Origin of the sequence: Pseudomonas sp. MWU13-2862 (assembly GCF_023242495.1) — a bacterium.
GTDB classification, from domain to species: domain Bacteria; phylum Pseudomonadota; class Gammaproteobacteria; order Pseudomonadales; family Pseudomonadaceae; genus Aquipseudomonas; species Aquipseudomonas gingeri_D.
The window spans coordinates 1-230,686 of sequence record NZ_JALMEZ010000011.1; the positions used below are offsets into that span (position 1 = coordinate 1).

The window sequence follows — 230,686 nt, forward strand, 5'->3', positions numbered from 1 at the left end:
TGCAATCTGGCAGTCGACATCTGTATCGCCTGTTAAACCGCTATTGCCAGCAAGCCGGCGCCTACAAGGGGGTGTATCAGGAAGGGCGGTTTTCTCCCAGCGCGAGGTTCACCGCCAGCCAGCCCTCCACCGCGGCCTCACCAGCCTGGGCAAAAGCCTTCTGCAACAACTTGACCTGCTCACGGCGCAACGACTCTTCCAGGCTCGCCCCGTCCGCCGTCAGGCGCAGCAGGCGCTTGCGCTTGTCGGCCTCGGACGCAACGCTGCGCACCAGGCCCATCTCGGTCAACTGGCGCAACGGCATGTTCAGCGCCTGCTTGCTGACGCCGAGCAAGGTCAGCAACTCCTTGACGCTGACGTCCGGATAACGGGCGATAAAAAACACAATGCGCTGGTGCACCCGGCTCAAGCCACGACGCTCGAGCATTTCGTCGGCCTTGGCGGTGAACGCCTGGTAGCCGAAAAAGAAGGCCTGCATGGCGTCTTGCTGCGCGTTTGAATTTTTAAGGTCAAGCATATTGACGTATCGGCTCGCGGCGGCGTAATTTCGGTCAAGCAGTTTGACGTACTTTTCGCTTACTTAGCTACCGGTGACCTGCCATGGCCTTCTCCGAACGCGTGACCCGTCTGAAAAGCTCTCTGATTCGCGAAATCCTCGCCGCCGCTCAACGCCCGGAAGTGATGTCCTTTGCCGGCGGACTGCCATCCGAAGCCATGTTGCCGACGCTGGACTGGGAGGGCCTGCCGGTCGCCTTCGGCCAATACGGCATGAGTGAGGGCGAACCGGCGCTGCGCGAGGTGCTGGCCGCCGAGGCGCGGGCGCTGGGGATCGACTGCCAGGCCAGCCAGGTGCTGGTGGTCAGCGGTTCCCAGCAGACCCTGGACCTGGTGGCCAAGCTGCATATCGACAAGGGCACCGAGATCCTCCTCGAGGGGCCGACCTACCTCGCCGCCTTGCAGATCTTCCAGCTGTTCGGCGCCGATTGCCTGACGATCCCCCAGGAACAGGACGGCCCCGACCTGCTCCAACTGCGTGCGCGCCTGGAAAACCACCAGCCGGCCTTCGTCTATCTGATTCCGACGTTCCAGAACCCGTCCGCCGTGCGCTACAGCGAAGCCAAGCGCGAGGCCGTCGCCGCCTTGCTCGACGAATTCGGCGTAACCCTGATCGAAGACGAACCCTATCGCGAGCTGACCTATGACGGCGGCAGCGCCCGGCCGATTGTCAGCCGTTTGAAGCGCAGCAGCTGGATCTATACCGGCACGGTGTCCAAGACCCTGGCCCCCGGGTTGCGGGTCGGTTACCTGATCGCCAGCCCGGATCTGTTCCCCCATCTGCTCAAGCTCAAGCAGTCGGCGGACCTGCACACCAACCGCGTCGGCCAGTGGCAGGCGTTGCAGTGGATCGGTACGGAAAAATATCGCCAGCACCTGGTGCAACTCCGGGACTTTTACCGGGTCCGACGGGATGCCTTTCAACAGGCATTGGAGCGCCACTTCGCTGACCTGGCCGATTGGCAGGTGCCGCAGGGCGGTTTGTTCTTCTGGCTGACCCTCAAACAGCCGCTGGATACCCGCACCTTGCTCGCCGACGCGTTGAGTCGGGATGTCGCATTCATGCCCGGCGAACCTTTTTTTGCCGAACCGGAGCGTAATCCGGGTAATCTTCGTCTCAATTTCAGTCACATCGCACCGGAGCGTCTGGACGAAGGTCTCAAGCGCCTGGCTGCTGTCATCCGTCACGCACAGGCTGCACAAGCGGCTTAAGGGGAGGGCCATGTACAAGGTTTATGGCGATTACCAGTCGGGCAATTGCTACAAGATCAAGCTGATGCTGCACCTGCTGGGGCAGGAATATCGCTGGCACCCGGTGGACATCCTCAAGGGTGACACCGAGACCCCGGAATTCCTGGCGAAGAACCCCAACGGCAAGGTGCCGGTGCTGGAGCTGGAAGACGGCACCTGCCTGTGGGAGTCCAATGCGATTCTCAACTTCCTGGCCGATGGCAGCGAATTCCTGCCCACCGAGCCGCGTCTGCGTACCCAGGTGCTGCAATGGCAGTTCTTCGAGCAGTACAGCCACGAACCCTATATCGCGGTAGCGCGGTTTATCGAGTTCTACCTGGGCTTGCCGGAAGAGCGTCGCGAGGAATACCTCAAGCTGCAGAAACGCGGGCACAAGGCGTTGAAAGTGATGGAAAAGCAGCTTCAGCAAACCCCGTACCTGGTGGGCGAGCACTATTCGATTGCTGATATCGCGCTGTATGCCTATACCCATGTGGCCCATCAGGGCGGCTTCGACCTGAGCGAATACCCGGGTATCCAGGCCTGGTTGCTGCGGGTGGCCAGCCATCCGAAGCATGTCGGCATGCTGGATTGATCGGCAAATCCGGAAACACTTAAACCGGCCCCAGGGCCGGTTTATTTTTGCCCGCGCAAGCACTTTTGTCGCCGGCGAGGTCCTATCGAGAACTGTGTTTATTACCTACTGAACGGGGTGCCGCCCATGAAATATCCACGCGTAGCGTTTTTGACTGCCAGCCTGCTGGGCCTGGCCATGGGTGCACAGGCAGCCGACAACTGCGATGCCAACCAGGCGTCGATGAATGAATGTGCGGGCAAGGCGTTCAAGCAGGCCGACAATGACCTGAACACCTACTACAAGACCCAGATGGATTACCTGAAGAACCCGGCCAACAAGGCCGCGCTCCAGGATGCCCAGCGCAAGTGGCTGGCTTTCCGCGACGCCGATTGCCTGTATCAGAATGGCAAACCGGCGGACGGTGGTTCGATCTGGCCGCTGCTGGATCTGCAGTGCAAGACCGAGTTGACCAGGCAGCGGGCGGCGCAGTTGAAGGCTTATACCGAGTGTCGTGAGGAAACCAACGGCTGCCGCAACTGACGGCGACTGAACTCAGGCCGCGGCAAAACGCTTGTCCAGGTAATCGATGATCACCTTGGACTCGTACATCCAGGTGGTCTGGCCGTTTTCTTCGATACGCAGGCACGGCACCTTGATCTTGCCGCCTTGCTCGAGCAGGGTCTGGCGATCCTGTTCGTTATTCTTCGCATCACGCAGCGCCACCGGCACGTTGAGGCGGCGCAGGGTACGACGGGTCTTCACGCAGAACGGGCAGGCGTGGAACTGATACAGGGTCAGGTCCCTGGCCGCGGCATCGACCTTGGCCTGGTCTGGCGCGGAGCGCTTTTGCTTGCTGGGGCGGGTGAGGAAATCGATGAAGATGATGAGTTGGCCCAGGCCGACTCGAAGTGCTTTGACGAACACGGGATAGCCTCGCGGGCGGTGGAGAAGGGGCGCAGCTTACCTGATTTTCTTCAGGCGAAAAAAAACCGGCGATGAGTGCCGGTTTTTTCATGTCGCCCGATCTTACTTGATCAGCGCCAGGAACTCGCTGCGGGTCGCGGCGTTTTCGCGGAACTCGCCGAGCATCACCGAGGTGATCATCGACGAATTCTGTTTTTCCACACCGCGCATCATCATGCACATGTGCTTGGCTTCGATCACCACCGCGACACCCAGGGCCCCGGTCACCTGCTGGACCGCATCGGCGATCTGGCGGCTGAGGTTTTCCTGGATCTGCAGGCGCCGGGCGTACATGTCGACGATACGCGCGACCTTGGACAGGCCCAGCACCTTGCCGCTCGGGATGTAGGCCACGTGGGCCTTGCCGATAAAGGGCAGCAGGTGGTGTTCGCACAACGAGTAGAGCTCGATGTCCTTGACCAGCACCATTTCGCTGTTGTCGGAGCTGAACAAGGCACCGTTGGTGACTTCTTCCAGGGTCTGTTCGTAACCGCGGCAAAGGTACTGCATGGCTTTGGCGGCGCGCTTGGGCGTGTCGAGCAGACCTTCGCGGGAGACGTCCTCGCCGAGTTGGCCGAGGATCGCGGTGTAATTCTGTTCCAGGGACATGAAGCTACCTGTGGGAGTTTACGCAAAGAGCAAGGATACGGCGGCTGGCAGCCGCCTGCAAATTCGATGACGGTTCGGTTACTCGTCGCGACCTTCCATCATGGTTCGTTTCAGCATCACATACACCGCGCCCGCGCCGCCATGCTTGGGCTGGCAGGAGGTGAACCCCAGGACCTGGGCGTGCTGACGGAGCCAGGTGTTGACGTGGCTCTTGATCATCGGGCGCTTGCCGTCCAGGCGTACGGCCTTGCCGTGGGTGACGCGCACGCAGCGGATTTCGAATTTGGTCGCCTCGGCAAGAAACGCCCAGAGGGTTTCCCGGGCTTTTTCCACACTCATGCCGTGCAGGTCGAGACTGCCTTCGAAGGGGATCTGGCCGATCTTGAGCTTGCGCATCTGGCTTTCCTGGACCCCGTCACGGGCCCAGTGCAGGTCGTCTTCGGGACCGACGTCGATGACGAACTGGTCGGACAGCCCGTCCACCGCGGTGTCCTGCACCCGCACCGTGGCCGCCTGGCGCAGCTTGGCCAGTTGCGCACGGTCGGACTTGGGCTTGCCGGTGTCGGCACGGTCATGCTTGATCGGCTTGACGCCACGGATCTCGCTTTTGAACAGGGAAAAGTCGTCGTCTTGCATGTCAGCCTCCGCAGGGCCTGGCAGTTTACCCAAGTCCCCCGGGTGTCGTCACAGTCGATTGCGCGCAGGTGCTTGATCAGTCGTGCTTTTTCATCAGGTGGGGGGCGATGTTCAGTCCATGGCGGCTGCGCATCCGACGACGGCTGCGGCGCCACAGCCAGACCCCGAACCAGAGCGTCAGCACGCCCACGCCCAAGGCCACCGCCGAACCGGTCGGCGTGGCATTCAAATCCCCGAGTGCCGGCGCATGGCCGAGCAGGCTGGCCGCCCCGGCCATCACCAGCAACACCCCGAAGGTGGCCAACAGCGCCGCAATGGCAGCGCTCAAGCGCGAGCCCCAGGTGCTCTGGCCCCGGGGACGCAGGCGGCGAGCGTCAAAACCATCGGATATCTTCATTCCGATTTCCTCTATGAGTATCGGCCCTTCGACCGGGAGATGGTCGGCTTGTTCCTGATGTGTCCGGGAAATCGGAAAATGAGACGCAATTGACAGGACTAATGGATGGGCGGTCGCCAGGACAACCCATCGCCGCCGCTAGCCGATCAGGTCTTTGGTCTGCGCCAGGGTGGCGAAATTGTCCGCCATGATCGCCATCTCGGTGCGCTGGACCTGGGCGGCGCTGATGATTTCATCCTTGTAGGGCAGGTCGCGGGTCGCGCAGGCATCTTCCACCAGGGTGCAGCGGAAGCCCAGGTTCTTGGCCGCGCGCACCGTGGTGCTGACGCTGGAGTGGCTCATGAAGCCGCAGACGATCAGGTCCAGGGAGCCGAGTTCCTGCAGGTGCTTCTCCAGGCCCGTGCCGTGAAAGGCGCTGGGCAGCAGCTTGCCGATCAGGGTTTCGTCGCCCTGGGGTTCCAGCCCCGGAATGAACTCACCGCGCTCGCCCTGGGGATCGAACAGACCGCCCACGGTGCCCAGGTGACGGATATGCACGATAGGCCGTCCGGCCTGGCGGGCGGCGGCAACCAGTTGCTTGATATTGTCGACGGCAGCGTCCATGCCGGACAAGGCCAGCGGGCCACTGAGATATTCTTTCTGGGCGTCGATGATCAACAGGCTGGCATGGCTCAGATTGGCGGCTGCATAACCACGACCGCTGAGTTGAAACATCGTCTTTGGAACGGACATTCGGGGCTCCTTTGAGTGGGGCTTTTACCGCATTGTCCTCCGGCTGAGCGCGTATGTGAATCGCAACCCGTGCAGGCGGCGTGGTTATTGGGCTGTAGCCGTGTCAAGGGTTGTTTGCCGGCGTGCGAAACCGCGCTCGATGATGTCTTTTTGCCTTATTTTCACCCGGTGCTGGTTTGACTGTTAGAATCCCCCGTCGTTTTTTTCAGGAGCCTCCCCGTGATCAATTCCCGCCTGCGCACGCTGCGCGACCATATTCGTTGGGCTGTCAGCCGCTTTCATGGCGCGGATCTGTTTTTCGGCCATGGCACCGACAATGCCTGGGACGAGGCGCGTCAATTGGTGCTGGGGGCCTTGCACCTGCCTTGGGAAATTGCCGACAGCTATCTCGACTGCCGCCTGGAAGACGACGAACTGAGCCGTTTGCAGCACTTGCTCAAGCGCCGCATCGAAGACCGTGTGCCCACTGCTTACCTGTTGGGTGAGGCGTGGTTCTGCGGCATGTCGTTTATCGTCGATGAGCGGGTGCTGATTCCGCGTTCGCCGATCGGCGAGTTGATCGAAGGCCACTTCGCTCCCTGGCTGGCGAATGAGCCGGCGCGGATTCTCGACCTGTGCACCGGCTCCGGCTGCATCGGCATCGCCTGTGCCTATGAGTTCCAGCAGGCGGAAGTGGTGTTGGCCGACCTGTCTTTCGAAGCGCTGGAAGTGGCCAACCAGAATATCGAGCGCCATGGTGTCGATGAGCGGGTGTTCACGGTCCAGGGCGATGGCTTCGATGGTCTGCCCGGTCAGCGTTTCGACCTGATCGTCTCCAATCCTCCTTATGTGGATGCCGAGGACTTTGCCGACATGCCGGAGGAATACCAGCACGAGCCCGAGCTGGGCCTGGCCTGCGGCGAAGACGGCCTGAACCTGGTGCGACGGATGCTGGCCGAGGCGGCGGATCATCTGACCGAGAAGGGCCTGCTGATTGTCGAGGTCGGCAACAGCCAGGTGCATGTCGAGGCGTTGTACCCCGAGGTGGATTTTGCCTGGCTGGACTTCGAGCGGGGCGGGCATGGCGTGTTCATGCTGACCGCCGAGCAGTGTCGTGCGCATCAGGCGCTGTTTGCCGCGAAAATCTGAAGAACGACACCGACCTGTAGGAGCCGGGCTTGCCCGCGAAGCTTTTGGCGCCCTCAAGGACGCCTTCGCGGGCAAGCCCGGCTCCTACAGGTTTTGCAGTGTTCTGGAGATCGCCGAACGCTTGAGCAATCCTGGCGGACATATTCCCGACGAGTGAACCGTTTAAGTCGCCAGGCCCGCCCGGCAAGGTGAGCCAGAGGCAAACCTTCCCTCGATTATCCGCAAAGCCCGCCATAGAGAGGCGTACAGCGATATTTCGAGATAAATAAATCTCCCTTTTTTCGCCAATTCCGGTATAGTGCGCGCCGGCCTTTAACCGGGCCGCGTTTAGGTAATGCAATTCCCCGAAGTCAGCTTCGGCTGCTGTCCGCCATGCGGACTATCCTTGACGATTCTTTCATTCAATCGTTTTCGCAAATCCCCGCCGACAAAGCTGCCAGGGTGACTCTCAGAGTCTTACAAGGCATGCGCAGCTTTGGAGCATGGGTCTTTGCGGATGCACTTAGAGGCAGACCCATGACCCAGGAAATCGGCGGCTTCGCCGCTTTTAATCTTAATCCGAATATTCTTGCAGCCGTCACCGCGACTGGCTACGAAGAGCCTTCGGCTATCCAGCAGCAATCGATCCCGATCATCATGGCCGGCCACGACATGATTGGCCAGGCGCAAACCGGTACGGGTAAAACCGCTGCGTTCGCCCTGCCGATCCTGCATCGCATCGATCCTGCTAAGCGCGAACCGCAAGCCCTGATCCTGGCGCCAACCCGTGAGTTGGCGTTGCAAGTAGCAACCGCTTTCGAAACCTACGCCAAGCAAATGCCGGGCGTTACCGTTGTGGCCGTTTACGGCGGCGCGCCCATGGGCCCACAACTGAAAGCAATCCGTAATGGCGCACAGATTGTTGTCGCCACTCCGGGCCGTCTGTGCGACCACCTGCGTCGTGACGAAAAAGTCCTGGCCACCGTGAACCACCTGGTTCTCGATGAAGCGGACGAAATGCTCAAGCTCGGCTTCATGGACGACCTGGAAGTCATCTTCAAGGCCTTGCCGGCAACCCGCCAGACCGTTTTGTTCTCGGCGACCCTGCCGCAGTCGATCCGCGCCATTGCCGAACGCCACCTGCGCGATCCGCAACACGTCAAGATCCAGACCAAGACCCAGACCGTGACCGCGATCGAACAGGCTCACCTGTTGGTTCACGCCGACCAGAAGACCTCGGCTGTGCTGAGCCTGCTGGAAGTCGAGGATTTCGACGCCCTGATCATGTTCGTGCGCACCAAGCAAGCGACCCTGGACCTGGCCAGTGCCCTGGAAGCCAAAGGCTACAAAGCCGCTGCGCTGAACGGTGACATCGCCCAGAACCAGCGTGAGCGCGTGATCGACTCCCTCAAGGATGGCCGTCTGGACATCGTTGTGGCGACCGACGTTGCTGCTCGTGGCCTGGACGTTCCGCGCATCACTCACGTATTCAACGTCGACATGCCGTACGATCCTGAGTCCTACGTTCACCGTATCGGCCGTACCGGCCGTGCCGGTCGCGAAGGTCGTGCGCTGTTGCTGGTGACTCCACGTGAGCGCCGCATGCTGCAAGTGATCGAGCGTGTAACCGGTCAGAAAGTTGCCGAAGTCCGCCTGCCGGATGCCCAGGCCGTTCTCGATGCGCGCATCAAGAAACTGACCAACAGCCTGTCGCCACTGGTAGCCGATGCTGAATCGACCCACGGCGAACTGCTGGATCGCCTGACCGCCGATATCGGTTGCAGCCCGCGTGCCCTGGCCGCGGCCCTGCTGCGCAAGGCCACCAATGGCCAGGCGCTGACCCTGGCGGCGATCGAGAAAGAGCGTCCGCTGGTGCCGAACAACGCGCCACGTGGCGATCGTCCGGAGCGTTCCGGTGACCGTCCCGAGCGTAGCGATCGTGAGCGTCGTGCCCCGGTGCCATTGGCCGAAGGCCGTGCCCGCTGCCGTACCGCGCTGGGTGCGCGTGACGGTATCGCCGCCAAGAACCTGCTGGGCGCCATCCTCAACGAAGGTGGCCTGGCCCGTGAAGCGATCGGTCGCATCCAGGTGCGTGACAGCTTCAGCCTGGTGGAACTGCCGGAAGATGGTCTGGAGCGTCTGTTGACCAAGCTGAAGGACACCCGTGTGGCTGGCAAGCAGCTCAAGCTGCGTCGCTACCGCGAAGATTGATCAACCCCCGGGTTGATTGATCGATAAAAAAATCCCCGACTGGTTCGGGGATTTTTTTTGCCTGCTGTAGGAGCGAGCTTGCTCGCGATGGGCGTCAACGATAACGCGGGGCATCTGATACCCCACGGTGCCTGAGCCATTATCGCGAGCAAGCTCGCTCCTACAGGGGATTGGTGGGGGTCAGGCGAAGCGATAGATGTCCATGCCCAGCGCGCCCATGGTGAACCCCTTGTGGGCGATGCTCATCTGGCCACCGGCGCCACGGGCGAAATACAACGGCAGCAGGTGCTCGTCACTGGGGTGGCTGCGCACGGCGTAGGGCGCCTGTTTGCGGTAGTCGTGCAGGGCGGCTTCGTCATCGGCAGCGAGTTTGTCGACCATCCAGTCGCGGAAGGCCTTGGCCCACGGCTCGATGCTGTCGGGGCCGGCATGCCAGTCCAGTTCACCGAGGTTATGGGTAATGCTGCCGGAGCCGATCAGCAGGATGCCCTGTGCCCGCAGGCCGCTGAGGGCATGCCCGATACGGGTTTGCAAGGCAGGGCCCATGCGGCTTGGCAAGGACACCTGGACCACCGGGATATCGGCTTGCGGGTACATCAGCGACAGGGGCACCCAGACCCCATGGTCGAATGGGCGCTGGTCATCGAGGCGGGCGGCCAGGCCATCGGCGTTGAGCAGGGCGACAATCTCGGCGGCCAACTGCGGTTCGCCGGGTGCCGGGTATTGCACGGCGAACAGTTCCCGGGGAAAACCACCGAAGTCGTGCCAGGTTTCCGGCTGCGGATTGCTGCTGACCCGCAGGTCCTGGCTTTCCCAGTGGGCCGAGACGATGACGATGGCTTTCGGTCGCGGCAGCTCGGCCGCCAGGCGGGCCAGGGCCGGGCCGCTGGCGCCGGGGTCCAGGGCCAGCATGGGTGAACCGTGGGAGATGAACAGGCTGGGGAGCATAATGAAAGTCCTGAGCGTCAAGTTTAAGATGACGCCATCTTCAATCAGATCATTGATCTAAATCTAATATAAGTTTTAGTGCTTTTTGATCGAATTTTCAGGGTGAGCCTATGCAACCGGAATTTTGGCACAAGCGTTGGGAACACAACCAGATCGGCTTTCACCTGGAGCAGGTCAACCCCCATCTGCAGCGCTTCTGGCCCGACCTGGCGCTGCCGATAGAGGCGCGGGTGCTGGTGCCCTTGTGCGGCAAGAGCCTTGATCTGGCGTGGTTGGCGGCCCAGGGCCTGCGCGTCCTGGGGGTGGAGTTGTCGGAGAAGGCCGTGGAGGCGTTTTTTGCCGATCAGCAGCTCAAGCCGCTGATACGCCGGCAGGGTGAGTTCATGGTCTATGAGGCGGGTCCGCTGGAACTCTGGTGTGGAGACTTCTTCGCCTTGACGGCCGCCGACGTGGCCGACTGTGTGGGGCTGTATGACCGGGCGGCGCTGATCGCCTTGCCACCGCCAATGCGTGAGCGTTATGCGGCTCATTTGAACGGGATACTGGCAGTGGGCACCCAGGGCTTGTTGATCACCCTCGACTATGATCAGAGCCAGCTCGACGGGCCGCCGTTCGCCTTGCTCGATGGTGAGGTCCGGCGCTTGCTGGAGCCGCAGTGGCAGCTTCAGGTGGAGGATGAACAGGATGTGCTTGGCGAGAGCTGGAAGTTTCTCCAGGCTGGGGTGACGCGGCTCGACGAGCGGGTTTACCGGTTGGAGAAGGTTTCTTAGGAAGCAGGTAAGCCGACGACGATTCCAAGGGTGTCGCGGACTCTGTGGGAGCGGAGCTTGTCGGATCGCCGCACCGCCGCGAAGCTTTTAGCGGCCTCCAGGGCCTCTTCGCGGGCAAGCTCCGCTCCCACACCTCACAGGTATGGCTATCAGCCGCGACGACGCAGGGCTTCGATACGCTCTTCCAGCGGCGGGTGGCTCATGAACATCTTCGCCAGGCCCTGTTTCAGGCCGCCGTTGATGCCGAAGGCGTTCAGGGTGTCCGGCATGTGCACCGGCAGGCCCTGTTCGGAGCGCAGGCGTTGCAGGGCGCCGATCATCGCGGCGGTACCGGCCAGGCTGGCACCGGCTTCGTCCGCGCGGAATTCACGCTTGCGCGAGAACCACATGACGATGGCGCTGGCCAGGAAACCCAGGACCAGTTCGGCGAAGATGGTCGCCACGTAGTAGGCGATACCCTGGCCCTCTTCGTTCTTGAAGATGACCTTGTCGACGAAGTTGCCGATGATCCGCGCAAAGAACATCACGAAGGTGTTCACCACGCCTTGTATCAGCGCCAGGGTGACCATGTCGCCATTGGCCACGTGGCCGATCTCGTGGGCCAGCACGGCCTTCACTTCATCGGGCGAGAAGCGTTCCAGCAGGCCCTGGCTGACCGCGACCAGCGCGTCGTTCTTGTTCCAGCCGGTGGCGAAGGCGTTTGCCTCGTAGGCCGGGAAGATACCCACCTCGGGCATCTTGATCCCGGCGTCGCGGGACAGTTGCTCGACGGTTTGCAGCAGCCACTGCTCATGGCGGGTACGAGGCTGGGTGATGAGCTGGGTGCCGGTGCTCATCTTCGCCATCCACTTGGAGATGAACAACGAGAACAGCGAACCCGCGAAACCAAAGACCGCACAGAAGACCAGCAGCTGATTGAGGTTGAGATCAACCCCGTTGGCCGCCATGAACCCGTTGAAGCCGAAAAGGCTCAGGGTGATGCTGGCAATCAGCACGACCGCCAGGTTAGTGGCCAAGAACAGCAGGATGCGCATCATGGTTGAAAGTTTCTCCTCAGCTAAAGATGTAGCGTCATGCGGGGTATATAAGGTGCAGCTGCGACCTATTCAACCGGGTGACTATTTCAAACTGTGTCCTACAGCTTGATTCTAGCCGCTTGCCAGTCATTTCCTAATGGAGGGCTTGGGTTTTCGAGGCGTTGCAACGCCGCGCGCCCCTTTGAAACCGGGGGATGTGTTGGCAATGAGAGAGGTTCCCTGGCCGGCGGCATGCTGACGCAAAGACATACAAAAAGAAATGGGGGCAAAGCGCTTTCCTGCGACTCTCGGATGAGTCGCAGGAAAGTGTAGGAAATTACTGGCGGTAGGTTTTCAGGAACGAACCGATGCGCCCGATGGCCTGTTCCAGGTCATCCACCCGGGGCAGGGTGACCACGCGGAAGTGATCGGGCCATGGCCAGTTGAACGCGGTGCCCTGGACCACCAGCAGCTTTTCCGAGATCAGCAGGTCGAGGACGAACTTCTCGTCGTTGAGAATCGGGCAGACTTTCGGGTCGATCCGCGGGAAGGCGTAGAGCGCGCCCATGGGTTTCACGCAGCTGACGCCGGGAATGTCGTTGAGCAGTTCCCAGGTGCGGTTGCGTTGTTCCAGCAGGCGACCGGCCGGCAGCACCAGGTCGTTGATGCTCTGGTAGCCGCCGAGGGCGGTCTGGATCGCGTGCTGGCTCGGCACGTTGGCGCACAGGCGCATGTTGGCCAGGATGTCGATGCCTTCGATATAGCTCTGGGCATTGTGCTTGGGACCGGAGATCGCCACCCAGCCGGAGCGGAAACCCGCGACCCGGTAGGACTTGGACAGGCCGTTGAAGGTCAGGCACAGCAGGTCCGGCGCCAGGGATGCGGTGCAGACGTGTACGGCATCGTCGTAGAGGATCTTGTCGTAGATCTCGTCGGAAAAAACCACGAGGTTGTGCTGGCGGGCCAGTTCGAGCATGCCCAGCAGCACCTCCTTGGAATACACCGCGCCCGTCGGATTGTTCGGGTTGATGATCACCAGGGCCTTGGTATTGGGGGTGATCTTGGCCTTGATATCGGCCAGGTCCGGCCACCAGTTGGCCTGTTCGTCGCACAGGTAGTGCACCGGGTTGCCGCCGGCCAGGCTCACGGCGGCGGTCCACAGCGGGTAGTCCGGTGCCGGGATCAGTACTTCGTCGCCATTGTTGAGCAGGGCCTGCATGGACATCACGATCAGTTCGGACACGCCATTGCCCAGGTAGATGTCTTCGATGCCGACACCTTCGACCTGCTTCTGCTGGTAGTACTGCATGACCGCCTTGCGGGCGCTGTACAACCCCTTGGAGTCACTGTAGCCCTGTGCGGTCGGCAGGTTGCGGATCACGTCCAGGAGGATTTCGTCCGGGGCTTCGAAACCGAAGGGCGCCGGGTTGCCGATGTTCAGCTTGAGGATGCGATGGCCTTCCTCTTCCAGGCGTTTGGCGTGCTTGAGCACCGGGCCGCGAATGTCGTAGCAGACGTTGGCGAGCTTGTTCGATTTGCTGACCTGCATGGCGATGTAATCCTGAAAATGGACGATCCAGGCGGTCTCGTCGAGGCCGCTATGGCAATACTGCGTTTTCACCTCGTCCCATGGTCCCCGGCCGCCGGCTTGGAAAATCCGTTTGAATGCGTCGGACGCGGGTGCCAGACTGGCGTTTGACGAGGCGCAATCATACGTGCCACCCGATCCGTGGAAAAGATACAGATCGGGGTTTTTCAGCCGCCGAGGTGTGACGATGGAAAAGTTGGAAAAAACCCTGGACGAATGGCGCGCCATGCTCGACCCGGAGCAGTACAACGTGTGCCGGCTCAAAGGCACGGAGCGGCCGTTTTCCGGCAAATACAACGGCACCAGGACCGATGGGGTCTATCACTGCATCTGCTGCAATGAGCCGCTGTTCGATTCTCGCGCCAAGTTCGACTCCGGCTGCGGCTGGCCGAGCTTCTACCAGCCCATCGGCGACAGCGCGATGGTCGAGATCCGCGATATCAGCCACGGCATGATCCGCACCGAAGTGGTCTGCGCCAAATGCGACGCACACCTGGGCCATGTGTTTCCCGACGGCCCGCCGCCGACCGGTTTGCGCTACTGCATCAACTCCGTGTGCCTGGATCTGGTGCCGCGGGGCTGAGTCCGGTTCTTGCGCGGTGTCCCGGAATTCAGGGCCCGCGCCAAGCCCGGCGAGGGAGTCTGTGTGGTCGTGGCTTATAAAGCTCCATCCACCCCGGTTATTAAATTGTGTGCAATTCAATTGCTCGCTATTTTGTTCGGCATTCATTGGAGGAACTGTCATGAGCGATAACCTGCTGAACATCCCTTGCACCACCATCAAGGGTGAGCAAAAGACCCTGGGCGACTTCGCCGGCAAGGCGATCCTGGTGGTCAACACCGCCAGCAAATGCGGTTTTACCCCTCAGTACAAAGGGCTTGAGCAACTCTGGCAGTCCTACAAGGACCAGGGGCTGGTCGTCCTCGGTTTCCCCTGCAACCAGTTCGGCAAGCAGGAGCCGGGTAACGAAGGGGCGATTTCCGAGTTCTGCGAGCTGAACTACGGCGTCAGTTTCCCGCTGTTCAAGAAGATCGACGTCAACGGCGACGGCGCCCACCCGCTGTTCGTCCAGTTGAAGAAACGCGCGCCGGGGTTGCTCTGGTCCCAGGGCATCAAGTGGAACTTCACCAAGTTCCTGATCGGCAAGGACGGCCGTCTGGTGAAGCGTTTCGCGCCCACCACCAAGCCCGAGAACCTCACCCGCGAGATCGAAGCCCTGCTTAAATGAACGACCTGTCCAGCGATTCGCTGAGCCTTGACTCCCAGCTCTGCTTCAAGCTCTACGCCGCTTCACGGGCAGTGATTCGAGGCTACAAGCCGATGCTGGAACAGTTGGGCCTGACCTATCCGCAGTACCTGGCGATGCTGGTGCTGTGGGAGTGGCATGACGGCGCACCGGCGCAACCGACGGTCAAGGCCCTCGGTGAGCGCCTGCTGCTGGACTCGGGGACGCTGACGCCACTGCTCAAGCGCCTTGAGCAGATGGCCTTGGTGCAGCGCCGGCGTTCAGCCCTCGACGAGCGTGAAGTGCACCTGAGCCTGAGCCCCGCCGGAGTGGCTCTGCGCGCGCAGGTGCTGCCGATCAAGGCACGGCTGCTTTGCGACAGTGGTCTCGATCTGACCCGGCTGGATGAACTGCGTGACGGTCTCGACCAGTTACTGGCCCAACTCATGCCGCTGTAGCCGGTACCCACTGTTCGAGCAGGGCGATCAGCTCTTCTCGGCGGAAGGGCTTGGCCAGGTAGTCGCTCATGCCCGCGGCCCGGCAGCGTTCACGTTCCTCGGGCATGGCGTTGGCCGTCAGCGCCACGATCGGCAGGTTCGGCCAGCGCCCGCTGCGGCGAATCTGCCGACTGGCTTCGTAGCCGTCCATGACGGGCATATTGCAATCCATCAGCACCAGGTCGAACACCTGCTGCTCCAGTTGGCTCAGCGCCTCGCCACCATGGGCGGCCACCGTTACTTCGCAGCCGAGCTTGCCGAGCATGCCCTTGGCCACCAGCTGATTGACCGGATTGTCCTCCACCAACAGGATCCGGGCCCGGCGTAGCGGCTGGTTGTCCCGCGGCTGCACGTTCAGCTCGGCCGGGTCATCGGGCAGCAGGATGCGCGCCAGTGTCTGGTACAGCGCGTTGCGCGCCAGCGGCCGGGCCTGTTGCTGCAGCGGGGTGAGGGCGTTGGCCTGTTCGGTGGGCATGAAGTTGCCATAGGCGGTGACCAGCAGGATCGGCGCGCTGATCGCCGGTCGCAGGCCGAACAGGCATTCCGGGCAGTCGGTGATCAACAGGTCGGGGCTGACCCCCGCCAGGCTGTCGTCCAGCCCGTAGCGCTGGTAGTCCAGGCCCCAGACCGGCAATTGGTGGCTGAGCAATTCGCTCAGGCCGCTGGTGCTCGACGTCACGGCGATGACCTTGCCGGTGAGGCGTCGCGGTGTCGCGGCCGGCGTGTGCCCGGGCAAGGGCAGTTCGGCACAGAACTGGCTGCCGAAACCGACTTCGGAATTGATCGTCAGGCTGCCTTTCATGGCCTCGCACAGGTTGTAGGTCAGGGTCAGCCCCAGGCCGGTGCCGCCGTACTGGCGGGTAATGCCGGCGCCGGCCTGGGTGAAGGGCTGGAAGATCTTGGCCTGGGCCTCCTGGGCGATGCCGATGCCGGTGTCGCAGACTTCGATGCGCACGCCGTTGTCGCGAGCACTCAGGCGCACATCGACGCGGCCGAAGCGGGTGAACTTCAACGCGTTGGACAACAGGTTGCTGACGATCTGCCGCACCCGCGTCGGGTCGCCCAGCACCAGGGCCGGGAATTGCGGGTCGATCAGGCAGGCCAGTTCGACGCTGGGGGCGGCGTTTTGCGAGAGCAGGTTGGCGGTGTCCTCGACCAGGGCGCCGAGGTCGAAGGGGATGCGTTCCAGCTCCAACTGGCCGGCGTCGAATTTCGACAGGTCGAGGATATCGTTGAGCAACTCCACCAGGACCTTGCCGGAGTCGTGGGCAATCGACAATTGCTGGCGTTGCTCGGCGTTCAGTTGGCTGTCCAGGGACAGCGCGATCATGCCCAGCAGGCCGTTCAGGGGTGTGCGGATTTCATGGCTCATGTTGGCCAGGAATGCCGAACGGGCCTGGGCCATGTCCAGGGCCGTGCGGCGCGCCACTTCCAGTTCCTCGTTGGATTGGCTCAGACGCGCGTTGCTGGCCTTGAGTTCGGTGGTGCGCGCCGAGACGATATTCTCCAACTGGCCGAGGTAGTCGGTCAGGCGGTTTTCGGCGCTGCGCCGCTGCTGGATCTCGGTGCCCATGTTTTCGAATTGCTGGTTGGCGACCTTGACCAGTACGCCGATTTCATCGTGTTCATGGCCGGGGGGAAAGGCCAGGCGCGCCTGTTTCGACTGGCCCGGGGTGCTGCTGCTGAGCGCCTCGATCACCCGCACCAGGGGTTTGGTCAGCATCGTATAGAACAGCACGAGAAGGATGATGGTGAGGATCAGGCTGCGGACAAAACCGTTGAGCAGGGTGATCTCGGCCCGATGCAGGAAGCGGATACCGAAGGTGTAGGTGTCGATATCAAGGTGCAGGGTGCCCAGGGATTCGTCTGGCAGATGGCTGAGATAAAGCCGGTCTTCGAAGGTGCGATCAGAGCCGAACAGCCAATCGCTGATCATCCGATAGCTGCCTTCCTGGCGCGGTCGCTCGACGCTGGCCAGGACCATATTGTTGTTGTCGATCAACTGCGCGCGCAGCACCGCCGGCGAGTGCAGCAGGCCAAGGGCCAGTTCCTGCGCCAGTTCGGCGTCGATGTTGTAGGCGATCCTCGATGCCGGGTTGTGGCTGATTTCCAGCAGGGAAAGGATTTCACGGTTGATCGAGGCGCTTTCGCTGGCATAATCGATGCCGATTTGCAGCAGACTGAGCAGTGTTCCCAGAATGAAGCCGACCAGCACCGTCAACCGGGCTTGTTTGTAGGACAAGCGGTGGGTGAACTTTATATCCATGGGGTGGTGTACCACTTTCCTTTCCCTTAGCCCGGCAAGCATAGCTGATTCGATGCGTGCACCGGCAGTGGGGGATTCGATACGCGCGGTGTGCAGTCTGCCAGAGCTTGCCGGCGCCCGGCGGCGCCAACGCGACATCATCGTATGAACTTGCCTGAGGAAACGTCGTGGATTCTCGATTGAATGCCTTTCTTGAGCGTGCCGATGCGGTGCTCGCCCGTCTCGAACCGTTGTTGCCGGCACCGCGCCAGGCCATCGACTGGAACGGCTGCCTGGCGGCCCGCTGGCAGCGCGAAGGGCGCAGCGGTTATCTGTTGCCGCTGGAGGTCAGCCTGGACATGCGTTTGTCCGACCTGATCGGCGTCGACAAGCAACGCGAGCAACTGGCGCGCAACACCCGCCAGTTCCTCGATGGCCTGCCCGCCAACCATGCCTTGCTCTGGGGGTCGCGCGGCACCGGCAAGTCCTCGTTGGTGCGCGCCTTGCTCGCCGAACATGCCAAGGCCGGTTTGCGCCTGATCGAGATCGAGCGCGATCACCTGGCCGACCTGCCGCGGGTGGTGGAGCAGTTGCAAAAGCTGCCCCAGCGTTTCGTGCTGTTCTGCGATGACCTGTCCTTCGAGGCCGGTGAAGGCGACTACCGTGTGCTCAAGAGTGTGCTCGACGGTTCCCTTGAACAGGCCCCGGACAATGTCCTGCTCTACGCCACCTCGAACCGCCGGCACCTGGTGCCCGAGAAAGAGAGCGACAACGAAAACTGGAAGCGCGTCGACGGCGAGCTGCACCCCAGCGAAGCGGTGGAGGACAAGATTGCCCTGTCCGATCGTTTCGGCCTGTGGCTGTCGTTCTATCCCTTTACCCAGGAGCACTTCCTCAGCGTTGTCGAACACTGGATCGGCGAGTTGGCGCTCAAGGCCGGCCTGGCCTGGCAGCGCGACGAGGCGCTGGATATCCAGGCGGTGCGCTGGGCCACCGGACGCGGCAATCGCAACGGTCGCTGCGCCTATCAGTTTGCGCGTTATTGGGTGGGTTTGAAGTTGTTGGAGCAGGCACCATGATCGATTTGCAGAACACCGGGGCCGGCCTCGAGGGCTATGGTCTGTTGCACGCACAGCTGGAATCGTTGCTGGCGGACGAGCGGGATTTCATCGCCAATGCCGCGCAGTTCTCGGCCTTCCTGTTCAATCAGCTGGATGACCTGAATTGGGCCGGTTTCTACCTCAATCGCCATGAGGAACTGGTCCTTGGGCCGTTCCAGGGGCAGATCGCCTGCGTGCGCATCCCCTTCGGCCGGGGCGTCTGCGGCACCGCCGCGGCCACCCGGGAAACCCAGCGGGTCGAAGACGTGCATACGTTTGCCGGGCATATCGCCTGCGACAGCGCCTCGAACAGCGAGCTGGTGGTGCCACTGGTCAAGGACGGCCGCCTGATCGGCGTGCTCGACCTGGACAGCCCGAGCCTGGCCCGCTTCACCCTCGAAGACCAGGCCGGGATCGAACACCTGGCAGCGATCTTCCTGCGCCTGACCGACTGCTGAGGCGACTCAGGCGCCCAGACCGGCCTTTTCCAGCAGCGACTCGGCATCCACCGTGTCGATCTGCTGGGGCAGGACGTGTTGCCGGGCGTACGCCAGGTAGATTTCCTCACGGATAAACAGCTCGAACAATTGCGGGTCGATATGGGCGTCGCGGCACATGCCGGCCATGATGCCCAGCGCTTCGCTCAGGGTCTTGCCCTTTTTGTACGGGCGATCGGCGGCGGTCAGCGCCTCGAAGATATCGGCAATCGCCATCATCCGCGCCGGCAGGCTCATCTGTTCGCGCTTCAGGCGCTTGGGGTAACCGGTGCCGTCCATTTTCTCGTGGTGGCCGCCGGCGATCTCCGGCACGGCGGTCAGGTGCCCGGGAAACGGCAGTTGATCGAGCATCAGGATGGTCTGCACCATGTGATGGTTGATGATGTAGCGCTCTTCGCGGGTCAGCGTGCCGCGGGTAATGCTCAGGTTGTACAACTCCCCCCGATTGAACTTGTAGGGCGGCACGTCGAGCTGAAAGCCCCAGCGATTGTCGGCGGGGATCAGTTCGGCCTCGTTGCGTTCGAACAGATGCTCGGGCTTGTCCGCCAGCAGCGCTTCGGTGGCCGGCAGGGGCGCGGCGGGGCTGCGTTCCTGGCGGAGCTTTTCTTCCCAGGACACCCCGAGACGATCGTCCAGCGTGCGGGTCCAGGTGCGTTGGGCAATCCGCTGCAGGTGTTCCAGGTCGGCTTCGGCCATGGCCTCGCCGCCCAGGTTGCAGTGGGCGACAAAGGCGAAGTCCTCGTCCAGGGCCGTCAGGCTGGCGTCGCGCGCCCGGCCCAAGTCGGCTTCGTCGCCACCCAGCGCCCGGCCTTGCCAATAGTCGACCCAGGCATCGCGCTTGAGCACTTCGAAGCGGGTGCGTATTTCGTGAATGCGGTCGTACAGGGTTTCCAGCTTGGTGGCCTTGTCGACCACGTATTCGGGAGTGGTGACCTTGCCGCAGTCATGCAGCCAGGCAGCGACATGCAGCGCCTCCCATTCGTCTTCGCTGGGTTGGTAGCCTTTGAACGCCGGTGTCTGGCTGGCCGCGGCGGCCTCGGCGATCATCAGCGTCAGCACCGGCACCCGTTGGCAGTGGCCGCCGGTGTAAGGACTCTTGGCATCGATGGCGCCGGCCAATAACTGGATGAACGCGTCCAGCAGTTGTTTCTGCCGGGCTTGCAGGCGCTGGCTTTCGATGCAGGCGGCCGCGGTGCCGGAAATGGCGCTGATAAAGGCGATGCGGTCCGGCTGCAGGTTCTCCATATCGGTCTCGGTGCCACTGTCGGGCAGCAGCAGGGCGAGGACGCCGACGGTTTCGCCATGGCGGTTGTGCAAGCGGATGCCGATCAGGTGAATCCGCGGGCTCTCCAGGGCGAGCATGACCTTTTGCAAGTCGGCCGCCTGCTCGAAGCCGAGGGTGGCGACCACGTTGTCCTGCCGGTCCAGTGCCTTGAGCCAGTCCGGGCGCTGTTCGTCAGCCTCGGCTGCACCGCGGATATCGAAGTGCCGGGGATCCTGCTGGACACCATCGATGATCAGGGCATGGGCTTCCAGCTGGCGGCTGTCGCTGTCCAGCAGGTAGATCAGCCCGGCGCGGGCCTGGGCGATTTTCAGCGTTTCCTCGAGCACCCGTTGCAGCAGGGGATCGAAGCGGGTTTGCGCCGAGAGGCTGGAGGCGATTTCGAAGAAGCTCGCCAGGGTCTGCTTCATTCGGATCATCGAGGTCGCCAGCCGGTCGACTTCCAGCACCGGCGAGCGCGGTGTCGCCGGGTGGTTGAAGTTGAAGCTGCGAATCGCATCGGCCTCCTGTACCAGGGCGTGCAGCGGCTTGACCAGCAGCCTGGACGTCAGCCAGCCCAGGGGCAGGCACAGCAGCAGGGTGGCCAGGGTGATCAGCGCGCCTTGCCAGCGGATCCGGTAGGCGTCCGCCAAGAGTTCGTCTTCCGGAACCAGCAGGGCCAGTTGCAGGCCCTTGGGCCCGCCTTCGGCGAGTTGCGTACGGGCGACTATCCATTGCCGTTGCGCGCTGTCCAGGTGGTGCTCGGTGCTGCTGCCCGGTTCCATGAAGCGTTGCAGGATCGGGCTCAGATCCTGGACCCGGGGCAACCGTGCGTCGCTGCTGTGGCCGATCAGCCGGGCGTAGTCGGGATAGGCCACGGCATTGTCGTGTTCATCGAACAGGACGATTTCGGTCGAGGGCGTGACCTTGTGTTTGTCCAGGGTCGCGGAAAGATCCGCCAGGGTCAGGTCGGCGGCGATCACCACGTTGGCGCTGCCGCGCCGGGCGAGGGTGGTGCCGACATTGTGGGTGGAGAAAAACAGGTAGGGCGCGGTGGTGATCTGGTCGCTGTCCTTCAGGGCGCTGTTGAACCAGGAGCGTACGCGGGGATCGTAGGCTTCGCGGTGATTGTCCTGGCGGCTGATCAGTTGCAGGGCCGCGTCGTAGAACAATGATTCGGACTTGACCCCCGCGACGCCGGGGTCGCGCTCGATACTCCAGACCTGGAAGGCGGCGTTCTCCGGTGCCTTGAAATAGGCGCGCAGGGCGCTGTCGCGCAGCGGCCGGACCATGAAGAAGTCGCCATCGGCGTAACCGAGGTACAGCGATGCCAGGTTCGGGTTGTCGTTCAGGGCCTGGGTGAAGGGCTTGAGCAGTGCCAGCCGTTGCCCAAGCGTAAGGGCCTGGGTGCGATCGTCGATGGCCAGCAGGCTCAGCAGATGACGAATCGGCTGGTAGGTGTGCAGCAGATCCAGCTGTACATCGTCGCGGACCCTGCCGAAGATTTTTTCGCTGCTGGCGAGAATGATCTGCGTGGTTTGCCGGTAGTTGAACAGCCCCAGCAGGGTGCCGGTCAGCAGCAGCAGGCAGGTGAACAGGATACTGATGTGCACGTGCAGCGCCAGCCGGCGTCTTTCGCGTTGCATGGGACGGGGCATCGCTGATCTCCCTGGGTGATGGGGCCGTGCTCAGCGCCCAAGGATAGCCAATGTCCGCTGTCAGGTGTGCTCCTGGCCGGGCATTTTTTCAGGCGGCGGGCCGGTGTGCTCGCGCAAGGCCGTTTCGAGTTCGAGCAAGGCCTGCACAATCGCCTGCCGGGCGCTTTCGATCTGCGGCCTCGGAGCGTCCTCCTGGCATTGTTTTTCCAGGATTTCGCAGTGTTCCACCAACGCGTTGGCCTGGGCGATCCGCGCCGCGCCCTTGATCTTGTGGGCCATGTCGATGAGGGGTACCAGGTCACCGCTGATGGGCAGTCCGAGCAGTTCCTCGCGGTCCGCCTGGCAACTGCTCAGCAGCTCGTCGATCAAGCGACGCATCAGCAGCGGCTCGCCCCCGGTCAGGGCGTGCAGGCCGTCGAGGCTGAAGGCGGCCTGGCTCGGACGCGGGCGCGGCGTGACGTCGGCGAGTTTCTGGTTGAGGGTGGTCAGGCTGATGGGCTTGAACAGGCAGTCGTTCATGCCGGCTTCCTTGCAGCGGGTGCGTTCCTCGGGCTGGGCGTTGGCGGTGAAACCGAACACCGTGCAGGCCGGGAGGTCATGGCGGGCTTCATGTTCGCGCAGGCGGCGGGTCATCTCGTAGCCGTTCAGGACGGGCATGTTGCAGTCGACGATCACCAGGTCGAAATGCCCGTCTTTCCAGGCCTGCAAACCGGTTGCACCATTCTGTGCGGTGCTGAACGAGTGGCCGAGAAAGCCCAGTTGCTGGCACATCAACAGGCGGTTGGCCGGGTGGTCGTCCACCACCAGGACATTCAGCGCCTGCAGCGCCGGGGTCAGTTCCGGATCGCGCCGGGCGGTGCCTTGAGTGGCTTCGAGGCAGTCCAGTTCCAGGGCCACCACCACTCGGGTGCCTTCGCCCGGCACGCTGGACAGGCTCAGGGTGCCACCCATCATTTCGCACAGGCTGCGGCAGATCACCAGGCCCAGGCCGGCGCCGCTACGGGCCAGGTGGCCGGAGTTGTCGGCCTGTACAAAGGGCTCGAACAGCCGGGCCTGATCGGCGGCGCTGATGCCGATGCCGCTGTCCTGGACGGTCAGGGTCATGTTCGTCCGTTGCGCTACCGCGGTGGGCTGCATCTGCAACGAGATGGTGACCTGGCCCTGTTCGGTGAACTTGATGGCATTGCTGATCAGGTTGGACAGGATCTGCTTGAAGCGCAGGGGATCGATCAGGATGTCGCCGATGTCCTGGCGTTCAGGCAGCTGCACCACCAGGTCCAGCTGTTTCTGCCGTGCCAGGCCATCGAAGACCCGGACCACCGATTCCACCAGTTCGCCGAGGTTGACCCGCTCGGGGGACAGGCTCAGGCGACCGGACTCGATGCGGGCGATATCGAGGATATCGCCGATCAGTTCCAGCAGGTCCTTGGCCGAGTTGTAGGCGACTTCGATGGCGGGGCGATCGAGGTGGCCCTGGTCCGCGCGCTTGAGGGTCAGTTCGAGCATGCCGATCACCGCGTTCATCGGCGTGCGGATTTCGTGGCTCATGGTTGCCAGGAAGGTGCTCTTGGCGCGGTTGGCGCTGTCGGCCTGGTCCTTGGCCGCGCGCAGTTCTTCGAACAGTTCGCGGCGTTCGCTGATGTCGATCCAGCCGCCGATGATGCCCTGCACCTCGCCCAGGGAGTTACGGTAGGGCAGGATCCAGTGATAGATGGTCATCCGGCGGTCGCCGATATGCAGGGTGCGGTCGCAGATCTGCGCCGTGCCTTCGTCCATCACCCGCTGGTAGTCGGCCTGGTATTCCCGGGCCTCGAAGGCGTTGCCCTGGTAGGCGTCCATGACCCGCTTGCCGATCACATCCTCGAGCTTGGTCGAGAAGGCTTGCAGGTAGCTGTCGTTGCAGGTCTGCAACAAGCCTTCGCGATCACGCACATAGATCGGGTGCGGGGTGCCGTTGACCAGCGCGCGCATGAATTCGAACTGGTCGCTCAGGGCCCGCTCGGCCAGTTGCCGTTGCCGGATCTGCCGGCGCATGTAGGCGTTCCAGCCCAGCGAGAGCAGCAGCAGCGCGCCGGCCCCCATGACGATCTGCAGGATCAGCCGATGGTAGTTGCGCCAGTAGCTCTCGGACGACGGTGTGTAGCCGCGCCAGCGACTGTTGATGATGCCCAGTTCGTCCGGGGCGATGCTCAGCAGCGCCTTGTCGAGAATCGAGCCCAGCTCCGTGGCCCCACGGGCAGTGGCCAGGGCGAAGATCGCCTGCTGGGTGCCGATGGTCGCGCTGATCTGCAGCTTGTCGTCGAAGGTTTGCGAGGCGATCAGGTAGTTGGCGATCACCAGCGAACTCACCGCGCCTTCCGCCTGGCCCTGGGCGAGCAGTTCGACCGCCTTGAGGCTGTCGTCGGTTTCAATCAGCTTGATCTCCGGGAAATCGCTGCGCAGGTAGTCGATCAGCGGGTTGCCGCGGATCACCGCCAGGCGCCGGCCCTGCATCTGGTCGAGGTTGTTGACGTTGTCGCGGCCCTTGGCCGTCAGCAGCACGAACGAGTTCTCCATGTACGGCCGGCTGAAATGCAGGATGTTCTCGCGTTCATTGGTCGGGCTGACGGCGGCGATAATGTCGGCCTGGTCGTTTTTGATCCGGTTGATCATGTCGTCCAGGCTGCGCGAGCGCTGCACGTCGAAACGCAGGCCGGTGCGCAGGCGGATCAGTTCCAGCAGGTCGGCGGTGACGCCACGGAAACTGTTGTCGGCGTCGAAGAAGGTGATCGGCGCCAGGGCTTCGTTGACCACCACGCGGACCACCGGGTGCTCCTTGATCCAGCGTTCTTCGCGCGCGGTCAGTTGCAGCTTGTGGTCGGTCAGCAGGATGTCGCTGCCGGCGCTCCAGCGGTGGGCGATACTCTCGCGCTCGCTGGTGGGGATCGCCTTCAGGGTGGCGTTGACGGCGCCCAGCAGGGCGGCGTTGTCACCGCGCACGGCAAAGCTGAAGCCGTAGGCCTCGTGCTTGCCGAAGTTGGCCATTTTCACATTGCGCAAATAGCCCTTGTTGATCAGGTAGTGGGTCGAGATGGTGTCGCCGAGAAACACGTCGGCCTGGTCGAACGCCACGGCGTTGAGCGCGTTCAGGTAGGACGGGTAGAACTGCAGCGTGGCATTGGGATAAAGGCTCTTGATCTCGTCCAGTGGCAGGTAGTGGTAGACCATGCTCAGGCGCATGCCCGCCAGGCCATCGCTCAGGGCGCGGGTTTCGTTTTCACGGGTGACCAGCACCGGCTGGTCGATGGCGTAGGGGGTCGACAGCGCGATGTTCTTGTTCACCGCCTCGAAGCCGTTGGCGCTGCCGAGCAGGTCGATCCGGCCTTGTTCGAGGGCACTGATGGCGGCTTCGCGGGTGGCAAAGCTCTGCACCTTGATCGGCAGGCCCAGGGCCTTGGCCAGGATACCGGCGTAGTCGGCGGTGATGCCTTCATAGTCATGGCCGCTGACGGTCATGTCGAAAGGCGGGTAATCCGGGGCGGAGGTGCCGAGCACCAGCTCGCGCTTGTCCTCGACCCAGCGCCGTTGCTCCTTGTCCAGCACGACCTCCATGTGGCTGGCGCTTGAACGGCTGAGTAATGAGAAGTGGGTGATACCCGGGGTCTCTGCAAGCGCTGACAGGCACAGGCACAAGCCTGTGATCACCATCAGATAGTCCTTTATGCGCATGGGCATTGGTTTTCTCACACTACCGCGTTGCGTTTGGCCATCTCGATAAGCTCTACCAGGGATTTGGCCTTGAGTTTTTGCATAAGTCTTTTCTTGTAGGTACTGACGGTCTTGTTGCTGAGAAACATACCCTTGGCGATTTCCTTGTTGGTCCGGCCCTGGGCAAACAATTGCAGGACCATCAGTTCCCGATCATTGACGAGTTTGAAGAGTTCGATCTCCGGATTTTCCGGCCCCTCTTTTCGAGCACCGATCAACGCCTGGCTTGGGAAGTAATTGTAGCCGGACAGTACGGCCTTGATCGCACTCAGCAACTCGCTCAAGTCTTCGGCCTTGCAGACATAACCCGAGGCGCCGGACTGCATGCAGCGCATGGCGAACAGGTTGGGCGTCTGCGCCGTCAGCACCAGGGTCTTGAGCGGCGAATTCATTGCATTGAAGCGGGCCAGCACCTCCAGGCCGTCGAGTTTGGGGATACTGATATCGAGGATCACCAGGTCCGGCATGCATTCGCGGACCATTTGCATCGCGTCGACACCGTTATCGGTTTCCCCGACTATTTCATAACAATCTTCTTGTTCCAACAATATCCTGATGGCCAGGCGGACAACGGGGTGGTCGTCGACGATAAAAACCGAGTTCATAATAAAGTCCCATACGAGCTGTTTGGAAAGCGCGAACCTTAGCTCAGTTGGACAAGCGGGCGCATGAAGGGAAGGCCCTACAGAGGTAGTATAGGAATATTCCTACTTTAAATAGGGTTTCGACTTACGCATGACGCAAGTTTGAAAGGGAAGAGCCGTTCAGTATTGAATGGGGTGGTTATACGGAATGGTTGATGCTTTATAAATTCTTATAATGTTTTGGGAAATGTCCTACTTGCTGGTAGGCATGTTTTTGCCATTGCCGCCCCCGGGGCGGAGTCGGGGCAGGGGGGCAGGTCACGTCGGCGCGCCGGGATGAGGCTCGGCGATGGCTAGGGCTCGGCAGGGCCGCGTACCTCATGCGGGTAGCGATCCAGGCCCAGGGCGCTCTGCAGGTCCGGGCCGTTCAGCGGTTTGCTCAGGCAGCCGAGCAAGGGCAGCCGTCGCTCCAGCGCGAGGGCGCTGAGGGCCGCGAGTTCTTCGCTGCTGAGGCTGCTGAGCAGGATCGCCTGTTTGATCATGCCGCTGCGGCAGGCGGTTTCGATCAGGTCCAGCCCGAGGACGTCCGGCAGGCACTGGTCGCACAACATCAGGTCGAACGGGGTGTGCGCCGAATTCAGTGCACTCATGGCTTCCCGGGCGTTGAGCGTTGGCGTCAGGGCGTGGAAGCCATAGCTGTTGAGCAGGCTCTGGGTGGCGGCCAGTTGAAAGGGGTGATCCTCTACCAGCAACACGCGTAAGTTGTGTTTGGGCATGGTGTTTTCCGGGCGACCTGTCGGCTCGGGACAAGGCTACATAGATAGGCGCTGTGTAGGAAAATATGCCTGGAATCGGGCGCTTGTTGAATGGCAGGTCAGCTTGAGTGTGGGCGGCAGACATAAGAGGAAAGCAATTATTTCAGTGGGCCGAAGCCATGATCAATCAGTTCATTCTCTCGCCGATGTAGGTTTTATCCCGCTAGACAGCCCGCCCTGATCAGGGGCGGGCGGCTGAGGTTTATACCGGGCTGGAGCGACCGGTCATTTCCCGGGCCATTTCACTGGCGTAGCTGTCGGTCATGCCGGCGATGAAGTCGATCACCCGCAGGAACGAGCTGTGCAGCGGCCACTCGGGCCGGGGGGCGCTGTTGCCGAGCAGGTCGAGGATACGCCGATGCTTGAACGACGGCGTGCGTCCGCCGTGTTGTTCCAGGGCCGCGCCACAGAAGGCGTTCAAGAGGATTTCCAGGGTGGTGTAGGCGCCGATCTCGTGGAGGGTCTTGCGCTTGTCCTGGAAGATTTTCTTGCGGGCGATGTCCTTGGCGTTGAGCACGCAGCGTTTGGCCGGGCCATGCATATGCTCGACCAGATCCCCTGGCAGGGTCCCGGCCAGCAGCGCGTCCTGTTGCTCGACGAAGGCCCTGGCCGCGGCGTTGGTCAAGTGTTCGATGGCCTTGCCGCGCAGGATCGCCAGCTTGCGTCGACGGGAGTCCTGCGGCCCGAGTTGCCGATAGGTTTCCGGCAGGTCGTCGCCCACCAGGCCGAGCAGCAGGGACTCGACCTCGGCATACTCGAGCAGGTCCATTTCCAGGCCGTCTTCCAGGTCGATCAGGGCGTAGCAGATATCGTCGGCGGCCTCCATCAGGTAGACCAGCGGGTGGCGCGCCCAGCGTTGTTCCTCCAACTGTGGCAGGCCGAGCTTGTGGGCGATCTGCTCGAGAATCGGCAGTTCGCTCTGGTAGCAGCCGAACTTGTGTTTCTTGTAGCCCAGGGAATCGGCGTGGCGCGCCGTCCACGGGTACTTGAGGTAGGTGCCGAGGGTGGCGTAGGTCAGGCGGGTACCGCCTTCGAACTGGTGATATTCCAGCTGGGTCAGGACCCGGAAGCCCTGGGCGTTGCCTTCGAAATTGAGGAAGTCATTGCCTTCGGCCACGCTCATGCCGTCCAGCCAGCCGCGCCCGGCCGCCTGCTGGAACCAGTGGCGAATGGCGTCCTCGCCGGAGTGGCCGAACGGCGGGTTGCCGATGTCATGGGCCAGGCAGGCCGATTGCACGACCATGCCCAGGTCGCTCGGTTCGCACCAGTCGGGCAGGGCATCGCGCAGGGTTTCACCGACGCGCATACCCAGGGAGCGACCGACACAACTGACTTCCAGCGAGTGGGTCAGGCGGGTGTGGATATGGTCGTTGCTGGTCACCGGGTGGACCTGGGTCTTGCGCCCCAGGCGCCGGAAGGCTCCGGAGAAGATGATGCGGTCGTGGTCTTTGTGGAAGGGGCTGCGGCCCAGTTCTTCAGGGCTGTGCAGCGATTTCCCGAGACGTTCGCGGGTAAGCAGGGTGTGCCAATCCAAGGCGGGGCTCTCCGTCGGTGACTGATGCCCCAGCTTCCCGTTTAGTGTGCCGGCCTGCAAGCAAAACTGTGCAAGTAAACCTGTGCAGGCAAACCTTATAGGCCGGCGGCGTCGATGTCGATCAGCAGCAGCCGCTGGCCGTTGCCGAAGAATTGCCCGGCGGTCAGGCAATACTGGTTGCTGGTGGCGTCGCGATAGGTGCTGGAAAGGATCAGACGGCGCTCGTCCCAGCCTTCGGCCAGCAGGTGATAGAAGTAGGGCCGCCAGGACCAGTTGTGGCCCAGGTAGCTGCTGTCGGCCTGCCAGGCATTGTGGCGCCATTCCAGATTGGGCGTGAGCTGGGTGCCGTGGCGATCGCACTGGTAGAAACGCAGCAGCCAGGGGTAACCGTCGGGCCGTGGCAACTGGCTGAGCGGTGCCTGGCCCTGGGCCCAGCTCTGCAGTGTGGCCATGAGCCCGCCCAGTTGCTGGCGCAGGTTCATCAGGCGCGCGCGCTCGGCCAGCTTCTGCTGCACATAACGCTCGCGCAGTTCGGCGAAGCGGGCGACAAAGGCATCGGTGGCAAAGAAATCCAGTTCGGCCTTGGCGAACAGATAACCCTGGACGTAACGCGAGCCGCATTCCAGGGCGAAATTCAGCTCGGCCTCGGTTTCCACGCCTTCGGCGATGATCCAGCAGCCGGTCTTTTCCGCCATTTGCGCCAGGGCCTTGACCACTTCGCTGCTGGGACCGCCGCGGGCCGCGGCCTGGAACAGGCGCATATCGAGCTTGAGAATGTCCGGCTGCAAGGCCAGCACCCGATCGAGTTGGGAATACCCGGCGCCGAAATCGTCGATGGCGATCCGTGCGCCGGCCTCTCGATAGCGCTTGACCACTTCCGCCAGGCGCAGGCTGTCGCCCCCCAGTTCGGTGATTTCGAAGACGATGCGCCGTGGGTCGACAGCGTACTGCGCCAGTTGCTTGAGGCTCGGCAGGGCCTGGCCATTGCTCAGGCGGCTGATCCAGCGCGGCGACATGTTCAGGCTCAGGAACCAGTCCGGGGGCGCTTCATGCAGTCGGCTGAGGGCGTTGTCGCGGATCTGCCGGTCCAGGCGTCGCAGTGCGGCGGAGGGGGTTCGCGGATCGGCGAACAGGGGGCCCACGGAGGTCAGTTGTCCATTGTCCTGGCGCAGTCGGCCAAGGGCCTCGACACCGGCGATACGGCCGGTGGCGGTATCGATGAACGGCTGAAAGCAGGCGAGCGGTTGCCCGTCGATCACGGTGCCTCCTTGGGCTGGGTCTTATAAGTCTGGCTGCGGCGGGCAAGGCAGATTGAGCGCGAGCCCGAAGGTTCGTGCTCAACCCGATGGCTACTGCAAGAATGCAGCCAGCTTTTCTGGCGTCAGGGTTTGGACGCGGTGCCCCGCAGCGCCAGCCGAATCAGCGGCAACAGGCTGGCCCCCAGGCGCGCCCAGCGCGACAGGCTGTCGACGCCGCCGCCCTTGGCGCCCCTGCCGCTCATGAAGCCCAGCAGCGTGACGATGCCGATTCCCCACAGGGGCGCGTGCTTGAGGCCCAGGTTGGCCTGCCAGTTCCGACCCAGGCCGCGCATGCGCTGCAAGGGTTGCAGCAGTTCGCGGGACTCATGGCGGATTTCCTGGCGATGCATTTCCATGCGCAGGCGGATCAGCGCCTTGCGCATATCACGCCGGGTATGGAGGTGCGTCAGGTCGGGCAGGCTCATGGCAGCAGTCGCTCGCGGTCGTTGGCCAACTCTTCAAGGGTGGCATGGAAGGGCGACGACTCATCGAAGATCGCCGCTTTCAGGCGCAGGGCGCAGAACAGCGCGGCCATGCAGTAAAACACGCAAAGGCCGATGATCCCGGCCAGGCGCGCGGTGTCCCAGAGCAGGATCAGTACCAGCGCCGACAGCCCCACCAGCAGCAACAGGCCGAACACCAGGGTCAGCCCGGCGAACAGCAACAGGCTGACGGTCCGGGCCTTCTGCTCCTGGAGCTCGATGCCGAACAATTCAACATGGCTGTGCAACAGGCCGAGGAACGCCGCACCCAGGCGGCGACTCGAGGCGCCGCTGCCGCTCGATTCATCCCCGGCCATATCAGCGCCGCGTCGCCAGCAGGCCGACGATAAAGCCGATACCGGCGGCAATCCCGATGGACTGCCAGGGTTTGGCCTGGACGTAGGCTTCGGTCGCGTCGACCGCCGCCTGGCCGCGATCGCGCAGGGAGGCTTCGGTCAGTTGCAGGGTTTCGCGGGCCTTGAGCAGGCTTTCGTGAATCTGTGTGCGCAGCTCATCGGCCTGGTCGCCAGCAAGACTGGCGGTGTGCTCGAGCAGGCGCTCGGTGTCGCTGACCAGGGTCTGGAAATCCGCCATCAGTATTTCTTGAGCCGTCTGTGCCGTTTTGCGAGCCATGATGTTCTCCGTGAAAAGCTATCTATGAAAAAGCGTCCGTGAAAAGTCTGTGCAGGTTTCGAGTGTGGACCCGGGCTGAAGGTTCACTGCGATCGGCTGGTACAGCTTTTGCTTTGTGCTGGTGCGTTGTGCCGGGCATGTGCGCTGTATTTGGGCGCGCCAGGGCCCTGGCCTGCGAAAACCATACCTCAAATAATCAAAAAACGCGGAAAAAACCCGAGGGTTCCTCGCGCTGCGTGTTTCGTCCTGCGCCAAAGCGGTTCGCTCTCGGCTCGGTGTGGCGCCAATCTGGTGCGAAATGCGTAGTAATTGAACTGCTTTGGTGCTTTTCCCTGACTTCAGGTCTGCCGTCTCCATGGAAAATTTGCAAAGCGCTGTGGACACTCTGGTCCACGGTTCCAACACCCTGTTCATTCTGCTCGGGGCGGTCATGGTCCTGGCCATGCACGCCGGTTTCGCCTTTCTCGAGGTCGGCACCGTTCGGCAAAAGAACCAGGTCAATGCCTTGTCGAAAATCCTCAGCGACTTCGCGATTTCGACCCTGGCCTATTTCTTTATAGGTTACTGGATTTCCTACGGTGTGAGCTTTTTACAGCCGGCGGCGCAAATCAGCGGCGACCACGGCTATGGCCTGGTGAAGTTCTTTTTCCTGCTGACGTTCGCGGCGGCGATTCCGGCGATCATTTCCGGCGGGATTGCCGAGCGTGCGCGGTTTGCCCCGCAGTTGTGCGCCACCGCCCTGATCGTAGCCTTTGTCTACCCGTTTTTCGAAGGCCTGGTCTGGAACGGTAACTTCGGCCTGCAAGCCTGGCTGCTGGCGCGCTTTGGCGCCAGCTTCCATGATTTCGCCGGCTCCGTGGTGGTGCACGCCATGGGTGGCTGGCTGGCGCTGGCGGCGGTGCTCTTGCTGGGGCCGCGTCAGGGTCGCTACCGCGAGGGACGGTTGGTGGCGTTCGCACCGTCGAGCATTCCGTTCCTGGCCCTGGGGTCGTGGATCCTGATCGTCGGCTGGTTCGGCTTCAACGTCATGAGCGCGCAGACCCTGCAAGGGGTGAGTGGGCTGGTGGCGGTCAATTCGTTGATGGCGATGGTCGGCGGCACGGTGGCGGCGCTGATCATCGGCCGCAACGATCCGGGCTTCCTGCACAACGGCCCCCTGGCCGGGCTGGTGGCGATCTGTGCCGGTTCCGACCTGATGCACCCGGTGGGCGCGCTGGTGACCGGCGTGGTGGCGGGCGGCTTGTTCGTCTGGTGTTTTATCGCGGCCCAGAGCCAGTGGAAGATCGACGATGTGCTTGGCGTCTGGCCGTTGCATGGCCTGTGTGGGGTCTGGGGCGGGATTGCCTGTGGGATCTTCGGCCAGCAGGCGTTGGGCGGCCTGGGTGGCGTCAGCCTGGTCAGCCAGTTGATCGGCACCGGCTTGGGGGTGGTGGTGGCCCTGATCGGTGGCTTTGCCGTGTACGGCGCGATCAAGGCCGTGCATGGCCTACGCTTGAGCCAGGAAGAGGAGTACTACGGGGCCGATCTGTCGATCCACAAGATCGGTGCGGTGAGTCAGGACTAATCCGACTCGGTTCGCTATGATCAACCCCAGATCAGGGGGGGCGTGTGGCCAGGTTCCCGTCGAGCGGAGAGGTCTATGGAGCGTCTGTATTCACTGCAAGGCTTGAGGGGCGCGGCAGTGCTGGGCGTGGTCTTGTTCCACATGGCGGCGGTCGAGCACAAGTACTCCGGCGGCGATACCTTGCTGCCGGCGTGGGTGGATTTTTTCCAGCTGGGCGTCGACCTGTTTTTTGTCATCAGCGGCTTCGTCATGGTGATCGTCACCCGCGGCCGCTTCCAGGATCGGGTCCAGGCCCAGCGTTTCCTGTTCAACCGGGTCTCGCGGATCTACCCCAACTACTGGCTCTACTTCTTTATCACCCTGGCGGTCTATCTGGTCCAGCCGATGCTGGTCAACAGCTCCCACGGCGGTTCCAACCTGTGGCTGTCGTTCCTGCTGCTGCCCAATGATCGGGTATTGCTGGTGATGGTGGCCTGGTCGCTGGTGTTCGAGTTGTGGTTCTACCTGGTGTTCAGCCTGCTGCTGGGGTTTCGCGAGCGTGGCTTGCCGCTGTTGCTGCTGGCCTGGGCGGTGGCGCTGGTGGCGTTCAACCTGCTGGACTCCTGGCGCGACTATTCCTCGGCCCTGAAGATTATCCTGCACCCCTATGCACTGGAATTCATTATCGGCAGCGCGGCGGCGCTGTTCTTCTATGGTCGGCACAGTGCAAAAGTACCGAACGCCGTGCTCTGGCTGGTCCTGGCGACGGCGCTGGTGCCGGGTTTTGCCTTGATCGGGCACTATGAACTGTTCTCTACCGAGGGCTTGCCGAGGATGCTGTGGGTGGGGCTGGTATTCGGCGCCCTGACACTGTCGCTGGCCTTGCTGGAGCGGCGCCAGTTGATCCGTTGCCCACGCTTCCTGGTCTTCACCGGTGATATGTCCTACACCATCTATCTCTCGCACTTGCTGGTGCTCGGCGTCGTGGGCCGGGCCTGGCAGATCATCGGCAACTGGCCGACCCATATCGAGGACAATCTGGTGTTCCTGGTCCTGATGATGCTCGCGGTCTGGGGTTACGGCTGGGTCGGCTACTCGTTTTTTGAAAAACCGGTGCTCGATCGGGCGACAAGCTACTGCAAACGACGGTTTCGGACCGTCTCCTCCCACAAAGCGTCCGATCCGTTGCCGGACGGCAAATGAGGATGGCTAAAGTCCTCAACGGCAATCTGGATGCCTTGAAAGTCCTGCTGGCGATATTTGTCGTGGTGCTGCATTGCCATTTCATGGGCGGCAACTACACCGCGGTGGGTTACTTGCTGTGCAATGGCTTGTTCCGCGTGGCGGTGCCGACCTTCTTTGTCATCAACGGTTACTACCTGTGGCAGACCCTCGCCTCCGGGCACTCGTTTGCGCTCTGGTTCAAGCGTGGCCTGCAGTTGTATCTGCTCTGGATGCTGGTCTACAGCCCGATCTATGCGAGCTTCGCCGACCTGGGCAGTGTCGGCGGCGTGCTGGGAATACTGAAGCAGTTCGTGATCGGTTACTTCCACCTCTGGTACCTGGTGGGCATGCTCGGTGGCGGCCTGATCCTCTACCTGTTGCGCAATCGACCCACGGGCCTGCTGCTGGTGCTGGCGTCGAGTGCCTTTGTGGTCGGCCTGGTGCTGCAATATGCCCGGGTCTATTTCGAGCTGCCCAACGCCTTTCTCCAGCATTTCAACCAGAACGACTACACCGCGCGGAATTTCCTGTTCATGGGCTTTCCGTTCATGGCGCTGGGGTTTCTCCTGGCCCGTCACGGCGTGCCGGAACGGGCTACCCGGGGAAAGGTCTGCCTGGCGTTGGCGCTCGGCCTGGCCCTGCTGTTGGGCGAAGCCTGGCTGAATTACTCGCATCAGGCCGATGCCCGGCAGAACTTCGATTTCCTGGCATCGTTGCCGCTGGTCACGTCGGCGTTGTTCCTGTTGCCGTTCGTGTTTTTCCGCGCTTCCAGCAGCAACCTCAACGCCAAGCTGTCCTCCGCGCTCTACTATGTGCATCCGTTGTTCCTCTACGGGGCGTTGTCGGCGGGACTGGCGTACGGCAATACCCTGACCGCGGTAGTGCTGCTCCTGGCTTTAGTCGCGGCACCATTGCTGATCCTCGTCAGCCGGCGTGTGCGCTTCCTGCTCTGAGGGCCGTGTCGTCGCTCGACTGGCCCGGATGACGGACCTAGAATAAGTCTTCATCCTGTCCCGGACCCCTTGCCATGCTTCCTGAATGCCAGCTGTTCGGCACCCTGGGTTGCCATCTCTGTGAAGTCGCCGAAGCCCTGCTGATGCCGCTGGTCGATCACGGCCTGATGGTGGAACTGGTGGATATCGCCGCCGATGAGGCCTTGTTCGATGCCTATGGCTTGCGGATTCCGGTGCTACGCCGGGCGGACACCAGGGCCGAGTTGGACTGGCCCTTTGATGTCGAGCAGGTCGTGGCTTTTCTACGCTGAAGCGATCTATCTCGCTCCTGTCATATGCCTGCTGCACCCTTGTCGGGTGGTGGTGGCGCTTCTGTTTCATCAAATTACCTGCGGTTGCGCTGGAAAAACGACTGTGCTTACGTCGCTGCATGACGTTTGAGGCAGCACGTTCCAGTGGTGCAAGGGAGGAAATGAAATGAAAGGGAGGTCCATTCTGCTGGTCAACCAACTGGGCGGTCGCAAGTTCCTGGCCACCGTGGTGGTTGGCGTAAGCACCGCGGCGTTGACCTGGTATGGAAAGATCGATGGTGGGACCTACGCCATGGTGATCCTCGGCACGGTGGGCTCGTTCATCGGCGGCAACGTCTATGGAAAAGTCCATCCCAGGGAATCATGAGGGCTGCCGGCAGGCGGCAATCGGTTGGCGGGTCATCAAAAAATCAGTTACTGTATGTTTATACAGTTTTCGTTCCGGTGTTGGGACAGGATGCCCACCCTGACGTGCGCACCCGGGAACGGAATCCAGAGAGATTAAGAGGGTTAAAGCATGCTCAATGTCGAACAATTGAAATCCAGCGTGAACCGCATGTCCGCTGATGTGGTGCGCGAGGCGGTACTCGAGTTGCGCCTGGACGGGCTGGTAACGGAAGGCAAGACACCGTTCAACAAGTTGCATTTCAACACCTGTTTCGCGGAAATCGAAGCCCTGTTCCAGCGCGCGGGTTATCACCGGCAACTGGATGTGGTGGGTTACCAGGGCTTGTTGTACGCCCTCTACGATCCGGGGCGCTGGGAGGCGGTGGATGTGTTGCGCTGGCTGAAGGACTACACCGAGGCGGCCGGTGCAAAGCTGCTGGGTAGCAAGATCGCTTCGGGCTGAGGCACGGGCAGGGCGACGGGCATCGCGATTGCGTTACCGCGAGCCTAGGTTCTGCCAGGGTCTTGCGGGATAATGCCGGCTTGCCCAGCCGTTCGAGTCCTGTCATGTCCGCCTTGCCCTTCAATGCCGCCGAGCACCAGGCCAGCACCTTGTACCTGCCACCCGGTTCGTGGGCCACGGTGCTGGACTGCCTGTGCGAACATTTCAAGGCGATCAGCCGCGAGCAATGGCTCGATCGCATTGCCCGCGGCCGGGTGCTGGACGCCGAGGGAGTGGCCATCAGCGCGCAGTTGCCTTACCGCGAAGGCCTGCGCATCCACTACTTTCGCGAAGTGCCGAACGAGACGCCGATTCCGGTGAGGGAGACGATTCTCTACGCCGATGAACACCTGGTGGTGGCGGACAAACCGCATTTCCTGCCGGTCACGCCGGCCGGCGAGTATGTCGAGCAGACCTTGTTGCGACGCTTGATCCACCGTCTGGACAATCCGCACCTGGTGCCGTTGCATCGGATCGACCGGCACACCGCCGGCCTGGTGCTGTTCTCGGCCAATCCCGCGAGCCGTTCGGCCTATCAGGCGCTGTTTCCGACCCGGCAGATTGAAAAGCGCTACGAGGCGATTGCCCGTGCCTTGCCGAGCCTGTCGTTCCCGCTGGTGCACAAAAGCCGCCTGGTGGAAGGCGAGCCGTTTTTCCGCATGCGCGAAGGGGACGGTACCAGCAATACCGAAACCGCTGTCGAGGTCGCTGAAAAAAATGGCGAGCTGTGGCGCTACGGGCTGTATCCGGTGACGGGCAAGAAGCATCAGTTGCGGGTGCACATGGCGGCCCTCGGCGCGGGCATCTGCAACGACCCGTTTTATCCACAGGTGCTCAAGGATGCCGTGGATGACTACGCCAACCCTCTCAAGCTGTTGGCCCAGGGCTTGCGTTTCATTGATCCGATCAGTGACCGGGAGCGTCGCTTCGAGAGCGAGATCGTTCTGCACTGGTGACACCGACGGCCGTCAGTAGCAGGCCTGGGCTTGGGCCTGAGCCGCGCTCACCGCGGCCCGCAGGCCCAGCAGGTAGCTGTCGACGCCGAAACCGCAGATCTGGCCCCGGGCCACTTCGGCCAGCACCGAAGGCTGGTGCAAGGGTTCGTTGCGATTGATATTGGCCATGTGCAACTCGATCACCGGCACCGACAAGTGCGCCAGGGCGTCGCGAATATCGTAGCTGCTGTGGGCCCAGGCACCGGCATTGATCAGCACTGCGTCGACCTGCTCGCGGGCGCCTTGGCGAATGCGGATGCACATCGCCCCCTCGCTGTTGGTCTGGAAACTGGTGACATCCACGTCCAGTTCCCGGGCCAGCGCGCGCAGGCGCTCGTCGATCTGTTCCAGGGTGATGCCCGCATGGCGGATCGGCTCGCACTTGCCGAACAGATGGTGGTTGAGGCCGTGCAGCATCAGGACTTTCATGATTCAGCTACCGGAAGAGAAATGGGCTCGGGTGAGGGATTCCCATAGAATAGGTCGTACCCGCGGGTTGTGCCTGTACGTCGCCGCCGTCGGGAAAAAACGACGGAGCCCGCGCAAGGCGGGCTCCGTGTTGAAAGCGTAGAGGCTTTACAGCTCTTTGACTGTCCGCACCTGGTCCTTGTTGATGCGGGTCTTTTTACCGTCCAGTTGCTTGAATTCGTAGAACCCCGAGTCTTCGTCGTATTTCGGGGTGTCCACCGCCTGGATTTCACGTCCGTCATTCAAGGTGATCACCGTCGGCGACGAGCAGCCGGCGAGGCCGGCCAGGGCGGTTGTCAGCAGGAGTGCGGCAAGAGTCCGTTGCGTCATGGTACTTCTCCGGAAAGGGTGTGTTTTGAGAATAGCGTTAATGGATGTCAGGGCCGATGGATTACAACACTGATTGAAGTTTCTGACGGATATAGGCTCGGCAAGTTCCTTATGAGGGTGCATCAGGCGAGTGATCCGGCGATTGCAGCAGCTCCGGGGTATTCAGATTGGCCAATCGGGGATCATCCGGCGGGCACTGCAGGGCCTGGGCCCGCAGTTGCAACATGACCTTGCGCGGACTGCGCTCGCCCAGGGCCCAGGCGCTGTCGAAGACCCCTGCGTGGACAGTGGGGATCACACATAACAGCGGTTCCCAGTGTTCGCCCTGGCGCAGCATCAGCGGCCGGCTCGGATCGCGGCGAACGGCCTCGAGCATGGCCGTGAGCAAGGCGGCGTCGATTTGCGGCACATCGCAGGGCAGTACCAGCAAATGCCCATGGCGTGCCGCCGCGAGGCCCGCGCGAATGCCGGCCAGGGGCCCGGGAAAATCGTCGCTGTCGTCGCTCACCAGCCGGTCGGCATAGGCCGCATAGCGCTCCGGGTTGCGGTTGCAGGAGATGATCAGGTCATCGGTGAACGGCCGCGCCACGGCATGCAGATGGGCGATCAACGGTTGCCCGCGCCACTCCAGCAGGCCTTTGTCCTGGCCGCCCATGCGTTGGCCGCGACCGCCGGCCAGGAGCAGAATGGAAAAGTCGTTTACGGACATGGGCAGTGGTCTCGACAGCAGTGATCAAAAGGGAGGCTGTGATATAACACCGGGCTGTTCCTCCCTACAACTGGACCGAGCCTATGAAAGCCAAGGCTGATACACCTTTCGTACCGCTGAACATCGCGGTCTTGACCGTCAGTGACACCCGTACCTTTGAAACCGACACCTCGGGGCAGGTCTTTGTCGACCGCCTGACCGCCGCCGGGCACCACCTGGCCGAGCGGGTGTTGCTCAAGGACGACCTCTATCGGATTCGCGCGCAGGTCGCTACCTGGATCGCCGAAGACGTGGTCCAGGTCGTGCTGATCACCGGCGGCACCGGTTTTACCGGGCGCGACAGCACCCCGGAAGCCGTGGCCTGCTTGCTGGATAAACAAGTCGACGGCTTTGGCGAACTGTTCCGGCAGATCTCCGTGGCGGATATCGGCACCTCCACCGTGCAATCCCGGGCCCTGGCCGGCCTGGCCAACGGCACCCTGGTCTGCTGCCTGCCGGGTTCGACCAACGCGGTGCGCACCGGCTGGGACGGGATCCTCGCCGAGCAGCTGGACTCGCGCCATCGCCCGTGCAACTTCGTCCCCCATCTGAAACAGGCGGCGCCTTGTGAATCCCGCGGGTAAGCCGGGCAAGCTCGGTGCCTTGATGCCGGTGGAAGTCGCCCTGGCCCGTCTGCTTGAACTGGCCGAGGCGGCGCCGATCCGTGAGGCGCAGCGTGTACCGTTGGCCCAGGCCGATGGGCGGGTGTTGGCCGAGGACCTGATTTCCGGTCTCGATTTGCCGCCCTGGCCCAACAGCGCCATGGACGGGTACGCCCTGTGCCTGGCCGATTGGCAGGGCGAGCCGCTGCCAGTCAGCCAGCGGATTTTTGCCGGGCAGGCCCCCGAGCCTTTGCAGCCGGGCACTTGCGCGCGGATCTTTACCGGTGCCCCGGTGCCGGCGGGGGCCGATTGCGTGGAAATGCAGGAAAACGTCGAGGTACTCGCCGATGGGCGGGTGCGCTTTATCGAAGCGCTGGTGGCTGAGCAGAATATCCGGCCCCAGGGCCAGGAAACCACGGTGGGCGAAGTGGTACTCACCGCCGGGACCCGCTTGGGGCCGATCGAGCAGGGCTTGGCGGCGTCCCTGGGCTGTGCCGAGCTGAATGTGGTGCGGCGGGTGCGGGTGGCCGTGCTGTCCACCGGCGACGAGTTGATCGAGCCGGGCCAGCCGCTGGGGCCGGGGCAGATCTACAACAGCAACCGCGTGTTGCTGTGCAGCTGGTTGACGCGCCAGGGTTGCGAAGTGCTGGATGCCGGGATTTTGCCGGATGACCTGGAGGCAACCCGCCAGCGCCTGACGCAGTTGGGCGATGTCGACCTGATCCTGTCCACGGGCGGGGTGTCGGTGGGCGAAGCCGATTTCCTTGGCATCGCCTTGCGCGAGGCCGGTGAGCTGGAGCTGTGGAAGCTGGCGATCAAGCCGGGCAAACCGCTGACCTTCGGGCATTTTCGCGGGGTGCCGGTGATCGGCCTGCCGGGCAATCCGGCTTCGACCCTGGTCACCTTTGCGTTGTTGGCCCGGCCTTATCTGTTACGTCGCCAGGGTGTACAGGAGGTCCGGCCCTTGCAGTTCAAGGTGTCGGCCGGGTTTGTCTGGCCCAAGCCGGGCAATCGCCGTGAATACCTGCGCGGGCGCCTGGAAAACGGCCGGGCGATCATCTACCGCAACCAGAGCTCCGGCGTGCTGCGTAGTGCGGCGTGGGCAGAGGGTTTGGTCGAGGTGTTGGAGGAGAGCACCCTGGTGGAAGGTGACTGGGTCAACTTTATTCCGTTGAGCGAAGTGCTGGGTTAGTCCGGCAGGTTCATAAGGTGGTCTTGAGGGCCTCTTCGCGGGTAAGCCCTGCTCCTACAGTGCGGTGTCGGACACAAGTCTGAAGCACGCACAAACCTGTAGGCGCAGGACTTGCCCGCGAAGCTCTTGGCGTCCTCCAGAACGCCACAATCGCATCAGCCCTCCAACGACCCCCCCGCCAGCGCACAGAGCTGGATCGGGTCGAGGATATGCACTTCCTTGCCTTCGGCGGCGATCAGTTCATTGCTCTGAAAACGGGTAAACACCCGCGAGACGGTCTCCACCGCCAGCCCCAGGTAATTGCCGATCTCGTTGCGCGACATGCTCAGGCGGAACTGGTTGGCCGAGAAACCCCGGGCACGGAAGCGCGCCGAGAGGTTGACCAGGAAAGTCGCGATGCGCTCGTCGGCGGTCTTTTTCGACAGCAGCAACATCATTTGCTGGTCGTCACGAATCTCCCGGCTCATCACCCGCATCAACTGCCGGCGCAATTGCGGCAGTTGCAGGGCCAGTTCGTCCAGGCGCTCGAAGGGAATCTCACAGACCGAAGTGGTTTCCAGCGCCTGGGCCGACACCGGATAGGTCTCGGTATCCATGCCCGACAGGCCGACCAGTTCGCTCGGCAAATGAAAGCCGGTGATCTGTTCTTCGCCGCCGTCACTCAGGCTGAAGGTCTTCAGCGCCCCGGAGCGCACGGCATAGACCGAGCCGAACGTGTCGCCCTGGCGAAACAGGAACTCGCCTTTCTTCAGTGGTCGGCCACGCTTGACGATTTCGTCCAGCGCATCCATGTCCTCCAGATTCAGCGAAAGTGGCAGGCAGAGAGGGGCCAGGCTGCAATCCTTGCAATGGGCCTGACTGTGGGTGCGCAATTTCACTGGGTCGGACATTTCTTAAATCCTTGTGGGAGAACACACATAAGACGTAAGGGTAACCCAGCTAGGGTCGCTCAGGCCAGCCTGCGCCGAAATGGCGCACCCCTGCCGTAGGTGACCACCCCCCCCAACTCGGATCCTGGGTTGGCGTGAGTGGCACCGCGCAGGTCCGGGGCCCGGCCGTGGCAAACCGATCGATCCTTCAGATCACCCGCGAGAAACGCTGGCGGTTCTGCTGTTCCAGATAGGCATCGAAGACCATGCAGACCGAACGCACCAGCAGGCGCCCGGCCGGCAGGACCGTGAGGCGCTGGCTGTCGAGTTCGATCAGGCCGTCCGCGGCCATCTCCGTCAGGCGTGGCCAGAGCGCGGCGAAATAACCGCCGAAGTCGATATTGAACTGGCGCTCGATATCGGCGAACTCCAGGCTGAAGTTGCAGATGATCTGCTGGATCACGGCCCGGCGCAGGCGGTCGTCGGCGTTGCACAACAGGCCCCGGCTGGTGGCCAGTTGCGCACTGGCGAGGGTGTTCTGGTACTGGTTCAGGTCACTGCTGTTCTGGCAGTAGAGGTCGCCGATCTGGCTGATGGCCGAGACTCCGAGGCCGATCAGGTCGCAATGGCCGTGGGTGGTGTAGCCCTGGAAATTGCGCTGCAGGGTCGATTCTTCCTGGGCAATCGCCAGCTCGTCGTCGGGCAGGGCGAAGTGGTCCATGCCGATATAGCGGTAACCGGCGGCGGTGAGTTGCTCGATGGTGCGGTGGAGCATTTCCAGCTTGTCGGCCGGCGCCGGCAGGTCATCGCTGTTGATCCGGCGTTGCGGCATGAAGCGCTCGGGCAGGTGGGCGTAGTTGAACACCGACAGGCGATCGGGTTGCAGGTTGATCACTTCGTCGACGGTACGGGCGAAGTTGTCCGGGGTCTGCTTGGGCAGGCCGTAGATCAGGTCGATATTGATCGAACGGAATTGCAGGGTCCGCGCCGCCTCGATGATCGCCCGGGTTTCTTCCAGGCTCTGCAGGCGATTGACCGCCCGTTGCACGTTCGGGTCGAGGTCCTGCAGGCCGATGCTGACCCGGTTGAAGCCCAGTTCGCGGAGCAGGCCCATGGTCGACCAGTCGGCTTCCCGTGGGTCGATCTCGATGCCGTAGTCGCCGGAATCGTCGTCCAGCAGGTTGAAGTGCTGGCGCAGGCAGCTCATCAGTTGTCGCAGTTCGTCGTGATTGAGAAAGGTCGGGGTGCCGCCGCCCAGGTGCAGTTGCTCGACTTTCTGCGCCGGGTTGAGGTGACAGGCGACCAGCTGGATTTCCTGCTCCAGGCGTTGCAGGTAGGGCAGGGCGCGGCCGCGGTCCTTGGTGATGACCTTGTTGCAGGCGCAGTAGTAGCAGATGTTCGCGCAGAACGGCACGTGTACGTACAGCGACAATGGCCGCAGGGCCTTGCGGCTGTCACGCAGGGCGTGGAGCAGGTCGAAAGTGCCGACCTGGCTGTTGAACTGTACGGCCGTGGGATAGGAGGTGTAGCGCGGTCCCGCGATGTCGTAGCGGTGGATCAGGTCTGAGTCCCAACGAATGGCGTCGAGCATGCGGGCGTTCCCCCGGATTGGCTGCAATATCCGAAGTCTAGGGGCTGCGCCACCGGGCCATCTTGACCTGAATCAACGGCCGTTAGTGCCCCATCAACCAGTGCTGGTGCGGCCCCGGCAAGGTCCACAGGCCGAACAGGATCACCAGCAGGCCGCCGCTCATGCGCACGCTGCGTTTGCGCAGCACGGCGGTGACCCGCTCCGCCGCCAGCCCGGTGGCCAGCAGCACCGGCCAGGTGCCCAGGCCGAAGGCGAGCATCAGCAGCGCACTGTCGACGGCATTGCCCTGGCTCGCTGCCCAGAGCAGGGTGCTGTAGACCAGCCCGCACGGCAGCCAGCCCCAGAGCGCGCCCAGCAGCAAGGCGCGGGGCAGGCTCGACACCGGCAGCAGGCGGTTGGCCAGCGGCTGGATATGCCGCCACAGGCCGCGTCCCAGGCTTTCGATACGGGTCAGGCCGCTCCACCAGCCGGCCAGGTACAGGCCCATGCTGATCAACAGCAAGCCGGCGATCACCCGCAGAAACAGCGCCGCCGGGCTGCTGGCCACGGCCCAGCCGGCGAGGCCGATCAGCAGGCCGGCGCTGGCATAGCTGAGAATTCGCCCGAGGTTGTAGGCCAGCAGCAGGCGAAAGCGCCGGCTGCGTTGCTCCGGGGGAATCGCCAGGGTCAGGGCGCCCATCAGGCCGCCGCACATGCCCAGGCAATGACCGCCGCCGAGCAGGCCGAGAATCAGCGCCGAGACCAGCAGGGGCGCGAGTTCAAGCATGGGGTGGGGCCTTGTCGTGCTTGTCCGGGGTGGCTTTGCTTTCTTCGACGGCGGCGGTGTGGTTCGGGTCCTGGTCGTCGAACAGGATGCTGTGGGCCGGACCTTCGAGGTCGTCGTACTGGCCGCTGTCCACTGCCCAGAAGAAGATGTAGACGGCGATGGCCACGATCAGCAGCGCGGCGGGGATCATGATGTAGAGAGCTGGCATGGGAACTCCATGCCCGCGCGGCTCAGGCCGGCAACGGGCTTTGCTTTTTCATAATTTCTCACTTCCAGATCGCGTGAAAACGTAGCGAGCGAAGGAAAGGCAAGGCAAAAACAGGCGAGGAAGCGGAGTTTACTGACTGTAAATGAGCATTCCGAGCCTGTTTTTAACGCAGCATTTCCGAGCGCAGTAGTTTTCACGTGATCTGGCGGGTCAGGCGCAAGGCATTGAGCACCACGGTCAGCGAGCTGATGGACATGCCGATCGCGGCCCACACCGGGGTGACCCAGCCGAGGGCGGCGAACGGCAACATCAGGCCATTGTACAGGCTGGCCCAGATCAGGTTCTCGATGATGATCCGCCGGGTCCGCCGGGCCAGGCCGATGGCTTGTACCAGGGCGCCCAGGCGATTGGACAGCAGCACCGCGTCGGCGCTGGTCTTGGCCAGGTCGGTGGCCGTGCCCATGGCCACGCTGATATCGGCGGCGGCCAGGACCGGCACGTCATTCACGCCGTCACCGAGCATCAGCACCTTGTGGCCCTGGCTATGCAGGTCGCGCAGCACTTGCAACTTGTCGTCCGGGCGCAGGCCGCCCCGGGCTTCATCGATGCCCAGTTCGGCGGCGACGCTGGCGACCATCGGCGAGCTGTCGCCGGACAGCAGCAGTGTGCGCCAGCCCCGGACCCGGCAGGCTGCCAACAATGCGGGGGCGTCGTCCCGCAGGCGGTCGTCGAGGACAAACCAGGCCAGTGGCCCTTGGGTGTCGCCCAGCAGCAGCCATTGTCCGGCTTCGTCCGGCGTTGGCGGCAGCGGGCTGGCGCCGAGTTCGCAGACAAACGCCGCCTGGCCGATCCGCAGCAACTGCTCGCCGACCCGGCCCTCAAGGCCCAGGCCGGGGGTGCCGTGGACCTCTTCGGCGGCTTGCGGGGCCCGGCCGAAGGCGCGGGCAATCGGGTGCTCGGAACGGTTTTCCAGGGCGGCGGCGAGGCTCAGGCAGCGTTCGCTGTCCAGCTCGCGCAACGGGCGGATGGAACGCAGGGTCAGGCGGCCTTCGGTGAGGGTGCCGGTCTTGTCGAAAATCACCGTGTCGATCTGGTTCAGGCCCTCGAGCACGTGGCCGCGGGTCAACAGCAGGCCGAGCTTGTGCAGGGTGCCGGTGGCGGCGGTCAGGGCGGTGGGGGTGGCCAGTGACAAGGCGCACGGACAGGTGGCGACCAGCATCGCCAGCACGATCCAGAACGCCCGGGTCGGGTCCAGTTGCCACCAGATCAGGCCGATGACCGCTGCGGCGATCAGCGAGAACAGCAGGAACCACTGCGCGGCGCGGTCGGCGAGCTGCGCCAGGCGCGGCTTTTCGCTCTGGGCACGGTCAAGCAGGCGGACGATGGCGGACAGGCGGGTGTCCTGGCCGAGGGCCATGACCTCGACGGTCAACGCGCTTTCGACGTTCAGGGTGCCGGCGGTGACCGCATCCCCCACGGTGCGCGGTTGTGGCAGGTACTCGCCGGTCAGCAGGGATTCGTCGATGCTCGACTGGCCGTCGATAATCCGCCCGTCAGCCGGCAGCACGGCACCGGGATGCACCAACACCCGCTCCCCCAGGCGCAGTTCACTGAGCAGGATGCGTTCGCTCTGGCTGTCGGCTCCCAGGCGCAGGCAGGACGCGGGTAGCAGGTTGACCAGTTGCGCGGTGGCGGCGGCGGTGCGTTCGCGGGCGCGGCGTTCCAGGTAGCGGCCGGCCAGCAGGAACAGCGCGAACATGCCCACGGCGTCGAAATAGAGTTCGCCGACCCCGGTAATCGCGGTCCAGATTCCGGCGAAGTAGGCGCTGCCAATGGCCAGCGAGACCGAGACATCCATGGTCAGATGGCGGGTGCGCAGGTCGCGAAAGGCACCGCGAAAGAACGGCGCACAGCTGTAGAAGACGATGGGTGTGGTCAGGAACAATGCGACCCAGCGCAGGATGGTGTGCAGTTCCGGACTGAGGTCGATATTGAATTCCGGCCAGGTGGCCATGGTCGCCATCATCGCCTGGAACCACAGCAGGCCGGCCAGGCCCAGTTGGCGCAGGGATTTGCGGTTTTCGCTGGCGAGCTGTTCGCTGGCCTGGTCGGCCTGATAGGGGTGCGCGGCGTAGCCGATATGGCGCAGTTCGCCGAGGATCTGGCTCAGCGGCAGCTGGCTGTCGGCCCAACGCAGCTGCAGGCGGTGATTGGACAGGTTCAGCCGCGCCTCGGCCACGGCGGGCAGGCCGAGCAGGTGTTTCTCGATCAGCCAGCCGCAGGCGGCGCAACTGATGCCCTCCATCAGCAGGGTCGCTTCGGCGAGTTCGCCGTCATGGCGGACAAAGGGTTTTTGCACGTCGCTGCGGTCGTACAGCGCCAGTTCGTCCACCAGTTGCACCGGCAGGCTTTCGGGGTTGGCCGAAGTTTCGCTGCGATGGCTGTAATAGTGTTCCAGGCCACCGGCAACAATCGCCTGCGCCACCGCCTGGCAACCCGGACAGCAGAACTCGCGGGGCTCGCCCAGGACGACAGCGGTGAAGCGACTGCCGGAGGGGACGGGCAGGGCGCAGTGGTAACAGGGTGTCGGGGTTGTCATAGGCGCCATCGGTCACTGTAGGAGCCGGCTTGCCGGCGATGGGCCCTTGAACCTGGCATTGCCTGTTCGGACGCCATCGCCGGCAAGCCAGCTCCCACAGAAGCGGGATCGTATTTATTTGCTCTGTTCTTCAGCGCCTTGCAGCGGCTCATCGCCCAGCTTCAGGTCCTTGTCCTGGCTGATCTGTTCTTCCTCGAACATGCGCCAGGTCTTGTCGCCTTCGACCCCCAGCAACTCGACAAAGCGCCGGCCTTCGATCTTGTCGGCCAGTTGCCCGATATAACGCCCCGGTTCGCTGGCGCTGCGGTTCAGGATGACCTTGCGGTCCTTCTCCGGCTGGGTCGGCGAGATCAGGTTCAGCTCGACACTGGCCGGCTGGCTGTTGCCCAGCAGGCGCAGGTCGACCTCACCGGTGACTTCGTCCAGATGCACGCTGGCATGCAGCTTCAGGCTCTGGGCGAGCAGTTCGCGGTCCAGGGAGCGGTTGATGCCCTTGCCGGCCTCGTAGTAATTGTCGTTGACCAGGTTGTCCGGGTTCTTCACCGCAATGGTCACCATCGACAGGGTCAGGGTCACCGAGCAGGCCATGATCCCGATCAGGATCCAGGGCCAGAGGTGCTTGTACCAGGGGCTTGCGGCGGTTGCTGCGGGCATCGTGTCGTTCCTTAACGGATTTGCGGGCCGATGAATCGGCTCTTGGCTTCAATATGAACGCTGTCGTCATCGGCATCGCGCAAGGTGAATTTCACCTCGTTGGTACTCGACGGCAGTTGCTCGGGGGCGCTGGACAGTTCCATCGGCATGCTGAATATCTCGCCGGCGGCCACGTGGATTTCGCGCTTGCCCTGGAGTTTCAGGTCGGGCAGTCCGCTGGCGTCCAGGACATAGGTATGGTCGCGCTGATCCTTGTTCATGATCTTCAGGCTGTAGACGTTTTCGATCCGCCCTTCGGCGTTCTCGCGGTACAGCACGCGGTCCTTGCTGACGTCGAAACCCACCAGCGGACGCATGAAGAACGCCGTCACCAGCAGGCCGATCATGGTCAGCAGCACCAGTGCATAACCGATCAGGCGTGGCCGCAGCTTATGGGTTTTCTGCCCGGAAAGGTTGTGTTCGGTGGTGTAGCTGATCAGCCCGCGGGGGTACTGCATCTTGTCCATGATGCTGTCGCAGGCGTCGATGCAGGCGGCGCAGCCGATGCACTCGATCTGCAAGCCGTCGCGAATGTCGATACCGGTGGGGCAGACCTGCACGCACATCGTGCAGTCGATGCAGTCGCCCAGGCCCTGGGCCTTGTAGTCGACGCCTTTCTTGCGCGGACCCCGCTCTTCGCCCCGGCGCGGGTCGTAGGAGACGATCAGCGTGTCCTTGTCGAACATCACGCTCTGGAAGCGCGCATAGGGGCACATGTAGATGCACACCTGTTCGCGCAGCCAGCCGGCGTTGCCGTAGGTGGCGAGGGTGAAGAAGCCGACCCAGAAGTACGACCAGCCATCGGCCTCGCCGGTGAAGAAGCTGATGACCAGTTCGCGAATCGGCGAGAAGTAGCCGACAAAGGTCATGCCGGTGACAAAACCGATCAGCAGCCACAGGCTGTGCTTGGCGAATTTGCGCAGGAATTTGTTGGCGCCCATGGGCGCCTTGTCCAGCTTGATGCGCTGGTTGCGGTCGCCTTCGGTGACCTTTTCACACCACATGAAGATCCAGGTCCAGACGCTTTGCGGACAGGTATAGCCGCACCAGACCCGTCCGGCATAGACGGTAATGAAGAACAGGCCGAAGGCGGCGATGATCAGCAGACCCGAGAGCAGGATGAAGTCCTGGGGCCAGAAGGTCGCGCCGAAGATGAAGAACTTGCGTTCGGGCAGGTTCCACCACACGGCTTGGTGACCGCCCCAGCTCAGCCACACGGTACCGAAGTACAGCAGGAACAGGCCGGCCCCCCCCACCATCCGCAGGTTGCGGAACAGGCCGGTGAAGGCACGGGTGTAGATTTTCTCTCGCGAAGCGTAGAGGTCGACAGTTGCATTGGCGGGTTTGGCAGGTGGCGTGACGTCGTGTACCGGAATCTGCTTGCTCATTATTGCGTCCCACGGCTGGGGGAAATGCCTCGGTCAGTACGTGCCGACCGCGATCGGAAAGAGTAGTGCAATGGCGCAATGATACGCCCGTCCCTGCGCTCCAAGGGTGCGACCTTTGGTCGCGTTGGGTCTGCGCTCAGTATGGTGTAGCAGATGTAACAAAGCATGATCCAAGTCAATTGACTATAGATGATTGATCGTGAGTGGGGGCGGATTGGCGCCGGCTATGGCGATCTCTGATCCGCCGACCCGTGGGGTGTTTCCTGCGTGTGGAAAGCGGCCGCGCGTAATGAAAACGGCCCCGCCAGTTATGCTGGTGGGGCCGTCGGGGGTTGCTCAAACTGGCTTATTCAGCAGGTTTGTTATCACCGTGGGACAGGCTGTAGACATAGGCGGCGAGCAAGTGAACCTTGTCGTTGCCCTGCAACTGCGCCTGGGCCGGCATCTGCCCTTGGCGACCATAACGGATGGTCTGTTGCAACTGCGCGAAGCTTGAACCGTAGATGAACGCCGCCGGGTGCGTCAGGTTCGGCGCGCCCATGGCCGGTGTGCCTTTACCTTCAGGACCGTGACAGGCCACGCAGTTGGTGGCGAAGAGTTTCTGCCCCGCCACCGGATCGGCCTTGGCGCCTTCCGGCAGCTTGCGCCCATCCAGGTTGGTCAGCACGAACGAGGCGACATCGGCCACGCCCTGCTCACCGATGACTTCGGCCCAGGCCGGCATCACCGCGTGGCGACCGCCCATGATGGTGGTCTTGATGGTTTCCGGTTCACCGCCCCAGCGCCAGTCTTCGTCGGTCAGGTTGGGGAAGCCGTAGGCGCCCTTGGCGTCGGAACCGTGGCACACCGAGCAGTTGGAGGCGAACAGCCGTGCGCCCATCTTCAGCGCCAACGGGTCCTTGGCCACGTCCTCGATGGGCATGGCCGCGTACTTGGCGAAGATCGGCCCGAACTTGGCATCCGAGCGGGCCATTTCCTTTTCCCACTCGTGCACGCCGGTCCAGCCGGTCTGGCCGTTGGCGAAGGCGGTCTGCTTATCGTTGTCGAGGTAGGCGTAGCCAGGCAGCAGGCCTTTCCAGTTGCCCAGGCCCGGGTACAGGACCAGGTAACCGAGGGCGAAGATGATGGTGCCGACGAACAGCATGAACCACCATTTGGGCAGCGGGTTGTCGTATTCCTCGATACCGTCGAAGGAGTGGCCAACCGTCTCCTCGGTCTGATCGGCGCGCTGTCCCTTGCGGGTGGACAGCAGCAGCCAGGTCAGGGCGAAGATGGTACCCAGAGTGAGGACTGTGACGTACAGACTCCAGAACATAGTCATTCTTTATTACTCCTAGACGCTTTTTCGACCTGCTTGATGGCTTCGGGGTCATCCGCGAAAGGCAACAGGGTTGCGTCCTCGAATTCCGATTTGCGCCGTGGGCTGAACACCCACAGCGCCAGGCCGATAAAGGCCACCATCACCACCAGGGTGCCCAGGCCACGAATCATCCCGATATCCATCCAGATCACCGTTTGCTTTTGATGATGGTGCCCAGGCCCTGCAAGTAGGCCACCAGCGCGTCCATTTCGGTCTTGCCCTTCACGGCATCCTTGGCCCCGGCGATGTCTTCGTCGGTGTAAGGCACGCCGAGGGTGCGCAGGACTTCCATTTTCTTCGCCGTGTCCTTGCCGTCGAGCCTGTTTTCCACCAGGAACGGATAAGCCGGCATTTTCGATTCGGGCACCACGTTGCGCGGGTTGTACAGGTGCGCGCGGTGCCAGTCATCGGAGTAACGCCCGCCGACCCGGGCCAGGTCCGGCCCGGTGCGCTTGGAACCCCAGAGGAACGGGTGGTCCCAGACGCTTTCACCGGCTACAGAATAGTGCCCGTAGCGTTCGGTCTCGGCGCGGAACGGGCGGATCATCTGCGAGTGGCAGCCGACACAACCGTTGGCGATAAAGATGTCACGGCCTTCCAGTTCCAGTGCCGGGCGCGGCTTCATGCCTTCGACCGGCTTGTTGGTGACGTCCTGGAAGAACAACGGGACGATCTGGGTCAGGCCGCCGATGCTCACGGCGATGACCATCAGGAAGGCCAGCAGGCCGATATTCTTCTCGACTACTTCGTGCTTCATCAGTGAGCTCCAACGACAGCGATCTGAGCGGCGGCTTCAGCTTCAGCCGGGTCCGAGGCGCGAACGGTACGGAACACGTTGTAGGCCATGAGCAGCATGCCGCTGGCGAAGAACGCACCGCCGATGGCGCGTACGATATAGCCGGGGTGGCTGGCCTGCAGGGCTTCGACGAACGAGTAGGTCAGGGTGCCGTCGTCGTTGATCGCGCGCCACATCAGGCCCTGGGTGATGCCGTTGACCCACATCGAGGCGATATAGAGCACGGTGCCGATGGTGGCGAGCCAGAAGTGTGCGTTGATCAGGCCGACGCTGTGCATCTGCGGACGCCCGAAGATTTTCGGGATCATGTGGTACAGCGAGCCGATGGAGATCATCGCCACCCAACCCAGGGCCCCTGCGTGCACGTGACCGATGGTCCAGTCGGTGTAGTGGGACAGCGAGTTGACGGTCTTGATCGCCATCATCGGCCCTTCGAAGGTCGACATGCCGTAGAACGCCAGGGACACCACCAAAAAGCGCAGGATCGGGTCGGTGCGCAGCTTATGCCAGGCGCCCGAGAGGGTCATCATGCCGTTGATCATGCCGCCCCAGCTCGGTGCCAGGAGGATGATCGACATCGCCATGCCCAGGGACTGGGCCCAGTCCGGCAGGGCGGTGTAGTGCAGGTGGTGGGGACCGGCCCAGATGTACAGGGTGATCAGCGCCCAGAAGTGCACGATGGACAGGCGATAGGAGTAGATCGGCCGCTCGGCCTGTTTCGGCACGAAGTAGTACATCATCCCCAGGAAGCCGGTGGTCAGGAAGAAGCCCACGGCGTTGTGGCCGTACCACCACTGGATCATCGCGTCGGTTGCCCCGGCGTAGGCCGAGTAGGACTTGAAGAAACTCACCGGCAGCGAGATGTGGTTAACGATGTGCAGCATCGCGGTGACGAGGATGAAGGCCCCATAGAACCAGTTGCCGACATAGATGTGCTTGGTCTTGCGCTTGACGATGGTGCCGAAGAACACCAGGGCGTAGACCACCCAGACAATCGCCAGGAGGATTGCCAGCGGCCATTCCAGTTCGGCGTATTCCTTGGTGGTGGTGTAACCCAGGGGCAGGGTGATCCCGGCACCGACGATCACCGCCTGCCAACCCCAGAAGTGGAAGGCCGCGAGGCCGTCGGAGATCAGTCGTACCTGGCAGGTTCGCTGCACGACATAGTAGGAGGTGGCAAACAACGCACAACCACCGAAGGCGAAGATCACCAGGTTGGTGTGCAGCGGGCGCAGGCGTCCAAAACTCGTCCAGGGCAGGCCGAAATTCAACTCCGGCCAGACCAGTTGCGAGGCGATGAAGACACCGAGCCCCATGCCAAGGATCCCCCAGACCACCGTCATGATGGCGAACTGGCGGACTACCTTATAGTTATAAGCAGTCGGACTGATTGCTGTGCTCATTCTAAGGTTCCACGGTTTAGGTATATTTATTAGGGGTGAAAATCGCCCGCAAGTATGGATAAAGCCCAGGGTCATTGCAACGCGGCATGACCTGGGTCAATACCGTGCGACGCTGATTCTGCGGCCTTTCCATGCTCGGTGTAAGGTCAAAACGCGCCCTCGAAAAGGCCGGAATCGTCCGGCAGGCGAGGGGATGCGGTTTGATCGAAGTGAGCAAAGCTTAGTACCGATTCCCGGGAGTGGGTAGGCGGACTAAAAGAGAGGTGCGACATTGGGTCGCGTACAGGCGGGGAACTGTCGCATCCTGATCGATGCGACAGGAAATATCCGGTGGTTATTGGGCTTTGTTTTCTCCTTGACCGCCATGGGAGAGGCTGAACACGTAAGCGGCCAGCAACTGCACCTTATCGTTGCCGAGCAGTTCGCTCTGGGCCGGCATCTGGCCCTGGCGGCCGTGGCGGATGGTCTGCTGCAATTGCGCCAGGCTGCTACCGTAGATCAACCCGGCGGGCCGGGTCAGGTTCGGCGCGCCCATGGCCTGGGTACCCTTGCCTTCAGGGCCGTGGCAGGCCACGCAATTGGTGCTGAAGATCTGCTGTCCGGCTTGCAGGTTGGCGTCGCCGCCTTCGGTCAGCGGCAGGTGGCCCAGCTCATGACGGACATAGGCGGCGACATTCTTCACGCCGTCCTCGCCGAGGATTTCGCCCCAGGCCGGCATCGCCGCGATACGTCCGCCCATGATGGTCTGCTTGATGGTGTCGGCACTGCCGCCCCAGCGCCAGGTGGTTTCCACCAGGTTGGGGAAGCCGTAGGCGCCCTTGGCGTCCGAGCCATGGCACACCGCGCAGTTGGAGGCGAACAGGCGTCCGCCCATTTTCAGCGCTTGCGGGTCCTTGGCTACTTGTTCCACGGGCATGGCCGCGAATTTGGCGAAGATCGGTCCGAACTTGGCATCGGCCTTGTCCATTTCCTTTTCCCATTCGTGGACGCCGGTCCAGCCGTTCTCGTAGCCGGGCAGGATACCTTTCCAGTTGCCCAGGCCGGGGTAGAGGATCAGGTAGCCGACGGCAAACACCAGGGTCCCGGCGAACAGCATGAACCACCACTGCGGCAACGGGTTGTCGTACTCCTCGATGCCGTCGAAGCTGTGGCCCATGGTCTGGTCGACGCTGCCCTTGGTTTCACCCTTGCGTGTGCCGATCAGCAACCAGGTCAGGCCGATCAGGCTGCCGATGGTCAGTACGCAGATATACGCACTCCAGAAGGTGGTCATGGCCGGGTGCTCCTTGTTGCAGTGGGATCTTCAGGGGGGGCGGGAAGCGGCTCGTCATCGGCGAAGGGCAGCATGCAGGCTTCGGCGAACTCGGAAGTACGCTTGGCGTTGAACACCCAGAGGGCCAGGCCGATAAAGGCGATGAACACCACCAGGGTGCCGAGGCCGCGGATCATTCCGCTACTCATGTCCATGACTCACCTCTTGCTCTTGATCGAAGTGCCGAGCACTTGCAGGTAGGCGACCAGGGCGTCCATTTCGGTCTTGCCCTTCACGGACTCCCTGGCCCCGGCGATATCGTCGTCGGTGTAGGGCACGCCCAGGGTGCGCATCGCCCGCAGCTTGGTTTCGGTCAGGCTGTTGTCCAGCGGGTTGGCCACCAACCAGGGGTAGCCCGGCATTTTCGATTCCGGGACCACGTTGCGCGGGTTGTACAGGTGCGCGCGGTGCCAGTCTTCCGAGTAGCGTCCGCCGACCCGGGCCAGGTCCGGTCCGGTGCGCTTGGACCCCCAGAGGAACGGGTGGTCCCAGACGCTTTCACCGGCCACCGAGTAGTGCCCGTAGCGTTCGGTCTCGGCACGGAATGGGCGGATCATCTGCGAGTGACAGCCGACGCAGCCTTCGCGGATGTAGATATCGCGGCCTTCCAGTTGCAGTGCGGTGTAGGGCTTCATGCCTTCCACCGGCTTGTTGGTGACGTCCTGGAAAAACAGCGGAACGATCTGGGTCAGGCCGCCGATGCTCACGGCCAGCACCATCAGCAGCATCAGCAGGCCGACGTTCTTTTCAATCACTTCGTGTTTCATGACGAACTCCTCAGGCCATCTGCGCGGCGGCGATCACGGCGGCGGGTTGCGCGCCGCGCACGGTGCGCCAGGTGTTGTAGGCCATCAGCAACATGCCGCTGAAGAAGATTGCCCCGCCGATCAGCCGGACGACGTAGCCGGGGTGGCTGGCCACCAGGGTTTCGACGAAGGAGTAGGTCAGGGTGCCGTCATCGTTGACCGCGCGCCACATCAGGCCCTGGGCGATGCCGTTGACCCACATCGAGGCGATGTAGAGCACGGTGCCGATGGTAGCGAGCCAGAAGTGCGCGTTGATCAGGCCGATGCTGTGCATCTGCGGGCGGCCGAAGATTTTCGGGATCATGTGGTACAGCGCGCCGATGGAGATCATCGCCACCCAACCGAGGGCACCGGCGTGCACGTGGCCGATGGTCCAGTCGGTGTAGTGGGAGAGGGCGTTGACGGTCTTGATCGCCATCATCGGCCCTTCGAAGGTCGACATGCCGTAGAACGCCAGCGACACCACGAGGAAGCGCAGGATCGGGTCGCTGCGCAACTTATGCCAGGCCCCGGAGAGGGTCATCATGCCGTTGATCATGCCGCCCCAGCTCGGGGCCAGGAGGATCAGCGACATCACCATGCCCAGGGACTGGGCCCAGTCCGGCAGGGCGGTGTAGTGCAGGTGGTGGGGACCGGCCCAGATATACAGGGTGATCAGCGCCCAGAAGTGGACGATGGACAGGCGATAGGAATACACCGGGCGCTCGGCCTGTTTCGGCACGAAGTAGTACATCATCCCGAGGAAACCGGCGGTCAGGAAGAAGCCCACCGCGTTATGCCCGTACCACCACTGGACCATGGCATCGGTAGCGCCGGAGTAGATCGAGTAGGACTTGGTCAGGCTGACCGGCAGTTCCAGGTTGTTGACGATATGCAGGATCGCCACGGTGATGATGAAGGCACCGAAGAACCAGTTACCGACATAGATGTGCTTGGTGGTGCGCTTTACCAGCGTGCCGAAGAACACGATGGCGTAGGCGACCCAGACAATGGTGATCAGGATATCGATCGGCCATTCCAGTTCGGCGTATTCCTTGGAGCTGGTGTAGCCCAGCGGCAGGCTGATGGCCGCCAGGAGGATCACCAGTTGCCAGCCCCAGAAGGTGAACGCCGCGATCTTCGGCGCAAACAGCTGGGTCTGGCAGGTGCGTTGCACCGAGTAGTAGGAACTGGCGAACAGCGCGCAGCCACCGAAGGCGAAGATCACCGCATTGGTGTGCAGCGGGCGCAGGCGTCCAAAGCTCGTCCAGGGCAGGTTGAAGTTGAGTTCGGGCCAGACCAATTGGGCCGCGAGGAAAACCCCGAGCCCCATGCCGACGATGCCCCACACCACCGTCATAATGGCGAATTGGCGGACCACCTTGTAGTTGTAGGCGGTACTGATTGAAGTGTTCATGGTTCCCCATCCACGGTTCAGACCCGGCCGGCGCTGTTGCATTCGCGGGATCTGGAGTTATAGGCAGACTAAAAGCCAGCCAAGCATGGGCAAATAGCCAGCGGGTGGTATTGACGAAGGTCAATGGGGCGGGTTGAGCAGGCGCGGGCCTGTGGGCACGCGGAGCTTGTGTGGGAGCGGAGCTTGCCCGCGAAGAGGCCCGCGAGACCGCCAAAAGCCTCGCGGCGCTGCGGCAATCCGACAGCACCGCTCCCACAGGGTATGCGCTCAAGCCTCAAGGCCGGCGCAGGTTTCGGTTCAGCTCAGGCCCAGGCCATAGGCGTTACTCAGGTCGAACAGGATCGACTCCTTGCCGCTGGGCAGGTGCGCCACGTAGTACTTGATCGGCGGCACCACGGTCGCCCGGTCGGTGGACCAGGTCAGGCCGAAATCCCGCGAGCTCGTCGACTCCGTCTCCCGCAGGGTCTCCTCCAGCCATTCGCGCTGGGCGCCCAGGGGCCAGCGGTTGCCGTAGAGGCGATGGATTTCCTTCAACTCGGCGCGTGCCGGCAGGCGCCGATGCCCGGCGTTGGCCTTCGCCTGCATATTGGCAAAGGTGCCCAGTCCCAGCCCATGGCAGTGGATAACGCCGCTGACCGTCAGGTTGTAGCTTTTCATCTGTCCACCCTGATCGCGCACGGTGATGGTCGTGCTGCCGTTGCCGCGCACCGTGACCAGACCGGACGCGTCGACCACGGCAATCGCCGGATTGCCCGAGCTGTAGGTATAACCGGGCGTACCGCCACTGGCCTGGCGTCGGACCGAGGTGGTTGGGCCGAAGGCGGGCAACACCGTCGGATGGCTGGGGATCAGGTAGATCTTGCCGCTGAGCGTCACCGGACGCTGGTCGAACACCAGATCGGGACGCCCACTGCCCGACAGTCGCAACTTGACGGTGACCGCTTCCGAGCGTTCCGACAGGTTGCCCGCGCGGTCCTGGATCCGGTAGGACACCGGCCAATCGGCATCGGCCCCCAGTGAGAGGAGAAAGGCGCGGGGAAACTCGATGACGATGGTCTTGAGTTCCATGACCCGCATCCCCGGCCCCTCGATATCGCCCCAGAAGGTGCTCACCTGGTCGCCGACCGCGAAACCGTTGTAGCTGGCGATGGTCCCCGGCAGCACATTACCCAGTTGGCTCAGCTGTGCCGAGGTCAGGCCGTCGTGGACCTGGGGTGGAAAAGCCATGGCCGCGAGCAACGGCTGGCCGGGTTTTTCACGGTCGACCTCGATCAGGGTCGGGAACGAGTCCGTCCATTGCTGGCTGATGGTGTCGTATGCCCGGTATCTGAGTTCGTGGTTACCGTGGGTCAACGCCTCGACGGGAATGTCCAGGTTCAGGGTGTCCCCGGGATTATCGCCCGGACCGATGAACACCGGGCTGCCCAGCAATTCCGTGCCCCACAGCAGCTGATAGGTCTCGTCGGTGGAAGGGTTGCTCCAGACCGGGAAGGTCACCCGGACGGGGGCGTCGAGGGCGCTGATCGGCAGCAGCCCCTGGCCGTCATCCAGGGCCGCCTCGACCCTGGGTCGCTCCAGCTCCCGGGCATTCTCGGGCAGGCCCCGGGCTTTTTTGCAGTCGAGGAGCAGCGCGGACCCGATACCCAGGCCGCTGGCTTCATAGAGCAGGCTCAGGCCGGGGGTGACCTTGATATAGGGGTGCTCCGGCTCGACCACGTCCAAGGTCATGTCGAGTACCGCGTGCACCAGTCCCAACGGGCTTTTGCTGGTCGATGACCAGGTTTTCGGCTTGAGCGGCGACTGCAACGGCCAGCGGTTGCCGTAGGCCGTGCGGATGCTGATCAGTTCGTCCAGAGACGGAATGCTCAGGCCTTTTTGCCGGGCCTTGTGCAGGGTCTCGTCGTTGCTGCCCTCGCCCAGGTTGTAGCACTGGACCACGCCGCTGACGCTGACTTCGTAGCTTTTGCGCTGCCCGGCGCTGTCGCTGACCCGGATCCGGGTCTGGCCATTGCCACGCACGCTGACCTTGCCGTTGCCGTCGACCACGGCAATCCGCGGGTTGTCGCTGCTGTAGTGATAGCCGGGCACGCCGCCGCTGGCCGTGCGCTGGCTCGTCGTGCCCGGGCCGAAGGCCGGCAGCACCTGTGGGTGGCAGGGAATCAGGTAGATCTTGCCGGGCAAGCTGACGGGGTGGGTGTCGAAGAGCAGTTCCGGCACCCGCTGTCTGGTCCGCACCACCAGGCGTAGCCGGGGGAAGGTCAGGGCGGTGGATTCGTCGGGGCTGCCGTCGAAGGTCACCTTGAAGGTGAAGGTCAGGCCGCTGAGGTCTTTCAATTGATCAAGCTCCCCCCGTGGCACGGGGTCGTCGAAGGCGTCGGCGATCGAGGGGATTTCCCGGGCCTCCCAAATCGCGAAGGAGTAAGGCCGGCCGTCGGCCCGGGTACCTTCGCCACGCAACCAGACCCGTTGCCCGAGCTGGATATGCGGCCATTTCAGGATCTCGATGCGGGCATCGCCGCTGAAGGTGTTGAGGTCGAGGACCTGATTGTCCGGTGCCTGATGAACGAAGGGCGTGGGCAGGTCATCCTGGGCGATGGGCAGGACGTCCAGCAGCAGTTTCTCCGATGGGGCGGGGATGCCGTCGCGGGTGACGGTATAGCCGACCTCCACGCGTTTGCCGATATTGGCGCTGACCGCCGTGACGGGCACGGCGAAGTCGACACTGCCGCCGGCACTGCCGGGCTTGGCATCGATAAGAGGGGTGCCGGCACCGGGCGTGCCGCGCCAGTAGGCCTGGATACTGTCGCGGGTCTCCATGACATAGCCGACCCGGATCGTCGCGCCCATCAGCGCCTGCAGCGGGAACAGCAGCGTGTCGTGGGCCTCCAGCACCTTGGGCACCGGCAGATCCAGCGGGCTGGCACTGACCGGCAACAGCAGGGCCTGGGACACGACGGGCTCCGGGGCGACGGTCTGGACTTCATAGCGCACCACCACGGAGCCCCCGGCCAGCACGCTGACCTGGTCGTCCGGAATGCTGAAGTCGATGTCCTGGTCGGTCCCGATTACCGCCTTGGCCTCCTGGTGGCGGGTTTCCATGCCGGCGGCGGTGGTGCCGAGCCAGATCAGGGTCACGCTCTGGCCCGGGGCGATAAACGAGTAGGGCTCAACCCGGGCAATCACGCCGGTTTGCGTCGGGTCGAGCACATTGCCGTTGGCTTCGGCCACGGGCACCCGGGGCGGCTTGAGGGTCAGGGCGCGGCCGGTGATCTGCAATGGCAGGCTCCGGGAACGGCGCGCGGGCTGGTTGGGCGTCTCGACGTAGTAGTAGAACCGCGCCTGGCCCCGGATGATCAGGAGAAACTGCTCGTTCGGCACTTCGAAGGAGACGAAGGCATCGCTGTCGCTGCCGGGCAGCATCGCGCTGTACGCGGGCAGCGTCGCGCCGAGGGCGGTTTCCCGTTCGACCAGCAGGCGCAGGGTCTGGGCGCTGCTCATGCCTTCATACCGCAGCACCAGGGTCTGCACGTCGGCGCCATTGAGGGTGTCCAGGTTCAGTTGCATGCCCTGGGCACGGGGGACCACCGGCGGGCGCAGGTCCGGATCGCCGATGCCGACTTCGACCAGGGCCGGGCGTGACCAGCGCGACCAGTTGTTGACCCCATCGCGTATCTCGTAACGCACGATGATCGCATCGGAGTTGCCGGCCTCGCGGATAATCTGCGGATCGATCGGCACCACCACTTCGTCGCTCGGGGCCAGCAAGGGTGGGTGCTGCACCAGGCGGCCATGCCAGGACACCACGATCGCATCGCCGGCGGCCATGTTCGCATAACGCTTGATCATCACGCTGACCCCTTCCGGGTCTTCGATTACTCCGGGCGGCAGGATCACCGGCAGTTCCAGCTTGTCGTTGACGGTGGGCGTCGCGGATTGGGTGTCGGGGTCGCCGGGGACGTCCAGCTTGATCCGTACCTGGGTTTCGGCGGTTTCCGGCGCGCCGCCGGGAAAGGGGGTGAGGACGTAGCGCACCGTCACGGCTTCCGCCGACATGATCCAGCGGGTTTCGACCCGCAGGGTCAGGTGGCTGGCGCCGGGTGTGCTGTCCTGGGTATGGCTGGCGACCGGATCGGGATGGCTGCCCCAATACAGGTCGATCCGATCCCTGGGTTTCAGCTCCAGCGGGGCGATCACCACGGGCAACGGCCGTTGCGGGTCGATCACATCGGTGGCGCCGATGCCGCCGAGATTAAAACTGTTGATCAGCGGCGGGACCAGCTCCCGCGTGGCGCGCGGGCGTCGATCGGCGCTGGCCGGCGGCGGGTTCCAGGTGGGGGAGATCGGGCCTGCCTTCTCCCAGAGCGGACTGGTCTCCAGCACACTCAATTTGCCCGCGCTGGCGACGGCGTTGATCAAGCGAACATGAGGCAGGGTGATGCTGTTGCCGCTGACCGGTTCGACCGGTATGCACAAATCCCGTTGTGCGCTGGAATCCCTCGGCTCGTACTTGAGCAAGGCGCCGTCCTGGCTGGAGTAGTAGATACCGTTGAGGAAGAGATTTTCCGCCAGCAGGGTCTTGGTGACGAAGCAGATATCCTCGACGCAGAAAAAGTCGGCGCAGGGTGTGTCGCCGGTCTGATAGCGGGCAGGGTCGAGGGGTTTGGCATAGTGAATACTGTCGAGCGGGGTTTTCCCCAGGGTCAATTCAAGACGCTGTTGCTCCAGTGCCTGTGTCTTCCGGTCGGCCAGGGTGCGGGTGACCTTGATCGCCTGGCCATCGACGAAAGGTTCGAGGGTGACATAACCGTCAGGGGCGGAGGTGCGATAGATCGCATCCGCCAGCAGTGCGCCTCGACCCTGGCCGATCTTGCCATGGGTATAACGCGCGGCATCGTCCGGGTGAGCGAAAAGCGGGCTGAGGGCATAACGTTCGATTGCGCCCGATGCGCCGTCGGACGGGTCCCAGGAGGCGCTGACCGGGCCTGTCTGGCGCCACAGCGTACCGGGCCGCAAGACACTCAATTTGCCGCTGGCGGCCACACGACGAACATAGTCACGACCGGACAGCGAGCCGTTCTCCAACTGGCCCTGGGTATCGATACCGTCGTTGTGAAAGAGACTGCCCCGCAGCACTTCGTCGGCATCGGGCACCAACGGCACCTGGTAGCTGAACAAGGCCCCGTCGGCGCTCGCCAGATACAGCCGGGTGGTGCTCTTGTGTCCTGGCACGATCGCTGTCTGGCGAGCGGTCTCGATGGCGTGGGCGAAATCGCGTACTGCAATGAAATGCTGGTAGACCCTGTCGCTGGGCGGCGCCTCCCGCCGGGGCTCCGACACATAGAGGCCATCGAGGCGATAACCGGGGATCAGGCTGAGAACGGCGATCTCCGGCGGGAGCACAAGCGTGCGATCGAAGTGGCCGCTGGTGTCGAGGGCGGGGGCTGTGGAGACGTATTCCTTCTCGGTTTTCTTGAAAATAAAGCCGAAGCTGCGTTGGGTTCTCGGGTTGGTTTGCGCAAGGGCATGACGCACGGCATCCGCTGCGGTCATGAATACCGGACTGAACGTGGGGGGGGAGGTAGCAATCAGTGCCTGGTCGGTCTCGACGCGCACCCCGGCGGCGCTGTCGCGAATCGACAGCACTTTCCCGGGGCTGGTCCAGATATCGCGACCAGGGACCAGCACCCGCAGCTCGCCGGCCTTGACCAGATCACGAGCGAATGTCAGCACGGCGCCCTTGTCGGTCTCCAGGCCGCTCTTGAAACGTTGTTCCGTGGGATTTTCCATCAGGTTCAGCGGGTCTGTCGGCGAGGGCGACAGCGTCTTGAACAGGTCGATTTCGCTCGGGGAGTGCTGGCTGGTGTAGCGGATCAACGAGCCGTCCTGGCCGGAGAAATAGCGCAATGGAATCGCGCGATCCTTGATGGCCCGATAGATATCCCAGGTCGGAAACAGGTTCAGGTACAGCTGGGCTTCCGTCGCCGCCAGCAGGAAATCCAGGTTGCCCAGGCGTGAGCTGTAGGTCCCGACAATCGTGTGATCTTCCAGGGGAAAGCCATTTCGGTGGGGGAATACCAGCGTGTGGTCGAAGATCTCGGTGGCTGAAACCAGCGGCGCGCTGGAGACAAACAGGCCGTCCGCGCGTTTCAGGATCACCCCGCCATGGACCTTGTCGTAGCGCCGGGGGATCTGCCCGTGGGCGTGGCGTGCCGCGTCGTCGGCGCTGGCGAAGAGCGGGCCGAGGACGCGCCGTCGCAACTGATGATAAGCGTGCCATTCACTGCTGACCCGACCGGCCGGTCCCCACAGTTCACTGGGCTGAAGCACGCTCAGTTCACCGCTGTCGGCCAGCGCGTGAATGAAATTCAGCGGGTCGAGGATGCCCTTGACCAGGCGTTCGCCGTAGCTCAGCAGGTTTTCGCTGCCGGCGAGCAGCGATTGGTCGGCGTGGATATCCAGCGATCGGTATTTCAACTGCGCACCATCGCGGGTGCTCAGGTACAGGGGCAGGGTCGGCGAGTTCGGCTCCGGACGATAGGCTTTGATCTGTTTGAGCGCCGCCAGCAGCTCTGCGGGCAGAAAGAAGTTGCGGTATATCCAGACGTCCTTGCACGGCAGGCGTCGCGGATACAGCGCGGCGCTGTAGTAGAAGCCGGCCAGGCGACAGCCGGGCGGCAATGCCGGAGAACCGTCGGCGCCGGTGGGCAAGCGTGGGTCCGCGGCAAACAGCGGTTCCCGGGCGCTCAGCGGTTCACTGGCGGCGTAGCGCTGGTGGCTGTCGCTGATAATCACGCCGATCCGCCGGTCGCGGTAATGACCATTGATGCGTTCGTTGGCGTACAGGGCCGCGGCATCCGCGCTGTCGAACAGTGGCCCGAAGGCCGGCAAGGCCGGAGTCGAGGCTTTCTGCGCTGGATAGGGTGCCCAATCGCGGGGCAGCTGGCCGGGCGGGCCCCAGTAGGTATCGCCACGGACCACGTAGAGCGCGCCGGTTTTGGCCAGGGATTTGATGAACTCGCTGGGCAGCAACCGATTGAGGTCGCTGAGATCATTACCCGGCAGCAGGCGCGGGATCAACGCGTCCTCTTCAGCGGAGCCGCTGGGCATGTATTTGATGATGGTGGAGTCGGTCATCAGCGCATAAAACGCCCTGACCCCCTGTGGCCGGGCGAGAAGGGTGGTCAGGACCTCATCCGGGGTGATGCTTTTCAGGCGCAGGCGGGTTTCCTGTTCGGAGAGTATCGAGGGCCTGTCGAGGGGCCCGTCGTTTTGCTCCTTGAGGGCCGACAGGCTTATGTTGGAACGGTAGACGGCATAGAGCCGGTGTCCGGGGGGGAAGCTGGCGATACCGGTTTCGGTGATCGGATACAGGGTATTGCGGTTGAAGCGGCGGTCGTTACCGGTGGTCGGCAGCGTGGCGACAAAGGTCGCGTCCTGACGTTGGAAGATCAGCCCGCCGAACTCCTTGTCGCTCCCCCCCTGGATCAGCTGTTGGGCATGGCGGGCGGCGTCGTCCGCCGAGAGGAAGGCCGGGCCCAGTTCAGGCAGGACGGCGTCGGTGAAGGGGGCCCAATGGATCGGGTCGACCCGCCCCTGTCGGTTCCACAGGTAGCTGCCGTGCAACACCTGCAAGGAGCCGGCGGCGGCGATCGTGCGGACGAATTGGTGGGGCCGCAGTGCGCCGCTCAACAGTTGCTCGCGAGCGTGCCGGGCCCGTGCCTGCCAGTCCGCGCCTTCGGGCAGCAGTGCCTGCTCCAGTTCGCTGTCCCCTGGGTGGTAGGCCAGCAGCGCCCCGTCGGGGGTGCCGAAAAACAACGGCGGCGGGTGCGTGCCAGGCGCGGGGGCACGGGAACGGCGTGCGTGATGGAGCCCGGCGAACAGGTCGTAGGGACTGAAAAAGTTTTCGTACAGCCAGCTTTCCCGGGGCGGCAGTTGTTCATGGGCGGTCTCGGCCTGGCAGTAGAGGCCGGCGAGGATAAAGCCTTCGGGCAACCGCAGCCGGCCCTGGGCGTCCCGACCGAAGAGCGCGTCCGGGTCGAAGGGCATCGGGGCGCCGTCCAGCGCTTGCGCAACGGTGAATTCCGCCTTCTGTGCCTGCTTGAGGATAAACGACGAGGGGCGTTTCAAACCTTTGAAAGCGGTCTGGCCGTGGGCATACTGGACGGCTTCGTCGAGGCTGGCGAAGGTGCGGCTGAGCAGCGGCATCGTCGTCTTCTGACGCATCGGCGCGACTGCAAGATCCGTTGGAAGGCGACTGGCGCCGGGTTGTTCGGCGTGGGTGAGGGCGTCTTGAGGCATGGCAATACTCGTCTGGAAATGGACCGGGGAGCGTCCCGTGTCGGCGCCGCCGGCCTTGCAGTGTCTGGGCTGGCAGATAAGGTGTTTTCATTTTCAGGAAAAGCGGCGCAGCGATGCGTTACATATCTAGGTTTCCGGCGCGGGCCCATTTGGGGGCCGTGATCGGTGCGGACAGTGAGATGAGAGGCGACATGTCGACCCTGCAAACAACCCATTCCCAGGCCACATGGGTCGTGGACTCGGGCTATCTGTACAACGCCGCCGGGGAGGCTGGCCCGCTCGCCACGCTGATCCTCGCCCACGGTGCCGGCGCGCCGATGGACAGTGACTTCATGGCCGCCATGGCCGATCGCCTGGCGACACAGGGCATTGCCGTGGTGCGTTTCGAGTTTCCCTATATGGCGCAACGGCGCCTGGATGGCGGCAAGCGTCCACCGAACCCGCAGGCGCGCTTGCTGGAGTGTTGGCGCGAGGTGTACGAAGGCGTGCGGCGTCAGGTCCAGGGGCCGCTGTTCATTGGCGGCAAGTCCATGGGCGGACGCATGGCCAGCCTGCTGGCCGACGACCTTGGTGCGTCAGGACTGGTGTGCCTGGGCTATCCGTTCTATGCGGCGGGCAAGCCGGAGAAACCACGGGTGGCGCATCTGGCGGATCTCGTCACGCCGACTCTGATCGTGCAGGGCGAACGCGATGCCCTGGGCAATCGGCAAACCGTGTCGGGTTATGAACTGTCGGCGCAAATCGAGCTGAGCTGGCTGGCAGCGGCCGATCACGATCTCAAGCCGCTGAAGGCCAGCGGTTTCACCCATGGGCAGCATCTGGACACGGCGGCGCGGCACATCCACGACTTTATCCTGAGTCAGGCGCTGTAAAGCGCCGGTTGCCTGGCCGGTGGCAACCGACGCGGGAGTGGTCAGCCCCCGAGACTGACCACAACCTCGGTGGCGGGTGAGCGTTTCGACCAGTTGCCGACCACATCATGGATCTCGTAGCGCACCGGCAGGCTGCTGGAGTTGCCGACGCTTTCGACGATTTGCGCGGGGATCGGGACGACCACCTCTCGCTCCAGTTCCGCCGCGCCCAAGGCCGGGTGTTGGAGCGTCTGGTCGGCCCAGCTCACGGTGATCCGGTCGCCTTCGCTCATGTGCGGGTAAGGCGCGATGATCACCCGCACGCCTTGCGGATCGACGATCACCCCCGACGGTTGCACCTGGGGTGGACGCAGGGCTTCGTTCTCATAGGGCGTCGCCGGGTCGGTGTCGATGCCGCCGGGGGCTTCCAGCTTTACCCGGATGTGGCTGGCGTCGGAGTCCTCCGATGTGCCACCGGGAAATGGGCTGAAGCGATAGCTGACCGGCACCGGGTCCGGGGCGGACGCCAGGCTGCGGCTGTCGACGGACAGGGTCACGAAGCCGTTGGTGGGTGGCGCGTCGAGGGGATGATCGTAAGTGGCGGCCGGTTCCGCGGCCTCCGCCCAGTACAGATCGATATGATCCAGGGGCTTGAGGTTCAACGGCCCGACCAGCACGTTCAAGGGTTTCTCCGGGTTTTCGACATCGATGGCACCGACCCCGGCGGGATTGGCGCTGAGGATCAGCGGTTTATCCAGGTTTCGCTGATGGATGTGCTTGGACATGATAAAGGCTCCATGGGCAAAAGAGATCAGTTCACTGGCTGAAGGCGGACGGGCATCGACCAGCCACGCGCATGTCCAGATAGGCGCTCCGGCGTTTCGAGCGGCCGGTTCCGGTGACGCTGTCCACGTGGAACGAGGCCTCGGCATGACCGTAGCAAGTGGCATCCAGCACCGATCTTGGGACGCGCAGGTCATAGCCGTCGCGGACCTGTTCCTCGGTCAATGGCGCGGAGGTGTGCGGCCACTGGTTTGTTGGATTACCGCCAATCAGCTGGTCGAAACCTTCGTAAAGGAAGTGGATGACATCGCCTGCCTTGATATTGAAGTAGGGGACGATATGCACCGGTGCGCCGTCCTGGCCGTTGGCCGTGTTGATCGCGCCGTTTTCGTTCAGCTCGGTGAATAGCGGGGCGTCGGGCCCCTCGGGTCCGCCGGGCAGTTCATCGCGGGAGCGGACGATGATGCTTTGCTCCGGCGATCTTGAAGCGTTCGGATTGCCGGCCTGGGTCACGCTGTACCACACGCGGATATCGCTGCCGGTGCCCAGCGGCCTGAAGCGGCTGTTGAGGACCGGCAGGTGCAGGTCGCGGGCGGCGGCGACATCGCCCTCGGTGATGGCATAGGGCGGGTCGAACATCGGTTGTCCGGCCCAGAGCAACTGGATGTCCTGCCCTTCGCGCAAACCGGGATTCCAGGTAATGACGGCACGCGCATCCCGCTCAAAATCATTTTCGTCGATCAGGTTATCCACAGCTTCGGGCGAGGCGCCGCGAATGGTGGGGCGTTGCAGGTCGCCTGGCAGAGGAAGTCCGTTGAGCAACAGCAACACATCGATGGCGGTCGAGTCCTGGGAGCTGTTTCCGGCGCGGTCCGTGACCGTATAGAACACCGGGCCGTTGAAGTCGTCCAGGGACTCGAGAAAGGCGCGGGGGTACTCGATGATGACTTTTCGCGGTTCCTCCATGTCATCTTCCTCGACCTTGCCGCCGGGACCTTCGGTGGCTCCCCAGAAGGTTCTGATCCGGTCGCCGATGGCGAAGCCGCTGTAGCCGTGGACGGTGCCTGGCAGCACATCGCCCAGTTGCGTCAGTTCTTCCGAGGTGAGGCCGTCGCTGACAGCCGGGGGGAAGTCGAGGGGCGCGAGGGTAGTGGGATAGCCGGGGGCGGTGGTGTCGATTTCGACGGGGGAGGGGAAGGAGTCGGTGAATTCTTCGCTGAAAGTATCGGTGACACGATAGGCCAGTTGATACTTGCCCTCGATCAGCTGGTCGAGGGGAACATAAAGTTCCAGGGTGTCGCCGGGCTGGTCCTCGGGTTTGATAAATTCGCTATTGCCGATAGGCACTTCGTTCCAGAGCAACTGGTAAGTTTCGCTGGTCGAGGGATTGTCCCAGACTTTGAATGTCACCAGGACCGGGGCATTCAGTGCGCTGATGGGCAGCAAACCATCTTCGAAGGCATCGGGAACATGGGGCTGGTCGAAAACAGGTGCTTTAAGTGTCATATTGATTTCCTTGTTTGAATACGGCCTTCAAGAGAAGGCCGCAGACACACTGAGGCACTTGATAAGTCTTGGCTTATAAAGGGCTTTTAGGTTTTCAGGGAATATTAAGTTGGCGCGTTAACTGCAACCGACACCGGGTTTGTTCATACTGACCGGGGCCGAGCCCATCAACGAGTTGGCCGGTTCCTGATTATGTTCAGGGCGCGGTTCAACCCGATAAGTAACCTCCGCATAACCTTTGCAAATGCTGATCAACTTGGGGAGCGGGATCAGAAAAGTCAGGCCCGTGCCGATATTGGTCGGGTTGATCGTATCGGTCTTTTCATAGAGCGCGTCCGGGATAGGCGTTCCGTCCAGTTCAAACCCTTTGAACGTCAGGGCAATGTCGTGGTAGAGGCGGATATTGTCATAAGGCCTGACCAGTACCGGCGTGCCGTCCGGACTCAGGCTCGGAATGACATGGCCGGCGTCGGACAGCCGGGTGAACACCGGCTCCAGTAATCCGAGCTCGCCACCGGGTTGTTCCATTTTCGAACGCACCACCACCGGTTGGCTCGGCGCCAGTGCCGGGTTGGGGTTGGTGTCGCGGGTGATGGTGTAGGTCACCGGGATGGCGGCACCGGTCCCCTCGGTTTTGATGACCTGGTTGCTCACCGGAATGTCGATATCGACACCGGCATTGAAGTCCGCCTGGGTGATCCGATACCACTGATCCACCACCTGCTGGCCCCAGTGCAAGTTGACGTAGTCGTCGACGCGCAGGCCGTTGACCCAACGGAAGATGGCCCGCCCATCCAGCTCATAGTCGTCCGGGTCGATGAAGTTGTCTTCGCGGTTGGGATTGCCGCTGGTGCCCTGGATCGTCAGTGGCTGCAGGCGTTCCTCCGGAACGGGCAGGGTCAGGTAGACCGCCACGGGCTGCACCAGCGAGGACCCGACCAGTTGGCCGTTGCGGCGTACTTCATAGTGGACATTGACCGTCGCCTCGGGGAAGCGATTGATAATGTCGAATTGCAGGACCGGCGAAAGAACCGGATCGTTGTCTTCCTCGCCGTCCTGGACCGGAATGGCCGGCAACGGGTTGTTGTCGCCCCAGTAGAGCGTCACCAGGTCCTCGGCCTGGGCACCCAGGTAATGTGGAATATCGACGGTGACACCGGTGATCGCATCGTTGTAGTCGATCAGCCCGCCTTGTGCGGGGCTGGCCTGTTCGACGATCGGCCGTGGCAGATCGTCCGGGATCTCGGCCAGCAGCAGGCGGATCTGCCGCGCCAGGGAGCGCGGCGAGACGTTGCCGGCACGGTCGGTGACGATATAGGTGACATCCGACAGGACGTTGCCGACCTGGGACTCGACGTCTTCAAGGAAGGCGCGGGTGAAGGACAGGGGGACTTCCTCCAGCTCGACATCGTTCATCTGCACCGTGGCCGTGGGGCCTGGGATGTTGCCCCAGAACGTCTCGATGAAGTCACCCTCGGCCATGGTGCTGTAGCTGGTCACCATGACATCGAGGCTATTGCCCAGTGCGGTCAACTCCGCCGAAGTCAGGCCATCATCGACCTCCCGGGGGAAGGCCATCGGGCCATGGCTCGGCAGGCCGGGACGGGTGGTGTCGACCTCGATCAGGGTCTCGAACGAGTCGGTTTCCTCTTTGCTGATTTTGTCGTAGACCTGATATTTGAGCTTATATTTCTTATCGGTTGGATTGACCGGGTCATTCTTCTCAACCAGCAGTTCCACGGGAATATCCAGGCTCAGGTATTCCTCCGGGTTTGCCAGGTCTTCATCGAGGACATCGGTGCGGGTACCAATGGCATCGCCCTCCCAGAACAATTGATAGGTCTGGTCGGTCGTGGCGTCGTCCCATAATCTGAAGGTGACGGGAAGTGGCGCATTGAGTGCACTCAAGGGCAATAAACCGTCTGGAAAAGCACTCGCTACATCGGGTTTATCCAGCTCTTTGTGGTTGGCTCGGGTGTAACTGTTTTGAGTAAGAATAAGGCGCTTCTTGTTTGTGCACATATTTCTGTTCCTGATTGGAAATGGATGAAGATAAGGCGACTGACGGTGTCAGATATTGATAAGTCAGGAATGCGTTACTTCAGGTTTTATCGATAGGTGTTTTCCTATCTGGGGCTCACGTAATAGATATGTGAAAAGAGTGTCAAGCGCTTTTTAGATGTTGAGATGTGCGAAAGCATGATTTTCTTGTAGGAATGTATCTTGTGTTATTTAGGAGGTGTCCTACTTTTTTGACGGCCTTTTTTAATATTAAATCGGGGTCGAGCCTTATCAAACTATTACTTCTGTTTGGTGGAGAAGAAGTAATGTTACGCACGACTTATCGATTGGCCCCGTATAAAGGCCTCGGGAAAATCGCCTGCCTCATGGGGGCCGTATTGGGGGCCCCGGTGAGTCTGGCGCAAGACGCTCCGGACAATGAGCCCCAGGGGATAGTGGACAATCGCCGGGAGACGGTCACGGCCGGGAGCGAGGCCACGTCATGGCAAGTGATCAATGGCGGCATATTGGATATTGTCGACGGCGGTGCCGCGACCAGCGTCAGGGCTGACGGATCGACCTCCCAGGTGAGGGTCAATGGCGGTACGGTCACCGGAGGTATCCACTTGGGGGGCGCCAGGGCTACCCTCAATGAGGCGCAGGTGCGCAACGATACCGGCACGGCACTCGAACTGAGTACCCTGACGTCGGCGGGTACGACAACCGCCTCCAGGGCGACTATCCAGGACAGTACGTTGTCCGGAGCTGGAATCGGAATTGCGGTGGCGGCGCTGGGACAACTGAGCCTCGACAATACCCGGGTGTTCGGCGGCGACTTCGGCGGGGTGGGGGGCGTCGGGATAAAATTGCTCGGCGCAACGCTGACCATGACCAACAACAGTCATGTGCAAGGCGATTCGATCGGCTTGCAGCTCGATGGCCGGACCGCCGCGCCGGGCGGGCCGATCATTCCCCGGGAAGCCGACATCGTGGTCGATAACTCGATCATCGAAGGTCTCTCTGGCCCGGCTATCTCGGCGGTGGAAGGCACGATTGCGAAAATCACCGTGCAGAACGACGCGCACCTGCTGTCCGGCAACGGCATCTTGCTGGACGTCGCGGGCGCCAGTAACGTCGGTTTCACCGCCGACAGCAGCCTGCTGCGCGGCGACCTGGTGGCCGACGACAGCAGCACCCTGGATGTCACCCTGCAAAACGGCGCGCAACTGTTCGGTAACCTGATCAACACCAACAGCGTGGCGATCAACAGTCGAGCGAACTGGACGCTGACCGGCGACGCCGAGGTCAAGTCGCTGTCCATGGACGGCGGCAGCGTGACCCTGGGCTCGGCCGAGCAGTTCTACACCCTGTCGCTGGGGGAGCTGTCCGGTACCGGCATGTTCAATATGCACGTCAACCTGATGGACAACACCGGCGACAAACTGGATATCAACGGCGAGGCCCACGGCAACTTCCTGCTGAATGTCCAGAACACCGGGCTCGAACCCAACTCCCCGGAGATCACGCCCTTGCACGTGGTGCACACCGAAGGCGGCGATGCGCTGTTCGAAGCGGTCGGCGGCAGCATTGACCTGGGTGTCTACTCCTATCAGTTGGAGAAGCAGGGCGATGACTGGTTTATCGTCGGCTCCGGCAAGACCATCAGCCCCTCGACCGAGGCTTCGCTGGCGCTGTTCAACGTCGGGCCGACCATCTGGTATGGCGAGCTGGCGACCTTGCGCAGCCGCATGGGGGAAATTCGCACCAGTGGCGAGGGCGGTGGCTGGATCCGTAGTTACGGCAGCCAGCACAACATCACCGCCGAGGCGGGGCTCGGCTACAAGCAACGCCAGAAAGGCTTGTCTTTCGGGGCCGATCTGCCCGTGCCGGTCAGGGACGGGCAGTTGCTGGTCGGGGTCATGGCCGGCCACAGTCGTTCCGACCTGAGCCTCAATCGTGGCACCTCCGCCACGGTCGACAGCTACTCCCTCGGTGCCTACGGCACCTGGCTGCGGGACGACGGCTACTACCTCGAGGGCGTGCTCAAGCTGAACCGTTTCGATAACCAGGCCGATGTCAGGATGACCAACGGCACCAAGGCCAAGGGTGACTACGACAACTTCGCCTATGGCGCTTCGCTGGAGTTAGGCAAACACATCAAGCTGCGTGACGATGTCTTTGTCGAGCCTTACGCCCAGTTGTCCTCGGTCCTGGTCAAGGGCGGCAGCTACCAATTGGACAATGGGCTGCGAGCGGAGAACGACCGTACCGTCTCCGTGCTTGGCAAGGCCGGCGCGACCCTGGGGCGTAACCTTGAACTGCGCGACGGCGGTCTGTTGCAGCCGTATCTGCGGGTGGCCATGGCCCATGAGTTTTCCCGCAACGACAATACGGTGAAGGTCAATGACACGGCCTTCGACAACAGCCTGTTCGGCACCCGTGGCGAATTGGGCGTGGGGGTTTCCGCCGCGCTGTCGACGGACCTGCAACTGCATGCCGATTTCGATTACATGAAGGGCGAGCACATCGAGCAGCCCTGGGGTGTCAATCTCGGCCTGCGCTACGCGTTCTGATCGGCGCGGTCATTGACGACCGTTTTGATCCGAAGCCCTCGACGAAGGATCGCCGAGGGCTTTTTTCGTGTCTGACGCTCAACGCGCCATGACGGTCGCGCGTGACGAGATGTAGACATCGGCGGGCAATGAGGTGACCCTCCCCAGCTCGCTGATCACCTCATAGCGGGCCCGGCCACGACCATGCTCGATAGCCATCAGGCGCGCCAGCGGCACCCGCAGCCGGCAGCCGTTGCGCAGTTCGTGCTCGCTGACCAGGCGTTCGCTGCTGAAGGCCGCGGCCTCGATCTCGTTGCCGCCAGTGAGGGCGTCGAAGCCGCAAAAGCGCAGGACGATGCGGTCGCCGACTTTCATGTTGCGGTAGGGGCTGATCAGCACCACCGTGCCCTCCGGGTCCTGGCGCGGGTCCACTACATTCAGCACGTTGGCCGCGGCGAACACCGGCTCCATCAGGCCCGCCGAGCCACCCGGCAACTGCATCTGGAAGATCACCGCGACTGATTGCTTGGGCGAGTAGGAGGTGTTCGGATTGCCTTCCCGGGTCACGGTGTACTGCACACTGATATCGACGCCGCAGCCTTGTTCGGCAATCAGGCTGTTCGGTACGTTGATCACCAGATAGCAGGCGGCCTCGACATCACGAGGGGTAATCAGGTGTACCAGCGGTTGGCTGGACTGGCCCCAGAACAGGTTGATCCGGTCGCCGGCCTGGAACGCCTTGCGCCAGGCGATGACCGCGTCGGCCGAGAGTTGTGCATTGTCCTCATCCAGGTAGTTGTCCAGCCGCCGGCCATTCGGATTCTTGCCCTTGATCAACGGCGCGGCCAGGGCCTCGTTGACCATCGTCTGCGGGGTCGGGTCCTGCGGGCCGGGCAGCTGCAAAAAAACCTCGAGTTCCAGTGTCGGTGAGGTGAACACCTCGCCATTGCGGCGAACCTGGTAGTTCAGCCGGGCCGGGCCGTCGCCGTGGCGGGAAATCACCAGATAACGCGCCATGACGTTCAGCAGCAAAGGCTTGTCCAGTTCGTGGGCGGTGATGATCCGCCTGGCGGCGGCCCGTTCGCCGTTCCACAGCACGCAGATTTCGTCGCCGATGGCGACATGCTGGTAGGTGGGCACCGCGATCTTCACGCCGATGCGGGCCTGGGCATCATGGACCTGGCCATTTTCCAGTTGCAGGGCCAGGGGGGCTTGCAGGTTGGCCGGTGCCTGCTGTAACTGCAACTTGAGCATGACCGCTTGCGAGCGCACGGAGGTATTGCCGGCGCGATCGCGGACGCTGTAACTCAGGGCGAATTCGCCGTTGCCCAGGTGTTCGAGGAAACTTCGGTCGACACTGAGCCGGATTTTATCGCTGCCGAGTTGATCGGCTTGCACGGTATGGCTGGGCCCGGCCTGCTCGCCCCAGTAACTTTGAATCACATCGCCCCACTGCATGTCGAAGTAACCGGGAACCGTGACGGTGAGTTGGTTGTCCAGGGCGACGAGTTCATGGTTGCTCAGGCCGTCGAGGGTGACCGGCGGAAGGATAAGGGCGGCGAGAAGAGTGCCGCCGGGTGGGCTGCGATCAATAACCAGGGGCGTGGTTTGCGACTGATAGGCGATTGCGCCCGGCCCCGTGCTGATTCGGTAACCAAGTTGATAAGTCCCTTCGACGGCGAGTGTGCTGACCGGGAGATGCGCATACAAGATATCACCCGATTGCAGAGGCGGCGTCAGTGGAATGGGGTCGCCAATCAATACATTGTTCCAGGTGAGTTGATAGCGGTCATCGGGCCGTGCATTCGGCCACAGTGGCAGGGAAACCGAAAGGGGACTGTCAAGCTCGCCGACTGGCAGCAGCCCATCCTCCGGGGCCGCTTGCTCGACACGGGGGGCGATAAGGTCCTCTTTCGTGAAGCGAGACTGTAGGGTGTTTACTAGATCCATCATAAGGATAGTCCTGCTATCTAATTGAGTGTTGTCAGGTCGTTTCACGGTCAGACGCGTTACCGATTATTGTGAGTGTTTTATGTCGGCACGTGCTGATCTGGCAAATAAGGCATGAACGTCTCAAGTGGGTAGTAACTATCTATGGGATGTCATGCCTGCTCTTTAACGAATAGTAACGGTTGAGCATTGTCAAGGGTTTTGCAGGGATGGTTTTGATGAGGCAAGTTGTGTCGGTTAAAGGTTTGTATGTTTTAGGAAGTTTCTTACTCTAAAAGTAGAGTTGATTGACTTTCTTCAGGCAATAAAAAACCCGATGACTATTAATCATCGGGTTTTCCGGGCGCTTTAACGATTACCGGTTAAAACGCTCCACCAACGAATACTGCGTGTTGGCGGTGCGGGTCAACTCTTCGCTCAAGTGCGCCGAGTCGTGCGCCTGCTCCGAGGTCTGGTCGGCCAGTTGCGCAATGGTGCTGATATTGCGGCTGATCTCTTCGGCCACCGAGCTTTGCTCTTCGGTGGCGGCGGCGATCTGGGTGGTCATGTCGGTGATATTGGCCACTGCTTCGCTGATCCCCACCAGCGCCGCATCGGCTTCCATGACTCGCGCCACGCCTTCCTGGGCCTGGCGGTGGCCGGCGTCCATGGTTTGCACGGCGTTGCCGGCGGTCTGTTGCAGCTTGGCGATCAGGGCGTGGATCTGGCCGGTGGATTCGCTGGTACGTTGCGCCAGTTGACGCACTTCATCGGCAACCACCGCAAAACCACGACCCATTTCCCCGGCGCGGGCCGCTTCAATCGCCGCGTTCAAGGCCAGCAGGTTGGTCTGGTCGGCAATGCCCTTGATCACATCGACCACGCCGCCGATCTCGTCACTGTCCTTGGCCAACTGCGTAACCGTGCTCCCGGTCTCGCCGACCACCACCGACAGGCGCTCGATGGCCTCGCGGGTCTCGCCGGCGATATCGCGACCGCGACTGGTCAGGCGATTGGCTTCCTGGGTCGCATCGGCCGTGCGCTGGACATGACTGGCGACTTCCTGGGTGGTGGCGGCCATCTGGTTGACGGCGGTGGCCACCTGCTCGGTTTCCTGGCGCTGGCGATCCAGGCCGGTGGAGCTTTTCTGCGCCAGTTCGTCGGACTTCTTCGCCTGGCTGGTCAGGTGCTCGGCGGTGTCCTGCAAGCGGGTCAGGCAGGTTTTCAGACGGGCTTCCTGGCTGAGGATGGACATTTCCAGACGGGCCTGGGCACCACGACTGTCGGTGTACATCTGCGCGATCAGTGGGTCGGAGGTGGTCTGTTCGGCCAACTGCAACAGGCGCTTGAGGCCGCGCTGCTGCCAGCTCAGGCCCATCAGCCCGAGCGGTACCGAGACCGCCGCGGCCAGGGCGAAGCCCCAGTAGGAGTTGAGCCAGATGCTGATCAGGAAGCTGACCTGGCTGACCAGGATAAACGGCAGCCAGTCCTGCAGTACCGGCAGCCACTTGTCGCGCCGCGGCACGGCCGACTTGCCCTGGTTGATGCGCTGGTACAGCGCCTCGGCACGGCGGATCTGCTCGGCGGTGGGTTTGATCCGCACCGATTCGTAGCCGATCACCTGGCTGCCTTCGAAAACGGGCGTCACATAGGCGTTGACCCAGTAATGGTCACCACTCTTGCAGCGGTTCTTGACAATGCCCATCCATGGCAGGCCTTGTTTCAGAGTGTTCCACATATGGGCAAACACCGCCTCCGGAACGTCCGGGTGGCGCACCAGGTTGTGGGGCGCGCGGATCAGTTCTTCACGGGAAAATCCACTGATCTCGACAAAAGCGTCGTTGCAGTAGGTGATCACGCCTTTGGCGTCGGTAGTGGAAATCAACCGTTGCTGAGCGGGGAAGGTGCGTTCGCGTTGGGTAATGGGTTGGTTATTACGCATGGTTTCTCTATCCGCAAGGCTTTGACGGGTTGTCGGCAGGGCAGGGGAAATATTGAATATATTTTTCAACTTTCAGCGCCGGTTCATATTCTGGCCTTTGCGTACTCGTACCCGTCCTTGAATACGAGTCGAACACGCGTGAAGTTAATGTGTTCAGTTTCCCCTGGGGGTTAACCGAACGACAGTAGCCAATAGGTACTGTCGTTCGGTTTATCACGGTTGCAACATTGGATAAGTAAAGAAAACGAAGTGCACTGTATTAAGTGCGACATGGGTGGCGATGGCTGCGGCCAAACCGCCAAAACGGTAGGCCAGACCATAGCCGACACCGGCCAGTGTCGCCAGTAATGCCCATTGCCAGCCTGCCCCCAGGTGCGTCAGCCCGAAGACCAGCGCGGCGCCGAACAGCGCCAGGCTTTCTCCCCGTGGCAAGGATCTGAAGCAGCGACTCAGGCCGCCCTGGATATAGCCGCGAAACAGCACTTCCTCGACCAGGCTCACCAGCAGCAGGTTGTTCAGCAGCCAGAGCCAACCCTGTTCTGGCCACTTCGGCGCCCAGTCGACGATGCCCAGGCTGATGGCGCCGCCCAGGGCCAGCAGCGAGGTCACGGCCCCGGCAAGCGCCGTAGTGCCCAGCACCCGTCGCGCGGAGCGGCGATTGACCACCCACGGGCAGACCAGCAGCAGCCAGAAGCCGACCAGCGGTTTATCGAGATTGAGGTACATGGTGAAAGGCACGGCGTCCGGGGTGAAACGCACCGCGCTGATCATCCGGCCATTCTCGAAGCCCGGCAGCCAGTGCAGGGCCAGGCCGATGGCGAGCAGCAGGAACAGGCCGTGACCCAGGTAACGAACCGGGCGATTGCGCTGCTGGAATGCCGCGGCACCGGTGGCCAGCAGCAGGGCGAAGGCGATCAGGCTGGGCAGCCCCAGATGGCCCACGCTCAAGGCCAGGGCATAACCCAGGGAAAGCAGGGCCAGATAAGCCCAGGGCAAAACAGACATGCAGGGTCCTCTATTCGTTGAACAAGTAAATCCCGGTGTTGAGGGCCAACTATCATAACGTACGGGCCAGAGCCGCTGGCCAATGAAAAACAGCGGCCGTACCGGCGTGTTTTCAAGGCTGGGCTCCTCCAGCCCGGGCGATGAGGCACGCTCTCAACGGCGGTTGTCAGGGACGTAGCATGACTCTGCGAGACTGAACGCATAAGTAGTGCGCGGAGGTTGCGCTGTGTTATTTGTGCGTGTGAGAGGCGATATTCGTGAAGGGAAGAAACTGTTTCGTCGTTTGTAAGATAGTGTTTGGGGATGAATAACCGGGGGGGCTGGCCGATCTGGCTTGAAAGGCGCACCGGCCAACGCCGGCGCGCCTTCGCGCTATTTCATGGAATCATCAAGAAGCAATGAGTTGCCGTAATACGTAATGCAGGATTCCCCCGGCCTTGAAGTATTCCACTTCATTAAGCGTGTCGATCCGACACAACACGTCGATTTTCTCCTGGCTGCCATCTTCACGGGTCAGGGTCAGTGGCAGGTTCATTCGCGGTTGCAGTTCGGTGCCGCTCAGTCCGCCGATACTCAGGGTTTCCCTGCCGGTCAGTTGCAGGCTCTTGCGGTTCTGGTCGAGCTTGAACTGCAAGGGCAGCACACCCATGCCCACCAGGTTGGAACGGTGGATACGCTCGAAACTCTCGGCGATCACCGCCTTGACCCCCAGCAGGTTGGTGCCCTTGGCGGCCCAGTCTCGGCTCGAGCCGGTGCCGTATTCCTGGCCGGCAATCACCACCAGTGGCGTGCCTTCGGCTTGATAACGCATGGCCGCGTCATAGATCGGCAGTTTTTCGCCGGACGGTACATGGAAGGTATTGCCACCTTCCTCGCCGCCGAGCATTTCGTTGCGGATGCGGATATTGGCAAAGGTGCCGCGCATCATCACTTCATGGTTGCCACGGCGTGAACCGTAGGAGTTGAAGTCCCGGGGTTCCACGCCCAGTTCGCGCAGATAACGTCCGGCGGGACTGTCGGCCTTGATATTGCCGGCGGGGGAGATGTGGTCGGTGGTCACCGAGTCGCCGAGCAGGGCCAGTACCCGTGCGCCTTCGATATCTTCGATCACCGGCAGGGGCCCGGCGATATTGTCGAAGAACGGCGGGTGCTGGATATAGGTCGAGTCCTTCTGCCAGACATAGGTGGCGGCCTGGGGGACTTCAATCGCCTGCCACTGGGCGTCGCCGGCGAAGACTTCGGCGTACTCCTTGTGGAACATGGCGGTATCGACCTGGGCCACCGCGTCAGCGATTTCCTTCTGGCTCGGCCAGATATCCCGCAGGTACACCGGCTTGCCGTCCTGGTCTTCGCCGAGCGGTTCGTGGCTGATATCGATGCGCACGCTGCCGGCCAGGGCGTAGGCCACTACCAGTGGCGGCGAGGCCAGCCAGTTGGTCTTCACCAACGGATGCACCCGGCCCTCGAAGTTACGGTTGCCGGACAACACCGAGGCGACGGTGAGGTCGGACTGGGTAATGGCTTTTTCAATCGGCTCGGGCAACGGCCCGGAGTTGCCGATGCAGGTGGTGCAGCCATAACCCACCAGGGCGAAGCCCAGTTCGTCGAGGTAGCGGGTCAGGCCGGCGGCCTTGTAGTAGTCGGTTACCACCTTGGAGCCGGGGGCCAGGGAACTCTTGACCCAGGGTTTGCGTTTCAGGCCTTTTTCCACGGCCTTCTTGGCCACCAGTCCGGCGGCCATCATCACGCTGGGGTTGGAAGTGTTGGTGCAGGAGGTAATGGCGGCAATGACCACCGCGCCATTTTTCAACCGGTAGGTTTGGCCTTCATAGCTGTAGTCGGCTTCACCGACCATATCCGCATTGCCCACCGCGACACCGCCGCCGCCTTCGCTTTCCAGGCGGCCTTCGTCCTTGTGCACGGGTTTGAATTGCAGCGCCATGAAGTCGTTGAAGGCTTGCGCGACATCCGGCAGCGACACCCGGTCCTGCGGACGTTTTGGCCCGGCCAGGCTGGCTTCGACACTGGCCATGTCGAGGGCCAGGCTGTCGCTGAAGGCCGGCTCATGGCCCGGCAGCCGCCACAGGCCCTGGGCCTTGCTGTAGGCCTCCACCAGCTTGACGGTTTCGCTCGGCCGGCCGGACAGGCGCAGGTAATCCAGCGTCACCTCGTCCACCGGGAAGAAACCGCAGGTGGCGCCGTATTCCGGGGCCATGTTGGCGATGGTCGCGCGGTCCGCGAGGGGCAGTTCGGCGAGACCATCGCCGTAGAACTCGACAAACTTGCCGACCACGCCTTTCCTGCGCAGCATCTGGGTCACCGTCAGCACCAGGTCGGTGGCGGTGATACCTTCCTTGAGCTTGCCGGTGAGCTTGAAGCCGATCACTTCGGGAATCAGCATCGACACCGGCTGGCCAAGCATCGCCGCTTCCGCCTCGATGCCGCCGACGCCCCAGCCGAGCACGCCGAGACCGTTGATCATGGTGGTGTGGGAGTCGGTGCCGACCAGGGTATCGGGGAAGGCATAGGTGCGGCCGTCCTCATCCTTGGTCCAGACGGTTCGGCCGAGGTACTCGAGGTTGACCTGATGGCAGATCCCGGTGCCCGGCGGCACCACGCTGAAATTGTCGAAGGCGTTCTGGCCCCAGCGCAGGAAAGCGTAGCGTTCGCCGTTGCGCTCCATTTCGATATCGACGTTCTCGCCGAAGGCCTGCGGCGTGGCGAATTTGTCGACCATCACCGAGTGGTCGATCACCAGGTCGACGGGGGAGAGCGGGTTGATCCGCTGCGGATCGCCGCCGGCCTTGGCCACGGCGGCGCGCATGGCGGCCAGGTCGACCACCGCCGGCACCCCGGTGAAGTCCTGCATCAGCACCCGGGCCGGGCGGTACTGGATTTCCCGGTCGGAGCCGCGGGTCTTGAGCCAGGCGGCGATGGCCTTGAGGTCGGCGCCGGTGACGGTCTTGTCGTCTTCCCAACGCAGCAGGTTTTCCAGCAGGACCTTGAGCGACATCGGCAGCTTGTCCAGGTTGCCGAGGGACTTGGCGGCATCCGGGAGGCTGAAATAGTGGTAGGTCTTGGCGCCTACCTCCAGGGTTTTAAGGGTTTTCAGGCTATCGAGGGAGGACATGAAATGACTCCTTGAGGCCCGCACGGCACGGGCCGGGTGGAACGAACAGAGCCTTAACGCTAGCTCCGATCGGGAAAACTGGCTAGTTACTGGACTCTATGGGCAGGTCCAAGGTTCCGAACTCGGCTATGATGCGCCGGTTTTAGTGACAGGCTGAGTTCAATGAACACCCTTTTTATGCATTGCCGTCCGGGCTTCGAAGGCGAAGTCTGCTCGGAGATTTCCGAGCACGCCGCGCGCCTGGACGTCCCGGGCTACGCCAAGGCCAAGACCAACAGCGCCTGCGCCGAGTTCGTCTGCAGCGACGACGACGGCGCCCGTCGTCTGATGAACGGCTTGCGTTTCGCCGAGTTGATCTTCCCCCGGCAGTGGGCGCGCGGGCGGTTTATCGACCTCCCGGAAACCGACCGTATCAGCGTGATCCTCGCTGAATTGGCGGCGTGGCCGACGTTCGGCAGCCTCTGGCTGGAAGTGGTCGATACCAACGACGGCAAGGAACTCTCGAACTTCTGCAAGAAATTCGAAGGCCCGCTGCGCAAGGCCCTGGTCCAGGCCGGCAAGCTGGTGGAGGACGCGCACAAGCCGCGCCTGTTGCTGACTTTCAAGAGCGGTCGGGAAGTCTTCCTCGGCCTGGCCGACGCGGACAATTCGGCGATGTGGCCGATGGGCATTCCCCGGCTCAAGTTCCCCAGGAGCGCCCCGAGCCGCTCGACCCTCAAGCTGGAAGAGGCCTGGCACCACTTTATCCCCCGCGACCAGTGGGACGAGCGCCTGCACAGCGACATGACCGGCGTCGACCTCGGCGCCGCGCCCGGTGGCTGGACCTGGCAACTGGTCAACCGGGGCATGCTGGTGACCGCCATCGACAACGGTCCCATGGCCGAAAGCCTGATGGATACCGGCCTGGTCCAGCATCTGATGGCCGACGGCTTCACCTTCAAGCCGAAACAGCCGGTGGACTGGATGGTCTGCGATATCGTCGAGAAACCGGCGCGCAATGCCGCCTTGCTCGAGACCTGGATCGGCGAGGGGCATTGCCGCGAGGCGGTGGTCAACCTCAAGTTGCCGATGAAGCAGCGTTATGCCGAAGTCCGGCGTTTGCTGGAGCGTATCGAAGAGGGCTTCAAGGCCCGTGGCATCCGGGTGGAGATCGGCTGCAAGCAGCTGTACCACGACCGTGAGGAAGTGACCTGCCACTTGCGTCGACTGGATGTGAAAAAAGCTAGATAATGCCGGCCTGGTTTCAGGAGTGAAGCATGACCCAACCCCACGACCCCGCCGTTGACGGCACCCTCGACGCCACCGGGCTCAATTGCCCGGAGCCGGTGATGATGTTGCACCAGCATATCCGCGACCTGGCGCCGGGGGGGCTGCTCAAGGTGATCGCCACCGATCCGTCGACCCGTCGCGATATCCCCAAGTTCTGCGTGTTTCTCGACCATGAACTGGTGGAGCAGCGCGAAGAGGCCGGTACCTACCTGTACTGGATTCGCAAGAAGCTCGACTAGGCCGTCGAGCGGCTCATCCGGATCCGCCTGCGCGCACTGCGTACCAGGCGGATCGAGAGCATCACCGCCGCGCACGACAATCCCACGATCAAACCCTGCCACAGCCCGCTCGGGCCACTCGGCGCACCCAGCCAGTCGGTCAAACCGAGGGCGTAGCCCACCGGCAAACCGATGCCCCAATAGGCGAACAACGTCAGGATCATGGTCACCCGGGTGTCCTGGTAACCGCGCAAGGCCCCGGCCGCCGTGACCTGGATCACATCCGAGATCTGGAACAGCGCCGAATACACGATCAGCATGGTTGCCACCTGGATCACCCGCGGATCGTTGGTGTAGAGGGTCGCCAGGTGTTCGCGAAACAGCAGCATCAGGCTCGCCGACAAACAGCCATAAGCCAGCGCCGTGGCCACTCCAACCCCAGCGGTAAAGCGCGCTTCACGGGGCTGTTCGCGGCCCAGGGCCTGGCCGACCCGTACGGTGATGGCCATGCTCAGGGAGTAGGGGACCATAAATACCAGCGAGCTGATGTTCAGGGCAATCTGATGCCCGGCCACCACCGTGGCGCCGAGGCTGCCGATCAACAGGGCGATCACCGAGAAGATGCTGGCCTCGGCGAATACCGCGATGCCGATGGGCAGGCCGATATTCAGCAAACGCTTGATCACCGCCCACTGCGGCCACTCGAAATGGCTGAACACCTGGCTCGGCCGATAGACCTTGGCCCAGCGCACCCAGCCGGCCATGCCGAACAGCATGCACCACATCACGATGGCCGTGGCCCAGCCGCAGCCCGGTCCGCCCATGGCCGGCACGCCGAAGTGCCCATAGATGAACACGTAGTTCAGCGGAATATTCAGCGCCAGCCCGCAGAGGCCCAGGACCATGCTCGGCCGGGTGCGGCCCATGCCGTCGCTGCAGCAGCGCAGCACGTGATAGAGCGCCACCGTCGGCAGGCCGGTACCGATGCCGCGCAGGTAGTCCATGCACGGGCCGATCAGTTCCGGGTCGACCTTCATCAAATGCAGGACCGGCTCGGCGTTGTAGAGGATCACGCCCGCCGCCAGGCCTACCACCAGCGCCAGCCACAGGGCCTGGCGCACCAGCGGGCCGATCTCGGCCGGGGTTCCGGCGCCATGGCGCTGGGCGACCTTGGGGGTGGTCGCCAGCAGGATGCCGGTCATCAGCAGGAACACCGGCACCCAGATCGAGTTACCCAGCGCCACCGCTGCCAGGTCGCGTGGGCTGACCCGGCCGGCCATCACCGCGTCGACGAAGCCCATGGCGGTATGCGCCAGTTGGGCAATGATGATCGGCAGGGCCAGGCCCAGCAGGTTACGCAGTTCCAGGCGGACCCGGGCCGGGCGACTCAGAGGCGGGGTGTCAGATGTTGCAGTGAGGCTGTTCACCGATGATGTATCCAGGCATGACGCGAAAAGCCGCCGATTCTACCTGTTGACGCAGGAGTCAGGTAATCGCCGGTTGTAGCTCATTTGTAAGGTCGAAGTTCCGCCAGGGACAGGAGGCTTGACGCTTGGCTGGCCCTCGGACGCTGACTGCGCCTACACTGCGCCCTTGCCCAAGGAGCCTGCCATGCTGATTGTTGCCGACGAAAATATTCCCCTGATCGATGCCTTCTTTGCCGGTTTTGGCGAGATCCGTCGCTTGCCGGGCCGCAGCATCGACCGGGCGGCGGTGGCCGAGGCGGATGTGTTGCTGGTGCGTTCGGTGACCCCGGTCAGCCGCGAGTTGCTTGAAGGCAGCCCGGTGCGCTTCGTCGGCACCTGCACCATCGGCACCGATCACCTGGACCTCGACTACTTCGAACAGGCTGGCATTCACTGGTCCAGCGCTCCCGGCTGCAATGCTCGTGGAGTGGTCGACTATGTGCTGGGCAGCCTGCTGACCCTGGCGGAAATCGAGGGCGCGGACCTTACCGCGCGCACCTATGGGGTGGTCGGCGCGGGTGAAGTCGGCGGGCGGCTGATCAAGGTCCTGCGCGGGCTGGGCTGGAACGTCCTGGTCTGCGACCCGCCGCGGCAGGCGGCTGGAGGCGGCGATTATGTCAGCCTGGAGCAGATCATCGAGCAGTGCGATGTAATCAGCCTGCACACGCCCTTGACCCGCACGGGCGAGCAACCCACCTGGCATCTGCTCGATCGCCGGCGCCTGGAGCAGCTCAAGCCCGGTACCTGGCTGATCAACGCCGCGCGCGGTCCGGTGGTGGATAACGCCGCGCTGCGCGAAGTGTTGCTGGCCCGCGACGACCTGCAGGCGGTGCTGGACGTCTGGGAGGCCGAGCCGCAAGTGGATGTCGCCCTGGCCGACTTGTGCGTACTGGGCTCGCCGCATATCGCCGGGTATAGCCTCGACGGCAAGCAACGCGGTACCGCGCAGATCTACCAGGCGTTCTGCGCCTTTCTCGACCAGGCTCCCACGGTCGGTCTCGATGAACTGTTGCCCAAGCCCTGGCTGGCGCAGGTCACCCTCAATGCCGGTAGCGACCCGGCCTGGGCCATGGCGATGATCTGTCGCGGGGTCTATGACCCACGACGTGACGATGCGGATTTCCGCCGCAGCCTGACCGGCAACGTGGCCGAGCAGAAGGTCGCGTTCGACCTGCTGCGCAAACACTATCCCGAGCGCCGGGAAATCGAAGGCTTGCCGGTGAAGATCAACGGCGACGACGAAGTGCTGCGCAAGCTGGTGTTGGCCCTGGGGGCTGTCCTGTTGTAGACGCAGGCATAAAAAACCCGGCAGCGAGGCCGGGTCAAGGGGGAGTTAGGGCTGTCAGTCTTGCTCAGCAGGCTTGACCAAGCGCTGTTCCAGTTCGCGGCAGGCGTCCTGGATCATTTCTTCGGTGATCGGCACTTCACGGCCCTGTGCGTCGATAATCGCGCAGCCCAATTTCTGCGGGCAGGGACGAATCACCGGAATCTGGTTGTTGCTGCTGTTTTGCAAATCCATGGCCTGTCTCCTCGCTCAGGTTTCGTCATCAGGTTCAACTAGAGATTATAAGCGTCGCATGACCAGCCTGTGACAACAGGCTACAAGCAGGGCCATGGAACCAGTGCAGCAGAAACCGCCCGTCACCGCCAGAGAGGCTTTAGACCAATACTTTCTAGGGATTAGCATGCACGGTCATAATTAATCCGATTGATTGCGTTTTGCATAAGTTCCTTCCCGGTTCGGTGTAGGCTCTGTCTTCGTCGCCCAACGGATTCCTTGCCCATGCTCTCTGCACGCCATCGCCGCGCCATTCGCCTGGCCAGTCGTTTTGTCGCCCCTTATCGCTGGCAGGCGGCCGGTGCCCTGGTGGCGCTGATCGTCACCGCCGCCATCACCTTGTCCATGGGCCAGGGTATTCGCCTGCTGGTGGACAAGGGGTTCATGACCCAGTCACCGCAGTTGCTCAACCAGTCCATCGGCTTGTTCATGCTGCTGGTCCTGGGCCTGGCGGTGGGCACTTTCGCGCGGTTCTACCTGGTGTCCTGGATTGGCGAGCGGGTGGTGGCGGATATTCGCCGGCAGGTGTTCAACCACCTGATCTACCTGCACCCGGGGTTCTACGAGAACAACCGCAGTTCGGAAATCCAGTCACGCCTGACCGCCGACACCACGCTGTTGCAGTCGGTGATCGGCTCGTCGCTCTCGCTGTTCCTGCGCAATGCACTGATGGTGATTGGCGGGGTGGTGCTGCTGTTTATCACCAACCCCAAGCTCACCAGCATAGTGGTGGTCGCCTTGCCGCTGGTGCTGGTGCCGATCCTGATCTTTGGTCGCCGGGTGCGTGGGTTATCGCGCCTGAGCCAGGATCGGATTGCCGATGTCGGCAGCTATGTCAGCGAAACCCTTGGCCAGATCAAGACCGTGCAGGCCTACAACCACCAGGTGCAGGACGAGCAGCGCTTTGCCGTGACCGTCGAGCAGGCCTTCGAGACGGCGCGCAAGCGCATCGTGCAACGGGCCTGGCTGATTACCTTGGTGATCGTGCTGGTGCTGGGCGCGGTGGCGGTGATGCTCTGGGTCGGCGGCATGGACGTGATGGCCGGGAAGATTTCCGGCGGCGAACTGGCGGCCTTTGTCTTCTACAGCCTGATCGTCGGCAGCGCCTTCGGCACCCTCAGCGAGGTGATTGGTGAGTTGCAACGGGCGGCCGGGGCCGGGGAGCGGATCGGCGAACTGTTGCAGTCGAGCAATGAGATCACCGCGCCGGTCGGCGGTGGTGTGAAGCTGGCCGAACGGGTCAGCGGCAACCTGGTGCTGGAGAATCTGCGCTTCAGCTACCCCTCGCGTCCGGACAGCCATGCTATCGATGGCCTGAACCTAACCGTCAGGGCTGGAGAGACCCTGGCCCTGGTCGGGCCGTCGGGGGCGGGTAAATCCACGATGTTCGACCTGTTGCTGCGTTTCTACGATCCACAACAGGGGCGCCTACTGCTCGATGGTCAGCCCTTGACCGAGCTGGACCCGCAGGACCTGCGTCGTTGCTTTGCGCTGGTTTCGCAAAGCCCGGCGCTGTTCTTTGGCAGCGTCGAGGAAAATATCCGCTACGGCAACCCGGCGGCCAGCGACGCCCAGGTCCGCGAGGCGGCACGTATCGCCCATGCCCACGAATTTATCGAGCAAATGCCTGATGGCTATCGCACGCACCTGGGGGATGGTGGGTTGGGGCTGTCCGGCGGCCAACGACAACGCCTGGCGATTGCCCGGGCGTTGCTGGTGGACGCGCCGATCCTGCTGCTGGACGAGGCCACCAGCGCCCTTGATGCCCAGAGCGAGCACTTGATCCAGGAAGCGCTGCCGAGCCTGATGCACGGCCGCACCACCCTGGTGATCGCCCACCGCCTGGCCACGGTGCAGAACGCCGACCGGATCGCGGTGATGGATCAGGGCAAGCTGGTGGCGATCGGCACCCACTCCCAGTTGATCGCGAGCAACCCGTTGTACGCGCGGCTGGCGGCGTTGCAGTTCAATGCGCGGGAGTCCGTGGTGCACGAGTGATGTGCTTGGACTTCCGGGTTCGGGCATTATGACGGGCCTTCGCCAGCCATCCCGGATGAGGATATGTCCCGCTATCAGCCGCCTTTGACCTTGACGGCCCGCATGTTTTCGCTGGTAGCCGGTATCAGTGAGCAACTGGGGCAGTTGTCGGCGGTGCGCAACGAACAGCTCACGCCACAACTGCGTCGCGGCAATCGCATTCGGACGATCCAGGCGTCGTTGGCCATCGAGAACAACACCTTGAGCCTGGAGCAGGTCACGGCGGTACTCGATGGCAAGCAGGTCCTGGGGTTGCCGCGGGAAATCCAGGAAGTGCGCAATGCCTTTGCGGCCTATGAGGCGATGCCGGATTGGCGCCCCGAGAGTCGAGATGTCGCGTCTTGAGCTGAACCATCGCGCGAGCTTTCGCAGCACTTATCTGGGACCGGCACTGGTGTCCGGGTGTGTGGAGATGACGGACCCGGACTCACCGCGCAGTCCTGCGCAGAAGTATCGGTTGACCGAGAAGGGGCGGGCCAGGGTTCGCCCTTGACCACCTGGCATCGGGACAATGCCAGACGGGATGTTCTCAAGGGCTGGGGACAGTCAGCGTTGCTGACTCAGCGGTATTCGCACAGATAAGCGGTGTCCACGGCGACTTTCAGCTGGAACTTGCTGTTGGCCGGTACGTTGAACTGGCTGCCGGTTTCGAAGGTTTCCCAGGTGCTGCTGTCGGGCAGCTTGACGGTCAGGGAACCGGAGATCACGTGCATGATCTCGCGCTGGGCGGTGCCGAATTCGTATTCGCCCGCGGCCATCACGCCGATGGTGGCGGCGCCTTCGGCTTGTGCGAAGGCAATCGACTTGACGGTGCCGTCGAAGTACTCGTTGACTTTAAACATGGGCGATTCCTCGAAATGAGCTGAAAAATTGGGCCGATCAGTATGCCCAAGGCGTTTTGCCTCGTCACGCGTTGAAGAGGGGTATTCAGTTCGGCAGGCTCAACGGCAGCAGGCGCGCGGTATTGCGTGCATCCTCCAGTGCCCGGTGCTGCTGGCCATTGAATTGCAGTCCGGCCAGTTGCAAGGCGCCGTTCAGGCCCAGCGGCCGCTCCAGGCGCCTTGCCTTGGCGAAGCGCTGCTTGAGGTTGATATGCGGCACCTGGCCCAGGGCACTCGACAGCCCGAGCTGTCGCCAGTCCTGTTCCAGCTGCCGACGGTCGTAGTCGCCCCAGCTGGCCCAGCCTTCCAAGCGCGTCTGGTGCTGGCCCAGCCAGCGCTCGAACAGCGGCCAGACCTCGCCCAGTGGCGCCGCACCGTCGATCTGCGCCTGGCTGATATGGGTCAGCTCGCGGCAGAAGAGGGTCAGCAGGGGACGGCGCAGGGGCCTGACAAAACGCTGGAAGTGGTCCAGCTCGCGGCCTTCACGGTTGACCAGGGTGGCGCCGATTTCGATGATTTCCATCTCGGCCAGCGGCCAGCCCCCATCATCCGTCGTGGCTTCCAGATCAATCACCAGCCAGTGGGGCATCTCAAGCTCCGAATACAGCATCCTAGTCGGACTCAAGCGTAGCCAAAGGCGCTTGATCCGCCTAGCGGCTTATTCGACTTCCAGCAGGATCTGGCGGTTTTTTACCTGATCGCCCTGGATAACCCGTACTCGCCGCACCACACCCTCCACTCCTGACTTGAGCGGATGCTCCATTTTCATGGCCTCCAGCACCAGCAGCAGCTGGCCTTTGCTGACCGGGCTGCCTTCGCTGACCAGTACCTGGACGATGGCGCCGTCCATCGGTGCTTGCAGTATGCCCGAGCCGATAGCGCCCGGTGCTTGCACGGGGGCGTGGGTACGATCGCGCAGGTGCAGGCTGCCGGGGCCGGTGCAAAGCCAGAGCTGGTCGCCGTCAAGGCGGTAGGCGTAGCGCCGGAGCACACCGTCGATCTGCACCCGTACCCAGCGTGCATCGCGCTCCAGTATCCGTAGTTCGACGCGCTCATCGGCTCGTTGAACCCGCAGTGCCGCGCCGGGACGATCGGTGAGCAACAGATCGAAGTGGCTGTCTTCCAGCGCCAGTCGACAGGGGCGCGGGACGCTGGCGGTGTTGCTCCAGCCCGACAGCCCGGGCGCATGTCGGTCAGCCGCCTGCCGATAGAACAGCGCGGCGGCCAGGGCCAGCTCCACCGTCGAGGGGACATAACTTGGGTGTTCACTGAAATGTTCGTCGATAAAGGCGGTACTGAATCGGCCTTCGACAAAGCGCGGATGTTTCAGCAACCGCACCAGCAGACGCTGATTGCTGGCAATCCCCAGCAGCACGCAATCCTCGACCGTCCGCAACAATTTGCGCCGGGCTTCTTCGCGGGTTGCGCCGTGGGCGATCAGCTTGCCCAGCAGTGGATCATAGAACGGGCTGATGGCGTCGCCCTCGACCAGGCCGTGATCGATCCGTACGCCCGCCATCGGTGCCGGTTCCCAGCCGAGGATCCGTCCGGTTTGCGGGAGGAAGTCCCGGGTCGGATCCTCCGCATACAGGCGCACTTCAATGGCATGGCCCTTGAACTCGACCTGTTCCTGGCGCAGCGGCAGCGGCAGGCCGGCGGCGACATTGATCTGCCAGGCCACAAGGTCCAGGCCGGTGATCATTTCGCTGACCGGGTGTTCGACCTGCAAGCGGGTGTTCATTTCCAGGAAATAGAACCGGCCGCTGGCATCCAGCAGGAATTCCACGGTGCCGGCACCGACATAGTTCACCGCGCGGCCGGCCTTCAGCGCCGCCTCGCCCATGGCCTGGCGCAGTTCGGCGGTCATCACCGGGCAGGGCGCCTCCTCGATGACCTTCTGGTGACGGCGCTGGATCGAGCAGTCCCGTTCGCCGAGATGGATCAGCTGGCCATGCTGGTCGCCGAACAGCTGGATTTCCACATGGCGCGGTTCGACCAGCGCCTGTTCCAGGATCAGTTCGTCGCTGCCGAAGGCGTTCAGGGCTTCCGAGCGGGCGGAGTGGAGCTGTTGCGCCAACTCCTCGGTCCGTTGCACCAGGCGCATGCCGCGTCCGCCGCCGCCGGCGCTGGCCTTGATCATCAACGGATAACCGAGGCGTTCGGCTTCGCGGGCGAGGGTCGCGTCATCCTGTTCCGCACCCTGGTAGCCGGCGATGCACGGTACGCCGGCGGCGAGCATGGCGATTTTCGACAGGCGCTTGCTGCCCATCAGGGCGATGGCGGCGGGGCTGGGGCCGATAAAAGTCAGGCCGGCGTCCAGGCAGGCCTGGGCGAAGGCGGCGTTTTCCGAGAGCAGGCCGTAGCCGGGGTGGAGCGCATCGGCACCGGTCTTGCGGGCGGCGTCGAGCAGGGCGGCGCTGTTCAGGTAGGACTGGGTGACCGGGGGCGGGCCGATGCAGACTGCTTCGTCGGCCAGTTGCACATGACGGGCCTGGGTGTCGGCTTCGCTGAACACGGCGACGGTGCGATAGCCCAGGGCCTGGGCGCCGAGGATGATCCGGCAGGCGATTTCACCGCGGTTGGCGATCAGGATTTTATGGAAGGCGGGCATGGGGAGATCCTTTGGTTGTGTGTTGCCAGTGATGCCGTCTTCGCTGGCAAGCCCTGCTCCTACAAATTTGTGTCGTACTCTCGTTTTGTGTTCGACTCGGATCTGTAGGAGCAGGGCTTGCCCGCGAAGCTTTTCAGGGCTGCCAACGCGGTGCCCGTTTCTGCACAAAGGCCAATGTCCCCTCGGCCCCTTCCTCTCCGGTCACCGCCTGTGCAAACCACTCGGCCGCCCGATCCAGCAAAGGCCCCAACGGCTGCTCATCGAGCAACAACGCCTTGGTCAGCGCATTCGCCCCCGGCGCGCAGCGCAGCACCTGGACGATCACTGTCTCCAGGCGTGTGTCCAGGGCCTGCTCGTCCGCCTCGACAAAATGCACCAGCCCCAAACGTCCGGCCTCATTCCCATCGAGCCGTGCCGCAGTCAGTGCCAATCGCCGTGCCTGGGTCAAACCGATCCGCCTTACCACGAACGGCGCAATCTGCGCCGGTAATACCCCCAGGCTGGTTTCCGGCAAGCCCAAGCCGGCGCTGCTCTGGGCGATGGCGATATCGCTGACACAAGCCAATCCCAAACCGCCACCCAGCACCGCCCCTTGCAGCACGGCGATCACCACCTGCGGGGCGCTCTGGGTTTCCTCCAGCAAGGCACCGAATGCCCGGTTCAACTCACGGCAGGCCTCCACACCCGCGTCCCGCGCCCGGGCCATATCCTGAAGATCGCCACCGGCACAGAAATGCCCGCCGGCGCCCCGCAACACCAGCACGCGAACGCTGTGATCAAGGCGCACGGCGGCGAGGGTCGCGCGCAGCTCGTCGACCATCTGCCGGTTCATCGCGTTACGGCTGTCCGGACGAGCAAGGGTGATCCGCAGCACGCCGCCTTCCAAAGCCAGGCGCAAGGTCCGGCACACCGGCAGGGCAATCACCGCTTTTTCCCCGGCAAGCTGCCCATCAACTTGCAGATGATCCCCAGCATGATCTCGTCGGCACCGCCGCCAATCGACACCAGGCGCATATCGCGATAGGCCCGGGCCACCGGGTTGTCCCACATAAAGCCCATGCCGCCCCAATATTGCAGGCAACTGTCGCTGACCTCGCGACCCAGGCGCCCGGCCTTGAGCTTGGCCATGGAGGCCAACCGGGTCACATCCTGCCCGTTGATGTACTGCTCGGTGGCCTGGTAGACCAGCGCCCGCAGCGCTTCAATCTCGGTCGACAGCTCCGCCAGGCGGAAGTGAATGACCTGGTTGTCGATCAGCGGTGCGCCGAAGGTCTGGCGCTCCTTGCAGTAGGCCAGGGTGCTGTCGACGCAATACTCCAGTCCCTTGATCATATTGGCCGCGCCGAACAGCCGTTCCTCCTGGAACTGCAACATCTGCATCATGAAACCCGCGCCTTCCTGGCCGATGCGGTTGCGCTGGGGCACCCGCACATTGTCGAAAAACACCTGGGCGGTTTCCGAACTGCGCATGCCGAGCTTGTCCAGGTGCGGGCTAAGGCTGATCCCGGGACTGTCCATCGGCACCATGATCAACGACTTGTTCAGATGCGGCTTGTCGTCCGAGGTATTGGCCAGCAGGCACATGAAGTCGGCGCAGGGCGAATTGGTGATCCACATCTTGCTGCCGTCGATCACATAGTCGTCGCCGTCCTTGCGCGCGCGGGTCTTGAGCCCGGCGACATCGGAGCCGGCACCGACCTCGGACACGCCGATGCAACCCACCTGTTCGCCACGGATCGCCGGAATAAGGAACTGCTCGCGCAGTTCATCGGAACCGAAGCGCGCCAGGGCCGGGGTGCACATATCGGTCTGCACGCCGATGGACATGGGAATCCCGCCGCAATGAATGGTGCCGAACTCCTCGGCGGCGACGATGGAATAGCTGTAGTCCAGGCCCAGGCCGCCGAAGGCTTGCGGCTTGGAGATACCGAGCAGGCCCAGCTCGCCGGCCTTGCGGAAAATCTCATGAATGGGAAAGCGTCCGGCTTTCTCCCACTCGTCGACATGGGGGTTGATATCGCGTTCGACGAACTGGCGCACGGTGCGCCGCAGGGCTTCATGTTCCTGGGTGAAGATCATTTCCTTGTTCTCCGTGATCGTTGATCAGAACCGCGCCACGCCAAAGCTATTGGGTTGTAGCTGACGAACCTCGGCTTCGTGGCAGATATCCAGCAAATAACCCAGCAGCGTGCGACTGTCCCGAGGGTCTATCAGGCCGTCGTCCCACAGGTTGGCCGTGCCATAGAGCGCGGTGGACTGGCTGTCGAGCTTCTGCGCGGTCATCTGTTCCAGCCCGTCGAGCATCTTGGTGTCGGGCTCCAGGCCGTCCTTGAGCTGCCGCGCCTCGGTGACGATGCGCAGCACCTTGCCGGCCTGGGCGCCGCCCATCACCGCCGTACGGCTGCCGGGCCAGGCGAAGATAAAACGCGGGTCCAGGCCGCGGCCGCACATGGCGTAGTTGCCGGCGCCATAGGAACCGCCGACCACCAGGGTCAATTTCGGCACCCGGGCGTTGGCCACCGCCTGGATCATCTTCGCCCCGTGCTTGATCACCCCCTGTTGCTCGGCCTCGGTGCCGACCATGAAGCCGGTGGTGTTATGCAGGAACACCAAGGGCGTGCGGCTCTGGTCGCAGAGCTGGATAAACTGCGCCGCCTTGCTCGCGCCCTTGGGCGTGATCGGGCCGTTATTGCCGATCAGGCCGCAGGGCCGGCCCTGGATCTGCAGATGGCCGCAGATTGTCTGGGTGTCGAACTCGGCCTTGAATTCGAGGAAGTTCGAGCCGTCGGCCAGGCGGGCGACGATCTCGCGCACGTCATAGGGTTTTTTCGGGTCGTCGGGGATCAGTCCGAGCAGCTCGTCGATGGGGTAGAGCGGTTCGGTCCAGGTCCTGGCGGCTGTGATCGGCAGTCGGTCGTTCCAGGGCAGTTGGGCGATGATTTCCCGGGCGATACGCACGCCGTCGGCATCGTTTTGCGCCAGGTATTCGGCGGTGCCGGCCACCTGGGCATGCATCTGCGCGCCGCCGAGTTCCTCGTCGGTCGCCACTTCACCGGTGGCCGCCTTGAGCAATGGGGGACCTGCGAGAAACAAGCGGGCCTTGCCACGGACCACCACCACATAATCCGAGAGCCCCGGTTGATAGGCGCCGCCCGCCGTCGCCGAGCCGTGGACCACGGTGATCTGTGGCAGGCCCATTGCCGACATCCGCGCTTGATTGGCGAAACTGCGCGCGCCTTCGACGAAAATCTCCGCCGCGTAGTTGAGGTTGGCCCCGCCGCTTTCGGCCAGGGTGATCACCGGCAGTTTGTTTTCCAGGGCAATCTGTTGCAGGCGCAGGGTCTTTTTCAGGCCGCTGGGGGAAATGGTCCCGCCCTTGATCGCGCTGTTGTTGACTACCACCAGCACGCGCACGCCGCAGACATGGCCGATACCGGCAATCAGGCCGCCACCGGCGAGGCTGCCATCCTTGTCGTCGTGCAACTTGTAGCCGGCGAGGCTGGCCAGTTCGAGAAACGGCGCGCCGGGGTCGAGCAGCAGGTTCAGGCGTTCCCGGGGCAGCAACTGACCCCGGCCGGTGAATTTCTCCCGCGCGCTTTCGGCCTTGTCCAGCAGGTTCTGTTCCAGTTGGCGGATCTGCCCGAGGCCGGCGAGCATGGCCTGGCGATGACGGGCGAAATCCTCGCCATGGTCATCGAGCCGGGATTCGATCACGGGCATGGGATTCTCCTGGGTGCTTGATCGAACAGGGATGCACAGGTCACGGTGACAGTCCTCAAGCCAGTTGATCGGCAATCTGTCGTGGCACGGGAATCTGGATTTCCAACAGTTGCTGGGCGAAGGCCTTGCCCTGGGGATCGATGCGCAAGCTGGCGATACCGCCGCCGCCCAGGGCGTTTTCCAGCAGAAAATTCAGGCTGTGGCTGCCGGGCAGGTACCAGCGTTCGACACGGCCATGGGTGGGGTCGAGGACATGGCCCATCCAGTCCACCACCACCGCCGGGGTCAAGGCCTCGGCGATCCACGGCAGATAGTCGGGGTGCCGCGCCATGACCCCGATATTGCTGTGATTGCCCTTGTCGCCAGAGCGCGCCACCGCCAGTTTCACCAGGGGCACATTGGCTTCGGCACGGCCCTGTGGCCTGGGCGGTTGCAGGTCTTCGGCAATGGTTTGCATGGCGCTCGAGGCGGGCAGGGCGACGGCATGCGCCTGGCCGTCGAGATGCACGCTCAATGTGCAGGCCTCTTTATCGATCAGGAAGGAAAACAGGCGGATCAGCGGGGATACCGTGGGGCGTCCGCCGAGGATCCCGCTCAGCCCCGGGGCCATGCCGGTGGCGGCCTGGGCGATCTCCCGGGAAAACAGCAGCAGGGCCTGGCGCTCGGGATGACGCACCGCCAGCTTGATCACCACCTCGCGGCTGTCCTGGCGGCGGCCATGGGGCCCGTAGGTGGCTTCGCTGCCGAGCAGTTCGCTGCTGACTTCGCTGTAGGGCGGCCAGCCGCGGGCGCCGAGCATTTCACTGGTCTTGTCGAGGATCGCCTGGCTGACCCGGCGGGCCTTGGCCACGGCGTCAATCCCGGCCATCAGGCAACTGGCGGTACAGCGGAATCCATCAGGATAGGTGGCGCAGACCTTGTATTGCGCGGTCGGTGGCAAGCCCCTGGCGCCGCTGACGCTGACGCGATTGACGGCCTGCTGCACAAGCCGGACCCGGGTGAAATCGCAAATGACATCCGGCAGCAGATAGGCCCTGGGATCGCCGATTTCGTAGAGCAGTTGCTCGCCCACGGTCAGCGGCGTCACCAGACCGCCGGAACCTTCAGGCTTGCTGACAACGAAGTGGCCGTCGGCGCTGACCTCGACGATGGGAAAACCGATGTGTTCGTAGTCCGGCACCTCGCGCCAATCGGTGAAGTTGCCGCCGGTACACTGCGCGCCGCACTCGATGATATGCCCGGCGAGGGCGGCCTGGGCCAGCTTGTCGTAGTCCTGCCAGGACCAGCCGAATTCATGCACCAGGGCGGCACTGACCAGCGCGCTGTCGACCACCCGCCCGGTGATCACCACATCCGCGCCCAGGCTTAGTGCATGGGCGATGCCCGGCGCGCCAAGGTAGGCGTTGGTCGACACACAGTGCGCGGGCAGCGCCGTGCCATTGAACATTTCCTGGATACCGCTCGCGGCCAGTTGCCCAAGCTGCGGTTGCAGGTCGTCGCCCAGCAGCACGGCAATCTTCAACGGTACTCCGGCGGTGTTGCAGGCCGCTTGCAGGGCCGCGGCGCAGGCCTGTGGATTGACCCCGCCGGCATTGCTGATCACGCGGATTTCCTGGCGGGCGATCTCGCCGAGCAAGGGCCGCAGGACCTCGACGAAGTCCGTCGCATAACCGGCGGCGGGGTCTTTCATCCGCGCCCCGGCCATGATCGACATCGTCACTTCCGCCAGATAGTCGAACACCAGGTAGTCCAGGCGCCCGCCTTCGACCAGTTGCGCCGCCGCGCTGCTGGTATCGCCCCAGAACGCACTGGCGCAACCGACACGAACCCTTGCCTTCATCAGAGCCGCCTCCGAAAATCCTTGGGCGAGACTACCAAGCAAGCGCTTGGTTTGTAAATCCCGCCGGTCCGTTCACCCCAAGCGCTTGCTTGGCTGTCCTGGTAGGCTTAAATTGCGCGCAACCTCCCGCCTGCGGTGGGTCGAGGGTGGGACGCCGTAGAGTCATGAGGAAAATGCCGTGAACGAGCAACAAGCCCAGCGTGTCATGCGCGAACTGGTCAGCGCCGGACAACTGACCGACCCGGACAGCGCCCGTGGCAAATTGCTGCAGACCGCGGCCCACCTGTTTCGCAGCCAGGGCTTCGACCGCACCACGGTGCGCGACCTGGCCAGTGCCATCGGCATCCAGTCCGGCAGCCTGTTCCATCACTTCAAAAGCAAGGACGAAATCCTGCGCGCGGTGATGGAGGAGACTATCGTCTACAACACGGCCCTGATGCGTGCGTCGCTGGCCGAAGCCGGCAGCCTGCGTGAACGGGTGCTGGCGTTGATCCGTTGTGAACTGCAGTCGATCATGGGCGGCACCGGTGAAGCCATGGCGGTGCTGGTCTATGAATGGCGCTCGTTGTCCGAGCAGGGGCAGGCCAAGGTCCTGGCCTTGCGCGATCTCTACGAGCAGATCTGGCTCCAGGTGCTGGGCGAAGCCCGCGATGCCGGCTATATCAAGGGTGATGTGTTCATCACCCGACGCTTCCTGACCGGCGCCTTGTCCTGGACCACCACCTGGTTTCGACCCCAGGGCAGCCTGACGCTGGACCAACTGGCCGAAGAGGCTTTGATGTTGATTCTCAAAGACTCGTGATGTTGCTGCGCAAGTCATTAATTAGCGGGCGGAAAGTTGTCTAAGTTGGGAAAACCGCCTAGTTTGATGCCACGATTTTTTTCCTGAGGTGTGTGCCTTTGAACGTCCTGCCTGTGCGCACGGTTTCCCGGATCCTGTTGTTGGCGCTCTCGGTGTTGGTGGTCTTGCCGGTTTCGGCGGCCCAACTGGTTCGTATCGGCGCCGCGCATTTCCCGCCCTACACCATCCGACCCGAGCAGGGCGCCGATACCGGCTTGTTGCCGCAGCTGGCCGAGGCCTTGAACAAGTTGCAGAGCGATTACCAGTTCACCCTGGTGCCGACCTCGATTCCGCGTCGTTTCGGTGATCTGCAGCAGGGCCGGACCGATATGGCGATCTTCGAGAATCCGGCCTGGGGCTGGAAGGATATTCCGCATACAGCGGTCGACATGGGGCTGGAGGACGCCGAAGTGTTTGTCGCCCAGCGTGAGCCGGGTCGCAACGAAAGCTACTTTGCCGACCTCAAGGGCAAGCGCCTGGCCCTGTTTAGCGGTTACCACTACGAGTTTGCCAGCTTCAACGCCGATCCCAAGTTCCTCGCCGACACCTACAACGCCACCCTGACGTACTCCCATGACGCCAATCTGCTGATGGTGCTGCGCGGGCGGGCCGATATCGCCCTGGTGACCCGCTCCTACCTGTCCGACTACCTGATCCGCAACCCGGATGTGGCCAAGGAGTTGCTGATCTCCGAGCGGATCGACCAGGTCTACCATCACTACGCGATCCTGCGTCCGCAAGCGCCCATCAGTGGCGAGGCGTTCGGCAAGCTGTTGCAGCGCCTACATGACAGTGGCGAGTTGCTGAAAATCTTCCAGCCTTATCGCATCACGGTGATGCCGGCCGCCTCTGCGGTGGCGGGCCAGTAGTCCCAGCTTAACGTCCTGCCAGGCTGTTGCCGCGGGTTCCCGAGACCTTGCGGCAATGCACCAGTGCATCGCGAATCATAAAGTTCACCAGGGTCGGTGAAACCCCCAACTCCTTGGCGATGTCCTTCTGCGGCACGCCGTGCAGCCGGTACATCTCGAACGCATAGCGGGTGCGCTGCGGCAACTCGCCGAGGGCATCGGCGATATTTTCCAGTGTGCGGAAATTGATGTGCGAGTTTTCCGGCGACGCACCCTGGACCACCACATTCAAGCCTTCCTCTTCCGGCCCCGAATACCTCAACTCCAGCGCCTGCTTGCGGTAGTGGTCGATGGCCAGGTTGCGCACGATCTGGAACAGGTAGCTCAACTGGGCCTTGAACGAGGAGGTGATCTGCGGCGCCGACTGCAGGCGGAAAAACGCGTCCTGCACCACGTCCTCGGCGCGAGAGCGGCAGCCGGTGATGCGCGCGGCAATCTTGACCAGGATCAGACGGTTGTCGACAAAGGCCTGCAGTAGCGGTGAGTCGCACTTGCTTGTGGGTACATGTTCCATCATGGAAATCACCTTGTAGCGAGTAGGTAGCGGGGCAGTGCCGTGAGAGGTGCCCGGCGTGGCGGACATAAAAGTAGGATGAATGATAATGATTGTCAAATGAGAAAAATAACTAATCATATTGTGTGCCGCTTGATACCTGCCTGTTCATTGTGCTCTGCCACCGGCCTTGCAGAGGGCGACCGGGACTAATTATTCCCTCGGGCCATCCGTTCTCATGGAGAACAGGCCGGGCACCCGCACGGTCCAGGATCGGTATCTTCGAGGAGGGCGACATGGTTTTCATCAAGGGTGGCTGGGCATGAACACCTCCCCCGGACTGCGACTGTTCTGCCTTCCTTACTCCGGTGCCAGCGCCACGTTCTACCACCGCTGGCGGCGCAAGCTGCCGCAGTGGCTGCAGGTCTCGCCGCTGGAGTTGCCGGGGCGCGGCATGCGCATGAACCAGCCGCTGCAAAGCGATATCAGGACCCTGGCCGGGCAGTTGGCCGAGGAGATCGCCGTTGATCTCGACCAGCCCTATGCCGTGTTCGGCCACAGCCTTGGCGGCCTGCTGGCGTTCGAGTTGCTGCACGTCCTGCACGAGCGTGGCTTGCCGCTGCCGTTGGCGCTGTTCGTTTCGGCGACCGCCGGGCCGGTGCGGCGCGATGTCAGCCAGTACGCCGTGGCGAAAACCGATGAACAACTGCTCGAGCGGCTGCGCGAACTCAAGGGCACGGCCGAGGAAACCCTGGCCAACCGCGACCTGATGCAGTTGATGCTGCCAATCCTGCGCGCCGACTTCCTGCTCTGCGGCAGTTTCAGCTACGGCCAGCGCGCGCCGCTGCCGCTGCCGATCCATGTGTTCGGCGGCAAGCAGGACAGTATCCGCGCCGATGAGCTGCTCGACTGGCAGGAAGAAACCGGCACCGGTTTCTCCCTGGATATGTTCGACGGTCATCACTTCTACCTGATCGATCAGGAAGCCGCGCTGCTGCGTTGCCTGCGGCGTTATGCCGACGAGCATCTGGCCCGCTGGCGTAATGGCACGCGGCGTCAGTTGGCCTGGGCGACGGGCTGACCCGGGGCTTTGCGCCTCACCTTTATTTTTCACGTCTCATATTCAATCGGCCTGCCCGTCTTCAAGACTCCGGGCCGGCCGACTTCAGGCAGGAATACCATGATGGATGCGTTCGACCTCCCCAGTACCCTGGCCCAGGCCCTTCAACGTCGCGCGGCGCAGACGCCGGAGCGGCTGGCCTTGCGCTTTCTCGCCGAGAACCAGGAGCAGGGCGCCGTGCTCAGTTACCGCGACCTGGACCTGCGGGCGCGGACCATTGCGGCAGCGTTGCAGACCCAGGCCGAGGTTGGGGACCGCGCGGTCCTGCTGTTTCCCAGCGGCCCGGATTACGTCGCGGCGTTCTTCGGTTGCCTCTACGCCGGGGTGATCGCGGTGCCGGCCTATCCGCCGGAATCCGCCCGTCGTCATCATCAGGAACGCCTGCTGTCGATTATTGCCGATGCCGAGCCACGCCTGGTCCTGACCCAGGAAGCCTTGCGCGAACCGTTGTTGCAGATGGATGAACTGTCCGCCGGCGACGCCCCGCGCCTGCTCTGTGTCGATCAGTTGGACAGCGCGCTGGCGGCTGACTGGATCCCGCCCGAACTGCATGCCGACGGCATCGCCTTCCTGCAATACACCTCGGGTTCCACCGCGTTTCCCAAGGGCGTGCAGGTCAGCCACGGCAATCTGATGGCCAACGAACTACTGATCCGTCGCGGTTTCGGTATCGATCTCAATCCTGATGACGTGATCGTCAGCTGGCTGCCGCTTTACCACGACATGGGCCTGATCGGCGGGCTGCTGCAACCGATTTTCAGCGGCGTGCCCTGTGTGCTGATGTCCCCGGCCTATTTCCTCGCTCGCCCATTGCGCTGGCTGGAAGCGATCAGCGAATACGGCGGCACCATCAGCGGCGGCCCGGACTTCGCCTATCGGCTGTGCAGCGAGCGGGTCAGCGACAGCGCGCTGGCGCGCCTGGACCTGAGAAGCTGGCGGGTGGCCTATTCCGGTTCCGAGCCGATTCGCCTCGACACCCTGGAGCGTTTCGCCGAGCAATTCGAGCCTTGCGGTTTCAGCGCCGATGCCTGGTTCGCCTCCTATGGCCTGGCGGAAGCCACTTTGTTCGTTGCCGGTGGCCAGCGTGGCCGGGGGATTCCCGCCCTGCGCCTGGACGATGCGGCCCTGGCGCAGAATCGCGCGCAACCGGGCGACGGCAACGCGGTGATGAGTTGCGGCACCGGCCAGCCCGGGCATGCCGTGCAGGTGGTCGAACCGAACACTCTGCACGTGTTGGCCGACAATCAGGTCGGTGAGGTCTGGGCCACCGGGCCGAGTATTGCCCGGGGTTACTGGCGCAATCCCGAAGCCTCGGCCAAGACCTTTGTCGAGCACGCCGGGGCGACCTGGCTACGCACCGGCGACCTGGGTTTCCTGCGCGACGGTGAGCTTTACATCACCGGGCGCCTGAAGGACATGCTGATCGTGCGTGGTCACAACCTGTATCCCCAGGACATCGAAAAGACCATCGAGCGGGAAGTGGAGGTGGTGCGCAAAGGCCGGGTCGCGGCGTTTGCGGTCACCGAACGGGGCGAGGAGGGCATCGGCATCGCCGCCGAGATCAGCCGCAGCGTGCGCAAGACCCTGCCGCCAGAAGCCCTGATCAAGGCGATCCGCCAGGCCGTGGCCGAGGCCTATCAACAAGCGCCGAGCGTGGTGGTGCTGCTCAATCCCGGGGCTTTGCCGAAAACTTCCAGCGGCAAGTTGCAACGTTCGGCCTGCCGCAGCCGTCTGGCCGATGGCAGCCTCGACGCCTATGCCGTATTCCCGGATCGCGCGGTAAACGCGGAATCGGGTGTGGCAGCGGCGGCGGATAACGCTGGCAATGCACTGCAAGCCCTGATCGGCCGAATCTGGTCCGAGCTGTTGCAGGTTACGCAAGTCGCCAGCGACGATCATTTCTTCCTGTTGGGCGGCAACTCGATCCTGGCGACCCAGGTGGTGGCCCGCCTGCGCGAGGCGTTGGGTATCGAACTGAACCTGCGCCTGTTGTTCGAAGCGCCGACCCTCGGCGACTTCAGCGCACAAGTGGCGCGCTTGCAGCAGGACGGCGGCCTGGCCCAGGGCGCGATTGCCGTGCTGTCGCGAAACCAGGACCTGCCGCAATCCCTGGCCCAGAACCGCTTGTGGTTCCTCTGGCAACTGGACCCGCAGAGCAGCGCCTATACGATTCCCGGTGCCCTGCGCCTGCGGGGTGAGCTGGATGAAGCAGCGCTGCGCAGCGGCTTCCAGCAATTGATCGACCGTCACGAATCCCTGCGCACGCGGTTCCTCGAACGCGACGGTCAGGCCCTGCAACGGATCGAGGCCAAGGTCACCTTCGAATTGCAATGCATCGACCTCGGCGACTTGCCCGCCGACGCCCGTGAAGCCCGCGCCCGGCAAATCCGCGAGGACGAAGCGCGCACTCGATTCGATCTGGAAAACGGCCCGTTGCTGTGGGTGACATTGGTGCGCCTGGGCGACCAGGAACATCAGTTGCTGGTGACGATGCACCACATCATCGCCGACGGCTGGTCGCTGAATATCCTGATGGACGAGTTCGCCAGGCTTTACGCCGCGGCGACCCAAGGCCAGGTCGCGGAGCTGGCGCCACTGTCCCTGCAGTACGCCGACTACGCCGGCTGGCAGCGCCAATGGCTGGCCCAGGGCGAAGGCCAGCGGCAGCTGGATTACTGGAAAGCCCGCCTGGGCGGCGACGAACTGCCGACCCTGAGCCTGGCCACCGACCACCCGCGCTCGGCGCAAAAACACCACAGCGCCGAACGCTTGACCCTGCGCCTGGACAAGACGCTGGGCGAGGCCGTGCGCCAGACCGCCCAGGCCTTCGAGTCGACGCCGTTCATGCTGTTGTTGTCGGTGTTCCAGGGCCTGCTGCACCGCTACAGCGGCCAGCAGGACATTCGCATCGGCGTGCCCGGCGCCAACCGTCCGCGCCTGGAAACCCAGGGGCTGATCGGCTTCTTTATCAACACCCTGGTGCTGCGGGTCGAGCTGGATGGGCGCCTGCCATTCAATGAGCTGCTGGCCCGTACCCGTCAGGCCACGTTGGAGGCCCAGGCAAATCAGGATCTGCCATTCGAACAACTGCTCGAAGCCTTTCCGCAGGCGCGCGAGCAGGGGCTGTTCCAGGTCCTGTTCAACCACCAGCAACGCGACCTCGGGGCCTTGCGCCGCTTGCCCGGCCTGCTGGCCGACGAGCTGCCCTGGCACAGCCGCGAGGCCAAGTTCGACCTGCAATTGCACAGTGAGGAAGACCGCAGCGGGCGCCTGAGCCTGTCCTTCGACTACGCCGACGAGTTGTTCGACGCGCCGACCATCGAGCGCCTGGCCGGACATTTCGTCAGCCTGCTGCGTGAAGTCTGCGCCCAACCGCAACGGGCTATTGCTGATGTGCAACTGCTGGATAACACCGAACAGGCACGGCAGATCGAATGGGGCGCGGCGGCCTGTGCCCCGGCCCGGCAATGGTTGCCGGAACTGCTGGAGCAACAGGCCCGACTGACCCCGGAACGCATCGCCCTGCAATGGGAGGGCGGCAGTCTCGACTTCGCCAGCCTGCACACCCAGGCCAATCGCCTGGCCCACTACCTGCGGGACAAGGGCGTCGGCCCGGACGTGCGGGTGGCCATCGCCGTCGAGCGCTCGCCGCAACTGCTGATCGGCCTGCTCGCCATTATCAAGGCCGGCGGCGCCTATGTGCCGCTGGACCCGGACTACCCGGCCGAGCGCCTGGCCTACATGCTCGCCGACAGCGGCGTCGAACTGCTGCTGACCCAGAGTCATCTGCTCGACAGCTTGCCGGTGGCCCCCGGCGTCAGCGCCATCGCCCTCGACCTGCTCAAGCTCGACACCTGGCCGAGCCAGGCACCGGGCCTGCACCTGGAAGGCGAGCACCTCGCCTATGTGATCTACACCTCCGGCTCCACCGGCCAGCCCAAGGGGGTCGGTAACACCCACGCGGCCCTGGCCGAGCGCCTGCAATGGATGCAGGCGACCTACGCGCTGGATGACAGCGATGTGTTGATGCAGAAGGCGCCGATCAGCTTCGACGTGTCGGTCTGGGAATGCTTCTGGCCGCTGATCAGCGGCTGCCGCCTGGTGCTTGCCGGCCCTGGCGAACACCGTGACCCCCAGCGTATCGCGCAATTGGTGCAGACCTACGGTGTGACCACGCTGCATTTCGTCCCGGCGCTGCTGCAACTCTTCGTTCATGAGCCGCAGGTGCCCGCTTGCGGCAGTTTGCGGCGGCTGTTTTCCGGTGGCGAAGCCTTGTCCGCCGAGCTGCGCGACCGGACCCTGGAGGCTTTGCCGAATGTGCGTTTGCACAACCGCTACGGCCCGACCGAAACCGCGATCAACGTGACCCACTGGCACTGCCAGGTCACGGACGGCGAACGTTCGCCCATCGGCCGGCCGCTGGGCAACGTGATTGCCCGGGTCCTCGATGCCGACCTCAACCCACTGCCCGCCGGTGTTCCCGGGGAGCTGTGCATCGGCGGTATCGGCCTGGCCCGGGGTTACCTGGGGCGGCCGGGGCTGACGGCCGAGCGTTTTGTCGCCGATCCGCTGGGAGAGGCGGGCGCGCGTCTTTACCGTACCGGCGACCGGGTGCGCTGGAATGCCGAGGGCGTGCTGGAATACCTCGGTCGTCTCGACCAGCAGGCCAAGCTGCGTGGCTTCCGTCTGGAACCGCAGGAAATCGAAGCGCGGCTGCTGGCCCAAGAAGAGGTGGCCCAGGCCGTGGTATTGGTACGCGAAACCGCGGCCGGTGCGCAGTTGATCGGCTACTACACCAGCCCCGCCAGCGCCGAGTCCGAAGCGCAGCAGAGCGAACGCCTCAAGAGCGTACTGGCCGCCGAGCTGCCGGACTATATGGTGCCCTCGCAACTGGTGCGCCTCGACGCCATGCCCCTGAGCCCCAGCGGCAAGCTGGATCGCCAGGCCTTGCCGGAACCGCAATGGCAGGTGCGCGAGCATCTGGAGCCGCAAAGTGCGCTGGAGCAGCAGATCGCCGCGATCTGGCGCGAAGTGCTCGGCCAGCCGCGTATCGGCCTGCGGGACGACTTCTTTGCCCTGGGCGGCCATTCGTTGTTGGCCACCCGGATCATTTCCCGCACCCGCCAGGCCTGCGATGTCGAGCTGCCGCTACGGGTGCTGTTCGAAGCCAGCGAACTGGGGGCCTTTGCCGAACAGATCCGGCTGATCCAGGGGGCCGGTCGGCGTAATCTGCAAACCGCGATCCAGCCGGTCGACCGCAGCCGGCCGGTGCCCTTGTCCTATTCCCAGCAGCGCATGTGGTTCCTCTGGCAGATGGAACCGGACAGCCCGGCCTACAACGTCGGCGGCATGGCGCGCTTCAGCGGTGTGTTCGACCTGGGCTGTTTCGAGGCGGCGTTGCAGGCGTTGATCCTGCGCCACGAAACCCTGCGCACCACCTTCCCGAGCGTAGATGGCGTGGCCTGCCAGCGGGTTGCTGCCGAGACCGGTCTGAGCCTGGCCCTGAAGGACTTCTCCGCCTTCGACCCCGTCACCCGCGAGCAGCGTCTGCGGCAACTGGCGGACAGCGAGGCGCACCAGCCATTCGACCTGGAAACCGGACCCTTGCTGCGCGCCTGCCTGGTCAAGGCCGGGGAACAGGAGCATTACTTCGTCCTGACCCTGCACCATATCGTCACCGAAGGCTGGGCGATGGATATCTTCGCCCGGGAACTGAGCGCGCTCTATGAAGCCTTTGTCGAAGGCCGCGAATCGCCGTTGGCGCCGCTGGCCGTGCAATACCTGGACTACAGCGCCTGGCAGCGCGAATGGCTGGAGTCCGGCGAGCGCCAGCGCCAGCTGGATTACTGGACCGCGCAACTGGGCAACGAACACCCGTTGCTCGAACTGCCCGGCGACCGTCCGCGGCCGCCGGTGCAAAGCCACCATGGCGAGCTGTACCGCTTCGACCTCGACGATGCCCTGGCCGCGCGGGTTCGTACCTTCAATGCCGAGCACGGCCTGACCCTGTTCATGACCATGACCGCCGCCCTGGCCGTGCTGCTCTATCGCTACAGCGGCCAGGGCGACCTGCGCATCGGCGCGCCGGTGGCCAACCGGATCCGTCCGGAAAGCGAAGGCCTGATCGGCGCCTTCCTCAATACCCAGGTGCTGCGTTGCCAGCTCGACGGCCAGATGCGCGTCGGCGAGCTGTTCGAGCAGGTCCGGCATACCGTGATCGAAGGCCAGTCCCATCAGGACCTGCCGTTCGACCAGTTGGTCGAAGCCCTGCAACCGCCCCGCAGCGCGGCCTACAACCCGCTGTTCCAGGTGATGTGCAATGTGCAGCGCTGGGAGTTCCAGCAAAGCCGGCGCCTGGGCGAGATGGCCGTGGAATACCTGGTCAACGATGCGCGGGCGACCAAGTTCGACCTCAATCTGGAAGTCACCGACCTCGACCAGCGCCTGGGTTGCTGCCTGACCTACAGCACCGATCTGTTCGACGAGCCGCGTATTGCCCGTATGGCCGGGCACTGGCGCAACCTGCTGCGGGCCTTGTTGGAGGATCCGCAACAACGCCTCTGCGAGCTGCCGCTGTTGCAGGCCGAGGAGCAACAGGCGTTGCATGACAGCCTGGGCAACGAGGCCGGCGAACAGCGCCTGGACCAGTGCATCCAGGGCCTGTTCGGCCAGCAGGTCCTGGCCCGTCCGGACTCTCCGGCGCTGACCTTTGCCGGCGAGACCCTGAGCTACGGCGAACTCGACCGCCGCGCCAATCGCCTGGCCTGGCGCCTGCGCGAGCAGGGCGTCGGCCCGCAGGTGCGGGTCGGGCTGGCGCTGGAGCGCTCGCTGGACCTGGTGGTCGGCCTGCTGGCGATTCTCAAGGCCGGCGGCGCCTATGTGCCGCTGGACCCGGAATACCCGCTGGACCGCCTGCATTACATGATCGAAGACAGCAGCGTCGGTTTGCTGCTGAGCCACACCGCGTTGCTCGACGCCCTCGGACCGCTGCCGATCGGTGTGGCAAGCTGGTGCCTGGAACAAGATGCTACGGCCCTGGCCGACTATCCCGCCACCGAACTACCGTTTATCAATCTGCCGCAGCACCAGGCGTACCTGATCTACACCTCCGGCTCCACCGGCAAACCCAAGGGCGTGGTGGTATCCCACGGCGAAATCGCCATGCATTGCCAGGCGGTGATCCGGCGTTTCGAGATGCGTCCCGACGATTGCGAACTGCATTTCTATTCGATCAACTTCGATGCCGCCACCGAACGCCTGCTGGTGCCGCTGCTCAGCGGTGCCCGAGTGGTACTGCGGGCCCAGGGACAATGGGATGCCGAGCAGATCTGCCAACTGATCGACGAACAGCGGGTCAATGTCCTCGGCTTTACTCCCAGCTATGGCAGCCAGTTGGCCCAATGGCTGGCGACCCAGGAGCGGACCTTGCCGGTGCGCCTGTGCATCACCGGCGGCGAAGCCCTGACCGGCGAGCACCTGCAGCGGATTCGCGCGGCCTTCAAGCCACAACTGTTCTTCAATGCCTACGGCCCGACGGAAACCGTGGTCATGCCCCTGGCCAGTCTCGCTCCCGAGCAGTTGGAGGAGGGTGCCGCCAGCGTGCCGATTGGCCGCGTGGTCGGGGCGCGTGTGGCGTTTATCCTCGATGAGGACCTGGCATTGCTGCCACAAGGCGCTACCGGTGAGCTGTATGTCGGCGGCGCGGGCCTGGCCCAGGGTTACCATGCGCGTCCCGGCATGACCTCCGAGCGTTTTGTCGCCGATCCGTTCTCGGCCGATGGCGGACGCCTGTACCGCACCGGTGACCGGGTCCGGCAGCTGGCCGACGGCCAGGTCGAGTACCTGGGCCGGGTCGACCATCAGGTGAAGATTCGCGGTTTCCGCATCGAACTGGGGGAAATCGAAAACCGTCTGCTGGAACATCCGGCGATTCGCGAGGCGGTGGTCCTCGCCCTGGAAATGCCGGGCGGCCGGCAACTGGCGGCGTATCTGACCAGCGACGTGGTCGAGCAGGGCGAGACCGAACAGGCTGCCTTGCGTGAAGCCCTCAAACTGCATCTCAAGCGCCAACTGCCGGACTATATGGTCCCCGCGCACCTGATCCTGCTGGAACAGATGCCGCTGACCGGCAACGGCAAACTGGATCGCCGCGCCTTGCCGGCACCGGACCCGGAGCTCAACCGCCAGCACTATGTGGCGCCAGGCAACGAACTGGAGCAGTCCCTGGCGGCTATCTGGAGCGAAGTGCTGAACCTCTCGCCAGTGGGTCTGTACGATAACTTCTTCGAACTGGGCGGCGACTCGATCCTGTCGATCCAGGTGGTCAGCCGGGCGCGGGCGCAGGGGATTCATTTCAGCCCCCGCGACCTGTTCCAGCACCAGACCGTGCAAAGCCTGGCGGCGGCGGCCACCCGCAGCGAGCGGATCGTCGCCGAACAAGGCCTGCTCAGCGGCGCCTCGGGCCTGACACCGATCCAGCACTGGTTCTTCGACAATGAAATTGCCGAACGCCAGCACTGGAACCAGGCGGTCTTGCTGGCGCCGACCCGTGTCCTCGAACCCCATGCCCTGGAACAGGCGCTGCTGATCCTGCTGGAGCACCATGACGCGTTGCGCTTGAGCTTTACCCGCCCCCACGGCCAATGGCTGGCGGAGTACGCGGTACCAAAGGACGTCAGTGTGTTGCAGCAGGTCCGTGTCATGGATTGGGCGCAGTGCACCGAGCTGTACAGCGAAGCCCAGCGCAGCCTCGACCTGCAACAGGGACCGCTGCTGCGGGCCTTGCTGGTGGACGGGCCGCAGGGTGAACAACGCCTGCTGCTGGCCATTCATCACCTGGTGGTGGATGGCGTTTCCTGGCGCATCCTGCTGGACGATCTGCAAACGGCGTATGCCCAATTGATCGAAGGCCAGGCTTTGCAACTGCCGACCAAGACCAGTGCCTTGCGCGACTGGGCGGTGCGCTTGCGGGCCTATGCCGGCAGTGAATCGCTGCGCGAAGAGATGACCCTCTGGCAGGCGCAACTGGCTGGACCTGGGAGCGAACTGCCGGGCACGAACCGCCGGGGCGGGTTGCAGAACCGTCATGGGCAAACCCTCAGCGTGCGCCTGCCGGCGGCGCGCACCCGGGCCTTGTTGCAACAGGCTCCGGCGGCCTATCGCACCCAGGTCAACGACCTGCTGCTGACCGCCTTGGCGCGGGTGATCTGCCGCTGGACCGGCAGCGACTCGGCGCTGATCCAGCTCGAAGGCCATGGCCGCGAAACCCTGTTCGACGAAATCGACCTGACCCGCAGCGTGGGCTGGTTCACCAGTGCCTACCCGGTGCGCCTGACCCCGTGCCTGATCGAAGAGGCCTCTGGGCAGGGCGCCTCGATCAAGGCTATCAAGGAGCAATTGCGCGGCGTGCCGCACAAGGGCCTGGGTTATGGCGTGCTGCGCTATCTGGCCGATCCGGCGCATCGCACGGCGATGGCGGCCTTGCCGCAGGCGGCGATCACCTTCAACTACCTGGGGCAGTTCGACCAGAGCTTTGGCGATGAGGCGCTGTTCCGGCCGCTGGACGAATCGGCGGGGCAAGCCCATTCGCCGGACGCACCGCTGCCCAACGAATTGAGTATCGACAGCCAGGTGTATGGCGGTGAGCTGGTCCTGCGCTGGACCTTCAGCCGCGAACGCCTCGCCCCACAGACCGTCGCCGAGCTGGCCCAGGCCTACCTGGGCGAACTGGACAGCCTGATCGAACATTGCCTGAAAGACGGCAACGGCGGCCTGACCCCGTCGGACTTCCCCCTGGCGCGCCTGACCCAGCCGCAGCTCGATGCGCTGCCGGTGCCGGCCGCGCGGATCGAGGACGTCTACCCGCTGACGCCGATGCAGGAAGGCCTGCTGCTGCACACCTTGCTGGAACCGGGTACCGGCCTCTATTACATGCAGGACCGCTACCGCATCGACAGCGAACTGGACCCGCGGCGCTTCGCCGAGGCCTGGCAGCAGGTGATCGCCCGTCACGAAGCCCTGCGCGCGTCCTTCTGCTGGAACGTCGGCGAGGACATGTTGCAGGTTATCCACAAGCCGGGCAGCACGCCTTTCGAATACCTGGACTGGAGCCTTGAAGCCGAGGCCGGCCATGAGCCGCGTCTGCAAGCCTTGCTCGAAAGCGAGCGCGAAGCCGGTTTCGATCTGCTCCGTGAGGCGCCGTTCCACCTGCGTCTGATCAAGGTCGGCGCGGCGCGCTACTGGTTCATGATGAGCAACCACCATATCCTCATCGATGCCTGGTGCCGCTCGTTGCTGATGGACGATTTCTTTGAAATCTACATGGCCATGGGCGAGGGCCGTGAGGCGCAATTGGTGCAGCCGCCGCGCTACCGCGACTATATCGGCTGGCTGCAACGCCAGGACCTGGTGCAGGCCCGGCAGTGGTGGAAACACAACCTGCAAGGTTTCGAGCGGGCCACCCATATTCCGAGTGACCGGCCGTTCCTGCGCGAGCATGCGGGGGCTACTGGCGGGATGCGGGTAGGGGATTGCCATACCCGTCTCGATGTCCGCGATGGCGCACGTCTGCGGGAGTTGGCCCAGCAGCATCAGCTGACCGTGAACACCTTTGCCCAGGCGGCCTGGGCTTTGGTCCTGCGTCGTTTCAGCGGTGATCGCGACGTGCTGTTCGGTGTGACCGTGGCCGGTCGTCCGGTGGATATGCCGCAGATGCAACGCACCGTTGGCCTGTTTATCAACAGCATCGCGCTGCGGGTGAAACTGCCCCGGGACGGCGTGACCTGCCGTGTGCGTGATTGGTTGAGCGGCTTGCTGGCGCACAATATGGAACTGCGCGAGTACGAATACCTGCCGTTGGTGAATATCCAGGAACACAGCGAGCTGCCCAAGGGCCAGCCGTTGTTCGACAGCCTGTTCGTGTTCGAGAACGCCCCGGTGCAGGTCTCGGTACTCGACCATGCGCAGAGCTTCAATGCCACTTCGGATTCGGGTCGGACCCACACCAACTTCCCGCTGACGGCGGTTTGTTATCCGGGCGATGACCTCGGGCTGCACCTGTCCTACGACCGGCGTTATTTCGAGGAGGCCAGCATCGAGCGTCTGCTTGCTGAGTTCAAGCGCCTGTTGCTGGCCTTGATGGACGGTTTGCACGGCGATATGGCCGACTTGCCGCTGCTGGCTGAAGAGGAGCGGGAATTTCTGTTGCACGGCTGCAACCAGAGCGAACGGGCCTATCCGTTGGAGCAGAGTTATGTGGCGCTGTTCGAGGCACGGGTCGAGGAACATCCGCAACGGATCGTGGCGAGCTGCCGGGATCAACAGCAAAGTTACGAACAACTGAACCTGGCGGCCAACCGACTGGGCCATGCACTGGTTCAAGCCGGTGTCGGTCTCGATCAGCCCGTGGCGCTGCTGGCCGAACGGGGCCTGGAGCTGCTGGGCATGATCGTCGGCAGCTTCAAGGCCGGCGCCGGCTACCTGCCGCTGGACCCGGGTCTGCCGGGCCAGCGCCTGAGCCGGATTGTCGAATTGAGCCGCACGCCGTTGCTGGTCTGCACCCGGGATTGCCTGGAGCGGGCGCGGGCCTTGCTGGCGGAGTTCGCCGAGCCGCTGCGACCGAAGCTGCTGGTCTGGGAAGACGTCCAGGAAGGGGGATATGCGTCGTCCAACCCGGGTATCCACAGCGCCCCGGATAATCTGGCCTACGTGATCTACACCTCCGGCTCCACCGGCCTGCCCAAGGGCGTGATGGTGGAGCAGCGCGGCATGCTCAACAACCAGTTGAGCAAGGTGCCGTACCTGCAACTGAGCGAGGCGGATGTGATTGCCCAGACGGCCTCGCAAAGCTTCGATATCTCTGTCTGGCAGTTCCTGGCGGCGCCGTTGTTCGGCGCGCGGGTGGCTATCGTGCCGAATGCCCTGGCCCATGATCCGCAAGCTTTGCTGGAGCATGTCCGGGAGCAGGGCATCAGTGTGCTGGAAAGCGTGCCGTCGCTGATCCAGGGCATGCTCGCCCTCGACCCGGTCAGCCTTGGCGGCCTGCGCTGGTTGCTGCCGACCGGCGAGGCGATGCCGCCCGAGCTGGCCCATCAGTGGTTGCAACGCTATCCACAGGTCGGGTTGGTGAATGCCTATGGTCCGGCCGAGTGCTCGGATGATGTGGCGTTTTTCCGGGTCGACGAGGCCTCGACGCGGGGCAGCTACCTGCCGATCGGCCTGCCGACCGACAACAACCGTCTGTACCTGCTCGACGGTGCCGATGAACTGGTGCCGCCGGGGGCGGTGGGCGAGTTGTGCGTGGCCGGGATCGGGGTCGGTCGCGGTTATGTCAGCGATCCGTTGCGCACCGCGCAGGTGTTTGTGCCGCATCCATTCGGTGGGCCGGGTGAGCGTCTGTATCGCACCGGTGACCTGGCACGGCGCCGTGTCGATGGGGTGCTGGAGTATGTCGGGCGGATCGACCATCAGGTGAAGATCCGCGGTTATCGGATCGAACTGGGGGAAATCGAGGCGCGCCTGCATGAACAGCCGGAGGTCCGCGAGGCGGCGGTCGGGGTTCAGGAGGGGGTCAACGGCAAGCACCTGGTGGGTTACCTGGTGGCGACGGATTCGGTCTTGGGTGTGAACGAACGACTGGAGCGGATCCGCCAGCGCCTGCGGGCCGAGTTGCCGGAGTACATGGTGCCGTTGCACTGGTTGTGGCTGGACGCGCTGCCGTTGAACGCCAATGGCAAGCTTGATCGCAAGGCCTTGCCGGTCCTGGAGATCGGCCAGTTGGCCTGCCAGTACTACCTGGCTCCACGCAATGAACTGGAGCAGATTCTGGCCGGGGTCTGGGCCGAAGTGCTGAAGGTCGAGCAGGTCGGTGTTCGCGACAACTTCTTCGAACTGGGCGGGCATTCGTTGCTGGCCACGCAGATCGCTTCACGGGTGCAGAAGGTCCTGCAGCGCAATGTGCCGCTGCGGGCAATGTTCGAGTGCGGCACGGTGGAGGCGTTGGCGGTTTATATCGACGGGCTGGAAGCCAATGGGATCAGCGAAGAGAAAGTCGACCGCCTGAGTGACCTGATGGCGGAGCTGGAAGGGTTGTAAGGGGGCCGGAGTAGGGAACCTGAATACACTGCAAAACCTGTAGGAGCAGAGCTTGCTCGCGAAGAGGCCCGTGAGGACGCTAAAAGCTTCGCGGGCAAGCCCTGCTCCTACAGTCACGTGTTTTGGCGCCAAATAGCGTCAGGCCCAGCCGTCTGGAGCTTGGCCGCGAATCACTTCGGCCCGAGAATCTTCAGCAGCTTGTCCGGTGACGGTGCACCCTGCTGCTGTTGCAGATCACCATTCTCATCGAGATAGAAAATCGACGGGGTCGCCGACAGCTCCAGATCCTCCATCAGCTTCATGTTGGCATCGAGCTTGGCCTGGATCGGTGCCGGGATCGTGTCCAGCGGCTTGAGCTTGCTGCCCTTGCCGGCCTTCTCATGGTCATGCAGGGCCAGTTGCGGGTCCTTGGCGGTAAACAGCGCGGCCGCCTTGGCCGCGCTGTCCTCGCGGATAATCCCGACCATGATATGGCGCAATTGCACCTTGCCCGAGTCGACCCACGGCCGTGCCTGTTCCCAGAACATATTGCAGTACGGACAGTTCGGATCACTGAACAGATAGACGGTGCGCGGTGCATCCGGCTTGCCGTCCTCGATCCAGTTGCTCTTCTCCATCTGCCCCCAGACCTGCTTGGCCATCGGCCCGTACACCAGCTTGTGCAGCGGCGCCTGGCTCAGGTCGTTGCCGTTGGCGTCATACAGGTTGCCGGCGACCACATTCTTGCCATCGGCGGTCAGGTACAGGGCCATGCCCCGATTCTGGAACTGGGCGGCATAACCCCGCAGGCCACCCGGTGCGTCGAAGCTGCCGACGATTTTCGCGCCCTTGGCTTCGATGCTCTTGATCGGCGCGGGCAGTTCTTCGGCCTGGACCATGGGCGCTTGCAGCAGCAACGCGCCCAGTGCGGTGCTCAGGCTCAGGTTCAGCAGGTGGCGGTTGAAGGGCATAGCGGTTTCCTTGCGGTGGCCGGTGTGGCCGAAGTGGATTTGGGCGGACCGAAGTTTTCCAGGGCCCGGGCCAGGCTGGCCTGGGACAATTCGCCCAGGTGAGTACCCAGCAGGCGGCCTTCGGCGTTGTACAACAGGGTGGTGGGCAGGGCCATGGAGCCGACGCTCTGGGCCAGCTTGCCGGTACCGTCGAACAGCACGTTGTCCAGGTTCAGGCCCTGGGTCATCAGGAAGGTGCTGACGCTCTGCATGCTTTCGGCCTGGTTGACGAACAGGAAGGTCACGTCCTGGCGTTCATGCTGGGCTTTTTGCAGCACCGGCATTTCCCGTCGGCACGGCGGGCACCAGGTGGCCCAGAGGTTGATCACCAGCGGGCCGCCCTGGTAGTCGCGCAATTGCACCTCCTGGCCCTGGGCATTGCGCAGGGTGATTTCCGGCAGGCGGGTGCCTTGTTCGTAGAGGGTCATCGACAGGCTGGCCAGCAGCCAGAACGCCAGGCCACTGCCCAGGCCGAAACCCAGCGGCCGGCGCAGGGCCGGACGTCGCCAGCAGAACAGCACGGTGCCCGACAGCAGCGCCAGCACCCCCGGCCAGGCGAGGAAACCACCGTCGCGGATATCCAGCACCTGCAACGGATCTTCGCGAAAATAGCTCCAGTAGGCGATCACGAAACTGATCCGCGCCACCAGCATGGCCAGCATGAACAGACCGAACAGCACCGACTCCGGGTTGTCGCCGCTGCGTTTCGCCACCCGCCAGCCCACCAGCGTCGCCAGGGCGAGGGCGAGCAACAACAGCAGGTGGTTGATCGACAACGCGAAGGTACCGAGGGTCAGGGTGAGCATCAGCGAGCATCCCGTGTGCTGTTCCAGTTCTGGAGAAAAGCCTTGGCATCGACTTCGCCGGTAATCCGGCTGGCCCGGCGTTCCTGGCCGTCCGGTGCGAGCCATAGCAGGGTCGGTGGTCCCGGCACTTCATAGCGGCCGAGCAGCTCGCGGCTGGCGGGGTTGTCGTTGGTCACATCCAGGCGCACCAGTCGGACATCGCCCAGGGCCGCCTGGACCTCTGCGTTGGAGAAGACGGTTTTCTCCATGATCTTGCACGACACGCACCAGTCGGCGTAGTAGTCCACCAGCACCCATTGGCCCCGGGCCTTGGCCGTGTCCAGTTCGCGCTGCAGGGCAGCCGGGTCATTGAGGGTGATAAAGGCATCGTGGGCCGCTGTCGCGCCGTTGGCCGCGGCCGCCCCGGTATAGACGTGCAACGGTCGCCACAGCTCGGTGCTGCCACCCGCCGCCCCGACCACCAGCAATGAACCCCAGAGGCCGAGCAGGACGCCGGCGCAGGTGCTCAGCAGGGCGGTGGGGCCCGGCTGCCTGGTCTGTTGCCAGATGCAGCTGCAGGCGATGATCAGCAGCAACGCGCCCCACAGGCCGAGCCACAGGGGTTCGCTGACCACCGGGCGGATCATCAGCACGGCGGTGCCGAGGAACAGGAAGCCGAACACCGCCTTGACCCGGTCCATCCAGGATCCCGGCTTGGGCAGGAAACGGTTGCCGACGGTCACCAGCAGCAACAGCGGCAAGCCCATGCCGATGCCCATGGTGAACAGCACCAGACCGCCTTCGACGATATTGCCGCTCTTGGCGATATACAGCAGGGCACCGGCCAGGGGCGCGGTCATGCACGGGCCGACCAGCAGGCCGGAAAGGGCGCCGAGTATCCCGGCCCCCACCAGGCTGCCGCCGCGACGGCCACTGCCGGCGTTTTCCAGGCGGTCACGCAGGGCCGCCGGCAATTGCAGTTCGAAGAAACCGAACATCGGCAGGGCCAGCACCACGAACAATGCGGCGAAACTGCCCAGCAACCAGGGTTGTTGCAGCAGCGCCTGCAAGTTGCCGCCGAGCAGGGCCGCGAGCATGCCCAGTGCGGCATACACCAGCGCCATGCAGATCACATAGCTGCCGGCCAGGGCAAAGCCGCGCCTTGGACTGGCGCCACTGCCCACTACCAGGCCGGCGAGGATCGGCAGCATCGGCAGCATGCACGGGGTGAACGCCAGCAGCAGGCCGAGGCCGAAGAAGGCCAGCAGGCTCCAGCCCAGGGCGTTGTGCTGCAGGTTGGCGGCCAGGGATTGATCCTGCGCCTGAGCCTGGCCTGGCGCCGTGGACACCGGGGCCTTGCCGCCCAGGTCGACGACCTGGCTTTGTGGCGGGTAGCACAGGCCGGCGTCGGCGCAGCCTTGCCAGCCCACGGTGACCTTGCCCGTGGCGCCGGCCGGGATCAGCAGCTCGAGTTCGCTGCGATAGACCTGCTGGTCGCCGAAGAACTCGTCGCTATGGTGCTCGCCCTCGGGCAGCGCGGGCCGCTGGGCCGGGTCGAGGCCGTCGAGCTTCAGGCGTTTCTGGTAGAGGTAATAACCGTCGGTGATCTGCCAGTACAGCCGGGTTTGTCCCGAGGCCAGGGTCTCGGTGCTGAAGGCGAAGGCCTGGCCGACGGGCAGGAAGTCCGGCTTTTTTACCGCGAACGGATCGTTACCGGCCTGGGCCAGGCCTGCGAAAAGGACAAAAACAAAGGTCAACAACCAACGCATAAAAAAGCCTTAGAACCGTGGCGAGTGGGGCCAGCCTGCAAGCGGGCGATTAACCGATCATTAACCCGATATTATCCGGGTTGTACACGGACTTTGTAGGCTCCGGGTGATTAACTATTCTGCGGGCATTGGCGGCATAATCGCCGCTTAATCCATTTGCGTTCCAATCGACACATTTGCGCAGGTATCCCCATGCACGTACTGGTTTGCGAAGACGATGAACTGATCGCCAGCGGCATCAAGGCCGGACTGACCGCCCAGGGCATGATCGTCGAGCATGTCGCCAACGCCGCGGCGGCGCGGGCCATGTTGCGCGCGGCCGAGTTCGACGTGATGGTACTTGACCTCGGCCTGCCCGACGAAGACGGCCTGAAGCTGCTGGCACAACTGCGCCAGAAGGGCCTGGAGATACCGGTGCTGATCCTCACCGCCCGCGACTCGGTGACCGACCGGGTCGACGGCCTGCAGGCCGGCGCCGACGATTACCTGCTCAAGCCCTTCGACCTGCGCGAACTCTTCGCCCGCCTGCAAACCCTGTTGCGGCGCGTGGCCGGGCGCAGCGTCAACCTGATCGAGCACGGCGCCCTGAGCTACGACCCGAGCAGCCGCGTGACCCTGCTCGGCGGCCAGCCGGTGGACCTGTCGCGCCGTGAGCAGGCGCTGTTGCAGGCGCTGCTGCACAACCGCGGCCGGGTCCTCTCCAGCGAGCAACTGAAAGACAGCGTCTACGGTTTCAGCGACGAGCTGGAAAGCAATGCCTTGAACGTGCATATCCACCACCTGCGCCGCAAGCTCGGCAACGGCATTGTCGAAACCGTTCGCGGCCTCGGCTATCGACTGGGCCCGGCGGGTAACGAGGACACCGCGTCATGATGAGCCTGCGTCTGCGCCTGAGCCTGACCATCGGCGCGGCGTTTATCCTGATCTGGGCCCTGGCCGCGACCTGGATGCTCAGCGACCTGCGCCACCAGATGATGTTTTCCCTCGACCAGCGCCTGGTGGCTTCGGCGCGCATGGTCGCCGGGTTGCTGGAGCAGTTGCCGCCGATTTCGACCAAGGGCGACGGCACCCATTTCAGCGCCGAACAGCTTAATATCCCCGGTGGCATGGCCTGCCAGGTCAGCTCCCTGCGCGGCGAGATCCTCGCCCGCAGCCACAACAACCCGGAACAGGCCCTGGAGGACCAGACCGCCGGTTTCCATGACCAGATGATCGACGGCGCGCCCTGGCGCAGCTTCACCCTGGTGCGCGGCGACGTGCATATCACCACCGCCGACCGCCAGGTCGAACGCGAGGCGCTGAACCTCTCGGTGCTGCTGGCGGCCTCGGTGCCGGTCGGCGTGGCATTGGTGGGTTGCCTGTGCCTGCTGTGGCTGGGGATCGGCCAGGGCCTGGCGCCGCTCAATCGCATGCGCGATGCCTTGATGCGCCGTAGCCCCGACTCCCTCGAACCCTTGCAGGTGCAGCCGCTGCCCCGGGAATTGCAGCCGCTGCTGGACACCCAGAACCAGCTGTTCCAGCGTATCGGCAAGACCATCGAGCGCGAGCGCCGCCTGACCGGCGATGCCGCCCACGAACTGCGCAGCCCGCTGACCGCGATCAAGACCCACCTGCAAGTGGCGCGCATGACCGAAGGCGCGGCCCGTGACCAGTCCCTGGCCCACGCCGAGGCCGGCGCCGACCGCCTGCACCGGACCCTCGAGCAATTGCTGCTGTTGGCTCGGGTCGAAGGCAGCCTGTCGTTCGACGATGGTGTGCAGTGCAATGCCGAGCAGGTGGCGCGCCTGGCGATCCAGGATTCGGCCAATGGCAATCGTGGTCGCATTGCCTTGCACCTCGCGGAAAACTTCTCCGCGGCGCCGCTGGAAATGCCCTCGACCCTGTCCATCGCCGCCTTGCGCAACCTGCTGGACAATGCCCTGCGCCACACACCGGGGGATGCGCCAGTGGAATTGAACGTGGAAACCATCGGCAACCGCGTGCGCTTCCAGGTCCGCGACCACGGCCCGGGCATCGCCCCGGACGATCTGCAACACCTGACCCAACGTTTCTGGCGCAACAGCACCAGCACCGGTTGCGGCCTGGGGCTGGCGATTGTCAACGCCATCGTCCAGCGTTGCGGCTGCGTGCTGCACTTCGACAGCCGTCCCGACGGGCTGCGGGTCGAACTGACCATGCCGTTGCAGGCGGTCTGAACCCCCTCTCCTGAAAAACTCCTGATGCAAAGCGTCGCCCGGGTGTAAATCCTGGCGGCGCCGGTGCGTTTCCAGAACACAAAGCCTGCGCGCACCCGCGCGCGGGCACAGGGTTTTGGTCACTATCAGCAGAGTATTGAGGGATCGAGAGATGTCAGTCGCTACCAGCCTTATCGAAAAATTACCGGTGGGTGCCAGTCAGCTGCCGGTTGGAACGCTCTATCAGTTCGACGAGTCGCCGATCCTGGCCCGCCAGAGTCGCCAGGAATCCAACGCTCGCAGCTACCCACGGCGTATCCCCCTGGCGCTCAAGCGCGCCAAGGGCCTGTATGTCGAGGATGTCGAGGGCCGCCGTTTCATCGACTGCCTGGCCGGTGCCGGGACCCTGGCCTTGGGGCACAACCACCCGGTGGTGATCGAGGCGATCCAGCAGGTCCTGGCCGATGAGCTGCCGCTGCACACCCTCGACCTGACCACGCCGGTCAAGGACCAGTTTGTCCAGGACCTGTTCGGCTTGTTGCCCGAGGCCCTGGCCAAGGAGGCGAAGATCCAGTTCTGCGGCCCCACCGGCACCGATGCAGTGGAGGCCGCGCTGAAACTGGTGCGTACGGCCACGGGGCGTAGCACCATCCTGTCCTTCCAGGGCGCCTACCACGGCATGAGCCAGGGCGCCTTGAGCCTGATGGGCAGCCTGGGGCCGAAAAAACCGCTGGGTGCACTGTTGGGCAATGGCGTGCAGTTCCTGCCGTATCCCTACGACTACCGTTGCCCGTTCGGCCTGGGTGGCGCGCAGGGGGTCAAGGTCAATCTGCATTACCTGGAAAACCTGCTGAACGATCCCGAGGGCGGCGTGCAGTTGCCGGCGGCGATCATTGTCGAGGCGGTGCAGGGCGAGGGCGGCATGATCCCGGCGGACCTCGACTGGCTGCGCGGCCTGCGGCGGATCACCGAGCAGGCCGGCGTGGCGCTGATCGTCGACGAGATCCAGAGCGGTTTCGGGCGTACCGGCAAGATGTTCGCCTTTGAACACGCCGGCATCATTCCGGACGTGGTGGTGATGTCCAAGGCCATTGGCGGCAGCCTGCCCCTGGCGGTGATGGTCTATCGCGACTGGCTCGACACCTGGGCCCCGGGCGCCCATGCCGGGACCTTCCGTGGCAATCAGATGGCCATGGCCGCCGGTTCCGCGGTGATGCGTTATCTCAAGCAACACGACCTGCCGGCCCACGCGGCGGCCATGGGCACGCGTTTGAGCGAGCACCTGCGCATCCTGCAGCGGGACTTCCCGCAGTTGGGCGATATCCGTGGGCGCGGCCTGATGCTGGGGGTCGAACTGGTCGATCCGAGCGGTACCCCGGATGCCCAGGGTCATCCGCCAGCCTTTGCGCGCCTGGCGCCGCTGATTCAGCGTGAATGTCTCAAGCGCGGGCTGATTCTCGAACTGGGCGGGCGTCACGGTGGCGTGGTGCGGTTCTTGCCGCCCCTGGTGATCAGTGCCGCGCAGATCGACGAAGTGGCACGGATTTTCGGCGATGCGCTGGCGGCGGCGGTGGCCGGCCTCTAATTTTCTGCCGGGTTTCAACGTTTCCTTCTACACGAGCGTTGCGCAACGGGCGCGGCCTCATCCCCACACGACGGAGAACAGCAATGACTTCAGTATTCGACCGCGACGACATCCTCTTCCAGGTAGTGGTCAACCACGAGGAGCAATATTCCATCTGGCCGGACTACAAGGCGATCCCCAATGGCTGGCGCGCCGTGGGTAAAAGCGGTTTCAAGAAAGAGTGCCTGGACTATATCGAAGAGGTCTGGACCGATATGCGCCCGCTGAGCCTGCGCCAGAAAATGGAGGCGCAGGCCGTCGCGGGTTGAAGGCTTGCCCCCGCGCGCGATGGGGGCCGACTGTTCAGAGATCGTGATGGGCTATGTAAGGGTCCAGATTCTTCGCGTAGATCAATTCGCGCTTCAAATGATCGAGATCGTCAAAGACTTCCGATCCGTCGTAGCCCAGTGCTGGTGCTTTAAGGCAGAGCTGGTCGGGCATCCCGGCCTTTTGCAGGATCGGGATGACCTTCAATGAGCGGTCCGTTGAGCGATAGACCAGCACGGGGCCGTTCTCGACCTGGCCGAACAGAAACATGCCAGGTCGATGGAGTTGCGGATGGGTATCGAGCCTGAGTGTCCCGGGCAGGCCTCCGGGCGTCCCGGCCACCTGCACCATGCCGATGCTCTTGAGCCGCCATACCAGATCGCCAATGCTGCTGAATCTTTCGCTGTCAGGAATACCGGATCCGGCCGAGGCAAGGAACTGTCCTTCGCTGGCAATCAATGGGATCTCCGTGTAGGGCCTGTCTTTAGGTTTCTGGACCAGCAGGAAACCCTCGTTGGCGGTTTCAATCAGGAAGTCCGATGGCTTGTGCAGACACTCCCTGGGGTTGTGCTGGTTGGGGCGCAGGGGGGAGGACTGAATACTGATCTCCAGCTTCAGGTCCGCGCGGACCTGATGAACCCCATTGGAAAAAAGCGCCACTTCGCCGCTGTCAGGCGTGATCCGTAGCGCCGGCTTCCCCCCCGTGGCGACAGTACGCAGGCCCACCGCGCCTTGTAATTCGGCCAGACCGGGTATTTGCCTGAGCGTGTTGACATGGATACTTTCCACCAGCGCCAGCCATCGATGCGCACCGTATTGCTGTTGGTCGGCGCTGATCAGCTTGTGGGCAATATAGTTGAAGGTGGACAAGCGCCTGATGCTCGGACTCCATGCCGGGTCCCGGTTCTGCACGCGCTTCCCATCGGGATAGCTGATGGCCGTGTCCAGTGCCTGGATCCTGATACCGTGCTGGCGAGCGCCGACCAGCAATTGCCGCAGTGAATACTTGCCCTTCGGATCAATCGAGTCCTTGCTGTCCTCATTGCGAAGCAGGTTCTTCAGTTCGTCGGGTATCACACCCGTGGTGTGAAAGTCGTCCAGAAGCTGCTGGTCGAAGTCTTTCATCAGGTGCTGTACATAAATCCTTTGCACCTGCAGCTTCGAGAGAACCGGCAGGTTGTCGATCAGCAGTTGCCTCGCCATGGTTGACTTGGCGCCAGCCCCCAGCACCAGTCCCTGGCTGTTTTCGTAGATTTTTTCAAGGAACCGCGCCGGAGGACTTTCTGCCGGTAACTGCGGCACTGAGCGTTGGCCAGGGATGACCTGGGTGTGGGCAAAGAAGGCCTGGGCGGTTTTCTCCAGGAGTTCCTTGCGGCGAAAGAATTCGCTGCGGATATTGCGATTGACGCTATTCGTGGCATTGCCGGAGTCCATTATCGCGACACCCTTTTTTTCGCGGATTTCGGGGTTGAGCAAGTCCCTGAAGCGGGGCGAAGCTTCAAACGAGACATTCCAGGGTACTTTTACCGACAGTTTCAGGTCGGCGCCGATGAAGTTGGTATGGGTGGTGCTGGAGGCGACCGGCAGCAGCGTTTGTGCCGCGGGCCCGATCACCACATCTTCGACCTGCAGGCCGATAACGCCTTGGGCCATGGCCAGTCCCGGGGCAATTCTGGAGTGACGGCTATTGGCATGTTTGTTTTCCAGCAGGGCAATCCATTTACCCCCGGCGCCATTCAGCCGATCGGCGTGGATGACCTGATTGGCATGCTGGACCATCACCCGTCCGTGGTCGAACAGGGCGCGTTCATCTTTCGAGAGTGAGTAGCTCGCCGCACAATCGAGCGCCTGAACCCGAATACCGTGAGCTTGCGCGGTGCTGACCAGGCGATGGTAATTGTAAAAGCCCGGCGAGGAGCTGCCATACACGGTGCCCAGTACTCGCAAGTGGGTATCCAGTTGATGGCTCATGATTCCGGTTTTGTGGAAGTGGTCCAGGTGAGTTTGCTCGATATCGGTTCTGAGGTGCTCCAGATAAAGGGTTTTCACGCCTTTTTCAGCCAAGGTGGCCATGTTCTCGATCAGGAACAGCTTGCTGCCCGGGCTGGTCAGCACTTCGCCGAGGACCAAGCCTTCGGCGTCTTGATAAAAGGCTTCGATCATTGCGCGGGGGCTGGTGCCACGGCTTGGCTGGGGACGTGTGGGCGCGGGCGGCAGTGTGTTGTTTCTGAAGAAAGTGTCGGAATTCGCCAGCAGCCGTGCGCGCAGCTCCACGAGTTTCTTCTTCGTGGCGATTTGCACGAGGGAACTGCTGGTGTTCGACAAGGCTGGCGCCTGGGCGACAACCAGTCGATGTTCCTCAGGCAGTTGATACTGACGCAAGGCCGTTGCAGCACTGTTTTCTTTCCAGATATCGCTGCCCGCGACCCGGTACAAGGCCGGGCCCGAGGGTAGGAACTCTTCCCGCGCCTGGGCGCAGTAGGACCTGACGCTTTCGTCATAGCGGACCATGACCACCTGGCCATCTTCGAGATTGACGAACTTGCGCTGCTGGGCCACGCGAAACCCTTCGCTGTCGGCGGGCGGCAGGCCTTTGGGCGCGGGCCTTGAGTAGGCGCTCAAGGGGCGGCCCGGCGACAGGCTGTTGGCAACGGGCCCGGTGATGTTGCTGATGGCAATGGGGGCCGCACCGGGGATTTGTGCGACGGGAGCCACTACCGGCCTGACGGGCGGTGTGCCCCCAGGGGCGCTCGGCAGCACCGGGGTGCCGGTGGCGGGCAGGCGGTTGCGTATCGCCGGGCTGATTTCGGGGAGTCTGATGGCCGGCAGATCGGGTTGTCCGGTGCCGGAGGTGCCGGGGCGAATCGGTGTTCTGGGGGACATGACGGAATCCTTTCGTTGATCGTGGTCTCACTGGGGCCGGCCAACGGCGTGTCTTGCGCAGCGGGCAAGCCCTCTCCGGTGTTGCTCGGGTAGTGTTGGAGGCCTCGCGCGGCTAGCGCGGGGTATGGATAAACAGGTCCGCGGGGTCGACGAGGGACGATTCGTCGTTGTCGGTGCGCCACTGCTGCGTCAGCGTGTCGTAAGTGATCGCGTCGTAGGCCGCCTGGGAGCGTGTACTTGACGTCGAGTCGCTGATCACCCTGAGTCCTTTGATCCTGACGCGGTTGCTGGCCAGCTGGTCGTCTGCCTGATACTGTTCGATACAGCGCTTTATGGCGTCCAGATCGGCATGGGCGCGGGCATCCAGTTCCTGCAGCAACAGCTGGTCGAAGATCCGGTCCACCTCATACCGGGCGCCGGATGTCACGACGATGTAGATCAGGTCCATCGGTTGCGCGGGATCGTCGTGGGTCGGCAGCAGGAAGCGGATATTGCCGACCCATAGCTCCTGGGGGGCGATCCTGATATCGCCGGGCGTTACGATCTGCGCGCTTGCCTGGGTATGGATGTACCAGGTCGACGCATTGGCGGTTTTTGCCAGGGCACCCGGCGTCGACAGGCGCAGGGTCGCTCCGGCGCAGGGATAGAGTTCATAGCTTGAGCTCATGCCCTCCAGGGTGTAGATCGTCGAGGCGCCGCCGGCTTTGAAGTCGACGCGCTGCGGATGGTCCTTCAGCAAGGCGCTCTGGCTTTCCGGCGAACGGAACAGGCAGTTGCCGGTACGCCTGCGTAATGAGCCACGGCCATCGATGCTCCTGATGCCCGGGTTGCGGCTGTCGTCGAGATAGCTGGCGGTTGGCGCGCCGACCTGGTACGAACTGCCATCGCGCAGCACCAGGACAATCCCATGGTTCAGGTCGAACCCGGTGGTATGCAGCGCGGCGCCGACATCGGTCGGTTTGCCCATCCCCTCGACCACCCAATCCTTGAGCGCCACTTGCGTCTGGTCGTTGAACCGCAGTATCAGGCTGGCGTCGCTGTATTTCAGGTAGTTGAAGGCGCCGACGCTCCTCGATTGCACCTGGTAAAGTGCGCTGACCTGCTCGATCTCATTGCTGTCGTACTCCAGGAACAGCGTGGTTGACGGTCGCGCCTCGTCAGGCGTGACCAGGAAGGTCGTGTCCAGGGTCTTCCTGGCGATGAAGTAGCCGTTCGTCGAGGCTCCGGGAAGCCTGTACTCGCCGCCATTGACGGGCTGCGGGGCTGGCGGGAGTTTCCCGAGGACCAATACCGTTACCCGGATATCCTGGTCGTCGGTGCCTTCCAGGGTGGCCGGCAGATCGGGTTTGAGGGTGTGGCCTTCCTGGGTGACAAACAACAACAGGTCATTTTGCAGTTGCCGCCCGCCGTCGTGCCTGTAGACATCCCGGATGGTCAACTGGTGACTGGGCAGCACGCCATTTTCGTCACGCAACGAGGTGACGACCAGCGCGGTGTCGACGATGCGCCAGCTCTGGATGCGCTCCATGGGCCAGTCCAGTTCGATGGTGCTGGGTTCACCGCCGTCCTCGTCGAGGATTACGGCTCGTCCAGTCGGGGTAATCCGGTAGTGGTCTTTGCCGGCGCCGCCGGCGACCCTGCTCTCGGTGCCCTTGAGTATGAAGTGGTCGTCGCCGTCGCCGCCGCTCGCCTGGTCGTCCGAGCCCTGCAGGGTGATGTGGTTGGCCTGCGAGTTACCGGTCACGCGACTGCTGCCACCGGCAAGGGTCTCGACATGCTCGATGGCGGCCAGCGTGGCACAGGCGACCGGGTTGAGATCCGCGGCGTTACGGCGCAACCCCAAGGTGCCGCTGTCCAGGTCAACCTCGTGGCCGACGAAGTGGAGGTTATTGCGCGACGGGACCTGCCCTTGCAGCGACAGCGTATCCTGGCCGTCTCCACCCTGTAGCGCACTGATGGCGGGCACGTTGGGGGAGGTCAGGGTGGCCTGGGTCTGGAACAGAAAGGCGTCATCCCGATCGCCTCCGGTCAGGGTCTTTTTGCCGGTGGAAAAGGCAAAGTAGTTGGGTTTGTCGCGCACGCCGATGACCCGGTCGTTGCCGCCGCCCAATTGCCAGAGCAGGCCCTTTTTTTCCCCCGGCGTTCCGCTGACCAGACCCGGGATTTGCCCCAGGCCCTTTGCGGCATCGATGACATCGTCGCCTTCGCGGACCACCGGCGTATTGACGGTCGTATAGGGTTGTTCCTCGCCCTCATCCCAGCGCGCTGCCCAGTGTTTGACGGGCTCCAGCTCAACGTGGAAGCTGCCGTTCACCACCCCCGCGAGGGTTTCCTTCATTTCCACGTCGAGGAGCGCCCTGGCGCGGGTTTCCAGGGCTTTGCCATAGTCGACCCGGGTGCGTTCGACCAGGTAGCGGTCCATGACCTCCTGGTCCAGCGCCTGCCCGGTAAAGGCGAACCAGCCCGAGCGCCAGCGCTCGTTGACGCTCAGCTCGATATAGTCGTCGATATCGTCGACCTGGCGCACGGCGCTGTAGATCTTCGCACCGACGATCAATACCGCGCAGGCGACAAGACCGAGGGGGCCGGCGGAGCTGAAGCCGGCGGCGGCGGCCGCGCCGAGGGCCAGCGACAAGGTGGCGCTGGCAATGCTGAACCCGGCCGTGACGTAATGGTCCATGGCCTCCTTGCCGCTGGCCTTGGCGGCATTGTTGAACGCCACCACGGCACTGTGGATATCGAACGGCAGGGTCAGCACATTGCCCAGCAGGCCGGCACTGCGGCTGACCAGCAGGCCGGCGGAGGTGGCGCGAAAGCCCTGGAAAATCCTGCCGCCCTGGCTGAGCAGGGCCTCCCCGGTTTTCCGCAAGCCGCGCTCGACCAACACCGACGTCAGCTCGGCGCCAATACTGCCGGCATTCACGGCCGCCTCGGTGACGTCGCGCTTTTTCAGTGCTTCGCGGATGCCGACCAGGCCGCTGTAGATCCCGTAGGCCTGCATGCCGGATCCCGCCGTGAGCATGCTGCGGCTCTTGGCGGTATCGATCCAGCTCGGAAGGCTGAAGGTGACATATTTGTGCGTGAGGATTTGCAGGTTCTGCAAGCGCACCAGCAACTGATTGAGATGCTTCATCAGGTTGGCGGCCAGCGCCGGTTTTTCTGTCCCGAGCAAGGGCGGGGCCTGCTGGGAGCGTTGCGAGCCTATTTCAAACAGCACGTCGATCGGGCGCTGATGGCTGTCGTCCCCGGTCTCCAGATGCCGTTGCAGTTCATCCGGATCGAACTGCAAATCATCCACCAGGGCCCGGCCGCTGCCCTGGAGTTGCGGGTCGGCACTGTCGAGGGCGCGTCCGCCGAGCCTGGCGCCCATGTCGTAGAGTTCCACGCGACTGATGACAAAGCTGTCCAGGGTCACCGGTCCCAGGCGCGCGTCCAGTTCGGCGAGGCCGGCCCGGCCCCTGGCCGGTGAGGGAACGGGGCTGGTGGAAGGCTTCTTGACGGCAGGGTTTGCCACAAGGTCCGAGATGACAATGCCATCGACGGGTCTGGCGACCCGATCATTCCTGCTGAGTGTGTTGGCCATGGACAAGTCCTTTTATCGTGAGTTTTGAGGAACCGCACGAAGGAGTATCTCCAGGGGTGTTTTTGCGCTTGAGGTATCTGTTTATGGTTTCAGCCTGTCCTTGTCGGGGATGAGCGGAATCTGCAGCGGGACAACGCTTGTCTATAAGGGAGCCAGTTTCTCCAGGACTTGCGTGATCGAGTCTTCAAGCCCGGTCAGCGGGTCGGCGTTCTCGTTCTCGAGCACCAGCAGCGTACTGCCGGCCTGACTGATCGCCGACTTCACGGCCTGCGGAGGCTGACGGTGATCCAGCACCAGTTTCACCTCGGCGTCCTTGAGGGTTGCGCTCAGCTTGGCCAGGGCCTCGGGCGTCCATTGCTCGTCGGCCCGGGCATCGACCTGGATCAGCTCCAGGTTGAGTCCACCTACCAGGTAGTTGAAGCGCTCGGAGAGGCTGAACACGCTCAGGTTGTCGGCTTTGGCCAGCCGTGCTTCGCTGTCGGCGCTGAGTTTGAGCAGGCGCTGCTTGAGGGTCGCCAGGTTGCTCTCGATCTTCGGCTTGGCCTCGGGGGCCAGGCGCACCAGGTCGGCGGCGATCACATCGGCCATCCGTCCCAGGTTGTTGCTCGACAGCCAGGGCTGGCTGTTCAGACCGTCCACGCCGTTGCCCGGCTGCACCGCGATACCCGCCAGGCCGCCGTCCACCGGACGGGCCGCATCGACCTCGACGATTCGTACATTGCTGCGCCGGGCCATGGGGTAGAGCGGGTCCTCGGGCCACAGTGAACGCAGCCCGATCACCGCGTCGGCATTGTTCGCCAGCTTCTGCAGGGCGGGGGCCCCGCGACCGCTGAAATAGGCGCTCTGGCGACTGCCCGGCAGGTTGGCATCGGCGGCCCGTTGCAGTTCCACGTCGGTGTCCTTGAGCAGGATTTCGCCCAGGCCGTAGGTGATCGGCAGGCTGGCGAGAATGCGCACCGGCTTGGCCGCGCTGCTGGCATGCAACGCCACAGTGCCCAGGCCGTGATTGGCGGTGATCTGCAGAGGCGCCTGGTTGGCGAACGACGCTACGCTGTACAGGCTACTCAGGGTCAGGGCGAGCGCCAGGGGGAGAAAAACAGGCATTTATCCAATATTCCCTTTGAGGCTGGGCACGGTGCCACGGGCGAGCGCCGCGAGGGCGAAGGCGATACCGGCCATCAGGATGATCGCCGCGCCGGACGGCACGGGCAGGTCGAACAGGATCGGCAACAGGATGCCGCAGAGGGTGCTGACGGTGGCAATCGCCACCGAGATCCAGAAGAACCCCTTGAGCGACTGGCTGAGCAGGCGCGCGGCGGCGGCCGGAATCACCAGCAGGGCGCCCACCAGGATTGCGCCGATGACTTTTACCGCCGCCACGGTGATCAGCGTCACCAGCACCACGAACAGGTAGTCGAGGGTCTTCACCGCGACACCGCGCACCGCCGCCAGTTGCGGGTTGAAACTGGCCAGCATGATGCGGTTGTACAGCGGCAGGCTCAGGCCCATCACCAGGCTGCCGACAATCAGCAGCACCAGCAGGTCGTCGCCGTTGACCGTCAGCACCGAACCGAACAGCACGTTTTCCAGGATATGCACGTTGATCTTGCCGGCCAGCACCAGCAGCAGGCTCGCACCGAGGGCCAGGGACACCGAGAGAAACACCCCGATCAGGGTATCCGGCGCCAGGCCGGTGCGGTTGCGCAGGTAGTTGAGCAGCACGCCGAACAGCAGGCAGTAGCCGAACAGGCTGCCGTAGGGGCCGGTGTAGGGTTCGCCGAGCAGGATGCCGATGGCCACGCCGGTCAGGGCCGCGTGGCCCACGGCTTCGGAAAAGAACGCGAAGCGCTTGACCACCACCAGGGTGCCGAGGCCGCCCAGCACCGGGCCAATCAACAGCCCGGCGATCAGGGCATTGACTACAAAACCGTAAGCCAGTGCCGCCGGCAGGAAACCGGACGAGGCCCAGCCCTGGATCATCAGGCGAAAAGCTTCATAAGTCATGGCCGGGTCTCCTCGTTGAGGCTGCGCGGATGGGTGGAGAACAGGCTCAGCAGGCGGTCCGGGGTCAGGGCCTCGGCCGGCGAGGCGTCGAACAGGATGCGGCGATTGAGGCCGGTGACCCGGTCGGCCAGGCGCTTGACCGCTTCCAGGTCATGTTCGATCCACAACACGGTGATGCCGGCGCGGCGCCAGTCGAGTAGCAAACGCTCGAAAACCTGGATGCCGGTTTCGTCCAACGCTGACATCGGTTCGTCGAGCACCAGCAGTTGCGGCGGCGGAATCAGGCCCTGGGCCAGCAATACCCGCTGCCGTTCGCCGCCGGACAAGGCGCCCATGCGGCGCTTGCGTTTGTCCTGCATGCCGACCCGTTCCAGTGCCTCGCCGATCGCCCCGGCGAAATGCCGGGACAGGCCGAGAAAGGCCGGACGGCGCTGGCACATGGCGGCCATGAAATCGTCGACGGTCATCGGCAGGCCGCGGTCGAATTCCAGGGCCTGGGGCACATAGCCGATGATCCCGGGAGCGTCGGGCCATTCCAGGCTCAGGCGTCCCTGGTGGGGCATCTGCCCGAGCAGGGTCTTGATCAGCGAGCTCTTGCCGCCACCGTTGGGCCCGACCAGAGCATGTATATGACCGGGACGGACCTGGAAGGTCACGTTGTCGAGAATGATGGTGCGCCCGAGTGTCAGGCTCACCCCGGCGAAATCGAGGGTCGGTCCGATGGCCTCGACCGCGATGCATTCGGCCGCCGTCATACCCCGGCCTCCTGAATCGCCCGGACCACGGTGTCCAGGTTGTCGGTCATTTCCTTCTCGTACTTGTCGGCGCTGTAGTCGCCATAGGAAATATGCGACAGCGGATAGATCCGCACCCCCGACTCGCGGCGGATGGTCTCGACATAGGTGGACGGGAAGTCCAGCTCCGAGAAGATCACCTTCACATCCAGCTCGCGCAGTTGGTCGATGGTCTTCTTCAACTGGCTCGGGCTCGGTTCGATGCCGTGGGCCGGCTCGACCACGGCGGTGACTTCCAGGCCGAACTCCCGCAGCAGGTAGTCATAGGCCGCATGCACCGTCGCCACCCGCAGGTCGGCATTGGGTGCCTGGGTCAGCTTGGCCAGGGCGTCGGCGCGGATCTGCCGCAGGCGCTTGCCGTAGGCCCGGGCGTTGGCGGTGTAGGTCTTGGCATTGTCCGGGTCGAGCTTGCCGAGTTCCCGGGCAATGTTGTTGACCTGGGCGATGGAGGCGCTGATGGAGAGGAAGGTGTGTGGGTTGACCACCTTGCCGGCGCCTCGCGCGGCGGTGCCGGTGGCCGCCAGCAGCGGCACGTTTTCATTGGCCTCGATCACGGCGATGTCGGGCTTTTCGCTGGCGGCGATCATGCGGTCGGCGAAGTCGTCATGACCGACGCCATTGACCACGATCACATCCAGCGTGCCGATGCGCTTGATGTCCTCGGCCCGGGGCTCGTAGGCGTGGGGATTGAAGCCGGCCGGGATCAGCGGCACCACCTCGGCCTTGTCGCCGACGATATTCGCCACGTAGCTGTAATAAGGGTGCAGGGTGATGCCGATGCGCAGGCGCTTGGCCGGGTCGGCCTGGACCTGGAAGGACAGCAGCAGGGGCGAGAGCAGCAGCGCGAGCAACAGGCGACGGCGGCCGAACAGAGCTGAAATGGACATGGGTAGACAGTCTTCCCTGGGGTGAGTCGGAAGGTTCAGTGCCGATGCTGGCGGGTTACGCCGGCATCGAATTGCGCGACCACCAGTTGCCAGCCGCCGGCGATCAGGGCGCTGTCGCTGAGGTCGGCGGGTGCCGCCAGGTTGTTGCTGCGGTTGAGCCAGATATCCGGCGCGGCGTTTGTATCGCTGCCGACCCGCATCAGGAAGGAACCGGCGGTGGCCGTGGCGTGACTCAGTCCGAAGTAGGCGCGTTGGTCGAGCAGGTGCCAGGCGTGACCACCGCGACTGACCGAGCTGGCGTCCTGGGCGAAGGGGGCAAACCCTTCTTCGCCGAGTTGCTCGGGGGCGGGCAGGGCTTGCTGGTCCTGTTGCAGCAGATGGATTTCGTCGAGGGTGACCCGCAGGTCGGCGTAGATGCCCTGCTCGCCGGCGCTCAGGTCGCGGCGCGCATCCACCTGATAGGCCTCGAGGGTGCTGACGTTCTGCTGCTCGCCATGCAGCGCGACCACGGAGCCGGCGACCAGCAGCACGATCAGGCAGAACAGCAGCACGTAGAGGGTTTCATGGCCGGCCCCGGCGGGGCGGACGATCTGGGTGGTCGAGGTGCTCATGGGGCTTCGATATCCCCATGGTCGATTTCAACGATATGCCCGGGACCGGCGTCGAACAGCACATAGAAATCGGTCGCCGGCTTCTTGAAGGTCAGGGTCGAGTCCTGCCCCAGCTTGCCCGGCAGCAGGATGCTTTCGTCATAGCCGATCACGTCCAGGGTCACCCCGGTGGCCGCGCTGCCATCGGAGAAACCGCCCTTGCATTGAATCTGTTCGGCATCGATCTGCTTGCACTCGCAGATCGGGTTGTGGGCCAGGGCGTTGGTACTGAAACCGGCGGCCAGCAGCAGGAGGCCGGTGGCAAGCGTCTTGGGTGGCGTGAAGGTCATTTCCGCGCTCCTTGTTTGTCCAGCCAGGCAAGGGTGGCCGGGGAGGCCTGGCGCAGTGGAAGAGAGGCCTGGTGCACCGAACCGTCCCAGCCCTCGAGGGTGATCCAGAGTTCGGCATCGTCCTGGGTCCGGTCGGGAATCGGCACCACGGCGTTCATGCGATAGGCGGTGCCGAAGAAGATCACTCCGGCGGCACGCAGGCTGCGGGGTTTGCCCACGCGCAGGTAGGCGGCCTTGACCTGCTCGCCACAGCGGTCGCAGAGGCGCGCGTTGAAGCTTTTCAGATAACCGGCGGGCCCGTCGCGACGGGGTCCTTCGTCCCAGAGTTCGGCCATTTCCAGGCTCCAGGGGCCGACCTGGATTTGATTGAGGTGTTTGCCCAGGCCGGTGTCGCCACGGAACAGCGCGGCATCGGAAAAGTAGCGCGGCATGAAACCCAGGGGGATCAGCACCAGCAGGATATTCAGATGGAAGCGCCACTTGTGCCAGAAGCGGCGGAGGGGCGAGGGCGCCGGCAGCGGGCTGTCCTTGCTCACGGGGTCACCTCCGGGGTCTCGGCATTCAGGGCCGCGTGGGCCTTGGGCGCGGGCACCCGTTCGGTCTTGGCACTGCGTTTCAGGGCCTGGGCGGTGGCCAGGGCGGTGCGCTTGGTCCAGATCAGCAGGCCGCTCAAGACCATCATGCTCAACACCAGGCCGAAGAAAAACCAGATCAGCTTGATCCACAGGCCGCCGAAATCCCCGGTGTGCAGGGGCCGCATCGATTCGGTGACGAACTCCAGGTTGTTGCGATCCGAGAGCAGGCGCGATTGTTCGATCTTGCCGGTGTAGGGGTTGATCTGCAGGGTCTGGTACATCAACGGATAACCGCTGCGGCCGCCGACTTCGATGGGGCTGAAGGCGTTGCCGGGCAGGCTGACAAAGCTCGAATCGAGCCCGGGAACCCGTTGCTGGGCGATGCGCAGGGCTTCGTCCGCGCCGAGCATCGGCGCCGGCCGGCCGTCGGGCATCAGCGGCGCGCTGTCATGGGAAATGATCGCCGGGATCGGCCGGCTGGCGAAGCTGATCTGGTTGTCGGCGAGGATCGCCTGGATCAGGAACCAGGTGCCGGTGATGGAAATCACCGCGATAAACCAGATCGACCAGATGCCGCTCAGCCGGTGGAAATCCCCCCAGAAAATCCGCGCGCCGTGGTTGAAGCGCAAGGTCGGCTTGAAGAAGCCCTTCCAGAAACGCTTGTACACCACCAGTCCGGTGACCAGCGACGCCAGCAGCGGTAGTCCGAGCAGCGACACCAGGTACCAGCCCCAGCTGTAACCGTTGACGAAAGGCACCAGCCACCAGCCGTGCAGGGCGCGGGTGAACTGCTTGAAATCGAACGGCGGGCTGATGCCCTGGATCACCCCGGTATAGGGATTGACGTAGACGATCACCGAGCGGCCGTCGGGGTAGTTGATATCGGCGCGCAAGGCGAAATGCGCTTCGTCCGGGCGAATGATCTGCTGGACGATCACCTCGGGATCGCTCTTGGCGATGGCGGCGATCACCTGGTCGAAGCTGAGCAGCGGCGCGTCGTCGAACGGCTTGCTGGCGCGGATCTCGGGATTGGCCAGCCAGACGATTTCCTGGCTGATCACCGCCAGGGTGCCGGTGACACAGACGATCAGGACAAAGAACCAGATGGGCAGCGCCAGCCAGCCATGGACCAGGAACCAGAGTCTTGAGCGGGATTTCTTCGAGGTGGAAGGCTTCGACATGGGAAAGCGGCGGCTCGATTTCTAAGGGTGTCATTTGGATAAGACGGATGAGCCCCGGAAAAACGTATAGGGAAATGAAAGTAAATGTTTCAGCGGTCAAAACCGCCTTGGTCGCCGACCGACGTTGCCCGGTCCGCCTAATTTCCCTGTACGGCCATCCGTTAATCGAAGCACAGCCAAGTGCGTGGCGCATTTGCGCGCCCCCACTTGCGATCCGAGATCAAGGGAGAAGAGTCGTCATGAACACTGCATTGAGTTTGGATATCCGGCCGCTGCTGACCGGGTCGGGCACCTTGCCCATGCTGATCCAGGCGCCTGAACCCGGTCTCGACCTGCGCGAGGCGTTCGCCGAATGCAAGCCGCTGATCGACGCGCACCTGTACCGTGCCGGCGGGATTCTGCTGCGCGGTTTCGAGGTGGGCGGTGCCGAGGCCTTCCGCGAGTTCGCCGCCGGTTTCGGTCATCCATTGCTCAACTACGAGTTCGGCTCGACGCCGCGCAGCAATGTGACCAAGGGGGTCTACACCTCCACCGAATACCCGGCGCACCAGAGCATTCCGCTGCACAACGAGCAGGCCTACACCCTCGAATGGCCGATGAAGATCTGGTTCTACAGCATGATCGCCGCGCAGACCGGCGGCGAGACGCCGATCTGCGACAGCCGTGAAGTCTATCAGCGGGTCCCGGCGCGGATCCGCGAGCGTTTCATCAGCAAGGGCCTGATGTACGTGCGCAACTACGGCAACGGCCTGGATGTGGAGTGGAACCAGGTGTTCAACACCGAGGACGAGGCGCTGGTCGAGGCCTACTGCCGGGCCCATTCCATCGAATGCGAATGGAAGGACGACGGCGAGTTGCGCACCCGCCAGCGCTGCCAGGCGGTGGCCCGGCACCCGGTGACCCAGGACATGGTCTGGTTCAACCAGGCGCATCTGTTCCATGTCTCGAACCTGCAGCCGGAAGTGCGCGAGACCCTGCTCGATGCGGTGGACGAGGAAGACCTGCCGCGCAATGTCTATTACGGCGACGGCTCGGCCATCGAGGTCGACCTGCTGGACGAAGTCCGTGGCGTGCTCGACGACTGCACCATCAGTTTTCCCTGGCAGGAAAACGATGTGCTGATGCTCGACAACATGCTCAGCGCCCACGCCCGTTCGCCGTTCACCGGCAAGCGCAAGGTGGTGGTGGCGATGGCCGAGGGGTACGCGCAATGAATCCGCGGGACGCACAGCAACTGGCCCGCCGTTTTATCGCGTTGCCCGAGGAAAAGCGCAAGGTCTTCCTCGCCGCGATGGACCGGGAGGGCGTCGATTTTTCGTTGCTGCCCATCGTTGCCGATAACGGCGTCGCCGAACGCGACGGCCTGTCCTATGCCCAGCAGCGCCTGTGGTTTCTCTGGCAGCTCGACCCCACCGGCGCGGCCTACAACCTGCCGATGGCCGTGCGCCTGAATGGTGTGCTGGAGCTGCCTGCGCTGGAGCAGGCCTTCAGCGCCCTGGTGGCGCGCCATGAGTGCCTGCGCACCACCTTTGGCCAGGACGGCGAGCGGGCTTTCCAGCGCGTGGCCGAGCCGAGCGCGGTACGCATCGCGATCAGCGACCTGTCCGCGCTGGCCCCGGACCTGCGCGTGCAGCGCGCCCGGCAAGCCATGGCCGAGGAGGCGGGGCAGGCGTTCGACCTGGAGCGCGGGCCGTTGCTGAATATTCGCCTGCTGCGCCTGGCCGAGCAGGAGCATGTGCTGTTGCTGACCCTGCACCACATCATCGCCGACGGCTGGTCGATGAATATCCTGGTGGATGAGTTCACCCGTTTGTATGACGCCTGCGTCGCCGGCCAGGCACCGGGTTTGTCGCCCCTGACCGTGCACTACCGCGACTACGCCCTGTGGCAGCGCAGCTGGCTCGAAGCCGGTGAGCGTGAACGGCAACTGGCCTATTGGCGCGGGCACCTGGGCGAAGAGCATCCGCTGCTCGACTTGCCCACCGACCGGGCCTATCCGGCCCAGGCCAGTCACCGTGGCGCGCGTCTGGAAGTACGGGTCGACGCGGACCTGCGCCAGCAACTCAAGACCCTGGCCCAGCGCCAGGGGGTGACCTTGTTCGTGGTCCTGCTGGCTTCGTTCAAGACCCTGCTATACCGCTACAGCGGGCAAACCGATATCCGTGTCGGGGGCCTGATCGCCAACCGTACCCGCAGCGAGACCGAGGGCCTGATCGGCTTCTTCGTCAACACCCAGGTCTTGCGCAGCGAGGTCAGTGGCCAGCAATCCTTCGCCGAGTTGCTGCAGCGCGTACGCGAGGCCGCCGCCGGTGCCCAGGCCCATCAGGAACTGCCTTTCGACGCCTTGATCGAGGCCCTGCAACCGGCCCGTAGCCAGAGTCACAACCCGCTGTTCCAGGTGATGTTCAACCACCAGCCGTTGGTTACCGATGTGCAGGGCAAGACCCTCGCCTGCGGGCTGCAGGTGCAGCACCTGGGTGCGGAGGAGGGCGCTGCGAGTTCGCGGGAGCACGCCGCCGCCAGCGACCTGATGCTGGAAACCCGCGAGGAAGGCGAGCAGCTGTTCGCCGCCTTTACCTATGCCACCGATATTTTCGACGCTGAGACCATTGCCCGTCTGGCCGGGCACTGGCGCAATCTGCTGGCGGCTGTGTGCCGCGATCCGCAACAGGCGGTGGCGCAGTTGCCGATGTTGGTGCCCGAGGAAATCATCCAGTTGCTGGGCCATTCGACCGGCAAACCGGCATCGGTCGCTGATCCGATGCTGCTGCCGCAGCTATTTGAAGCCCAGGTCCGGCGGACCCCCGAAGCCACAGCGCTGATCCTCGCCGAACCCGAAGGTGCACCCCACCTGACCTACGCCGAACTGAACCGCCGGGCCAACCGCCTGGCCCATCTGTTGCGCGAGCGCGGCGTCGGCCCCGACGTGCTGGTGGGGCTCGCCGTGTCCCGCAGCCTGGAAATGGCCGTGGCCATCCTCGCCGTGCTCAAGGCCGGTGGCGCCTATGTGCCGCTGGACCCGCAAACCCCCACCGAGCGCTTGCAGCACATCCTGCAGGACAGCGGCCTGCAACTGTTGTTGACCCAGAGCCCTTGGCTGGCCAGCCTGCCGACCTTCCAGGGCGGCGAAATCCTCTGCCTGGACCAGCTCGACGACTCGGCCTTTTCCGACCACGACCTGCCGGCAAGCATCGAGCCGGATTCCCTGGCCTATGTGATCTACACCTCGGGCTCCACCGGCCGGCCGAAAGGCGTGGCGATCAGTCATGCCGCCCTGGCCGAATTTATCGCCCGGGCCAGCGAATACAGCCAACTGGTGGACTCCGACCGAGTCCTGCAAATGGCCACCAGCAGCTTCGACGGCTTTGTCGAGCAGTTCTTCCCGCCGCTGTGCCTGGGCGCTTGCGTGGTCCTGCGGGACGGCCGCCTGTGGGACAGTGCGACCCTGCATGACGCGATCCTTGAACACGGCATCACCCTGGCGGACCTGCCGGCCGCCTACTGGCACCTGCTGGTCCAGGACTGGGCGGCCCGGCCACCGCAGCAATATGGCGTGCTGCGGCAGATCCATATCGGCGGCGAGGCCATGGCGGTCGACGGCCTGCGTCTCTGGCCGCTCGCCGGCCTGGGCCACGTACGGCTGATCAACACCTATGGCCCGACCGAAGCCACCGTGGTTTCCACCACCCATGACTGCTCGGCACTGTTGCCTGAAGATGTGTCCTGGCGCGGCGTGCCCATCGGCCAGGGGTTGCCCGGTCGACGGCTGCTGGTGCTGGACGACGAACTGAACCTGCTGCCCCAGGGCGCGGTCGGCGAGTTGTATATCGGCGGACCCGGCCTGGCGCGTGGCTATCAGGGGCAACCGGCCCTCAGTGCCCAGCGCTTTATCGTCGATCCGTTCAACCCCGGCGAGCGCCTCTACCGCAGCGGCGACCGCGCCCGCCTGCGCGCCGACGGTGCCCTGGAGTACGTCGGTCGGGTCGACCACCAGGTGAAGATTCGCGGTTTCCGTATCGAACTGGGGGAAATCGAAGGTCGTCTGTTGCAGTGCCCGGGCGTGCGCGAAGCCGCCGTGCTGGCCCTGCCGCTGACGGGCGGCACGCAACTGGTCGGCTATCTGGTGGCGGAGCAGGCCGCGGACGCGGCGACCCTGCGCCAGCAGGTCAAGACCTTGCTGCAAGGCCGGTTGCCCGAGTACATGGTGCCGACCCACCTGCTGCTGTTGCCGCGCCTGCCGTTGACCCCCAGCGGCAAGCTGGACCGCAAGGCCTTGCCGCTGCCCGATCCGAGCCAGTTGCAGGCCCGTTACCGGGCGCCCCACAGCGAGATCGAGCGCAATCTCGCCGAGATATGGGAACAGGTCCTGCAGGTGCCGCAGGTCGGGCTCGACGATCATTTCTTCGAATTGGGCGGGCATTCGTTGCTCGCTGCCCAGGTGATCGCGCGGATCAAGGCGCGCCTGGCGGTCAGCCTGCCGTTGCGCAGCCTGTTTGAAACCCCCTTGCTGGGGGACCTGGCGATTGAAGTGGCGAGCCTGGTCAAGGGCGTCGGTGAGAGCGACTGGGGTGATATGGAGCAGTTCATGAGTTCGCTGGAGGAGGTGGGAGCATGAGTGCCCAGGCCGCATTGAGTCTTGCCAAACGTTTTATCGGCCTGCCGCTGGAGCAACGGCGGCAGTTCCTCGCCCGCCTGAACCAGCAGGGCAAGGATTTCAGCCTGCTGCCGGTGCCGGTCAGCCGCCATGAGCAGGCGGTGATTCCCTTGTCCTATGCCCAGCAGCGCCTGCTGTTCCTCTGGCAGCTAGAACCGGACAGTGCCGCCTACAATATGGCCGCTGCCTTGCGCCTGCGCGGTCAACTGGATGAAAGCGCCATGCAGCGCGCTTTCGAACATCTGGTCCAGCGCCACGAAGTGCTGCGCACCCGCTTCCAGGTCGACGGCGAGCAACCGCGCCAGGTGATCCTCGACCAGCATGCGCTGCCGCTGGAGCGTATCGACCTGACGGCCTGCGCCGCCGAAACCCGTGAAGCCGAGTTGGCCGAGCGGGTCGCCGCGCTCACCGCGCAACCTTTCGATCTGCTCGCCGGCTCCTTGCTGCGGACCACTCTGATCCGGCTCGACGAGGCGCAATGGGTGCTGGTGGTGTGCATGCACCATATCGTCTCCGACGGCTGGTCGATGGACGTGATGGTCAAGGAGTTCGTACAGGGTTATCAGGCCTTCTACCAGAACCGCGAGCCCGGGCTGCCGGAACTGGCCTTGCAGTACGCCGACTATGGGATCTGGCAACGCCGCTGGCTGGAAGCGGGCGAGGGCGAGCGGCAGCTGGATTACTGGCGGCGGCAATTGGGCGAGGAGCAGCCGCTGCTGGAGGTGGCTGCCGACTTCCCGCGTCCACCGGTGCAGAGCTTCCGGGGCCAGACCCTGCGTTTCGATTTCGGCGCCGAGCGTTCGGCACGGCTCCAGGCCTTTGCCCGCAGCCAGGGCCTGAGCCTGTTCATGCTGGTGCTCGGCGGTTATGCCTGCTTCCTTTCGCGGCACGCCGGACAACGGGATATCCGCGTCGGTGTGCCCAACGCCAACCGTGGTCGGGCCGAGGTCGAAGGCCTGATCGGCTTCTTCATCAACACCCAGGTGTTGCGTTGCGAAGTCGACGAGCGCGAGAGTTTCCTTGAGCTGCTGGCGCGGATTCGTGAAAGCAGTTTTGGCGCCCAGGCGCACCAGGAGTTGCCGTTCGAACAACTGGTGGATGCCCTGGCGCCGCAACGCAGCCTGGACCACAACCCGCTGTTCCAGGCCAAGTTCAACCAGAACGTCGGCATGCAGAAGCAGCGCACCCTGAGCCTGCCGGGCCTGCTGGTCGAGGAATACCCGCTGCACAAGGACGGCACCCACTTCGATCTGGCCCTGGACATCACCGACGCCGGCCATCTGATCCTTGGTGAGATGACCTATGCCAGCGACCTTTACCAACCCTCGACTATCGAGGGTTTCATTGTTTCGTTGCTGCGGCTGTTAGATGCCGTGATGCGCGCCCCGCACGCGCCGCTGCTGAGCCTGGAAAACCGCCCACCGGCCCTGGCGACGGAACCCCGTATAGCGGCGATTCCGGTTCTGCAACAGTGGAACGCCCAGGTGCAACGCCAACCCCAGGGACTGGCCGCTCGCTGCCTCGAGCGGACCCTGGGTTTCCTTGAACTGGACCAGGCGGCCAATCGCCTCGCCCATCATCTGCGCGACCAGGGTGTCGGCGTCGGCGAGCCGGTGGCGGTGCTGCTGGAGCGCTCGCTGGACTGGCTGACCTGTGTCCTGGGGATTCTCAAGGCCGGTGCGGTGTATATGCCGCTGGACAGCAAGGCCCCGGATGCACGTTTGCAACCGATGCTCGAACGCGCCCGCGCGCGCCTGCTGCTGTGCGCCGAAGGCGATCCCCGGGTGACGACGCTGGCCGTTGCCGGTTGTATCGGCCTGGCTTATGCCCCCGGACAATGGCGTCATCAAGCCGATACCACGCCGGACCTGGACCTGGCGGAACAGGCCCCGGCCTACGTGATCCATACCTCCGGCTCCACCGGCCTGCCCAAGGGCGTGCTGGTCAGCCACGGGGCCCTGGCCAGTTATGTCAGCGGCCTGCTGGAGCGTCTGGAGCTGGCACCCGAGGCGAGCATGGCGCTGGTCTCCACCATCGCCGCCGACCTCGGTCACACCATGCTGTTCGGTGCCCTGTGTTCCGGGCGCACCTTGCATGTGCTGCCCGAAGAGCTGGGTTTCGATCCCGACCGCTTCGCCGAATACATGCGCGAGCATCAGGTCGGCGTATTGAAGATCGTTCCCGGCCATCTGGCGGCGTTGTTGCAGGCGAGCGAGCCCGCCGACGTGCTGCCCTGGCATGCGCTGGTCGTCGGTGGCGAAGCCTGTTCGCCGGCGTTGTTCGAGCAGATACGGGCACTCAAGCCGGACTGCCGTTTTATCAATCACTACGGTCCCAGCGAAACCACCGTCGGCGTGTTGGCGAACGAAGTCTCGGCGTTGCATCCGCATGCCCGGGGTGTCGCGGTGGGCCGCGCCTTGCCGGGTGCCCACGGCTATGTGCTGGACGATGTACTCAATAGCGTCGCCGAGCAGGTGCCGGGCGAGCTGTATATCGGTGGCGCCAGTGTCGCCCTGGGTTATCTCGGGCAGCCGGGGCTGACCGCCGAGCGTTTCCTGCCCGATCCCTTCGGTGTGCCGGGAGCGCGGGTCTATCGCAGCGGCGACCGCATGCGTCGCACGCGCCAGGGACTGCTGGAATTCCTCGGGCGCAATGACGACCAGGTGAAGATTCGCGGTTACCGGGTGGAGCCGGCGGAAGTCGCCCGTGTGCTCCAGGGCCTCGACGGCGTGGCCCAGGCGGCAGTCCTGGCATTGCCGGTGGATGAGGACGCCGGGCGCCTGCAACTGGTTGCCTACTGTGTCGCGGCAGCCGGTGCGCAATGCTCGGTCGATGACCTGCGCCGCCAATTGCAGGTGTGCCTGGCCGATTACCTGGTGCCGGCGCAGATCGTGCTGCTGGAGCAATTGCCGCTGACCGCCAACGGCAAGCTGGACAAGCGTGCGCTGCCGCAGCCGGGAACCGTGCAGCAGGGCTATGTTGCCCCGGTCGGCGAGATCGAAGAGCAACTGGCGGCGGTCTGGGCCGATGTGCTCACGCTGGAGCGGGTCGGCACCCGCGACAACTTCTTCGAACTGGGCGGCGACTCGATCCTCAGCCTGCAGATCATCGCCCGGGCCAAGCGCCTGGGCATCCGCCTCAGTCCCAAGCAGTTGTTCGAGAAACAGACCATCAGCCAGTTGGCCACGGTGGCGAAGCGGATCGAGAAGAAGCCGGCGAGCGAGGTCGTGGCCCAGGCCAGTGGCCGGCAGTTGCTGCTGCCGATCCAGGCACGGTTTTTCGAGATGGAGATTGTTCAGCGTCAGCACTGGAACCAGTCGCTGATGCTCAAGCCCCGTGAAACCCTGGAGGCCGCGCCTCTGCAAGCGGCGCTCGCGGCGCTGGTGGCGCAACACGATGCTCTGCGCCTGAGCTTCGACCTACAGGAGGGTCAATGGCAGGCGCACTACGCCTCGGCAGCGCCGGCCGATCTGCTGTGGGTCCGTGAACTCGCCGACCCGAGGCAACTGACGGAGCTGGCCGATCAGGCCCAGCGCAGCCTGGACCTGAAGCACGGCCCGTTGTTGCGTGCGGTGCTGGTCAATCTGCCCGCCGGCGAGCAGCGCCTGCTGCTGGTGATCCATCACCTGGCGGTGGACGGCGTGTCCTGGCGGATCCTGCTGGAAGACCTGCAGCAGGCTTATATTGCCAGCGCCTCCAGGCAGCCACCGGCTCTGGCCGCGCGCAGCAGTTCGCTGCAGACCTGGGCCGAGCAGTTGCACGGTTATGCTCGCAGCGCACGTCTGCTGGCCGAGCGTGATTACTGGTTGCAGACCCTGGCGGGCGACCTCCAGGAGTTGCCGTTTGAACGGGCTCCCGGGCAGGTATCTGTCGGCGAGGTCGGTCATGCCAGCTCACGCCTGGACAAGACGCTGACCCAGCAACTGCTCAAGGTCGCGCCGACCGCCTATCGCACCCAGGTCAACGACCTGCTGCTGACCGCCCTGGCGCGGGTGCTCTGCGACTGGAGCGGACAACCGTCGGTATTGGTCCAGCTCGAAGGCCACGGTCGCGAAGACCTGTTCGACGACCTCGACCTGAGCCGCACGGTGGGCTGGTTCAGCAGCCTGTTTCCGCTCCGCCTCACACCCCAGGCGGAGCCGGGTGTTTCCCTGTGCGGCATCAAGGAGCAACTGCGGGCGGTGCCGAACAAAGGCATCGGTTATGGCGTGCTGCGTTACCTGGGCGATGCCGGTTTTGCCCAGCAACTGGCGGCCTTGCCCCAGGCGCGGGTGACCTTCAACTACCTGGGCCAGTTCGACGGCAGTTTCACCGAAGCCGACGGCGCGCTGTTCGTGCCCACCGGCGAATCCACCGGGCGCAACCAGCCAGAGGACGCGCCGTTGGGCGACGGCCTGAGCCTCAATGGCCAGGTGTTCGACGGCGAGCTGCAACTGGATTGGGCGTTCAGTCGCCAGCAGTATCGGCCTGAAACCATCGAAGCCCTGGCCCGCGCCTATGAACAGGCACTGAGTGAACTGATCGGACATTGCTGCCAAGGCGGACAACTGGGCGCGACGCCATCGGACTTCCCGCTGGTGACTCTCAGTGCCGGGCAACTGCAGCGTCTGCCGGTGGCGGCGGGGGCGATCGAGGATCTCTATCCGCTGTCGCCGATGCAGCAGGGGATCCTCTTCCATCATCTGGACGATCCGGAGGGGGCGGCCTATATCAACCAGCTGCGACTGAATGTACGACAGCTGGATGTAGAGCGTTTCCGCCAGGCCTGGCAGCAGGCCGTGCAGGCCCATGAAATGCTGCGCACGGTATTTGCCTGGCCCCAGGAACTGGCGGCGCCGGTGCAGATTGTCCTGCACACGCTGCCGATGCCGATGCAGGTTCACGACTGGCGCACGCGGGGCGAGCATGAGGCGGCCTTCGAGCAGTTGGCGCAAGCCGACCTCGCCGCCGGTTTCGAGCCCCATCGCGGACCTTTGCTGCGGGTGACGCTGGTGCGCACCGGCGAGACCGAATACCGGATGATCTACACCAGCCACCATCTCCTGATGGACGGCTGGAGCACCTCGCAGCTGTTCGGCGAAGTGCTGCAACGTTATGCCGGGGTGAGCATTGCCCGGGGTACAGGACGTTATCGCGACTATATCGAGTGGCTCGGCCAGCGCGATGCCCGCGCCAGCCAGGACTTCTGGAGCGCGGCCGTGGCCGGTCTGCAGGAGCCGACCCGCCTGGCCGGGACCTTGGGCGGCCATCAACGGGCACAGGGCTATGGGGAACATCGGCATGTGTTCAATGAGGCGTTGACGACTGGGTTGAACCGGTTTGCCCGGGAACGCAAAGTCACCCTCAACACCCTGATGCAGGCCGCCTGGCTGCTGCTGTTGCAGCGCTATACCGGCCAGGATTGCGTGGCCTTCGGTGCCACCGTGGCCGGCCGTCCGACTGACCTGCCCGGGGCCGAGCAGCAGATCGGCCTGTTTATCAACACCCTGCCGGTGGTGGCGAGCCCTGATGCACAACTGACGGTGGGTGAGTGGTTGCAACAGGTGCAGGACCTCAACCTGGCGTTGCGCGAGCACGAGCAGACGCCGCTTTACGAGATCCAGCGTTGGGCGGGCCTGGGCGCGGGCGGGTTGTTCGACAGCCTGCTGGTGTTCGAGAACTATCCGATGGCCGAAGCGCTGGGCCGGGCTTCGGATGCGGGTCCTGAGTTCGCGGCTATAGAACGTTCCGAGCAGACCAATTATCCGCTGACCCTGGTGGCGGTGACCGGGCGCGAACTGATCGTGGATTGCGGTTACGACCGGGCCGGTTTCGACGCTGCGGGTGTGGCGCGACTGGGCCGGCAGCTGGAATACCTGATGCGCCAGTTCATGGTCGATGCGCGTCAGCCGTTGGGTGCGCTGGAGTTGCTCGACCCGGCCGAGCGGCAGGTCGCCCTCGACTGGAGCCGGCGCTCTTCTGTAGGAGCGAGCTTGCTCGCGATGGACGTCAACGATAACGCGGGGTACCTGGAGAGTCACGGTGCCCTTGCGCTCATCGCGAGCAAGCTCGCTCCTACAGGGGCAGCGTTCAATCCGCGGATCCGGGGTCATGTGCTTGAGCATCTTGCGGATCAGGTCGCCGGTCAGCCCGAGGCCCCGGCGCTCCTCTTCGCCGACTGGCAGCTGGACTACAGGACCCTGGACCAGCGCGCCAATCGCCTGGCCCATCTCCTGCGCGAGCGCGGCGTCGGCCCCGAGGTGCGGGTCGGCGTGTGCCTGCGTCGCACCCCGGACCTGATCGTCGCCTTGCTGGCGATCCTCAAGGCCGGCGGTGCCTATGTGCCGCTGGACCCCGAGTACCCGCGCGAGCGGCTGTTGCATATGCTCGACGACAGCCACGCGGCGCTGTTGCTGAGTGAGGCCATCCTCCTCGAGCGCTTGCCGCAAGCGCTGCCCGCTCCGGTGCTGCTGATAGAGGAGGGCGATGACTGGCTGGCGAGCTACCCGACCAGCACGCCGTCCGTGGACACCTGCGGGCAGAACCTGGCCTATGTCATCTACACCTCGGGTTCTACCGGCAAGCCCAAGGGCGTGGCGGTCACCCATGACAACCTCGCGGCCTTGATCCACTGGTCGTTGCAGGCCTATGACCGCGAGCAACTGCGCGGGGTGCTGGCCTCGACCTCGATCTGCTTCGACCTGTCGGTGTGGGAGATCTTCGTCACCCTGGCCGGTGGCGGCTGCCTGGTCCTGGCGGACAATGCCCTGGCGCTGGCGGAACTGCCGGCCCGCGAGCGGGTCACGCTGATCAATACGGTGCCCTCGGCCATCGCCGCGCTGTTGCGGGCCGGGCAGATCCCGGCCTCGGTCGGCACCCTCAACCTGGCTGGCGAGCCACTGAAGCAGACGCTGGTGGATGCGCTCTACGCCGGCACCCGGGTGCGTCAAGTGTATGACCTGTACGGTCCTTCGGAAGACACCACCTATTCGACCTTCAGCCTGCGCACCGCCCAGGGCACGGCGAATATCGGGCGTCCATTGGAGAATACCCAGGCCTATCTGCTCGATCCCGGCTTGCAGCTGTTGCCCGCCGGGGTGGCGGCCGAGTTGTACCTGGGCGGTGCCGGGGTTTCCCGGGGCTATCTGGGCCGACCCGGACTGACCGCCGAGCGTTATGTGCCGAACCCGTTCGGCACTGACGGCGAGCGCCTGTATCGCACTGGCGACCTGGTGCGCCAGGGCGAGGGCGAGCGGATCGAGTACATCGGTCGCGCCGACCATCAGGTGAAGATTCGTGGTTTCCGCGTCGAGTTGAGCGAAGTCGAAGCCTGTCTGCTCGAGCAGCCGTCGGTGCGCGAAGCGGTGGTGCTGTCCCAGGAGGATGCGGCGGGCAAGCACTTGCAGGGCTATGTGGTGACGCCAGCGGGGATTGTCGATGCCCAGGCGTTCATCGCCGGTCTCAGGACCGCCCTGGCCGCGCGCTTGCCGGCGCATATGGTGCCCGGCCAGTTGCACCTGGTCGAGGCCTTGCCGCTGACCCCCAATGGCAAGCTCGACCGCAAGGCCCTGATCGCCCTGGGCAGCGGCCCCCGGCAGCAGCACTACGAGGCGCCGCGCAGCGAGTTGCAGATCCAGGTCGCGGGGCTCTGGCAGGAGGTGCTGGGGATCGAGCAGGTGGGCCTGGGCGACAACTTCTTTCAGTTGGGCGGCCATTCGTTGCTGGCGACCCTGGTGGTCAGCCGGATCGGCGAACGCCTGGGCGACAAGATCCCCCTCAAGGAACTGTTCCAGGCCGACAACCTGCTGGCGTTCTGCGAACGGATCGAAGCGCTGCGCGGTGCATCGTCGCCTGTTCAGGATGAATTGGCTAAATCCCTGGAGGCCCTCAAACGTCTATCCCTCGAAGATCTGGAAAAACTGATTTCTTGAGGGGAAGCACGAGTGCAAGGGTTAATCGAGTCGGTGGGGCAACTCTCGTCCAGGCAGCGCAAAGGCTTGGCGGCGTTGCTCAAGCACAAGGGCATCAATCTGTTCGAGGTCGCGCCGGTGTTTCGCCGCGCGGCCGAGGAGCCCCTGCTGCTGTCCTACGCCCAACAGCGCCAGTGGTTCCTCTGGCAATGGGCGCCGCAGAGCTCCGCCTACAACATTGCCACGGCCCTGCGGGTGCACGGCCGGCTCGATGTAAAGGCCTTGCAGGGCAGCTTCCAGGCCCTGGTGGAGCGGCACGAAAGCCTGCGCACGGTGTTCACCCAGACCGACGGGCAACCGCTGCAGGTGGTGTTGTCCGCCGCTCGCTTCAGCCTCGATCTGCACACCCTCGACCCTGCCTCTTCGGCGGAGCGTGAGGCGCGGGTCCAGGCCTTTGTCCAGGCACAGAGCCAGACGCCTTTCGACCTGGCCCGTGGCCCGCTGTTGCGGGCCGCGCTGTTGCAGGTGGCGGCCGATGAACAGGTGCTGGTGCTGACCCAGCACCATATCGTGTCGGACGGTTGGTCCTTGCAGGTGATGACCGAGGAGCTGTTGGCGCTGTATGCCGACCTGAGCCAGGGCCGTACGCCGCAGTTGCCGGCGCTGCCGATCCAGTACGCCGACTATGCGTTGTGGCAGCGGCACTGGATGGAAGCCGGTGAGCAGGAGCGGCAACTGGAGTATTGGCTGGGCAAGCTCGGTGGCGAGCAGCCGGTGCTGGAGTTGCCGGTCGATCATCCGCGACCCTTGTCTCCCAGCTTTGCCGGGGCCAGTCATGCCCTGGTGCTCGATCCGGCGTTGAGCGAAGGGCTCAAGGCATTGGCCCGACAACAAGGGGTCAGCCTGTTCGCTTTGTTGCTGGCATCGTTCCAGGCGCTGCTGCATCGCTACAGCGGGCAGGGCGATATTCGCGTCGGCGTGCCGGTGGCCAATCGCGAGCGGGCCGAGGTAGAGCGGCTGATCGGCTTTTTCGTCAACACCCAGGTGCTCAAGGCCGAGGTGGACGGGCAGCGCGGTTTTGTCGAGCTGCTGCGCCAGGTCTGGCAGACGGCGCAAGAGGCCCAGGCTCATCAGGACCTGCCGTTCGAACAACTGGTCGAGGCGTTGGAGCCGGGACGCAGTTTGAGCCATAGCCCGTTGTTCCAGGTGATGTTCAATCACCAGGCGCAGGCTCCGGCCAGCCCTGTGAATCCAGTCTCGCCATCCCAGGCATTGCGCATCGAACCCCTGCACTGGCAAAGCCGGACGGCGCAGTTCGATCTGGTGCTCAATACCGTCGACCAGCCCCACGGCATCGAGGCCGTCTTCAAGTATGCCACTGACCTGTTCGAGGCGAGCACCGTGGAGCGCTTGGCCCGGCACTGGCTGAACCTGCTGCGTTCGATCAGCGCCAATCCCCACCAGCGTGTCGCCGATCTCGCCCTGCTGGAGCCAAGCGAGCAGCGGCAAGTCCTGGCCCAGTGCAACCCGGCACCCCGGCAATACCCGGTGGACGGTTGCCTGCAACAACGTATCGAAGCCCAGGCGGCTCGGCGTCCGGACGCGGTGGCGGTGGTCTATGCCGACCAGCAACTGACCTACGGCGAACTCAACGCCCGGGCCAACCAGTGGGCCCATCGCCTGATCGCCCAGGGCGTTGGCGCGGATGTGCTGGTAGGCGTGGCCTGCGAGCGTTCACTGGAGATGCTCGTGGCGATTGTCGCCGTACTCAAGGCCGGTGGCGCCTATGTGCCGCTGGACCCCGGCTACCCGGACGAGCGCCTGCGCTACATGATCGAGGACAGCGGCCTCAAGCTGCTCCTGGCGCAAGGGCACCTGCTGGGACGCCTGCCAGTACCGGCAGACGTCGAGTGCCTGGACCTGGATCAACCGCCCCAAGACAGCTCGCGGGACAATCCGCCCTGTGTCACCGGCACCGATCATCTTGCCTACGTTATCTACACCTCGGGCTCCACCGGCAAACCCAAGGGCGCCTTGTTGCCCCACGGCAATGTGCTGCGCCTGTTCAGTGCCACCGACGGCGAATTCGGCTTCGGCGCCGACGATATCTGGACGCTGTTTCACTCCTACGCCTTCGATTTCTCGGTCTGGGAAATCTTCGGTGCCTTGCTCCATGGCGGCAAGCTGGTGGTGGTGCCCCAGGACGTCAGCCGTTCGCCCCGGGACTTCCACCGCCTGCTCTGCGATAAGCGGGTGACGGTGCTGAACCAGACACCATCGGCGTTCAAGTCACTGTTGTCGGTGGCCGTCGAGTCACCGCGCGAGCTGGCCTTGCGTTACGTCGTGTTTGGCGGCGAGGCCCTCGAAGTGCAAGGCCTGCGGCCCTGGTTCGAGCGCTTCGGCGATCAGTCCCCGCAATTGGTCAATATGTACGGCATCACCGAAACCACCGTGCACGTGACCTACCGGCCGCTGTCCCTGGCCGACCTTGAGCAGGCCGCCGGCAGCCCCATCGGCGAGCCGATCAGCGACCTGTCCCTGTACCTGCTGGACGATGGGCTGAACCTGTTGCCAGCGGGCTGCGTCGGCGAGCTGTATATCGCGGGTGCCGGGCTGGCACGGGGTTACCTGAAGCGGCCGGAGCTGACGGCCACGCGTTTTGTCCCCGATCCTTTCGATCCCCAGGGCAGCCGACGCCTCTACCGCAGCGGCGACCTGGCGCGCCTGCGCGCCGACGGCACGATCGAATACATCGGCCGGCGCGACCAGCAGGTGAAGATTCGCGGCTTCCGCATTGAACTGGGGGAAATCGAAGCGCGCCTGCAAGGCCACGCACGGGTGACCGAGGCTGCGGTGCTGGCGGTGGAAGGCGCGACCGGCACCCAACTGGTGGCCTACCTGGTCCCCGCCGATCCGGCGGTGCTGCAGGATGAATCCCGGACAACGGCCTTGCATGGCGAACTGCGGGACGACCTCAAGGCCCATCTGGCCGACTACATGGTGCCGACGCACCTGGTGCTGCTCGACGCGTTGCCGCTGACCGCCAACGGCAAGCTCGACCGCAAGGCCTTGCCCGCGCCGGACCGCCATGTGCTGCAGCAGGCTTACATCGCTCCGCAGCGGGAAATCGAAGAGCAACTGGCGGCGATCTGGGCCCAGGTGCTGAAGGTCGAACAGGTCGGCCTGCGGGACAACTTCTTCGAACTGGGCGGCCACTCGCTGCTGGCGACCCAGGTGATCGCCCGGGCTCGCCAGGAACTGGGTCTGGAACTGTCCCTGCGCAGCCTGTTCGAAACCGCCGACCTGGGCGGCTTTGCCGCCAGTGTCGAAACGGATCGGGCGCAGAACGCACCGGCCTTCAGCCTGGTCGACCGTGACCAGCCACTGCGGCTTTCCTACGCCCAGCAACGCCAGTGGCTGCTCTGGCAACTGGAACCGGACAACAGCGCCTATCACATCCCGGCCGCCCTGCAACTGGACGGCGCCCTGGATCGCGAAGCCCTGCGGCGCAGTTTTGAAGCCTTGATCGCTCGTCACGAGAGCCTGCGCACCACCTTCGGCCAGTTGGACGGGCAGGGCGTGCAGCATGTGCAACCGGCTGGGGTCTTTGTTCTGGCCCTGGACGAGTTCAATCCGGGGGCGGGCCTTGATCCCGAGTCGTGGGTCAAGGCCTTGGTGGCGCGGGAGGTAGAGGCGCCGTTCGACCTGCAACACGGTCCGTTGCTGCGGGCCCGCTTGTTGAGCCTTGGCCAGACCCGCCATGTGCTGGTGGTGACCCTGCACCATATCGTTTCGGATGGCTGGTCGATGCCGATCATGGTCGACGAGTTGATCGAATACTATGCCGCCTTCAGCCAGGGTCATGCGCCCGTGCTCAAGGACTTGCCGTTCCAGTACGCCGACTATGCCCACTGGCAGCGCGACTGGATGGCGGCGGGCGAGGAAACCCGGCAACTGGACTACTGGCGCGGTCAGCTGGGCGACCAGCAACCGGTGCTGGAATTGCCCACCGACCGACCGCGCCCGGCGTTGCAGAGCAGTGCCGGTGCGCGCCTCGAGGTCGCGTTCGAGCCGGCCTTGCTGGTGCCGCTCAAGGCCATTGCCCGGGAGCAGGGCGTGACCCTGTTCATGCTGCTGCTGGCCTCGTTCCAGACCCTGCTGCATCGCTACTCGGGGCAGGCCGATATCCGCGTCGGCGTGCCGATCGCCAACCGCACCCGCACGGAAACCGAGGGCCTGATCGGCTTCTTCGTCAACACCCAGGTGCTCAAGGCCGAGTTCGGGCTGCACAGCACCTTTGGCCAACTGCTGGCCCAGGTCAAGCAGGCGGCGCTGGGTGCCCAGGCGCATCAGGACCTGCCGTTCGAGCATCTGGTGCAGGCCCTGCAACCCGAGCGCAGCCTCAGCCACAGCCCGTTGTTCCAGGTGCTCTACAACCACCAGACCGAACGCAAGGGCGCGGTGCGCCAGCTATCGGGCTTGCAGATCGAAGGACTGGACAGCGGCGGCCATAGCGCCCAATTCGACCTGGCGCTGGACACCTTCGAAGGTGAAGAAGGCCTGCGGGCCGCCCTGACCTACGCCACCGCGCTGTTCGATGCCGCTACGGTCGAGCGTATGGCCGGGCACTGGCGCAATCTGCTGCGGGCTGTCGTCGAACAGGGGGTGACGCAGCGTATTGCCGACCTGCCGCTGCTCGGCGACGAAGAGCGCCAGTGCATCCTGCAACGCTGGAGCCGTATCGACGGCGTCTACCCGGACACGCCCTGCGTCCACGAGCGGATCGCCATCCAGGCCCGGGCGACTCCCGAGGCCACGGCGCTGATCTTCGGCGACGCGCAGTTGACCTATGCCGAGCTGGAGCGCCGGGCCAACCGCCTGGCCCACAGGCTGCGGGCGCTCGGCGTCGGCCCGGAAGTGCCGGTGGGCATCGCGGTGGATCGTGGGCTGGAGATGGTGGTCGGGCTGCTGGCGATCCTCAAGGCCGGCGGCGCCTATGTGCCGCTGGACCCGGAGTTCCCCCGCGAGCGCCTGGTCTACATGATGCAGGACAGCGGCATCGAGCTGTTGCTCTGCCACGTTCATCTGCTGGCGCAGTTGCCGGTGGTGGCTTCGCTACGCACGCTGTGCCTGGATCAGATCGAAGACCAGCTGCCGGGGATCGACGATGAAGCTCCGGCCAGCCAGGTGCAGCCGCACAACCTGGCCTACATCATCTACACCTCCGGCTCCACCGGCCAACCCAAGGGCGTGGCCATCGACCATGCCGCCCTGAGCGCTCATAGCCACGTAGCCATCGAGTATTTCCGCCTGCAACCCGAGGACCGCGTGTTGCTGTTCTCCACCCTGAATTTCGACGGCTTCGTCGAACAGCTGTTCCCGGCCCTGTGTCACGGCGCGGCGGTGGTGGTACGTGGCAACGAGGTCTGGGACAGCAACACCTTCCACCAGGAAGTGCTGCGCTCGGGCATCACCGTGGCGGATTTGAGCACCGCCTACTGGTACCTGCTGGTGCAGGAATTCAGTCTCCAGGCGCCCAGGGATTTCGGTTCGCTGCGCCAGGTCAGCGCCACCGGCGAGGCCATGCCACCGGAGGGCCTCGAACTGTGGAAACAGGCGGGGCTGGGCCATGTGCGCCTGCTCAATACCTACGGCCCGACGGAAACCACCATCACCGCCAGTTACCTGGAGTGTGACGCTTATGTTCGCGGCGAATTGCCCAAGCCGTCGTCGATGCCGATCGGTCGGCCGCTGGGTGGCCGGCGCATGTATATCCTCGACAGCGATTTCACCCCGGCGGTCCAGGGCGCCACGGGCGAGTTGCTGATCGGCGGTGCCTTGCTGGCCCGGGGTTATCACGGCCGCGCGGCGCTGACGGCCGAGCGCTTTATCCCCGATCCGTTCGACGGACAGGGCGGCGGCCGGCTGTACCGCACCGGCGACCTGACCCGCTACCGCGACAAGGGGCTGATCGAATATGCCGGGCGCCTCGACCATCAGGTCAAGATCCGGGGTTTCCGTATCGAACTGGGCGAAATCGAAGCGCGCCTGCAACAGCATCCGCAGGTGCGCGAAGCGCTGGTGGTGGCTGTCGACGGCCCGTCCGGCAAGCAACTGGCGGCCTATCTGGTGCCCGCCGATCCGGCCTTGCACGACACACCACAGCTTTTGCGTGATGCCCTGCGCGACGATCTCAAGGCCAACCTGCCGGACTATATGGTCCCGGTGCACTGGGTGGTGCTCGACGGCCTGCCCATGACCCCCGGCGGCAAGCTGGACCGCAAGGCCCTGCCCAAGCCGGACCCGAGCGCCTGGCAGCAAACCTACGTGGCCCCGCGCAGCGAGCGCGAGCAGCAACTGGCGGCAATCTGGGCGCAGGTGCTGCAGGTCGAGCGGGTCGGCCTGGATGACAACTTCTTCGAACTGGGCGGGCACTCGTTGCTGGCCGCCCAGGTGATCTCCCGGATTCATTCGGGCCTGGGGATCGACATACCGCTTCGGATGATTTTCGAGAAACCTCAATTGAACGAGTTTGCACAGGCACTTGAAGGCACTGGCCTTTCCCTGACCGATGACGGGCTGTCCGACATTGAACGCATGATGAACGACATGGCGGAGGCTTGAGATGGATACCACCACGGCACAACGGATTGCCCGGCGCTTCGTCGGCTTGCCCCTGGACCAGCGTCGCCAGATCCTGGAAAAGATGCAGGCCACCGGGCAGAGCTTCAGGCTGCTGCCGATCGCCGTCACCCGTCACGAGGTCCCGCGCATTCCGCTGTCCCATGCCCAGCAGCAGATGCTGATTCTCTGGCAACTGGAACCGGCTAACAGCGCCTATAACGTCCCAATGGCCGTGCGCTTGAGCGGCGGGCTGGATGAGGCTGCACTGGGCCGGGCCCTGGAACGGCTGGTGCGGCGGCATGAAAGCCTGCGTACGCGGTTTGTCTCGGATGAGGGCGCGTTTCATCAGGCGATTCTTGAGCAGTCCGTGGTGAGCCTGGTGCGGGTCGACGTCTCGGGGACTGTCGCCGACAGTGCCGAGGAGCACCTCAAGGGGTTGGTCGCCACCGAACTGAGCGCGCCGTTCGACTTGCTGGAAGGGCCGTTGCTGCGGGTCAGGCTGTTCCGCCTGGGCGAAGCCGAACACGTGCTGACCCTGTGCATGCACCACATCATCTCCGACGGTTGGTCGGGAGAGGTGTTGGTTCGTGAATTCATCCGTTTCTACCTCGGCGAACTCGAGAGCGCCGCTAACCCTGTAGGAGCCGGCTTGCTGGCGATGACGGCGGTGAATACAACATCGCAATCGCCGGCAAGCCAGCTCCTACAGGGATCGCGTCTGGCCTTGCCGGAGCTGCCGATCCAGTACGCCGACTTCGCCATCTGGCAACGGGCCTGGCTCGAAGCCGGCGAGGGTGAGCGCCAGTTGGCCTATTGGAAAGAACAACTGGGCGACGAACATCCGTTGCTGGAGCTGCCACTGGACCACGAGCGTCCGGCACAACCGAGCTACCGTGGCGCCATTGTCCACAGCGACCTGACGCCCGCTCTCTCGGCACAACTCAAGAACCTGGCCCGGCAGAACGGCCAGACCCTCTTCATGCTCAGCCTGGCGGCGCTGGCCGTGGTGCTTTCGCGCTACAGCGGCCAGGCCGATATCCGTATCGGCGCGCCGAATGCCGGACGCAGCCGCGAGGAGCTGGAAGGGCTGATCGGCTTCTTTATCAACACCCAGGTCCTGCGGGTACAGGTGGACGAACGCGCCAGCTTCCAGCAACTGCTGGAACAGGTGAAACAGGTGGTGACCGGTGCCCAGTCCCATCAGGAGCTGCCTTTCGAACAACTGGTGGAAGCCCTGGCCCCGGAGCGCCACCTCGGTCATAACCCGCTGTTCCAGGTCAAGATCAACCAGAACGTGCTGGCCGCGGCCAGCGCTGGGGACAAGGCCCACGACCTGAGCGTCGAAGCCTTCGCCATCGATATCGTCGACGCGCGTTTCGACCTGGCCCTGGATTTCACCGACACTCCACAGGGCATCGAGGCCAGCTTCACCTATGCCACGGACCTGTTCGAGGCCGCGACCATCGAGCGCATGGCCGCGTCCTGGCGTCAGGTACTGGAGCAATTGGTGCGCACCGTTGAACAACCGTTGCTGGAACAACCCGTTAGCGCTGCCCAGCCCATCGAGCACCAGGCCGCGCCATGGCCCTTTACCGATTTCCTCGCCCTCTGGGAACAGGGTCGGCGGATCGGACAGGGTCAGGCGGCACTGCACACTGCCGCTCAGTCGATCGACTACGATGAACTGGAACAGCGTTCCAACCGGCTGGCGCACTACCTGCACGCCCGGGGCATCGGTCGCGGTGATGTGATTGCCCTGTGCCAGGAGCGTTCCTTCGAGTGGGTAATCGGGTTGCTCGCCGTGCTGAAAACCGGTGCGGTCTACCTGCCGCTGGATACGGCGCAGCCGAGGGAACGTTTGCAGCAACTGCTCAAGGACAGTGCCGCCACGCTGCTGATGCATGCGCCGGGCGATAACAAGTCCGCCGGCCTGGGTGTTTGCCCGGTGCTGGCCCATGACCCCGGACAATGGGCCGATTGCAGCGCCGAATCCCTGGCGATCCGGGTCCTGCCGGAACAGCCGGCCTATATCATCTACACCTCCGGTTCCACCGGGCAGCCCAAGGGTGTGCTGATCAGCCATCAGGCTTTGGCGAACTATGTGCAGGCGTTGTTGCAACGCCTGGAGCTGGCGCCCGGGGCGAGCATGGCGCTGGTCTCGACCATTGCCGCCGACCTCGGTCATACCCAGCTGTTCGGTGCCCTGGCGTCCGGTCGCCCACTGCACCTGATGGCCGCCGAACACGCCTTCGATCCCGACGGCTTCGCGGCCTATATGGCCGAGCACCAGGTTGATGTGCTGAAAATCGTCCCGAGCCATTTGCAGGGCCTGTTGCAGGCCGCGCGGCCGGCGGACGTGCTGCCCCGGCAATTGCTGGTCCTCGGTGGCGAAGCCAGCCCCTGGGCGCTGATCGAGCAGATCCGGCACCTGGCGCCGGAGTGCCGCATTGTCAATCACTACGGGCCGACGGAAACCACCGTGGGCATCCTGACCCACGAAGTCCGCGAGCGCCTGGCGGGTTGCCGCACGGTGCCGGTGGGTCGGCCCCTGGCCAACGACCAGGCGCGGGTGCTGGATGCCTGGCTCAACCCGGTGGCGGAACGTGTCGCCGGCGAGCTGTACCTCGGTGGCGCCGGTCTGGCCCAGGGATATCTGGGACGGGCGGCCATGACCGCCGAACGTTTTGTGCCCGATCCCGAGTCCCGGCACGGCGAGCGCCTGTACCGTGCCGGTGACCGGGCGCGGATGATTGACAGCCGGGTGGAATACCTCGGTCGGGCCGACGACCAGGTGAAGATTCGTGGCTACCGGGTCGAGCCCGGCGAAGTCGCGCAGGTGCTGCAAGGCCTGGACGGTGTGCGTGAGGCGGTGGTCCTGGCCTTGCCGCTGGACAGCGATGCCTCGCGCCTGCAACTGGTCGCCTATTGTGTGCCTGTCTCCGGCACCGAACTGGCGGTCGAGACCTTGCGCCAATCCTTGCTGGCCGAACTGCCGGAGTATCTGGTGCCGGCGCATATCGTCGCCCTCGGACGCCTGCCGCTGACCGCCAACGGCAAGCTCGACAAGCGCGCACTGCCGAAACCGGGCGTCGCCGGCAAGCGTTACACCGCGCCAATCGGCGAGATCGAAGAGAAACTCGCGGCGGTCTGGGCCGATGTGCTCAAGCTGGAGCGGGTCGGCAGCAGCGATAACTTCTTCGAACTGGGCGGCGACTCGATCCTCAGTCTGCAGATCATCGCCCGGGCCAAGCGCCAGGGCATCAGGTTGAGCCCCCGGCAGTTGTTCGAGAAGCAGACCATCGGCCAACTGGCGACGGTGGCCCGGCTGATCGAGAAGAAGGCCGAGGTGGTCGAGACGGTGCAGGGCAGCCTGCCGCTGTTGCCGATCCAGGCACGCTTTTTCGAACTGGAAATCCCCCAGCGTCAGCACTGGAACCAGGCGCTGATGCTGGAACCGTCGACAACCCTGGACCCGGCGCATCTGCGTAATGCCCTGCACATGCTTATCGAACGGCACGAGGCCCTGCGCCTGAGCTTCGAGCTGAGGGACGGCGTCTGGCAGGCGAGCTTGCGCGCCGGCGCCGCGATTGATCCGTTGTGGGTGCACGAACTCGACGATCCGGCACGACTGACCGAGCTGGCCGACGAAGCCCAGCGCAGCCTCGATTTGAAACAGGGGCCGTTGTTGCGTGCACTGCTGGTCAACCTGCCGCAAGGGCAACAGCGTTTGCTGCTGGTGATTCACCACCTGGCGGTGGACGGGGTGTCCTGGCGTGTGCTGTTTGAAGACCTGCAACAGGCTTACACCGCTTTGGCGGCGGGCCGCTCGCCGGTTCTGGCACCGCGCAGCAGTTCGCTCAAGGCCTGGGCCGAGCACCTGCAAGGTTATGCCCATGGCCCGCTGCTCAAGGCCGAACGCGACTACTGGTTGCAGAGTCTCGGGCATGTAGAAGGCGAGTTGCCCCGGGATAATCCGCTGGGGGCCAATACCCGGCGCCAGGTCCGTTACGCCCGTTCGAGCCTGAGCAAAGACCTCACCCAACAACTCTTGAAAGTGGCCCCTGCGGCCTATCGCACCCAGGTCAACGACCTGCTGCTGACGGCCCTGGCCCAGGTGCTGTGTACCTGGAGCGGGCAGTCCTCGGCGCTGATCCAGTTGGAAGGCCATGGCCGCGAGGACCTGTTCGAGGACCTCGATCTGAGCCGCACCGTGGGTTGGTTCAGCAGTCTGTTTCCGCTCCGGCTCACGCCCGAGGGCGAGCCGGGTGCGAGTATCCGCAGCATCAAGGAACAATTGCGCGCGGTGCCGAACAAGGGCATCGGCTACGGCATTCTGCGCTATCTCGGTGATGCCGAGACCGTCGCGGCCTTGCAGGCGTTGCCCGAAGCCCGGGTGACCTTCAACTACCTGGGGCAGTTCGATACCGACGCCGCTCCTGGCGAGCGCGCGCTGTTGACCCCGAGCGCCGATGACAGCGGTGCGAGCCAGAGTGAAGACGCACCGCTGGGTAACTGGCTGAGCCTCAATGGCCAGGTCTACGACGGCCAGTTGCAACTGGACTGGAGTTTCAGTGGCGAGGTCTATCGCGGCGAAACCATCGAGGGCCTGGCGGCGGCGTACGAGCTGGCGTTGGCCGAGGTGATCGCTTACTGCGTCCACGACGGGCACCACGGCGTGACCCCGTCGGACTTCCCGCTGGCGGGCCTGAACCAGGCCCAACTGGATCGCCTGCCGATGGCGGCGCGGGACATCGAGGACGTCTACCCGCTGTCGCCGATGCAGCAGGGCATGCTGTTCCACAGCCTGTCGGCACCGGCCTCGGGCAACTATCTGAACCAGATGCGGGTCGATGTGACGGGGCTCGATGTGCCGCGTTTCCACGCCGCCTGGCAGGCCGCCATCGACCGTCACGAGGCGCTGCGGGCGCGCTTTGCCGAAGGCAGCGGACAACCGCTGCAGGTGATTCGCAAAACCGAGGCCCTGGCGTTTGTCGAGGAGGATCTGCGTGGCCGCGACGGCCTTGACGCGTTGTTGGCCGAGCTGGCCGAAGTGGATCTGCAACGCGGCTTCGACCTGGCCTGCGACCCGCTGTTGCGCCTGACGGTATTGCGCACCGCCGAACAGCGTCACCACCTGATCTACACCAACCACCATATCCTGCTGGACGGCTGGAGCAGTGCGCGGCTGTTGGGCGAGGTACTGGAGCATTACAACGGGCAAGGGGTGACGCCGCCCGGCAGTCGCCTGCGCGACTACATCCAGTGGCTGCAACGCCAGGACAGCGGCGCCGATCAGCGTTTCTGGACCGAGCAGATGGCCGCCTTCGTCGAACCGACCCGCCTGGTGCAGGCGTTCAAGGCCGGTGGTGTGGCCGAGGCCCGGGGTTATGGCGAATATCGCCAGACCCTCGATGCGGCACGGACCCTGCACCTGGGCGAGTTCGCCCGCGAGCAGCGGGTAACCCTCAACACCCTGGTGCAGGCGGCCTGGCTGTTGCTGCTGCAACGCTACACCGGCCAGCGCAGTGTCACCTTCGGCGCCACGGTGTCCGGGCGTCCGGCGGATCTGCCTGGCGTCGAAGAGCAACTGGGCCTGTTTATCAACACCCTGCCGGTGCTGGGCAGCCCGGGGCCGGAGCTACAGGTCGGCGACTGGGTGCAGCAAGTGCAGGCGCGCAACCTAGCCTTGCGTGAGCACGAACACACCCCGCTCTATGACATTCAACGCTGGGCCGGCTGGAGCGGCGAAGCACTGTTCGACACCTTGCTGGTGTTCGAGAACTACCCGACCTCGCAGGTCCTGGAGCAGGGCGCTGACAACGGACTGTCCTTCAGTGGCTTGCAGAGTCGGGAGCAGACGCACTATCCGCTGACCCTGGTGGTGGAGGTGGGCGAGGTCATGTCGGTGGACTACCGTTACGCCCGGCAGCAGCTTTCGGACGCGGCGGTGGTGCAGTTGGCCGGGCATTTCGAGCACCTGCTGCTGGCCCTGGCCGATTCGGCCGGGCAATGCCTGGGCGAACTGCCGATGCTCGCTGGCGCCGAGGCGCGGCAGACGCTGCTGGAGTGGAACCAGACCCATGCCGACTATCCGGGACCCTGGTGCCTGCACAGCCTGATCGAGGCCCAGGTACAACGCTCGCCGGAGGCGCCGGCGCTGGTGTTCGACGGACAAGCCTTGAGTTATCGCCAGCTCAATGCCCGGGCCAATCAACTGGCCCATCGCTTGCGCGAGCAAGGGGTTGGACCGGATGTGCTGGTGGGTATCGCCGCCGAGCGCAGCCTGGAGATGGTCATCGGCCTGCTGGCGATCCTCAAGGCCGGTGGCGCCTATGTGCCCCTGGACCCTGAATATCCTCGCGAACGCCTGGCCTACATGAGCGAGGACAGCGGCATCGACCTGCTGCTGACCCAGCGCCATCTGCTTGAGACCCTGCCGATCCCGGCCCATGTGCGCAGCCTGTGCCTGGATGTTCCCGAGTCGTTTACCGCCAGCGAGGAAAATCCGCGCAACCTGACCTTGCCGGACCATCTGGCCTATGTGATCTACACCTCGGGTTCCACCGGACGGCCGAAGGGCGCCGGCAACAGTCATCGGGCGCTGTATAACCGTCTGGCCTGGATGCAGAAGGCCTATGACCTGAAGGCCCACGACACGGTCCTGCAAAAGACCCCGTTCAGCTTCGATGTGTCGGTCTGGGAGTTTTTCTGGCCGTTGCTGACCGGCGCCCGCCTGGCCATCGCCAGGCCGGGTGAGCATCGCGATCCGCAGCAACTGATGGAGAGCATCGAGCGTTATCAGGTCAGTACCCTGCATTTCGTGCCGTCGATGTTGCAGGTATTCATGGCCGGGGTTGATGTGCAGCGCTGCCGCGGCATCCGACGCCTGGTGTGCAGTGGCGAGGCGCTGCCGGCCGAGTTGTCCCAGGAGGTGCTGAAGCGTCTGCCCCAGGCGGCGTTGTACAACCTCTATGGCCCGACCGAAGCCGCCATCGACGTGACCCACTGGACCTGCACGGCGGATGACAAGCTGAGCGTGCCGATTGGCCGACCGATCGACAACCTCAAGGGCCATGTGCTGGACAACGGCCTGTTGCCGGCCGCGTTCAGTGCCGCCGGCGAGTTGTACCTCGGTGGCGTCGGCCTGGCCCGTGGTTATCACCGGCGTCCGGCGCTGACCGCCGAGCGCTTTGTCCCGGACCCGTTCGACGAGCACGGTGGCCGTTTGTATCGCACCGGCGACCTGGCCCGTTATCGTGACGAGGGGGTGATCGAGTACGCCGGGCGTCTCGATCATCAGATCAAGATTCGTGGCTTGCGGGTGGAGTTGGGCGAGATCGAGGCGCGGTTGCAGGAGCATCCGGGTGTACGCGAGGCCAACGTCATCGATATCGACGGGCCGCTGGGCAAGCAGTTGGTGGCGTACCTGGTGCCGGTCGAGCGCGATCTGGTTGATGCCGGAGCTGTGGCGCAAGGCCCGTTGTGTGACGCGCTCAAGGCCCATCTCAAGGCGCAATTGCCGGAGCATATGGTGCCGGCCCATCTGGTGCTGCTGGAAGGCATGCCGCTGAGCCCGAACGGCAAGCTGGATCGCCGTGCGTTGCCGGCGCCGGATGTGAATGCCTCGGGGCCGGGCTACCGGGCCCCGCGTACCGAACTGGAGCTGCGCCTGGCGGCTATCTGGGCGCAGGTGCTGGAGGTCGAGCGGGTCGGGCTGGATGACAACTTCTTCGAGCGTGGCGGTCACTCGCTGCTGGTGATCGCCCTGGTCGGACGCCTGCGTGAGGCGTTTGATGTGACGATCAAGTTGCATGATTTCCTGTTGCTGCCGAACCTGGAGGCGCTGGCGGATTTTCTGCTGGAAGGGGAGGCGCGGGTCAAGTCGCCGGTGATTGCCATGAACGCCTGCCGCAATGACCGGAGCCCGCTGTTCTGCCTGCCGCCGGGCGGTGGTGGGGCCTACGCCTACTATCCGTTGGCCGGGACCCTGGGCAATCAGCGCCGGGTCTATGGGCTGGTGAACAGGAGTTATGTGGTGCCGGGCTGGTTCGATGAGTCCTGGGATGGCATGGTGGCCTACTACCTGGAGCAGATCCGCGCCACCCAGCCGCACGGGCCTTACAACCTGCTGGGCTGGTCATTGGGTGGGGCGTTGGCCGTCGAGGTGGCCCATCGTCTTGAGCAGGCGGGTGAGCGGGTGGGTTTTGTCGGGCTGGTGGATTCGCTGATGCCCCAGGGGGGCGAGGAGCACACCGCCGAGTCTGAAGTGCAAGCTGATGCGCACGTCGATGCACCGGGGTTGTATGGCCCGCTGTTGAGCAGCCTGCTGGCTTTTGTGCCTGGGGTCGATGAAGCGACGGTGCTGGGTTTCCTGGAACAGGCGCGTGCCAGCTTGAGTGATGAACAAGCAGTGGTCGAGTGGGTGATCGAGCAGGTGGCCGAGGTAGGCGGGGTGAGTGTCGAGCGATTGCGCGAGATCCACCGCGATATCGCGTTGCAGGACGAGATCGAGACCGGGTATCGCCTGCTGCATGCCAATGCAGTGTTGAGCGAGGCCTTCAGCCTGAAACCGCTGGCGGTGAAGGTCGATTGCTGGTGGGCGACAGGGAGCCGCAGTGCCGCGCGGATACATGAGGCCGAGGCGCGGTTGCTGCGTGAATGTTCGGTCAATGGCCTGGCGGGGTCGCGGGTGCTGGAGGAGAGCCATGACAGTGTCATCCTCAGTCCGGCGTTGTTGAATGCAGTGCTGGAGTGCCTGGCCGCTGAATAAGGCCAGCGCACGATCCTTGTAGTGGCGGTGCTGATCCTGGCCCGCCATTTGGATCGACACGATTACCTGTAGGAGCAGGGCTTGCCAGCGAAGAGGGCCTTGAGGGCGCAAAGAGCTTCGCGGGCAAGCCCTGCTCCTACAGGTTTATGGTGTGTTCCCGATGGGGGGCGACAGATATTTCTGCAGCCATTAAAAAAGCCAAGGGTATGGGCCCTTGGCTTTTTTTATGCACGCCTGGTGGGTTTACCCACCAGGTTGCTTCGAGGATCAGAAGTCCGCGCGGACGGTCAGCATATAGGTGCGTGGATCGCCGTAGTAGTTGCCACGACCCAACTCCCCGATTGATTTGTAGTAGACCTTGTCGAAGATGTTCTTCACGTCCAGGCCGACCTTCCAGTTCTTGTCGATCTTGTACGAGGCCAGGGCATCCCAGACGGCACGTCCGCCGTTGGACTCTGGTGCTCCGAGCGTATCGGTGGAGTAACCACTCTGCGCTGAAACACCGCCGCCCACGGTCAGGCGATTCCAGTCGCCAGGCAGGTTGTAGGTGGTGGAGGCGCGCAGCAGGTGTTTGGGTGTCTGGTAGTCGGTCGGGCCACCACTGCTTTTGTTGGTGATATCGAAGGTGTAGCCGGCCGCCACTTGCCAGCCCGTCAGCACTTCACCGCTGGCCTCGAGTTCAAACCCCTTGCTGCGTTGGACATCGCCGTTGGTGTAGCAATATTGGTCGGCATTGAAGGTACATACGACGTTTTCGTCCGGATTCGCCAGGGCCACGTTTTTCTGTTTGATGTAAAACACCGCGGCCGAGACGTTCAGGCGGCCGTCGTACAGCTCACCCTTGATCCCGGTTTCATAGTTGCTGCCAATGGCCGGTTCCAGCAGGGTACCGGATTGGGTGCGCAAATCGCTTTGCGGTTCAAAGATCTCCGCGTAACTGGCGTACCACGACCACTGCGGGTTGAAATCGTAGATCAGACCGGCAAAGGGTGTGAATTCATGGTCCTGGCGGTTGGCGGCCCTGACGCCATTGAGCATGTTCTTGGTTTCATACTCATACCAGCTCAAACGTCCACCCAGTACCAGGCTAAGCGGTTCCGACAGGTGCAAACGAGTATTGGCATACACGCCATAGCGCCGGGCGTTGTCGTCGTTTATGCCGGTCCAGCCGGTGAACGCCGGTTTATCGATGAGATTAGGATCGGGATCGAACACATTGATCGGAGTGGTTACGTTTTTATCGAAGGTCTTGCTGTGGCGTTCCTGGTTCGACCAGTTGGCACCGACCAGAACTGTGTGCTCCAGGCCAAAGGCGTTGAAGTTGCCGGAGATATTGCTGTCCAGGCCGATATTCTCGACCACGTCTTCACGGAACAACACCTGGTAGCGCGTTGGTCCGGCCAGGGTCACGGGGTCGACGGAGCCTCGACTGTTGGCAATTTGCTGACTGAATCCACCTTCGGTGCGGGTGATCGACGTCTTGCTCTTCCAGTCATCGTTGAAGCGATGTTCCAGGTCCGCGAAGAGTTCAGTCTGTTGGGTATCGTGATAGGCCCAGTTCTGTGCCAACGAGGTGGAGCGCGACACACCCAGGGGCTTGCCGTCGCTGTAGCGAGGCAGGCCGAAGACCGAGTAGCCGTCGGTCCTGCTGGTCTGGTTGCGCAGGCCCACGGCCAGGGTGGTGGCGTCATCCAGGTCGGCTTCGACGATGCCATAGAACACCGGCTTGCGGCTGCTCGCGTAGTCGACGAAGTAATCGCGTGTTTCATAGGCGGTGACGATCCGTCCACGCAGGGTGCCGCTGTCGTTCAGGCGGCTGGTGCCGTCCAGGTCCACGCGGTAGAAATCATCGGAACCGATCCGGGTGGTGATCGAGTAATGCGGGTCGGCCGTCGGGCGCTTGCGCACCAGGTTCACAGCGCCGCCTGGGTTGCCGTTACCCACCAGCATGCCGGCGGCACCACGAAGGATTTCCACACGATCGAATACCGCCGTGTCAGGTGTCATCCAGCCAGTGGGGCTGTAGCTCAGGCCGGGTACACCGTCGATCATGTAGGCGTCGGCACCGAGCTCAAAACCCCGGGAGTTGTACTGGTTGTCACCGAAGTTGCGGGTCTGCAAGGTAATGCCGGTGGCCTGGTCCATCACCTGTTCAAGGGAAGTGAGGTTCTTGTCGTCCATCTGCTGGCGGGTCACCACGGTGACCGACTGTGGGGTTTCGCGCAGGGTCTGGGCGGTCTTGCCGATGGTTACCGCGCCGGTGGTGTAGGAGCCGGTGCCGTCGGTGTTGCTGCCCAGGGCCTGGCCGCTGATGTTGGTGGCGGCCAGGGTCAGGCCCGAGCCCTTGGCGGCGGTATCGCTCAGGGTCAGGGTGTCGCCCTGCAGGTTGTAGTCGACGCCGGTGTTCTTCAGCAACTCACTGGCGGCCTGGCCGGGCGTGAACACGCCTTTGACCGGCGCACCGTGAAGACCCTGGACCCGCTCCGGGTTGTACAGGATCTGGATATTGCCCTGGCGCCCCAGTTCCTGCAGGGCGCTGCCCAACGGTTGGGCGCCGATGTTGAATTCGAACTCCTGGGCCTGGACCTGTGCCGCCAGGGGCAGTGCCAGCGCCATCCCCATGACGGCCAGCGAAGGTGGCGAGCAGAACAGCTGGCGAACCAGCAACGCTTTGCTCAAGGGTGTGAGGCGGTGTTGTTTTGGCATTGTGTCTGCTCTTGTCAAAATTGCTGGAAAAGCGAGTGAGAATTTTTTGCATTTGAAATAAAGACGTACGAGGGCGACAAAGACGGAAAAGAAAAGTGAAAAAAGTTGCGACGGGAGGGCACTGCGGTTTTTTTTCAGGAGCCGGATTGCGGGCGATGGCGGCCTTGAGAGCGATGCAAGGTTTGAGGGCCAATCGCCGGCAAGCCGGCTCCTACACCGGACTAGGGTGTTACGAGAAGGCGTTTTCAGCGAAAGCCGGCTGCTCCTCGCGACGCTCGACCTTGATCTGTCCGGCCTGCATCCGCACCAACTGGTCGGCCACCGGGAAATAACGGTCGTCGTGGGAAATCACGATGATCGTCTTGCCCTGCTGGCGCAGCTCGGGCAGCAGTTCGGTGTAGAACACCCGGCGGAAGGCCGGGTCCTGGTCGGCGGCCCATTCGTCGAACACCAGCACCGGACGCTGGTCCAGCCAGGCATTGATCAGTGCCAGGCGCTTGCGCTGGCCGGTGGACAGGTCGGTGGTGGTGAAGCGGCCGTCGCGGATGCTGACCTTGTGGGCGATGTCCAGGCGTTCCAGGTACTTGATCGATTCCGGGGGCAGCAGGTCGTCGCCCTGGAGCACTTCGTCGAACAGGTAGTAGTCGGCAAAGATGGTGGTGAACAACTGCCGGTAATCATCCAGGCCCTCGGCGGTCACCGCCTGGCCGTTGAGGCGCACCTCGCCCTGTTGCGGGCTGTACAGCCCCAGCAGCAGCTTGATCAGGGTGGTCTTGCCGCAACCGTTCTCGCCGACGATAAAGAGGATTTCACCCTGCTTGATGGTCAGGTTCACCGGCCCGAGGTGGAAGGCCTGGCTGCCTTCCACCTGGGGGTAGTCATAACGCAACTGATGCAGTTCGATGCTCTGCAGCGGCGCCGGGGCGGCCTGGCGGTCCTGGATCAGCAGGTGCGGTTCCGGCGAAGAGAACTGCCAGGACAGCTCGGCGATCCGGCGCAAGGCGATTTCCGCGCGGCTGATGATCGGCAGGGTGTTGATCAGGCGTTCCAACGGACCTTTCATATACAGCATGACCAGCACGAAGCCACCCAGCACGGTGCGGTCAGTCCCGGGCCAGAGGGCCTGGAAGGTGATGGCGATACCGATCACGGCGAAAAACAGCATCGAGCCGAAGGTTTCCGCGCTGACGAAGATATTCGCCGCGCGGATGTTGGCCCGGCAGATCCGCTCGGTGGTGCCGTGGATCTGTTCATCGTGCATATGCTGGCGGCGCTTGCGCTGGATCCGCAGCTCCTTGGCCCCGGCCGAGATCGCCTGGTAGTGCTTCTGCAATTCGTCTTCGCCGTCGCGGGCGGTGAGGATGCTGCGCATGCCGTAGCGGTGCGCGAGCCATTGGGCGCCGGAGCCGATGATCACGGTGACCACGGTCAGCAGCAGGATCTGCCAGGAGAGCATCGCCAGGTAGGACAGGCAGCCCAGGGTCACGGTAAAGGCGATCACCATCGGCGCCACCGACAGGGCGAAGGTGCTCAGGGTGCTGACATCGCCGAGCAGCACGGGGATCAGGCGATGGGCGCGGTAGCGTTCGAGTTGCTCGATGGGCGCCACCAGCACCTGGGCGGCCAGTTCGCGGCGCAGGCGCGCGACCACTTGTTGGCCGACATAGTTGGTCAGCAGGTTGGACAGGGTGGAGCAGGCCAGGGTCAGCAGGCACAGGCCGCCGAACAGCAGGGCGGTGTGGCTGTCGGGCCCGGCGGCGGCGTTCATGGCGTTGTTGACGGTGGCCAGCAGGCCGGTGACGCTGAGGCCGCTGACGATCCCCAATACGGCCGAAAGTACGACCAGCAGCCAGAACGGCTTGAGGATCCTGAAGGTTTCCCGGGCGAGACTTGGGGCTGGGGCAGGCATGGGGGCTACTCGTGAAGGGGCTGTAGACGCGGGCGCCCTGGAAGGCGCCTTGAACTCTGTAGACGAGTCGATGGGGTTGGGATTTAGGGCGCTGCGGTCCCTGTAGGAGCCGGCAAGCCGGCTCCTACAGGTGGTGCTCAGAGCTCGCGGGCGACCCGGAAGCCCAGCCAGTCGCCACGGGTGATGGCGCTGCGTTCATTGCGATTGCCCGAGCGGGAGAACACTGGCGCTTCGGTCCAGTCGTTGCCACGAATCACCCGGCGGTCCTCGCATTCCTTGCTGTCCAGGCGCGGGCTGCCGTCGGCGGGCGCGCCGACATAGCTGTCGACGTAGCAATCGGCCGTCCACTCGTAGACGTTGCCGTGGCCGTCATACACGCCATAGGCGTTCGGCGGGAAGCTGCCGCCCGGCGAGGTATAGCTGAAACCGTCGGCCGGGCCGTAGGTGTTGGCGTGCTCGGCAATGCTGTAGCCCTTGTCCTTGTCGAACGGGAAGGGGAACGAGCCGCTGGTGCCGCCACGCACGGCGTATTCGCGTTGCGACTCGCTGAGCAGGTGATATTTTTTCCCGGTTCTTTTCGACAGCCAGTCGGCATAGGCCTGGGCTTCGTGGGCGTCCATGCACACCGCCGGTTGCCGGTCGCCCTGGGGGTAGCGCGGCTGGCCGGCCAGGCACTCGCGGCCGGGGCGGGTATCGCCGTCCGGCATCTTGTAGCCGGTGTCACGGATGTAGGCCTTCCACTCACCGCTGAGTACCTGGAAGCGGCTGACGGCGAAGGCCCTCTTGAAGGTTACCGGGTGCATCGGACCTTCATCAGCTTCACGTCCGACTTCGTCCTCGGGGGTGCCCATGGTGAAGGTGCCGGCGGGCAGCACGACCATCTCCGGGCAATCCTTGCAGTCCTTGAACACCTTGCCCGGCAGTGGCGGGGTGGCGGCCAGGGCCGCGTTCGGCAGCCAGGCGCCGAGCAGGGCGCTGAGGATCAGTGCGGGCCAGAGGCCGACGCGAGGCCGGGAAACAAGCAGGTGGAATTTCATGAAAGTTCTCGCAGGCAAGGAATGGAAATCGGAAAGCGCTGGCGGTCATAACTGTTTGCCCAGCAGCGCCATGAAACGGTCGAGCTCGGCCTCATTGTTGAGCAGGCCTGGCGCCGTTCGTACCACCGGCCCGACATCGCGATCCACCGCATCGACCACCACCTTGTTGCGCATCAGGTAGGCGGCGACCTTGTCGCTGTCCTGGCCCTTGACCCGGAAGAAGCTGAAGCCGGCGGACAGTTCGGGGTTTATCGGCGTGACCAGTTCGATCCGTGGGTCGGCTTGCAGGCGTTGCTTGATCAGGCTGTTCAACTGCTGGATACGCGCCTGGACCTCGGCCTTGCCCAGTTGCAGGTGCAGTTCGAAGGCCTTGTCCAGCGCCCAGCGATGCTCGAAGGCGTGGTAACCGCCGGGGCTCATGGAGGTGGCGAAGTTGGTGTCTTCGGAGAAGGTCGGCAGCAGCGGGCTGACGTCCCTGACCTGTTGCGAACGGGCGCAGACGATGCCGGTGCCGCGAGGGCCGAACATCCACTTGTGGGTGCCGGCGATAAAGAAGTCGCAGTGCATGTCCGGGAAGTCGAGGTTATCCACGCCAAAGCCGTGCACGCCGTCGACCACGTAGAGGATCCGGTCCTTGTCGTCGCGCTGGCGATTGTGTTCGGCGACCAACTGGCCGATCTGGCCGATCGGCAGTTTCACCCCGCTGCCCGATTGCACCCAGGTCATGCCGAGCACCCGGGTCTCGGGTTTGATCGCGCGGTCGATATTGCCGATCACCTCGTCGGCCGAAACCAGCGCCGGGTCCTTGAACAGGCTGATCTTGCGCACCCGGGTACCTTCGCGCTCGCTGCGCAGGCGCAAGAGATTGCGGGTCGAATAATGTTCGTGTTCGGTGGTGAGGATTTCCTGGTCGGGGCGCACATGGATACCGCCGTAGATCATCGCCAGGCCCTCGGTGGTGCTGCCGGTCAGGGCGATCTGCCCGGGCTCGGCCCTGAGGTAGCGGCCGGCCCACAGGCGGACCTGGGCTTCGCGTTTCCAGGTTTCCTGCAGGTCCCAGTCCATGGCCAGCCCCGGGTTGCGGTCGATGGCGGCGCGGTGCTGCTCGATGGCCTCGCGCACGGGGCGGGGGTGGGAGGTCACCAGGAAGTTGGAGAAGTGCAGGTAGTCGGGGTCCTGGTCGAACAACTGGCGCAACCCGGCCCACTTGTCCGTGGACAATGCCGGGTTCTCGGTTGTGACCGGGCTGGCGGCCAGCGCATTCAGGCTGGCACCGAGGGGCAGGCCGGCGGCGAGTACGCCGGCCTGCTTGAGAAAGGTTCTACGATCGGTCATGGGCAATTCACTGGCGCGAGAGCGTGGCGGTGGGTGACGTGGTGCCGGGGCGGGCGGCTTTCTGCACCTGGTCCCAGACCCGCAGGAAGTTGCCGCCCCAGAGCTTGGCGATATCGGCTTCGGAGTAACCGCGATCGAGCAGTTCGGCGGTGACGTTGCGTGCCTCGCTGACATCCTTGAAGCCGTCGATGCCGCCACCGTCGTTGAAGTCGGAACTGATGCCGACGTGATCGATGCCGATCTTCTTCACCGCATAGTCGATGGCGTTGCCGAAGTCCTTGAGGTCGGCCTTGGGTTCCTCGTCGAGAATGGCGTAGAGGGCGCTGGCGTATTGGCCGAAGCGTTGTTCCGGCCAGACGGTGATGATCGGGTCGCCGGGCATCAGGGCCATGGCCAGGTTGGGCAGGGGCGGCAGGTCGAAACGTTTGCGCAAGGTGTTGAGCTTGTCCTGGGTGCGCTGGCTCAGCGGGCGCAGATAGGCCGGGAACGCGACGATCTGGACCACGCCGCCGCTGTTCTTGATCAACTGCATTTCCTTGTCGCTGAGGTTGCGCGGGATATCCACCAGGGCGCGGGGTGCCGAGTGCGAGGCAACCATCGGCGTGCGGCTCAATTGGCTGACCTGCTCCAGGGCCTTGGTCGACATCTGCGAGACATCGATGATCACCCCCAGGTCGTTGAGGCGGTGCACGGCCTGCTGGCCGATCTCGGAGAGGCCGTCGAGGGCATCCGGGGTGTCGTTGAGGAACGGCAACGGGCGCGAAGAGTCGGCCCAGTCGTTGTTGCCCACGTAGCTGAAGCCGAACATGCGCATGCCGCGGGCGGCCCACAGGTCCAGGCGATCGAGGTCGTGACCGAGGGGATAGGCGTTGAGCATGCTGATGAAGATCGCGAACTTGCCTTCACCGTGCAGGCGCCGCATATCGTCGGGGCTGTAGGCGATGCCGACACGGTTGGGGAAGTCACGGACCAGGCCGCTGATGATCTGGTAGCGCACCTCCTGCTGTTTGCGTGCCTCCTCGACAAAGCCGGCGGTAGGGCGGTGCGGGGCGTTCGGGCCGTTCCAGATTTCCGGCCAGCCGAACACCGTCAGCGCGGCGGCGGACAGCCGTCCGCGGCCGGTCTTGGCCAGGTCGAACTGGCCGCTGCCATCCTTGTCGGCTTCGCGGCCTTCGGTGCCGAAGGTCAGGGGCACGGTGATATGGCTGTCGAAGCTGATGATCCGGTCCTGAAGCTCGTCGGCCTGCTTCATGATCTTCAGCGAGTAACCGGGGTTGGGCCACAGGTCCCAGGTCAGCCAGGCTGCGGCGGCGCAGAGCCCAAGGGCCAGGGGCAGGCCGATGTAGAGCGCCTTTTTCGAACGCGGTTTTATCATTGCCATCTCATTGTGGTTTGCCGATGTTGCTATCTGGGAAGAACGGATGGCGTACGTTCTGATTTAGGCGCCGCGCCCGGCTAAATTTCCTACGCAGTGCAACGTTCTAGCTTGGATAAAGCCTGCTTCAGGGCTGACACAGGTAGGGCGATGACGATTTCTCGACGAGGCTTCATGGCGGGCCTGGCGCTCACGGGCGTAGTTGTTCCCGCGGCTTATTACGCGCACCGCGAACTGACCCGGGACAGGGAGCCCGTCACGCCGGGCGAGGCCACGGTCGATCTGCTCGACATGGCCGGCCGGCGCTTGGCCAACAATCTGCGCGGGGTCTGGAGCCTGCATTTCACCGGACGTGACGCGGGCCTGGATGGCCTGCCCCTCGAAGGCCTGGAACTGTTCCTCGATATCGCCCCGCGTGGTCGCGGCTTGCGCGGTTTCATTGACACCGCCCAGGCGTTGCGGGCTGACGGTCAACCCCGCTGGCGGCTGGTCGGTGACCTTGCCGAGAGCGACGGCTCGCGGCTGTTCTGGCGCCTGAGCCTGGGGGACGCCGAGAGGCCGCTGTATGAATTCAGCCTGGTTTTGGATGAAGTCTGGGCCACGTTCGGCAACGCTGGCAGTGGCACCTTGAGCGGTCATGTCGAGCGCCTGGACCGGCCGCTGGCCTTGCCGCAACTGGACAACCGCTTTGTCGCGGTCAAGCAGGTGTTTCCCGAAGCCCGCGAACGTATCGGCCTGGGCGCGCCCCTGCTGGCCTGGCTGGTGTCCCCCGAGCACCGCTTGTTCCACCAGCTCTGGCATGCTTCCCGGGACAAGTGGCACAGCCTCCCTGAAGACAAGCGCAATGGCTTGCGCGGGATCGGCTGGCAGCCCGGTCCCCGGGACAAGGAGCGCGACGCCCGGGGCAAGCGCAAGGATCGCAACGGTTCGGGCATCGACTTTTTCTTTATGCACCGGCATATGTTGCGCATGGCCCGCTCGTTCCAGGCCTTGCCGTCATGGCGCGCGTTTCCGCTGCCCCAGCCGGAGCTGGAGCGCGATCGCCAGGGCTTTGCCCGTTATTTCGATAACCACGATGGCTGCGCCGTGCCGCCGACCTGGCTGGCCGACGGTGACGACGAGTACAGCCAGTGGGTCGGCGATATCAAGAGTGCCGAGACCTGGCACGGCAACTTCCAGGCCTGGGAGTCGCGCTACAGCGATCCGCGTTATCTGTCCCGCTTGACCCTGGGCCAGTTCGGTTCCGAGGTCGAGCTGGGGCTGCATGACTGGCTGCATATGCGCTGGGCTTCGGTGGCGCGCGATCCGTCCAATGGCGCGCCGGTGCCCATGGCCCGGGAGTTCACCGACTTTGCCCCGCGCTGGTATGCGCCGCAGAACGACTTTCTCGGCGATCCGTTTTCCTCCCATGTGAACCCGGTGTTCTGGATGTTCCATGGTTGGATCGATGATCGGCTGGAGGATTGGTTCCGGGCGCACGAGCGTTTTCATCCGGGGGAGGTCACGCGCCAGGAGGTCAATGGCGTGCCCTGGTTCGCCCCGGGGCGCTGGGTGGAAGTGGACGATCCCTGGCTCGGGCCGACCACCCATGGTTGCAGCACCACGCCGGGATTGAGCATGGGCAAGACGGTGGAGATGGACCCGGAGACCATGAAGCTGGCCTTGCGGATTACCTTTACGCCGGAGAAGGACCTGGCCGGGTTGTTGCGTCGGGTACCGCGGCGGCCTTGGTATGCGCGGCACCTGTCGATCAAGGATCGGTTGCTCTGATACTCGCTCGCCACAGGAACGCGCTCGGCTTCAAATTTCCTTGGCCGAACGCCCTTCTTGTGTCTGCCAGCCGCCACCAAGTGCTTTGTACAACGCAATACTGGCCTGCACCCGCGACAGGCGCAGCTGTACATTCTGGTCCTGGGCCGCATACAACGTGCGCTGGGTTTCCAGTACCGTGAGCAAATCCTCTGCCCCGGCCTGATAACGGCTCTGGGCAATCTCGAAGGCCCGTTGCGCCTGCTTCAGTTCTTCGTCCTGCCAGCGTCGTTGTTGATCAAGGCCGCTGATACTGTTCAGGGCTTTTTCGACATCGGCGAAACCGTTGACGATCGCGCCCCGGTAGCTTTCCAGCAACTCTTCCTGGCGCGCTGTGGCCCGGTCGCGTTCGGCCCGCAGGCGGCCGTTGTTGAAGACCGGCGCGAGCAGGCCGGCGCTCAGGGTGTAGAAGGGCGTGCGCAAGGCATCGGCGGCCTGGGTGGCTTCCGAGCCCAGGCCGGCACCCAGGGTCAGCTTCGGCAACAAGGCGGCCCGCGCCACCGCGACATCCGCCTGCGCCGCCGCCAGTTGCGCTTCGGCCCGGGCAATATCCGGACGTCGGCGCAGCAGTTCGCTCGGTACGCCGGCATCAATCGACGGCCAGCTCAGGCTGCTGAATGGCTGGGCACCGATCCGCAAGCTCTGGACCGGCTGGCCCAGCAATGCCGCGAGGGTAATCAGCGACTCCCCGGCCTGCTGGCGCACCAGCGGTAATTGTCGTTCCTGGCTGGCCACCAGGCTTTTTTGCTGGGCCAGTTCCAGCGCCGTGGCCGAGCCCGAGTCGTAGCGGGTCCGGACCAGTTCCAGCACCCGTCGGGCATTGCTCAGGTTCAACCCGGCGATAGCCTCCTGCTCGCGAGCGGACAGGGTGCGGGCATACTGGTCGGCAACACCGCCGAGCAGCGTCAGTTCCACCGTCGCCCGGTCATATTCGCTGGCCCGCAGGCTCTGCACGGCGCTGTCGCGGGCCGCGGCGACACCCCCCCAGAAGTCCACCTCGTAGCTGGCACTGAGGTTGGCGCCATAACTTTTGCTGCTGTTGTCACTGTCGGCATTGTCCCGGTTGTTCAGCAACTGGCTGCGGCTGCCATTCAGGCCCAGGGTCACTTGCGGCAGCAACGGCGCGCCGGCGATCACCGCCGTGGCCTGGGCCTGGCGCACCCGGGCGAGGGCGGCGGCGAGGTCATGGCTGTCGACGCGGGCCTGCTCGATCAACCGGCCCAGCTCCGGACTGCCGAACCTTTGCCACCAGAGGGTGCTGGTCTGCCGGGCGCTGTGTCGTGTTTCGAACTGCCAATGGGGCGGTGACGGCGTGTCGTCGTCCGGACGCGGTGCGGGCCCGCCGCAGGCATTGAGCAGCAGGCAAATGGTCAACAGGGAAAAGCGCGGTTTCATGGGTTCGATCATTCACTGGTAAGCGCTGTGACCGGGTCGAGCCGGGCAGCTTTGCGGGCCGGCATAAAGCCGAAGAGGACGCCGGTGACCAGGGCGCAGGCAAAGGCGCCGATCACGGCGCCCAGGGAAAACGCCACGGCGACCTTGGCCAGCAGCAGGACGCCACCGACCGCCAGGGCGAGGGCCACGCCGGTCAGGCCGCCGACCACCGAAAGCATCACCGCTTCGGTGAGAAACTGGCGCAGGATGTCGCGCTGGCGGGCACCGGTGGCCATGCGGATGCCGATTTCCCGGGTGCGTTCGCGCACGGTCATGAGCATGATGTTCATCACCCCGATACCGCCCACCAGCAGGGAGATGGCGGCAATCGAGCCAAGCATCAGCGACAGGGTGTTCTGGGTGCGGGCCTCGGCCTGGATCATCGCGGCGTTGTTGGTCAGGCGAAAGTCCCGGCGGCCGTCGTGCATGCGCAGCATCACCTGGTCGATGGCCTTCTCGGCGTCGCGGACATTGCGTCCGTCGCGGGTGGCGATGGCCACGTATTCCGGATTGTGGGTGCCGAACAGCCGGACACTGGCGGCCGAGTAGGGGATCGCCACGCGATCGTCGCTGTCGGTTTCGCCGGAGGTGGCGCCTTTTTCCTGGAGCACGCCGACCACCTGGAACGGCACGTTTTCGATGAGGATGTACTGGCCGATGGGGTCGGCCACCTCCTTGAGCAGTTTGTCGCGGACCTTGTGGCCGATCACCGCCACGGCGGCTCCGGCATCGGCATCGGCCTGGGTGAAGTAACTGCCCTCGACCACCGGCCAGTTGAAGATCGCCGGGAACTGGGTGTCATTGCCGCCGACATAGGCGGTGTGGTCGAGGTTGCCGAAGCGCACCACGGCGTCGGCGCCGTTGACCGGCATGATCATTTTCACCTGGGGCAGTTCCGCCAGCGCCGCCACGTCGTCCAGGCTGATGATCCCCAGCGGGGCCCGTGGCGCGGCCGGCGCGCCACTCAGGTAGATAATGTTCGAGCCGAACGCGCCCATCTGCGCGATCACCTGGCGCTTGCTGCCTTCGCCGACCGCGAGCATCACCACCACCGAGGCGACCCCGATGACGATGCCGAGCAGGGTCAGGGCGGTGCGAAAGCGGTTGATCCACATCACCCGCCAGGCCGCTTGCACGGCGTCCACCAGCTCGCTTTTCCAGGCGCCACGATAGGCGCTGCCGTCACTCAGGCGCTGGCTCAGGTCGATCGCCTGCAGGGCGACGGGGTCGTTGCCGCGCTGCAGCTCGGGGTTGTCGCGGGTACTGTCGCTGACGATCAGTCCGTCGCGGATCTCGATGATCCGTTTGGCCCGGGCGGCGACTTCACGGTCGTGGGTAATAAGGATGATCACATGGCCCTGGCTGGCCAGTTCGTCGAGCAGCGCCATGACTTCGGCGCCGCTGTGGCTGTCGAGGGCGCCGGTGGGTTCGTCGGCGAGAATGATATGGCCGCCGTTCATCAGGGCCCGGGCAATCGATACCCGCTGTTGCTGGCCGCCGGACAACTGGTGCGGGCGGTTTCCGCCACGGCTGGCCAGGCCCAGGCGCTCGAGCAGGGCGGCGGCGCGGGCCTGGCGCTCGGCGGCCGGGGTGCCAGCATAGATCGCCGGCATCTCGACGTTCTCCCGGGCCGAGCCGGAAGGAATCAGGTGGTAGCCCTGGAACACGAAACCGAAGGCCTCGCGGCGTAGCCAGGCGAGGGCATCGCTGTCGAGTTCGGCGACGTTTTCACCGGCGAACAGGTAGCGCCCGGAGGTCGGCCGGTCGAGGCAGCCGAGGATATTCATCAGGGTCGATTTGCCCGAGCCGGAGGCGCCGACGATGGCGACGAACTCGCCGGCATGGATCCTCAGGTCGATGCCGCGCAGCACCTGCACCTCGGGACTGTCGCCGCCGCCATAGGCCTTGCGGATGTCCTGCAGGTCGATCAGTGGCGTTTGCATTCAGCCTCCACTGCCGGTCGCGGGGCCGATCAACAGATGGTCGCCCTCGGCCAGCCCGTCGAGGATCTGCATCCGTAGCCGGTCACTCATGCCGGTACGCACCTGGCGCGTCTGGATCTCGCCGTTGCTACTGACCACCCGGGCCGTCTGCAGCGGCGCCCGCGAGTCACCTTGCAGGGCGGCGATCGGCGCGGTGAGGACGTTTTGCGCCTGGTCGGCGACGAAAAACACCTGGGTGGTCATGTCCGCCATCAGCGCCTGGTCGGCGTTGTCGACATCCAGCAGTACGGTGTAAAGCACCACCCGCGAGCTGCCGCTTTTGTTACTGCTGCTGGAACTGCTGCTGCTCTGGCTGCCGGCTTCGAGGGGCTTGGGCGGTACCGGGAGGATCTGTCGGACTGTGCTGGTCCAGCGTCGGCTGCCGCCACTCAAGGTGGTGAAATAGGCGTGCATGCCCGCTTTGACGTGGCCGATATCGGCCTCCGAGACTTCCGCCCAGACCGTCATCGGTGACAACCGGGCGATGCGCAGGATCAGCGGTGTCTGTTGCTGGGCGTTGAGGGTCTGGCCTTCGCGGGCATCGAGGGCGACCACGGTGCCGCTCATGGGCGCATAGATCCGCGTGTAACCCAGCTCCGCCTCGTCGCTGCGCAGGCTGGCCTGGGCCTGGAGAATCTGCGCGCGGAACATGTCGATGCGCGCCTGGGTGGTGCGCAGCTCGGCTTCTGCCGCCTGCACATCCTCGCTGCGGGTGGCCCCGCCGGCGCTGAGCTGTTGCTGGCGCTGGTACTTCTGCCGTGCCAGGTCATGCAGGGCACGTTGTTCCTGCAACTGGGCCTTGAGGTTTTCAATCGAATAGCGACCGGCATCGAGCTTGGCCTGCTGGGTCGACGGGTCGATCTCCACCAGCAACTGGCCTTCCTTGACCTGATCGCCGATTTCGACACGGATCTTGTGGATCTGTCCGGAGGCCTGGGCCCCGACGTCGACGTAGCGACGTGGATGCAGGGTGCCGAGGGCGGTGACGCTGCTTTCGATATCGCCACGGGTGACCGTGACGGTGGTGAAGCGATCACGTCCCGGTGGCAGGATCTGCCAGGCGGCCAGGGCGACGACGGGGATCAGGCAAAGCGTGACAAGCAGGGCGCGGCGGGTGCGTCGGGGACGGTTCATGCAGGGTTCCAGCCGATGGAAAGTCGGTCCGTGACGACGCGGCGGGCACACGGGGGCACCGCGGCACTCGTTGTCGCCGGGCGACAAACACGGGAGCTGCAAGATAGACGAGAGGTCGGCGCGCGAATTTAAGTCCGGCCCGTGGACTTTTCGAGGTATTTGCGCCGGGTGGGTAATGGAAGATTGGAATCTATATGAGAATTATTATAAATTACGCCTGCTTCAAACAGCCATTGTCATGAGGTCCCGAGCCGGACGCTGCCGATCATGCTCAAGGACAGTCCCGCCGGGTGTGCGGACAGGAGTCAGGTTGGAAAGCTACTACCGCGAGCTGGTGTGTTTCCTCAATGCCCGGCTGGGTAATCGCCAGGCGGCCGAAGACGTTGTGCACGATGCCTACCTGCGGGTGCTCGAGCGTTCGAGCGAGACCCCGATAGGGCAGCCGCGGGCGTTCCTCTATCGCACGGCGATGAATCTGCTGATCGATGAGCACCGGCGCAATACCGTACGCCAGAACGAATCCCTGGACGTGCTCGACAACGACGAGCGGTTTTTCAGCCCGTCGCCGCAAATCTCCCTGGACCATGGGCTACGCCTGGACATGTTGCAACGGGCCCTGGCGGAGCTGCCCGGGCCGTGCCGCGACAGCTTCACGCTGCGCAAGATCGAAGGCCTGTCCCACCCGGAGATCGCCGAGCGCCTGGGGATTTCCCGCAGCCTGGTGGAAAAACACATCGTCAATGCCATGAAGCACTGCCGCGTGCGCTTGCGTCAGTGGGAGGCGAGCTGAGCCCTGTGCGCTGCCATCATTCTGTTCATGTGAATGTGCTATGTCTGCGTCACCGCGTGCAGACACGAGAGCTTCCATGCAAGCCCTGAACAACATCAACCTCGATTCCCTGATCGACACCTTCGTCAGCCTCAGCGCCGCCTTTATCCTTGGCGGCCTGATCGGTTTTGAACGCCAGTACCGCCAGCGCACCGCCGGCCTGCGCACCAACGTCCTGGTGGCGGTGGGGGCGGCGATTTTCGTTGATATGGCCAACCGCCTGGGCGGCTCCGAAGGGGCGGTGCGGGTGGTTGCCTATGTGGTCTCCGGCATCGGTTTTCTCGGCGCCGGCGTGATCATGCGCGAGGAGGGCAATGTCCGTGGCCTGAACACCGCCGCGACCCTCTGGGCCTCGGCGGCGGTCGGTGCCTGCGCCGGTGCCGACCTGATCCTCGAAGCCCTGCTGGGAACCCTGTTCGTCCTTGCGGCGAACACCTTGCTGCGGCCGATCGTCAACTACATCAACCGCCAGCCCCTGGACGTGGTCTCGGCGGAGGTCACCTATCTCCTCTACCTGATTGTCCGACGGGCCCAGCAGAAGACCGTGCTGTCGTTGCTCGAAAAGGAACTGGAGCGCAGCAACTACCCGGCCAGCGATGTCGAGGTGCGACCCTTCGGCGACGAGGAAGTGGAAATCGAGGCGACCCTGGCAATCACCTCGGTGGACGGCGACGAACTCGATGCGCTGGTGGCGCGGCTGTCGACCTCAAGCATGGTGCAGCAGGCATTCTGGAGCCCGAGTACCACCGACTGACCTGCCCTTCGCGGGCGCCGTCCAGTCGGTGCCCCCTATTGCCGGATCCGTGCAAGCTTCCTGGAAGTGACGGGGATCTTGGGATTTTCCCTACAGATGCTCCCGAGGCCTCTCGCTAAAGTGGCCGACCTTGTTCAGCCATCACGGCTTGAGCCTGACAGCCACAGGCCGGAATGGCCCCACGCCCACTGCCCAGCCACAGCAGGAATTGAGAATTTTCCTATACTGTATTTCGCTATTTCCCTGTCTTTTTTCGATGCAAGCACGTTCCCGTCTCAAGCAGTGGCTGGCGTACTTCTTGAGGATTTGTAATGCGCACAGCCCTGATAGTTGACGATCACCCGTTCATTCGCATGGCCATCAAGGTCTTGTTGGAAAAGGAGGGGTTCAAGGTCGTCGCCGAGGCCGATAACGGCGTCGATGCGGTGCAGTTGGCGCGGGAGCTGGCGCCGGACCTGATTGTCATGGACCTCAATATCCCCCGGCTCGATGGCCTGGAAGCGATCAAGCGACTCACCGACCTGCACCTGCCGAGCAAGCTGGTGGTACTTACCGAACAGGCGCCGGAGTTCTACTCCGAGCGCTGCATGCGCGCCGGCGCCATGGGTTATATCTCCAAGACCGCCGAGTTGATCGAGCTGCGCCTGGCGATCCAGGCGGTGATGCTCAACAAGAGCTTCTTTCCGCGCCTGGAAGGGCATGTTCAAGGCCAGGGCGCCAGCGTGTCGGAACCGGTGCTGATCGACAGCCTGAGCAACCGCGAACTGAGCATCCTGCGCTACCTCGCCCGGGGGATGAAGAACAAGGACATCAGCGAACTGATGCTGCTCAGCGACAAGACGGTCAGTACCTACAAGACCCGCCTGATCGAAAAGCTCAACCTCAAGTCGGTAGTGGCGCTGGCGGAGTTTGCCAAGCGCAACCAGTTGATCTGAGGTTTCCATTCCGGTCGGAATGCATTTCTGAAAACACCACCGACCTGTAGGAGCCTGGCTTGCCAGCGAAGAGGGCCTCAAGGACGCTGAAAGCTTCGCGGGCAAGCCAGGCTCCTACAGGTTTGCGGTGTTTTCAGGTGTTCGCAGTCAGCGGGGAAGGCCTCAATCCCACTTCGGCGCCAGACCCGCCGGGCTGGTCAGGCGATGGGCGCGTTCGAGGCCGGCGATCTTCGCCATTTCTTCGTCATTCAAACGCAGGTCTCGGGCCTTGAGGTTGCTCGCCAGGTTCTCGCGCTTGGTCGACGACGGAATCACCGCATAACCCAACTGCATGGCCCAGGCCAGGGTCACCTGTGCCGGAGTCGCCTGGTGCCGCTCGGCGATCTGGCGGATGACCGGGTCCTTCAGCACTTCCCCGTAGGCCAGGGTCATGTAGGAGGTGATCTGGATGCCCTGGTCCTGGGCCGCTGCCACCACCTTGCGGTTCTGCAGGTAGGGGTGCAGTTCGATCTGGTTGGTGGCGATCTGATCGGCACCGACGGCGGCAATCGCCTGCTGCATCAGCTCGACGGTGAAGTTGGACACCCCGATCTGCCGGGTCAGGCCCAGTTTCTTGGCCTCCAGCAACGCGCCCATGAATTCGGCGACCTGCACCTGGGCTTCTGGCGATGGCCAGTGGATCAGGGTCAGGTCCAGGTAGTCGGTCTGCAGTTTGCGCAGGCTTTCCTTGAGGCTGGGGATCAAGGCGTCCTTGCCGAGGTTGGCGATCCAGATCTTGCTGGTGATGAACAGTTCGTCACGGGGGATGCCGTTGGCGGCAATGGCCTGGCCGACCTCGGCCTCGTTTTCGTAGATCTGCGCGGTATCGATGACCCGGTAGCCCAGCTCGAGGCCGGTGCTGACCGAGTCGATGACAACCTGGCCTTGCAGGCGGAAGGTACCAAGGCCGAAGGCGGGAACAGACATGGGGGGACTCCTGAAGTGACAGTGGGAATGAGCAGGAGTATCCCCACCCCGATCTTTGAGAAAAAGTAGGGGTTGGGAAAAGGACTCTTTACCCGTGCGCACGAATCTGCGGAGTGTCAGGTCAGTCCTCGACGGCCTCCAGCAGCGTCGCGATGCCCTGGCCGCCAGCGATGCACTGCGTGGCAATGGCGTAGTGCCCGCCGGTGCGTTGCAGCAGGGCGGCGGCCTTGCCGGTGATGCGCGCGCCGGTGGCTCCCAGGGGATGACCGATGGCCAGGGCGCCGCCGTCCAGGTTGATCCGGCCGCGATCCAGGTCGAGTTCCCGCAGGCAGGCCAGGGACTGGCTGGCAAAGGCTTCGTTGATTTCCACCAGGTCGATATCGCCGATCCGCAAGCCGGCGCGTTGCAGCACCTTGCGGGTCGCATGGACCGGACCCATGCCCATGATCTCCGGGGCGCAGCCGGCCACCGCGACCGCCTTGATCCGCGCCAGGATCGACAAGCCGCGCTCGCGGGCGAAAGTTTCGCTGCACACCAGCACGGCGGCGCTGCCATCGGTCAAGGGCGAGGCGGTGCCAGCGGTGACGCTACCGTCGAACGCCGGTTTCAACCCTCCCAAACCCTCCAGGCTGGTGCCGGGACGAATGCAGCCATCTTCCTTGACCCAGCCGTTCGCGGTCTGGATAGCGATGATTTCGTCCTCCAGGCGGCCCAGTTCGCGAGCCCGGGCGGCCTTGGCGTGGGACTCGACGGCCAGGCTTTCCTGCTCGGCCCGACCGATGTCGTAGCGCCGCGCGACTTCTTCGGCGGTGTAGCCCATGGGCATATACACCTCGGGGTGATCGCGCATCAGCGTCGGGTTCGGCGAGATATTGAAACCGCCCATGGGCACGCGGGTCATGGATTCCACCCCGGCGCAGAGGAAGGCATCGCCGGCCCCCAGCAGGATCTGCCCGGCGGCATAGTGCACGGCACTCATGGACGAGCCGCAGAAACGGTTGATCGTCGCGCCGCCGAGGCTGTCGGGGAAACCGGCGCGGAAGCTGGCGATACGGGCGATATTCATGCCTTGCTCGGCTTCCGGGTAGGCACAGCCCATGACCAGGTCCTCGAGTTCGGCGGGGTCGAGGCTGAGCTTGTCCACCAGGCCGCGCAGCACCTGGGCGGCGAGGTCGTCCGGGCGAATATCGATCAGCGCGCCTTTTTTCGCGAAATGAAAGGGGGAACGGGCGTAACCGGCGATCACGATGGAGGTCATGGCGAAACTCCTGGGTAGGGCGCAAGGGGCGTGGCGGTTGCTCAGCCGCGCGGTTGGAGAATCATGCAGGTGGTCGACCCGGTGGCATAAAGCCGGCCGTCGACGTCATAGATCCGCCCTTCGGCCAGGGCGGTGGAGCGGCCGAGGTGGACGATCTTGCCCTCGGCGCGGATCGGCCCGCTGCTGTCGGTCAAGGCCCGCACGTAGCTGATGCGCAGGTCCAGGGTGGTATAGCCCTGGCCCTTTTGCAGGCGGGTGTGGATGGCGCAACCCATGCACGAGTCGAGCAGGGTCGCCGCGTAGCCGCCATGGACGCTGCCCAGCGGGTTGTAATGGCGGGAGTCCGGGGTGCCCTGGAACACGAAGTGGCCCTCGGCCCATTCGATGGGGATAAAGTCCAGCAAGCTGCCGATCGGCGGCGAGGGCAGTTCGCCGTTGCCGATGCCGTTGAAGAACTCGGCCGGCGTCAGCTGGCTGACTTCGGCCAGGGTCAGGCTGCCGGGGCCTTGCAGGCGCTCGCGCATGGCCTGTTCCTCGGCGATCCATTGGGCGAGCGTGACGTCGCGGTTCGGGGTCTGCATGGACGGCTCCTTTCTTGATATAAAAAATTATGTTCGTAATATTTCTCTTCATATTATGTCTGAAATATAAATTAATCCAGCATCCTGGGCTCTGTGGGTGGTCGTTCCAGTAGTGGAACGATGAAGCTGATTTTTACCGTCTAGCGCCAAAAATCAGTTGAATCTAAGCTGTGCCCCATATTGATGGAGGTACCCATGAAAAAGATTCTTGGTCTCTACACCAGCCCCAGGGGGCCATTGGGTCGGCGATGGCTTTCCGGTGCGCACGCTGTTTTCCTATGACAACCTGGGCCAGCACATCAGCCCGTTCCTGATGCTGGACCACGCTGGACCTGCTGATTTCACTCCCACCACCCAGCGCCGTGGCGTCGGCCAGCATCCCCATCGCGGCTTTGAAACCGTGACCATCGTCTATGACGGTGAAGTGGAGCACCGCGATTCCACCGGTGCCGGCGGCGTGATCGGCCCGGGCGACGTGCAATGGATGACCGCCGCCGCGGGGATCATCCACGAGGAGTTCCATTCCGAAGCCTTCGCCAAACGCGGTGGCCGCCTGGAAATGGTCCAGTTGTGGGTCAACCTGCCGGCCCGGGACAAGTCGGCACCGGCCGGTTACCAGGGCATTCTCGACAACGATATTCCCAGGATTCCCCTCAAGGACCAGGCCGGCAGCCTGCGCCTGATCGCCGGTGAGTTCGACGGCCGGCAGGGGCCAGCGCGGACCTTCACACCGATGGATGTCTGGGATATCCGTCTGGCCAGCGGGAAAACCCTGGCGCTGGACCTGCATGAAGGCCGCAGCACGGTGCTGGTGGTCCTGCGCGGTGGTGTGCGGGTCAATGGCGAGCAACTGGCGCAACCGGGGCAGTTGGTCGTCTTCGAGCGGGCCGGTCGCGACGTGTCGCTGCACGCCGACAGCGATGCCGTGGTGCTGCTGCTCAGCGGCGAGCCGATCGACGAGCCGATTGTCGGCCACGGCCCCTTCGTGATGAACAGCGAAGCCGAGATCCACCAGGCCTTTGCCGACTTCCAGGCCGGGCGCTTCGGGCAGATGCACGACTGACGCCGCCAGGCGGTCCTCCTTCCCCGAGGGCCGCCCACCACTTCGAATATAAAGCTATAACTCCATGAAGCCGTTCTGTGCGATCTTCGCGTCGCCGACGGTTTCTTTTCATGGAGTGGCTCGATGCTTGACCTGTTGTCTGAACATCCCCTGTCCTGCGCTTTTCTGCTGATCGTGATCGATCTGCTGTTGTGGCACCTGATGGGCAGCAAGAGCGATACCTGGAAACTGGCGGTGCGCCTGACGGTGTTCTCGCTGTTCAGCCTGCTGCTGTTCAACGAAGGCATGAACCCCTTGCAGACCCCGCCCTGGCCGGATGACATCCCCCGGCACCTGGCGGCCACCGGCTTGCAGATCGGCTGGTGGCTGTTCGGCGCACGGACCCTGACGGTGCTGCTCGGCACGGTGATGATGCAGCGGGTCGGGCATGCCGGACGGCTGGTGCAGGATGTGCTCGGGGCGATCATCTTCCTGATCGCCATTGTCGCGGCGGCGGCCTATGTGCTCGACCTGCCGGTCAAGGGCGTGCTGGCGACGTCCGGGGCCCTGGCGATCATTGTCGGCCTGGCCTTGCAGAGCACCCTCAGCGATGTGTTCTCCGGGATCGTGCTGAATGCCACCAAGCCTTATCAGGTCGACGACTGGGTGGCCATCGACGGTACCGAAGGCCGGGTCGTCGATATCGACTGGCGCGCCACGCGCCTGCAGACCTCCCAGGGCAGCATGGCGGTGGTGCCCAACTCCCTCGCGGCCAAGGCCAAGATCGTCAACTTCAGCCGGCCCAGCGATATGCATGGCCTGTCCATCAGTGTCCAGGTCAGCCCGCATTCCCGGCCCCAGGTGGTGATCGATGCCCTGGAGCGGGCCATGCTCGGCTGCCGCGCCTTGCTGCCGACCCCGGCGCCTTGCGTGACGCTGAAAAGCTCCAGTGCCGAGGGCGCTGAATACGAAATCAACGGTTTTGTGGTGTCCATGGGTGAGAAGCGCGAAGTGCGCAATCAGCTCTACGACCTGGCGTTCCGCCATTTGCGCGCTTCGGGGGTGAGCCTGCTGTCGAGCGGGGAGACTGCCGCGCCGGTGAATTTATCGCGTGCGCGAAGGTTGTTGGAAAGCTCTTCGATTTTCTCCACCTTGCGTTCGGAGGAGAAGGATACGTTCAGCGAGAACATGCAGGCGCAGATGTTCCGTGCCGGCAGCGAGATCATGGCCCGCGGCGAGGTCAGCGATCACTTGTTCATCATCGAGTCCGGTGTGGTCTCGGTGACGCTGTTGCGCGGCGGCGTGCCGATGGAGGCCGGGCGCATGGGGCCGGGCGAGGTGATCGGCGAGGCCGGGGTGCTGGCCGACATGGCGGTGGTGGCGGACTTCACCGCCAAGACCGACTGCGTGCTGTATCGCATTGAAAACGAGTACCTCAAGCCGTGCCTGGAAGCCCGGCACGATATCGGCGAGGCCATGAAAAGCCTGCTCGACCGGCGCTTGAGCGCGGTGCAGAACTTCACTCGCGAAGTGCCCAAACCGGTGGAGAAGCGCGGGTTTATGCAGTGGTTGCGCAGTCGGACTTGAGGGGGGATCAGTCGCGAAGAGGTCCTTGAGATCGCCAAAAGCCTATGGTTTAGAACGAGAACCCCAGCGCCCCCACTGCCAGCAACACCGCCGCCATCACCCCGACCAGCGCGAACAGTTGCTGCAATCGGGGCCCGGCCAGATGCCCGGCAACCTGGCGCCCCAGCACCAACCCGACCACCGCCCCCACCGCAAACGGCCCACCGACTGACCAGTGCATGGCCCCGGACAATGTGGCCGTGACCACACTACCCAACGACACCAGAGCAATCACCGCCAGGGACGTGGCAACGATGCTCTTGCTGTCCAGGTTGGTGTAACGCGTCAGCGCCGGGATGATGACAAAACCGCCACCGACCCCGAGCAGCCCCGACAACAATCCCGAGAGCATGCCGGTCACGGTCAGCGCGCGGGCGCAGGGCAGGGTCCAGCGCAACCGGCCTTGCAACGGATTCAGCACACAGGGCTGAAAGCCCGGTCGCGGCGCCGGACGGCCGTGTTGCAATTCCTTGCGGGCCTTGAGGAAGATCCGGCCGCAGGCATAGACCATCACCGCGGCAAACCCCAGGGCCAGCGGCTCGTTGGGCAGATGATGGGCCAGCCATAACCCCAGGGGCGTCAGCAGCACGCCGACCCCGGCGATATAGGCCGCTGCCCGATAGCGGACAATCCCCTGGCGCAAGCCGAGCAAGGCCCCGACACCCGCCGCCAGACCCACCGCGAGCAAGCCGATGGGCGCTGCTTCGACCATCGACAAACCCAGCCCGAACACCAGCAGCGGTACCGCGAGAATGCCGCCGCCGGCCCCGGTCAGGGCCAGGATCGCGCCGATCAGCGTACCCAGTCCCGCCCCCAGAAAAAGATGTTCGTTCATGGTTGGGTTTTGGCCGCCGTCAATGTCGGCCGCGCCAGCCATTCACGGCCCTTGAGCATGCCGCGCCAGTACAGTGGCGGCAGGATCCGCTCCTTCAGCCACCAGGCCAGCCGCGTCGGCCTGCGCCCGTCCAGCAACCAGGGGGCGAAGGTCGGCGCCAGCTTGCCGCCATAGGTGAATTCGGCGAGAACGATCTTGCCGCGCTCCACCGTCAGCGGGCACGAGCCATAACCGTCGTAGCTGGCCTGCCGGGGCAGGCGGCCGAGGGCCACCAGCACGTTGTTAGCCACCACCGGCGCCTGCTTGCGCGCGGCGGCGGCGGTCTTGGCATTGCTGGTGTTGGTCACGTCGCCCAGGCCGTGGATATTGGAAAACTGACGGTGTTGCAGGGTGGCCGGATCGACATCGACCCAGCCGGCCGCGTCGGCCAAAGGGCTTGAACGGATAAAGTCCGGGGCCACCTGCGGCGGCACCACATGCAGCATATCGAACGAGCGGACCAGGGTTTCCCGGGTGCCATCGGCCAGGGTGCGGGCGAAGGTCGCCTGTTTCGCCGGGCCGTTGACCGCCACCAGGCTATGGCCGAATTGCAGGTCGATCGCGTACTTGTCGATGTATTCCATCAGCGCGGGGACATAGTCGGGCACGCCGAACAGCACGGCGCCGGCGTTGAAGAAACGCGCGTTGATCCGCTCCTGGCGTCCGCTCCCGAGCCAGTGATCGCAGGACAGATACAGGGCTTTCTGCGGCGCACCGGCACATTTGATCGGCATTGGTGGCTGGCTGAACAGGGCCTCGCCCTCCTTGAGCTCCTGCACCAGTTTCCAGGTGTAGGGCGCGAGGTCGTAGCGATAGTTGGAGGTCACGCCATTGCGCCCGAGAGTCTCTTCGAGCCCGTCGATGGCCGTCCAGTCGAGTTTCAGGCCGGGGCAGACGATCAACTGTTCGTAGCCGACCCGGCTCTGGTCGGTGAGCACCACTTCGTGGCCGTGGGGGCCGAAGGCGCTGACCGCCGCCTTGATCCAGCGCACGCCACGGGGAATCAGTGACGCCATGGGCCGGGCGGTCGACTCGGGACGAAACACCCCGGCGCCGACCAGGGTCCAGCCGGGTTGGTAATAATGGGTGTCGGCCGGGTCGATGATCGCGATATCCAGGTCCGGCGCCCTGGCCAGCAGGCTGGCGGCCACGGCGATACCGGCCGCGCCGGCGCCGACGATCAGGATCTGGTGATGGGAAACGGCAGTCGAAGACATGGTGTCGGGTCCTGGTTCAGAGGGCATTGAGCGGGATCTTCAGGTAGCGCACGCCGTTGGCTTCCGGCTCGGGCAGGTGGCCGCTGCGCATGTTGACCTGCACCGCCGGCAGCATCAGCACCGGCATATCGAGGGTGGCGTCGCGGGCCTCGCGCATGCTGACGAAACTGTCTTCGTCGATGCCCTCATGGATATGGATATTGTCCGCGCGCTGTTCGGCGACGGTGGTCATGTAGCGCAGCTCGCGACCGCCCGGCAGGTAGTCGTGGCACATGAACAGCCGGGTCTGGGGTGGCAGCGCCAGCAGTTGGCGGATCGAGCGATAGAGGGTGCGTGCGTCGGCGCCGGGGAAGTCGCAGCGGGCGGTGCCGTAGTCGGGCATGAACAGGGTGTCGCCGACAAAGGCGACCCGTTCGTCGCCGGACTCGATCAGGTAGCTCATGCAGGCCGGGGTATGTCCTGGCGTGTGCAGGGCGCGGGCCTTCAGGGTGCCGATGCTGAATTCGGCATTGTCCCCCAGCAGCACATCGAACTGGCTGCCGTCGCGCTGGAAGTCGCTGCCGGCATTGAAGAGCTCGCCGAATACCTGCTGGACCACGGTGATATGGCTGCCGATGGCGACCTTGGCGCCGAGTTGTTCCTTCAGGTAGGCCGCCGCCGAGAGGTGGTCGGCGTGGACGTGGGTTTCCAGGATCCATTCCACCCGGGCGTCCAGTTCGTGGATCCTGGCGACCAGGCGATCGGCTGATGCGGTGCGGGTGCGCCCGGACTTGGGGTCGTAGTCGAGCACGCTGTCGATCAGTGCGCAGCAGCGGGTACTGGTGTCCAGCACCAGGTAGCTGATGGTCCAGGTATCGGGATCGAAAAAGGCTTCTACGGCTAGCTTGTCGCCAAAGGTCATTGCGTACTCCTGGTGTCATCGGCGGGGATGGGGTTCACACGGTCCTGTAGGAGCAGGGCTTGCCCGCGAAGCTTTTAGCGTTCTCAGGGGCCCCTTCGCGGCGGTGCGGCGATCCGACAAGCCCTGCTCCTACAGGTTAGGCGGTGTGTTCAATGTCCCGGTCCTGTCTGACAAAGAGTTCAATAAGCATGCCAAGCTGAGTTTTTTATTTTCTGCTGTGTTTGCTGATTTATATCAACCTATTCGCCGACGTTTTCTGATTTAGAAGCATTTGGCAGATAAATTGGCAGTCATTCTGGCAGTCGATGGCAGCTAATGGCAGAAAGCATTGGCATGGATTAAGCTCCTGCCTCCACCCGGGAGTTGCCATGACCATCCTTGCCACCGATCTTGCCCGAGCCGATATGCGGGCCCTGGTGTCCTATCTGGAACACGACCTCCAGCCGACCATCGTCCTCGACACCGACTACAACATCGTCGCCGCCAACACCGCCTACCAGCGTCAGTTCGGGGTAGAGGGCCGTCCCCATGTCGGCGCGAAATGCTTTCGGGTCTCCCATCAGTTCGCGGTGCCCTGCGACCAGGCCGGCGAGCATTGCCCCATGCGCAAGGCCCATGAAAGCCGCTTGCCCGAGCGGGTCCTGCATATTCACCACACGCCCCGTGGCCCCGAGCATGTCGACGTGGAACTGCGGCCGTTGCTGGACGCGCAGGGCGAAGTGGTGGGTTATGTCGAACGCTTGAACACCGTCACCGTGGCCTCGGCCCAGCCGCAGCATCAGGGCCTGGTGGGTCGCTCGGCACCGTTCAAGGAGGCCTTGAGTGCCTTGCAACGGGCGGCGCCGTCGCCGATTCCGGTGTTGCTGCAAGGCGAGTCCGGTACCGGCAAGGAACTCTTTGCCCGCGCCCTCCACGAGGGCAGTCCACGGGCCGGCGGGCCGCTGGTGGTGGTCGATTGCACCGGCCTGACCGAAACCCTGTTGGAGAGCGAGCTCTTCGGTTACGAAAAGGGCGCCTTCACCGGCGCCGTGCAGCGCAAGATCGGCCTGGCCGAGGCGGCTCATGGCGGCACGCTGTTTCTCGACGAGATCGGCGAGGTGCCGTTGGCGATGCAGGTCAAGTTGCTGCGCCTGATCGAGTCCGGCAGCTTTCGCCCGGTGGGCAGCCTGCGTACCGTGCACTCGGACTTCCGCCTGGTCTGCGCGACCCACAAGCCGCTCAAGGACATGGTCGCGGCCGGGAGTTTTCGCCAGGATCTGTTCTACCGCATCAGCGCCTTTCCGATTCGCCTGCCGGCCCTGCGCGAGCGCGGCGACGACCTGCCGTTGCTGATCGACAGCCTGTTGCAACGCCTGGCGCCGACGGCGGTGCCGCGTATCGACCCGCCGGCGATGAAGGCCCTGGGGCTGCATGACTGGCCGGGCAATATCCGCGAACTGCGCAATGTGCTGGAGCGGGCCCGGCTGTTTACCGACGATGGGGTGATCCGGCTGGCCGATCTGCCCGCCGAACTGAGGCGTGAAACCGCGTCGGCGGCACCCCAGCGACGGCGTGGGCGCAACGAGTTGGAGCAATTGGCCCACGCCCTGGCGATGTTCGATGGCTCGCGCAGCGAACTGGCGAAAACCCTGGGGATGAGCGAACGCACCTTGTATCGGCGCTTGCAGGCGCTGGAAGGGAAGGCCTGAGGTGCGGAAGCCGTCACTCCTGCACCGACGTCGTTCAATCGTTCGTCAGCAATGCATTGGCGAAGAGCGCCGGGTCGGCATTGCCCCCTGACAACACCACCACCGCGCAGCGACCTTCCAGCACGATGCGCCCGGCCAGCAACGCCGCCAGGCCGACCACGCCGCCCGGTTCGACCACCAGCTTGAGATTCTCGAACGCCCATCTCAGGGCGAAGCGGACCTCGGCGTCGGTGACCGTCAATGCGCCGCGCAGCAGCCGGCGATTGATCTCGAAGGTCAACTCGCCCGGTGCCGCGGTCAGGATCGCATCGCAGATCGAATGGCCGCCCGGCGGGATACTTTGCCGGCTGCCCGCGACCAGGGAGCGCCCGGTGTCATCGAAGCCCTCCGGTTCCACCGCATACACCGCGACCTCGGGAAACTGACTGTGCAGGGCCACGCTGACCCCGGCAATCAGGCCCCCGCCGCCGCAGGGCACCAGGGCCACGTCGGGACGCAGGCCCAGCGCCCGGGCCTGGCGGGCGATCTCCAGTCCCAGGGTGCCCTGGCCGGCCATGACCCGTGGGTCATCGTAGGGCTTGACCAGCACCGCGCCGCTTTCGGCGGTCAGTGTCGCGGCGATGGCCTCGCGGTCTTCGGTCTCGCGGTCGAACAGCACCACCTGGGCACCATATTCGCGGGTGCGGCGGATCTTCAAGGCGGGTGCATCCCTGGGCATCAGGATCGTCGCCTGGATGCCCAACAGCCTGGCCGCGCAAGCCACGCCCTGGGCATGGTTGCCGGAGGAGAAGGCCAGCACGCCACGGGCGCGTTCTTCGGGACTGAGGCTGGCCAGGGTGTTGTAGGCACCACGGAACTTGAACGAGCCGGTTCGTTGCAGCACTTCCGGCTTGACCAGCACCCGGCCCTGGCAGTGTTCATTCAGGCTGTGGAATTCCAGCAATGGCGTTTCCACGGCGTGCCCCTGGATACGCAGGGCGGCCTGTTCGATATCGGCCAGTTGAATGGGCTGTGAGGTCATGTCGCGCTCCTGGGTGGGCAAAGGCCTAATCTGCGGTTTTCCGCGGCCCTTGAAAAGCGCTTGTTCACGGGGTTGAACAACGTAAAATCCGTGGATGGACACTCTATTTCTCGAAACTTTCCTGGCGGTGATCGACTGCGGTTCCATTGCCGCGGCGGCGCGTCAACTGGACCTGGCGCCGACCACCGTGGCCCAGCAGATCAAGGCCCTGGAAAAACAGCTCGACAATGCCTTGCTCAGACGCAGCGGGCATACCGTGAAGCCGACCGCGGCGGCCCATCGGATTATCGAGCGGGCGCGGCTGATTGTCCGCGAAGCCCGCGACCTGCGGGCCAGTGCTTCCAGCGGTGTGCTGCCGGTCGGGCCCCTGCGGCTGGGGGCGACCCAATATGCCTTGATGCAACTGCTGCCGCCGTCGCTGCATGAATGGCGTCGACGTTATCCCGAGATCGAGATCTATATCGAGCCCGGTAATTCCCAGGAGTTGATGGAGCAGGTGGTGAGCGGCGACCTGGATGCGGCGTTGATCGTGCATCCGTTGTTCGCCTTGCCCAAGAGCTGCGAGTGGGTTGCGCTGGTGGAAGAACCGCTGGTGCTGATCACGCCGACGGCGATGCAGGTGGAGGATGTACTGGCGACCCTTGTTGAAGAGCCGTTTATCCGCTTCAGCCGCAAGGTGGTCGGCGGCAAGCTGGTGGAGGCTTATCTGCAGGGGCATGGCCTCAAGCCCAAGTCCCAGTTCGAACTGGATGGCATCGACATCATCGTCAAGTTCGTCGCCGAGGGGCTGGGGGTGGCGTTGGTGCCGGATCGGCCGGAAGCCAATCACGAGGTGCAGGGCGTGCGCCGTTGGGAAGTGCCGGGTCCGAGGTTGTTTCGGACCCTGGGGATTATCTGGCAACGGGCGTCGGTGCGGGCACCGTTGGTGGTGGCGTTGAATGAGTTGATGGCCGAGCAGGCGATATAACCTGCCAGGCCGGAGCGCAACACTCTTATGCCGCCTTTACCCTCACGTATCAGACCAGCGGCGCAATATTCAGCCGAGTCGAACAGGCCAGTAACGAACGCCGCTGCGTCGCGGCATACAGCTGCAACTCATCGATGGTTTCACGCCCCAGCGCCTGGTGGAACTGCTCGCGGTTGGAACTGCCGGTGTAATGCGCCTGGGCGTCATCCCCCAGGTTCGACTGGAAGATCCCGGCCGCGCTGACCGGCAAAAAGTCCTCATACACCAACGGCTCGAAACTCACCTGGCCGGCTTCGATCAAGGCTTCCAGCTCCCGCAGCGGCAATTCGCTGCTACGTGCCGCAATGCCTTTCTCAGTGGGGAAGTAGCGGAAGTACGCCAACCCCTGCTTGCGCATCTCGCTGTAGTTGTCGGGGAAGGCCTTGAAGGTGTTCGCCATGATCTGGTCATAACGCGCGGCATTGGCCTCGTTGGGGAAGTCACCGAGTTCCTCCCGCGCGGCGTTCAGCAAGCGGTCGTAGAGCAGGCGGCCCTTGGGTGTCAGTGCCGCGCCGCGTTGTTCGATTTCGCCGAAACGGGCCGAGTGGCTGCCGGTTTCGCTGGCGTCCTGGCCGATAAAGGTGATGGCTTCCTCCAGCGCCTTGAAGCTGGTCTGGCGCAACAGGATCGCGCACTCACGGCGGGGCGGGCCTTCGATCACCGCCTTGGGGGTGATGCCCTTGCCCGGCATGGCGGCTTGCACCGCGTCGATGTCCAGGGTGCGCGGGGTCAGGTGGTTGATATGCGGCCCCCTGAACGCCACCACATCGGCGATCAGCCGATGCTGGGCATTGAGCTTTTTGTACTCGTCCAGGGACACCGTGGCGCTGTTGTGCCAACGGAAGGTTTCCAGTGCCTGCTGGACGAACTCGGCGGCATCGGCGGAATCGAGGCCGCCATTCATCTCGGCCTTTTCGATCAGTTCGATGGTGCGCGGGGTGAAGATATTCCGCCGGCTGAGGATCCATTCGGCGAATTCCCGCAGCCCGTCTTCCTCGATCAGTTCCAGGCGCAGCAGCGAAGTGAAGACGCGGAACGGGCTGACCTGCAAGGCCGTTTCATGCACCGCGCGAAAGGCGGTCGAATGCACCGGCACGCCGGCCGGAGTCAGGTCGTAATAACCCACCGGTTCCATGCCCATCACCGCGAACAGTCGGGCCAGGGTCGCCAGTTCCGCCGCCGTGCCGACGCGAATGGCGCCGTGGCGTTCCATGTCCAGGCGACGGATCTCGCCGGTCTGGCGCAGGCTTTCGGCAACCTGGGCATTGTTGCCCAGCACCTGTTCGTTGACCTGCGCGACCAACTCCATCAGCGCGCCGTAGAGCGGCACTTCGGTCTTGTACATCTGCGACATGGCACGGGAAAACTGCGCGCGGATCTCGTCGGGGTGGGCGAAGACAGCGGTGCTCATGGGGTGGTACTCCGCAAAATCGGGATGACTGGACTTGCGCTGAATTCTGCGGGTGGTGGGGGGCGGGTTCAAACGAATTAAGGTCCAGGGATCATTCCAAAAAGGACTGACCTGGGTGCACCCCAGGGGCGGTGGGGGGAGTCCGGGCAATATCCGCCGGCGCGACGACCCATGCTCGGGCGGTTTGTATCGCACTGTGTCTGGGCTGCCCCTGGAAACACTGGGTTAACGTTGAGGGCAATCGGGACACAGAGGCGATACAGGCTGGCGTTCAACTACGTCCAGTCGATTCCCTCAACCCCCAGGAGTACAGCATGTCCCTCGAAACCGTTCTTTATGCCGGCCAGACTTCCGTGACCGGTGGCCGTGAAGGTCGCGCCCTCTCTACCGATGGCGCGCTGGATCTGCCGTTGTCCACGCCCCGCGAGTTGGGTGGTGCCGGCGGCCCCGGGACCAATCCCGAGCAACTGTTCGCCGCCGGCCACTCGGCCTGCTTCCTGGGGGCCATGAAGCTGGCGGCGGCCCAGGACAAAGTGGTCTTGCCGGCCACCACCCGGGTCACCAGCAAGGTCGGCCTGGGCAAGGACGCCGCCGGCCACTATGGCCTTGAGGCCGAGTTGCGTATCGCCATCCCGGGCTTCTCCCGCGAGCAGGTACAAAGCCTGGTGGATCGCGCCCACCAGACGTGCCCGTACTCACGGGCCATTCGCGGCAATGTCGATGTCACGCTGATCGTCGAGGATTGACGGATGGCCGGGTGGCGACGCGTGGCGGGTGGTACCGCCGTATTGGCGGCGGTGCTGATGGCCGGGGGGGGCAGCAGCACTTCCCCGGCAGGCGGCCAGATCCAGCAAGGAGTTCTGCGAACGGTCTCGGCGGTGACCGACTACATCGTCGCCAGGGTCAGCGCGCAATCCGCCAGCGAACGCCCGATGCCTTCCCTCGCCGGGGCGGTCGAATGGCTCAATTCCGAGCCCCTGAGCCGCGAGTCACTGCGCGGCAAGGTGGTGCTGGTGGACTTCTGGACCTACGAGTGCATCAACTGCCTGCACACGATGCCTTATGTGAATCAATGGGCGAAAAAGTATGCCCGGGACGGGCTGGTGGTGATCGGGGTGCACACCCCTGAATATGCCGAGGAAAAAATCCCGGCCAATGTCCGCCGGGAGGTCAGGCGGCTCGGCATCGGCTACCCGGTGGCTGTCGACAGCGACTACAGGATCTGGCACGCCTTCGATAATCAGTTCTGGCCGGCGCATTATCTGATCGACGCCAAGGGCCAGGTGCGCTACAGCCATTTTGGCGAAGGCGCTTATGCCGAGCAGGAAAGGGTGATCCGGGCCTTGCTGGAGGAGGCGAAGGGGACTGAGCCGGCCGGCAACCCGGGTTGAGCGGCTGAGGCAGGTCGCGACGCCTTGGGGATGATGTATTAATCTGGCTGCCTTATTTGCAAGCAGTACAAGCCGGATGAATATCAACAATACCGATCTCAACCTGCTCAAGGTCTTCGAGGCCCTGCATGACGAGGGCAGCGCCAGTCGCGCGGCGTTGCAGCTCGGGCTGACCCAGTCGGCGGTCAGCGCCGCCTTGAATCGCCTGCGCGCGATGTACGGCGATCAACTCTTTGTCCGCACCGGCCGAGGCCTGTCGCCGACCCTGATCGCCAACCAGCTCAAGCCGGTGATCTCCGACGCCTTGAACAAATGTCGCCAGAGTTTTTCCCTGGTTCAGCCGTCCCTGGCCGGTTATGAAGGGCGTTCGGTGACCATCGGCCTGTCCGACGACTTTGAAATCGCCCTCGGTCGCCAACTGATTGAAACCGTGGCGCAACGGGCGAAAAACCTGCGGCTGATCTTTCGCCAGACCCACAGCCAGATCGCGGTCGATGCCCTGATGGAGCGCCAGTTCGATCTGACCATTACCGCCGGCGGCATCCCCAATCGGCTGCTGGGTCGGCAGTTGCTCGGGGAGGGCGGTTATGCCTGCCTGGTGGATCGCGCCAGCCTGGGCGACAGGACAGCCCTCGATCTGCAGGACTATGTGGCCCGCGAGCATATCCTGATTTCCTCGGGGGGCTTTATCGGCATCGTCGACGAGGGGCTGGCGGCTCGCGGCCTGAGCCGCAAGGTCGTCACCGCCACCACGCATTTCGCGGCATTGCCCTTCCTGTTGAAGGGCTCGTCGGCGGTGGCGACCTTGCCCACCCATGCCGCCCGGGCGATCGCCGGGTTATGCGATATCCAGATGCTCCCCTGTCCGATCGACCTGCCGCACTATCCCATCGAGCTTGGCTGGCGCACCCATGCGCAGACGGATGGCGCCGTGCTGCTGGTCAAACAGGCAATTATCGACAGCTTTGCGCTCTGAGGTGTCATGCCGTGCCGCCGTAACCAGGGGACAGGTGAGCACTGGAATGAATTGCAGCTATTAATAGGAAGCATTACTATTTGAACTCCGCCTTCATAGCCTGTCGCCATGAATCTCCCGCCACTCCGCAGACCCGGTTTTTTCGAGCATTACGAGGAGTTGATCGGCACCTGGACCCGTCGGCTGAGAAACCGTCAGCAAGCCGAGGACCTGGCCCACGATACCTTTGTGCGGGTACTGGAAAGCCAGGCCGCCGGCGTCGAGCAACCACGGGCCTATCTGCACCAGACCGCGCGCAATATCGCGGTGGATACCTATCGTCGCGAAGACCGGCGTGGGGCCCTGGAGCTGGAAGCGATTGACCACAGCGCACCGCCCACCGGCGACCCGGAGCATTTCATGCACGCCATCCAGCTTGCCGACTCCATCGAGCGGGCCCTGGGCGAGTTGCCCGTCAATTGTCGCAAGGCCTTTGTCTGGCAGAAGATCGAGGGCCTGACCCAGGCGGAGATCGCCGAGCGCCTCGGGCTGTCCAAGAATATGGTGGAGAAGTATATGATTCGCACCCTGCGGCATCTGCGCGAGCGCCTGGATGGAGCGGATCAATGAGGCTCCCGTGCGTTTCTACCCGTAGGAGCGAGCTTGCTCGCGATGATCTCCAGGGCACTGCGGTCAGTCAGAGGCTCCGCGTTATCGTTGACGTTTATCGCGAGCAAGCTCGCTCCTACAAGGATTTTGCATGATGGAGAATCGTGATAGCGCCACGGTTCGCGATGAGGCCGCCACCTGGTTCGTGCGGGTCCGGGAGGCGCCGTTGAGCGCCGGGCAACAGGCCGAATTCGACGCCTGGCGCCATGAGCATCCGTTGCATCAGGATGAGTTCGACTTGCTCCAGGGACTCTGGAGCGCCACCGACCTGGTGCCCCAGGCGCGTTTGCAGGCGCTCTGCGACGAGCCTCCAGCGCGGCTCAAGCGCCGGCCGCTGCTGCGTTATGCGGTGGCCGCCGGGGTGGTCGCGGTGGCCTTGGCCTTGGGGCTGTTCAGCGGCCTGAATCATCCGGCGCCCTATGACGCGACCTTTGCCAGCGTGCTTGGTGAGCGTCGACACGTGGCCTTGCCCGACGGTTCGATTATCGACCTGAACAGCCGCAGCCGGGTCCGCGTGCATTACCAGCGCGACCGCCGTGAGGTCGAGTTGGAGCAGGGCGAGGCGATGTTCAGTGTCGAGCATGACAGCAGTCGCCCGTTCGTGGTCCGGGCCGGGGTCGGCAAGGTCACGGTCACTGGCACGCGCTTTGATGTGCGCCGCGATCCGGCGCAGACCCGGGTGGTGGTCGAGGCGGGCACGGTGAAGGTCCAGGGTCGCGACGCGGCGGATGGGGATTTCGTCAACCTCACGGCGGGCCAGGGCACCCGGGTCGATGAGCAGGGCCGGGTGGCCGCGGCGGAAGCGGTGAACGCCGACGAACTCACCGCCTGGCGCAGCGGCAAGCTGGTCTTCAACAATGCCCGCCTCAGCGATGTGGTGCAGGAAGTCTCGCGTTACCGGGACAAGCCCCTGGGTGTCGCTTCTCCGGCGGTGGGCAATCTGCGCTTGACCTGCGTGTTCAAGCTCAACGATACCGAGGCCCTGCTCAGGGCCTTGCCGAGCATCCTGCCAGTGGCCGTCAGGACCCGTGCCGACGGTGCCCAGGAAATAATTGCAAAATAGATTCAGGTTTTTTTCGAGTTCTTCGTCTTCTTGTCCAACTGCAACTGGTTTGCATTAACAATCGCATGCAATGGCGAACTACAGGACAAGGTCAGACGTGAACAACACACCCAACGCGCTTTACCAGGCGATCCGCAACGCACTGCCCAGTTCCCCGGTCTTTGCCCTGGCCCTGGCGATCAGTGCCGTTGCCCCCCTGAGCCAGGCGGCTCAGGGGGACGCGGCCATCCATATCCAGGCCCAGCCCCTGGCGTCGGCCTTGAGTCAGTTGGGACAGCAAACCTCCCTGCAAGTGTTTTTCAGCCCGCAACTGGTGGCCGGCAAGCTTGCCCCGGCGGTCGACGGCAAGCTGTCGCCGGAAGAAGCCCTGAACGTGCTGCTGCGCGGCAGCGGCCTGGACTATGACCTCAAGGACGGCTCGGTGACCTTGCGTGCCGCCGCGCCGGCCACCGCCGGTGCCCTGGAACTGGCGCCGCTGGATGTCAAGGTGGTGGGTGACTGGCTCGGCGACGCCGACCAGGCGATTGTGCAGAACTATCCGGGGGCGCGGACCGTGATCCGTCGCCAGGCGATGGTCGAGCAGGGCGCGATGAACGTGAAGGACGCCCTGCGTACCGTGCCCGGCGTGCAGGTGCAGGAAAACAACGGCACCGGCGGTAGCGATATTTCCCTCAACGTCGGCGTGCGCGGCCTGACGTCCCGTCTGTCGCCACGTTCCACCGTGCTGATCGACGGCGTGCCGGCGGCGTTCGCCCCGTACGGCCAGCCCCAGTTGTCGATGGCCCCGGTGTCGGTCGGCAACCTGGACAGCATCGACGTGGTACGCGGTGCCGGTTCCGTGCGTTATGGACCGCAGAACGTCGGCGGCGTGATCAACTTCGTGACCCGGGCGATCCCCGAGAAGTTTTCCGGCGAGATCGGCAGCACCCTGGAAACTTCGCGCTACGGTGGCGTCAAGCACCTCGACACGGCGTTCCTCGGCGGCACCGCGGACAACGGTTTTGGCGCGGCGCTGTTGTATTCCGGCGTGAAGGGCGAGGGTTATCGGGAAAGCAACAACGGCAACGACATCAACGATGTCCTGCTCAAGACCCACTGGGCGCCTACCGACCAGGACGACTTCTCCCTCAACCTGCATTACTACGATGCCAATGCGGACATGCCCGGCGGCCTGACCCAGAAGCAGTACGACGCCAATCCTTACCAGTCGGTGCGCAACTACGACAACTTCACCGGCCGGCGCAAGGATATCTCCTTCAAGTACAAACGGCAGGTGGATGACCAGACCCAGGTCGAAGTGCTGACCTACTACACCGACAGTTTCCGTGGCAGCAATATCGCCGCCCGCGACCTCCAGACCCTCAGCGCCTACCCGCGCAGCTACTACACCTTTGGCATCGAGCCACGGGCGTCCCACGTCTTCGACCTGGGCCCGACCACCCAGGAAGTCAGCGTCGGCTACCGCTACCTGAAGGAAGGCATGCATGAGGCCACCAGCCGCGTGGCCCTGGTCAACGGCGTGCCGACCCTGACGCCGACCTCCGACGGGCATATCTACCAGGACCGCACCGGCGGCACCGAGGCCAATGCCTTCTACCTCGATGACAAGATCGATATCGGTAAATGGACCATCACCCCGGGTATCCGCTTCGAGCGCATCAGCAGCAACTGGCATGATCGGGCCGTGCCGGGGACCAACTACGTGCCGGTCCAGGAGAAGTTCCGCAGCGTCGACAGCAACGAGCCGCTGCCGGCCCTGAGCGTGATGTACCACCTCTCCGATGCCTGGAAAGTCTTCGCCAACTACGAAACCTCCTTCGGCAGCCTGCAATATTTCCAGATTGCCCAGGGTGGCAATGGCAACAGCACGGCCAATGGCCTGCAACCGGAAAAGGCCAAGACCTACGAACTGGGCACGCGCTATGACAACGGCACCTGGGGCGCAGAGATGACGTTGTTCTACATCGACTTCTCCGATGAGCTGCAATACGTCAGCAACGATGTGGGCTGGACCAACCTGGGCGCCACCGCTCACCGGGGTCTTGAAACCTCCGCGCATTACAACCTGGCGGACCTCAACCCGGCGCTCGAGGGCCTGACCGCGAATGTCGGCCTGACCTACACCAAGGCGACCTCCCAGGGCGATATCCCGGGCTTCAAGGGCCGTGACCTGCCGCTGTACTCGCGGGAGGTGCTGAATGTCGGTTTGCGTTATGCGGTCAATCGCTGGACCTACAACCTCGACGGTTTCGCCCAGTCTTCCCAGCGCGCGCCGGGGACCGGGAGCAACGCCGACGGCAGCTTCAACGGCAACTACATCACCACGCCGACCGCTGACGGCCAGTACGGCAATATTCCCGGCTACATGACCTGGGATCTGCGCGGTGCCTATGACTTCGGCGCGCAGCTGTCGAACCTGAAACTGGGGGCGGGGGTGCGTAACGTCTTCGACCAGCAGTACTTCACCCGGTCGAGCGACAACAATGCGGGGATCTACGTGGGTGAGCCACGGACCTTCTTTGTGCAGGCCAGTGTAGGGTTCTGATCGACTGACGGCTGACCCCATCCTGCAGGAGCCGGCTTGCTGGCGATGGAATCGACGCGGTGTCCTGTCATACCGCGTCGCCTGGATCGCCAGCAAGCCGGCTCCTACGAAGGTTGTGTCATTTCAGGTGCGCAGGATTCGCCCGCTGATCGCCACTCCCACCAGCATCATCGCGATCACCATAAAGGCCAGGTTCAACGAACTGGCATGGGCGATAAAACCGATCGCCGCCGGTCCCGCCAGAATCCCCGCATACCCCAGGGTGGTAATCGCCGGCACGGCGATGTTTTCCGCCATGACCTTCTGCTTGCCCACGGCGGTGTACAGCACCGGCACGATATTCGAGCACCCGGCGCCCACCAGCGCATAACCGATCAACGCGGCTTCCCAGGCCGGCACCAGCGTGGCCAGGGCCAGGCCGGCCGCGGCGGTCAGCCCGCCGAAGACAATCACTTTTTTCGCCCCCAGACGCCGGACGATGGCATCGCCGGTCAGCCGTCCGACCGTCATGGTCAGGGCAAAGGCCGCGTAGCCGAGGCCCGCATAGGCGTCCGCGACCTGGCGCTCGGCGCTGAGAAACACCGCGCTCCAGTCGAGCATCGCACCTTCGGCGAGGAACACCACAAAGCACAGCAGGCCGATAAACAACACCACGCCATGGGGCACGGCAAAGGCCGGTCCCGAGCTTTCACTGCCATAGGGCAACAGGTGCGGGGCGGCCTTGTACAGCGCCGCCAGCAGAAACACGATCACCACGCCAATCGCCCCCAGGGGCGACAGCCCCAGGCCCAGCAGCGCGCTGACCCCGGCGGCGCCGGAGATCCCGCCGAGGCTGAACAGCCCGTGAAAGCCCGACATCATGGTCTTGCCGCTGGCGCGCTCGACGATCACCGCTTGCAGGTTGACGGTGGAGTCCACCGCGCCGAGCCCGGCGCCGAACAGAAACAGGCTGGCCACCAGCCAGGGAATCGAACTGACCGTGGCCAATAGCGGCAGCGCGAGGCAGATCAGCAAAGTGCCGACGCTCAGCACCCGTCGGCAACCGAAGCGTGAGGCCAGGGCACCGGCCACTGGCATGGCGATGATCGAGCCGACCCCGAGGCACAACAGCAACAGCCCCAGGGTGCCCTCATCGAGCCCGGCGCGGGCCTTGGCGTAAGGCACCAGCGGTGCCCAGGCTGCGACGCCGAAACCGGCGATAAAGAAGGCGATACGGGTCGACATCTGTTCCAGGCGTCCCGGTTTGACCGGGGCGTGGGCGGTGAGGGCAGTCATGAAAAATCCTTGGCGGGCCGGCAGACAACGCTGTGCAAGGGAACATCCTTGCACATCGTGTCCGGCGCGGCGAGGCCAAGGACCGGTTTTATAACCGCCCGGTCAGGCTTTGCGACGAGCATCCAGGCTCAGGCGACCGCCACCGAAAGCGACCACCTGCAACAGGCCACCGGCCATGGCGATGTTCTTGAAGAAGTGGATGAACTGGTTCTGGTCGCCCAGGTGATTGTGGAACGCCAGGGCGGTGACCACGGTGAACAGTGCCATGACCAGGGCGACCGCGCGGGTGCGGTAACCGAGGATCAACAGCAGGCTGCCGCCGACTTCGACGACGATCGCCGCGATCAGCGCCAGCTGTGGCAGGGGCAGGCCCACCGATTCGATGTAGCCGATCATACCGGCCGGGTTGGCGATCTTCGAGAAGCCCGAGAGCAGGAAGATCGCGGCCAGCAGGACGCGTCCGGCGAGGGCGATGGCAGCCGAAGCGCTGGCGCTGTCGGATTGACTGTGGAGTGCGGAGTTGGCATTGGCGGTGTTGGACATGGACTTGTACCTATGAGAGCGACGCGACCACCATGGTGCGTCGGAGTGGTGTGCAGTCTGCCATCGCGCTAACGTACGCAATAGCCGAATAATTTCGAGGATTAGGTTCGAAAATATCGAACGCCTCCAGGAGCCCACCCCATGATTCCCAATCCCGGCACACCGACCCTCGACCAACTGCGGGTGCTGCTGACCGTGGTCGAAACCGGCAGTTTTGCCGCGGCCGCGCGCAAGCTCAGTCGCGCCACTTCGGTGATCAGCTACACCATCGCCAACCTGGAACTGCAACTGGGGGTGCAGTTGTTTGATCGTACCACCACGCGCAAGCCGCAGTTGACCGACGCCGGCCGTACGGTGCTGACCGAGGCGCGGACCATCTACAGTGGCATCGATGGCTTGCGGGCCAAGGTCAAGGGGCTGCTGCAGGGGCTGGAAGCCGAAATTCACCTGGTGGTCGATGTGATGCTGCCGGCGGCGCGCCTGGTGGATGTGCTCAAGGGCTTTCGCGCGCAATTCCCCACGGTGCTCCTGCACCTGCACGTGGAGGCCCTGGGGGCGGTGGCGCAACTGGTGCTGGAGGGGCGCGCGAGTGTCGGTGTCAGTGGTTTTTTCAGTCGCGGCATGGCGGGGCTGGAGCGGGTCGGGGTGGGCAGTGTCCAGCTGATTTCAGTGGCCTCGCCCAGTCATCCGCTGGCCCAGGGCATGAACCTGCCCGGGGCTGGCCGTGAGCATGTGCAATTGGTGCTCTCGGACCGTTCGAGCCTGACCCGCAACCAGGAGTTCGGCGTGCTCGGCACCCGCACCTGGCGCCTGGCGGACCTGGGCTCGAAGTTGATGCTGCTGCGCGAAGGGGTCGGCTGGGGCAACATGCCCGCGCCGATGGTGGCCGAGGACCTGGCCAGTGGGCGCCTGGTCAGCCTGGACCTGCCGGATATGCGCGGCGGCCCTTATGGGCTTGATGCGATTTATCGAACCGACACGCCGCCAGGTCCGGCGGCGTCCTGGTTGATTGCCCGGCTGGTGGCGCAAGTGGAGGCTCCACCCGCCTGCGCGGCCGGCTGAGAGGCTTCGGCGCGGGGTGCAATGGCGCGGGCCCTTGCACCACCGTGCCGCTTCAGCGCAGGTGTTCGACGATATCCGCGACGCTGCTGAGCAAGTCCTTGGCCAACTGCTTCGAGCGCTGGCCGGACCAGCCGGCGTGCAGGTCCGGGGCGTCGTCGTTGTCCTTGAAGGGCATTTCCAGGGTCAGCGACAGGCAGTCGTAGCGCTGGCCGACGCTGTTGCAGGCCAGGGTCATATTGGCCTGGCCGGGCAGGCTGCGGGTGTAGCCGTGGGTGGTCTGGAAATCCGCCGTGAGTGCGCTCAGATGACTGCGAAAGCGGCTTTCCAACTGGGCGATACGCGGTGTGTAGCCGGGGTTGCCTTCGCAGGCGGCGGTGAAGATATAGGGGATGGTCTCGTCGCCATGGACATCCACGAACAGATCGACGCCATGCTTGGCCATCTGCTGCTGGACGAACAGGACTTCGGGGCTGATTTCCTGGCTGGCGTTCTGCCAGGCACGGTTCAGGTCCTGGCCCATGGCGTTGGTGCGCAGATGCCCGTGGAAGGCCCCGTCCGGGTTCATATTGGGCACCAGGTAAAGGTCGGCGCGGGTCAGCAGGTCGCGTAACTCGGCATCGTCCTCCTGTTGCAGGCGCTCGATCACGCCTTCCATGAACCATTCGGCCATGTGCTCGCCCGGATGCTGCTGGGCGATGATCCAGACCTTTCGCCGGCCCTCGGCACCGTTGCCCTTGCGCAACAGCTGGATATCCCGGCCTTCGACACTTTTGCCGACGGCCAGCAGCTCGGTGCCGGCGTGGGTCAGGGCCTGCTCGATCAGCCAGTCATGGCGTTCGCGGCTGTAGGGTTCGAAGTAGGCGAACCAGGCCTGCTCCTGTTCGGCCACCAGGCTGATATGCAGGCTTTCGCCGTCGAAACGGGTGTCGACGCGGAACCAGTTCTGGTGATCGTAGGAGGCGACGGCGCGGTAGCCGGTCCAGGCCTTGTTGTAGGAGGACTGGCTGGCATTGCTCAGTTCGAAGGTGTAGGTCTCGCCCGCGCGCAGGCCTTCAACCTTGAAATGGAACCACTGGAAGTGCTGGCTGCGGGTATCCGGCTCGATGGCCAGGAGCAGGTGGTGCGGGTTGCTGGTGTCCAGTGCCTGGATATTGCCGCTGTCGAAGTCGCTGCTGATTTTGAGAGGAGATAGAACCACGGGTGAGTACCTGAAAAGGCTTTTTGTGGTGGCTACTCTACACCTCGATGGCGTATTAGCCGAGGCGCGAGGTCATGACTGCCCACCCAGAAGGCAGCGCACCTGTCTTCATCAGCCTGAAGCCAAGCCCGTGAATAAAGCGGATGCAAAAAAGACCCGGCAAAAAGCCGGGTCAAAAACCGTGATTAGCCTGATGAGGAGATAATCCAGGAGTCCGACCTAAGGTCTCCGGGTTATCGACCGATCTCGCGATCAGCTTGTAGCAATAATAATCATTATCATTTGAAGATCAAGTCTTTTCCCGTTCTTCGCGGATATTATTTTTCCCATTCCTTCCCCAAAGTCGGTTATCCCCTGGCTATGGCGGACTCACGTCGTGCGGGTTTGTATCTGCACGACGCGGTCCACCAGGGCCTTGGCCATGTCGATCATGTACACCACCGAACAACCCAGGTCGCGGTTCGCGCTGTTCGCGGCTTCGTAGGCGGCCGCCGCCGCGCAGCGCAGCAGGTCCGAGGCCTGGATCATGGCGTCCTCGATATCCAGGTCGTCGCGTACGGCAAAGAGCTTCTGGTGGAGGGGGTCATCGCTGGTGTTCGCCGCGCAGGCGGCCGTTGAAACAGCTGGTTTCAAATAATAGTCGAGTGCACGTTGGGCGGCGGCGCGATCCTTGAGGGATGCGAGGGGGCTTTTCGAGTCGGTTCGAGGGCTTTCTGTCGTGATGGAAGTCATGAGGGGCCTGCCTTTCAGAGGAAGTTCAAATCAACTCTCCAAGATTAGTACTATTGGTATTGCATTGCTTGTCACAAACAATACATTTTGTGTATTGAGCGCTGAAGTACTGTCCGTATTGTTCCGTCCATGGATAAATGGATAGCGTTGGTGAAGGCCAAGCTCGAAGAGCTTCGTCTTTCGCAGGAAAAACTTGGCGAACGCCTGGACATCACCCAGGGCGGTGTCGGTCATTGGCTGAACAAAAGGCGCAAGCCTGATCTCGTGATGATGAACAAGGTCCTCCAGGCGCTCGGGCTCGGGCACCTGGAGGTGGTCCTGCTGGTTCGCGACCGCGCGGTGGCGGCCCAGGCCCCCGAGGAGCGGGACGAGCAGGTCTACGACATCACTTCGGCGTTTCGTTACCCGGTCAGCGACTGGCAGGTGGTTGCCACGCTGCAGGACTCGGCGAAGGGCGAGTACGCCGGGCGTTACGAGGTGACCGATCATTACGCCCCGGCGGCGTTCTGGTTGCAGGTGGTGGGGGATGCGATGACGGCTCCGTCCGGCACCAGCGTGCCCGAGGGCATGATGGTACTGGTGGACCCGGATCGGGAGGTCAAGGCCGGCAGCCTGGTGGTTGCCCGTCTGCGGGAGGGTGAGGAAGCGATTTTCCGCCAGTGGATGGAGGAGGGCGGGCAACCCTACCTCAAGCCATTGAACCCGACCTGGCCGAAGATCCCGGTTGGCGAGGATTGTTGCGTGATCGGCGTGGTGGTGCAGGCGACCGCGAAGTTCTGAGGGCTGGCCACGGACTTGTAGGAGCAGGGCTTGTCGGATCGCCGCACCGCCGCGAAGGGGCCCTTGAGGCCGCCAAAAGCTTCGCGGGCAAGCCCTGCTCCTACAAGGTTCGTGGCGTCCGTGAGAGTGGCGTCGGCTATTCCTGCAACTCCACCAGCGCACTGCCTTCGCTGACCATTTCACCTTCCTGGCAATACAGCGCCTTGATCACGCCCGCCTGGGGCGCGCGGATACTGTGTTCCATCTTCATCGCTTCCAGCACCACCAACTGGGTCCCGGCCTCGACGCTTTGCCCGACTTCCACCAGCACCCGCACGATGCTGCCGTTCATCGGCGCGCTCAGGTCGCCCTGGTGGCCGTGGCCGCTGTCGACGGCGGCAATCGGGTCGAAGCGGGTGATCTTGTGGCACTCGCCCTGCCAATGCAGATAGAGCCCGTCGGCACCGCTGATCACTCGATGTCGACGGCGAACGCCGGCATGCTCCGTCGACAGGTACTCATCGTGCAGTTCAAGCCGGGTGTCCGGCGCCAGGCTGACGGCGCGGTCCTCACCCTCGCAGCTCAGGTGCACCACGCTTTGCGCCGGCATCCCGCTGCGAAAACCGTTGCCCTGGGCCCAAGGTGAGGCCGGGTCGTCCGCCCGTACGCCAGGGGCCTGGCTCTGCATAAAGGCCTGGGCGGCCGCCTGCCAGAATTCATCGGTACGCGCGCCCGGTTGCGGCAGCAGATCTTCCTGATAACGGGGAATAAAGCCGGTATCCAGCTCCGCCTCGGCAAACGCCGGATGGGCAACGATCCGCCGGAGGAAACCGAGGTTGGTTTTCAGCCCGCCGATCACGAATTCGTCGAGCATCGCCAGCAAGCGCAGGCGCGCCTGTTCGCGGGTCTCGCCCCAGGCGATCAGCTTGCCGAGCATCGGATCGTAGAACGGCGAGACGCTGTCGCCCTCGGCCACGCCGCTGTCGACCCGACGTCCCGGCCCTGGCGCCGACTCGCGATAAAGCTCCAGGCGCCCGGTGGCCGGCAGGAAGTCATTGCCCGGGTCTTCGGCGTACAGGCGCACTTCGATGGCATGGCCATGCAACGGCACCTGTTCCTGGGTGATCGGCAGCACTTCACCGCAAGCCACGCGAATCTGCCAGGCCACCAGGTCGAGGCCGGTAATGGCTTCGGTGACCGGGTGCTCGACCTGCAGGCGGGTATTCATTTCCATAAAGAAGAAATCGCCACGGGCGTCCAGCAGGAACTCCACGGTGCCGGCACCGACATAACCGATGGCCTGGGCCGCGCGCACCGCCGCCTCGCCCATGGCCTGGCGCAGTTGTGGACTCAGGCCCGGCGCCGGGGCTTCCTCGACGACCTTCTGGTGGCGGCGCTGGATCGAGCAGTCGCGTTCGTTGAGGTACAGGCAGTGGCCATGCTGGTCGGCGAACACCTGGATCTCGACATGGCGCGGCTTGAGCAGGTATTTCTCCACCAGCATCCGCGAATCGCCGAAGGACGACTGCGCTTCACGCTGGGCCGAGGCCAGGGCTTCGGCCAACTGGCTGACGTCCTCGACCACTTTCATGCCCTTGCCGCCGCCGCCGGCGGTGGCCTTGAGCAGCACCGGGTAGCCGATGCGCTCGGCGGCGGCGCGGAAGGTTTCCAGGTCCTGGGCCGCGCCGTGATAACCCGGCACCAGCGGTACGCCGGCAGTTTCCATCAGCGCCTTGGCCGCTGACTTGCTGCCCATGGCATCGATGGCGCTGGCGGGCGGGCCGAGGAACACCAGGCCGGCGGCCTCAATGGCCCGGGCAAAGCCGGCATTTTCCGAGAGAAAACCGTAACCGGGGTGAATCGCCTGGGCGCCGCTGGCCTGGGCGGCGGCGATGAGTTTGTCGATCTGCAGGTAACTTTCGGCGGCCTTGCTGCCCCCCAGGTCGACGCGGATATCGGCTTCGCGGCTATGCCGGGCATCACGGTCGATGGCGCTGTGCACGGCGACCGTGGTCAGGCCCAGGGCCTTGGCGGTGCGCATGACCCGGCAGGCGATTTCGCCGCGATTGGCCACCAGGATGGAAGTGATCACGGGCGTGCTCATCAGCGCGGCTCCTTGGCGGTGGACTCGGCCTGCCAGCTCGGCGGGCGTTTTTGCAGAAAGGCCCGCAGGCCTTCCTGGCCTTCGGCGCTGACGCGGATACGGGCAATGGCGTTTTCGCAATAACGCCGCCGCGCCGGGCTGAGTTCGCCGCTGCCGATTTCCCGCAGCAGTTCCTTGCTCACGCGCATGGCCTGCGGACTGTTGAGCAGCAGGTTGTCGACCCAGGCCGCGACTTGCTGATCCAGCTCGCCGACCGGGCAGGTTTCCGACAGCAGGCCCAGCTCGCGAGCCCGCAGGCCGCTGAAACGTTCAGCGGTCAGGGCGTAGCGGCGGGCGGCACGCTCGCCGATGGCCTGGACCACGAACGGGCTGATCACCGCCGGGGCCAGGCCGATGCGCGCTTCCGAGAGGCAGAACTGCGCATCGTCGGCGCCGATGGCCATGTCACAGGCGCCGATCAGGCCAAGGGCGCCGCCATAGGCCGCGCCCTGGACCACCGCCAGGGTAGGGATTTTCAGCTTGGCCAGGTTGTACATCAGTTCGGCCAGTTCGCGGGCATCGTCGAGGTTGGTGGCGTAGTCGAGCTGGGCCGATTGCTGCATCCAGGCCAGGTCGGCGCCGGCGCTGAAGTGCCGGCCACGGCCGCGCAGCACCAGGAAACGCAGGGCGGCGTTGGCCTGGACCATCTCCAGGGCAAGGATCAACTCGCGGATCATCTCGGCGTTGAAGGCGTTGTTCTTGTCTTCGCGGCTCAGCCACAAGGTGGCAAAGCCCCGGGGGTCGAGCTGCAGTTCGAGGGTGTTGAAGTCGGTCACGGTGCGGGCTCCGCTGAAAGAGGGGCGGCGATAGGGCCTCATGGTCACATCCGGAACACGCCGAAGCGGCTCGGTTCGATCGGCGCGTTGAGGGCGGCCGAGAGTGCCAGGCCGAGGATTTCGCGGGTCTGGGCCGGGTCGATGACGCCGTCGTCCCACAGCCGGGCACTGGAGTAATACGGGTGCCCCTGGTGTTCGTACTGGTCGAGGATCGGCTGCTTGATCTCGGCTTCCTGTTGCGCCGTGAAGCTTTCACCATTGCGCTCGTGCTGCTCGCGCTTGACCTGCACCAGCACCCCGGCGGCCTGTTCGGCGCCCATCACGCCGATCCGCGCGTTCGGCCACATCCACAGGAAGCGCGGGTCGTAGGCGCGCCCGCACATGCCGTAGTTGCCGGCGCCGAAACTGCCGCCGATGATCACGGTGAATTTCGGTACCTTGGCGCAGGCCACGGCGGTGACCAATTTGGCGCCGTGCTTGGCAATGCCGCCGGCCTCGTACTTCTGGCCGACCATGAAACCGGTGATGTTCTGCAGGAACAGCAGCGGGGTGCCGCGCTGGCAGGCCAGTTCGATAAAGTGCGCGCCTTTCTGCGCGGCTTCGGCGAAGAGGATGCCGTTGTTCGCCAGGATCGCGATGGGGTAACCGTGCAGGTGGGCAAAGCCGCAGACCAGGGTGGTGCCGAACAGCGCCTTGAACTCATCGAATACCGAGCCGTCTACCAGCCGGGCAATGACCTCGCGCACGTCGAACGGTTGCTTGGCATCCGCCGACACCACGCCATACAGCTCGTCGCTGCCATACAGCGGCGCGATCGGCGTGCGTTGCTGCAACTCGCCGAGCTTGCGCCAGTTGAGATTGGCGATGCTGCGCCGGGCCAGGGCCAGGGCGTGTTCATCGTTTTCTGCGTAATGGTCGGCCACGCCGGAGATCTTGCAGTGCACATCGGCACCGCCCAGGTCCTCGGCGCTGACCACTTCACCGGTGGCGGCTTTCACCAGCGGGGGACCGGCGAGAAAGATGGTCGCCTGCTGGCGGACCATGATCGCTTCGTCGGCCATCGCCGGCACATAGGCCCCGCCGGCGGTGCAGGAGCCCATGACCACGGCGATCTGCGGGATGCCCTGGGCGCTCATATTGGCCTGGTTGAAGAAGATCCGCCCGAAGTGCTCGCGGTCCGGGAACACTTCGTCCTGGCGCGGCAGGTTGGCGCCGCCGGAGTCCACCAGGTAGATGCACGGCAGGCGATTCTGCTGGGCGATGGTCTGTGCCCGCAGGTGTTTTTTCACCGTGAGGGGGTAGTAGGAACCGCCTTTGACCGTGGCATCGTTGGCCACGATCATGCATTCGACGCCTTCGACGCGGCCGATCCCGGCAATCACCCCGGCGGCCGGGACGTCTTCGCCATAGACCTCATACGCCGCCAACTGGCTGATTTCCAGGAACGGTGAACCGGGATCGAGCAGGCGGTTGATCCGCTCCCGGGGCAGCAGTTTGCCCCGCGAAGTGTGCCGTTCCTGGGCCTTCGGCCCGCCGCCTTGCTGGACCTGGGCCAGCAGGGTGCGCAGGGCGACGACCTGTTCGAGCATCGCCGCGCGGTTGCCGGCGAACTCGGCCGAACGCGGATTGAGTTGCGTGTGCAGGATTGCCATGTGCGCGCCCCTCAGCGGGTTTCGTTGAACAGTTCGCGGCCGATCAGCATGCGACGGATCTCGCTGGTGCCGGCGCCGATTTCATACAGCTTGGCGTCGCGCAGCAGGCGTCCGGCGGGGAATTCGTTGATATAGCCGTTGCCGCCGAGAATCTGGATCGCATCGAGGGCCATCTGGGTCGCGCGCTCGGCGCTGTAGAGGATCACCCCGGCGGCGTCCTTGCGGGTGGTCTCGCCGCGTTCGCAGGCCTGGGCCACCGCATACAGGTAGGCGCGGCTGGCATTGAGCTGGGTGTACATGTCGGCGACCTTGCCCTGGATCAGCTGGAACTCGCCGATGCTCTGGCCGAACTGCTTGCGGTCGTGGATATAGGGCACCACCAGGTCCATGCAGGCCTGCATGATCCCGGTCGGGCCGCCGGAGAGCACCACGCGCTCGTAGTCGAGGCCGCTCATCAGCACCTTCACGCCACCGTTGAGCACGCCGAGGATATTCTCTTCCGGCACTTCGACGTCATCGAAGAACAGCTCGCAGGTGTTGGAGCCACGCATGCCGAGCTTGTCGAACTTGTTGCTGCGGCTGAAGCCCTTCCAGTCACGCTCGACGATAAACGCGGTGATGCCGTGGGCGCCCTTTTCCGGCTCGGTCTTGGCATAGATCACGTAGGTGTTGGCGTCGGGGCCGTTGGTGATCCAGGTCTTGCTGCCGTTGAGCACGTAGCGGTCGCCGCGTTTGTCGGCGCGCAATTTCATCGAGACCACGTCGGAGCCGGCATTGGGTTCGCTCATGGCCAGGGCGCCGACATGCTCGCCGCTGATCAGTTTGGGCAGGTATTTGGTTTTCTGTTCGTGATTACCGTTGCGGTTGATCTGGTTGACGCAGAGGTTGGAGTGGGCGCCGTAGGAGAGGGCGACCGAGGCCGAGCCGCGACTGACCTCTTCCATTACCAGCACATGGGCCAGGTAACCCAGGCCGGCGCCGCCGTACTCTTCCGGAACAGTGATGCCGAGCAGGCCCATGTCGCCGAACTTGCGCCACATATCGGCGGGGAACAGGTTGTCCACGTCGATTTGCGCGGCCCGCGGCGCCAGCTCCCGGGCGACGAAGGTCCGCACCTGGTCGCGAAGCATGTCGAGGGTTTCACCGAGGGCGAAGTTCAGGGTCGGATAGCTCATGGGGCACCTGTTGTTATGGGTTGAGCAAGGCGTGGGTGTGAGTGATTGTTCACCTTTACGTTAACGTAAAGGCGATAGGGCTGACTGTCAATCGGACATTTTCGACGCAGCAGCCCGTTCGCCACCTGTTTCGGCCTGGCTCAGGGCCGGAGCCTCGTTGGGTTCAGCTCGCCAGTCCGTGCTCGCGCAACGCCTCCAAGGTCAGGCGCTCCATCTCGTCGCTGTGTTCACGTCCGATGGCTTCGTAGAGGGCCTGGTATTCGGCGTCGGTCATGGGCCGGGCAAACACTTCCTGCTCGGACTTGCCCAGGGTGCCGGCCGAGGCTTTTATAACCGCTTGCAGCCGGGTCTTTTCTTCCTCGGGCAGGTTTCCATTGTTGAACCAGCGTTCCTGTGCCGATTGCAGGTCCAGAAGGGCATCGCTCTTGGCCTCGCGCAGCGCCTCTTTCGCGCTGAGCTCCTGCAGATACTGGACCTCCATGTAGTCCTTCCAGAACTCCTGCCCGAGGATCTGCCTGACCCCATCCAGCGGCTGCTGCTCCTGCTCGAGGATGGCCAGGTAAGCGGCATCCACCTGGGCCGGGGTGACCCCGGAAATCTGGTTGTAATTCATCTTCGAGGCCTGCCAGGGCAGTTCCAGCCGATCCCCCAGGCCGATGCGAAAGGCCAGGTAGACTTCCGCTTCATCGGGACGTCGACCCTCGGCCCGGCGTTTGCCGATCAGGTCCCGGGCCTGGGCGTTGACGCGATCCAGGCGCGATTTTCCCTTGGCCAGTTGCAGCAGTTTCAACTCGATCTTGCGGGCGTCCGGTTCGGTGTAGGCTTCATGCAGCAACACGTCGAGGCCCATGTCGCTGAAGGCCACGGTGATGCCGTCGGCACAGGCGTCCGATTGCGGTGCGTTGGCCTTGGCGAAGAGTTTCTCCCGCAGCGCGGTGTCATCGACCGCGGCGCTGACCATGCGCCGGACCTTGTCCATGAGTCCTGGGCGAGTGGCGCTGTCGGCATAGTCGGCTGATTCACGCAGATCGCCGATCACCCGGAAAAACGCTTCGGACTCATCGACCGGTTCCTCGCCGGCCAGGCGCAGCCAGGTGTCGCGAAAGGCCTCCTGCGCCTGGCTGTCGAGCCCTTGCAACCAGGCACTCTCATCCCGTGAGACGGGCCCTCGCGGGCCATACGGACTATGGGCCGGCGAGTCGTCGCCGCTCACGCTGGCTTCCGAATCCGAATCGACCGGCATATCCAGCCCCAGGTCGATCCCGGTTTCCGTGTGGTAGTCCACGGCGTCATCGAGAAAGTCCCTTGCGATGGGGTTGTGGTAGAGGTTGATGGCCCTGGCGATGCGTTGCCCTTCTTCGCTGGTGTCCAGGACGGCGCTGGGGATCGTGGTCAGGTGATTTGAACTCAGGTCCAGATGGGTCAATGCCGGCAGTTCCTGGTAGCCGGTCGGCCATTGGGTGAGTCCGGTGTTGCGCAGGTCGATACGCTCCAGTTCGAGCATCGCTCTGAAATCCGGCGAACGGCCAAGGGTCGGGTTGCTGGAAAGGTTCAGTTCCCTCAGGTGGGTCAGCCCTTCGAGGAGGTTGGTCGTTTCCTCGGTCAGGACGATACGGTTGCCACTCAGGTTGAGGTGGACCAGTCCGCTCATCGAACCCAACGCGGGGGGAATCTCGGTCAGGACGCCGCCGCCGATATACAGGCGCTTCAACTGGGGGAAACCCTCGAGGAAACGGTTCAGTCCCCGGGTGATGTCCGGGTGGGTCCCGCTCATGAACAGTTCGGTGACATGGCTGAAGTTGGCCGACAGCGTCGGCAGCCGGGCAGTCGAGTCGTAAAGTGAGAAGTTGATCTGATAGCCTTCCGGGGCGCTGCCCAGGAAGGGTTCCCGGCGCCAGCATTGCCTGATCGCCCGGGCAATATAGTGCCTGACCGTCACGCCTATCTGGGGATCCGGCGGTGTACTGACCCAGGTTTCGAGCTCCGTGGACAAGGTGTTGTATTCGCTCTCCAGTGCCTCGAGGCGTTGCACCGCCGCGCCTTCGTTCAGGCCGCGCAGGTCGAGAAAGGCCTCCACATTGCGCCAGTCATGGGTGGGGTAAAGACGTTGCGCAAGCTCGGTGAAGGCCGGGGAGCGGGCCTCCACGATTCTTTCTGCCGCCTCGGGCCCGGCGGCAGACGGGCCGGGCCGGCGGGCGGCCAGGCGCCTCGGCGGCGTTTCGTTGGGTTTGGTGGGGGGCAGGCCGAGGAGTTTTTCCATCTCCTTGCGCGGCGGCAACGGCTGATCGAGCACGGTCTGCTTCAGGCCGGCGGCCTCATGGGGGCCGGGAAAGCCCAGGGCCTTGCGCTCGGTGTCGGGCAGGGCGTGCAGGACACTGCTGTACAGATTGTCCGGGCCGTGCAGCTCCTGGCCCAGCGCATCATGGGCTTCATACTGGTCGGCCTGTTTAACCAGAACCTTGCGAATCGGTGCCTGTTCCGCGCCGAGGCTGTCGAGCAAGGGCCCGCTGAAGTAGGGCTCGCGTACTTCCAGACGAACCTGATCCGACCAGCCCGGCAGCTTGCCGATCTGGTTGAGGATCAGCTTGTCGGTATCGGGGTTGCTCGTCGCCTCGAGATACAGTCCTTCCCGGGCGCGCGCCAGGCGCAGCTTGTGGCTGTAAGCGCGGGCCTCTTCGGCCAGGCGCAACGGCACACGCCTGGCGTTGAGCAGAACCCGCTGTTCGGCCGGACTGGCGTTTCTGGACAATTGCTCCGCGATCGGCGTCGACAGGCTGGGAAACTCTTTGCGGATCACCGCAACGGCGGGGTCGTTGCTCTGGGTGCGATAGCGATAGTGTGAATCGAACAGCGCCGCCCGGCGGTTGCCGGCCTGGGTCGCGAGCTTGCGCCGGAGGGCCACGGCACGGGCATCCAGGCTGATGGGACCGGTGCCGAAATCTTCGCCCAGCAAACTGCGGATCTCGGCCTCGTCGAGGTTTTCCAGGACCTTGCGCAGCAGTTGGTTGGCGTCGAGCCCGGGCCAGCGCAGGTCGATGCGCCGCAAGGTTTGCGCCTGGCCGGAGGGGTATTCCTTCAGCGGCACGCCGTGGCGGTCCAGCAAGCGCAACACTTTCGAGGGTGGCCAGACCGGTTCGCTGGTGAGCAATTGCAGTTCCATGTGCAGTTCGTCGATTGAGCTGTTGGCCGCGCCACCGCTTTGCAGGCGTTGCACCAGGCGCTTGAGGTCGCGGTCGAGCTTGAAGCGGGTCACGCTGTCTTCGAGCAGGGCCGGGGGCGGTTCCTGGTCCAGGTGCAGCAGGCGCAGGGCATCGTCGTCGACCCCGCTCAACTGCATGATTTTTTCCGCCGACGCCGGGTCCAGGCTGGCCGCATCCGGCCCCAGTCGGGAAAACAGCTGCGGTTGCCGCCACTGCAAGGGTTGCTCGAATTCATGGCGCCAGGCGCCCTTGCCGTTGTGATGGATCAGCGGGGCGTAGGCGTCGGGGTTGTTCGGGTGTTGCAGGCGGAAGCGGTTGGGGCTTGTGCCGGGCTTGATCCGGTAATGGCGGCCGTCAAGACCCAGGAAGGTCTTGTCCTGATGGTGATAGAGCCCCGCGCCATCGGGCTGCAGCTCCGGCGTGTCGGGCAGTGGGTGTTCATAAGGGGTCAGGTCGGGTTTCCAGAGTGCCTGTTCGCCTTGGGCGGTGTTGATCGGCTTGAGCCCTTCGATAAACGTCGAACCTTCGAAATCCAGGGTCATCACGGCCCCCAGCCCGAGCAGCTCGACGTTCAGCAGCACGCCCATAAAGCCGAGCACTGCCTGCATTTTCTCTTCATGGCTCCATTCCTCGATGCCGTTGTAGAGCTGCACGATCAGTTGCGCGGCGGCGACCGCGAGCATTGCCTCGCCGAGCCCGGGCACCAGGAACAGCAGATTGACCCCCCAGTTCAGCAACGAACGCAGGCGCGCGGTGCGGGTCTTCTTGTCCTCGTCGTCCGTGGGCACCGCGCTGATCCGGGCGTCGTCGAGCTTCTTGACCGTTTGCAGAACGCAGAACTCGCTGAAAGGATTGTCGCCCAGCGAGCCTTTCTCCAGATGCAGGCTGGCTTGCGGGGCCGGCTTGCGCTGCCCGCTGACGGGGTCGAGGGGGTTCAGGCAATCCTCGAGGGCACGCAAGAGTGCCGGTTGGGTGCGCAGGTGAACATAGCGCTTGAAGAACGCCTGATAGATTTTATCCCGCAGCCGTTCCCTGAGTTCATTGTGGAAGGCGTTGAAGGACGGATAGCGCTTGACGGCCTGGAGCGGATCACCCGACAGGTAGACCACGCAGGGGCGGTCGCCGGTGCTTGGGAGGGCGTCGTGCTCGATCAGCAGCACGCCCTTGAGCAACGCGCCCCAGGCGCCGCTGTAGACGTTCGGAAAGTCGAGCAGGGTCAGGGAGTAGCAGTGCACGGGACGGTTGTCCCAACGGGTTTTTTGCGTCGTGTCGAGCAGGCTGTGCAGCATCTGGTAGGCCGATTGATCCAGGTTGCCCTTGATCAGGGCAATCTCCGCCTGCACCGCCAGTTCGTCGCGCTCCTGGTGTTCGAAGAGGGTCTTGTAGAGTGGGCTTGGGTGGTTGCGCGCGGTACGCAGGAGAAAATGCTCGATGTACCTCTTGTACTGGCCGCCCAGATCCAGCCGGCGACAGACGGCGGCGAAGTCCGGGGGCGTGATGGGCTTTTTCAGGACCGCGGTACTTCTACGCTGGATGGCCGAGCCGTGGTCGAAACCGAAAGGGCCGGTTTCGCTGCTTTCAAAGTTCTGCAGGGCGGCTTGCAGCAGGCTCTGCACGACAATGTTCTCCCGACGCGGTTCGCCGAGGGTGGCGGCGGCGAGGATATGCACATGCCGGAGTTGGTCGTGGTGAATGTCCAGGCCCGGGCCATAGTACTCGTCCAAGGCCCGGGAGAGCAGCGGCGCGGCAAAGTCCTTGGCGCTTTTGAAACCGTGTAGATGGCGTGCCAGTGCGGTTTTGGATATCTGGCTCTGCCTGAGGCGCGTGGCGAATGCCTGGCGTCGTTCGAGGGACGCCTGGGTCAGCCAGGAGGGCAGCCGCTTGAGGATCAGGCGATGGTTCCTGGTCGATCGCGCCTGGCTGGCGGAGGCGGCAAGTGGGCGTTGCTCGGTACTCATGAAGATCAACTTTTTCCGTGAATGAGGCTTTCAGCTTATGCCGAACGCCTGCACTTAAAAGTTGAAAAAGTTGAGTTAAATCAGTTGGTTAATATCAATAATTCGTACCTGTAAAATAGTCGGTTATCGCCTTTTGGCTAGCGTCTCGTGCTGACGTCGAGAGCGATGTTCAGCGGCCTTGCAGGCGCAGAACTGGGGCCGGGCGGCGTTCCGACGAGGCCTTTGGCCTCTTCGCGAGCAAGCTCTGCTCCTGCGGGGCACGGGTGTTTTTAATATCCTGTTTCCTGCCTGCTCCTGACAGGCAGGGTTATCCGCCCGGCAGGGGAAATCAGCTGCTTGAGACTGGCCAGGTCACGTCATCGGCAAAGATCTTTCCGTCGGCGGGCCAATTCAGCACAGTCCCGCCGGCCTCGGCCACCTGGTCGATCAAGCGATCGTAGACCGCGCTGTTGTCGACCCCGCTCCAGGTTGCACTCTCGATGTCGGCGGCGGTGTGTCCCGCGGCCTGATGGATTGCGCGGACACTGGCGGCACGGGTCAGGCTGGAGTTGACCAGCCAGATCCGCTCGGCACTGACGCCTCGGTCGGAGACTGAAATATGCCCTTCGATATCGTCATAAGGAAAGAAGTTGCTTCTCTGCGGATCACGGTTGAAAAAGCGATTTTCCTGCCCCGGCACGACCTCGACGTTGCGGGTATCGATCATGTAGATGAAGCTGGTGATCTGCCGGTGCCTGTAGGTGGTATAGCCGCGTTCGCTGTCGAGGGAAATCGGCGCGCCCGAGCCCGACCCGTTCGATGCCGCTTCACTCGGTTGGTGGGTGCTGCCCGAGGCTGATGACGAAGCGGCCTGGCTGGCATTCGACGAGCTCTCATCGGCGCTGCCCTCGCTGTCGGCGTCGCTGCCGCTCTCCGACTCGGGGCGTCTGCCGGGATATTTGTTGGTTTGCCTGTTGTAACGCAGTTGGCCGATACCCGGCCCGCCACCGACGCTGTAGTTTTTCGCGTCGCTCAGGCTGAAGGTGGCGCTCAGGGCTTTTTTCGTGGTCGAGCCCGGTGGGTGGTTTTCACGGGCGAGCATGCAGCCATCCCTGGCCAGCTCGAACGGCGTGCGATCTTCCGTCCTGAACATGGCGGGGATATCCGTGCGGTACAGGCAGCCATGGATGTTTTTCCGGTAGCCGATCTTGAGCAGGAATGCCTCGAGGAATGGCCGGGTGTAGTAGGCGTCGAAATCCGGGTCGAGCGAGTGCGGTTCAAAGTTGCGGATATTGCGGATGTGCGGCAGCACTTCCTGTTCCAGCAAGTCAAAGCGCCGTGGATCGGTTTCGCTCTGCGACTGAAGTTTGTGCGTCTGTGCCCAGTCAGGGACTCTGGCGTGTTCCTGGAGTGCCTGTTGCAGGCGAGGCAGCATGCTGGGAAGCAGGTTGTATCCTCGCAGGATCTGCCCGCGTTCTTCCGCGCTCTTGTCGGGATGGGCCCATTTCAGCGCCCGGATCAATTGCTCCCCGGTCTTGCCTGCCTGGCCGGCATTGGCCCATTGCGGCTTTTGGCCGGAGGTTTCGACCTCGGAGCGGAAACGCGTTATGTCGTTGCCGTGAAGCCCGTAGTGTTCCCAGATCTCGTGGTCGGTCCAGGCGGGCAGTCGTTCGGCGGCAAGCGACTGACCCTTGGCGTCCATTCGCCCCTCTGGCGGGTCAACCAGCACCCAGTTGTCGTCGTCCTTGCTGAATGCGTACACGCTGTCTTCGGTGTTATCGGCATCAAACTTTTTCAGACGGTAGTAACCCTGGCTGTCAGGGCCCGCGAGACGGGTGTAGGGGGGCTGGCCGGAATAGCTGAATTTGGCCACGACGACAGCGGACGCCCGCGGTGTGTCGGCCGCACGGCTATATTCTGCCGATGGCTTGGACTCGGCCGCCGGCTCGTCAACCAGGCGTGGCCGTTTGCGCGGTGGCGGGCTGGCTGTGGCCTGATCGACGGACGCTGCCATGGGCTCCGTTCCCCAGGTGCTGCCGTTACCTATCCGATAAAGCGCGGGGCCGGACGGCAGCAGTTCATTGGAACGTTTTGCCCGGTAGGTCTCGAGTTGCGTGTCGTACGCGACCATGACCGTGCCACCGCTATCGAGATCGACATAGTGACGGTTCTTGATGATCCGCAGGCCCTGCGGGTCGGGCGGCGGCAATGCTCCGCTCGTGCTGACCCGGTAGCTCTCCAGTGAGGCGAGGGGGACGGTCCTGGCCTGACCCGGAAGATCCGTCAGTTGCAGGTTCTGCTCCGTTGGCGTGTTGATTGCCGGTCGACCAAGGGCGGGCGCCTGACCGCCGGAAACCGCCGGGTTGTCCGGGTGGTGTGGGCGCAGGCCGCTGGCATGTGGCCCCGTGGGAAGTGATGGGCGCAAGGATTCGGGAAGGTCCGGCGTCTTGGGCACAGGTACCTTGATGGTGGACGATGTGGGTTTGACCGGGGTTCTTGGAGACATGGTGATACCTGCCAATTAAAGAAATAAGCATCCTGTTCAGGATCTGTCATCAGTCGGGTATTGATACGGGGCGATCGCGCAGGCGGATGACCGCGTAGGCAGGTTCAGTATCCGCTCCATGAATTCGGCGGATGCGGTACATAGATAGGTACAAGGGGGGGATTTGTCAGCGAATGACAGGAAGGCAGGAACACGAAGGGGAGCCGAAGCTCCCCTTGAATGTGTTGTTGTATGCTCTTTTCTTATTATTGAGGGGCGGTCTGTTGTTGTTTTTGTCGACCGTGACCCTTTCTCGCCGTTTAGGTGACCCCCATCCGGGGTCAAAGAGCAAACGTATTTTTTTGAGCGCTGATCTGCTTTATCAGGTGATCCAACCAGTTCGGGAGCTACCTTGAGGTAGTTTTATTGTTCTCTGTCCGGTTGCGGGTGACCCGAGGGTTCCCTGAAAGCACACCTTCTCCAAAAAAATCTGTTAGCTGCGTCTCTGCCGTGTTGTTTTTGTTATGTCAGAGTCGGTACGTCTTATTTTTATGGGTTTGCTGCTTTTTATTCTTGTTATGCAAGAGATATAGCAGGTGGCGTGCCAACTTTTTAAAAGCCTTTAAAATCAAGGCTTTGATATTTTTCGTGAACCTTCGGCCAAGGGCAATGTCGTGAATCTGTTTCCGTGTTACTCGTTTGTGTTTCCAGACGGTAACACCCGGACACATTCACACCGCCTGCCGTGCCTTGGCGACCCTTGAGCCAGTAACACGTCCCAGCACGGCACAGATTTCCTGGCCCGCGAGGAGCAACTGGTCGAGGTCGACACCGGTGTGGATGCCCAGGCCGTTGAGCATATAGAGCACGTCTTCGGTGGCGACGTTACCGCTGGCGCCCTTGGCGTAGGGGCAGCCGCCCAGGCCTGCGATGGAGCTGTCGAAGACCGCGATGCCTTCCAGCAGGCTGGCGTAGACATTGGCCATGGCCTGGCCGTAGGTGTCGTGGAAATGCCCGGCAAGTTTTTCCCGCGGCACGCTGGCCGAGACCACTTCGAACATCCGCCGGGTGGCGCCCGGGGTGCCGGTGCCGATGGTGTCGCCCAGGGACACTTCGTAGCAGCCCATGGCATACAGCTCGCGGGCCACGACGGCGACCTGCTCGGCGGCGACCGGGCCTTCATAGGGGCAGCCGAGCACGCAGGACACGTAGCCGCGCACCGTCACGCCATGCTGGCGGGCGGCGTCCATGATCGGTACGAAACGTTCGAGGCTTTCGCTGATGGAACAGTTGATATTGCGCTGGGAGAAGGCTTCGGAGGCGGCGGCGAACACCGCCACCTCCTTGACCCCGGCGGCCACGGCATCTTCGAAACCGCGCAGGTTGGGGGCCAGCGCGCCATAGGTGACCCCGGGCTTGCGCTGGATCTGCGCGAAGACTTCGGCGGAACCGGCCATCTGCGGCACCCATTTGGGCGAGACGAAGCTGCCGACTTCTATATAGCCCAGGCCAGCGTCGCTGAGACGGTCCACCAGGCGGACCTTGTCGGCCACGCTGATGGGTTGGGCTTCATTCTGCAGGCCGTCGCGGGGGCCGACTTCGATCAGGCGTACGTGGGTGGGCAATGACATGGGGGGTACCTTGTTGGTGAGTAGGAACAGGGTCTGGCCGCGAAGCTTCTAGCGCTCTCAAGAGCCCCTTCACGAGCAAGCTCTGCTCCTACAGGATGGGGTCGGCCTGTTGTTCGAGGGTCTGCAACGCCTGATGGCAGCGCTCCTCGGCAGTGTCGAGTTCCAGTTGCATCTGTTCGATATCCAGCAGTTGCTGCTCCAGCTGCGCCCGGCGCTCGGTGATCTTCGCCAGCATACTGTTGAGCTGCTTGTGGTTGCCGCTGGTGGGGTCGTAGAGTTCGATCAGTTCGCGGCACTCGGCCAGGGAAAAACCGATGCGCTTACCCCGCAGGATCAGTTTCAGGGTCACCTTGTCCCGGGCCGAGTAGATGCGTTCCAGGCCCTTTCGCTCAGGACTGAGCAGGCCTTGCTCTTCATAGAAGCGAATGGCCCGGGTGGTGATGTCGAGCTCGCGGGCGAGGTCGGAGATGCTGTAGGTCTGGCTGCTCATGAAAGCGCTCGAGAAAGGTCATGGCGCTAAGCTAAGGGCTGCTTGACGTATACGTCAAGCAGAGATAGGTGCAGAGTTCAGGCCTTGTCGAGCTTCTTCTCATGGGCCGTGACCTGCTGGCACAGTTCGATCATCTGCTCGCGCATCCAGCGGTTGGCCGGGTCCTGGTCGGTGCTTTCGTGCCAGTAGAGGTGGGTTTCCACCGGTGGCACGTCATTGACCGGCAACGGGAAGTAATGCAAGTCATGGCGGCGGGCGAAGCGTTCCGGCACGGTCATGACCATATCGGTCTGCTGCAACACCTGCGAGGCCATCAGGTAATGCTGCGAACGCAAGGCGATCTTGCGCTGGATGCCCATCTTGCCCAGGGCCAGGTCGACATAACCCAGGCCATTGCGTCGGCTGGAAATATGGATGTGGGTGAATCCCATGTAGTCATCCAGGGTCAGCTTGTCCTTGCCCGCCATTGCATGGCCCTTGCGCATGGCACAGACATAGCGGTCTTCCATCAGCTTGACATGACGCACCTGGGGGTCGGTGTTGAGCGGCGCGTCGACGGCGAAGTCGATACGTCCGGCGGCCAATTCCTTGGTGGTCTCGCGGCGCTTGGAGAGGAAACTCTCGATCGCCACCGTCGGCGCCAGGCGACGCAGGCGCTGGAACAGTGGTGGCAGGATCACCGCCTCGGTGAGGTCGGTCATGCTGATGCGGTAGGTCTTGTTCGCCTGCAACGGGTTGAAGATCCGGCTTTCCTGGACCGAGATGCGCAGCAGCGACAGGGCATTGCGCACCGGGCCGATGATGTTCTGCGCCATCGGTGTGGGCACCATGCCCTGGGCGGTGCGCACGAACAGCGGGTCGTTGAAGGTTTCGCGCAAGCGTGCCAGGGCGTTGGACACCGCCGGCTGGGTGATGCCGACAATCTGCCCGGCGCGGGTCAGGTTGGCCTCGGTATAGATGGCGTCGAAGACGATGAAAAGATTGAGGTCGACCTTGCTCAGATTCATTTCGCGGCGCTCTTATTGTTAGGGTTCGATCAGCCGATCATATATCGGTGATGAATGTTAATACACGGCGAGAATAGCTTTGGTAAATTTTCGTAGCTGATCTAGCATCGATTCCATGACTCCGACCACCTGCTCAAGAAGGTAGCTGCCCATGGATTTCGCCTATTCGCCCAAGGTTCAGGAACTGCGTGAACGCGTGACCGCGTTCATGGACACTTATGTGTATCCGGCCGAACCGGTGTTCGAGCGCCAGGTCGCCGAAGGCGATCGCTGGCAGCCCACCGCGATCATGGAAGAACTCAAGGCCCGCGCCAAGGCCGAGGGGTTGTGGAACCTGTTTCTGCCGGAATCCGAACTGGGTGCCGGCCTGACCAACCTGGAATACGCCCCCCTGGCGGAAATCATGGGCCGCTCCTTGCTTGGGCCGGAGCCGTTCAACTGCTCGGCACCGGACACCGGCAATATGGAAGTGCTGGTGCGTTACGCCAATGAAGAACAGAAACAACGCTGGCTGGAACCGCTGCTGCGCGGCGAGATCCGTTCCGCCTTCGCCATGACCGAGCCGGATGTGGCTTCGTCTGATGCCACCAATATGGCCGCCCGCGCCGAGCGCCAGGGTGACGAGTGGGTGATCAACGGCAAGAAGTGGTGGACTTCCGGCGCTTGTGATCCGCGCTGCAAGATCCTGGTGTTCATGGGCCTGAGCAATCCGGACGCACCGCGTCACCAGCAACATTCGATGATCCTGGTGCCGGTGGATACCCCCGGAGTGAAGATCGTCCGTCCATTGCCGGTATTCGGTTACGACGATGCGCCCCATGGTCACGCCGAAGTGCTGTTCGAGAACGTGCGGGTGCCTTACGAGAACGTGCTGCTGGGTGAGGGCCGTGGTTTCGAGATCGCCCAGGGTCGCCTTGGCCCGGGCCGGATTCACCACTGCATGCGTTCCATCGGCATGGCCGAGCGCGCGCTGGAGCTGATGTGCAAACGGGCGGTCAACCGTACCGCGTTCGGCCGGCCATTGGCTCGCCTGGGCGGCAATATCGACAAGATCGCCGACTCGCGGATGGAGATCGACATGGCGCGCCTGTTGACCCTGAAGGCGGCCTTCATGATGGACACCGCCGGTAACAAGGTGGCGAAAAGCGAGATCGCGCAGATCAAGGTGGTGGCGCCGAACGTGGCCTTGAAGGTGATCGACCGGGCGATCCAGATCCACGGTGGGGCCGGGGTCTCCAACGATTTCCCGCTGGCCTACATGTACGCCATGCAACGCACCCTGCGCCTGGCCGACGGCCCGGATGAAGTGCACCGGGCGGCGATCGGCAAGTACGAGATCGGCAAATATGTACCGCGCGAGATGATGCGTTCGGAGCGCTGAGAGCCGCGCTCTTAATACACCCAGACCTCGACCCGCCGGTTCTTGATGCGGCCTTCATCCAGGGTGTTGGCCGCCACCGGCATCTGCGCGCCGAAGCCCTGGATATCGCGAAACACCACGCCACCCTTCACCAGTTCCCGACGCACCGCCATCGCCCGCAGCTTGGACAGCAGGGCGGCGCGGGCCGGGTCGTTCTTGGCGTCGCCAAAACCCACCAGGGTCACCTGTTTGTTCAGCTTGCCCTGGGCATGCAGGTAATCCAGGACCCGCAGCACATCCTGGCGGGCCTTGTTGTCCAGGCTGGCGCTACCTTCCTCGAAACGAAAATTCACTGACAGGCGCTGCGCTTCTTTCGCCAGGGCCAGGTATTCCGGCGACATGGCCGGGCCGGGCGTGACCGGGATGGCTTGCACCGTCTGCGCGACAAACCCGTTGCCGGCGACAATCGCCTGGCCCGCCGGGCTTTGCGCGAAGCGCACCAGGGACGCGGCCCAGGGGTTCTGGCGGTTGGGCGGCAGGTAGAAGAACAGTCGTCGGGACAGCGGATAATCCTCGGTGGCGATCAGGCTGGCCAGTGGCAGCATCGCTTGCGAATCGCCGTCGACAATGGCCACGGCTTTGGCCTGGCGAACGTAGGGCAGGCCGATAAAGCCGATCCCCTGGTGATCCTGGCTGACCGCATCGGATAACTGTTCGCTGGATTCGAAACGCTGGGCGCCGGCGGCCAGGGACTTGCCGCGACGGGCCAGCACCAGTTCCTTGAAGGTGTCCCAGGTCCCGGACTTTTCATCCCGGGCGTAGAGGTGAATGGCGCCGCCGATCCCGCCCAGTTCTTCCCAGGTTTTCACTTCGCCGGAAAAGATTTTCGCCAGCTCTTCGGTGTTCAGTCGGGTCAGCGGGTTTTGCGGATGAAGGATAATCGCCACGCCGTCGATGGCGATCACTTGCTCGGCGTCGGGGCTTTTCAGATCGCCGAGGCTGGCGAGGTCCGCCAGTTCGGCGTCCTTGATCGGACGGGAAGAAGCGGCGAGGTCGGCGGTACCGGCTTTCAGGGCGCTGAAGCCGGTGCTGGAACCATGGGCGGCGACTTCGATCCGGACCCGGCGGCCTTGCTCGGTGGTGGCGAGCACGCGCTGCTCGTTGTCCTTGCCGGTGTTGGCCAGGTGCACGCCATGCAGGCCCTGTTCCTCGAGCCAGCCCTTGACCAGCGCCGGCCCGAGGTCGGCACCGATGGTGTTGGAACCCTGGATGCGCAGCGCCGGGCCGTCATCGGGCGGCGCGGGCAGGGCCGCCAGGGTCAGGGCGGGGAGGCCGCAGAGGATCAGCAGTGAGAGTGCGCGCAGCATGGGGCCTGCACCTTTTGTGGGCCGGAGTGCTGCAAGAATAAGTCAGTCAGGTTTCAGTTAAATGACGGCGCGTGATCAGCCCAGCTCCAGCCAGATCGGTGCATGGTCGGAAGGCTTTTCCATGCCGCGCAATTCATAGTCGACCCCACCGGCCTTGACCCGTGGCAGCAAGCCATTCGAGGCCATGATCACATCGATCCGCAGGCCACGCTTGGGCTCGTCTTCAAAGCCACGGCTGCGGTAGTCGAACCAGCTGAAACGGTCATTCACCTCAGGGTGCAGATGCCGGAAGCTGTCCACCAGCCCCCAGTTCTTCAGGCGTGCCAGCCATTCGCGCTCTTCCGGCAGAAAGCTGCACTTGCCGGTTTTCAGCCAGCGCTTGGCATTGTCGGCGCCGATACCGATATCGCAGTCCTCCGGGGAAATATTGATATCGCCCATCACCACCAGCGGCTGGTCGTGTTGGAACCGGCTTTCCAGCAACTGCTGCAGGTCCTGGTAGAAGCGTTCCTTGGCCGGGAACTTGGTCGGATGGTCGCGGCTTTCGCCCTGGGGGAAATAGCCGTTCATGATGGTCACCGGCGTGCCGTTTTCATCGGCGAAGGTGCCCCAGATAAAACGCTTCTGGGCTTCTTCATCGTCGCCCTCGAACCCCTTGTGCAGGCTCAGCGGCGCCTGGCGCGACAGCAGCGCCACGCCGTAATGGCCTTTCTGGCCGTGGAAATGCACGTGGTAACCCAGGGCTTCGACTTCAGCCTGTGGAAACTGATCGTCGGAGACCTTGGTTTCCTGCAGGCCGATCACATCCGGCTGGTGCTTCTCGATCAGCGCCGCCAACTGATGGGGCCGGGCGCGCAGGCCGTTGATGTTGAACGAGACGATTTTCATGGGCGGCAATCCTGGCAAAACAGCGATGCTAGCCGACAAGTCCGGCGACGGCCAGCGTGGCGGGAGTGTCGATGCACTGCTAACGTTCTCTCAGATCGTTGCGGCAACGCGCCGCGGCCAGGGAGGTTGACCCCCATGCCGGAAATGCCAGAGATCACGGCCCAGATCCATCTGCTCGACGGTGGTTATTCTCGTGAAGCACGCTCGCTGTTGTACCAGGCCTATCGGCATGAACCGACGTTCGCCTATCTGTTCGAGGCCGAACGCCCGGGCTACGAACAGCGGGTCCGGGCCACGGTACGCGAGCGGGTCAAGCAACACTTTCTCGAGGATCTGCCGGCCATCGGGCTGCTGGTCAACGACCGCCTGATCGGCATTGCGCTGATCGCTCCGCCCCAACGTCGACTGGACATTACCGAGAGCTGGGTCTGGCGCATGCGCATGGTGCTGAGCACCGGCTTTCGCTGTACCCGCCGTTACCTGGAGTACCAGCAGGCGGTGCTCGCCTGCCTGCCGTCGAATTCGGTGCACGTGTTGCCGTTGCTGGGCATCCACCCGCAGTTCCAGGGCCAGCACTATGGCGAGCAGTTGCTGATGGCGGTGCACAACTGGTGTGCCGAAGACCCGCATTCCCAAGGCGTGGTGCTCGATACCGGTAACTCGCGTTACGTTGAGTTCTACAAGCGCCAGGGTTATGAGGACATCGGTGAGGTAGCGGTGGGACCGATCCGCGAGCACGTGTTTTATCACGCCAACCCCCTGATGTTACAAACAGCAATGGCTTGACTGTCGAACTTTCCGGTCGGTTTCGCGTTCTATGACGGCCTTAACCCAGCCCGTGATAGCATCCGCGCCTATGATGTTTTCTATAAGATTGACCAGCGGTTTGCTCCTGCTCTGTTGCAGCATGGCGGCCCTGGCGCAAAGCGAACTCGATGTACGGGTCAAGCCGGCGAACGACGAGTTGAAGGCCAATGTGGAAGGCTACATTGGCAGTCTCGGCAATCGTGGTGAAAATGCCCTGCGGCGTTTCAGCCGCGGCGCGCAGGAGCAGGCACGCAAGGCCGCCCAGGCGCTCGGCTATTATCAGCCGCAGATCGAGACCGAAGTCGAAGCCGGCAAGACCCCCAAGCTGATCCTGACCATCGATCCCGGCGAACCGGTGCATCTGCGCAATGTCACCGTGCGCATCGAAGGCCCGGCCGCCAGCCTCAAGGCTTTCCAGATCCCCAGGAGTGATGCCCTCAAGCCCGGTGCCGTGCTCAACCATGGGCACTACGAGGATACCAAGCGCCTGATTCTCAACCGGGCCTCGCGCTACGGATTTTTCAGCGGCCACTTTATCAGCCAGAAGTTGATCGTCGACCCCAAGGCGGGCATCGCCGATATCGAGCTGATCTATGACAGCGGTCCGCGCTATTCCCTGGGACCGGTGCATTTCGCCGGCGACACGCCCTTCGACGAAGACCTGCTGCACCGCATGGTGCCATTCAAGGCCGGCACCCCTTACGATTCCGAACTGATCGCGGAGCTCAACCAGGCCCTGCAATCGAGCGGCTACTTCGAAGGCGTGCGGGTGGATGCGGCACCGCTGGCGGCCAAGGACCGGGTGATCCCGGTCGAGGTCCAGCTCGATACCCGCAAGCCGCGCACCATGGGCCTGGGCCTGGGTTATTCGACCGACGTCGGGCCCCGGGTCAAGGCCAACTGGACTCGCCACTGGGTCAATGCCCAGGGCGATAGCTATGGCATCGAAAGCGAGGTGTCCGCGCCCCGGCAGAATATCGGCCTGTGGTACGACCATCCGCTGGACCCGCCGCTCACCGACAAGCTGCGCTGGGCCGCCGGCTACCAGTACGAGGAAATCGCCAACACCGACAGCCTGAGCAAGCTGTTCACCATCGGCCCGGAATGGCACAGCAAGCTGCCCAGCGGCTGGCAGCGGGTGATCTCGCTCAAGTGGCAGCGCGAGGAATATCGCCTCGGCGACGATTCGGGCCTGAGTACCTTGCTGATGCCCGGCATCAATTACTCCTATCTGCGCAGCGACAACCGCATCGATCCGCACAACGGCTATCGCCTGGAGTTCGACAGCAAGGTCGCCAAGGAAGGCCTGGCCTCGGACAATAACCTGCTGTACGGCACGGCGACACTCAAGGGCCTGACCACGGTCTGGGATAATCACCGTTTCCTCGGCCGGATCCAGTTCGGCGGCAGTGCCACCAATGGCTACCGGAACGTGCCGCCGTCCCTGCGCTTCTTCGCCGGCGGCGACCAGAGCGTGCGCGGCTACGACTACCAGAGCCTGTCCCCGGAAAACTCCAAAGGGGATCGGATCGGTGGGCGCTACATGGTCGCCGGCAGCCTTGAGTACCAATATTCCATCGCCGAGAAATGGCGGATCGCGACCTTCGTCGACCAGGGCAACTCGTTCAATACCCTGGAGTTACCGAGCCTCAAGACCGGCGTCGGCATCGGCGTGCGCTGGATCTCGCCGGTGGGGCCGATCCGTCTCGACCTGGCCCATGCGCTGGACGATCCCGGGGGTATCCGTTTGCACTTTTCCATGGGGCCTGAGTTGTGAAGCGTGGTTTGAAAATACTCGGCCTGGCGCTTGTCGCGCTGATGCTGTTGTTGCTGGTGTCGTTGGGTCTGCTGCTGGGCACCCAGGCCGGCAGCCGCTGGGCGTTGGCACAGGTGCCGGGCTTGAGCGTGGAAAATTTCCAGGGTCATCTGGGCGGGCAGTGGAGCGCCGATCATCTGCTCTGGCAGCAGGGCGGCAATCGGGTTGAATTGCAGCAGCCGCGCTTCAATTGGTCGCCGCTGTGCCTGACGCACTTTGTGCTCTGTGTCGATCAGTTGGAAGTCGAGCGGGTCGACCTGCGCTTTGAACCGAGCGCGCCGGCCGAGAGCGGGCCGCTGAGCTTGCCGACGCTGAAACTGCCGGTGGCGATCGAGTTGCGCCAGGTGCGTATCGGCAGCCTGTGGCTCGATGGCAGCGAGCAGCTCAAGGAATTGCAACTGGCCGCGCACTGGACGGCGCAGGGTTTGCAGATCGATACCGTGCATCTGCAGCACGACGACCTCAGCCTGGACCTCTCCGGGCTGCTGCAACCCAGCGGCGACTGGCCGCTGACGGCCGAGGGCAAGCTGCTGTTGCCGGCCCCGGGCGGTGTGCCCTGGGCCCTGGCGCTGGAGGTACAGGGCGATCTGCTCAAGACCCTCAAGCTCAAGGCCAACAGCAGCGGTTATCTGCCGGGCCAACTGACGGGCGAACTGGAGGCCCTGGCCGAGCACCTGCCGGCCCGGGTGCGGATCACTGCCGATGGCTTCAAGGCCAGCGCCGAACTGCCGGATACCCTGCAACTCAATCAGCTTGAACTCACCGGCAGCGGCAACCTGAAAGACGGTTACCAGCTCCAGGGCAAGGCCGTGCTGCCGGCCGAGCAAGGTCCCGTCGACCTCAACCTGCAAGGCCGGGTCGATGCGCAGGGCGCGCAGATCGCCGCGCTGGACCTGACGGCCGATGCCAAACAGCGGCTGAAACTCAGCGCCGAACTGGACTGGCAGAAGGGCTTCGCTGTCGACGCCAAGGTCGACTGGCTGGACTTTCCCTGGCATCGCCTGTACCCGTTGATCGCGGAACCGGCGGTCAAGGCGCGGACCCTGGTCGGTGAGGTGCATTACCGTGACGGCAACTACCTGGGTTTCGTCCAGGCCGATCTCGACGGCCCGGCGGGCAAGTTCAGGCTGCTGACGCCGTTCAGTGGCGACCTGAAACAGATCGCCCTGCCGCAGCTCGAACTGACGGCGGGGCAGGGCAAGGCCAGCGGTTACCTGAAGTTGCAATTCGCCGATGGCATCGCCTGGGACACCGCACTGGACCTGAGCGCGCTCAATCCGGCTTACTGGCTGGCGGAGTTGCCCGGGACCCTGGCCGGGCCGCTGCGCAGCAAAGGCGAGTTGAAGAACCAGCAGTTGAACCTGGAGGCGAATATCGACCTCAAGGGCAAACTGCGCGGGCAACCGGCAGTGTTACAAGCCAAGGCCAGCGGTAGAGGCGAGCAATGGACCCTGGGTGCCCTGGACATTCGTTTGGGCGATAACCGTATCCAGGGCAGCGGCAGCCTGCAACAACGCCTGGCCGGGCAGCTCGACCTCAACCTGCCGCGCCTGGGCCAGCTCTGGCCGCAGTTGCGCGGACAAGTCAAAGGCCGGGTCGATCTCGCCGGCACGCTGAAGGCGCCGCAAGGCAAGGTCAGCCTGCACGGCCAGCAGTTGGTATTTGCCGATAACCGTCTGCAAAACCTCAGCCTCGAGGCCAACCTCGACGGCACCCAACGTGGGCAACTGGATCTCAAGGGCGAAGGTATCCAGGCTGGCGAAACGGCCCTGGGTACCCTGACCTTGCACGGGCAGGGCGATCTCAAGCGCCAGCAAGCGCAGCTCGATCTGCAAGGCCCGCTGTTGAAACTGGCCCTGGGCCTGGACGGCGGACTCGACAAAGGCAACTGGCGCGGGCGCCTGGTTTCCGGCGATGTACAGACCGGCGGCCAGGACTGGAAACTGCAGAACCCGGCCAAACTCGAATACCTTGCCGATGGCCGATTGAATTTCGGCAGCCACTGCTGGCTGTCGGGAGAGGCCAGCCTGTGCGGCGAGGATCAGCGGTTGATGCCTGAACCGCGCTTGCGTTATCACCTCAAGCAATTCCCCCTGGAAAGCCTGGGGCAATGGTTGCCCCGTGACTTCGCCTGGCAGGGCCGGCTGAATGCCGACCTGCAAGTGGACCTGCCGGCCAGCGGCCCCAAGGGCCAGATCATGATCGATGCCAGTGGCGGCACCCTGCGTATTCGCGAACGACGCAGATGGCTGGACTTCCCCTACGAGACCCTCAAGCTGACCAGCAACCTGACCCCGCGGCGGGTCGACACGGTCCTGGATTTTCGCGGTGGCAAGCTTGGCGAACTGATGCTCCAGGCGCAGATCAATCCCCTGGCGAAGAACAAACCCCTGACCGGCGATTTCCGTCTCAGCGGCCTCGATCTCAGTGTGGCCCGGCCTTTCGTGAGAAAGGTCGAGACCCTGGCCGGTCGCCTCGATGGCAGCGGGCGTTTGTCCGGCGGCTTGCTGGCGCCCAAGGTCAACGGCAACCTGACCTTGAGCGGTGGCGAGGTCTCCGGCTCGGAAGTGCCGACCACGGTCAAGGACCTGCGGGTGCAGGCGCAGATTGCCGGGGAAAACGTCCAGCTCAACGGCACGTGGACCGGCGGTGATGCCGGACACGGCAGCCTGACCGGGCACATCGACTGGAGCGATGCGCTACAAGTGGAATTGGCGATCAAGGGCTCGCAGTTGCCGGTCAGCGTCGAGCCCTATGCGACCCTGGAGGTGGCGCCGGACCTGACGGTGTCGATGCACGGCGACAAACTGGCGATTGCCGGCAAGGTGCATGTGCCCAAGGGCGCGATCGTCGTGCGCGAGCTGCCGCCGTCGACGGTCAAGGTCTCGGACGACACGGTGATCGTCGGCCAGCAGACCGAGGAGGGCAAGGCGCCCCTGGCGATGTCCATGGATATCGAGGTACTGGTGGGGGAGGACAAGCTCAGTTTCAACGGTTTTGGCCTGACCGCCGACTTGCAGGGCCAGGTGCATATCGGTGACAACCTCGATACCCGGGGTGAGTTGCGCCTGAATGACGGGCGCTACAGCGCCTATGGCCAGCGCCTGACCATTCGCCGGGCGCGCTTGCTGTTCGCCGGGCCCATCGACCAGCCGTACCTGGATATCGAGGCGATTCGCCAGACCGATGATGTGATTGCCGGTATTCGCCTGAGCGGCAGCGCCGAGCAACCGACCACGCAGATCTTCTCGGAGCCGGCCATGAGCCAGGAGCAGGCGTTGTCCTACCTGGTGTTGGGACGACCGTTGAGCACCACTGGCGAAGATAGCAATGTGCTGGCCCAGGCGGCGTTGGGCCTGGGTTTGATGGGCAGTGCCGGGTTGACCGGCGACCTGGCGAAGAACCTGGGCATCGAGGATTTTGCCCTAGATACCCAGGGCAGCGGCAGCACCACATCGGTGGTGGCCAGCGGCAAGATCACCGAGAAGCTGAGCTTGCGCTACGGGGTGGGGGTGTTCGAACCGGCCAATACCATCGCCTTGCGTTATATGTTGAGCAAGAAGGTTTACCTGGAGGCGGCGAGCGGCGTGGCCAGTTCCCTGGATATCTTCTACAAGCGCGATTTCTGAGGAATGACACTCCTCTGCGGTCACGCACGATCCTGTAGGAGCAGGGCTTGCCCGCGAAGGCGTCCTTGAGGGCGCCAAAAGCTTCGCGGGCAACCCCTGCTCCTACAAGGTTCCGTTGTGTGCCTGGGATCAGGGTTCGGCAGTCGAGTCTTTAGCGATTCAGGCCCTGCATCACCGCTTCCGGATAGCGCAGCCCGGCCGTGGCACCGGCCGGGAAAATCGCCTCCAGGGCCTGCAATTCGGCGGGGCTCAGCTTCACCTCCAGGGCCGCCACGTTCTCTTCCAGGTATTTGCGTTGCTTGGTCCCGGGAATCGGGATCAGGTAGTCGCCCTGGGCCAGGACCCAGGCCAATGCCAGTTGCCCGGCCGTCACGCCTTTTTCCGCGGCCAACCCTTGCACCTGCTCCACCAGCCGCAGGTTGCGGGCGAAGTTCTCGCCCTGGAAGCGTGGGCTGAAACGCCGATAGTCATCGGCGGCGAAATCGTCCGGGCTCTTCAAGGCGCCGGTCAGGAAACCACGGCCCAACGGGCTGTAGGGCACAAAGGCGATTCCCAGGCGTTGGCAGGCGGCCAGGCAGCCGTTGTCTTCCTGATCACGGCTCCACAGCGAGTACTCGCTTTGCAAGGCGCTGATCGGATGCACCCGATGGGCCCGCTCCAGGGTTTCGGCCGAGGCCTCGCTCAAACCCAGGTAACGAACCTTGCCGGCCTTGACCAGCTCGGCCATGGCGCCGACGGTTTCCTCAATGGCCACTTCCGGGTCGATACGGTGCTGGTAGTACAGGTCCAGGGTCTCCACGCCGAGGCGCTTGAGGGTGCCGTCGATGGCCGTGCGGATGTACTCCGGTTTCCCGCTGACCCCACGGTACGCCGGCCTGGCCGGGTCACGGAGGATGCCGAACTTGCTGGCCAGGAACACCTGGTCGCGTTTGCCGGCGATGGCCTGGCCGATCAGTTCTTCGTTGCTGTGGGGGCCGTACATATCAGCGGTGTCGAGCAGGGTTACGCCCAGTTCCAGGGCCCGATGCAAGGTCGCGGTGGCTTCGCGGGTGTCGCTGCCGGTGGTGTAGAAATCGGTCATGCCCATGCAGCCGAGGCCGATGGCGGAGACCTGTGGGCCGTTCTTGCCGAGTTGACGGGTGTGCATGGTGTGAGCTCCTGTGGGATTTCGTGCAGTGTGAACCTCGACAAAAGTGCGATAAACCGGCTAAAAGCACTATCACTATTCGTAAAATCCCAATAATGGAGGGCCGATGGATCGCTTCAATGCCATGCGGGTCTTTACCCGGATCGTCGAGCTGGGCGGTTTTGCCAAGGCCGCCGACAGCCTGCAAGTACCCCGGGCCTCGGTGACGGTGCTGGTCAAGCAACTGGAAGCGCACCTGGGAGTGCAACTGTTGCACCGCACCACCCGCCAGGTCAGCACCACCCTCGACGGCGCGGCCTATTACCAGCGCTGCGTGCAACTGCTAGCGGACCTGGAGGAGACCGAAGCGGTGT

158 protein-coding genes and 3 pseudogenes (1 of these 161 cut by a window edge) are annotated in these 230,686 nt (G+C 63.7%); 61 read left to right on the forward strand and 100 right to left on the reverse strand.

The window, feature by feature from the left end; all coding sequences use genetic code 11:
• Positions 1-76: 76 nt before the first annotated feature.
• The gene (locus M5C56_RS19800) at positions 77-517 is read right to left on the reverse strand and encodes a MarR family transcriptional regulator (RefSeq protein WP_247263297.1); all 441 of its coding nucleotides are present in this window, start codon (positions 515-517) and stop codon (positions 77-79) included.
• Positions 518-600: 83 nt separating this feature from the next.
• On the opposite strand from M5C56_RS19800, the gene M5C56_RS19805 reads away from it, so the two are divergent.
• From M5C56_RS19805 to M5C56_RS19815, 3 genes are all read left to right on the forward strand, one after another.
• Positions 601-1,767: a PLP-dependent aminotransferase family protein gene (locus M5C56_RS19805; protein WP_103498213.1), complete on the forward strand. Its 1,167-nt coding sequence runs from the start codon at positions 601-603 to the stop codon at positions 1,765-1,767.
• Positions 1,768-1,777: 10 nt separating this feature from the next.
• Entirely contained in the window at positions 1,778-2,380 is a 603-nt protein-coding gene (locus tag M5C56_RS19810) for a glutathione S-transferase family protein (protein ID WP_103498212.1), read from the forward strand.
• A gap of 126 nt (positions 2,381-2,506) precedes the next feature.
• The gene (locus tag M5C56_RS19815; RefSeq protein WP_103498211.1) at positions 2,507-2,902 is read left to right on the forward strand and encodes a lysozyme inhibitor LprI family protein; all 396 of its coding nucleotides are present in this window, start codon (positions 2,507-2,509) and stop codon (positions 2,900-2,902) included.
• Positions 2,903-2,914: 12 nt separating this feature from the next.
• Here the strand turns inward: M5C56_RS19815 and M5C56_RS19820 are convergent, their stop codons facing one another.
• The 5 genes from M5C56_RS19820 to M5C56_RS19840 form a co-directional block, all read right to left on the reverse strand.
• Positions 2,915-3,286, reverse strand: coding sequence for a glutathione S-transferase N-terminal domain-containing protein (locus tag M5C56_RS19820; RefSeq protein ID WP_100940622.1), 372 nt, complete (start codon positions 3,284-3,286; stop codon positions 2,915-2,917).
• Between the two features lie 102 nt (positions 3,287-3,388).
• Complete coding sequence (gene folE, locus M5C56_RS19825; RefSeq protein ID WP_017129709.1) at positions 3,389-3,934, reverse strand: GTP cyclohydrolase I FolE; 546 nt, start codon at positions 3,932-3,934, stop codon at positions 3,389-3,391.
• A gap of 78 nt (positions 3,935-4,012) precedes the next feature.
• Positions 4,013-4,570, reverse strand: a complete 558-nt coding sequence (locus M5C56_RS19830) for a Smr/MutS family protein (RefSeq protein WP_103498210.1) — start codon at positions 4,568-4,570, stop codon at positions 4,013-4,015.
• A 76-nt stretch (positions 4,571-4,646) separates the two neighbouring features.
• Positions 4,647-4,967, reverse strand: a complete 321-nt coding sequence (locus M5C56_RS19835; protein ID WP_103498209.1) for a hypothetical protein — start codon at positions 4,965-4,967, stop codon at positions 4,647-4,649.
• 138 nt (positions 4,968-5,105) lie between these two features.
• A complete protein-coding gene (locus M5C56_RS19840) occupies positions 5,106-5,699 on the reverse strand; it encodes a cysteine hydrolase family protein (RefSeq protein ID WP_103498208.1) in 594 nt (197 codons plus the stop codon).
• Between the two features lie 219 nt (positions 5,700-5,918).
• Here M5C56_RS19840 and prmB point away from each other — a divergent pair, with 219 nt between their 5' ends.
• Together prmB and M5C56_RS19850 are read left to right on the forward strand one after the other, a co-directional pair.
• Complete coding sequence (prmB, locus tag M5C56_RS19845) at positions 5,919-6,827, forward strand: 50S ribosomal protein L3 N(5)-glutamine methyltransferase (RefSeq protein WP_103498207.1); 909 nt, start codon at positions 5,919-5,921, stop codon at positions 6,825-6,827.
• 516 nt (positions 6,828-7,343) lie between these two features.
• Positions 7,344-9,017 (forward strand): DEAD/DEAH box helicase, encoded by a 1,674-nt coding sequence (locus M5C56_RS19850; RefSeq protein WP_103499836.1) that lies wholly within the window; start codon positions 7,344-7,346, stop codon positions 9,015-9,017.
• 180 nt (positions 9,018-9,197) lie between these two features.
• Here the strand turns inward: M5C56_RS19850 and M5C56_RS19855 are convergent, their stop codons facing one another.
• Positions 9,198-9,965 carry a class III extradiol ring-cleavage dioxygenase gene (locus tag M5C56_RS19855; protein ID WP_103499845.1) on the reverse strand — a complete coding sequence of 256 codons (768 nt, stop codon included), beginning with the start codon at positions 9,963-9,965 and terminating at the stop codon, positions 9,198-9,200.
• A gap of 110 nt (positions 9,966-10,075) precedes the next feature.
• On the opposite strand from M5C56_RS19855, the gene M5C56_RS19860 reads away from it, so the two are divergent.
• Positions 10,076-10,735, forward strand: coding sequence for a thiopurine S-methyltransferase (locus M5C56_RS19860; protein WP_103499846.1), 660 nt, complete (start codon positions 10,076-10,078; stop codon positions 10,733-10,735).
• A gap of 149 nt (positions 10,736-10,884) precedes the next feature.
• On the opposite strand, the gene htpX is transcribed toward M5C56_RS19860, so the two are convergent.
• Positions 10,885-11,772 (reverse strand): protease HtpX, encoded by an 888-nt coding sequence (htpX, locus tag M5C56_RS19865; protein WP_103499304.1) that lies wholly within the window; start codon positions 11,770-11,772, stop codon positions 10,885-10,887.
• Positions 11,773-12,088: 316 nt separating this feature from the next.
• Positions 12,089-13,300 carry a pyridoxal phosphate-dependent aminotransferase gene (locus M5C56_RS19870; protein WP_103499336.1) on the reverse strand — a complete coding sequence of 404 codons (1,212 nt, stop codon included), beginning with the start codon at positions 13,298-13,300 and terminating at the stop codon, positions 12,089-12,091.
• Positions 13,301-13,526: 226 nt separating this feature from the next.
• Here M5C56_RS19870 and msrB point away from each other — a divergent pair, with 226 nt between their 5' ends.
• The 3 genes from msrB to M5C56_RS19885 all read left to right on the forward strand — a co-directional run bounded on the left by msrB (position 13,527) and on the right by M5C56_RS19885 (position 15,023).
• Entirely contained in the window at positions 13,527-13,922 is a 396-nt protein-coding gene (gene msrB, locus M5C56_RS19875) for a peptide-methionine (R)-S-oxide reductase MsrB (protein WP_103499305.1), read from the forward strand.
• 160 nt (positions 13,923-14,082) lie between these two features.
• On the forward strand, positions 14,083-14,568 hold the full coding sequence (locus M5C56_RS19880) for a glutathione peroxidase (protein WP_100940610.1): 486 nt from the start codon (positions 14,083-14,085) through the stop codon (positions 14,566-14,568).
• On the forward strand, positions 14,565-15,023 hold the full coding sequence (locus tag M5C56_RS19885; protein ID WP_103499306.1) for a MarR family transcriptional regulator: 459 nt from the start codon (positions 14,565-14,567) through the stop codon (positions 15,021-15,023). Before M5C56_RS19880 ends, M5C56_RS19885 begins: the two co-directional genes overlap by 4 nt.
• Here the strand turns inward: M5C56_RS19885 and M5C56_RS19890 are convergent.
• Complete coding sequence (locus M5C56_RS19890; protein ID WP_103499307.1) at positions 15,010-17,328, reverse strand: response regulator; 2,319 nt, start codon at positions 17,326-17,328, stop codon at positions 15,010-15,012. The genes M5C56_RS19885 and M5C56_RS19890 overlap by 14 nt on opposite strands.
• 167 nt (positions 17,329-17,495) lie before the next feature.
• On the opposite strand from M5C56_RS19890, the gene M5C56_RS19895 reads away from it, so the two are divergent.
• Together M5C56_RS19895 and M5C56_RS19900 are read left to right on the forward strand one after the other, a co-directional pair.
• Complete coding sequence (locus M5C56_RS19895) at positions 17,496-18,386, forward strand: ATP-binding protein (RefSeq protein ID WP_103499308.1); 891 nt, start codon at positions 17,496-17,498, stop codon at positions 18,384-18,386.
• On the forward strand, positions 18,383-18,865 hold the full coding sequence (locus M5C56_RS19900) for a GAF domain-containing protein (protein ID WP_103499309.1): 483 nt from the start codon (positions 18,383-18,385) through the stop codon (positions 18,863-18,865). Before M5C56_RS19895 ends, M5C56_RS19900 begins: the two co-directional genes overlap by 4 nt.
• 6 nt (positions 18,866-18,871) lie before the next feature.
• Here the strand turns inward: M5C56_RS19900 and M5C56_RS19905 are convergent, their stop codons facing one another.
• The 9 genes from M5C56_RS19905 to M5C56_RS19945 all read right to left on the reverse strand — a co-directional run bounded on the left by M5C56_RS19905 (position 18,872) and on the right by M5C56_RS19945 (position 30,916).
• The gene (locus tag M5C56_RS19905) at positions 18,872-21,823 is read right to left on the reverse strand and encodes an HD domain-containing phosphohydrolase (protein ID WP_103499310.1); all 2,952 of its coding nucleotides are present in this window, start codon (positions 21,821-21,823) and stop codon (positions 18,872-18,874) included.
• Positions 21,824-21,883: 60 nt separating this feature from the next.
• A complete protein-coding gene (locus M5C56_RS19910) occupies positions 21,884-25,537 on the reverse strand; it encodes a transporter substrate-binding domain-containing protein (RefSeq protein WP_103499311.1) in 3,654 nt (1,217 codons plus the stop codon).
• 8 nt (positions 25,538-25,545) lie between these two features.
• On the reverse strand, positions 25,546-26,175 hold the full coding sequence (locus tag M5C56_RS19915; protein WP_040064687.1) for a response regulator transcription factor: 630 nt from the start codon (positions 26,173-26,175) through the stop codon (positions 25,546-25,548).
• A gap of 332 nt (positions 26,176-26,507) precedes the next feature.
• Complete coding sequence (locus M5C56_RS19920; RefSeq protein WP_103499312.1) at positions 26,508-26,930, reverse strand: response regulator; 423 nt, start codon at positions 26,928-26,930, stop codon at positions 26,508-26,510.
• A 241-nt stretch (positions 26,931-27,171) separates the two neighbouring features.
• Positions 27,172-28,503 carry a deoxyguanosinetriphosphate triphosphohydrolase gene (locus tag M5C56_RS19925; RefSeq protein ID WP_103499313.1) on the reverse strand — a complete coding sequence of 444 codons (1,332 nt, stop codon included), beginning with the start codon at positions 28,501-28,503 and terminating at the stop codon, positions 27,172-27,174.
• A gap of 95 nt (positions 28,504-28,598) precedes the next feature.
• Positions 28,599-29,762: an EAL domain-containing protein gene (locus tag M5C56_RS19930; protein WP_103499314.1), complete on the reverse strand. Its 1,164-nt coding sequence runs from the start codon at positions 29,760-29,762 to the stop codon at positions 28,599-28,601.
• Positions 29,763-29,884: 122 nt separating this feature from the next.
• Positions 29,885-30,226: a hypothetical protein gene (locus tag M5C56_RS19935; protein WP_103499315.1), complete on the reverse strand. Its 342-nt coding sequence runs from the start codon at positions 30,224-30,226 to the stop codon at positions 29,885-29,887.
• On the reverse strand, positions 30,223-30,600 hold the full coding sequence (locus M5C56_RS19940) for a phage holin family protein (protein WP_103499316.1): 378 nt from the start codon (positions 30,598-30,600) through the stop codon (positions 30,223-30,225). Before M5C56_RS19940 ends, M5C56_RS19935 begins: the two co-directional genes overlap by 4 nt.
• Before the next feature lies 1 nt (position 30,601).
• Positions 30,602-30,916: a DUF883 family protein gene (locus tag M5C56_RS19945; protein ID WP_103499317.1), complete on the reverse strand. Its 315-nt coding sequence runs from the start codon at positions 30,914-30,916 to the stop codon at positions 30,602-30,604.
• A 355-nt stretch (positions 30,917-31,271) separates the two neighbouring features.
• On the opposite strand from M5C56_RS19945, the gene M5C56_RS19950 reads away from it, so the two are divergent.
• From M5C56_RS19950 to M5C56_RS19980, 7 genes are all read left to right on the forward strand, one after another.
• A complete protein-coding gene (locus tag M5C56_RS19950) occupies positions 31,272-32,480 on the forward strand; it encodes an ammonium transporter (RefSeq protein ID WP_103499318.1) in 1,209 nt (402 codons plus the stop codon).
• A gap of 75 nt (positions 32,481-32,555) precedes the next feature.
• Entirely contained in the window at positions 32,556-33,662 is a 1,107-nt protein-coding gene (locus M5C56_RS19955) for an acyltransferase (protein WP_103499319.1), read from the forward strand.
• Positions 33,663-33,664: 2 nt separating this feature from the next.
• A complete protein-coding gene (locus M5C56_RS19960) occupies positions 33,665-34,636 on the forward strand; it encodes an acyltransferase family protein (protein ID WP_103499320.1) in 972 nt (323 codons plus the stop codon).
• Positions 34,637-34,710: 74 nt separating this feature from the next.
• A complete protein-coding gene (locus M5C56_RS19965) occupies positions 34,711-34,947 on the forward strand; it encodes a glutaredoxin family protein (RefSeq protein ID WP_103499321.1) in 237 nt (78 codons plus the stop codon).
• Positions 34,948-35,113: 166 nt separating this feature from the next.
• The gene (locus M5C56_RS19970; RefSeq protein ID WP_100940593.1) at positions 35,114-35,314 is read left to right on the forward strand and encodes a hypothetical protein; all 201 of its coding nucleotides are present in this window, start codon (positions 35,114-35,116) and stop codon (positions 35,312-35,314) included.
• A gap of 150 nt (positions 35,315-35,464) precedes the next feature.
• Entirely contained in the window at positions 35,465-35,797 is a 333-nt protein-coding gene (locus M5C56_RS19975; RefSeq protein ID WP_100940592.1) for a transcriptional regulator, read from the forward strand.
• 104 nt (positions 35,798-35,901) lie between these two features.
• Positions 35,902-36,792 carry a pseudouridine synthase gene (locus M5C56_RS19980; protein WP_103499322.1) on the forward strand — a complete coding sequence of 297 codons (891 nt, stop codon included), beginning with the start codon at positions 35,902-35,904 and terminating at the stop codon, positions 36,790-36,792.
• 12 nt (positions 36,793-36,804) lie between these two features.
• Here M5C56_RS19980 and M5C56_RS19985 read toward each other — a convergent pair whose 3' ends face one another.
• The 3 genes from M5C56_RS19985 to mobA form a co-directional block, all read right to left on the reverse strand.
• The gene (locus M5C56_RS19985; protein ID WP_247263296.1) at positions 36,805-37,260 is read right to left on the reverse strand and encodes a type II 3-dehydroquinate dehydratase; all 456 of its coding nucleotides are present in this window, start codon (positions 37,258-37,260) and stop codon (positions 36,805-36,807) included.
• Positions 37,261-37,407: 147 nt separating this feature from the next.
• Positions 37,408-37,629 carry a YgdI/YgdR family lipoprotein gene (locus tag M5C56_RS19990; RefSeq protein ID WP_103499324.1) on the reverse strand — a complete coding sequence of 74 codons (222 nt, stop codon included), beginning with the start codon at positions 37,627-37,629 and terminating at the stop codon, positions 37,408-37,410.
• A 109-nt stretch (positions 37,630-37,738) separates the two neighbouring features.
• The gene (gene mobA / locus M5C56_RS19995) at positions 37,739-38,338 is read right to left on the reverse strand and encodes a molybdenum cofactor guanylyltransferase MobA (RefSeq protein ID WP_103499325.1); all 600 of its coding nucleotides are present in this window, start codon (positions 38,336-38,338) and stop codon (positions 37,739-37,741) included.
• A gap of 83 nt (positions 38,339-38,421) precedes the next feature.
• On the opposite strand from mobA, the gene moaB reads away from it, so the two are divergent.
• Positions 38,422-38,961 (forward strand): molybdenum cofactor biosynthesis protein B, encoded by a 540-nt coding sequence (gene moaB, locus M5C56_RS20000; protein ID WP_103499326.1) that lies wholly within the window; start codon positions 38,422-38,424, stop codon positions 38,959-38,961.
• 22 nt (positions 38,962-38,983) lie between these two features.
• Positions 38,984-40,171: a gephyrin-like molybdotransferase Glp gene (gene glp, locus M5C56_RS20005; protein WP_177103108.1), complete on the forward strand. Its 1,188-nt coding sequence runs from the start codon at positions 38,984-38,986 to the stop codon at positions 40,169-40,171.
• A 155-nt stretch (positions 40,172-40,326) separates the two neighbouring features.
• Here the strand turns inward: glp and fnr are convergent, their stop codons facing one another.
• From fnr to M5C56_RS20085, 16 genes are all read right to left on the reverse strand, one after another.
• Positions 40,327-41,061: a fumarate/nitrate reduction transcriptional regulator Fnr gene (gene fnr, locus M5C56_RS20010; protein WP_103499328.1), complete on the reverse strand. Its 735-nt coding sequence runs from the start codon at positions 41,059-41,061 to the stop codon at positions 40,327-40,329.
• A 187-nt stretch (positions 41,062-41,248) separates the two neighbouring features.
• On the reverse strand, positions 41,249-42,631 hold the full coding sequence (gene hemN, locus M5C56_RS20015; protein ID WP_103499329.1) for an oxygen-independent coproporphyrinogen III oxidase: 1,383 nt from the start codon (positions 42,629-42,631) through the stop codon (positions 41,249-41,251).
• A gap of 82 nt (positions 42,632-42,713) precedes the next feature.
• Positions 42,714-43,397 (reverse strand): sulfite exporter TauE/SafE family protein, encoded by a 684-nt coding sequence (locus M5C56_RS20020; protein WP_100940583.1) that lies wholly within the window; start codon positions 43,395-43,397, stop codon positions 42,714-42,716.
• Positions 43,390-43,605 (reverse strand): cbb3-type cytochrome oxidase assembly protein CcoS, encoded by a 216-nt coding sequence (gene ccoS / locus M5C56_RS20025; RefSeq protein ID WP_103499330.1) that lies wholly within the window; start codon positions 43,603-43,605, stop codon positions 43,390-43,392. The genes M5C56_RS20020 and ccoS overlap by 8 nt, the downstream gene beginning before the upstream one ends.
• 193 nt (positions 43,606-43,798) lie before the next feature.
• On the reverse strand, positions 43,799-46,204 hold the full coding sequence (locus M5C56_RS20030) for a heavy metal translocating P-type ATPase (RefSeq protein ID WP_103499331.1): 2,406 nt from the start codon (positions 46,202-46,204) through the stop codon (positions 43,799-43,801).
• A 114-nt stretch (positions 46,205-46,318) separates the two neighbouring features.
• Entirely contained in the window at positions 46,319-46,858 is a 540-nt protein-coding gene (locus tag M5C56_RS20035) for a FixH family protein (RefSeq protein ID WP_103499332.1), read from the reverse strand.
• Between the two features lie 11 nt (positions 46,859-46,869).
• Positions 46,870-48,285 carry a cytochrome c oxidase accessory protein CcoG gene (gene ccoG / locus M5C56_RS20040; RefSeq protein ID WP_103499333.1) on the reverse strand — a complete coding sequence of 472 codons (1,416 nt, stop codon included), beginning with the start codon at positions 48,283-48,285 and terminating at the stop codon, positions 46,870-46,872.
• Between the two features lie 346 nt (positions 48,286-48,631).
• On the reverse strand, positions 48,632-49,606 hold the full coding sequence (gene ccoP / locus M5C56_RS20045; protein ID WP_103499334.1) for a cytochrome-c oxidase, cbb3-type subunit III: 975 nt from the start codon (positions 49,604-49,606) through the stop codon (positions 48,632-48,634).
• A complete protein-coding gene (locus tag M5C56_RS20050; RefSeq protein ID WP_100940961.1) occupies positions 49,603-49,788 on the reverse strand; it encodes a cbb3-type cytochrome c oxidase subunit 3 in 186 nt (61 codons plus the stop codon). The genes ccoP (M5C56_RS20045) and M5C56_RS20050 overlap by 4 nt, the downstream gene beginning before the upstream one ends.
• Positions 49,789-49,793: 5 nt before the next feature.
• Positions 49,794-50,402: a cytochrome-c oxidase, cbb3-type subunit II gene (gene ccoO / locus M5C56_RS20055; RefSeq protein WP_103499335.1), complete on the reverse strand. Its 609-nt coding sequence runs from the start codon at positions 50,400-50,402 to the stop codon at positions 49,794-49,796.
• Positions 50,402-51,844 carry a cytochrome-c oxidase, cbb3-type subunit I gene (gene ccoN / locus M5C56_RS20060; RefSeq protein ID WP_247263295.1) on the reverse strand — a complete coding sequence of 481 codons (1,443 nt, stop codon included), beginning with the start codon at positions 51,842-51,844 and terminating at the stop codon, positions 50,402-50,404. The genes ccoO (M5C56_RS20055) and ccoN (M5C56_RS20060) overlap by 1 nt, the downstream gene beginning before the upstream one ends.
• A gap of 334 nt (positions 51,845-52,178) precedes the next feature.
• Positions 52,179-53,117, reverse strand: a complete 939-nt coding sequence (gene ccoP / locus M5C56_RS20065; protein ID WP_103499659.1) for a cytochrome-c oxidase, cbb3-type subunit III — start codon at positions 53,115-53,117, stop codon at positions 52,179-52,181.
• The gene (locus M5C56_RS20070) at positions 53,114-53,311 is read right to left on the reverse strand and encodes a CcoQ/FixQ family Cbb3-type cytochrome c oxidase assembly chaperone (RefSeq protein ID WP_103499660.1); all 198 of its coding nucleotides are present in this window, start codon (positions 53,309-53,311) and stop codon (positions 53,114-53,116) included. The genes ccoP (M5C56_RS20065) and M5C56_RS20070 overlap by 4 nt, the downstream gene beginning before the upstream one ends.
• A 3-nt stretch (positions 53,312-53,314) precedes the next feature.
• Positions 53,315-53,923 carry a cytochrome-c oxidase, cbb3-type subunit II gene (gene ccoO, locus M5C56_RS20075; protein ID WP_103499661.1) on the reverse strand — a complete coding sequence of 203 codons (609 nt, stop codon included), beginning with the start codon at positions 53,921-53,923 and terminating at the stop codon, positions 53,315-53,317.
• Between the two features lie 10 nt (positions 53,924-53,933).
• The gene (ccoN, locus tag M5C56_RS20080) at positions 53,934-55,358 is read right to left on the reverse strand and encodes a cytochrome-c oxidase, cbb3-type subunit I (protein WP_152737001.1); all 1,425 of its coding nucleotides are present in this window, start codon (positions 55,356-55,358) and stop codon (positions 53,934-53,936) included.
• A 297-nt stretch (positions 55,359-55,655) separates the two neighbouring features.
• Positions 55,656-63,656, reverse strand: coding sequence for an Ig-like domain-containing protein (locus M5C56_RS20085; protein WP_247263294.1), 8,001 nt, complete (start codon positions 63,654-63,656; stop codon positions 55,656-55,658).
• A 191-nt stretch (positions 63,657-63,847) separates the two neighbouring features.
• Here M5C56_RS20085 and M5C56_RS20090 point away from each other — a divergent pair, with 191 nt between their 5' ends.
• Positions 63,848-64,528 (forward strand): alpha/beta family hydrolase, encoded by a 681-nt coding sequence (locus M5C56_RS20090; RefSeq protein WP_247263293.1) that lies wholly within the window; start codon positions 63,848-63,850, stop codon positions 64,526-64,528.
• Between the two features lie 41 nt (positions 64,529-64,569).
• On the opposite strand, the gene M5C56_RS20095 is transcribed toward M5C56_RS20090, so the two are convergent.
• From M5C56_RS20095 to M5C56_RS20105, 3 genes are all read right to left on the reverse strand, one after another.
• On the reverse strand, positions 64,570-65,292 hold the full coding sequence (locus tag M5C56_RS20095) for a hypothetical protein (RefSeq protein ID WP_103497921.1): 723 nt from the start codon (positions 65,290-65,292) through the stop codon (positions 64,570-64,572).
• A 31-nt stretch (positions 65,293-65,323) separates the two neighbouring features.
• The gene (locus tag M5C56_RS20100) at positions 65,324-66,796 is read right to left on the reverse strand and encodes an addiction module component (RefSeq protein WP_103497922.1); all 1,473 of its coding nucleotides are present in this window, start codon (positions 66,794-66,796) and stop codon (positions 65,324-65,326) included.
• Positions 66,797-66,913: 117 nt separating this feature from the next.
• Complete coding sequence (locus tag M5C56_RS20105) at positions 66,914-68,704, reverse strand: hypothetical protein (RefSeq protein ID WP_247263292.1); 1,791 nt, start codon at positions 68,702-68,704, stop codon at positions 66,914-66,916.
• 419 nt (positions 68,705-69,123) lie between these two features.
• On the opposite strand from M5C56_RS20105, the gene M5C56_RS20110 reads away from it, so the two are divergent.
• Positions 69,124-71,370, forward strand: coding sequence for an autotransporter outer membrane beta-barrel domain-containing protein (locus M5C56_RS20110; protein ID WP_247263291.1), 2,247 nt, complete (start codon positions 69,124-69,126; stop codon positions 71,368-71,370).
• Between the two features lie 78 nt (positions 71,371-71,448).
• Here the strand turns inward: M5C56_RS20110 and M5C56_RS20115 are convergent, their stop codons facing one another.
• The 4 genes from M5C56_RS20115 to acnA form a co-directional block, all read right to left on the reverse strand.
• Positions 71,449-73,059 (reverse strand): hypothetical protein, encoded by a 1,611-nt coding sequence (locus M5C56_RS20115; RefSeq protein ID WP_247263290.1) that lies wholly within the window; start codon positions 73,057-73,059, stop codon positions 71,449-71,451.
• 595 nt (positions 73,060-73,654) lie between these two features.
• Complete coding sequence (locus M5C56_RS20120; protein ID WP_177103028.1) at positions 73,655-75,220, reverse strand: PAS domain-containing methyl-accepting chemotaxis protein; 1,566 nt, start codon at positions 75,218-75,220, stop codon at positions 73,655-73,657.
• A 213-nt stretch (positions 75,221-75,433) separates the two neighbouring features.
• Positions 75,434-76,225, reverse strand: coding sequence for a CPBP family intramembrane glutamic endopeptidase (locus M5C56_RS20125; RefSeq protein WP_103499755.1), 792 nt, complete (start codon positions 76,223-76,225; stop codon positions 75,434-75,436).
• Between the two features lie 388 nt (positions 76,226-76,613).
• Complete coding sequence (gene acnA / locus M5C56_RS20130; RefSeq protein ID WP_247263289.1) at positions 76,614-79,355, reverse strand: aconitate hydratase AcnA; 2,742 nt, start codon at positions 79,353-79,355, stop codon at positions 76,614-76,616.
• A 162-nt stretch (positions 79,356-79,517) separates the two neighbouring features.
• Here acnA and rlmM point away from each other — a divergent pair, with 162 nt between their 5' ends.
• Positions 79,518-80,585, forward strand: a complete 1,068-nt coding sequence (gene rlmM / locus M5C56_RS20135) for a 23S rRNA (cytidine(2498)-2'-O)-methyltransferase RlmM (RefSeq protein ID WP_103499688.1) — start codon at positions 79,518-79,520, stop codon at positions 80,583-80,585.
• Between the two features lie 26 nt (positions 80,586-80,611).
• The gene (gene tusA, locus M5C56_RS20140) at positions 80,612-80,863 is read left to right on the forward strand and encodes a sulfurtransferase TusA (protein WP_103499689.1); all 252 of its coding nucleotides are present in this window, start codon (positions 80,612-80,614) and stop codon (positions 80,861-80,863) included.
• Here the strand turns inward: tusA and M5C56_RS20145 are convergent.
• On the reverse strand, positions 80,860-82,269 hold the full coding sequence (locus tag M5C56_RS20145; RefSeq protein ID WP_103499690.1) for an MATE family efflux transporter: 1,410 nt from the start codon (positions 82,267-82,269) through the stop codon (positions 80,860-80,862). The genes tusA and M5C56_RS20145 overlap by 4 nt on opposite strands.
• 184 nt (positions 82,270-82,453) lie before the next feature.
• Between M5C56_RS20145 and pdxB the strand changes: the two genes are divergently transcribed.
• Complete coding sequence (gene pdxB, locus M5C56_RS20150; RefSeq protein ID WP_103499691.1) at positions 82,454-83,596, forward strand: 4-phosphoerythronate dehydrogenase PdxB; 1,143 nt, start codon at positions 82,454-82,456, stop codon at positions 83,594-83,596.
• A 54-nt stretch (positions 83,597-83,650) separates the two neighbouring features.
• On the opposite strand, the gene M5C56_RS20155 is transcribed toward pdxB, so the two are convergent.
• Positions 83,651-83,827, reverse strand: coding sequence for a PA1571 family protein (locus tag M5C56_RS20155; protein WP_177103040.1), 177 nt, complete (start codon positions 83,825-83,827; stop codon positions 83,651-83,653).
• A gap of 258 nt (positions 83,828-84,085) precedes the next feature.
• On the opposite strand from M5C56_RS20155, the gene M5C56_RS20160 reads away from it, so the two are divergent.
• Both M5C56_RS20160 and M5C56_RS20165 read left to right on the forward strand, forming a co-directional pair.
• Entirely contained in the window at positions 84,086-85,864 is a 1,779-nt protein-coding gene (locus M5C56_RS20160) for an ABC transporter transmembrane domain-containing protein (protein ID WP_247263288.1), read from the forward strand.
• Between the two features lie 63 nt (positions 85,865-85,927).
• Positions 85,928-86,233, forward strand: a pseudogene (locus tag M5C56_RS20165) (Fic family protein); the annotation flags it as partial.
• 230 nt (positions 86,234-86,463) lie between these two features.
• On the opposite strand, the gene M5C56_RS20170 reads toward M5C56_RS20165, so the two are convergent.
• The 7 genes from M5C56_RS20170 to M5C56_RS20200 form a co-directional block, all read right to left on the reverse strand.
• Entirely contained in the window at positions 86,464-86,745 is a 282-nt protein-coding gene (locus tag M5C56_RS20170; protein WP_100940553.1) for a pyrimidine/purine nucleoside phosphorylase, read from the reverse strand.
• 85 nt (positions 86,746-86,830) lie between these two features.
• Positions 86,831-87,373 (reverse strand): exonuclease domain-containing protein, encoded by a 543-nt coding sequence (locus M5C56_RS20175; protein WP_103499702.1) that lies wholly within the window; start codon positions 87,371-87,373, stop codon positions 86,831-86,833.
• A gap of 69 nt (positions 87,374-87,442) precedes the next feature.
• Positions 87,443-89,395 carry an acetyl/propionyl/methylcrotonyl-CoA carboxylase subunit alpha gene (locus tag M5C56_RS20180; RefSeq protein ID WP_103499693.1) on the reverse strand — a complete coding sequence of 651 codons (1,953 nt, stop codon included), beginning with the start codon at positions 89,393-89,395 and terminating at the stop codon, positions 87,443-87,445.
• A 133-nt stretch (positions 89,396-89,528) separates the two neighbouring features.
• Entirely contained in the window at positions 89,529-90,320 is a 792-nt protein-coding gene (locus tag M5C56_RS20185; RefSeq protein ID WP_103499694.1) for an enoyl-CoA hydratase-related protein, read from the reverse strand.
• Entirely contained in the window at positions 90,317-91,474 is a 1,158-nt protein-coding gene (atuD, locus tag M5C56_RS20190) for a citronellyl-CoA dehydrogenase (RefSeq protein ID WP_103499695.1), read from the reverse strand. The genes M5C56_RS20185 and atuD overlap by 4 nt, the downstream gene beginning before the upstream one ends.
• A 24-nt stretch (positions 91,475-91,498) precedes the next feature.
• Positions 91,499-93,115 carry a geranyl-CoA carboxylase subunit beta gene (atuC, locus tag M5C56_RS20195; protein ID WP_103499696.1) on the reverse strand — a complete coding sequence of 539 codons (1,617 nt, stop codon included), beginning with the start codon at positions 93,113-93,115 and terminating at the stop codon, positions 91,499-91,501.
• Positions 93,116-93,170: 55 nt separating this feature from the next.
• On the reverse strand, positions 93,171-94,955 hold the full coding sequence (locus M5C56_RS20200; RefSeq protein WP_103499697.1) for an acyclic terpene utilization AtuA family protein: 1,785 nt from the start codon (positions 94,953-94,955) through the stop codon (positions 93,171-93,173).
• A gap of 178 nt (positions 94,956-95,133) precedes the next feature.
• Here M5C56_RS20200 and M5C56_RS20205 point away from each other — a divergent pair, with 178 nt between their 5' ends.
• Positions 95,134-95,757, forward strand: a complete 624-nt coding sequence (locus M5C56_RS20205) for a TetR/AcrR family transcriptional regulator (protein WP_103499698.1) — start codon at positions 95,134-95,136, stop codon at positions 95,755-95,757.
• Between the two features lie 98 nt (positions 95,758-95,855).
• Entirely contained in the window at positions 95,856-96,665 is an 810-nt protein-coding gene (locus M5C56_RS20210) for a transporter substrate-binding domain-containing protein (RefSeq protein WP_103499699.1), read from the forward strand.
• Between the two features lie 7 nt (positions 96,666-96,672).
• Here M5C56_RS20210 and M5C56_RS20215 read toward each other — a convergent pair whose 3' ends face one another.
• A complete protein-coding gene (locus M5C56_RS20215) occupies positions 96,673-97,221 on the reverse strand; it encodes an RNA polymerase factor sigma-70 (protein ID WP_103499700.1) in 549 nt (182 codons plus the stop codon).
• 298 nt (positions 97,222-97,519) lie between these two features.
• On the opposite strand from M5C56_RS20215, the gene M5C56_RS20220 reads away from it, so the two are divergent.
• Both M5C56_RS20220 and M5C56_RS20225 read left to right on the forward strand, forming a co-directional pair.
• Positions 97,520-98,278 carry an alpha/beta fold hydrolase gene (locus tag M5C56_RS20220; RefSeq protein ID WP_103499701.1) on the forward strand — a complete coding sequence of 253 codons (759 nt, stop codon included), beginning with the start codon at positions 97,520-97,522 and terminating at the stop codon, positions 98,276-98,278.
• Between the two features lie 99 nt (positions 98,279-98,377).
• Positions 98,378-111,409 (forward strand): non-ribosomal peptide synthetase, encoded by a 13,032-nt coding sequence (locus M5C56_RS20225; protein WP_247263287.1) that lies wholly within the window; start codon positions 98,378-98,380, stop codon positions 111,407-111,409.
• A 170-nt stretch (positions 111,410-111,579) separates the two neighbouring features.
• Here M5C56_RS20225 and dsbG read toward each other — a convergent pair whose 3' ends face one another.
• The 3 genes from dsbG to dsbD are packed head-to-tail and all read right to left on the reverse strand — an operon-like array spanning position 111,580 to position 114,952.
• Positions 111,580-112,359 (reverse strand): thiol:disulfide interchange protein DsbG, encoded by a 780-nt coding sequence (gene dsbG, locus M5C56_RS20230; protein ID WP_103496880.1) that lies wholly within the window; start codon positions 112,357-112,359, stop codon positions 111,580-111,582.
• The gene (locus M5C56_RS20235; RefSeq protein WP_103496881.1) at positions 112,335-113,204 is read right to left on the reverse strand and encodes a TlpA disulfide reductase family protein; all 870 of its coding nucleotides are present in this window, start codon (positions 113,202-113,204) and stop codon (positions 112,335-112,337) included. Before M5C56_RS20235 ends, dsbG begins: the two co-directional genes overlap by 25 nt.
• Positions 113,204-114,952 carry a protein-disulfide reductase DsbD gene (gene dsbD, locus M5C56_RS20240; RefSeq protein WP_103496882.1) on the reverse strand — a complete coding sequence of 583 codons (1,749 nt, stop codon included), beginning with the start codon at positions 114,950-114,952 and terminating at the stop codon, positions 113,204-113,206. Before dsbD ends, M5C56_RS20235 begins: the two co-directional genes overlap by 1 nt.
• 192 nt (positions 114,953-115,144) lie before the next feature.
• Between dsbD and M5C56_RS20245 the strand changes: the two genes are divergently transcribed.
• The 4 genes from M5C56_RS20245 to M5C56_RS20260 all read left to right on the forward strand — a co-directional run bounded on the left by M5C56_RS20245 (position 115,145) and on the right by M5C56_RS20260 (position 119,019).
• Positions 115,145-115,825 (forward strand): response regulator, encoded by a 681-nt coding sequence (locus tag M5C56_RS20245; protein ID WP_103496883.1) that lies wholly within the window; start codon positions 115,145-115,147, stop codon positions 115,823-115,825.
• Complete coding sequence (locus M5C56_RS20250) at positions 115,822-117,147, forward strand: ATP-binding protein (protein WP_178129724.1); 1,326 nt, start codon at positions 115,822-115,824, stop codon at positions 117,145-117,147. Before M5C56_RS20245 ends, M5C56_RS20250 begins: the two co-directional genes overlap by 4 nt.
• 151 nt (positions 117,148-117,298) lie before the next feature.
• Positions 117,299-118,711 (forward strand): aspartate aminotransferase family protein, encoded by a 1,413-nt coding sequence (locus M5C56_RS20255; protein ID WP_103496884.1) that lies wholly within the window; start codon positions 117,299-117,301, stop codon positions 118,709-118,711.
• An 83-nt stretch (positions 118,712-118,794) separates the two neighbouring features.
• Complete coding sequence (locus M5C56_RS20260; protein ID WP_103496885.1) at positions 118,795-119,019, forward strand: MbtH family protein; 225 nt, start codon at positions 118,795-118,797, stop codon at positions 119,017-119,019.
• A 34-nt stretch (positions 119,020-119,053) separates the two neighbouring features.
• Here M5C56_RS20260 and M5C56_RS20265 read toward each other — a convergent pair whose 3' ends face one another.
• The 10 genes from M5C56_RS20265 to M5C56_RS20310 all read right to left on the reverse strand — a co-directional run bounded on the left by M5C56_RS20265 (position 119,054) and on the right by M5C56_RS20310 (position 131,864).
• Complete coding sequence (locus M5C56_RS20265; RefSeq protein ID WP_247263286.1) at positions 119,054-121,453, reverse strand: membrane-targeted effector domain-containing toxin; 2,400 nt, start codon at positions 121,451-121,453, stop codon at positions 119,054-119,056.
• Positions 121,454-122,012: 559 nt separating this feature from the next.
• A complete protein-coding gene (locus M5C56_RS20270; protein WP_103496887.1) occupies positions 122,013-125,483 on the reverse strand; it encodes a hypothetical protein in 3,471 nt (1,156 codons plus the stop codon).
• Positions 125,484-125,624: 141 nt separating this feature from the next.
• Positions 125,625-126,587, reverse strand: coding sequence for a zinc ABC transporter substrate-binding protein (locus M5C56_RS20275; RefSeq protein WP_103496888.1), 963 nt, complete (start codon positions 126,585-126,587; stop codon positions 125,625-125,627).
• Complete coding sequence (locus M5C56_RS20280) at positions 126,588-127,487, reverse strand: metal ABC transporter permease (protein WP_103496889.1); 900 nt, start codon at positions 127,485-127,487, stop codon at positions 126,588-126,590.
• Positions 127,484-128,242, reverse strand: coding sequence for a metal ABC transporter ATP-binding protein (locus tag M5C56_RS20285; RefSeq protein WP_103496890.1), 759 nt, complete (start codon positions 128,240-128,242; stop codon positions 127,484-127,486). The genes M5C56_RS20280 and M5C56_RS20285 overlap by 4 nt, the downstream gene beginning before the upstream one ends.
• Entirely contained in the window at positions 128,239-129,168 is a 930-nt protein-coding gene (locus tag M5C56_RS20290) for a metal ABC transporter substrate-binding protein (protein ID WP_103496891.1), read from the reverse strand. The genes M5C56_RS20285 and M5C56_RS20290 overlap by 4 nt, the downstream gene beginning before the upstream one ends.
• Before the next feature lie 35 nt (positions 129,169-129,203).
• Entirely contained in the window at positions 129,204-129,779 is a 576-nt protein-coding gene (locus M5C56_RS20295; protein ID WP_103496892.1) for a DUF6162 family protein, read from the reverse strand.
• Complete coding sequence (locus M5C56_RS20300; protein WP_103496893.1) at positions 129,776-130,108, reverse strand: hypothetical protein; 333 nt, start codon at positions 130,106-130,108, stop codon at positions 129,776-129,778. The genes M5C56_RS20295 and M5C56_RS20300 overlap by 4 nt, the downstream gene beginning before the upstream one ends.
• A complete protein-coding gene (locus M5C56_RS20305) occupies positions 130,105-130,644 on the reverse strand; it encodes a thiamine pyrophosphate-binding protein (RefSeq protein ID WP_103496894.1) in 540 nt (179 codons plus the stop codon). The genes M5C56_RS20300 and M5C56_RS20305 overlap by 4 nt, the downstream gene beginning before the upstream one ends.
• The gene (locus M5C56_RS20310) at positions 130,641-131,864 is read right to left on the reverse strand and encodes a PepSY domain-containing protein (protein ID WP_103496895.1); all 1,224 of its coding nucleotides are present in this window, start codon (positions 131,862-131,864) and stop codon (positions 130,641-130,643) included. The genes M5C56_RS20305 and M5C56_RS20310 overlap by 4 nt, the downstream gene beginning before the upstream one ends.
• A 239-nt stretch (positions 131,865-132,103) precedes the next feature.
• Here M5C56_RS20310 and M5C56_RS20315 point away from each other — a divergent pair, with 239 nt between their 5' ends.
• From M5C56_RS20315 to M5C56_RS20335, 5 genes are read left to right on the forward strand one after another with little or no spacing between them, the layout of a single operon-like run.
• Positions 132,104-133,078, forward strand: coding sequence for a TauD/TfdA family dioxygenase (locus M5C56_RS20315; RefSeq protein ID WP_103496896.1), 975 nt, complete (start codon positions 132,104-132,106; stop codon positions 133,076-133,078).
• The gene (locus tag M5C56_RS20320) at positions 133,075-136,479 is read left to right on the forward strand and encodes a non-ribosomal peptide synthetase (RefSeq protein ID WP_103496897.1); all 3,405 of its coding nucleotides are present in this window, start codon (positions 133,075-133,077) and stop codon (positions 136,477-136,479) included. Before M5C56_RS20315 ends, M5C56_RS20320 begins: the two co-directional genes overlap by 4 nt.
• On the forward strand, positions 136,476-144,428 hold the full coding sequence (locus M5C56_RS20325) for a non-ribosomal peptide synthetase (protein WP_247263285.1): 7,953 nt from the start codon (positions 136,476-136,478) through the stop codon (positions 144,426-144,428). The genes M5C56_RS20320 and M5C56_RS20325 overlap by 4 nt, the downstream gene beginning before the upstream one ends.
• 12 nt (positions 144,429-144,440) lie before the next feature.
• Positions 144,441-151,031 (forward strand): non-ribosomal peptide synthetase, encoded by a 6,591-nt coding sequence (locus M5C56_RS20330; protein ID WP_103498080.1) that lies wholly within the window; start codon positions 144,441-144,443, stop codon positions 151,029-151,031.
• 1 nt (position 151,032) lies between these two features.
• On the forward strand, positions 151,033-159,801 hold the full coding sequence (locus M5C56_RS20335) for a non-ribosomal peptide synthetase (RefSeq protein WP_103498081.1): 8,769 nt from the start codon (positions 151,033-151,035) through the stop codon (positions 159,799-159,801).
• A 267-nt stretch (positions 159,802-160,068) separates the two neighbouring features.
• On the opposite strand, the gene M5C56_RS20340 is transcribed toward M5C56_RS20335, so the two are convergent.
• From M5C56_RS20340 to pvdM, 5 genes are all read right to left on the reverse strand, one after another.
• Positions 160,069-162,507, reverse strand: coding sequence for a TonB-dependent receptor (locus M5C56_RS20340; RefSeq protein WP_103498082.1), 2,439 nt, complete (start codon positions 162,505-162,507; stop codon positions 160,069-160,071).
• 229 nt (positions 162,508-162,736) lie between these two features.
• Positions 162,737-164,416, reverse strand: coding sequence for a cyclic peptide export ABC transporter (locus M5C56_RS20345; RefSeq protein WP_103498083.1), 1,680 nt, complete (start codon positions 164,414-164,416; stop codon positions 162,737-162,739).
• 137 nt (positions 164,417-164,553) lie between these two features.
• A complete protein-coding gene (locus M5C56_RS20350; RefSeq protein ID WP_103498084.1) occupies positions 164,554-165,453 on the reverse strand; it encodes a formylglycine-generating enzyme family protein in 900 nt (299 codons plus the stop codon).
• Between the two features lie 45 nt (positions 165,454-165,498).
• A complete protein-coding gene (locus M5C56_RS20355) occupies positions 165,499-166,788 on the reverse strand; it encodes an aminotransferase class V-fold PLP-dependent enzyme (RefSeq protein ID WP_103498085.1) in 1,290 nt (429 codons plus the stop codon).
• Between the two features lie 7 nt (positions 166,789-166,795).
• Complete coding sequence (pvdM, locus tag M5C56_RS20360) at positions 166,796-168,163, reverse strand: pyoverdine-tailoring dipeptidase-like protein PvdM (protein ID WP_103498086.1); 1,368 nt, start codon at positions 168,161-168,163, stop codon at positions 166,796-166,798.
• Positions 168,164-168,313: 150 nt separating this feature from the next.
• On the opposite strand from pvdM, the gene M5C56_RS20365 reads away from it, so the two are divergent.
• The gene (locus M5C56_RS20365; protein ID WP_103498087.1) at positions 168,314-169,933 is read left to right on the forward strand and encodes a PvdJ/PvdD/PvdP-like protein; all 1,620 of its coding nucleotides are present in this window, start codon (positions 168,314-168,316) and stop codon (positions 169,931-169,933) included.
• Between the two features lie 30 nt (positions 169,934-169,963).
• Here the strand turns inward: M5C56_RS20365 and M5C56_RS20370 are convergent, their stop codons facing one another.
• The 3 genes from M5C56_RS20370 to M5C56_RS20380 are packed head-to-tail and all read right to left on the reverse strand — an operon-like array spanning position 169,964 to position 174,522.
• Positions 169,964-171,367, reverse strand: a complete 1,404-nt coding sequence (locus M5C56_RS20370) for an efflux transporter outer membrane subunit (protein WP_103498088.1) — start codon at positions 171,365-171,367, stop codon at positions 169,964-169,966.
• Positions 171,368-171,375: 8 nt separating this feature from the next.
• Entirely contained in the window at positions 171,376-173,349 is a 1,974-nt protein-coding gene (locus M5C56_RS20375) for a MacB family efflux pump subunit (RefSeq protein WP_103498089.1), read from the reverse strand.
• Positions 173,350-174,522 carry an efflux RND transporter periplasmic adaptor subunit gene (locus M5C56_RS20380; protein ID WP_103498090.1) on the reverse strand — a complete coding sequence of 391 codons (1,173 nt, stop codon included), beginning with the start codon at positions 174,520-174,522 and terminating at the stop codon, positions 173,350-173,352.
• A gap of 310 nt (positions 174,523-174,832) precedes the next feature.
• Between M5C56_RS20380 and M5C56_RS20385 the strand changes: the two genes are divergently transcribed.
• The 3 genes from M5C56_RS20385 to M5C56_RS20395 all read left to right on the forward strand — a co-directional run bounded on the left by M5C56_RS20385 (position 174,833) and on the right by M5C56_RS20395 (position 177,040).
• Positions 174,833-175,312: a sigma-70 family RNA polymerase sigma factor gene (locus M5C56_RS20385; RefSeq protein WP_218171371.1), complete on the forward strand. Its 480-nt coding sequence runs from the start codon at positions 174,833-174,835 to the stop codon at positions 175,310-175,312.
• A 76-nt stretch (positions 175,313-175,388) separates the two neighbouring features.
• A complete protein-coding gene (locus M5C56_RS20390) occupies positions 175,389-176,105 on the forward strand; it encodes an MgtC/SapB family protein (protein ID WP_103498092.1) in 717 nt (238 codons plus the stop codon).
• Between the two features lie 311 nt (positions 176,106-176,416).
• Positions 176,417-177,040 (forward strand): response regulator transcription factor, encoded by a 624-nt coding sequence (locus M5C56_RS20395; RefSeq protein WP_103498093.1) that lies wholly within the window; start codon positions 176,417-176,419, stop codon positions 177,038-177,040.
• 162 nt (positions 177,041-177,202) lie between these two features.
• Here M5C56_RS20395 and dkgB read toward each other — a convergent pair whose 3' ends face one another.
• The 3 genes from dkgB to M5C56_RS20410 all read right to left on the reverse strand — a co-directional run bounded on the left by dkgB (position 177,203) and on the right by M5C56_RS20410 (position 179,845).
• Complete coding sequence (dkgB, locus tag M5C56_RS20400) at positions 177,203-178,006, reverse strand: 2,5-didehydrogluconate reductase DkgB (RefSeq protein WP_103498094.1); 804 nt, start codon at positions 178,004-178,006, stop codon at positions 177,203-177,205.
• A gap of 121 nt (positions 178,007-178,127) precedes the next feature.
• Positions 178,128-179,264, reverse strand: a complete 1,137-nt coding sequence (locus M5C56_RS20405; protein ID WP_103498095.1) for a thiolase family protein — start codon at positions 179,262-179,264, stop codon at positions 178,128-178,130.
• 41 nt (positions 179,265-179,305) lie between these two features.
• Positions 179,306-179,845 (reverse strand): PaaI family thioesterase, encoded by a 540-nt coding sequence (locus M5C56_RS20410; protein ID WP_103498096.1) that lies wholly within the window; start codon positions 179,843-179,845, stop codon positions 179,306-179,308.
• Positions 179,846-180,040: 195 nt separating this feature from the next.
• On the opposite strand from M5C56_RS20410, the pseudogene M5C56_RS20415 reads away from it, so the two are divergent.
• Positions 180,041-180,908: pseudogene (locus tag M5C56_RS20415) on the forward strand (pirin family protein).
• A 123-nt stretch (positions 180,909-181,031) separates the two neighbouring features.
• Positions 181,032-182,474, forward strand: a complete 1,443-nt coding sequence (locus tag M5C56_RS20420; RefSeq protein ID WP_103498097.1) for a mechanosensitive ion channel domain-containing protein — start codon at positions 181,032-181,034, stop codon at positions 182,472-182,474.
• A 49-nt stretch (positions 182,475-182,523) separates the two neighbouring features.
• Here the strand turns inward: M5C56_RS20420 and M5C56_RS20425 are convergent, their stop codons facing one another.
• From M5C56_RS20425 to M5C56_RS20435, 3 genes are read right to left on the reverse strand one after another with little or no spacing between them, the layout of a single operon-like run.
• Complete coding sequence (locus M5C56_RS20425) at positions 182,524-183,348, reverse strand: sulfite exporter TauE/SafE family protein (protein WP_103498100.1); 825 nt, start codon at positions 183,346-183,348, stop codon at positions 182,524-182,526.
• Positions 183,345-184,604 (reverse strand): FAD/NAD(P)-binding oxidoreductase, encoded by a 1,260-nt coding sequence (locus M5C56_RS20430; RefSeq protein ID WP_103498098.1) that lies wholly within the window; start codon positions 184,602-184,604, stop codon positions 183,345-183,347. Before M5C56_RS20430 ends, M5C56_RS20425 begins: the two co-directional genes overlap by 4 nt.
• 16 nt (positions 184,605-184,620) lie before the next feature.
• Entirely contained in the window at positions 184,621-185,505 is an 885-nt protein-coding gene (locus tag M5C56_RS20435) for an MBL fold metallo-hydrolase (RefSeq protein ID WP_103498099.1), read from the reverse strand.
• Positions 185,506-185,873: 368 nt separating this feature from the next.
• Between M5C56_RS20435 and M5C56_RS20440 the strand changes: the two genes are divergently transcribed.
• Positions 185,874-187,193 (forward strand): sigma 54-interacting transcriptional regulator, encoded by a 1,320-nt coding sequence (locus M5C56_RS20440; protein WP_103499605.1) that lies wholly within the window; start codon positions 185,874-185,876, stop codon positions 187,191-187,193.
• Between the two features lie 34 nt (positions 187,194-187,227).
• Here the strand turns inward: M5C56_RS20440 and M5C56_RS20445 are convergent, their stop codons facing one another.
• Positions 187,228-188,214 (reverse strand): threonine/serine dehydratase, encoded by a 987-nt coding sequence (locus M5C56_RS20445; protein WP_103499604.1) that lies wholly within the window; start codon positions 188,212-188,214, stop codon positions 187,228-187,230.
• A 94-nt stretch (positions 188,215-188,308) separates the two neighbouring features.
• On the opposite strand from M5C56_RS20445, the gene M5C56_RS20450 reads away from it, so the two are divergent.
• Positions 188,309-189,181, forward strand: a complete 873-nt coding sequence (locus M5C56_RS20450; RefSeq protein WP_103499603.1) for a LysR family transcriptional regulator — start codon at positions 188,309-188,311, stop codon at positions 189,179-189,181.
• A gap of 49 nt (positions 189,182-189,230) precedes the next feature.
• Here M5C56_RS20450 and M5C56_RS20455 read toward each other — a convergent pair whose 3' ends face one another.
• Complete coding sequence (locus M5C56_RS20455; protein ID WP_103499602.1) at positions 189,231-190,631, reverse strand: VOC family protein; 1,401 nt, start codon at positions 190,629-190,631, stop codon at positions 189,231-189,233.
• Positions 190,632-190,945: 314 nt separating this feature from the next.
• Between M5C56_RS20455 and M5C56_RS20460 the strand changes: the two genes are divergently transcribed.
• The 6 genes and pseudogenes from M5C56_RS20460 (at position 190,946) to M5C56_RS20485 (ending at position 197,254) form a co-directional block, all read left to right on the forward strand.
• The gene (locus M5C56_RS20460; RefSeq protein WP_103499601.1) at positions 190,946-191,377 is read left to right on the forward strand and encodes an organic hydroperoxide resistance protein; all 432 of its coding nucleotides are present in this window, start codon (positions 190,946-190,948) and stop codon (positions 191,375-191,377) included.
• Between the two features lie 3 nt (positions 191,378-191,380).
• Positions 191,381-192,022 (forward strand): annotated as a pseudogene (locus tag M5C56_RS20465) (thioredoxin family protein); the annotation flags it as partial.
• Between the two features lie 76 nt (positions 192,023-192,098).
• On the forward strand, positions 192,099-192,998 hold the full coding sequence (locus M5C56_RS20470) for a LysR family transcriptional regulator (protein WP_103499599.1): 900 nt from the start codon (positions 192,099-192,101) through the stop codon (positions 192,996-192,998).
• A 108-nt stretch (positions 192,999-193,106) separates the two neighbouring features.
• Positions 193,107-193,607 (forward strand): sigma-70 family RNA polymerase sigma factor, encoded by a 501-nt coding sequence (locus M5C56_RS20475; RefSeq protein WP_103499598.1) that lies wholly within the window; start codon positions 193,107-193,109, stop codon positions 193,605-193,607.
• A gap of 130 nt (positions 193,608-193,737) precedes the next feature.
• Complete coding sequence (locus M5C56_RS20480) at positions 193,738-194,709, forward strand: FecR family protein (protein WP_103499597.1); 972 nt, start codon at positions 193,738-193,740, stop codon at positions 194,707-194,709.
• 97 nt (positions 194,710-194,806) lie between these two features.
• A complete protein-coding gene (locus tag M5C56_RS20485; RefSeq protein WP_248766932.1) occupies positions 194,807-197,254 on the forward strand; it encodes a TonB-dependent receptor in 2,448 nt (815 codons plus the stop codon).
• 123 nt (positions 197,255-197,377) lie between these two features.
• On the opposite strand, the gene M5C56_RS20490 is transcribed toward M5C56_RS20485, so the two are convergent.
• The gene (locus tag M5C56_RS20490; protein ID WP_103499595.1) at positions 197,378-198,529 is read right to left on the reverse strand and encodes an MFS transporter; all 1,152 of its coding nucleotides are present in this window, start codon (positions 198,527-198,529) and stop codon (positions 197,378-197,380) included.
• A 102-nt stretch (positions 198,530-198,631) separates the two neighbouring features.
• Entirely contained in the window at positions 198,632-199,072 is a 441-nt protein-coding gene (locus tag M5C56_RS20495) for a DoxX family protein (protein WP_103499594.1), read from the reverse strand.
• A gap of 141 nt (positions 199,073-199,213) precedes the next feature.
• On the opposite strand from M5C56_RS20495, the gene M5C56_RS20500 reads away from it, so the two are divergent.
• Entirely contained in the window at positions 199,214-200,134 is a 921-nt protein-coding gene (locus tag M5C56_RS20500) for a LysR family transcriptional regulator (protein WP_103499593.1), read from the forward strand.
• Between the two features lie 52 nt (positions 200,135-200,186).
• Here M5C56_RS20500 and M5C56_RS20505 read toward each other — a convergent pair whose 3' ends face one another.
• Together M5C56_RS20505 and M5C56_RS20510 are read right to left on the reverse strand one after the other, a co-directional pair.
• On the reverse strand, positions 200,187-201,332 hold the full coding sequence (locus M5C56_RS20505; RefSeq protein WP_103499592.1) for a M14-type cytosolic carboxypeptidase: 1,146 nt from the start codon (positions 201,330-201,332) through the stop codon (positions 200,187-200,189).
• A gap of 369 nt (positions 201,333-201,701) precedes the next feature.
• On the reverse strand, positions 201,702-202,064 hold the full coding sequence (locus M5C56_RS20510; RefSeq protein WP_103499591.1) for a DUF3077 domain-containing protein: 363 nt from the start codon (positions 202,062-202,064) through the stop codon (positions 201,702-201,704).
• A 129-nt stretch (positions 202,065-202,193) separates the two neighbouring features.
• On the opposite strand from M5C56_RS20510, the gene M5C56_RS20515 reads away from it, so the two are divergent.
• Complete coding sequence (locus M5C56_RS20515; RefSeq protein ID WP_103499590.1) at positions 202,194-202,844, forward strand: LexA family transcriptional regulator; 651 nt, start codon at positions 202,194-202,196, stop codon at positions 202,842-202,844.
• Between the two features lie 136 nt (positions 202,845-202,980).
• On the opposite strand, the gene M5C56_RS20520 is transcribed toward M5C56_RS20515, so the two are convergent.
• The 9 genes from M5C56_RS20520 to M5C56_RS20560 form a co-directional block, all read right to left on the reverse strand.
• On the reverse strand, positions 202,981-204,927 hold the full coding sequence (locus M5C56_RS20520; protein ID WP_103497104.1) for an acetyl/propionyl/methylcrotonyl-CoA carboxylase subunit alpha: 1,947 nt from the start codon (positions 204,925-204,927) through the stop codon (positions 202,981-202,983).
• Positions 204,927-205,742: a gamma-carboxygeranoyl-CoA hydratase gene (locus M5C56_RS20525; protein WP_103497105.1), complete on the reverse strand. Its 816-nt coding sequence runs from the start codon at positions 205,740-205,742 to the stop codon at positions 204,927-204,929. The genes M5C56_RS20520 and M5C56_RS20525 overlap by 1 nt, the downstream gene beginning before the upstream one ends.
• Positions 205,743-205,786: 44 nt before the next feature.
• The gene (locus tag M5C56_RS20530) at positions 205,787-207,394 is read right to left on the reverse strand and encodes a carboxyl transferase domain-containing protein (RefSeq protein WP_103497103.1); all 1,608 of its coding nucleotides are present in this window, start codon (positions 207,392-207,394) and stop codon (positions 205,787-205,789) included.
• Between the two features lie 11 nt (positions 207,395-207,405).
• Positions 207,406-208,569, reverse strand: a complete 1,164-nt coding sequence (locus M5C56_RS20535) for an isovaleryl-CoA dehydrogenase (protein WP_103497102.1) — start codon at positions 208,567-208,569, stop codon at positions 207,406-207,408.
• Between the two features lie 163 nt (positions 208,570-208,732).
• The gene (locus M5C56_RS20540) at positions 208,733-213,727 is read right to left on the reverse strand and encodes a DUF6543 domain-containing protein (protein ID WP_103497101.1); all 4,995 of its coding nucleotides are present in this window, start codon (positions 213,725-213,727) and stop codon (positions 208,733-208,735) included.
• 328 nt (positions 213,728-214,055) lie between these two features.
• The gene (locus tag M5C56_RS20545; RefSeq protein WP_247263284.1) at positions 214,056-216,212 is read right to left on the reverse strand and encodes a hypothetical protein; all 2,157 of its coding nucleotides are present in this window, start codon (positions 216,210-216,212) and stop codon (positions 214,056-214,058) included.
• A gap of 710 nt (positions 216,213-216,922) precedes the next feature.
• Positions 216,923-217,822, reverse strand: coding sequence for a hydroxymethylglutaryl-CoA lyase (locus M5C56_RS20550; protein WP_103497097.1), 900 nt, complete (start codon positions 217,820-217,822; stop codon positions 216,923-216,925).
• Between the two features lie 88 nt (positions 217,823-217,910).
• Positions 217,911-218,312, reverse strand: a complete 402-nt coding sequence (locus tag M5C56_RS20555) for a MerR family DNA-binding transcriptional regulator (protein ID WP_103497096.1) — start codon at positions 218,310-218,312, stop codon at positions 217,911-217,913.
• 77 nt (positions 218,313-218,389) lie between these two features.
• Positions 218,390-219,319 carry a LysR family transcriptional regulator gene (locus tag M5C56_RS20560; RefSeq protein WP_100943899.1) on the reverse strand — a complete coding sequence of 310 codons (930 nt, stop codon included), beginning with the start codon at positions 219,317-219,319 and terminating at the stop codon, positions 218,390-218,392.
• Positions 219,320-219,470: 151 nt separating this feature from the next.
• On the opposite strand from M5C56_RS20560, the gene M5C56_RS20565 reads away from it, so the two are divergent.
• Positions 219,471-220,700, forward strand: a complete 1,230-nt coding sequence (locus M5C56_RS20565; RefSeq protein ID WP_103497095.1) for an acyl-CoA dehydrogenase — start codon at positions 219,471-219,473, stop codon at positions 220,698-220,700.
• 11 nt (positions 220,701-220,711) lie between these two features.
• On the opposite strand, the gene M5C56_RS20570 is transcribed toward M5C56_RS20565, so the two are convergent.
• The gene (locus tag M5C56_RS20570) at positions 220,712-222,046 is read right to left on the reverse strand and encodes a phosphate ABC transporter substrate-binding/OmpA family protein (RefSeq protein WP_103497094.1); all 1,335 of its coding nucleotides are present in this window, start codon (positions 222,044-222,046) and stop codon (positions 220,712-220,714) included.
• A 75-nt stretch (positions 222,047-222,121) separates the two neighbouring features.
• Entirely contained in the window at positions 222,122-222,934 is an 813-nt protein-coding gene (gene xthA / locus M5C56_RS20575) for an exodeoxyribonuclease III (RefSeq protein ID WP_103497093.1), read from the reverse strand.
• A 135-nt stretch (positions 222,935-223,069) separates the two neighbouring features.
• Here xthA and M5C56_RS20580 point away from each other — a divergent pair, with 135 nt between their 5' ends.
• The 3 genes from M5C56_RS20580 to M5C56_RS20590 all read left to right on the forward strand — a co-directional run bounded on the left by M5C56_RS20580 (position 223,070) and on the right by M5C56_RS20590 (position 229,186).
• On the forward strand, positions 223,070-223,720 hold the full coding sequence (locus M5C56_RS20580) for a GNAT family N-acetyltransferase (protein ID WP_103497092.1): 651 nt from the start codon (positions 223,070-223,072) through the stop codon (positions 223,718-223,720).
• A 70-nt stretch (positions 223,721-223,790) separates the two neighbouring features.
• Entirely contained in the window at positions 223,791-225,518 is a 1,728-nt protein-coding gene (locus tag M5C56_RS20585) for an autotransporter assembly complex family protein (RefSeq protein ID WP_103497091.1), read from the forward strand.
• A complete protein-coding gene (locus M5C56_RS20590; protein WP_103497090.1) occupies positions 225,515-229,186 on the forward strand; it encodes a translocation/assembly module TamB domain-containing protein in 3,672 nt (1,223 codons plus the stop codon). The genes M5C56_RS20585 and M5C56_RS20590 overlap by 4 nt, the downstream gene beginning before the upstream one ends.
• 151 nt (positions 229,187-229,337) lie before the next feature.
• Here the strand turns inward: M5C56_RS20590 and M5C56_RS20595 are convergent, their stop codons facing one another.
• The gene (locus M5C56_RS20595) at positions 229,338-230,333 is read right to left on the reverse strand and encodes an aldo/keto reductase (protein WP_103494823.1); all 996 of its coding nucleotides are present in this window, start codon (positions 230,331-230,333) and stop codon (positions 229,338-229,340) included.
• Positions 230,334-230,439: 106 nt separating this feature from the next.
• On the opposite strand from M5C56_RS20595, the gene M5C56_RS20600 reads away from it, so the two are divergent.
• A protein-coding gene (locus M5C56_RS20600; RefSeq protein WP_103494822.1) for a LysR family transcriptional regulator crosses the window boundary here: on the forward strand, positions 230,440-230,686 show its 5' end (the start). The gene runs 665 nt beyond the window's last position; only the first 247 of its 912 coding nucleotides appear in the window; it begins with the start codon at positions 230,440-230,442; its stop codon lies beyond the right edge, outside the window.

Bases quoted from the DNA above. Each gene is read 5' to 3' on its own strand.
- M5C56_RS19800 (WP_247263297.1), bottom strand. From the start codon at position 517: ATGCTTGACCTTAAAAATTCAAACGCGCAGCAAGACGCCATGCAGGCC.
- M5C56_RS19805 (WP_103498213.1), top strand. From the start codon at position 601: ATGGCCTTCTCCGAACGCGTGACCCGTCTGAAAAGCTCTCTGATTCGC.
- M5C56_RS19810 (WP_103498212.1), top strand. From the start codon at position 1,778: ATGTACAAGGTTTATGGCGATTACCAGTCGGGCAATTGCTACAAGATC.
- M5C56_RS19815 (WP_103498211.1), top strand. From the start codon at position 2,507: ATGAAATATCCACGCGTAGCGTTTTTGACTGCCAGCCTGCTGGGCCTG.
- folE (WP_017129709.1), bottom strand. From the start codon at position 3,934: ATGTCCCTGGAACAGAATTACACCGCGATCCTCGGCCAACTCGGCGAG.
- M5C56_RS19830 (WP_103498210.1), bottom strand. From the start codon at position 4,570: ATGCAAGACGACGACTTTTCCCTGTTCAAAAGCGAGATCCGTGGCGTC.
- M5C56_RS19835 (WP_103498209.1), bottom strand. From the start codon at position 4,967: ATGAAGATATCCGATGGTTTTGACGCTCGCCGCCTGCGTCCCCGGGGC.
- M5C56_RS19840 (WP_103498208.1), bottom strand. From the start codon at position 5,699: ATGTCCGTTCCAAAGACGATGTTTCAACTCAGCGGTCGTGGTTATGCA.
- M5C56_RS19850 (WP_103499836.1), top strand. From the start codon at position 7,344: ATGACCCAGGAAATCGGCGGCTTCGCCGCTTTTAATCTTAATCCGAAT.
- M5C56_RS19855 (WP_103499845.1), bottom strand. From the start codon at position 9,965: ATGCTCCCCAGCCTGTTCATCTCCCACGGTTCACCCATGCTGGCCCTG.
- M5C56_RS19860 (WP_103499846.1), top strand. From the start codon at position 10,076: ATGCAACCGGAATTTTGGCACAAGCGTTGGGAACACAACCAGATCGGC.
- htpX (WP_103499304.1), bottom strand. From the start codon at position 11,772: ATGATGCGCATCCTGCTGTTCTTGGCCACTAACCTGGCGGTCGTGCTG.
- M5C56_RS19870 (WP_103499336.1), bottom strand. From the start codon at position 13,300: ATGCAGGTCAGCAAATCGAACAAGCTCGCCAACGTCTGCTACGACATT.
- msrB (WP_103499305.1), top strand. From the start codon at position 13,527: ATGGAAAAGTTGGAAAAAACCCTGGACGAATGGCGCGCCATGCTCGAC.
- M5C56_RS19880 (WP_100940610.1), top strand. From the start codon at position 14,083: ATGAGCGATAACCTGCTGAACATCCCTTGCACCACCATCAAGGGTGAG.
- M5C56_RS19885 (WP_103499306.1), top strand. From the start codon at position 14,565: ATGAACGACCTGTCCAGCGATTCGCTGAGCCTTGACTCCCAGCTCTGC.
- M5C56_RS19890 (WP_103499307.1), bottom strand. From the start codon at position 17,328: ATGGATATAAAGTTCACCCACCGCTTGTCCTACAAACAAGCCCGGTTG.
- M5C56_RS19900 (WP_103499309.1), top strand. From the start codon at position 18,383: ATGATCGATTTGCAGAACACCGGGGCCGGCCTCGAGGGCTATGGTCTG.
- M5C56_RS19905 (WP_103499310.1), bottom strand. From the start codon at position 21,823: ATGCCCCGTCCCATGCAACGCGAAAGACGCCGGCTGGCGCTGCACGTG.
- M5C56_RS19910 (WP_103499311.1), bottom strand. From the start codon at position 25,537: ATGCCCATGCGCATAAAGGACTATCTGATGGTGATCACAGGCTTGTGC.
- M5C56_RS19915 (WP_040064687.1), bottom strand. From the start codon at position 26,175: ATGAACTCGGTTTTTATCGTCGACGACCACCCCGTTGTCCGCCTGGCC.
- M5C56_RS19920 (WP_103499312.1), bottom strand. From the start codon at position 26,930: ATGCCCAAACACAACTTACGCGTGTTGCTGGTAGAGGATCACCCCTTT.
- M5C56_RS19935 (WP_103499315.1), bottom strand. From the start codon at position 30,226: ATGAGCCTGCCCGACCTGACGCACCTCCATACCCGGCGTGATATGCGC.
- M5C56_RS19940 (WP_103499316.1), bottom strand. From the start codon at position 30,600: ATGGCCGGGGATGAATCGAGCGGCAGCGGCGCCTCGAGTCGCCGCCTG.
- M5C56_RS19945 (WP_103499317.1), bottom strand. From the start codon at position 30,916: ATGGCTCGCAAAACGGCACAGACGGCTCAAGAAATACTGATGGCGGAT.
- M5C56_RS19950 (WP_103499318.1), top strand. From the start codon at position 31,272: ATGGAAAATTTGCAAAGCGCTGTGGACACTCTGGTCCACGGTTCCAAC.
- M5C56_RS19955 (WP_103499319.1), top strand. From the start codon at position 32,556: ATGGAGCGTCTGTATTCACTGCAAGGCTTGAGGGGCGCGGCAGTGCTG.
- M5C56_RS19960 (WP_103499320.1), top strand. From the start codon at position 33,665: ATGGCTAAAGTCCTCAACGGCAATCTGGATGCCTTGAAAGTCCTGCTG.
- M5C56_RS19965 (WP_103499321.1), top strand. From the start codon at position 34,711: ATGCTTCCTGAATGCCAGCTGTTCGGCACCCTGGGTTGCCATCTCTGT.
- M5C56_RS19970 (WP_100940593.1), top strand. From the start codon at position 35,114: ATGAAAGGGAGGTCCATTCTGCTGGTCAACCAACTGGGCGGTCGCAAG.
- M5C56_RS19975 (WP_100940592.1), top strand. From the start codon at position 35,465: ATGCTCAATGTCGAACAATTGAAATCCAGCGTGAACCGCATGTCCGCT.
- M5C56_RS19980 (WP_103499322.1), top strand. From the start codon at position 35,902: ATGTCCGCCTTGCCCTTCAATGCCGCCGAGCACCAGGCCAGCACCTTG.
- M5C56_RS19985 (WP_247263296.1), bottom strand. From the start codon at position 37,260: ATGAAAGTCCTGATGCTGCACGGCCTCAACCACCATCTGTTCGGCAAG.
- M5C56_RS19990 (WP_103499324.1), bottom strand. From the start codon at position 37,629: ATGACGCAACGGACTCTTGCCGCACTCCTGCTGACAACCGCCCTGGCC.
- mobA (WP_103499325.1), bottom strand. From the start codon at position 38,338: ATGTCCGTAAACGACTTTTCCATTCTGCTCCTGGCCGGCGGTCGCGGC.
- moaB (WP_103499326.1), top strand. From the start codon at position 38,422: ATGAAAGCCAAGGCTGATACACCTTTCGTACCGCTGAACATCGCGGTC.
- glp (WP_177103108.1), top strand. From the start codon at position 38,984: ATGCCGGTGGAAGTCGCCCTGGCCCGTCTGCTTGAACTGGCCGAGGCG.
- fnr (WP_103499328.1), bottom strand. From the start codon at position 41,061: ATGTCCGACCCAGTGAAATTGCGCACCCACAGTCAGGCCCATTGCAAG.
- hemN (WP_103499329.1), bottom strand. From the start codon at position 42,631: ATGCTCGACGCCATTCGTTGGGACTCAGACCTGATCCACCGCTACGAC.
- M5C56_RS20020 (WP_100940583.1), bottom strand. From the start codon at position 43,397: ATGCTTGAACTCGCGCCCCTGCTGGTCTCGGCGCTGATTCTCGGCCTG.
- ccoS (WP_103499330.1), bottom strand. From the start codon at position 43,605: ATGCCAGCTCTCTACATCATGATCCCCGCCGCGCTGCTGATCGTGGCC.
- M5C56_RS20030 (WP_103499331.1), bottom strand. From the start codon at position 46,204: ATGACAACCCCGACACCCTGTTACCACTGCGCCCTGCCCGTCCCCTCC.
- M5C56_RS20035 (WP_103499332.1), bottom strand. From the start codon at position 46,858: ATGCCCGCAGCAACCGCCGCAAGCCCCTGGTACAAGCACCTCTGGCCC.
- ccoG (WP_103499333.1), bottom strand. From the start codon at position 48,285: ATGAGCAAGCAGATTCCGGTACACGACGTCACGCCACCTGCCAAACCC.
- ccoP (WP_103499334.1), bottom strand. From the start codon at position 49,606: ATGACTATGTTCTGGAGTCTGTACGTCACAGTCCTCACTCTGGGTACC.
- M5C56_RS20050 (WP_100940961.1), bottom strand. From the start codon at position 49,788: ATGGATATCGGGATGATTCGTGGCCTGGGCACCCTGGTGGTGATGGTG.
- ccoO (WP_103499335.1), bottom strand. From the start codon at position 50,402: ATGAAGCACGAAGTAGTCGAGAAGAATATCGGCCTGCTGGCCTTCCTG.
- ccoN (WP_247263295.1), bottom strand. From the start codon at position 51,844: ATGAGCACAGCAATCAGTCCGACTGCTTATAACTATAAGGTAGTCCGC.
- ccoP (WP_103499659.1), bottom strand. From the start codon at position 53,117: ATGACCACCTTCTGGAGTGCGTATATCTGCGTACTGACCATCGGCAGC.
- M5C56_RS20070 (WP_103499660.1), bottom strand. From the start codon at position 53,311: ATGGACATGAGTAGCGGAATGATCCGCGGCCTCGGCACCCTGGTGGTG.
- ccoO (WP_103499661.1), bottom strand. From the start codon at position 53,923: ATGAAACACGAAGTGATTGAAAAGAACGTCGGCCTGCTGATGCTGCTG.
- ccoN (WP_152737001.1), bottom strand. From the start codon at position 55,358: ATGAACACTTCAATCAGTACCGCCTACAACTACAAGGTGGTCCGCCAA.
- M5C56_RS20085 (WP_247263294.1), bottom strand. From the start codon at position 63,656: ATGCCTCAAGACGCCCTCACCCACGCCGAACAACCCGGCGCCAGTCGC.
- M5C56_RS20090 (WP_247263293.1), top strand. From the start codon at position 63,848: ATGTCGACCCTGCAAACAACCCATTCCCAGGCCACATGGGTCGTGGAC.
- M5C56_RS20095 (WP_103497921.1), bottom strand. From the start codon at position 65,292: ATGTCCAAGCACATCCATCAGCGAAACCTGGATAAACCGCTGATCCTC.
- M5C56_RS20100 (WP_103497922.1), bottom strand. From the start codon at position 66,796: ATGACACTTAAAGCACCTGTTTTCGACCAGCCCCATGTTCCCGATGCC.
- M5C56_RS20110 (WP_247263291.1), top strand. From the start codon at position 69,124: ATGTTACGCACGACTTATCGATTGGCCCCGTATAAAGGCCTCGGGAAA.
- M5C56_RS20120 (WP_177103028.1), bottom strand. From the start codon at position 75,220: ATGCGTAATAACCAACCCATTACCCAACGCGAACGCACCTTCCCCGCT.
- M5C56_RS20125 (WP_103499755.1), bottom strand. From the start codon at position 76,225: ATGTCTGTTTTGCCCTGGGCTTATCTGGCCCTGCTTTCCCTGGGTTAT.
- acnA (WP_247263289.1), bottom strand. From the start codon at position 79,355: ATGTCCTCCCTCGATAGCCTGAAAACCCTTAAAACCCTGGAGGTAGGC.
- rlmM (WP_103499688.1), top strand. From the start codon at position 79,518: ATGAACACCCTTTTTATGCATTGCCGTCCGGGCTTCGAAGGCGAAGTC.
- tusA (WP_103499689.1), top strand. From the start codon at position 80,612: ATGACCCAACCCCACGACCCCGCCGTTGACGGCACCCTCGACGCCACC.
- pdxB (WP_103499691.1), top strand. From the start codon at position 82,454: ATGCTGATTGTTGCCGACGAAAATATTCCCCTGATCGATGCCTTCTTT.
- M5C56_RS20155 (WP_177103040.1), bottom strand. From the start codon at position 83,827: ATGGATTTGCAAAACAGCAGCAACAACCAGATTCCGGTGATTCGTCCC.
- M5C56_RS20170 (WP_100940553.1), bottom strand. From the start codon at position 86,745: ATGTTTAAAGTCAACGAGTACTTCGACGGCACCGTCAAGTCGATTGCC.
- M5C56_RS20175 (WP_103499702.1), bottom strand. From the start codon at position 87,373: ATGCCCCACTGGCTGGTGATTGATCTGGAAGCCACGACGGATGATGGG.
- M5C56_RS20180 (WP_103499693.1), bottom strand. From the start codon at position 89,395: ATGCCCGCCTTCCATAAAATCCTGATCGCCAACCGCGGTGAAATCGCC.
- atuD (WP_103499695.1), bottom strand. From the start codon at position 91,474: ATGATCTTCACCCAGGAACATGAAGCCCTGCGGCGCACCGTGCGCCAG.
- atuC (WP_103499696.1), bottom strand. From the start codon at position 93,115: ATGCCCGTGATCGAATCCCGGCTCGATGACCATGGCGAGGATTTCGCC.
- M5C56_RS20200 (WP_103499697.1), bottom strand. From the start codon at position 94,955: ATGAAGGCAAGGGTTCGTGTCGGTTGCGCCAGTGCGTTCTGGGGCGAT.
- M5C56_RS20215 (WP_103499700.1), bottom strand. From the start codon at position 97,221: ATGATGGAACATGTACCCACAAGCAAGTGCGACTCACCGCTACTGCAG.
- M5C56_RS20220 (WP_103499701.1), top strand. From the start codon at position 97,520: ATGAACACCTCCCCCGGACTGCGACTGTTCTGCCTTCCTTACTCCGGT.
- M5C56_RS20225 (WP_247263287.1), top strand. From the start codon at position 98,378: ATGATGGATGCGTTCGACCTCCCCAGTACCCTGGCCCAGGCCCTTCAA.
- dsbG (WP_103496880.1), bottom strand. From the start codon at position 112,359: ATGCCCTTCAACCGCCACCTGCTGAACCTGAGCCTGAGCACCGCACTG.
- M5C56_RS20235 (WP_103496881.1), bottom strand. From the start codon at position 113,204: ATGCTCACCCTGACCCTCGGTACCTTCGCGTTGTCGATCAACCACCTG.
- dsbD (WP_103496882.1), bottom strand. From the start codon at position 114,952: ATGCGTTGGTTGTTGACCTTTGTTTTTGTCCTTTTCGCAGGCCTGGCC.
- M5C56_RS20245 (WP_103496883.1), top strand. From the start codon at position 115,145: ATGCACGTACTGGTTTGCGAAGACGATGAACTGATCGCCAGCGGCATC.
- M5C56_RS20250 (WP_178129724.1), top strand. From the start codon at position 115,822: ATGATGAGCCTGCGTCTGCGCCTGAGCCTGACCATCGGCGCGGCGTTT.
- M5C56_RS20255 (WP_103496884.1), top strand. From the start codon at position 117,299: ATGTCAGTCGCTACCAGCCTTATCGAAAAATTACCGGTGGGTGCCAGT.
- M5C56_RS20260 (WP_103496885.1), top strand. From the start codon at position 118,795: ATGACTTCAGTATTCGACCGCGACGACATCCTCTTCCAGGTAGTGGTC.
- M5C56_RS20270 (WP_103496887.1), bottom strand. From the start codon at position 125,483: ATGGCCAACACACTCAGCAGGAATGATCGGGTCGCCAGACCCGTCGAT.
- M5C56_RS20275 (WP_103496888.1), bottom strand. From the start codon at position 126,587: ATGCCTGTTTTTCTCCCCCTGGCGCTCGCCCTGACCCTGAGTAGCCTG.
- M5C56_RS20280 (WP_103496889.1), bottom strand. From the start codon at position 127,487: ATGACTTATGAAGCTTTTCGCCTGATGATCCAGGGCTGGGCCTCGTCC.
- M5C56_RS20285 (WP_103496890.1), bottom strand. From the start codon at position 128,242: ATGACGGCGGCCGAATGCATCGCGGTCGAGGCCATCGGACCGACCCTC.
- M5C56_RS20290 (WP_103496891.1), bottom strand. From the start codon at position 129,168: ATGTCCATTTCAGCTCTGTTCGGCCGCCGTCGCCTGTTGCTCGCGCTG.
- M5C56_RS20295 (WP_103496892.1), bottom strand. From the start codon at position 129,779: ATGAGCACCTCGACCACCCAGATCGTCCGCCCCGCCGGGGCCGGCCAT.
- M5C56_RS20300 (WP_103496893.1), bottom strand. From the start codon at position 130,108: ATGACCTTCACGCCACCCAAGACGCTTGCCACCGGCCTCCTGCTGCTG.
- M5C56_RS20310 (WP_103496895.1), bottom strand. From the start codon at position 131,864: ATGTCGAAGCCTTCCACCTCGAAGAAATCCCGCTCAAGACTCTGGTTC.
- M5C56_RS20315 (WP_103496896.1), top strand. From the start codon at position 132,104: ATGAACACTGCATTGAGTTTGGATATCCGGCCGCTGCTGACCGGGTCG.
- M5C56_RS20320 (WP_103496897.1), top strand. From the start codon at position 133,075: ATGAATCCGCGGGACGCACAGCAACTGGCCCGCCGTTTTATCGCGTTG.
- M5C56_RS20325 (WP_247263285.1), top strand. From the start codon at position 136,476: ATGAGTGCCCAGGCCGCATTGAGTCTTGCCAAACGTTTTATCGGCCTG.
- M5C56_RS20335 (WP_103498081.1), top strand. From the start codon at position 151,033: ATGGATACCACCACGGCACAACGGATTGCCCGGCGCTTCGTCGGCTTG.
- M5C56_RS20340 (WP_103498082.1), bottom strand. From the start codon at position 162,507: ATGCCAAAACAACACCGCCTCACACCCTTGAGCAAAGCGTTGCTGGTT.
- M5C56_RS20345 (WP_103498083.1), bottom strand. From the start codon at position 164,416: ATGCCTGCCCCAGCCCCAAGTCTCGCCCGGGAAACCTTCAGGATCCTC.
- M5C56_RS20350 (WP_103498084.1), bottom strand. From the start codon at position 165,453: ATGAAATTCCACCTGCTTGTTTCCCGGCCTCGCGTCGGCCTCTGGCCC.
- M5C56_RS20355 (WP_103498085.1), bottom strand. From the start codon at position 166,788: ATGACCGATCGTAGAACCTTTCTCAAGCAGGCCGGCGTACTCGCCGCC.
- pvdM (WP_103498086.1), bottom strand. From the start codon at position 168,163: ATGATAAAACCGCGTTCGAAAAAGGCGCTCTACATCGGCCTGCCCCTG.
- M5C56_RS20365 (WP_103498087.1), top strand. From the start codon at position 168,314: ATGACGATTTCTCGACGAGGCTTCATGGCGGGCCTGGCGCTCACGGGC.
- M5C56_RS20370 (WP_103498088.1), bottom strand. From the start codon at position 171,367: ATGAAACCGCGCTTTTCCCTGTTGACCATTTGCCTGCTGCTCAATGCC.
- M5C56_RS20375 (WP_103498089.1), bottom strand. From the start codon at position 173,349: ATGCAAACGCCACTGATCGACCTGCAGGACATCCGCAAGGCCTATGGC.
- M5C56_RS20380 (WP_103498090.1), bottom strand. From the start codon at position 174,522: ATGAACCGTCCCCGACGCACCCGCCGCGCCCTGCTTGTCACGCTTTGC.
- M5C56_RS20390 (WP_103498092.1), top strand. From the start codon at position 175,389: ATGCAAGCCCTGAACAACATCAACCTCGATTCCCTGATCGACACCTTC.
- M5C56_RS20395 (WP_103498093.1), top strand. From the start codon at position 176,417: ATGCGCACAGCCCTGATAGTTGACGATCACCCGTTCATTCGCATGGCC.
- dkgB (WP_103498094.1), bottom strand. From the start codon at position 178,006: ATGTCTGTTCCCGCCTTCGGCCTTGGTACCTTCCGCCTGCAAGGCCAG.
- M5C56_RS20405 (WP_103498095.1), bottom strand. From the start codon at position 179,264: ATGACCTCCATCGTGATCGCCGGTTACGCCCGTTCCCCCTTTCATTTC.
- M5C56_RS20410 (WP_103498096.1), bottom strand. From the start codon at position 179,845: ATGCAGACCCCGAACCGCGACGTCACGCTCGCCCAATGGATCGCCGAG.
- M5C56_RS20420 (WP_103498097.1), top strand. From the start codon at position 181,032: ATGCTTGACCTGTTGTCTGAACATCCCCTGTCCTGCGCTTTTCTGCTG.
- M5C56_RS20425 (WP_103498100.1), bottom strand. From the start codon at position 183,348: ATGAACGAACATCTTTTTCTGGGGGCGGGACTGGGTACGCTGATCGGC.
- M5C56_RS20430 (WP_103498098.1), bottom strand. From the start codon at position 184,604: ATGTCTTCGACTGCCGTTTCCCATCACCAGATCCTGATCGTCGGCGCC.
- M5C56_RS20435 (WP_103498099.1), bottom strand. From the start codon at position 185,505: ATGACCTTTGGCGACAAGCTAGCCGTAGAAGCCTTTTTCGATCCCGAT.
- M5C56_RS20440 (WP_103499605.1), top strand. From the start codon at position 185,874: ATGACCATCCTTGCCACCGATCTTGCCCGAGCCGATATGCGGGCCCTG.
- M5C56_RS20445 (WP_103499604.1), bottom strand. From the start codon at position 188,214: ATGACCTCACAGCCCATTCAACTGGCCGATATCGAACAGGCCGCCCTG.
- M5C56_RS20450 (WP_103499603.1), top strand. From the start codon at position 188,309: ATGGACACTCTATTTCTCGAAACTTTCCTGGCGGTGATCGACTGCGGT.
- M5C56_RS20455 (WP_103499602.1), bottom strand. From the start codon at position 190,631: ATGAGCACCGCTGTCTTCGCCCACCCCGACGAGATCCGCGCGCAGTTT.
- M5C56_RS20460 (WP_103499601.1), top strand. From the start codon at position 190,946: ATGTCCCTCGAAACCGTTCTTTATGCCGGCCAGACTTCCGTGACCGGT.
- M5C56_RS20470 (WP_103499599.1), top strand. From the start codon at position 192,099: ATGAATATCAACAATACCGATCTCAACCTGCTCAAGGTCTTCGAGGCC.
- M5C56_RS20475 (WP_103499598.1), top strand. From the start codon at position 193,107: ATGAATCTCCCGCCACTCCGCAGACCCGGTTTTTTCGAGCATTACGAG.
- M5C56_RS20480 (WP_103499597.1), top strand. From the start codon at position 193,738: ATGATGGAGAATCGTGATAGCGCCACGGTTCGCGATGAGGCCGCCACC.
- M5C56_RS20490 (WP_103499595.1), bottom strand. From the start codon at position 198,529: ATGACTGCCCTCACCGCCCACGCCCCGGTCAAACCGGGACGCCTGGAA.
- M5C56_RS20495 (WP_103499594.1), bottom strand. From the start codon at position 199,072: ATGTCCAACACCGCCAATGCCAACTCCGCACTCCACAGTCAATCCGAC.
- M5C56_RS20500 (WP_103499593.1), top strand. From the start codon at position 199,214: ATGATTCCCAATCCCGGCACACCGACCCTCGACCAACTGCGGGTGCTG.
- M5C56_RS20510 (WP_103499591.1), bottom strand. From the start codon at position 202,064: ATGACTTCCATCACGACAGAAAGCCCTCGAACCGACTCGAAAAGCCCC.
- M5C56_RS20515 (WP_103499590.1), top strand. From the start codon at position 202,194: ATGGATAAATGGATAGCGTTGGTGAAGGCCAAGCTCGAAGAGCTTCGT.
- M5C56_RS20520 (WP_103497104.1), bottom strand. From the start codon at position 204,927: ATGAGCACGCCCGTGATCACTTCCATCCTGGTGGCCAATCGCGGCGAA.
- M5C56_RS20530 (WP_103497103.1), bottom strand. From the start codon at position 207,394: ATGGCAATCCTGCACACGCAACTCAATCCGCGTTCGGCCGAGTTCGCC.
- M5C56_RS20535 (WP_103497102.1), bottom strand. From the start codon at position 208,569: ATGAGCTATCCGACCCTGAACTTCGCCCTCGGTGAAACCCTCGACATG.
- M5C56_RS20540 (WP_103497101.1), bottom strand. From the start codon at position 213,727: ATGAGTACCGAGCAACGCCCACTTGCCGCCTCCGCCAGCCAGGCGCGA.
- M5C56_RS20545 (WP_247263284.1), bottom strand. From the start codon at position 216,212: ATGTCTCCAAGAACCCCGGTCAAACCCACATCGTCCACCATCAAGGTA.
- M5C56_RS20550 (WP_103497097.1), bottom strand. From the start codon at position 217,822: ATGTCATTGCCCACCCACGTACGCCTGATCGAAGTCGGCCCCCGCGAC.
- M5C56_RS20555 (WP_103497096.1), bottom strand. From the start codon at position 218,312: ATGAGCAGCCAGACCTACAGCATCTCCGACCTCGCCCGCGAGCTCGAC.
- M5C56_RS20560 (WP_100943899.1), bottom strand. From the start codon at position 219,319: ATGAATCTGAGCAAGGTCGACCTCAATCTTTTCATCGTCTTCGACGCC.
- M5C56_RS20565 (WP_103497095.1), top strand. From the start codon at position 219,471: ATGGATTTCGCCTATTCGCCCAAGGTTCAGGAACTGCGTGAACGCGTG.
- M5C56_RS20570 (WP_103497094.1), bottom strand. From the start codon at position 222,046: ATGCTGCGCGCACTCTCACTGCTGATCCTCTGCGGCCTCCCCGCCCTG.
- xthA (WP_103497093.1), bottom strand. From the start codon at position 222,934: ATGAAAATCGTCTCGTTCAACATCAACGGCCTGCGCGCCCGGCCCCAT.
- M5C56_RS20580 (WP_103497092.1), top strand. From the start codon at position 223,070: ATGCCGGAAATGCCAGAGATCACGGCCCAGATCCATCTGCTCGACGGT.
- M5C56_RS20585 (WP_103497091.1), top strand. From the start codon at position 223,791: ATGATGTTTTCTATAAGATTGACCAGCGGTTTGCTCCTGCTCTGTTGC.
- M5C56_RS20595 (WP_103494823.1), bottom strand. From the start codon at position 230,333: ATGCACACCCGTCAACTCGGCAAGAACGGCCCACAGGTCTCCGCCATC.